This window comes from Pseudonocardia sp. GCM10023141, from assembly GCF_042653605.1.
On sequence record NZ_JBHSIR010000006.1, the window covers coordinates 1 to 220,847 of the forward strand.

At 72.6% G+C, this 220,847-nt stretch carries 233 protein-coding genes, 1 tRNA gene, 2 pseudogenes and 1 riboswitch (1 of these 237 running past the window's edge); of the genes and pseudogenes, 113 read left to right on the top strand and 123 right to left on the bottom strand.

Annotation, left to right across the window (positions count from 1 at the left end; genetic code table 11):
* From ACFPFQ_RS00880 to ACFPFQ_RS00890, 3 genes are all read left to right on the top strand, one after another.
* On the top strand, positions 1 to 60 hold a 60-nt coding region (locus ACFPFQ_RS00880), incomplete at its 5' end, for a multicopper oxidase domain-containing protein (RefSeq protein WP_379614303.1).
* The gene (locus tag ACFPFQ_RS00885) at positions 57 to 695 is read left to right on the top strand and encodes a class I SAM-dependent methyltransferase (protein ID WP_379613670.1); all 639 of its coding nucleotides are present in this window, start codon (positions 57 to 59) and stop codon (positions 693 to 695) included. The genes ACFPFQ_RS00880 and ACFPFQ_RS00885, both read left to right, overlap by 4 nt.
* A 427-nt stretch (positions 696 to 1,122) precedes the next feature.
* Positions 1,123 to 1,275 carry a hypothetical protein gene (locus tag ACFPFQ_RS00890; RefSeq protein WP_379613671.1) on the top strand — a complete coding sequence of 51 codons (153 nt, stop codon included), beginning with the start codon at positions 1,123 to 1,125 and terminating at the stop codon, positions 1,273 to 1,275.
* 564 nt (positions 1,276 to 1,839) lie between these two features.
* On the opposite strand, the gene ACFPFQ_RS00895 is transcribed toward ACFPFQ_RS00890, so the two are convergent.
* On the bottom strand, positions 1,840 to 2,367 hold the full coding sequence (locus tag ACFPFQ_RS00895; protein WP_379613673.1) for a hypothetical protein: 528 nt from the start codon (positions 2,365 to 2,367) through the stop codon (positions 1,840 to 1,842).
* A 300-nt stretch (positions 2,368 to 2,667) separates the two neighbouring features.
* Between ACFPFQ_RS00895 and ACFPFQ_RS00900 the strand changes: the two are divergent.
* Together ACFPFQ_RS00900 and ACFPFQ_RS00905 are read left to right on the top strand one after the other, a co-directional pair.
* Positions 2,668 to 2,886 (top strand): annotated as a pseudogene (locus tag ACFPFQ_RS00900) (acyl-CoA dehydrogenase family protein); the annotation flags it as partial.
* Positions 2,887 to 3,224: 338 nt separating this feature from the next.
* Positions 3,225 to 3,419 carry a hypothetical protein gene (locus ACFPFQ_RS00905; protein WP_379614349.1) on the top strand — a complete coding sequence of 65 codons (195 nt, stop codon included), beginning with the start codon at positions 3,225 to 3,227 and terminating at the stop codon, positions 3,417 to 3,419.
* On the opposite strand, the gene ACFPFQ_RS00910 is transcribed toward ACFPFQ_RS00905, so the two are convergent.
* The 3 genes from ACFPFQ_RS00910 to ACFPFQ_RS00920 form a co-directional block, all read right to left on the bottom strand.
* Entirely contained in the window at positions 3,416 to 3,619 is a 204-nt protein-coding gene (locus ACFPFQ_RS00910; protein WP_379614350.1) for a hypothetical protein, read from the bottom strand. The two genes, ACFPFQ_RS00905 and ACFPFQ_RS00910, sit on opposite strands and share 4 nt — an antisense overlap.
* A 51-nt stretch (positions 3,620 to 3,670) precedes the next feature.
* Positions 3,671 to 4,462, bottom strand: coding sequence for a nucleoside phosphorylase (locus ACFPFQ_RS00915; RefSeq protein WP_379613675.1), 792 nt, complete (start codon positions 4,460 to 4,462; stop codon positions 3,671 to 3,673).
* Between the two features lie 67 nt (positions 4,463 to 4,529).
* On the bottom strand, positions 4,530 to 5,177 hold the full coding sequence (locus tag ACFPFQ_RS00920) for a peroxiredoxin (protein WP_379613677.1): 648 nt from the start codon (positions 5,175 to 5,177) through the stop codon (positions 4,530 to 4,532).
* A gap of 240 nt (positions 5,178 to 5,417) precedes the next feature.
* Between ACFPFQ_RS00920 and ACFPFQ_RS00925 the strand changes: the two genes are divergently transcribed.
* The 3 genes from ACFPFQ_RS00925 to ACFPFQ_RS00935 all read left to right on the top strand — a co-directional run bounded on the left by ACFPFQ_RS00925 (position 5,418) and on the right by ACFPFQ_RS00935 (position 6,998).
* Entirely contained in the window at positions 5,418 to 6,017 is a 600-nt protein-coding gene (locus ACFPFQ_RS00925; RefSeq protein WP_379613679.1) for a class I SAM-dependent methyltransferase, read from the top strand.
* Between the two features lie 82 nt (positions 6,018 to 6,099).
* Positions 6,100 to 6,465, top strand: coding sequence for a thioredoxin (trxA, locus tag ACFPFQ_RS00930; RefSeq protein ID WP_296374825.1), 366 nt, complete (start codon positions 6,100 to 6,102; stop codon positions 6,463 to 6,465).
* A 131-nt stretch (positions 6,466 to 6,596) separates the two neighbouring features.
* Positions 6,597 to 6,998: a carboxymuconolactone decarboxylase family protein gene (locus tag ACFPFQ_RS00935; RefSeq protein ID WP_379613681.1), complete on the top strand. Its 402-nt coding sequence runs from the start codon at positions 6,597 to 6,599 to the stop codon at positions 6,996 to 6,998.
* A 222-nt stretch (positions 6,999 to 7,220) separates the two neighbouring features.
* Here the strand turns inward: ACFPFQ_RS00935 and ACFPFQ_RS00940 are convergent, their stop codons facing one another.
* The 7 genes from ACFPFQ_RS00940 to ACFPFQ_RS00970 all read right to left on the bottom strand — a co-directional run bounded on the left by ACFPFQ_RS00940 (position 7,221) and on the right by ACFPFQ_RS00970 (position 12,832).
* Positions 7,221 to 7,481, bottom strand: a complete 261-nt coding sequence (locus ACFPFQ_RS00940) for a phosphatase PAP2 family protein (RefSeq protein WP_379613683.1) — start codon at positions 7,479 to 7,481, stop codon at positions 7,221 to 7,223.
* Positions 7,482 to 7,488: 7 nt separating this feature from the next.
* Positions 7,489 to 8,139 carry a phosphatase PAP2 family protein gene (locus tag ACFPFQ_RS00945; protein ID WP_379613685.1) on the bottom strand — a complete coding sequence of 217 codons (651 nt, stop codon included), beginning with the start codon at positions 8,137 to 8,139 and terminating at the stop codon, positions 7,489 to 7,491.
* 204 nt (positions 8,140 to 8,343) lie between these two features.
* Positions 8,344 to 8,550 carry a hypothetical protein gene (locus ACFPFQ_RS00950; protein WP_379613687.1) on the bottom strand — a complete coding sequence of 69 codons (207 nt, stop codon included), beginning with the start codon at positions 8,548 to 8,550 and terminating at the stop codon, positions 8,344 to 8,346.
* A gap of 842 nt (positions 8,551 to 9,392) precedes the next feature.
* Complete coding sequence (locus tag ACFPFQ_RS00955) at positions 9,393 to 10,616, bottom strand: glycosyltransferase family 39 protein (RefSeq protein ID WP_379614305.1); 1,224 nt, start codon at positions 10,614 to 10,616, stop codon at positions 9,393 to 9,395.
* A gap of 9 nt (positions 10,617 to 10,625) precedes the next feature.
* The gene (locus tag ACFPFQ_RS00960) at positions 10,626 to 10,982 is read right to left on the bottom strand and encodes a hypothetical protein (RefSeq protein ID WP_379613689.1); all 357 of its coding nucleotides are present in this window, start codon (positions 10,980 to 10,982) and stop codon (positions 10,626 to 10,628) included.
* Between the two features lie 726 nt (positions 10,983 to 11,708).
* Entirely contained in the window at positions 11,709 to 12,332 is a 624-nt protein-coding gene (locus ACFPFQ_RS00965; protein WP_379613691.1) for a DUF305 domain-containing protein, read from the bottom strand.
* A gap of 59 nt (positions 12,333 to 12,391) precedes the next feature.
* Positions 12,392 to 12,832, bottom strand: coding sequence for a DUF6153 family protein (locus ACFPFQ_RS00970; protein ID WP_379613693.1), 441 nt, complete (start codon positions 12,830 to 12,832; stop codon positions 12,392 to 12,394).
* A 96-nt stretch (positions 12,833 to 12,928) separates the two neighbouring features.
* Here ACFPFQ_RS00970 and ACFPFQ_RS00975 point away from each other — a divergent pair, with 96 nt between their 5' ends.
* The 5 genes from ACFPFQ_RS00975 (at position 12,929) to ACFPFQ_RS00995 (ending at position 18,630) form a co-directional block, all read left to right on the top strand.
* Complete coding sequence (locus ACFPFQ_RS00975; protein ID WP_379613695.1) at positions 12,929 to 13,210, top strand: metal-sensitive transcriptional regulator; 282 nt, start codon at positions 12,929 to 12,931, stop codon at positions 13,208 to 13,210.
* 61 nt (positions 13,211 to 13,271) lie between these two features.
* Positions 13,272 to 13,493 carry a heavy-metal-associated domain-containing protein gene (locus ACFPFQ_RS00980; RefSeq protein ID WP_379613697.1) on the top strand — a complete coding sequence of 74 codons (222 nt, stop codon included), beginning with the start codon at positions 13,272 to 13,274 and terminating at the stop codon, positions 13,491 to 13,493.
* Complete coding sequence (locus tag ACFPFQ_RS00985; protein WP_379613699.1) at positions 13,490 to 15,808, top strand: heavy metal translocating P-type ATPase; 2,319 nt, start codon at positions 13,490 to 13,492, stop codon at positions 15,806 to 15,808. The genes ACFPFQ_RS00980 and ACFPFQ_RS00985 overlap by 4 nt, the downstream gene beginning before the upstream one ends.
* A gap of 87 nt (positions 15,809 to 15,895) precedes the next feature.
* Positions 15,896 to 16,174, top strand: coding sequence for an SHOCT domain-containing protein (locus tag ACFPFQ_RS00990; RefSeq protein WP_379613701.1), 279 nt, complete (start codon positions 15,896 to 15,898; stop codon positions 16,172 to 16,174).
* Between the two features lie 56 nt (positions 16,175 to 16,230).
* Positions 16,231 to 18,630 carry a heavy metal translocating P-type ATPase gene (locus tag ACFPFQ_RS00995; RefSeq protein WP_379613703.1) on the top strand — a complete coding sequence of 800 codons (2,400 nt, stop codon included), beginning with the start codon at positions 16,231 to 16,233 and terminating at the stop codon, positions 18,628 to 18,630.
* Positions 18,631 to 18,853: 223 nt separating this feature from the next.
* Here the strand turns inward: ACFPFQ_RS00995 and ACFPFQ_RS01000 are convergent, their stop codons facing one another.
* On the bottom strand, positions 18,854 to 19,540 hold the full coding sequence (locus tag ACFPFQ_RS01000) for a hypothetical protein (protein WP_379613705.1): 687 nt from the start codon (positions 19,538 to 19,540) through the stop codon (positions 18,854 to 18,856).
* Between ACFPFQ_RS01000 and ACFPFQ_RS01005 the strand changes: the two genes are divergently transcribed.
* Positions 19,511 to 20,533 (top strand): LysR family transcriptional regulator, encoded by a 1,023-nt coding sequence (locus ACFPFQ_RS01005; protein ID WP_379613707.1) that lies wholly within the window; start codon positions 19,511 to 19,513, stop codon positions 20,531 to 20,533. The two genes, ACFPFQ_RS01000 and ACFPFQ_RS01005, sit on opposite strands and share 30 nt — an antisense overlap.
* Here ACFPFQ_RS01005 and ACFPFQ_RS01010 read toward each other — a convergent pair.
* From ACFPFQ_RS01010 to ACFPFQ_RS01020, 3 genes are all read right to left on the bottom strand, one after another.
* Positions 20,437 to 21,108 carry a uracil-DNA glycosylase gene (locus tag ACFPFQ_RS01010; RefSeq protein ID WP_379613709.1) on the bottom strand — a complete coding sequence of 224 codons (672 nt, stop codon included), beginning with the start codon at positions 21,106 to 21,108 and terminating at the stop codon, positions 20,437 to 20,439. The genes ACFPFQ_RS01005 and ACFPFQ_RS01010 overlap by 97 nt on opposite strands.
* 199 nt (positions 21,109 to 21,307) lie before the next feature.
* Positions 21,308 to 22,717, bottom strand: coding sequence for a relaxase/mobilization nuclease domain-containing protein (locus ACFPFQ_RS01015; protein ID WP_379613711.1), 1,410 nt, complete (start codon positions 22,715 to 22,717; stop codon positions 21,308 to 21,310).
* The gene (locus ACFPFQ_RS01020; RefSeq protein ID WP_379613713.1) at positions 22,714 to 23,007 is read right to left on the bottom strand and encodes a hypothetical protein; all 294 of its coding nucleotides are present in this window, start codon (positions 23,005 to 23,007) and stop codon (positions 22,714 to 22,716) included. The genes ACFPFQ_RS01015 and ACFPFQ_RS01020 overlap by 4 nt, the downstream gene beginning before the upstream one ends.
* A 1,253-nt stretch (positions 23,008 to 24,260) precedes the next feature.
* Here ACFPFQ_RS01020 and ACFPFQ_RS01025 point away from each other — a divergent pair.
* Positions 24,261 to 24,524: a helix-turn-helix transcriptional regulator gene (locus tag ACFPFQ_RS01025; protein WP_379613715.1), complete on the top strand. Its 264-nt coding sequence runs from the start codon at positions 24,261 to 24,263 to the stop codon at positions 24,522 to 24,524.
* A gap of 6 nt (positions 24,525 to 24,530) precedes the next feature.
* Entirely contained in the window at positions 24,531 to 24,725 is a 195-nt protein-coding gene (locus ACFPFQ_RS01030) for a helix-turn-helix transcriptional regulator (protein WP_379613717.1), read from the top strand.
* Positions 24,726 to 24,870: 145 nt separating this feature from the next.
* Here the strand turns inward: ACFPFQ_RS01030 and ACFPFQ_RS01035 are convergent.
* Positions 24,871 to 24,943, bottom strand: a tRNA-Asn gene (locus ACFPFQ_RS01035).
* Positions 24,944 to 25,067: 124 nt separating this feature from the next.
* Here ACFPFQ_RS01035 and ACFPFQ_RS01040 point away from each other — a divergent pair.
* The 13 genes and pseudogenes from ACFPFQ_RS01040 (at position 25,068) to galK (ending at position 35,450) form a co-directional block, all read left to right on the top strand.
* Positions 25,068 to 25,595, top strand: coding sequence for a hypothetical protein (locus ACFPFQ_RS01040; protein ID WP_379613719.1), 528 nt, complete (start codon positions 25,068 to 25,070; stop codon positions 25,593 to 25,595).
* Positions 25,596 to 25,835: 240 nt separating this feature from the next.
* Positions 25,836 to 25,979, top strand: coding sequence for a hypothetical protein (locus ACFPFQ_RS01045; protein WP_379613721.1), 144 nt, complete (start codon positions 25,836 to 25,838; stop codon positions 25,977 to 25,979).
* A gap of 73 nt (positions 25,980 to 26,052) precedes the next feature.
* Positions 26,053 to 26,262 carry a hypothetical protein gene (locus ACFPFQ_RS01050; RefSeq protein WP_379613723.1) on the top strand — a complete coding sequence of 70 codons (210 nt, stop codon included), beginning with the start codon at positions 26,053 to 26,055 and terminating at the stop codon, positions 26,260 to 26,262.
* A gap of 122 nt (positions 26,263 to 26,384) precedes the next feature.
* Positions 26,385 to 26,450 (top strand): annotated as a pseudogene (locus tag ACFPFQ_RS01055) (hypothetical protein); the annotation flags it as partial.
* A gap of 6 nt (positions 26,451 to 26,456) precedes the next feature.
* A complete protein-coding gene (locus tag ACFPFQ_RS01060) occupies positions 26,457 to 26,696 on the top strand; it encodes a hypothetical protein (RefSeq protein WP_379613725.1) in 240 nt (79 codons plus the stop codon).
* Positions 26,693 to 27,010, top strand: a complete 318-nt coding sequence (locus ACFPFQ_RS01065) for a hypothetical protein (RefSeq protein ID WP_379613728.1) — start codon at positions 26,693 to 26,695, stop codon at positions 27,008 to 27,010. The genes ACFPFQ_RS01060 and ACFPFQ_RS01065 overlap by 4 nt, the downstream gene beginning before the upstream one ends.
* Before the next feature lie 221 nt (positions 27,011 to 27,231).
* Positions 27,232 to 28,590, top strand: a complete 1,359-nt coding sequence (locus ACFPFQ_RS01070) for a carbohydrate ABC transporter substrate-binding protein (protein ID WP_379613730.1) — start codon at positions 27,232 to 27,234, stop codon at positions 28,588 to 28,590.
* A gap of 10 nt (positions 28,591 to 28,600) precedes the next feature.
* Positions 28,601 to 29,566 (top strand): carbohydrate ABC transporter permease, encoded by a 966-nt coding sequence (locus tag ACFPFQ_RS01075; RefSeq protein WP_379613732.1) that lies wholly within the window; start codon positions 28,601 to 28,603, stop codon positions 29,564 to 29,566.
* Entirely contained in the window at positions 29,563 to 30,465 is a 903-nt protein-coding gene (locus ACFPFQ_RS01080; RefSeq protein WP_379613733.1) for a carbohydrate ABC transporter permease, read from the top strand. The genes ACFPFQ_RS01075 and ACFPFQ_RS01080 overlap by 4 nt, the downstream gene beginning before the upstream one ends.
* A complete protein-coding gene (locus ACFPFQ_RS01085; protein ID WP_379613735.1) occupies positions 30,462 to 32,444 on the top strand; it encodes a beta-galactosidase in 1,983 nt (660 codons plus the stop codon). The genes ACFPFQ_RS01080 and ACFPFQ_RS01085 overlap by 4 nt, the downstream gene beginning before the upstream one ends.
* Positions 32,444 to 33,211: a DeoR/GlpR family DNA-binding transcription regulator gene (locus ACFPFQ_RS01090; protein ID WP_379613737.1), complete on the top strand. Its 768-nt coding sequence runs from the start codon at positions 32,444 to 32,446 to the stop codon at positions 33,209 to 33,211. Before ACFPFQ_RS01085 ends, ACFPFQ_RS01090 begins: the two co-directional genes overlap by 1 nt.
* 17 nt (positions 33,212 to 33,228) lie before the next feature.
* On the top strand, positions 33,229 to 34,332 hold the full coding sequence (gene galT / locus ACFPFQ_RS01095; protein ID WP_379614307.1) for a galactose-1-phosphate uridylyltransferase: 1,104 nt from the start codon (positions 33,229 to 33,231) through the stop codon (positions 34,330 to 34,332).
* On the top strand, positions 34,329 to 35,450 hold the full coding sequence (galK, locus tag ACFPFQ_RS01100) for a galactokinase (RefSeq protein ID WP_379613739.1): 1,122 nt from the start codon (positions 34,329 to 34,331) through the stop codon (positions 35,448 to 35,450). Before galT ends, galK begins: the two co-directional genes overlap by 4 nt.
* A 71-nt stretch (positions 35,451 to 35,521) precedes the next feature.
* Here galK and ACFPFQ_RS01105 read toward each other — a convergent pair whose 3' ends face one another.
* Complete coding sequence (locus tag ACFPFQ_RS01105) at positions 35,522 to 35,995, bottom strand: winged helix-turn-helix transcriptional regulator (protein ID WP_379613741.1); 474 nt, start codon at positions 35,993 to 35,995, stop codon at positions 35,522 to 35,524.
* Positions 35,996 to 36,082: 87 nt separating this feature from the next.
* Between ACFPFQ_RS01105 and ACFPFQ_RS01110 the strand changes: the two genes are divergently transcribed.
* A complete protein-coding gene (locus ACFPFQ_RS01110) occupies positions 36,083 to 37,111 on the top strand; it encodes an LLM class F420-dependent oxidoreductase (protein WP_379613743.1) in 1,029 nt (342 codons plus the stop codon).
* A gap of 270 nt (positions 37,112 to 37,381) precedes the next feature.
* Here ACFPFQ_RS01110 and ACFPFQ_RS01115 read toward each other — a convergent pair whose 3' ends face one another.
* Genes ACFPFQ_RS01115 through ACFPFQ_RS01135 form a run of 5 tightly spaced genes read right to left on the bottom strand, consistent with a single transcriptional unit; the run spans position 37,382 to position 41,909 of the window.
* The gene (locus ACFPFQ_RS01115) at positions 37,382 to 38,083 is read right to left on the bottom strand and encodes an ABC transporter ATP-binding protein (protein ID WP_379613745.1); all 702 of its coding nucleotides are present in this window, start codon (positions 38,081 to 38,083) and stop codon (positions 37,382 to 37,384) included.
* On the bottom strand, positions 38,080 to 38,835 hold the full coding sequence (locus ACFPFQ_RS01120; protein WP_379613747.1) for an ABC transporter ATP-binding protein: 756 nt from the start codon (positions 38,833 to 38,835) through the stop codon (positions 38,080 to 38,082). The genes ACFPFQ_RS01115 and ACFPFQ_RS01120 overlap by 4 nt, the downstream gene beginning before the upstream one ends.
* A complete protein-coding gene (locus ACFPFQ_RS01125) occupies positions 38,832 to 39,824 on the bottom strand; it encodes a branched-chain amino acid ABC transporter permease (RefSeq protein ID WP_379613749.1) in 993 nt (330 codons plus the stop codon). The genes ACFPFQ_RS01120 and ACFPFQ_RS01125 overlap by 4 nt, the downstream gene beginning before the upstream one ends.
* The gene (locus tag ACFPFQ_RS01130) at positions 39,821 to 40,684 is read right to left on the bottom strand and encodes a branched-chain amino acid ABC transporter permease (protein WP_379613751.1); all 864 of its coding nucleotides are present in this window, start codon (positions 40,682 to 40,684) and stop codon (positions 39,821 to 39,823) included. Before ACFPFQ_RS01130 ends, ACFPFQ_RS01125 begins: the two co-directional genes overlap by 4 nt.
* Before the next feature lies 1 nt (position 40,685).
* Positions 40,686 to 41,909, bottom strand: coding sequence for an ABC transporter substrate-binding protein (locus ACFPFQ_RS01135; RefSeq protein WP_379613753.1), 1,224 nt, complete (start codon positions 41,907 to 41,909; stop codon positions 40,686 to 40,688).
* Between the two features lie 268 nt (positions 41,910 to 42,177).
* Between ACFPFQ_RS01135 and msrB the strand changes: the two genes are divergently transcribed.
* Both msrB and msrA read left to right on the top strand, forming a co-directional pair.
* A complete protein-coding gene (msrB, locus tag ACFPFQ_RS01140; protein WP_379614309.1) occupies positions 42,178 to 42,678 on the top strand; it encodes a peptide-methionine (R)-S-oxide reductase MsrB in 501 nt (166 codons plus the stop codon).
* Positions 42,675 to 43,187, top strand: coding sequence for a peptide-methionine (S)-S-oxide reductase MsrA (gene msrA, locus ACFPFQ_RS01145; protein WP_379613755.1), 513 nt, complete (start codon positions 42,675 to 42,677; stop codon positions 43,185 to 43,187). Before msrB ends, msrA begins: the two co-directional genes overlap by 4 nt.
* 21 nt (positions 43,188 to 43,208) lie before the next feature.
* On the opposite strand, the gene ACFPFQ_RS01150 is transcribed toward msrA, so the two are convergent.
* The gene (locus ACFPFQ_RS01150; protein ID WP_379613757.1) at positions 43,209 to 43,568 is read right to left on the bottom strand and encodes a hypothetical protein; all 360 of its coding nucleotides are present in this window, start codon (positions 43,566 to 43,568) and stop codon (positions 43,209 to 43,211) included.
* A 54-nt stretch (positions 43,569 to 43,622) separates the two neighbouring features.
* Between ACFPFQ_RS01150 and ACFPFQ_RS01155 the strand changes: the two genes are divergently transcribed.
* On the top strand, positions 43,623 to 44,243 hold the full coding sequence (locus tag ACFPFQ_RS01155; RefSeq protein ID WP_379613759.1) for an FMN-binding negative transcriptional regulator: 621 nt from the start codon (positions 43,623 to 43,625) through the stop codon (positions 44,241 to 44,243).
* A gap of 425 nt (positions 44,244 to 44,668) precedes the next feature.
* On the opposite strand, the gene ACFPFQ_RS01160 is transcribed toward ACFPFQ_RS01155, so the two are convergent.
* Positions 44,669 to 45,517, bottom strand: coding sequence for an oxidoreductase (locus ACFPFQ_RS01160; protein ID WP_379613761.1), 849 nt, complete (start codon positions 45,515 to 45,517; stop codon positions 44,669 to 44,671).
* 133 nt (positions 45,518 to 45,650) lie between these two features.
* Between ACFPFQ_RS01160 and ACFPFQ_RS01165 the strand changes: the two genes are divergently transcribed.
* Together ACFPFQ_RS01165 and ACFPFQ_RS01170 are read left to right on the top strand one after the other, a co-directional pair.
* Positions 45,651 to 46,622: an SDR family NAD(P)-dependent oxidoreductase gene (locus ACFPFQ_RS01165; RefSeq protein WP_379613763.1), complete on the top strand. Its 972-nt coding sequence runs from the start codon at positions 45,651 to 45,653 to the stop codon at positions 46,620 to 46,622.
* Entirely contained in the window at positions 46,619 to 47,422 is an 804-nt protein-coding gene (locus ACFPFQ_RS01170) for an SDR family NAD(P)-dependent oxidoreductase (protein WP_379613765.1), read from the top strand. Before ACFPFQ_RS01165 ends, ACFPFQ_RS01170 begins: the two co-directional genes overlap by 4 nt.
* A 202-nt stretch (positions 47,423 to 47,624) precedes the next feature.
* On the opposite strand, the gene ACFPFQ_RS01175 is transcribed toward ACFPFQ_RS01170, so the two are convergent.
* The 4 genes from ACFPFQ_RS01175 to ACFPFQ_RS01190 all read right to left on the bottom strand — a co-directional run bounded on the left by ACFPFQ_RS01175 (position 47,625) and on the right by ACFPFQ_RS01190 (position 52,482).
* Complete coding sequence (locus ACFPFQ_RS01175; RefSeq protein WP_379614311.1) at positions 47,625 to 48,035, bottom strand: OsmC family protein; 411 nt, start codon at positions 48,033 to 48,035, stop codon at positions 47,625 to 47,627.
* Between the two features lie 2 nt (positions 48,036 to 48,037).
* Positions 48,038 to 49,465: an ATP-binding protein gene (locus ACFPFQ_RS01180; RefSeq protein ID WP_379613767.1), complete on the bottom strand. Its 1,428-nt coding sequence runs from the start codon at positions 49,463 to 49,465 to the stop codon at positions 48,038 to 48,040.
* Positions 49,465 to 51,123, bottom strand: a complete 1,659-nt coding sequence (locus ACFPFQ_RS01185) for an FAD-dependent oxidoreductase (protein WP_379613769.1) — start codon at positions 51,121 to 51,123, stop codon at positions 49,465 to 49,467. Before ACFPFQ_RS01185 ends, ACFPFQ_RS01180 begins: the two co-directional genes overlap by 1 nt.
* Positions 51,124 to 51,546: 423 nt before the next feature.
* A complete protein-coding gene (locus ACFPFQ_RS01190; protein WP_379613771.1) occupies positions 51,547 to 52,482 on the bottom strand; it encodes a GntR family transcriptional regulator in 936 nt (311 codons plus the stop codon).
* Positions 52,483 to 52,632: 150 nt separating this feature from the next.
* On the opposite strand from ACFPFQ_RS01190, the gene ACFPFQ_RS01195 reads away from it, so the two are divergent.
* Positions 52,633 to 53,259 (top strand): VC0807 family protein, encoded by a 627-nt coding sequence (locus ACFPFQ_RS01195; protein ID WP_379613773.1) that lies wholly within the window; start codon positions 52,633 to 52,635, stop codon positions 53,257 to 53,259.
* Positions 53,260 to 53,354: 95 nt separating this feature from the next.
* Complete coding sequence (locus tag ACFPFQ_RS01200) at positions 53,355 to 54,557, top strand: FAD-dependent monooxygenase (RefSeq protein WP_379613775.1); 1,203 nt, start codon at positions 53,355 to 53,357, stop codon at positions 54,555 to 54,557.
* Positions 54,558 to 54,568: 11 nt separating this feature from the next.
* Here ACFPFQ_RS01200 and ACFPFQ_RS01205 read toward each other — a convergent pair whose 3' ends face one another.
* From ACFPFQ_RS01205 to ACFPFQ_RS01220, 4 genes are all read right to left on the bottom strand, one after another.
* Entirely contained in the window at positions 54,569 to 55,345 is a 777-nt protein-coding gene (locus ACFPFQ_RS01205; RefSeq protein ID WP_379613777.1) for a trans-aconitate 2-methyltransferase, read from the bottom strand.
* Positions 55,346 to 55,369: 24 nt separating this feature from the next.
* Positions 55,370 to 55,891: a hypothetical protein gene (locus tag ACFPFQ_RS01210; RefSeq protein ID WP_379613779.1), complete on the bottom strand. Its 522-nt coding sequence runs from the start codon at positions 55,889 to 55,891 to the stop codon at positions 55,370 to 55,372.
* Positions 55,892 to 55,896: 5 nt separating this feature from the next.
* Positions 55,897 to 57,756 carry a DNA primase gene (dnaG, locus tag ACFPFQ_RS01215; RefSeq protein ID WP_379613781.1) on the bottom strand — a complete coding sequence of 620 codons (1,860 nt, stop codon included), beginning with the start codon at positions 57,754 to 57,756 and terminating at the stop codon, positions 55,897 to 55,899.
* A 175-nt stretch (positions 57,757 to 57,931) separates the two neighbouring features.
* Positions 57,932 to 58,144, bottom strand: a complete 213-nt coding sequence (locus tag ACFPFQ_RS01220; RefSeq protein WP_379613783.1) for a hypothetical protein — start codon at positions 58,142 to 58,144, stop codon at positions 57,932 to 57,934.
* Between the two features lie 179 nt (positions 58,145 to 58,323).
* On the opposite strand from ACFPFQ_RS01220, the gene ACFPFQ_RS01225 reads away from it, so the two are divergent.
* Entirely contained in the window at positions 58,324 to 59,079 is a 756-nt protein-coding gene (locus tag ACFPFQ_RS01225; RefSeq protein WP_379613785.1) for an HNH endonuclease family protein, read from the top strand.
* A 31-nt stretch (positions 59,080 to 59,110) separates the two neighbouring features.
* Positions 59,111 to 60,016 (top strand): RNA polymerase sigma factor SigJ, encoded by a 906-nt coding sequence (gene sigJ, locus ACFPFQ_RS01230; RefSeq protein ID WP_379613787.1) that lies wholly within the window; start codon positions 59,111 to 59,113, stop codon positions 60,014 to 60,016.
* Here sigJ and ACFPFQ_RS01235 read toward each other — a convergent pair.
* Positions 59,964 to 60,530 (bottom strand): carboxymuconolactone decarboxylase family protein, encoded by a 567-nt coding sequence (locus ACFPFQ_RS01235; RefSeq protein WP_379613789.1) that lies wholly within the window; start codon positions 60,528 to 60,530, stop codon positions 59,964 to 59,966. The genes sigJ and ACFPFQ_RS01235 overlap by 53 nt on opposite strands.
* A gap of 114 nt (positions 60,531 to 60,644) precedes the next feature.
* Between ACFPFQ_RS01235 and ACFPFQ_RS01240 the strand changes: the two genes are divergently transcribed.
* Together ACFPFQ_RS01240 and ACFPFQ_RS01245 are read left to right on the top strand one after the other, a co-directional pair.
* Positions 60,645 to 61,073, top strand: coding sequence for a MerR family transcriptional regulator (locus ACFPFQ_RS01240; protein WP_379613791.1), 429 nt, complete (start codon positions 60,645 to 60,647; stop codon positions 61,071 to 61,073).
* Between the two features lie 69 nt (positions 61,074 to 61,142).
* A complete protein-coding gene (locus tag ACFPFQ_RS01245; RefSeq protein WP_379613793.1) occupies positions 61,143 to 61,544 on the top strand; it encodes a PPOX class F420-dependent oxidoreductase in 402 nt (133 codons plus the stop codon).
* 10 nt (positions 61,545 to 61,554) lie between these two features.
* Here ACFPFQ_RS01245 and ACFPFQ_RS01250 read toward each other — a convergent pair whose 3' ends face one another.
* The 7 genes from ACFPFQ_RS01250 to ACFPFQ_RS01280 all read right to left on the bottom strand — a co-directional run bounded on the left by ACFPFQ_RS01250 (position 61,555) and on the right by ACFPFQ_RS01280 (position 68,112).
* The gene (locus tag ACFPFQ_RS01250; protein WP_379613795.1) at positions 61,555 to 62,850 is read right to left on the bottom strand and encodes a deoxyguanosinetriphosphate triphosphohydrolase; all 1,296 of its coding nucleotides are present in this window, start codon (positions 62,848 to 62,850) and stop codon (positions 61,555 to 61,557) included.
* Positions 62,847 to 63,539 carry a YdcF family protein gene (locus ACFPFQ_RS01255; RefSeq protein WP_379613797.1) on the bottom strand — a complete coding sequence of 231 codons (693 nt, stop codon included), beginning with the start codon at positions 63,537 to 63,539 and terminating at the stop codon, positions 62,847 to 62,849. The genes ACFPFQ_RS01250 and ACFPFQ_RS01255 overlap by 4 nt, the downstream gene beginning before the upstream one ends.
* Complete coding sequence (locus tag ACFPFQ_RS01260; RefSeq protein WP_379613799.1) at positions 63,536 to 64,558, bottom strand: XdhC family protein; 1,023 nt, start codon at positions 64,556 to 64,558, stop codon at positions 63,536 to 63,538. Before ACFPFQ_RS01260 ends, ACFPFQ_RS01255 begins: the two co-directional genes overlap by 4 nt.
* Positions 64,559 to 64,676: 118 nt before the next feature.
* Positions 64,677 to 65,282 (bottom strand): response regulator, encoded by a 606-nt coding sequence (locus ACFPFQ_RS01265; RefSeq protein WP_379613801.1) that lies wholly within the window; start codon positions 65,280 to 65,282, stop codon positions 64,677 to 64,679.
* Positions 65,279 to 66,439, bottom strand: a complete 1,161-nt coding sequence (locus tag ACFPFQ_RS01270) for a sensor histidine kinase (RefSeq protein ID WP_379613803.1) — start codon at positions 66,437 to 66,439, stop codon at positions 65,279 to 65,281. Before ACFPFQ_RS01270 ends, ACFPFQ_RS01265 begins: the two co-directional genes overlap by 4 nt.
* A 21-nt stretch (positions 66,440 to 66,460) precedes the next feature.
* Positions 66,461 to 67,186 carry an ABC transporter permease gene (locus ACFPFQ_RS01275; protein WP_379613805.1) on the bottom strand — a complete coding sequence of 242 codons (726 nt, stop codon included), beginning with the start codon at positions 67,184 to 67,186 and terminating at the stop codon, positions 66,461 to 66,463.
* A gap of 2 nt (positions 67,187 to 67,188) precedes the next feature.
* On the bottom strand, positions 67,189 to 68,112 hold the full coding sequence (locus ACFPFQ_RS01280) for an ABC transporter ATP-binding protein (RefSeq protein WP_379613807.1): 924 nt from the start codon (positions 68,110 to 68,112) through the stop codon (positions 67,189 to 67,191).
* A gap of 91 nt (positions 68,113 to 68,203) precedes the next feature.
* Here ACFPFQ_RS01280 and ACFPFQ_RS01285 point away from each other — a divergent pair, with 91 nt between their 5' ends.
* Entirely contained in the window at positions 68,204 to 68,404 is a 201-nt protein-coding gene (locus ACFPFQ_RS01285) for a hypothetical protein (protein WP_379613809.1), read from the top strand.
* Between the two features lie 305 nt (positions 68,405 to 68,709).
* On the opposite strand, the gene ACFPFQ_RS01290 is transcribed toward ACFPFQ_RS01285, so the two are convergent.
* Positions 68,710 to 70,107, bottom strand: coding sequence for a glycine--tRNA ligase (locus tag ACFPFQ_RS01290; protein WP_379613811.1), 1,398 nt, complete (start codon positions 70,105 to 70,107; stop codon positions 68,710 to 68,712).
* 147 nt (positions 70,108 to 70,254) lie between these two features.
* Here ACFPFQ_RS01290 and ACFPFQ_RS01295 point away from each other — a divergent pair, with 147 nt between their 5' ends.
* From ACFPFQ_RS01295 to ACFPFQ_RS01315, 5 genes are all read left to right on the top strand, one after another.
* Positions 70,255 to 70,647 carry an ArsR/SmtB family transcription factor gene (locus tag ACFPFQ_RS01295; RefSeq protein WP_379613813.1) on the top strand — a complete coding sequence of 131 codons (393 nt, stop codon included), beginning with the start codon at positions 70,255 to 70,257 and terminating at the stop codon, positions 70,645 to 70,647.
* Complete coding sequence (locus ACFPFQ_RS01300) at positions 70,644 to 71,276, top strand: SRPBCC family protein (protein ID WP_379613815.1); 633 nt, start codon at positions 70,644 to 70,646, stop codon at positions 71,274 to 71,276. Before ACFPFQ_RS01295 ends, ACFPFQ_RS01300 begins: the two co-directional genes overlap by 4 nt.
* A 75-nt stretch (positions 71,277 to 71,351) precedes the next feature.
* Positions 71,352 to 71,642: a WXG100 family type VII secretion target gene (locus tag ACFPFQ_RS01305; RefSeq protein WP_379613817.1), complete on the top strand. Its 291-nt coding sequence runs from the start codon at positions 71,352 to 71,354 to the stop codon at positions 71,640 to 71,642.
* Positions 71,643 to 72,173: 531 nt separating this feature from the next.
* Positions 72,174 to 72,974: a hypothetical protein gene (locus ACFPFQ_RS01310; protein WP_379613819.1), complete on the top strand. Its 801-nt coding sequence runs from the start codon at positions 72,174 to 72,176 to the stop codon at positions 72,972 to 72,974.
* A 5-nt stretch (positions 72,975 to 72,979) separates the two neighbouring features.
* Positions 72,980 to 73,246, top strand: a complete 267-nt coding sequence (locus ACFPFQ_RS01315; RefSeq protein WP_379613821.1) for a hypothetical protein — start codon at positions 72,980 to 72,982, stop codon at positions 73,244 to 73,246.
* A 6-nt stretch (positions 73,247 to 73,252) separates the two neighbouring features.
* Here the strand turns inward: ACFPFQ_RS01315 and ACFPFQ_RS01320 are convergent, their stop codons facing one another.
* Complete coding sequence (locus tag ACFPFQ_RS01320) at positions 73,253 to 73,576, bottom strand: antibiotic biosynthesis monooxygenase family protein (protein ID WP_379613823.1); 324 nt, start codon at positions 73,574 to 73,576, stop codon at positions 73,253 to 73,255.
* A 101-nt stretch (positions 73,577 to 73,677) separates the two neighbouring features.
* Here ACFPFQ_RS01320 and ACFPFQ_RS01325 point away from each other — a divergent pair, with 101 nt between their 5' ends.
* The 3 genes from ACFPFQ_RS01325 (at position 73,678) to ACFPFQ_RS01335 (ending at position 75,308) form a co-directional block, all read left to right on the top strand.
* A complete protein-coding gene (locus ACFPFQ_RS01325; protein ID WP_379613825.1) occupies positions 73,678 to 74,109 on the top strand; it encodes an ArsR/SmtB family transcription factor in 432 nt (143 codons plus the stop codon).
* Entirely contained in the window at positions 74,106 to 74,579 is a 474-nt protein-coding gene (locus ACFPFQ_RS01330) for a Fur family transcriptional regulator (protein WP_379613827.1), read from the top strand. The genes ACFPFQ_RS01325 and ACFPFQ_RS01330 overlap by 4 nt, the downstream gene beginning before the upstream one ends.
* 87 nt (positions 74,580 to 74,666) lie before the next feature.
* Complete coding sequence (locus tag ACFPFQ_RS01335; RefSeq protein ID WP_379613829.1) at positions 74,667 to 75,308, top strand: hypothetical protein; 642 nt, start codon at positions 74,667 to 74,669, stop codon at positions 75,306 to 75,308.
* 81 nt (positions 75,309 to 75,389) lie between these two features.
* On the opposite strand, the gene ACFPFQ_RS01340 is transcribed toward ACFPFQ_RS01335, so the two are convergent.
* The 4 genes from ACFPFQ_RS01340 to recO all read right to left on the bottom strand — a co-directional run bounded on the left by ACFPFQ_RS01340 (position 75,390) and on the right by recO (position 77,776).
* On the bottom strand, positions 75,390 to 75,773 hold the full coding sequence (locus ACFPFQ_RS01340; protein ID WP_379614313.1) for a hypothetical protein: 384 nt from the start codon (positions 75,771 to 75,773) through the stop codon (positions 75,390 to 75,392).
* 17 nt (positions 75,774 to 75,790) lie between these two features.
* Positions 75,791 to 76,576 (bottom strand): isoprenyl transferase, encoded by a 786-nt coding sequence (locus ACFPFQ_RS01345; RefSeq protein WP_379613831.1) that lies wholly within the window; start codon positions 76,574 to 76,576, stop codon positions 75,791 to 75,793.
* Positions 76,577 to 76,637: 61 nt separating this feature from the next.
* Complete coding sequence (locus tag ACFPFQ_RS01350) at positions 76,638 to 77,030, bottom strand: DUF2809 domain-containing protein (protein WP_379613833.1); 393 nt, start codon at positions 77,028 to 77,030, stop codon at positions 76,638 to 76,640.
* On the bottom strand, positions 77,030 to 77,776 hold the full coding sequence (gene recO / locus ACFPFQ_RS01355) for a DNA repair protein RecO (protein WP_379613835.1): 747 nt from the start codon (positions 77,774 to 77,776) through the stop codon (positions 77,030 to 77,032). The genes ACFPFQ_RS01350 and recO overlap by 1 nt, the downstream gene beginning before the upstream one ends.
* 91 nt (positions 77,777 to 77,867) lie before the next feature.
* Here recO and ACFPFQ_RS01360 point away from each other — a divergent pair, with 91 nt between their 5' ends.
* Positions 77,868 to 78,668, top strand: coding sequence for a DUF4190 domain-containing protein (locus tag ACFPFQ_RS01360; protein WP_379613836.1), 801 nt, complete (start codon positions 77,868 to 77,870; stop codon positions 78,666 to 78,668).
* On the opposite strand, the gene era is transcribed toward ACFPFQ_RS01360, so the two are convergent.
* The 5 genes from era to ybeY are packed head-to-tail and all read right to left on the bottom strand — an operon-like array spanning position 78,665 to position 83,131.
* A complete protein-coding gene (gene era, locus ACFPFQ_RS01365) occupies positions 78,665 to 79,585 on the bottom strand; it encodes a GTPase Era (RefSeq protein WP_379613837.1) in 921 nt (306 codons plus the stop codon). The two genes, ACFPFQ_RS01360 and era, sit on opposite strands and share 4 nt — an antisense overlap.
* Positions 79,582 to 80,817, bottom strand: a complete 1,236-nt coding sequence (lhgO, locus tag ACFPFQ_RS01370) for an L-2-hydroxyglutarate oxidase (protein WP_379613839.1) — start codon at positions 80,815 to 80,817, stop codon at positions 79,582 to 79,584. Before lhgO ends, era begins: the two co-directional genes overlap by 4 nt.
* The gene (locus tag ACFPFQ_RS01375; RefSeq protein ID WP_379613840.1) at positions 80,814 to 81,185 is read right to left on the bottom strand and encodes a cytidine deaminase; all 372 of its coding nucleotides are present in this window, start codon (positions 81,183 to 81,185) and stop codon (positions 80,814 to 80,816) included. Before ACFPFQ_RS01375 ends, lhgO begins: the two co-directional genes overlap by 4 nt.
* Entirely contained in the window at positions 81,169 to 82,548 is a 1,380-nt protein-coding gene (locus ACFPFQ_RS01380) for a hemolysin family protein (RefSeq protein ID WP_379613842.1), read from the bottom strand. Before ACFPFQ_RS01380 ends, ACFPFQ_RS01375 begins: the two co-directional genes overlap by 17 nt.
* A 46-nt stretch (positions 82,549 to 82,594) precedes the next feature.
* Positions 82,595 to 83,131 carry an rRNA maturation RNase YbeY gene (gene ybeY, locus ACFPFQ_RS01385; protein WP_379613844.1) on the bottom strand — a complete coding sequence of 179 codons (537 nt, stop codon included), beginning with the start codon at positions 83,129 to 83,131 and terminating at the stop codon, positions 82,595 to 82,597.
* 36 nt (positions 83,132 to 83,167) lie between these two features.
* Here ybeY and ACFPFQ_RS01390 point away from each other — a divergent pair, with 36 nt between their 5' ends.
* On the top strand, positions 83,168 to 84,424 hold the full coding sequence (locus ACFPFQ_RS01390; protein ID WP_379613846.1) for an FAD-binding protein: 1,257 nt from the start codon (positions 83,168 to 83,170) through the stop codon (positions 84,422 to 84,424).
* A gap of 322 nt (positions 84,425 to 84,746) precedes the next feature.
* On the opposite strand, the gene ACFPFQ_RS01395 is transcribed toward ACFPFQ_RS01390, so the two are convergent.
* The 3 genes from ACFPFQ_RS01395 to ACFPFQ_RS01405 form a co-directional block, all read right to left on the bottom strand.
* Complete coding sequence (locus ACFPFQ_RS01395; protein ID WP_379613848.1) at positions 84,747 to 86,306, bottom strand: alpha/beta hydrolase; 1,560 nt, start codon at positions 86,304 to 86,306, stop codon at positions 84,747 to 84,749.
* 76 nt (positions 86,307 to 86,382) lie between these two features.
* Positions 86,383 to 87,411, bottom strand: a complete 1,029-nt coding sequence (locus ACFPFQ_RS01400; protein WP_379613850.1) for a PhoH family protein — start codon at positions 87,409 to 87,411, stop codon at positions 86,383 to 86,385.
* Between the two features lie 130 nt (positions 87,412 to 87,541).
* Positions 87,542 to 87,670, bottom strand: a complete 129-nt coding sequence (locus ACFPFQ_RS01405; protein WP_379613852.1) for a hypothetical protein — start codon at positions 87,668 to 87,670, stop codon at positions 87,542 to 87,544.
* Between the two features lie 306 nt (positions 87,671 to 87,976).
* Here ACFPFQ_RS01405 and ACFPFQ_RS01410 point away from each other — a divergent pair, with 306 nt between their 5' ends.
* The 3 genes from ACFPFQ_RS01410 to ACFPFQ_RS01420 all read left to right on the top strand — a co-directional run bounded on the left by ACFPFQ_RS01410 (position 87,977) and on the right by ACFPFQ_RS01420 (position 94,354).
* On the top strand, positions 87,977 to 91,876 hold the full coding sequence (locus ACFPFQ_RS01410; RefSeq protein WP_379613854.1) for a Pls/PosA family non-ribosomal peptide synthetase: 3,900 nt from the start codon (positions 87,977 to 87,979) through the stop codon (positions 91,874 to 91,876).
* The gene (locus tag ACFPFQ_RS01415; RefSeq protein WP_379613856.1) at positions 91,867 to 93,186 is read left to right on the top strand and encodes a M1 family metallopeptidase; all 1,320 of its coding nucleotides are present in this window, start codon (positions 91,867 to 91,869) and stop codon (positions 93,184 to 93,186) included. Before ACFPFQ_RS01410 ends, ACFPFQ_RS01415 begins: the two co-directional genes overlap by 10 nt.
* A gap of 94 nt (positions 93,187 to 93,280) precedes the next feature.
* Positions 93,281 to 94,354, top strand: coding sequence for an acyltransferase family protein (locus ACFPFQ_RS01420; protein WP_379613858.1), 1,074 nt, complete (start codon positions 93,281 to 93,283; stop codon positions 94,352 to 94,354).
* Between the two features lie 95 nt (positions 94,355 to 94,449).
* Here ACFPFQ_RS01420 and ACFPFQ_RS01425 read toward each other — a convergent pair whose 3' ends face one another.
* Positions 94,450 to 95,043, bottom strand: a complete 594-nt coding sequence (locus ACFPFQ_RS01425; protein WP_379614315.1) for a TetR/AcrR family transcriptional regulator — start codon at positions 95,041 to 95,043, stop codon at positions 94,450 to 94,452.
* A gap of 65 nt (positions 95,044 to 95,108) precedes the next feature.
* Between ACFPFQ_RS01425 and ACFPFQ_RS01430 the strand changes: the two genes are divergently transcribed.
* The 3 genes from ACFPFQ_RS01430 to ACFPFQ_RS01440 are packed head-to-tail and all read left to right on the top strand — an operon-like array spanning position 95,109 to position 96,915.
* On the top strand, positions 95,109 to 95,570 hold the full coding sequence (locus tag ACFPFQ_RS01430; RefSeq protein WP_379613860.1) for a TIGR03618 family F420-dependent PPOX class oxidoreductase: 462 nt from the start codon (positions 95,109 to 95,111) through the stop codon (positions 95,568 to 95,570).
* Positions 95,567 to 96,217: a DsbA family oxidoreductase gene (locus tag ACFPFQ_RS01435; RefSeq protein WP_379613862.1), complete on the top strand. Its 651-nt coding sequence runs from the start codon at positions 95,567 to 95,569 to the stop codon at positions 96,215 to 96,217. The genes ACFPFQ_RS01430 and ACFPFQ_RS01435 overlap by 4 nt, the downstream gene beginning before the upstream one ends.
* Entirely contained in the window at positions 96,214 to 96,915 is a 702-nt protein-coding gene (locus ACFPFQ_RS01440) for an MBL fold metallo-hydrolase (protein ID WP_379613864.1), read from the top strand. The genes ACFPFQ_RS01435 and ACFPFQ_RS01440 overlap by 4 nt, the downstream gene beginning before the upstream one ends.
* Positions 96,916 to 96,918: 3 nt before the next feature.
* Here the strand turns inward: ACFPFQ_RS01440 and ACFPFQ_RS01445 are convergent, their stop codons facing one another.
* The 3 genes from ACFPFQ_RS01445 to ACFPFQ_RS01455 are packed head-to-tail and all read right to left on the bottom strand — an operon-like array spanning position 96,919 to position 98,724.
* On the bottom strand, positions 96,919 to 97,452 hold the full coding sequence (locus tag ACFPFQ_RS01445; protein WP_379613866.1) for an isochorismatase family protein: 534 nt from the start codon (positions 97,450 to 97,452) through the stop codon (positions 96,919 to 96,921).
* 10 nt (positions 97,453 to 97,462) lie between these two features.
* Positions 97,463 to 98,362 carry a phosphotriesterase family protein gene (locus ACFPFQ_RS01450; protein ID WP_379613868.1) on the bottom strand — a complete coding sequence of 300 codons (900 nt, stop codon included), beginning with the start codon at positions 98,360 to 98,362 and terminating at the stop codon, positions 97,463 to 97,465.
* Complete coding sequence (locus ACFPFQ_RS01455; RefSeq protein ID WP_379613870.1) at positions 98,359 to 98,724, bottom strand: carboxymuconolactone decarboxylase family protein; 366 nt, start codon at positions 98,722 to 98,724, stop codon at positions 98,359 to 98,361. The genes ACFPFQ_RS01450 and ACFPFQ_RS01455 overlap by 4 nt, the downstream gene beginning before the upstream one ends.
* A gap of 67 nt (positions 98,725 to 98,791) precedes the next feature.
* On the opposite strand from ACFPFQ_RS01455, the gene ACFPFQ_RS01460 reads away from it, so the two are divergent.
* Positions 98,792 to 99,340, top strand: coding sequence for a CGNR zinc finger domain-containing protein (locus ACFPFQ_RS01460; protein ID WP_379613872.1), 549 nt, complete (start codon positions 98,792 to 98,794; stop codon positions 99,338 to 99,340).
* A gap of 185 nt (positions 99,341 to 99,525) precedes the next feature.
* Here the strand turns inward: ACFPFQ_RS01460 and ACFPFQ_RS01465 are convergent, their stop codons facing one another.
* From ACFPFQ_RS01465 to ACFPFQ_RS01485, 5 genes are read right to left on the bottom strand one after another with little or no spacing between them, the layout of a single operon-like run.
* Complete coding sequence (locus tag ACFPFQ_RS01465; RefSeq protein WP_379613874.1) at positions 99,526 to 101,157, bottom strand: thiamine pyrophosphate-binding protein; 1,632 nt, start codon at positions 101,155 to 101,157, stop codon at positions 99,526 to 99,528.
* Positions 101,157 to 101,918 (bottom strand): cyclase family protein, encoded by a 762-nt coding sequence (locus ACFPFQ_RS01470; RefSeq protein ID WP_379613876.1) that lies wholly within the window; start codon positions 101,916 to 101,918, stop codon positions 101,157 to 101,159. Before ACFPFQ_RS01470 ends, ACFPFQ_RS01465 begins: the two co-directional genes overlap by 1 nt.
* A gap of 52 nt (positions 101,919 to 101,970) precedes the next feature.
* Complete coding sequence (locus ACFPFQ_RS01475; RefSeq protein WP_379613878.1) at positions 101,971 to 103,017, bottom strand: DUF2293 domain-containing protein; 1,047 nt, start codon at positions 103,015 to 103,017, stop codon at positions 101,971 to 101,973.
* Between the two features lie 16 nt (positions 103,018 to 103,033).
* Positions 103,034 to 103,912 carry an alpha/beta hydrolase family protein gene (locus tag ACFPFQ_RS01480; protein ID WP_379613880.1) on the bottom strand — a complete coding sequence of 293 codons (879 nt, stop codon included), beginning with the start codon at positions 103,910 to 103,912 and terminating at the stop codon, positions 103,034 to 103,036.
* A gap of 30 nt (positions 103,913 to 103,942) precedes the next feature.
* A complete protein-coding gene (locus tag ACFPFQ_RS01485; protein WP_379613882.1) occupies positions 103,943 to 107,200 on the bottom strand; it encodes a BTAD domain-containing putative transcriptional regulator in 3,258 nt (1,085 codons plus the stop codon).
* Positions 107,201 to 107,294: 94 nt separating this feature from the next.
* On the opposite strand from ACFPFQ_RS01485, the gene ACFPFQ_RS01490 reads away from it, so the two are divergent.
* Positions 107,295 to 108,713, top strand: a complete 1,419-nt coding sequence (locus ACFPFQ_RS01490) for an amidase (protein WP_379613884.1) — start codon at positions 107,295 to 107,297, stop codon at positions 108,711 to 108,713.
* A gap of 246 nt (positions 108,714 to 108,959) precedes the next feature.
* On the opposite strand, the gene ACFPFQ_RS01495 is transcribed toward ACFPFQ_RS01490, so the two are convergent.
* Positions 108,960 to 109,697 (bottom strand): 16S rRNA (uracil(1498)-N(3))-methyltransferase, encoded by a 738-nt coding sequence (locus ACFPFQ_RS01495; RefSeq protein ID WP_379613886.1) that lies wholly within the window; start codon positions 109,695 to 109,697, stop codon positions 108,960 to 108,962.
* A 40-nt stretch (positions 109,698 to 109,737) separates the two neighbouring features.
* Between ACFPFQ_RS01495 and ACFPFQ_RS01500 the strand changes: the two genes are divergently transcribed.
* A complete protein-coding gene (locus ACFPFQ_RS01500; protein WP_379613888.1) occupies positions 109,738 to 110,217 on the top strand; it encodes a hypothetical protein in 480 nt (159 codons plus the stop codon).
* A 494-nt stretch (positions 110,218 to 110,711) separates the two neighbouring features.
* On the opposite strand, the gene dnaJ is transcribed toward ACFPFQ_RS01500, so the two are convergent.
* Both dnaJ and hrcA read right to left on the bottom strand, forming a co-directional pair.
* The gene (gene dnaJ, locus ACFPFQ_RS01505; RefSeq protein WP_379614317.1) at positions 110,712 to 111,860 is read right to left on the bottom strand and encodes a molecular chaperone DnaJ; all 1,149 of its coding nucleotides are present in this window, start codon (positions 111,858 to 111,860) and stop codon (positions 110,712 to 110,714) included.
* A 72-nt stretch (positions 111,861 to 111,932) separates the two neighbouring features.
* A complete protein-coding gene (gene hrcA / locus ACFPFQ_RS01510; RefSeq protein WP_379613890.1) occupies positions 111,933 to 112,952 on the bottom strand; it encodes a heat-inducible transcriptional repressor HrcA in 1,020 nt (339 codons plus the stop codon).
* Positions 112,953 to 113,013: 61 nt separating this feature from the next.
* Between hrcA and ACFPFQ_RS01515 the strand changes: the two genes are divergently transcribed.
* The 7 genes from ACFPFQ_RS01515 to ACFPFQ_RS01545 all read left to right on the top strand — a co-directional run bounded on the left by ACFPFQ_RS01515 (position 113,014) and on the right by ACFPFQ_RS01545 (position 118,604).
* Positions 113,014 to 113,613 carry a hypothetical protein gene (locus ACFPFQ_RS01515; protein ID WP_379613892.1) on the top strand — a complete coding sequence of 200 codons (600 nt, stop codon included), beginning with the start codon at positions 113,014 to 113,016 and terminating at the stop codon, positions 113,611 to 113,613.
* A 4-nt stretch (positions 113,614 to 113,617) separates the two neighbouring features.
* Positions 113,618 to 114,727 (top strand): sigma-E factor regulatory protein RseB domain-containing protein, encoded by a 1,110-nt coding sequence (locus ACFPFQ_RS01520; protein WP_379613894.1) that lies wholly within the window; start codon positions 113,618 to 113,620, stop codon positions 114,725 to 114,727.
* 735 nt (positions 114,728 to 115,462) lie between these two features.
* Positions 115,463 to 115,783 (top strand): hypothetical protein, encoded by a 321-nt coding sequence (locus tag ACFPFQ_RS01525; RefSeq protein ID WP_379613896.1) that lies wholly within the window; start codon positions 115,463 to 115,465, stop codon positions 115,781 to 115,783.
* 4 nt (positions 115,784 to 115,787) lie between these two features.
* A complete protein-coding gene (locus tag ACFPFQ_RS01530; RefSeq protein ID WP_379613898.1) occupies positions 115,788 to 116,345 on the top strand; it encodes a 3'-5' exoribonuclease domain-containing protein in 558 nt (185 codons plus the stop codon).
* 12 nt (positions 116,346 to 116,357) lie between these two features.
* Positions 116,358 to 117,269, top strand: a complete 912-nt coding sequence (locus ACFPFQ_RS01535) for an ABC transporter ATP-binding protein (RefSeq protein WP_379613900.1) — start codon at positions 116,358 to 116,360, stop codon at positions 117,267 to 117,269.
* A complete protein-coding gene (locus tag ACFPFQ_RS01540; RefSeq protein WP_379613902.1) occupies positions 117,266 to 118,096 on the top strand; it encodes an ABC transporter permease in 831 nt (276 codons plus the stop codon). Before ACFPFQ_RS01535 ends, ACFPFQ_RS01540 begins: the two co-directional genes overlap by 4 nt.
* Positions 118,097 to 118,118: 22 nt before the next feature.
* Positions 118,119 to 118,604, top strand: a complete 486-nt coding sequence (locus tag ACFPFQ_RS01545; protein ID WP_379613904.1) for a tetratricopeptide repeat protein — start codon at positions 118,119 to 118,121, stop codon at positions 118,602 to 118,604.
* A gap of 35 nt (positions 118,605 to 118,639) precedes the next feature.
* On the opposite strand, the gene ACFPFQ_RS01550 is transcribed toward ACFPFQ_RS01545, so the two are convergent.
* Positions 118,640 to 119,521 carry an esterase/lipase family protein gene (locus tag ACFPFQ_RS01550; protein WP_379613906.1) on the bottom strand — a complete coding sequence of 294 codons (882 nt, stop codon included), beginning with the start codon at positions 119,519 to 119,521 and terminating at the stop codon, positions 118,640 to 118,642.
* Between the two features lie 80 nt (positions 119,522 to 119,601).
* On the bottom strand, positions 119,602 to 120,801 hold the full coding sequence (gene hemW, locus ACFPFQ_RS01555; protein WP_379613908.1) for a radical SAM family heme chaperone HemW: 1,200 nt from the start codon (positions 120,799 to 120,801) through the stop codon (positions 119,602 to 119,604).
* Positions 120,802 to 120,907: 106 nt separating this feature from the next.
* Here hemW and ACFPFQ_RS01560 point away from each other — a divergent pair, with 106 nt between their 5' ends.
* The gene (locus ACFPFQ_RS01560; RefSeq protein WP_379613910.1) at positions 120,908 to 122,329 is read left to right on the top strand and encodes a PLP-dependent aminotransferase family protein; all 1,422 of its coding nucleotides are present in this window, start codon (positions 120,908 to 120,910) and stop codon (positions 122,327 to 122,329) included.
* A 13-nt stretch (positions 122,330 to 122,342) separates the two neighbouring features.
* Here the strand turns inward: ACFPFQ_RS01560 and ACFPFQ_RS01565 are convergent, their stop codons facing one another.
* Positions 122,343 to 122,894, bottom strand: a complete 552-nt coding sequence (locus ACFPFQ_RS01565; protein ID WP_379613912.1) for a GNAT family N-acetyltransferase — start codon at positions 122,892 to 122,894, stop codon at positions 122,343 to 122,345.
* A 223-nt stretch (positions 122,895 to 123,117) separates the two neighbouring features.
* Here ACFPFQ_RS01565 and ACFPFQ_RS01570 point away from each other — a divergent pair, with 223 nt between their 5' ends.
* From ACFPFQ_RS01570 to ACFPFQ_RS01620, 11 genes are all read left to right on the top strand, one after another.
* Positions 123,118 to 123,225: a putative leader peptide gene (locus ACFPFQ_RS01570; RefSeq protein WP_379614319.1), complete on the top strand. Its 108-nt coding sequence runs from the start codon at positions 123,118 to 123,120 to the stop codon at positions 123,223 to 123,225.
* Positions 123,226 to 123,290: 65 nt separating this feature from the next.
* A complete protein-coding gene (locus ACFPFQ_RS01575) occupies positions 123,291 to 124,994 on the top strand; it encodes a nitrite/sulfite reductase (protein WP_379613914.1) in 1,704 nt (567 codons plus the stop codon).
* A gap of 7 nt (positions 124,995 to 125,001) precedes the next feature.
* Positions 125,002 to 125,169, top strand: a complete 168-nt coding sequence (locus tag ACFPFQ_RS01580) for an Insertion element protein (RefSeq protein WP_379613916.1) — start codon at positions 125,002 to 125,004, stop codon at positions 125,167 to 125,169.
* Entirely contained in the window at positions 125,166 to 125,867 is a 702-nt protein-coding gene (locus ACFPFQ_RS01585) for a phosphoadenylyl-sulfate reductase (protein WP_379613918.1), read from the top strand. Before ACFPFQ_RS01580 ends, ACFPFQ_RS01585 begins: the two co-directional genes overlap by 4 nt.
* Positions 125,868 to 125,878: 11 nt before the next feature.
* On the top strand, positions 125,879 to 126,766 hold the full coding sequence (gene cysD / locus ACFPFQ_RS01590) for a sulfate adenylyltransferase subunit CysD (RefSeq protein WP_379614321.1): 888 nt from the start codon (positions 125,879 to 125,881) through the stop codon (positions 126,764 to 126,766).
* Positions 126,767 to 128,047, top strand: coding sequence for a sulfate adenylyltransferase subunit 1 (locus ACFPFQ_RS01595; protein ID WP_379613920.1), 1,281 nt, complete (start codon positions 126,767 to 126,769; stop codon positions 128,045 to 128,047).
* A gap of 1 nt (position 128,048) precedes the next feature.
* A complete protein-coding gene (locus tag ACFPFQ_RS01600; RefSeq protein ID WP_379613922.1) occupies positions 128,049 to 128,792 on the top strand; it encodes a sirohydrochlorin chelatase in 744 nt (247 codons plus the stop codon).
* Between the two features lie 610 nt (positions 128,793 to 129,402).
* Positions 129,403 to 130,479: an ABC transporter substrate-binding protein gene (locus tag ACFPFQ_RS01605; RefSeq protein WP_379613924.1), complete on the top strand. Its 1,077-nt coding sequence runs from the start codon at positions 129,403 to 129,405 to the stop codon at positions 130,477 to 130,479.
* 4 nt (positions 130,480 to 130,483) lie between these two features.
* Positions 130,484 to 131,251, top strand: coding sequence for an ABC transporter ATP-binding protein (locus tag ACFPFQ_RS01610; protein WP_379613926.1), 768 nt, complete (start codon positions 130,484 to 130,486; stop codon positions 131,249 to 131,251).
* Entirely contained in the window at positions 131,241 to 132,140 is a 900-nt protein-coding gene (locus ACFPFQ_RS01615) for an ABC transporter permease (protein WP_379613928.1), read from the top strand. The genes ACFPFQ_RS01610 and ACFPFQ_RS01615 overlap by 11 nt, the downstream gene beginning before the upstream one ends.
* Before the next feature lie 282 nt (positions 132,141 to 132,422).
* Positions 132,423 to 132,644 (top strand): hypothetical protein, encoded by a 222-nt coding sequence (locus ACFPFQ_RS01620; protein WP_379613930.1) that lies wholly within the window; start codon positions 132,423 to 132,425, stop codon positions 132,642 to 132,644.
* Between the two features lie 30 nt (positions 132,645 to 132,674).
* Here ACFPFQ_RS01620 and ACFPFQ_RS01625 read toward each other — a convergent pair whose 3' ends face one another.
* Entirely contained in the window at positions 132,675 to 133,247 is a 573-nt protein-coding gene (locus tag ACFPFQ_RS01625; protein ID WP_379613932.1) for a TetR/AcrR family transcriptional regulator, read from the bottom strand.
* A 101-nt stretch (positions 133,248 to 133,348) separates the two neighbouring features.
* On the opposite strand from ACFPFQ_RS01625, the gene ACFPFQ_RS01630 reads away from it, so the two are divergent.
* A complete protein-coding gene (locus tag ACFPFQ_RS01630) occupies positions 133,349 to 134,296 on the top strand; it encodes an NmrA family NAD(P)-binding protein (protein ID WP_379613934.1) in 948 nt (315 codons plus the stop codon).
* Between the two features lie 145 nt (positions 134,297 to 134,441).
* On the opposite strand, the gene ACFPFQ_RS01635 is transcribed toward ACFPFQ_RS01630, so the two are convergent.
* The 3 genes from ACFPFQ_RS01635 to ACFPFQ_RS01645 are packed head-to-tail and all read right to left on the bottom strand — an operon-like array spanning position 134,442 to position 137,339.
* Positions 134,442 to 136,328 carry an FAD/NAD(P)-binding protein gene (locus tag ACFPFQ_RS01635; protein WP_379613936.1) on the bottom strand — a complete coding sequence of 629 codons (1,887 nt, stop codon included), beginning with the start codon at positions 136,326 to 136,328 and terminating at the stop codon, positions 134,442 to 134,444.
* Positions 136,329 to 136,367: 39 nt separating this feature from the next.
* A complete protein-coding gene (locus tag ACFPFQ_RS01640; protein ID WP_379613938.1) occupies positions 136,368 to 136,484 on the bottom strand; it encodes a putative leader peptide in 117 nt (38 codons plus the stop codon).
* A gap of 21 nt (positions 136,485 to 136,505) precedes the next feature.
* A complete protein-coding gene (locus ACFPFQ_RS01645) occupies positions 136,506 to 137,339 on the bottom strand; it encodes an N-formylglutamate amidohydrolase (protein ID WP_379613940.1) in 834 nt (277 codons plus the stop codon).
* Between the two features lie 110 nt (positions 137,340 to 137,449).
* Here ACFPFQ_RS01645 and ACFPFQ_RS01650 point away from each other — a divergent pair, with 110 nt between their 5' ends.
* Both ACFPFQ_RS01650 and ACFPFQ_RS01655 read left to right on the top strand, forming a co-directional pair.
* On the top strand, positions 137,450 to 138,559 hold the full coding sequence (locus ACFPFQ_RS01650) for an LLM class flavin-dependent oxidoreductase (protein WP_379613942.1): 1,110 nt from the start codon (positions 137,450 to 137,452) through the stop codon (positions 138,557 to 138,559).
* A 201-nt stretch (positions 138,560 to 138,760) separates the two neighbouring features.
* Entirely contained in the window at positions 138,761 to 139,003 is a 243-nt protein-coding gene (locus ACFPFQ_RS01655) for a GNAT family N-acetyltransferase (protein ID WP_379613944.1), read from the top strand.
* On the opposite strand, the gene ACFPFQ_RS01660 is transcribed toward ACFPFQ_RS01655, so the two are convergent.
* A complete protein-coding gene (locus ACFPFQ_RS01660) occupies positions 138,975 to 139,376 on the bottom strand; it encodes a PaaI family thioesterase (RefSeq protein ID WP_379613946.1) in 402 nt (133 codons plus the stop codon). The genes ACFPFQ_RS01655 and ACFPFQ_RS01660 overlap by 29 nt on opposite strands.
* An 87-nt stretch (positions 139,377 to 139,463) precedes the next feature.
* Here ACFPFQ_RS01660 and ACFPFQ_RS01665 point away from each other — a divergent pair, with 87 nt between their 5' ends.
* The 3 genes from ACFPFQ_RS01665 to ACFPFQ_RS01675 all read left to right on the top strand — a co-directional run bounded on the left by ACFPFQ_RS01665 (position 139,464) and on the right by ACFPFQ_RS01675 (position 144,163).
* On the top strand, positions 139,464 to 140,261 hold the full coding sequence (locus ACFPFQ_RS01665; protein WP_379613947.1) for a helix-turn-helix domain-containing protein: 798 nt from the start codon (positions 139,464 to 139,466) through the stop codon (positions 140,259 to 140,261).
* A gap of 105 nt (positions 140,262 to 140,366) precedes the next feature.
* The gene (locus tag ACFPFQ_RS01670; protein WP_379613948.1) at positions 140,367 to 142,121 is read left to right on the top strand and encodes an ATP-binding cassette domain-containing protein; all 1,755 of its coding nucleotides are present in this window, start codon (positions 140,367 to 140,369) and stop codon (positions 142,119 to 142,121) included.
* Between the two features lie 149 nt (positions 142,122 to 142,270).
* Positions 142,271 to 144,163 (top strand): ABC transporter ATP-binding protein, encoded by a 1,893-nt coding sequence (locus ACFPFQ_RS01675; RefSeq protein WP_379614323.1) that lies wholly within the window; start codon positions 142,271 to 142,273, stop codon positions 144,161 to 144,163.
* Here ACFPFQ_RS01675 and ACFPFQ_RS01680 read toward each other — a convergent pair.
* On the bottom strand, positions 144,148 to 144,297 hold the full coding sequence (locus tag ACFPFQ_RS01680) for a hypothetical protein (protein ID WP_379613949.1): 150 nt from the start codon (positions 144,295 to 144,297) through the stop codon (positions 144,148 to 144,150). The two genes, ACFPFQ_RS01675 and ACFPFQ_RS01680, sit on opposite strands and share 16 nt — an antisense overlap.
* Before the next feature lie 19 nt (positions 144,298 to 144,316).
* On the opposite strand from ACFPFQ_RS01680, the gene ACFPFQ_RS01685 reads away from it, so the two are divergent.
* A complete protein-coding gene (locus ACFPFQ_RS01685) occupies positions 144,317 to 144,529 on the top strand; it encodes a hypothetical protein (protein WP_379613951.1) in 213 nt (70 codons plus the stop codon).
* A gap of 347 nt (positions 144,530 to 144,876) precedes the next feature.
* Here the strand turns inward: ACFPFQ_RS01685 and ACFPFQ_RS01690 are convergent, their stop codons facing one another.
* From ACFPFQ_RS01690 to ACFPFQ_RS01715, 6 genes are all read right to left on the bottom strand, one after another.
* Positions 144,877 to 145,938: an ABC transporter ATP-binding protein gene (locus tag ACFPFQ_RS01690; RefSeq protein ID WP_379613953.1), complete on the bottom strand. Its 1,062-nt coding sequence runs from the start codon at positions 145,936 to 145,938 to the stop codon at positions 144,877 to 144,879.
* A complete protein-coding gene (locus tag ACFPFQ_RS01695; protein WP_379613955.1) occupies positions 145,935 to 146,942 on the bottom strand; it encodes an ABC transporter permease in 1,008 nt (335 codons plus the stop codon). Before ACFPFQ_RS01695 ends, ACFPFQ_RS01690 begins: the two co-directional genes overlap by 4 nt.
* A gap of 72 nt (positions 146,943 to 147,014) precedes the next feature.
* Complete coding sequence (locus ACFPFQ_RS01700) at positions 147,015 to 148,001, bottom strand: ABC transporter permease (RefSeq protein ID WP_379613957.1); 987 nt, start codon at positions 147,999 to 148,001, stop codon at positions 147,015 to 147,017.
* Positions 147,998 to 149,047: an ABC transporter ATP-binding protein gene (locus tag ACFPFQ_RS01705; protein ID WP_379613959.1), complete on the bottom strand. Its 1,050-nt coding sequence runs from the start codon at positions 149,045 to 149,047 to the stop codon at positions 147,998 to 148,000. The genes ACFPFQ_RS01700 and ACFPFQ_RS01705 overlap by 4 nt, the downstream gene beginning before the upstream one ends.
* Before the next feature lie 4 nt (positions 149,048 to 149,051).
* Positions 149,052 to 150,722: an ABC transporter substrate-binding protein gene (locus ACFPFQ_RS01710; RefSeq protein WP_379613961.1), complete on the bottom strand. Its 1,671-nt coding sequence runs from the start codon at positions 150,720 to 150,722 to the stop codon at positions 149,052 to 149,054.
* Positions 150,719 to 153,223: a beta-glucosidase family protein gene (locus ACFPFQ_RS01715; RefSeq protein ID WP_379613963.1), complete on the bottom strand. Its 2,505-nt coding sequence runs from the start codon at positions 153,221 to 153,223 to the stop codon at positions 150,719 to 150,721. The genes ACFPFQ_RS01710 and ACFPFQ_RS01715 overlap by 4 nt, the downstream gene beginning before the upstream one ends.
* 112 nt (positions 153,224 to 153,335) lie before the next feature.
* Here ACFPFQ_RS01715 and ACFPFQ_RS01720 point away from each other — a divergent pair, with 112 nt between their 5' ends.
* Positions 153,336 to 153,989 carry a TetR/AcrR family transcriptional regulator gene (locus tag ACFPFQ_RS01720; RefSeq protein ID WP_379613965.1) on the top strand — a complete coding sequence of 218 codons (654 nt, stop codon included), beginning with the start codon at positions 153,336 to 153,338 and terminating at the stop codon, positions 153,987 to 153,989.
* A 642-nt stretch (positions 153,990 to 154,631) separates the two neighbouring features.
* Positions 154,632 to 155,138, top strand: a complete 507-nt coding sequence (locus tag ACFPFQ_RS01725) for a hypothetical protein (protein WP_379613967.1) — start codon at positions 154,632 to 154,634, stop codon at positions 155,136 to 155,138.
* Between the two features lie 4 nt (positions 155,139 to 155,142).
* Here the strand turns inward: ACFPFQ_RS01725 and ACFPFQ_RS01730 are convergent, their stop codons facing one another.
* Positions 155,143 to 155,598 (bottom strand): hypothetical protein, encoded by a 456-nt coding sequence (locus ACFPFQ_RS01730; RefSeq protein ID WP_379613969.1) that lies wholly within the window; start codon positions 155,596 to 155,598, stop codon positions 155,143 to 155,145.
* Positions 155,599 to 155,635: 37 nt separating this feature from the next.
* On the opposite strand from ACFPFQ_RS01730, the gene ACFPFQ_RS01735 reads away from it, so the two are divergent.
* Positions 155,636 to 156,403, top strand: a complete 768-nt coding sequence (locus ACFPFQ_RS01735) for an enoyl-CoA hydratase-related protein (protein WP_379613971.1) — start codon at positions 155,636 to 155,638, stop codon at positions 156,401 to 156,403.
* 154 nt (positions 156,404 to 156,557) lie between these two features.
* Here ACFPFQ_RS01735 and ACFPFQ_RS01740 read toward each other — a convergent pair whose 3' ends face one another.
* A complete protein-coding gene (locus tag ACFPFQ_RS01740; RefSeq protein WP_379613973.1) occupies positions 156,558 to 157,151 on the bottom strand; it encodes a TIGR03086 family metal-binding protein in 594 nt (197 codons plus the stop codon).
* Positions 157,152 to 157,228: 77 nt separating this feature from the next.
* Here ACFPFQ_RS01740 and ACFPFQ_RS01745 point away from each other — a divergent pair, with 77 nt between their 5' ends.
* Positions 157,229 to 158,050, top strand: coding sequence for an NAD-dependent protein deacetylase (locus ACFPFQ_RS01745; protein ID WP_379613975.1), 822 nt, complete (start codon positions 157,229 to 157,231; stop codon positions 158,048 to 158,050).
* Between the two features lie 98 nt (positions 158,051 to 158,148).
* Here ACFPFQ_RS01745 and ACFPFQ_RS01750 read toward each other — a convergent pair whose 3' ends face one another.
* Genes ACFPFQ_RS01750 through ACFPFQ_RS01765 form a run of 4 tightly spaced genes read right to left on the bottom strand, consistent with a single transcriptional unit; the run spans position 158,149 to position 159,711 of the window.
* Positions 158,149 to 158,676 carry a DUF402 domain-containing protein gene (locus ACFPFQ_RS01750; protein ID WP_379614325.1) on the bottom strand — a complete coding sequence of 176 codons (528 nt, stop codon included), beginning with the start codon at positions 158,674 to 158,676 and terminating at the stop codon, positions 158,149 to 158,151.
* 21 nt (positions 158,677 to 158,697) lie between these two features.
* Positions 158,698 to 159,054: a barstar family protein gene (locus ACFPFQ_RS01755; RefSeq protein WP_379613977.1), complete on the bottom strand. Its 357-nt coding sequence runs from the start codon at positions 159,052 to 159,054 to the stop codon at positions 158,698 to 158,700.
* Positions 159,051 to 159,518, bottom strand: coding sequence for a ribonuclease domain-containing protein (locus ACFPFQ_RS01760; protein WP_379613979.1), 468 nt, complete (start codon positions 159,516 to 159,518; stop codon positions 159,051 to 159,053). Before ACFPFQ_RS01760 ends, ACFPFQ_RS01755 begins: the two co-directional genes overlap by 4 nt.
* 10 nt (positions 159,519 to 159,528) lie before the next feature.
* Positions 159,529 to 159,711, bottom strand: a complete 183-nt coding sequence (locus tag ACFPFQ_RS01765; RefSeq protein WP_379613981.1) for a hypothetical protein — start codon at positions 159,709 to 159,711, stop codon at positions 159,529 to 159,531.
* 44 nt (positions 159,712 to 159,755) lie between these two features.
* Here ACFPFQ_RS01765 and ACFPFQ_RS01770 point away from each other — a divergent pair, with 44 nt between their 5' ends.
* Positions 159,756 to 160,721, top strand: coding sequence for a zinc-binding dehydrogenase (locus tag ACFPFQ_RS01770; protein WP_379613983.1), 966 nt, complete (start codon positions 159,756 to 159,758; stop codon positions 160,719 to 160,721).
* 190 nt (positions 160,722 to 160,911) lie between these two features.
* On the top strand, positions 160,912 to 161,283 hold the full coding sequence (locus tag ACFPFQ_RS01775; protein ID WP_379613985.1) for a MarR family winged helix-turn-helix transcriptional regulator: 372 nt from the start codon (positions 160,912 to 160,914) through the stop codon (positions 161,281 to 161,283).
* A gap of 244 nt (positions 161,284 to 161,527) precedes the next feature.
* On the opposite strand, the gene ACFPFQ_RS01780 is transcribed toward ACFPFQ_RS01775, so the two are convergent.
* The 3 genes from ACFPFQ_RS01780 to lepA form a co-directional block, all read right to left on the bottom strand.
* Entirely contained in the window at positions 161,528 to 161,902 is a 375-nt protein-coding gene (locus tag ACFPFQ_RS01780) for a hypothetical protein (RefSeq protein WP_379613987.1), read from the bottom strand.
* Between the two features lie 94 nt (positions 161,903 to 161,996).
* A complete protein-coding gene (locus ACFPFQ_RS01785) occupies positions 161,997 to 162,452 on the bottom strand; it encodes a hypothetical protein (protein WP_379613989.1) in 456 nt (151 codons plus the stop codon).
* An 11-nt stretch (positions 162,453 to 162,463) separates the two neighbouring features.
* Positions 162,464 to 164,311, bottom strand: coding sequence for a translation elongation factor 4 (gene lepA / locus ACFPFQ_RS01790; protein WP_379613991.1), 1,848 nt, complete (start codon positions 164,309 to 164,311; stop codon positions 162,464 to 162,466).
* A 177-nt stretch (positions 164,312 to 164,488) separates the two neighbouring features.
* On the opposite strand from lepA, the gene ACFPFQ_RS01795 reads away from it, so the two are divergent.
* On the top strand, positions 164,489 to 165,406 hold the full coding sequence (locus tag ACFPFQ_RS01795) for an SPFH domain-containing protein (RefSeq protein ID WP_379613993.1): 918 nt from the start codon (positions 164,489 to 164,491) through the stop codon (positions 165,404 to 165,406).
* Between the two features lie 4 nt (positions 165,407 to 165,410).
* A complete protein-coding gene (locus ACFPFQ_RS01800; protein WP_379613995.1) occupies positions 165,411 to 165,641 on the top strand; it encodes a hypothetical protein in 231 nt (76 codons plus the stop codon).
* 540 nt (positions 165,642 to 166,181) lie between these two features.
* Here ACFPFQ_RS01800 and ACFPFQ_RS01805 read toward each other — a convergent pair.
* From ACFPFQ_RS01805 to ACFPFQ_RS01815, 3 genes are read right to left on the bottom strand one after another with little or no spacing between them, the layout of a single operon-like run.
* Complete coding sequence (locus ACFPFQ_RS01805; protein ID WP_379613997.1) at positions 166,182 to 167,024, bottom strand: transglutaminase family protein; 843 nt, start codon at positions 167,022 to 167,024, stop codon at positions 166,182 to 166,184.
* A complete protein-coding gene (locus tag ACFPFQ_RS01810; protein ID WP_379613999.1) occupies positions 167,025 to 167,969 on the bottom strand; it encodes an alpha-E domain-containing protein in 945 nt (314 codons plus the stop codon).
* Positions 167,969 to 169,552: a circularly permuted type 2 ATP-grasp protein gene (locus ACFPFQ_RS01815; RefSeq protein ID WP_379614327.1), complete on the bottom strand. Its 1,584-nt coding sequence runs from the start codon at positions 169,550 to 169,552 to the stop codon at positions 167,969 to 167,971. The genes ACFPFQ_RS01810 and ACFPFQ_RS01815 overlap by 1 nt, the downstream gene beginning before the upstream one ends.
* Before the next feature lie 518 nt (positions 169,553 to 170,070).
* Between ACFPFQ_RS01815 and ACFPFQ_RS01820 the strand changes: the two genes are divergently transcribed.
* The 3 genes from ACFPFQ_RS01820 to rpsT all read left to right on the top strand — a co-directional run bounded on the left by ACFPFQ_RS01820 (position 170,071) and on the right by rpsT (position 173,597).
* Entirely contained in the window at positions 170,071 to 171,876 is a 1,806-nt protein-coding gene (locus ACFPFQ_RS01820; RefSeq protein WP_379614001.1) for a GGDEF domain-containing protein, read from the top strand.
* Between the two features lie 129 nt (positions 171,877 to 172,005).
* Positions 172,006 to 173,205, top strand: a complete 1,200-nt coding sequence (locus ACFPFQ_RS01825; RefSeq protein WP_379614003.1) for an MFS transporter — start codon at positions 172,006 to 172,008, stop codon at positions 173,203 to 173,205.
* Positions 173,206 to 173,324: 119 nt separating this feature from the next.
* Positions 173,325 to 173,597, top strand: coding sequence for a 30S ribosomal protein S20 (gene rpsT, locus ACFPFQ_RS01830; RefSeq protein WP_379614329.1), 273 nt, complete (start codon positions 173,325 to 173,327; stop codon positions 173,595 to 173,597).
* 94 nt (positions 173,598 to 173,691) lie between these two features.
* On the opposite strand, the gene holA is transcribed toward rpsT, so the two are convergent.
* Entirely contained in the window at positions 173,692 to 174,657 is a 966-nt protein-coding gene (gene holA / locus ACFPFQ_RS01835) for a DNA polymerase III subunit delta (RefSeq protein WP_379614005.1), read from the bottom strand.
* Positions 174,658 to 174,808: 151 nt separating this feature from the next.
* A riboswitch (SAM riboswitch) is annotated at positions 174,809 to 174,927 on the top strand.
* Between the two features lie 8 nt (positions 174,928 to 174,935).
* On the opposite strand from holA, the gene thrC reads away from it, so the two are divergent.
* Complete coding sequence (gene thrC / locus ACFPFQ_RS01840; protein ID WP_379614007.1) at positions 174,936 to 176,201, top strand: threonine synthase; 1,266 nt, start codon at positions 174,936 to 174,938, stop codon at positions 176,199 to 176,201.
* A gap of 78 nt (positions 176,202 to 176,279) precedes the next feature.
* Here the strand turns inward: thrC and ACFPFQ_RS01845 are convergent, their stop codons facing one another.
* The 6 genes from ACFPFQ_RS01845 to rsfS all read right to left on the bottom strand — a co-directional run bounded on the left by ACFPFQ_RS01845 (position 176,280) and on the right by rsfS (position 182,530).
* Positions 176,280 to 178,751, bottom strand: a complete 2,472-nt coding sequence (locus ACFPFQ_RS01845; protein WP_379614009.1) for a ComEC/Rec2 family competence protein — start codon at positions 178,749 to 178,751, stop codon at positions 176,280 to 176,282.
* Positions 178,748 to 179,686: a helix-hairpin-helix domain-containing protein gene (locus ACFPFQ_RS01850; protein ID WP_379614011.1), complete on the bottom strand. Its 939-nt coding sequence runs from the start codon at positions 179,684 to 179,686 to the stop codon at positions 178,748 to 178,750. The genes ACFPFQ_RS01845 and ACFPFQ_RS01850 overlap by 4 nt, the downstream gene beginning before the upstream one ends.
* Before the next feature lie 204 nt (positions 179,687 to 179,890).
* The gene (locus tag ACFPFQ_RS01855; protein WP_379614013.1) at positions 179,891 to 180,736 is read right to left on the bottom strand and encodes a DegV family protein; all 846 of its coding nucleotides are present in this window, start codon (positions 180,734 to 180,736) and stop codon (positions 179,891 to 179,893) included.
* Between the two features lie 11 nt (positions 180,737 to 180,747).
* Positions 180,748 to 181,518 (bottom strand): diglucosylglycerate octanoyltransferase, encoded by a 771-nt coding sequence (octT, locus tag ACFPFQ_RS01860; RefSeq protein ID WP_379614015.1) that lies wholly within the window; start codon positions 181,516 to 181,518, stop codon positions 180,748 to 180,750.
* Positions 181,515 to 182,138 carry a histidine phosphatase family protein gene (locus ACFPFQ_RS01865; protein ID WP_379614017.1) on the bottom strand — a complete coding sequence of 208 codons (624 nt, stop codon included), beginning with the start codon at positions 182,136 to 182,138 and terminating at the stop codon, positions 181,515 to 181,517. Before ACFPFQ_RS01865 ends, octT begins: the two co-directional genes overlap by 4 nt.
* Positions 182,135 to 182,530 carry a ribosome silencing factor gene (rsfS, locus tag ACFPFQ_RS01870; RefSeq protein ID WP_379614019.1) on the bottom strand — a complete coding sequence of 132 codons (396 nt, stop codon included), beginning with the start codon at positions 182,528 to 182,530 and terminating at the stop codon, positions 182,135 to 182,137. The genes ACFPFQ_RS01865 and rsfS overlap by 4 nt, the downstream gene beginning before the upstream one ends.
* 142 nt (positions 182,531 to 182,672) lie before the next feature.
* On the opposite strand from rsfS, the gene ACFPFQ_RS01875 reads away from it, so the two are divergent.
* The 3 genes from ACFPFQ_RS01875 (at position 182,673) to ACFPFQ_RS01885 (ending at position 183,600) form a co-directional block, all read left to right on the top strand.
* Positions 182,673 to 183,035 (top strand): VOC family protein, encoded by a 363-nt coding sequence (locus tag ACFPFQ_RS01875; RefSeq protein WP_379614021.1) that lies wholly within the window; start codon positions 182,673 to 182,675, stop codon positions 183,033 to 183,035.
* 92 nt (positions 183,036 to 183,127) lie between these two features.
* Positions 183,128 to 183,388: a hypothetical protein gene (locus tag ACFPFQ_RS01880; protein ID WP_379614023.1), complete on the top strand. Its 261-nt coding sequence runs from the start codon at positions 183,128 to 183,130 to the stop codon at positions 183,386 to 183,388.
* Between the two features lie 83 nt (positions 183,389 to 183,471).
* Positions 183,472 to 183,600, top strand: coding sequence for a hypothetical protein (locus ACFPFQ_RS01885; protein WP_379614025.1), 129 nt, complete (start codon positions 183,472 to 183,474; stop codon positions 183,598 to 183,600).
* Between the two features lie 145 nt (positions 183,601 to 183,745).
* Here the strand turns inward: ACFPFQ_RS01885 and nadD are convergent, their stop codons facing one another.
* From nadD to ACFPFQ_RS01900, 3 genes are all read right to left on the bottom strand, one after another.
* Positions 183,746 to 184,348 (bottom strand): nicotinate-nucleotide adenylyltransferase, encoded by a 603-nt coding sequence (nadD, locus tag ACFPFQ_RS01890; RefSeq protein ID WP_379614027.1) that lies wholly within the window; start codon positions 184,346 to 184,348, stop codon positions 183,746 to 183,748.
* A 26-nt stretch (positions 184,349 to 184,374) separates the two neighbouring features.
* A complete protein-coding gene (locus ACFPFQ_RS01895; protein ID WP_379614029.1) occupies positions 184,375 to 184,998 on the bottom strand; it encodes an alpha-ketoglutarate-dependent dioxygenase AlkB in 624 nt (207 codons plus the stop codon).
* A gap of 236 nt (positions 184,999 to 185,234) precedes the next feature.
* Positions 185,235 to 185,684: a MarR family winged helix-turn-helix transcriptional regulator gene (locus ACFPFQ_RS01900; RefSeq protein ID WP_379614031.1), complete on the bottom strand. Its 450-nt coding sequence runs from the start codon at positions 185,682 to 185,684 to the stop codon at positions 185,235 to 185,237.
* An 80-nt stretch (positions 185,685 to 185,764) separates the two neighbouring features.
* On the opposite strand from ACFPFQ_RS01900, the gene ACFPFQ_RS01905 reads away from it, so the two are divergent.
* Complete coding sequence (locus ACFPFQ_RS01905; RefSeq protein WP_379614033.1) at positions 185,765 to 186,730, top strand: quinone oxidoreductase family protein; 966 nt, start codon at positions 185,765 to 185,767, stop codon at positions 186,728 to 186,730.
* Here the strand turns inward: ACFPFQ_RS01905 and ACFPFQ_RS01910 are convergent.
* From ACFPFQ_RS01910 to ACFPFQ_RS01920, 3 genes are all read right to left on the bottom strand, one after another.
* Positions 186,720 to 187,295, bottom strand: coding sequence for a TetR/AcrR family transcriptional regulator (locus ACFPFQ_RS01910; protein WP_379614035.1), 576 nt, complete (start codon positions 187,293 to 187,295; stop codon positions 186,720 to 186,722). The genes ACFPFQ_RS01905 and ACFPFQ_RS01910 overlap by 11 nt on opposite strands.
* 96 nt (positions 187,296 to 187,391) lie before the next feature.
* Positions 187,392 to 187,754 (bottom strand): SPW repeat domain-containing protein, encoded by a 363-nt coding sequence (locus tag ACFPFQ_RS01915; RefSeq protein WP_379614037.1) that lies wholly within the window; start codon positions 187,752 to 187,754, stop codon positions 187,392 to 187,394.
* A 127-nt stretch (positions 187,755 to 187,881) separates the two neighbouring features.
* On the bottom strand, positions 187,882 to 189,318 hold the full coding sequence (locus tag ACFPFQ_RS01920; protein ID WP_379614039.1) for a vWA domain-containing protein: 1,437 nt from the start codon (positions 189,316 to 189,318) through the stop codon (positions 187,882 to 187,884).
* Between the two features lie 96 nt (positions 189,319 to 189,414).
* Between ACFPFQ_RS01920 and ACFPFQ_RS01925 the strand changes: the two genes are divergently transcribed.
* From ACFPFQ_RS01925 to ACFPFQ_RS01940, 4 genes are all read left to right on the top strand, one after another.
* Positions 189,415 to 190,152: an MBL fold metallo-hydrolase gene (locus ACFPFQ_RS01925; protein ID WP_379614041.1), complete on the top strand. Its 738-nt coding sequence runs from the start codon at positions 189,415 to 189,417 to the stop codon at positions 190,150 to 190,152.
* A 76-nt stretch (positions 190,153 to 190,228) separates the two neighbouring features.
* On the top strand, positions 190,229 to 190,933 hold the full coding sequence (locus tag ACFPFQ_RS01930; protein ID WP_379614043.1) for a response regulator transcription factor: 705 nt from the start codon (positions 190,229 to 190,231) through the stop codon (positions 190,931 to 190,933).
* 80 nt (positions 190,934 to 191,013) lie between these two features.
* The gene (locus ACFPFQ_RS01935; RefSeq protein WP_379614331.1) at positions 191,014 to 192,093 is read left to right on the top strand and encodes a sensor histidine kinase; all 1,080 of its coding nucleotides are present in this window, start codon (positions 191,014 to 191,016) and stop codon (positions 192,091 to 192,093) included.
* Positions 192,090 to 193,706: a DUF4153 domain-containing protein gene (locus ACFPFQ_RS01940; RefSeq protein ID WP_379614045.1), complete on the top strand. Its 1,617-nt coding sequence runs from the start codon at positions 192,090 to 192,092 to the stop codon at positions 193,704 to 193,706. Before ACFPFQ_RS01935 ends, ACFPFQ_RS01940 begins: the two co-directional genes overlap by 4 nt.
* Before the next feature lie 110 nt (positions 193,707 to 193,816).
* Here ACFPFQ_RS01940 and ACFPFQ_RS01945 read toward each other — a convergent pair whose 3' ends face one another.
* Positions 193,817 to 194,701: an AAA family ATPase gene (locus ACFPFQ_RS01945; RefSeq protein WP_379614047.1), complete on the bottom strand. Its 885-nt coding sequence runs from the start codon at positions 194,699 to 194,701 to the stop codon at positions 193,817 to 193,819.
* A 209-nt stretch (positions 194,702 to 194,910) separates the two neighbouring features.
* On the opposite strand from ACFPFQ_RS01945, the gene ACFPFQ_RS01950 reads away from it, so the two are divergent.
* Positions 194,911 to 195,594: a hemerythrin domain-containing protein gene (locus tag ACFPFQ_RS01950; RefSeq protein WP_379614049.1), complete on the top strand. Its 684-nt coding sequence runs from the start codon at positions 194,911 to 194,913 to the stop codon at positions 195,592 to 195,594.
* 50 nt (positions 195,595 to 195,644) lie between these two features.
* On the opposite strand, the gene ACFPFQ_RS01955 is transcribed toward ACFPFQ_RS01950, so the two are convergent.
* Positions 195,645 to 198,905 (bottom strand): BTAD domain-containing putative transcriptional regulator, encoded by a 3,261-nt coding sequence (locus tag ACFPFQ_RS01955; RefSeq protein ID WP_379614051.1) that lies wholly within the window; start codon positions 198,903 to 198,905, stop codon positions 195,645 to 195,647.
* 114 nt (positions 198,906 to 199,019) lie between these two features.
* On the opposite strand from ACFPFQ_RS01955, the gene ACFPFQ_RS01960 reads away from it, so the two are divergent.
* Genes ACFPFQ_RS01960 through ACFPFQ_RS01970 form a run of 3 tightly spaced genes read left to right on the top strand, consistent with a single transcriptional unit; the run spans position 199,020 to position 202,035 of the window.
* The gene (locus ACFPFQ_RS01960; RefSeq protein ID WP_379614333.1) at positions 199,020 to 201,104 is read left to right on the top strand and encodes a RecQ family ATP-dependent DNA helicase; all 2,085 of its coding nucleotides are present in this window, start codon (positions 199,020 to 199,022) and stop codon (positions 201,102 to 201,104) included.
* Positions 201,105 to 201,115: 11 nt separating this feature from the next.
* Positions 201,116 to 201,592, top strand: coding sequence for a GbsR/MarR family transcriptional regulator (locus ACFPFQ_RS01965; protein WP_379614053.1), 477 nt, complete (start codon positions 201,116 to 201,118; stop codon positions 201,590 to 201,592).
* A gap of 11 nt (positions 201,593 to 201,603) precedes the next feature.
* Positions 201,604 to 202,035 (top strand): nitroreductase/quinone reductase family protein, encoded by a 432-nt coding sequence (locus ACFPFQ_RS01970; RefSeq protein WP_379614055.1) that lies wholly within the window; start codon positions 201,604 to 201,606, stop codon positions 202,033 to 202,035.
* On the opposite strand, the gene ACFPFQ_RS01975 is transcribed toward ACFPFQ_RS01970, so the two are convergent.
* On the bottom strand, positions 202,019 to 203,245 hold the full coding sequence (locus tag ACFPFQ_RS01975) for a methyltransferase domain-containing protein (RefSeq protein ID WP_379614057.1): 1,227 nt from the start codon (positions 203,243 to 203,245) through the stop codon (positions 202,019 to 202,021). The genes ACFPFQ_RS01970 and ACFPFQ_RS01975 overlap by 17 nt on opposite strands.
* A gap of 104 nt (positions 203,246 to 203,349) precedes the next feature.
* Positions 203,350 to 203,826 (bottom strand): cupin domain-containing protein, encoded by a 477-nt coding sequence (locus ACFPFQ_RS01980; protein WP_379614059.1) that lies wholly within the window; start codon positions 203,824 to 203,826, stop codon positions 203,350 to 203,352.
* A 101-nt stretch (positions 203,827 to 203,927) separates the two neighbouring features.
* Here ACFPFQ_RS01980 and ACFPFQ_RS01985 point away from each other — a divergent pair, with 101 nt between their 5' ends.
* A complete protein-coding gene (locus tag ACFPFQ_RS01985) occupies positions 203,928 to 205,283 on the top strand; it encodes an FAD-binding oxidoreductase (RefSeq protein WP_379614061.1) in 1,356 nt (451 codons plus the stop codon).
* Between the two features lie 76 nt (positions 205,284 to 205,359).
* On the opposite strand, the gene proB is transcribed toward ACFPFQ_RS01985, so the two are convergent.
* The 9 genes from proB to ACFPFQ_RS02030 all read right to left on the bottom strand — a co-directional run bounded on the left by proB (position 205,360) and on the right by ACFPFQ_RS02030 (position 216,416).
* Positions 205,360 to 206,484, bottom strand: coding sequence for a glutamate 5-kinase (proB, locus tag ACFPFQ_RS01990; RefSeq protein ID WP_379614063.1), 1,125 nt, complete (start codon positions 206,482 to 206,484; stop codon positions 205,360 to 205,362).
* 39 nt (positions 206,485 to 206,523) lie between these two features.
* Entirely contained in the window at positions 206,524 to 208,005 is a 1,482-nt protein-coding gene (gene obgE, locus ACFPFQ_RS01995; protein ID WP_379614065.1) for a GTPase ObgE, read from the bottom strand.
* Positions 208,006 to 208,096: 91 nt separating this feature from the next.
* Positions 208,097 to 208,354 carry a 50S ribosomal protein L27 gene (gene rpmA / locus ACFPFQ_RS02000; protein WP_379614067.1) on the bottom strand — a complete coding sequence of 86 codons (258 nt, stop codon included), beginning with the start codon at positions 208,352 to 208,354 and terminating at the stop codon, positions 208,097 to 208,099.
* A gap of 14 nt (positions 208,355 to 208,368) precedes the next feature.
* Positions 208,369 to 208,677, bottom strand: a complete 309-nt coding sequence (gene rplU, locus ACFPFQ_RS02005; protein ID WP_379614069.1) for a 50S ribosomal protein L21 — start codon at positions 208,675 to 208,677, stop codon at positions 208,369 to 208,371.
* A gap of 147 nt (positions 208,678 to 208,824) precedes the next feature.
* Complete coding sequence (locus ACFPFQ_RS02010) at positions 208,825 to 211,929, bottom strand: translation initiation factor IF-2 N-terminal domain-containing protein (protein WP_379614071.1); 3,105 nt, start codon at positions 211,927 to 211,929, stop codon at positions 208,825 to 208,827.
* A 182-nt stretch (positions 211,930 to 212,111) separates the two neighbouring features.
* Positions 212,112 to 212,936: a TIGR03936 family radical SAM-associated protein gene (locus tag ACFPFQ_RS02015; protein WP_379614073.1), complete on the bottom strand. Its 825-nt coding sequence runs from the start codon at positions 212,934 to 212,936 to the stop codon at positions 212,112 to 212,114.
* Between the two features lie 113 nt (positions 212,937 to 213,049).
* The gene (locus ACFPFQ_RS02020) at positions 213,050 to 213,562 is read right to left on the bottom strand and encodes a GNAT family N-acetyltransferase (protein WP_379614075.1); all 513 of its coding nucleotides are present in this window, start codon (positions 213,560 to 213,562) and stop codon (positions 213,050 to 213,052) included.
* The gene (locus ACFPFQ_RS02025) at positions 213,555 to 215,519 is read right to left on the bottom strand and encodes a TIGR03960 family B12-binding radical SAM protein (protein ID WP_379614077.1); all 1,965 of its coding nucleotides are present in this window, start codon (positions 215,517 to 215,519) and stop codon (positions 213,555 to 213,557) included. The genes ACFPFQ_RS02020 and ACFPFQ_RS02025 overlap by 8 nt, the downstream gene beginning before the upstream one ends.
* A gap of 39 nt (positions 215,520 to 215,558) precedes the next feature.
* On the bottom strand, positions 215,559 to 216,416 hold the full coding sequence (locus ACFPFQ_RS02030; RefSeq protein ID WP_379614079.1) for an NAD(P)H-binding protein: 858 nt from the start codon (positions 216,414 to 216,416) through the stop codon (positions 215,559 to 215,561).
* An 86-nt stretch (positions 216,417 to 216,502) separates the two neighbouring features.
* Here ACFPFQ_RS02030 and ACFPFQ_RS02035 point away from each other — a divergent pair, with 86 nt between their 5' ends.
* Positions 216,503 to 217,216 carry a helix-turn-helix domain-containing protein gene (locus ACFPFQ_RS02035; protein WP_379614081.1) on the top strand — a complete coding sequence of 238 codons (714 nt, stop codon included), beginning with the start codon at positions 216,503 to 216,505 and terminating at the stop codon, positions 217,214 to 217,216.
* Positions 217,217 to 217,532: 316 nt separating this feature from the next.
* Here ACFPFQ_RS02035 and ACFPFQ_RS02040 read toward each other — a convergent pair whose 3' ends face one another.
* The 4 genes from ACFPFQ_RS02040 to ACFPFQ_RS02055 form a co-directional block, all read right to left on the bottom strand.
* A complete protein-coding gene (locus ACFPFQ_RS02040) occupies positions 217,533 to 218,324 on the bottom strand; it encodes a hypothetical protein (RefSeq protein WP_379614083.1) in 792 nt (263 codons plus the stop codon).
* Between the two features lie 69 nt (positions 218,325 to 218,393).
* Positions 218,394 to 219,215 (bottom strand): ABC transporter permease, encoded by an 822-nt coding sequence (locus ACFPFQ_RS02045; RefSeq protein ID WP_379614085.1) that lies wholly within the window; start codon positions 219,213 to 219,215, stop codon positions 218,394 to 218,396.
* Entirely contained in the window at positions 219,212 to 220,039 is an 828-nt protein-coding gene (locus ACFPFQ_RS02050; RefSeq protein ID WP_379614087.1) for an ABC transporter permease, read from the bottom strand. Before ACFPFQ_RS02050 ends, ACFPFQ_RS02045 begins: the two co-directional genes overlap by 4 nt.
* Positions 220,039 to 220,847, bottom strand: the 3' portion of a protein-coding gene (locus ACFPFQ_RS02055) for an ABC transporter ATP-binding protein (protein WP_379614089.1). The gene runs 115 nt beyond the window's last position; only the last 809 of its 924 coding nucleotides appear in the window; its start codon lies beyond the right edge, outside the window; its stop codon occupies positions 220,039 to 220,041. The genes ACFPFQ_RS02050 and ACFPFQ_RS02055 overlap by 1 nt, the downstream gene beginning before the upstream one ends.

A 220,847-nucleotide genomic window follows, 5' to 3' on the forward strand; every position in this document is an offset into this window, starting at 1 on the left:
CACTGCCACATCCTCGACCACGAGGACGCCGGGATGATGGCCACCGTGGTGGTCGCATGATCGACACCGAACACTGGAACACCGAGCACTGGGACACCGTGTATGCCGACCGCGGCGAACGCGGAGTCAGCTGGTTCACCGAGACACCCGCGCTGTCACTCGACATGCTCGACGCCGCGCATGTCGGCCCGGAGCGATCCTTGGTCGACGTCGGTGCGGGCGCGTCTCGGCTGGTGGACGCGGTACTGGCGCGTGGCCACACCGACGTGACGGCGCTGGACGTGTCCGAACAGGGGCTCGCGGTCGCGCAGAAGCGACTCGGAGCTGCTGCAGAGCGGGTCCACTGGGTGGTGTCCGACCTTCTCGCCTGGCGACCCGGCCGTACCTTCGGCCTATGGCACGACCGTGCCGTCTTCCACTTCCTCCGGGATCCCGACGCGCAGGCCCGGTATCTCGCGCTGCTCGACTCCGCCCTGCAGGACGACGGCATCGCGGTGATCGGCACCTTCGCCGAGGACGGGCCGACAGCCTGCTCGGGACTACCCACGGCCCGCTACTCGCCCAACGAGCTGCTCGACGCCCTCGGCGGCAACTCGCGGTGGGTGGAGCTGGCCCGTCGTCGCGAGCACCACACCACCCCGTCGGGAGCCGACCAGTCGTTCATCTGGCTCGCGCTGCGACGCCGGCCTATCTGACACTGGTCCTCATGATCGGGCCGCAGTCCAGCGCAAAGCGGACACGCCACCGGGAGCGCGTCTATCAGCGGGTTCGAAACCCGAGCCGCGGCGCTCCCTGGAGATGCACGACGCCCTCGACGTGCGCCCAGGCAAGCCGGTGATCGACATCGGCACGGGGTCGTCCTGCCTGATCGACGCGCTATTGAGCCGGGGATCCGGCGACCCGACCGCACTCGACATCTCGGCCGTGGGTCCGAGCCACACTCGCGAACGGTCGGGCCGCCGCCGAACGGGCCGACTGGATGATCGACGACCTACTTCGTTGGATGCCCCGCCGCCGCTACGCCGCCTGGCACGATCGTGGGCTGTTCTATTTCCTCACAGGGCCGGCCGAGCGACGGCGCTACCTCGAACTCCTCGACGCCGCAGTGGTCCCCGGCGGGCCGTGGTCATCGGAGTGTTCACCGAGGGCGGCCCGCGGCGCTTCGCCGGGCTGCGCACCGACCGCTACTCACCCGACGGCCTGGCGCGCGCCATCACGCGGGACCCGGCGACCGAGACCATCGCACTCGCTTTCGAGATGCACCGCACCCGCTGAGACGCTGCCGCTGTTCAGCTGGATCACTGCGCGCCCCCGCCTACCCTGAGGTTCACGCGCAGGTCGTACTCACGCGCAGGCGCAGCAGCAGAGTGAGCGCCAACAGGACGGCGGAGACAAGGGCCAGCCATCCACGGTCGGGCACGAGGAACGCCAGGAGCCCGGTACCCAGGAGCGGAATGGCCAGCGGACTGCACACCGGGCAGGCCATGACGATCGCCGCAACAGTTCCTGCGGACCCGCTACCGGCCTGGCAAGGCCACGACGACCGCCCGTGACGGCGAAGGTGGTGGCGATCAACCCGATCATCACCGCGGACGCGACGAGCGTTGCCCAGTTCCCCCACTCCACCGGGTAGACGCGCCCACGGACTCGGGCGGCAACGTCTCGCCGATTCGACCGATGATCAGGAAGGCGAACACGGAGACCGCAGCGGCCGGTCTCCACTGTCCGGCCGACCACCACCGGGGCTGCATCAGCGTGGTGGCCAACAGCAGCGCCGGTTGTCCCGTGGACGTTCCGAACCGGGTCCTGGTGGACATCAGATCAACATCCGATCGGTGCTCAGAACAGCCAGCGGTATCCGAAGCGCGGAGCCAGAGTGGCGTCGCATCCCCAATGCCGTCCGGCCGGCACAATCGCGAGCATCACCAGTGGGAACAGGTCCTCGGCCGGGTACTCCCACAGGTACCCACCGGTGTGCAGCAGCATCAGCCAGATCGGGGCGAGCAGCAGCAGGCCCCCGACCGCCGCGAGCCGGGTGGCCACACCGAAGATCAGCCCGAGGCCGATGGCGAGCTCGGCGATCGTCAGGAAGACACCGAAGAAGCCCCAGTTGGGCAGCACCAGATTCTGGTAGGCCCACCCCAGCGGCGCGATGTACGTCTTCGACGAAGCATCGGTGGCGATGGCCTGCGCCACGCCGCGGGTGACGAGATTGAAGGAGATGAAACCGAAATCGTAGTTGCCGACGTCGATGATCTTGGCGATGGCATTGGTGAGCCACACCAGGCCGGTGAAGACGCGCAGGACGGTGAACATCCGCGTCATCACCCGGTACGAACCCGGCGCGGCGACCCGCGGCTCGGTCATGCGAACGGTGTCGGTCATCGCGTCGTGCCCCTCTGTGGGTCGAGCATCATGTGCGGTCAGGATAGGGAGGCAGAGCATTCGCGCGGGTACCGTGCGGCGGTTCGTACACGAACCGTAAGTGTCCGCCCCCGGTTCATGCCTCGCTGGCCCATCAGCCCGATCGAGACATAACTAAGGGTCAATTGTCTGCTATGCCGCAGCCATATAGAAATTAAGGTTAAACACTTCTCTCCGCACGTTCTTCAGGACTCAACCCCGTCGAGAGGGTCACATCGTGGATGTGACCGCGCACCAGCCCCCGTGCGCGAGATCGCCGCCCAGCACGCTCACAACGTCGACGCGGAGGGCCGGTATCCAGCTGAGGCCGTACAAGCCCTGCGTGAGAGCGGTCTGCTCGCCCCGGCCGTGCCCATCGAGGCCGACGGGCTCGGCGGTGGCCCGCACGAGCTTGTCGCCACCGTCGGAGGCCCGGCCGAGGTCTGCGGCTCGACGGAGATGATCTACCTGATGCACCTCAGCGCGGTCATGCCGGTGGCGGTCGCACCGCCCCCCGGGCTGTCAAGCTGCTCCACCAGCTCGCCAACAGCAGAATGCTCGCCTCGATGGCCTCCTCCGAGGCCGGCTCGCGCTCGCACTTCTGGGCCCCGCCCGGGCTCGAAGGCCACCTGCAACGGCGACACCGTGGCACTGACGGCGCGCAAGAGCTGGGTGACCTCGGTCGGAAAGGCCGACGTCTACGTCGTCTCCACGGGCTTACCCGACGTCGACGGCGGGGTGGACCCCTTCGCGGTCCCCGCCGACACCCGGGCTCGAGGTCACCAGGCCCAGGAAGGGCATGGGCCTGCACGGCAACGCCGATGCCCTACATCCTCGGGGTCAACTTCGCCACTAGCGACGCCGCGATGCGCGTCTGCGGAGGGGCCCGGTCGTGGGAGCGTGCGGCGGCCGGGATCCGCGCGGCCCCGGCCGAGGGGTTCCGGGTCCGGTTGCCCGCGGCACTGGAACCGGAACGGTTCTCCGAGCTGGAACCGTTCACGGCGTTCCTCGACTAGCTCGGCATCGCCCGCGACGACCAGGTCATCCGCGCGCTCGCGCACCGCGGCGTCTCCGGTACCGGTCTGGAGCTCACCGTCGAGTCCCTGATCCCGGAGATCACCATCACCGCCGACGGCGTCTCTACTGGCTCGTCACCCGCGAGCTGTTCCCACTGGCCGACGTCATCGCCGAGGTCGAACGTCGTTTCGTCGCGCACCGGTCCAAGGCCGACGCGGCGGCACAGTGGTTCCCCTGCGCCTGAGGGCGATCACACCAGGGCGACGGCAACGGCGCGTGCGACGGCAAGCTCGTCGTGCACGCCGTTGTCGGCGCCCTTCTCGAAGTCGTCGCCGTCGGTGGCCATGGTGTTGGTGATGTGCGCCAGGCACACCACCTGCGCGCCGGACGCGGCCGCGTAGGCGTACAACGCCGCCGCCTCCATCTCCACGCAGACGACACCTGCGGCCGCCGCGGCGGCGATCGCGCCCGCGGTCTCCCGGTAGGGCGCATCCGTCGTCCACGACGCACCGGTGACCACCGGCTCCGGGAGCTGGTCGAACGCGCCCCCGAGGAGGCCGAGGGTCTTCTCGTCCAAGCGGCTCCACCGTGACGGTGGCCGGTAGTGGACGCTCGTCCCCTCGTCCCGCAACGCCCGGTCGATCAGCACGAAGCACGGTGTCGCGCCGACCGGTGAGATCTGCCCCGCCGAGGTCACGCTCACCAGCAGCCCGCACCCGGACTCGGCGAGCTGCTCGGCCACCAGCACCGCGAACGGCGCTCCGACCGCCTTCCCCACCACCCCGACGTCGATCCCGTCAAGCCCAATCGTCCACATCTCCGTGTGGTAGCAGGCCCACCCCGGATGCCGGGTGCCCCGCCCGGTGGCGGCCAGGTGACGCACGATGTCGCCGTCCGGATCCAGCAGGCACACCTCCGGCACCGCGACATCCGGCAGCCCCCGCTGCCGACGAGCCTCCCGCAGCAGGTTCGCCGGCCGGAACACCCGCTCGGCCTCGTAGTCCTTCGGAACCATCAGCGGCAGAACGTCATCGGGGGGCACCCCCGCATCTCAACACGAGGCACCCCGGCTGTCCGGCTCCCGTAGCCGGACCCGACGCGGCACGGGATCAGAGAGATGCCGGAGTGCGGTCAGGGCTGCCGGTCATGCGCAGGTAAGGCTTCACCACGCGACGGTGGGGGAACAGCTGTGCGGCTCGCTCGTCGTCGACGCCCAGCCCGATGATCACATCCTCACCTAGCTGCCAGTCCGCCGGCGTCGCGACCGGGTAGGCCTCCGTCAGCTGGAGGCTGTCGATGGCGCGCAGGATCTCGGCGAAGTTGCGGCCGGTCGACATCGGGTAGGTCAGCATGAGCCGGACCGTCTTGTCCGGGCCGATGACGAACACCGTGCGCACCGTGGACGTCGCGCTCGCGCCCGGGTGGATCATGTCGTAGAGCCCCGACACCGTCCGGTCGACGTCGGCGATCATCGGGAAGTCGACCGGGGTGCCCTGGGTCTCGCCGACGTCGCCCTCCCAGCGCAGGTGCGACTCGACCGAGTCGACCGACAGGCCGATGACCTTGACCCCGCGAGCCCTGAACGCCGGGCCGAGGCGGGCGACGGTGCCCAGTTCGGTGGTGCAGACCGGCGTGAAATCGGCCGGGTGGGAGAACAGCATTCCCCACGAGTCACCGAGCCACTCATGGAAGCGGATCGGGCCGCGGGTGGAGTCGGCGGTGAAGTCGGGGGCGGTGTCGCCCAGGTGCAGGCTCATCAGGATCGGATCCTCTCGGTCGTTCGTCGGAGACATCGGGGCCGGCCGCGATGCCCGTCCCACACAACCCCCGGGGGTATCGGTTCCGGCGCGCCGAAGGACCCCTCTGCTGGGGCCGTCCGGCCCCGATCGACATCGGGAGCCGTTTCGCGGACAGGTCCGCGGGAGAGTGGGCGTGTAGCCGACCGAACGCCCGATCCTTCCGGGCACAGGTCCGACGAGAAGGCACGGTGGACTCCGATGACCGCGAGCGACTGGGACCAGCGGTACGCAGGCCGCGACTTCGCCTGGTCCGTCGAACCCAACCGGCTACTGGCCGACGAGGTCGGTCGGCTCCAGCCCGGCCGCGCCCTCGACCTCGGTGCCGGCGAGGGCCGCAACGCGGTCTGGATGGCGACCCAGGGATGGACGGTCACCGCCGTCGACTACTCCCCGGTCGGCATCGACAAGGGCCGACGACTCGCCCAGGAACACACGGTCACGGTCGAGTGGATCGTCGCCGACGTCACCGACTACCAGCCCGACGGATCGTTCGACCTCGTCGTCCTGGCCTACCTGCAACTCCCCCACGCCGTCCTCTCACCGGTACTCGCCACGGCCGCTGCCGCCCTGGCGCCGGGAGGAACCCTGCTGCTCGTCGGCCACGACCGCGCCAACCTCCGCGACGGAGTGGGCGGCCCGCAGGACCCAGCCGTCCTGCACACCGTCGACGAGGTCTGCGCGGCGCTGACCGGGCTCGACGTACAACGCGCCGAACAGTACCGGCGTCCCGTCCAGGTCGACGGCGCCGAGCGGTTCGCCGTCGACACCGTCGTCCGGGCGATCCGCCCCGCCGGCTGACCATGTCACCGGACGGGAACAGCACGGACAGGATGGGCGTTCGATATACCGTAGGGGGTATCTGAACAGGAGAGGTGCAACCATGGCGACGATCGAACTGACCACCGAGAACTTCAACGACACCGTCGGGGACGGCGGGATCGTGCTCCTCGACTTCTGGGCATCGTGGTGCGGCCCGTGCCGCATGTTCGGCCCGGTCTTCGAGAAGGCAGCCGCCAAGCACGACGATGTCGTGTTCGGCAAGGTCGACACGGAAGCCCAGACCGAGCTCGCCCGGACGTTCGGCATCTCCTCGATCCCGACGCTGATGGCCATCCGCGACGGGGTCGTGCTGTACGCCCAGCCCGGCGCGCTGCCCGAGCCGGCTCTGGAACAGCTCATCGAGCAGATCCGGGGCGTCGACATGAACGACGTCCGGCGCACGCTCGCCGAACAGCCCGAGAACTGACCGACCCGCTCCACCGGGCCGGACGGACGGGTCCCACCGGGGAGAAAGCCTCATGCCACGGTCGCCTGCGCCCGGAATGCTGGCGGCCGCGGACGCTCCGACCGGAGCACACCACACCACTGGAGGTCGACATGGGAGACGCTGCCGCACTGCAACGGGAAGCGCGCACGCTCGGGCGCGAGCTGCGTCGGGCGATACCCGACACCTACAAGGCCTACGCACAACTGCACGGCGCCGTGCTCGGACCGGGCGCGTTGAGCTCGAGCACCAAGGAACTCATCGCACTCGCGATCGCCGTGACCAGGGAATGCGACGGCTGCATCGCCGCCCACGCCGACGGCGCCGCGCGCAGCGGCGCGACCACTGACGAGGTGGCCGAGGCGATCGGCGTCGCCATCCTGATGAACGGCGGCCCCGCCACCGTGTACGGGCCCCGCGCATACACCGCATTCCACGAGTTCGCGGACGCGGCACCCCCGCACCGGACCACGACCTGCACCGACCACGACGCACCATCTCCCGCCGATGCCTGAACCACGCGACGTCGCACCAGACGCGAAGACCACGGCCGCACGGACCGGCCCCGTCGTTGACACCCGGCTGGATCATCTGCTCCACGATCTCGATGTCGCCAACGACGCCCACCCGACTCGTCGCGAGTGGACGAGGCTCCCCGACACGACCGCGGATCACCAAGAGACGCTGCACCGGGACGGGCCGGCCACCGGATGCTGAGCGGCCCCAACCGGACCTGGTCATGCTGACGGTGGCGGCGCTCCGGCCCGAGTCGTGATTCCGGAGGCGTTGCGAGGCAACACAGGACGCGCCGCCACCAGCGAGGCGACGCCGAGCAACACCCCACCGGTGACGTCGCTCGGGTAGTGGACGCCCAGCAGCACCCGCGAGGCCGCCACTCCCGCAACGAACAGCACGACCAGTCCCACGATCGACGTCCTGAGTGCGCGCTGTGCGGTCGACAGCCCGGCCAGCACGATCACGACCACCGCACCGAACACCGCAGCGCTACCGGCGGCGTGCCGGACGGGAAGCTGAACCCGGAAGCGCCTGGCCGCTGCCGACCTCGCGCCCGGAACGGATCAGCGGTCGCAACGACGTGTCGAGCAGCCGGCCGGCCAAGGCGGTCGCCGGGCCGCGCAGTCCGAGCACCACCGACGCGGCCACAGCCGCCCCGAACAGCAGGCCCACCGCCACATCACTCGGATAGTGCACACCGACATAGACCCGCGAGAACGCCAGCAGCAATGCGAGCACCGCAGCCACCACACCCAGCCGGCGCTGCCGGATCCACAGTCCCACGACGAGCGCACCGGCGATGACGGCGTGGTCGCTGGGCATCGAGTAGTCCGCACTGCACGACAACAGCACCTGTACGTCCGGCATCGCGGCGCACGGCCGGGCCCGCCCGATCACGGTCGAGACCACGTTCTGGTTGACCAACACCGCCACGACGGCGGCCACCCCGGTGAGAACCACGACGGCCACCTGACCGGTGGCGTCGGGCCGGGCACGGGCCCGCAGCCAGCCGACCACGAGGAGCAGCGCAATCAGCACTGGCCCGAGCCACAGCGCGTAGATGCTCGACACCCCGTGCAACGCGGGGGTGGCGCGCGCCCAGTGGTTGACGGCGAGGAACCAGGCGGAATCGAGCGGCATTCGTGCGGATCTCATTTCGGGGTCGTATCGACGTGGTCCGACCATCGACGGTAGGTGCGGGCGGGTGAACAGACCGGGTGTCCGTGGCAAAGCATCAGCAAGAACACCCGGCCAACAAGGTCAGAACGGACCGTGGGCGGCAGCGAAGCCGAACTGCCATCACCGAGCCCTGGCGGAGCGCCGACCCTGCTGACGGGCGGCCTATCACTGAACCCGCGCGACACGGGTCAATCTGCGAGTAGCCCAGCGGCTGCGCCCGTACAGCAGCGGGCCGCGGATCAACCCGGCGAGCTCGTCGCGGGCGAGCTCGGAGGGAAAGCCGCGCTCCGACTCGGTACCCCCGTCGGAGACCTCGTCCCGGTCCGGGCGGACGTCGTCGTCGGCCCCGGGCCGGATGCCGCGCAGCCGCACGACGGTGGACGGGACGGAACGCCATGTTGCAGCCGGCGCCGCAGGCCCCGGCGCCGTAGAGGGCGAACCGGCGAACCTCGTTCCCGGCGTCATCCCGGCCGACGACCGTCCCGCGCCCCCACGCAGACGCGTCCGGACGGGTCAAGCCGTAGCTCAGCGGCTCGAACGCACGCTCCGCGGCGAACCCGCCGTAGTAGCGCTCGAACCACAGCTGCGCCGGCGTCTCCAGTTCCGACGGCAGCACCAGCCCCGTGACGGCCGACTCCTCGGGGTGCAGCGCGAACCGGGTCGCGATCGCGCGCAGCCACACCGGGTCGACCTGGGCGTCGTCGTCGGTGAACACCACCACCTCCCCGGCGGCCGCGAAGCGCTCACACACCATCCGGGCCCCCGGAAACGCCCCACCAGTCCGGGCAGCAGGTCGACCGTCGGCACGGTGCGCCGGTTGTCCACGACCAGCACCTCGACGCGTGGAACGTCGGACCGGTCGATCGAGGCGAGGCAGACGGCCAGCTCGTCGAGCCGTTCGGCCACGGTGGGGATGACCACCGACAGGCTGGGCAGCTGGTCCACGTCGACGGCCGGGATGCCGCCGATCCTGTCGTCGGCGGTGCGGATGGTCTCGAATGTGGCCGCAAAGTGCTCGCGGGAGGCGCCACCGTCGGGGCCGAGGTCCACCTCGACGAGCGAACGCGGGCGCTCCGTCCGGCGGATCACCACCCAGGCGTGGCCGTACCGCTGCCCCAGCTCCGACAGGTCCGGTGCAGGCTGCTCCACGTCGGCGACCAGCACACGTGTGGCTGCGAAGATGGAGGATCCGCCGGGATCGACCCGGCGACGCGTCATGCCGGCCCCGCGGGTCGGAGCATCCAGATGTCGCACCCGTCCGCAGCAGCCGATCGGACCTGTATGGTGTCGGCGGCCAGCCACCCGGCGATCTCACTGCCTGCGGGGACGAGTGACGGGTCGTAGTTGACGAAGTACTTCGCGCCTTGTGCCACGTGCTCCCGAAGAAGGGCCGAGCTGTACCTGTCGGCCGGAAGGCTCCAGCCCTTCCGGTCAGCCAGATAGAAGATCGTCGGCTCCTGGTAGTTGTTCGGTGTCCCGCGATCGATAGCGAGACTCGTGGTGCCGATCACGACGAGGTCACCGGGCTGCGACACCTGGTCGAGCTGGGCTCCACAGGCTCCGTAGACACCGCTGGTATCGCGGAACGACGCCGAAAAGATCATCAGGCTCTGGGCGCCGAGCAGGACGACGGTCATGACGGCCAGCACCTCTCGCAGTGCACGCGGCGCGAGGCGCCGGCGTAGCCATTTCGCTGCGCCATCGATGCCGATGCCGATCAGCAATGCGGCGAAGGGCAGCGAGAAGATGTGGTACTGCGGGCCCAGCTCGGAGCTGTAGCGACCAACCGCGAAGTAGAAGACGAACAGAGCTGGGAACGCTGCGGCCAGCAGGACCGGGCCGCGCGCCTTCCAGGCCATCCAGGCGCCCAGCAGCGCGATCGGGACACCGACGATGCCGTAGATCAGCGTGCCCTCGATGGTGGCGTTGCCGGTCCAGAACAGCGACGACGTACAGATCGCGAGTGTGCCGAACTTGCTGTCGCCACCGGAGATCACACCGAACGTGTTGCCGTACTGCAGATACAGGTCGTGGGAGTACCAGAGCCACGCGGCGGGAGCAATGAGCGCCGCCGCCCCGCCCACGTAGAGCGACGGCCTGCGCAACCGATCGCGAGCGGAGATCAGCAGCCAGAGCAGCATGATCAGAAAGACGTGCAGCGACGTGGGCTTGGCCAACGCCGCCACGGACGCCGCCGCTGCGGCGGAGACGAGCCAGACCAGCCGGTCCTGGGCCAGCCACCGCTGGAAGAACAGCAGCGTGAGCAGGTAGAACAGCAGCACCGTGACGTCGGGCATGAACGCGTTGCCGTATGTCATCACCACGGGCGAGACCAGGTAGGCGATGAGCGCCCAGCGAGCCGTGCGGGCGGGCACCAGCCGCTTGCCGAGCGACCAGAACACCGCCGCGCCGCCGAGCGTGACCGCCAGGGAGACCAGGCGTCCGACTCAGGCGTGCTCGCCGACGACGTGGTAGAGCGCCGCGGAGATCCACGGCAGGAGTTGCAGCTCGGCGTCGACGTAGCCGGGACCCGCCCCGCCCCAGTTGATCTGTGGGAGGAGGAGGTCCATCCCGCCGACGTAGAAGTTGTGGGCGATCGTGGCGGTGTCGGCGGGGCGCCAGATGTCTCCGAGCCAGGGCATTGGGAGCAGGGCCCGCACCACGGAGAGGGCCGTGACGACGGCGGCGACGACGAGCGCCCAGCGGCCCAGCACATCACTGCGCAACGGCCGGGTCGGCTCCGGAGAAGGCTCCGGCGGCACCAGCTCCATGACGTCGGTTGCGGGTTCGGCCGTGTCTGACATCGAGATCTCCTGCTACGAGGCGTGTGAGTACGCGGTCCGCATCGGACATTCGCGGGATCGCGTGTGCTGAGGGCATGGCCGGGTCGAGCCGGTGGATCCGGCCGGACACCAGTCGGCACACGACCTACGTGCGCATCACGCAGAGCAGGTGGAACTCGGACGATCGACGAGCTGCGGCGGCAGTCGTCACAGACACCGCGACGCCAGGTCCGAACGCCGCCGTCCGTCGGTTCTGAAGTGCGGAGTCGGCCGCGGCCGGGCTCGGCACGGACCCTGCGTCAGGCACTGTCGCCGCGGTAGCGAGGGTGGGCCCACAGTCGTCAGCCTCATGGCCGGCGACGTCGGCGGTCTGCGGCGACGGGTGCGTGACGCTCGCGGCATCGACAGACGGCGCGAACGATGGAAGCGACGTGGACAACGCCTCGCCGTGCCGGAGCGATGAGACCGGGGACGGGTCACCAGCGCAGCAACAGAGCCCAACCAGCGTCACCAAGAGCCCGATGACCAGCGCCAACGCCCACATCGTTGCACCGGGGACACGCCGATGGACGGAACAGATTCCGGCAGGAACGGAAACGATGGCGCGGCTTGTCGCCGGCTGCGCGATCGGTTCCGTGGGCATGCGCCGGGACGTTAGGCGCCGTCCGCTGAAGGCCCGCTGAGAACCCGGAGGGCGAGAGAGGTGGTCCCGGCACGGTCGCCCAGCCCACCTCTCTCGCTGCATGTTCAGCTACCGGCCAGCAGTTGCTTCATCGTGGTGATCTCCGCCTGCTGCGCATCGATGATCTTCTGGGCGAGCGCCTTGGCGTCGGCGCTCTCGCCGTCACGGAGCTCGGACTGGGCCATCGTGATGGCGCCGGTGTGGTGCTCGGTCATCATCTGCAGGAACATCCGGTCGAACCCGGTGCCGTTCGCGGCATTGAGCTGCTGCATCTGCTGGTCCGACATCATCCCGGGCATCGCGGTGCCGGTCCCCATGCCCGACATCCCGGCCATGCCACCGGAGGTCGCCGTCGGTGCGGCCGGGATTGCCCAGCTCTGCAGGAATCCCTGCATCTGGGTGATCTCCGGGCCCTGCGCCTGGGCGATCTGCGCGGCCAGGTCGACAATCTTCTGGTTCGACGTGTGCCCGGCGACGAGCCGTGTCATGTCCACGGCCTGGGCATGGTGCGGAATCATTCCCTGCACGAACGCCACGTCGGCGTCGTTGTGGGCGGTGGCCTGGGGCGAGGCCTGCGCCGAAGAAGCGGAGCCCTGAGCGGTCGATGCCGGGGCGGGGGTGCCGCAGCCGGCCAGAACGGTGGCGGCGAGCACGGCGGCGAGCATGCCTGAAGCGGTCGTGCGGTTCATCGGTGGTGCTCCTCTGAGAACGTGCGGAAGTGATCGGTCGGCGGAGACGCGCCGACCGATCAGGTCCGCAGCACGCAGAGTTGTGCGAGCCGGACCGACGTGGGGGGCGGTGGACGCGGCCACAGGGCCGCGATCCGCACACGGATCGGAACGGCGTCGGCGACGGAACGGGTCCGGATCACGAAGGTCATGACCCAGACGGTGAGCAGGAGCAGGGCCCCGAGGACGGCCAGGCACAGATGCATCATCGTGTGGGCGTCCGGCGACTGCGCTGGCCCCGGGTGCATCGCGTCCGGCATCCCCGCCGATACCGCATCGACCGGCGCCACGGGGCCGGCCATGACGTGGCCGTGGAGATCCTGCGTCATGGCCGCGGAGGCCATCGGCATGGCGTGTTCGTCGGCCATCGGCATCGCCAGCGAATGCATCGCGACGACCCCGAGGAGGAGCGCGAGCACGACGAGCACGCGCTCCCAACGCCACGAGCCAGCCCGTCCCATGACCGCCACCATAACCACTGGGGGGTATGCCCCGCCGCCGCGGGCCGCTTGCATACCCATACCCCCTAGGGGTAATTTCGTTTGCGGGAGGAAACAATGAACGGCTACACACCCGGGAAGGACGCCTACCTCAAGCGGCTGCGACGCATCGAGGGACAGATCCGCGGGATCGCGAAGATGGTCGAGGACGACACGTACTGCATCGATGTAATCACCCAGGTCTCCGCCGCCACCAAGGCGCTGCAGGCCGTGGCGCTGGGCCTGCTCGACGAGCACCTCGCCCACTGCGTCACGGCGGCCGCCGCAGAGGGTGGCGAGGTCGCCGAGCAGAAGGTCGCCGAGGCCAGCGCCGCGATCGCTCGTCTGGTCCGTTCCTGAATCCCGGCCGGCACCAACACCACCGGCGGCACACCGCGCCGTCGTTCGAAGGAGGTACGCGATGAGCGAGCACACCTACACCGTCAGTGGGATGACCTGCGCGCACTGCGTCGACTCGGTCACCGAGGAGATCAGCGAACTCGACGGGGTCACCGCCGTCACGATCGACCTGCCCACCGGCGCAGTCACCGTCATCAGTGCCGCGCCGCTCGACCGGTCCGCGGTCGAGGCCGCCGTCCGGGAGGCCGGCTACCGACTGGTTCCCGAGGAGTCCATCGCATGAGCGCCACGACCCCCGCGCCCCCGGTCCTGTCCACCGACATCGAACTGTCGATCGAGGGTATGACCTGCGCCTCGTGCGCCAACCGGATCGAACGCACGCTCAACAGGCTCGACGGCGTCACCGCCACGGTCAACTACGCCACCGAGAAGGCCCGTGTCAGCGCCACGGCCGGAATCGACCCGGCGGTGCTCATCGCCCGGGTCGAGGCCGCCGGATACCGGGCGACGCTGCCCTCGGCCCCGGCAGCACTCCGTGCACCCGCCGTCGCGGACGAGGAACCAGACGATCCGAGCGCCGCCCTGCGACAGAGACTGATCACCAGTGCACTGCTGTCGGTGCCGGTCATCGTCTTGGCGATGGTGCCGGCGTGGCAATTCACCTACTGGCAGTGGATCTCCCTCGCGCTGGCCGGGCCCGTGGTGGTGTGGGGGGCCTGGCCGTTCCACCGCGCCGCATGGGCCAATCTCCGCCACGGTGCCGCGACGATGGACACCCTCATCTCGATGGGCACCCTCGCCGCGTTCGGGTGGTCGCTCTTCGCACTGCTGTTCGGCAGCGCGGGCATGCCCGGCATGACCCATCCCTTCGAGCTCACCGTCGCGCGCTCCGATGGCACCGCCAACATCTACCTCGAAGTCGCCACCGGGGTCACCACGTTCATCCTGGCGGGGCGCTATTTCGAGGCCCGCTCCAAGCGACAGGCCGGCGCCGCATTGCGCGCGCTGCTTCAGCTCGGGGTGAAGGACGTCGCCGTGCTGCGACCGGGTACCGACGGCGCAGCGGTGGAGACGCGTATCCCCGTTGACCGTCTAGTGGTGGGCGACCGGTTCGTCGTCCGACCCGGCGAGAAGATCGCCACGGACGGCACCGTCGAGGAGGGCAGCTCCGCCGTCGACGCATCGATGCTCACCGGCGAGTCCGTCCCGGTCGAGGTCCGCCCGGGTGACGCCGTCGTCGGCGCCACCGTGAACGCGGGCGGTCGCCTGGTCGTGGCCGCCACGAGGGTCGGCGCCGACACCCAGCTCGCCCAGATGGCGCGCCTGGTCGAGGAAGCCCAGACCGGCAAGGCCCAGGTCCAACGCCTCGCCGACCGGGTCTCCGGGATCTTCGTCCCGATCGTCCTCGTCCTCGCCGCCGCCACATTGGCGTTCTGGCTGATCACGGGCGCGGGCGCAGCGGTGGCGTTCACCGCCGCCGTCGCCGTGCTGATCATCGCCTGCCCCTGCGCGCTCGGGCTCGCGACACCGACCGCCCTGCTCGTCGGCACCGGACGGGGTGCCCAGCTCGGCATCCTGATCAAGGGCCCGGAGGTCCTGGAGTCCACCCGCCGCGTCGACACCGTCGTCCTGGACAAGACCGGCACGATCACCACCGGTCGCATGTCCCTGGTCGACCTCCACACCGACACCGCCACCGACACCGACGAGCTCCTGAGACTGGCCGGGGCTCTGGAGGACGCCTCCGAGCACCCCATTGCCGCCGCGATCGCCCGCGCCGCCCGTGAACGGACTGGCGACCTGCCGGCCGTCTCCGACTTCACCAACCTCGAGGGTCTCGGCGTGCAGGGCGTCGTGGACGGGCACGCGGTCCTCGTCGGACGGGCCGCACTGCTGGAGCAGTGGAGCCAACCGCTCACCCCGGCGCTGGCCGAGGCGATGGCCACAGCCGAACAGCTCGGCCGGACCGCGGTCGCAGTCGCGGTCGACGGCATCGCCCGTGGCGTGCTCGTCGTCGCCGACACCGTCAAGCCCACCTCCGCACAGGCCATCACGAGGCTCCGCGCCCTGGGCCTCACCCCGATCCTGCTCACCGGTGACAACGCCGGCGCAGCAGCCGCGGCCGCGGCTCAGGTCGGCATCGACAGCGGACCCGACGCCGTCATCACCGACGTGCTGCCCGCGGACAAGGTCGACGTCGTCAAGCGCCTGCAGGCCGAAGGCAGGGTCGTGGCCATGGTCGGGGACGGCGTCAACGACGCCGCCGCGCTGGCCCAGGCCGACCTCGGCCTCGCCATGGGCACCGGCACCGACGTCGCCATCGAGGCCGGTGACATCACCCTCGTGCGCGGAGACCTACGCGCCGCCGCGGACGCGATCCGGCTCTCCCGCAGCACGCTCTCGACGATCAAGGTGAACCTGTTCTGGGCGTTCGGCTACAACATCGCCGCACTGCCGCTGGCCGCCGCCGGCCTGCTCAACCCGATGTTCGCCGGCGCCGCCATGGCGCTCAGCTCCGTGTTCGTCGTCGGCAACAGCCTCCGCCTCCGTCGATTCCAGGGTCTTGTCGACCGGGACACGAGGGCAGGACGGCACTAGCGGGCACGCGCAACGCCCGACGACCGTGGGCCGTGCCGGGCAGATCCCGGCAGACCAGCTCGCGCACGTCCACATGAGGAGACCGCAATGATGTTCTGGTACGGCAACGGGAACGGCGTCGACGGCTGGGGTTATGTGCTCATGACCGTCGGCATGGTGCTCTTCTGGGGTGTGGTGATCTTCGGGGTGATCGCGCTGGTGCGCTACACCGCTCGCCGGCAGGGCCCTGCTCAGACCCACGTGCCATCGCCCACGCCGCAGCAGCTGCTCGCCGAACGATTCGCGCGCGGGGAGATCGACGAGCACGAATACCGCATCCGGCTCGACGTCCTGCACCAGGCGCCCCGCTCGCCGGCCGCGCAGTAGTCGCGGACGGCACCTCACCTTCCCCCCTTCCATGACGACCGACGGGACGATGTCGCATGAACACGAGCACGGACGAGACCGCGGTCATCACGGTGTGGGGCGTCCAGTGGGCCTCGGAGAAGGCGACCGTCGAGGCCGTGCTCGGGCGACGCCCCGGCGTGCGGACCGTCTCCGCCAACCCCGTCGCCCAGACCGCGACGATCACCTACGACCCCGACGCCACCTCGATCGCCGACCTCACCGGCTGGATCCGGGACTGCGGCTACCACTGCTCCGGCCAGTCGGTGCCACGACACATCTGCGATCCCCAGGTCGAGCCGCACGCCGCCCACCCGCCGGTCGCCGAGATGTCACCGCACGAGATGACAGGCCACGGCGGGCACGGCGAAATCGGGCACGGTGAGATGTCGATGGCCACGATGGTCGCCGACATGCGCAACCGGTTCCTCGTCGCGGCGCTGCTGTCGATCCCGGTCCTGCTGTGGTCGCCGATCGGCCGCGAGGTGATCGGCTTCGGCGTCCCCGCCCCCTTCGGACTGCGCGACGACGTGTTCTCGCTGGTCCTGAGCCTTCCGGTGGTCTTCTACTCCGCCTGGATCTTCTTCGACGGCGCGGTCCGGGCACTGAAAGCCCGGACCCTGGACATGATGGTGCTGGTGGCCGTCGCGGTCGGCGCCGGCTGGGGCTACTCCCTCGTGGTCACCCTCACCGGCGGCGGTGAGGTCTTCTACGAAGCCGCGACGGTGCTGACCGCGTTCGTGCTGCTCGGGCACTGGTTCGAGATGCGCGCCCGCGGCGGTGCGAACGACGCCGTCCGGGCTCTGCTCGACCTCGCGCCACCCCACGCGGTGGTGCTCCGCGACGGCCTCGGGGTGGAGGTCCCCACCTCCGAGGTGGTCGCGGGCGACCTGCTTTTGGTACGGCCGGGCGCGAAGATCCCCGTGGACGGAACGGTCGAGGAGGGCGACAGCGACGTCGACGAGTCGATGGTCACCGGGGAGAGCATGCCCGTGCGCAAGACGGCCGGCAGCGCCGTTGTCGGCGCCACCATCAACACCGACGGCACCCTGCGGGTCCGGGCCACCAAGGTCGGCGCGGACAGCGCGCTCGCCCAGATCGTCTCCCTCGTGCAGCAGGCCCAGAACTCCCGGGCCCCCGGACAGCGGCTCGCCGACCGCGCCGCCTTCTGGCTGGTGCTCGTGGCACTGCTCGGCGGAGCGGCCACCTTCGCGGCCTGGGCGCTGTTCTCCGACAAGCCGCTGACCATGGCCCTGTTGTTCGCGATCACCGTCGTCGTCGTGACCTGCCCCGACGCCCTCGGCCTCGCCACCCCGACGGCGATCATGGTCGGCACCGGGCTGGGCGCGAAGCGAGGCGTGCTGTTCAAGAACGCCACCGCCCTCGAGTCCTCGGCACGGATCCAGACCGTGGTGATGGACAAGACCGGCACCCTGACCAGGGGCGAGCCCGAGGTCACCGACGTCATCAGCCCGCACATAGCCGAGTCGGAGCTCCTCGCTCTCGCGGCCGCCGTGGAGCGGGAGTCCGAGCATCCCCTCGCCCGTGCCGTCGTCGCCCACGCCGACGCGCAGTCGGTCCCCCGTCGCAGCGCCATCGGGTTCGAGAACGTTCCTGGTCACGGCGCGATCGCCACCGTCGACGGGCACCGGGTGGCGGTAGGCAGCCGCCGGCTGCTCGAACGCGAAGGCATCGCGCTCGGGGACCTCACCGACGCCCGTGACGAGCTCGCCGCGAGCGGCCGCACGACTGTGCTGGTCGCCATCGACGGCGCCGCGACCGGCCTGCTGGCGCTGGCCGACGCACCACGGGAGTCCGCAGCCGCCGCCGTCGACGCGCTGCACGCCCTGGGCGTCGACGTCGTCATGCTCACCGGCGACAACCAGGCCACCGCCGACCGCATCGCCGGCCAGCTCGGCATCGACACCGTCATCGCCGACGTCCTGCCCGGGGACAAGGCCTCCCGGATCGCCGAACTGCAAAACGACGGTCGGCGCGTCGCCATGGTCGGCGACGGCGTCAACGACGCCCCCGCGCTCGCCCAGGCCGACCTCGGCATCGCCATCGGCGCCGGCACCGACGTCGCCATCGAGACCGCCGACGTCGTCCTCATGCGCTCCGACCCCCTCGATGTGGCCACCGCCCTGCAGATCGGCCGCGGCACCCTGCGCAAGATGCACCAGAACCTCGCCTGGGCCGTCGGCTACAACGCGATCGCCCTGCCCATCGCCGCCGGCGTCTTCGAACCCGCCTTCGGCCTGGTGCTCCGTCCCGAGATCGCCGCGCTGTCGATGTCAGGGTCGAGCCTCCTCGTCGCCGTCAACGCATTGATGCTCAAACGGCTACGCCTACCGCAACCCCACTCCGACCATTCTCCAAGAGCCGATTTTGCCGCTCACACCGAGCGTTCTGCGAGTGTCGGCGGGCCGCCCGGGTGATTCTGCGCAGGACACAATGAGCTGCCGTCAGGCTGGGCCCTGCCAGACAGCGTGGTCGTACGGCGTGCGGGGCATCGAGCGGCTGGACGCCAGATCGAGGGCATCGAACGAGATACCCGGCTCGGTTTCGGCAGGCCCGGACCAGCGCCGATCCGATACCCGCCGACACCCGGAACGCCGTTCGGCCCGACCCAGGAGCCGGGTCAGCCCGAACAGAGCCGCCTCAGGCGGGGGCCGGGGGCCGGAACAGGTGTCCGCGGGCGCTGCCCCGGGCGGTGCGCACCGCCACCGTCGCCCAGGCACCGACCAGCCCGACGTAGAACGCGACCGCCATCCAGGCGACCACGTCCGAGCCGGTGTGCAGGGCCAGGGCGCTCGTACCGGTGACGACCGTGCCCACCGGGAACGTGAACGACCACCACGTCAGCGAGAACGGCAGGCGCTCCCGGGCGGTGCGGATCGTCACCGCAGCCGCCAGCCCCGCCCACAGCAGGGCGAAACCGAACACCGGCACCCCGTACACCAGCCCGAACGCCACGAACGCCGTCGAGTACGGCGCGGGCAGCGCCAGGTGCGCGACCCCACCCAGCAGGTTGACCGCCGTGATCGACTGACCGAGCCAGCCCAGCACGATCCACAGCGTCGGCACCGTGGCGGCCGGGCCGAGCTTGTGCATCGTCAGGCGGTACCAGATCAGCGTGGTCACGATCATCGAGGCGATCAGGCTCAGCCCGAACATCGCGTAGCAGGCCAGCAGCAGCGCCAGCCGGGCCTGACCCTCGGCGGCATAGGGCACCAGCAGCGCCCCGGTCGCGGCCGACACCATCGGTGGCACGACCGGCATCAGCCAGCCGCCGAACGTCGAGTCCGGCTCCGGCTCGTGGCGGGTGAACATCAGGAACGGGATCACCAGGAGCTGCTGCTCACCGTCGCCCGCACCGGGAGTCTCGGCGCGGCGGGCCGCGAGCTCGGGCTCACCCAGCAGGCCGTCTCGTCACGGGTACGGACGATCGAGAAGCTCGTCGGCACCCGGGTGCTGCAGCGCGACACCCACGGCAGCACCCTCACCGGCGCCGGCGCGCTGCTCGCCGACTGGGCCGGCCGCGTCCTCGCCGCGGCCGACGAGCTCGACGCGGCCATCACCGCCCTGCGCGGCGCCCGCGACGGGCACCTGGACGTGGCCGCCAGCTACACCGTGGCCGAGTACCTGCTCCCCGGGTGGCTGGCCACGCTGCGCACCGAGGTCGGTCCCGCCACGGGAGTCAACCTGGTGGTCCGCAACAGCACCGAGGTCGCGGCACTCGTCCTCTCCGGCGCCGCGGGCCTCGGCTTCGTCGAGGGACCGGACCTGCCCCCCGGCCTCGATGCGGTCACCGTCGCCACCGACCAGCTGGTGCTCGTGGTCGCGCCGGGGCACCGCTGGGCCCGGCGACGCGGCGTGGACCCCGCCGAACTGGCCGCCGTCACGCTCGTCGCGCGCGAGCCCGCCTCCGGTACGCGCATCGTCCTGGACCGGGCCCTCACCGCGGCCGTACCCGACGTGCCGCGGCCGGCACCCGCGCTCGAGCTCTCGGCCACCACACCCATCCGCAATGCGGTCCTCGCCGGCGCCGGCCCGGCGGTGCTCTCCGGTATCGCGGTGCAGGACGACATCCGCACCGGACGGCTGGTCCGGGTGCGGATCAGCGGCCACCTCGACCTGCGCCGGGAACTGCGCGGCATCTGGCCCGAAGTCCCCCACCCGCCGGCCCCGCGCGGCTGCTGCTGGGCATCGCGCGCGGCGGCCGTACCCGACCCTGACCGCGGCTACTCCATGCCGGCCAGCGTCCGGGCCCGCAGCAGCACCGCGTCGAGCATGGACCCGGTCACCACCCCGGTGTTCGTGTTCTGCGGGCTCGGGTGATAGCAGCCGAGCAGGACCGTCCCGGTCGGCAACGGCAGCTCCCGCCCGTGGGCGAACGCCGGCAACGGACGGACTCCCGCACAGCGCAGCGCGGCACCCCACGCCAGCCCACCCAACGCGACGACGACCCGCAGCCCGGGCAGCGCGGCCCACTCCGCCTCCAGATGGCCGGCACACGCCGACCGCTCGGCCGCGGTGGGGCGGTTGCCCGGTGGCGGGCACCGCACGGCCGACGCCATCCACGCCCGCTGCAGGACCAACCCGTCGTCGACGTGCTCGGACGTGGCCTGGTTGGCCAGCCCGGCCCGGTGCAGAGCCGCGACGAGGAAGCTCGCCGAGCGGTTGCCGGTGAACGCCCGGCCCACCCGGTCCCCACCACCGGCGGCTGTCGCCAGACCGAGCAGGAAGATCCAGGCCGCCGGATCACCGAACCCGGGGACCGGCGCACCCCAACCGTCCGGGTCGGCCGTCTCCTCACGCCAGGACACCAGGCGCGGGCACCGGTGACAGCCGACGATCTCACGACGAACCCGGGCGAGCGCGTCCGGCAACGGGCCGGTTCCGAGCGTCTCCACCAGGCCCATCATCGTCGCCGTAGTTCAAGCGGCAACGGAGCCGCCCGGCTGATCGGCCGGACGCGGCGAGCGGCCATCACGCGGTCATGGCGAACAAGGTGTTCGTGCTGGCCGCGCACAGCGGGGCGGTGATGACGTAGGGGATGACATCGCAGCGGCGCATAGCCGCCCCGGTCACGGCGCTACGACCTCCGGTCCGTTACGTGATGGCGGCTACCGCGTTCTCCCTGCGGGAGTGGTCGACCGCGACCTCCCGGGCGTAACGGGGTCGCGGCGGTCCTCGTCGAGGCCGACGTTCTTCAGCTGTGCAGCGGATCAGTCGCTGGGCGTCCCGTGCTGCCGTCGCCTGATGTCGCTTGCCCTGCTCGGCCCGCCACTGGGCAATCTGCTGGACGAGCGCGGCCAGGGCTACGAGCAGGGCCACAGTGGACAGGGCATCCAGGTCGTCGCGGTGCCGTCGTCGAGGGCGTAGCAGGTACCCGGCCAGCGTCCGGAGCTCCGAGCCGACCGACCCGACATCCGGAACGGGTTCGTACGGGGCGCGAGCCGCTCCGTCGTAGCAGGAGGCAGCCTCACCGAGCGCTCCTCCGTACCTCGCGCCCAATGCAGCAACGACGTCGCCGACCGCGTGCGCGATGCCGTCGGGATTCTCTGCAGCGATTCCCTGCCGAGCCCCGCGCAGGATGCGCTCTGCCCGTTCCAGGGTCTGCCGCGTCTCGGCCAGCACCCCGGCGTCAAGCCGTTCAGTTGCGTCCCCACGCTGGCCCCAGCGAGTGATCAGCTTCGGCATCGACAGGTCCGGGGCCAGCTTGCCGCCGCCGAACCAGATCGGCGTCGTAGCCCTGCGAGCGATCTTGTATCCAATCGGGTCGCCCGACGGCAGTCGGCGCAGCTCGACCAGGTAACCCCTCCCCCGCAACAGGTCGACGAAGCCGCCCGGGTCAGTCGCGGCAACGGCGGCCTCGCGGACCACCCGGGCCAACTCGGTCCGCGCAGGCTCGACTCCCTGCCGGGCCGCGAGCTCCAGCTCCGCACGCTGCGGGCGGCGCGCCGCCGTCCGATCAGCCAGTGCGGTCGGGGTGAGCCCCAGCTCGGATTCCAGCTCCCGGGCCGTGCAACGCAGTCCGCGGTAGTCGTGGTGCGGCCAGAACCGGCGGCCGGTGTCCTCCCGAACGAGCACCGCCGCGACGTGGATGTGGTCATCGGCGTGCCGGACGGCGATCCAGCGCGGGCCGCCGAGGTCTTCGGTCGTGGCGATGCCGGCTCCATCGAGCAGCCGTCGGGCCACCCCGGCCCACTCCTCATCGGACAACGTCCGGTCTGTGGCACTCAACCGGGCGGAGCAGTGCCACACGTAGCCACGCCCCGGCGGCGCCTGCCCGCTCACCGGCAACCCGGCCCGGGTCGCCGGTACCTGCAGAGCACCGATCAGCCGGCCCAGCTGGAAGTCGAGTGCCCCACCCGGTCCGGTGTCGGGCTGCCAGCCCTCGTCGAGGCCGTCCCAGCTCGCGATCACCCGAGGCCGCACGTGCTCCTCCACGGTACCGGGGCCCATCAGATAGGCGACCAGCCCGCCGGGACGCCAGCCGTGCGTCACCTTCGTGATCATCGGGCCGAGCGGGCCGCAGCGGCGGCGGCATCGGTGATCCCGTCGACCCGCGCCAGAATCCGTCTAGCCCTCACCGCGTCATCCCCACCGGTCGCGCTGAGCAATCGGACCACCTGAGCGATGTCCTGGCGGCACCGGACCAGGTCCTCGACCAGATCGAGCCAGCGGGGTGGGATCGGGTCCGCGGTCCCGCCGGCGACCCGCACCCCCAGCTCGCCCAGCCACGCCCCCGGCACCACGCCCGCGCGATCGGTGACGACGCGGATGGCGGCGAACTCGGCGGCAGACAACCGGACCACGATCTGGTGCGTCCGCGGGCCCTCGGCATGTGGACGGCGCCGGAGCCCACGGCCACCACCGCCCGCCGGAACACGAGCGGCCCGCTCGCCTGCGCTGTCCGACACCATCGCCCCACCGTCCACGGACACGTGTCCGGCGGCGTGGTCGACCGTTCCCCGCAGTGGCCCGGAGCGGCGTTGACCGGCTCGCCCCGAGCCGATCTCAGCGGGACCGACGCCCAGCGGCGACGAAGTCGCATGCGTCGCACATATCTTGCTCCGCCGGGGCATACCGTGACCGCTGACTGGCAAGCTCCGCGCGTCTGAACTTGGTCCGGGTCGCAACGCAGATGAGCGGGCCCGGCTCGTCGAGGCGGCCCTCGATCGCCCGCCAGCGGAACATGAACACCTCCAGCTGGTCGAACGTCCCCCGCGCTTCCTGGCCGCCCGGCGCCACCGTCCTCGCCCCGCTGTCACGGACGGCACCGATCTCGGCCCGATGCGTCTTGGATGCGCGAGTCCCGGGTGACGATCACCCAGCCCAGCCCAGTCCAGCCCAGCTACCTGCGGGATCGAGACGTGGTCCTTCGTGGCCGGGCTCGTGATCGGGCACGGCGCGCGCAGCCGCTTCATCACACAAGGCCGGGATCGCCGGGATAGGTGACGTCCGGGCGCAGGCCGGCGCGGCATGTGGGCGAGGCCGAGCACGTCGGAGTCGAGTTAGACCCGACGGTCGTGGGCTTGCGCCCGTCTTCCGTGCACCACCAGCCGCACGGGCACGGGCAGGCGGCCCGGATCGACGTCTCGTAGGCCCAGCGCCCAACGCAGCTGGTCGACCGTCAGCCCGAAGTCCTCGGCGATGTCCTCCGGATCCTCGCCGGCCTCCTCGTGCTCCCGGATCGCGGCCGCGCTGACAGCCTCCCGACCGCTGCCCGGCCACGGCGCAGGTCCGCGGCAGCCTGTCCACCCGGCAGCTCCTGCGATGCCGCGTCAACAACCACGCCCGTAGCCGACCCTGTGGTCCGACTCGTGGTCGGCCGTTCCCTGCCGTTGTCGACCCCGTGGTCAGCGCGTGGTCGATACGTGGTCACCGATACGTATTCGTGGTCGACCTGCGGTCAGCACCTGGTCGCCTGTCCCACCCGAGGAGGGAACAGGCGACCACAGGTCGGACCACTGCCGACCACTGCGTCGACCACAGCGATCCGGACGATCGGTCCCGGTCGTCGCCCGGCGGCCAGCGACAGGGATGAAAGGTAATCACCATGACCGAGCGGACCGAGCGGCTCCGGACCGCGCAGGACGTCGCCGACGACCTCACCATCTCAGGCGGGACGCTCTACCAATGGCGACGGCACGGCCTCGACCCTCGGGCACGCCGGGTCGGGCGCGACCTGCATTACGAGGAACGGGAGGTCCGCGACTGGTTCACCGCGCTCGACGACGGCTCTGCGCGGACGGTGTCGCGCATCGTCCCTGCTCGAGATGGTGCACGGTTCCGGCCGGGGCCAAGCGGACGATCCGGGTGAAGGATCATGGCCTCGACGGACGAGCTCGACCGGCTCCTGAGCATCGACGACGTCTCCGAGATGCTCCAGATCCCCGTGCAGAGCATCTACAAGCAGCGGGCCGTGGGCAGGTTCTGCCCGGCCTACAGGATCGGGCGGCACCTGCGCTGGCGGCGCGGGGAACTACTGAACTGGCTCGAGACGAGGAAGGACCCGGTCTGACCGGCACGCGTGAACCGCCAGGGCCGCACGCTGACGCCACACCTGAAGTTGATCTCGCCGTGACCACGACAGAAGTGGATCACAGGAATAAACCAGGAATCGATCATCTGACACAAGATCGTCAGCGGCATCGCCGCTGGTAGAGCTCCTCCGACTGGACTCGAACCAGTAACCCTGCGATTAACAGTCGCATGCTCTGCCAATTGAGCTACGGAGGACCGTACTTGCGAGGCGCTGCCTCGCTGGCGAAGAGAACTTTAGCGCACCGTCGCGCCAGATTGTGGCGGGGGGCCCCAACCGAACAAGAGTGTGGCCTGACGGCAAGTACGCCAGGCTGGGGCCGTGTCGTCACCGCAGGGCGGCTGCATCGCGGAGGCTCTCGACGCGGCGGGCGCGGCGCTGGGCGGGGTCGTGCCGAGGGCCACCGGCCCACCGTTGCGGGGCGGGGAGGACGCGGTGGTCGTCCGCGCCGTCGGCCTCGCGGGGACGGTGGTCGTCAAGGCGGCCGGGCCGGGTGAGCGGTGGGTGCGGGAGGCGGGTGCGCTCACGCTGCTGCGCGGTCGCGGCGTCGCCGCTCCGGAGCTGCTGGCGGTCGCGGCGGCGCCGCTGATCGTCATGGCCGATGCCGGGCGCGGGCCCGACCTCGCCGACGCGCTGCTCGGCTCCGACCGGACGCCGCCGCGGGCGCCCTCGCCGCGTGGGTCGACGCGTTCGCGGGCGTCCAGCGCGCCACGGTGCGCGGGGAGGCGGCGTTCGGCGCCGCCACCGCCCCGTTCGCCGGTGCGTTGCCGGTCGACGCCGATCCCACGACCGGGGAGCTGGCCGACGGCGCCGGGGCGCTCGCGCACCTGCTCCCGAGGATCGGGGTGACACCGTCCGCCTCCGCGCTCGACGAGCTGCGCGGGGTCGCCGACCTGCTCGGCCCGACGCCACCGCGCTGTCCCCCGGCGACTCCCGGTCGTCGCGACCGCGGGCTTCGACCGGTCGCTGGACGTCGCCCGGGTCGCGTGGGCCTTCCGCTCGGCCGCGTGGTTCCTGCCACGGGCCCTCGCCGACGATCCACCGCAGCCGGATCGCCGGCTGCGCGACGTCACGCCCACGCGGCGGGCGATGATCCAGCACCGGCTCGTCGACGCGGTGCAGCGACCGGCAGCCGACCTGCCACGACTCACCGCGCCGGCCGCCGAGGTGGTGGCCGCGACCCGCGCGGTGTGGGGTGAGGTGCCGATGGCACTTGCGCCCGCGTTCCGATGAACCCGGCGGGCTGGGGCAGGATGGCAGGGCGGCGTTTCACACCGGGGCGCGTTCCACGAGGCCGGGAGGCATCATGCTGAAGTTCCTGCTGGGCGCGGCCATCGGCTACGTGCTGGGCACCAAGGCCGGCCACGAGCGCTACGAGCAGCTCAAGCGCACCTACCAGCGGGTGGCCGACCATCCCGCGGTGCAGGGTGCGGCCGGGGTCGTGCGGGCCCGCGTCGAGGAGACGATGAACGGCGGTCGCCACGCCGATGCCGGCACCAACGGGCACGGCCGCTGAGCCGCACCCCACCGCCGCCGGGGCCCGGCCGGTTCGTCCGCTACGTCGCGCTCGACGAGCAGGCGGCCGGCACCGGTTATCCGTTCGACCTGCCCGTCGTCGCCGGGCTGCGCCAGGCCTGGCTGACGCTCGGGCCGGGCGTCACGTTCCTCGTCGGAGAGAACGGGTCGGGCAAGTCGACGCTCGTCGAGGGCGTGGCCGTCGCGGCCGGTTTCAACGCCGAGGGCGGGTCACGCTCGTTCAACTTCGCCACCCGCTCGAGCGAGTCGGCGCTGGGCGGCGCGCTGCGGCTGGGCCGGGCACCGGGGGGCGAACGGACCTCGTTCTTCCTGCGCGCGGAGTCGTACTACAACGTGGCCACCGAGATCGGGCGGCGGCCCACCGATCATGGCCAGCATCGGCGTGGTCACGCAGCACGCCCGCTCCCACGGTGAGTCGTTCCTCGACCTGCTCACCCGACCGGTTCAAACCCCGCGGTCTCCACCTGCTCGACGAGCCGGAAGCCGCGCTGTCGGCGCGGGGCTGCCTGTACGCGGTCCGCCGCATCCACGAGCTGTGCCGGGCAGGCGCACAGTTCCTCATCGCCACCAACTCGCCGATCCTGCCGGCCGTTCCCGACGCCCGGATCCTGGAGATCCGCGCCGACGGCACGCTCACGCCCGCCTCCTACGACGACGCGCTGCCGGTGCGCACCATGCGCCGCTTCCTGGCCGATCCGGCCGCGACGGTGCGCCAACTCCTCGGGTAGCGAGCCTCCCCTCCCCCGCCGCACGTCAGGAGGGACGCCCTGCTGACGTCCGGACAGGGCCGCCCGTGTTGGTAGTTGGTGACATTTGGGCATCTTCCTTGTTGGAAGATGTTGGGAAGTATTGACTCCGTCGGGTTGCTGCGCCATCGTGCGTTCACCTCATGGCCGTCACCTGGACGTGACACGGCCGGCGGGAAGACCTGATCACCAATGGAGGCGACATGTCCCGACCCTCGTCCGAGGCGGCATACCTGGCCGGACTGGTTCCGGCGTCGGTATCGGCCACCGGCATCGGCAGGCGCTCGCTGCTCAAGGGCGCTTTCGCCGGGGCCGGCCTGCTCGGTGCCACCGGCCTGCTGGCGGCCTGCGGGGGCGGCAGCAGCACGCCGAGCACGGGCGCCGCGCCTGCCGCCGCCAGCGGCACGCTGACCTTCGGCTCCAACCAGTCCGACGCCGTGCCGAAGAAGGCCTACGAGGCGCTCGTCGCCGGGTTCAACGACCCCGCCATCCAGGTGAAGACCAACACGATCGACCACAACACGTTCCAGGAGAACATCAACAACTACCTGCAGGGCCAGCCCGACGACGTGTTCACGTGGTTCGCCGGCTACCGCATGCAGTTCTTCGCCCAGCAGGGCCTCGCGGGCGACATCAGCGACGTGTGGAGCGGCATCTCCGGTGCCACGGACGCGCTGAAGAAGCAGTCCACCGGCGCCGACGGCAAGCAGTACTTCGTGCCGTTCGACTACTACCCGTGGGCCGTCTACTACCGCCCCAGCCTCTTCGCCGCCAAGGGCTACACCGCCCCGAAGACGCTCGACGAGCTCGTCGCGCTGTCGACGAAGATGCAGGCCGACGGGCTGGCCCCGATCGCGTTCGGCGACAAGGACGGCTGGCCCGCGATGGGCACGTTCGACCAGCTGAACCTGCGGATCAACGGCTACCAGTTCCACGTCGACCTGATGGCGGGCAAGCAGGCCTGGGACTCCGCCAAGGTCAAGACGGTGTTCGACACCTGGAAGCGACTGCTGCCCTACCACCAGCCCGACGCCCTCGGCCGCACCTGGCAGGAGGCCGCGCAGACGTTGCAGCAGAAGAAGGCGGGCATGTACGTGCTCGGCATGTTCCTCGGCCAGCAGTTCACCGAGGGCGCCGACCGTGACGACCTCGACTTCTTCCCGTTCCCCGAGATCGACTCGACGATCGGGACCGATGCCATCGAGGCGCCGATCGACGGCTTCATGATGGCGGCCCGGCCCAAGAACGAGGCTGCTGCCAAGAAGTTCCTCGGCTACCTCGCCACCGGGCCGGCGCAGGCCACGTACCTCAAGTCCGACTCGACGGTGGTCGCGGCCAGCTCCAGCGCCGACACCTCCGGCTACACGAAGCTGCAGAAGAAGGCGGTCGACTACATCAAGGGCGCCAAGTCCATCGCGCAGTTCATGGACCGCGACACCCGGCCCGACTTCGCCTCCACGGTGATGATCCCGGCGATCCAGCAGTTCCTCGGCAACCCCAACGACATCGACGGGTTGACGAAGAGCATCGAGGCCCAGAAGAAGACCATCTTCACCTCCTGATCGGGCCGAGATGACTGCGCACCCTGAAACGACCTCCCCGCCCCGGAACACCGAGGCGGGGAGGGATCGCCCCTCCCGTGCGGCCAAGCCGCGCAACCAGCGTGTCCGCAGGCTCAGCGCGGCCGACCGCGTCGTCGTCGGGCTCATGGTCGGCATCCCGACGCTCGTGGTGCTGGTACTGGTCTGGTTCCCCGCGGTGGCCACCGTGCTGCTGTCGTTCACCGACTGGAACGGCATCGGCGCGGTCTCCGACATCCACGTCATCGGCGCCACGAACTACGTCAACGTCGCCACGAACTACCCGCCGTTCTGGCCTGCGCTGCAACACAACCTGATCTGGCTCGGCGTGCTGTTCGTCGTCGCGACGCCTGCCGGCATGTTCCTGGCCGTGCTGCTGGACAAGCAGATCAAGGGCAGCCGGTTCTACCAGACGGCGCTGTACCTGCCGGTCGTGCTGTCGCTGGCGCTCGTCGGGTTCATCTGGCAGCTGATCTACTCCCGGGACCAGGGCCTGCTCAACGCGGTGCTGGGCACGCAGGTGGACTGGTACGGCGACCCGCGCTACAACCTGTGGGCGGCGCTGGTGGCCACCTGCTGGAAGCACATCGGCTACGTCATGCTGCTGTACTTGGCGGGTCTCAAGGCCGTCGACGCCTCGCTGCGGGAGGCCGCCGCGATCGACGGCGCCAACGAGCGCCAGGCGTTCTTCCGGATCGTGTTCCCGGTGATGCGGCCGATCAACGTGATCGTGCTGGTGATCACGGTGATCGAGGCGCTGCGGGCGTTCGACCTGGTCTGGATCATCAACAAGGGCCGCAACGGCCTGGAGGTGATCGCCGCGCTCGTCACCGCCAACGTGGTGGGCGAGGCCAGCCGGATCGGCTTCGGCTCGGCGATGGCCACGATCATGCTCATCATCAGCTCGATCTTCGTGGCCGTCTACGTGACGATCGTGATCCGGGAGAGGCAGCCATGACGGTCACCGTTGCCCCGCATGCCGTTGCACCGCTGGTGAAGACCGGCGGCGTACCGCCGAAGCGGTTCGCGCTGCACGCGTTCCTGATCGTGGTGTCGATCGCCTGGCTCTTCCCGATCGCCTGGGCGATCTTCAACTCGTTCCGCGACTACGCCTACACCGCCGAGCACGGCTACGTGTCCTTCGGCGGGTTCACCTTCCAGAACTACGTCAACGCCTGGAGCGCGGGCGACTTCGGGCTGCACTTCTGGAACTCGCTGGTGATCACGGTTCCGGCGGTGCTGATCACACTGTTCCTGGCCGCCTGCGTGGCGTTCGTGCTGTCGCGCTTCAGCTTCAAGCTCAACCTGCCGCTGCTGGCGTTCTTCCTGGCCGCCAACCTGCTCCCGCCCCAGGCGCTGCTGATCCCGGTCTACCGGATGTTCCGCGCCATCCAGCTGCCGTTCTGGATCAGCGACTCCGGCACGCTGCTCAACACCCCGCTCGGCGTGATCGCCGTGAACGTCGCGTTCCAGCTGGGGTTCTGCACGTTCGTGCTCAGCAACTACATGAAGACGATCCCGGCGGAGATCTACGAGTCCGCCCGGGTCGACGGCGCGAGCGTGCTGCGCCAGTTCGTGCAGCTGACGCTGCCGCTGTGCCGCCCGCCGCTGGCCGCGCTGGCGACGCTGCAGGTCACCTGGGTCTACAACGAGTTCTTCTGGGCCACCGTGCTGCTGCAGCGCGGTGACAAGTTCCCGATCACGAGCTCGCTCAACAACCTGCAGGGCCAGTTCTTCACCGACTACAACCTGCTCTCGGCGGGCTCGGTTCTCGTCATGCTGCCGGTATTGGTGATCTTCTTCGCGCTGCAGCGGCAGTTCGTCTCCGGTCTCACGCTCGGGGCGACGAAGGGATGACGGTGTTCCCGTTCGACGGCATCGCCATGGGGTGCGACTACAACCCCGAGCAGTGGCCGCGCGAGGTCTGGCGCGAGGACGTCGCGCTGATGCGGGAGGCCGGGCTCGGGTTCGTGACGCTCGGCGTGTTCTCGTGGGCGCTGCTCGAACCGGCGCCGGGACGCTTCGACTTCGGCTGGCTCGACGAGATCCTCGCGCTGCTGCACGAGAACGGCATCGCGGTGGACATGGCCACGGCCACGGCGTCACCGCCGCCGTGGCTGACCACCGCGCACCCGGAGATCCTGCCCGTCGACGCCGACGGCCGGACGCTGTGGCCGGGCAGCCGCCAGTCCTGGTGCCCCAGCTCGCCGGTGTTCCGCCAGCGCGCGCTGCGGCTCGTGGCGGAGCTGGCGCGCCGCTACGGCGCGCATCCGGCCGTGCGGCTGTGGCACGTCAGCAACGAGCTGGGCTGCCACAACGGCAAGTGCTGGTGCGACGTGTCCGCGGCGGCCTTCCGGGCGTGGCTGGCCGATCGCTACGGCTCGGTGGAGAAGCTCAACGACGCGTGGGGCACGGCGTTCTGGTCGCAGCACTACACGAGCTTCGACGAGGTGCTGCCGCCGCGGATCACCACGGCGGTGCCCAACCCGACCCAGCAGCTCGACTTCGCCCGCTTCTCCTCCGACGAGCTGCTCGACTACCACCGTGCCGAGCACGACGTGCTGCGCGACATCTGCCCGGACGTGCCCGTCACCACGAACTTCATGGTCAGCTCGCACCAGTCCGAGCAGGACTACTTCCGGTGGGCCGGTGACATGGACGTGGTCTCGCAGGACCACTACCTCGACCACCGGATGCCGCACCCGCAGGCGGAGCAGGCCTTCACCGACGACCTCACCCGCGGTGTCGCGGGCGGCGCGCCGTGGCTGCTCATGGAGTCGGCGACCTCCGCCGTGAACTGGCAGCCCGTGAACGTCGCCAAGCGGCCCGGCGAGCTGCTGCTGGACTCCCTGCGCCACGTCGCCCGCGGCGCGGACGCCGTCGGCTTCTTCCAGTGGCGCGCCTCCCGTGCGGGCGGCGAGAAGTTCCACTCCGCACTGGTGCCCCACGCCGGGCCGGACTCGGCGCGCTTCCGGGAGGTCGCCGCACTCGGCGCCGCGCTCGGGAAGCTCGGCGAGGTGGCGGGCAGCCGGGTGCAGGCCGATGTCGCGCTGCTGTGGGACTGGGAGGCCTGGTGGGCGGCCGATCAGCAGTCGCACCCCACCGGCGAGCTGCACTACATCGACGCGCCGCAGCGCTGGCACCGCGCGCTCACCGCGCTGGGGGCCACGGCCGACGTCGTGCACCCCGAGAGCGACCTGACGGGCTACCGCCTGGTGGTCGTCCCGACGCTGTACCTGTGCACCGACGCCGCTGCGGCGTCGGTCGCCGCGTTCGCCGAGGCCGGCGGCCAGGTGCTCGTCACGTACTTCTCCGGCATCGTCGACGAGTCCGACCACATCCGCCTCGGCGGGTACCCGGGGGCGTTCCGGGAGCTGCTGGGCGTGCGCAGCGAGGAGTTCGCGCCGCTGCAGCCCGGCACCACCGTCACGCTCGACGACGGGAGCGGGGCCGACCTGTGGACCGAGGTGCTCACCGCACCCGACGCCGAGGTGCTCGCGTCCTACGTCGACGGGCCGCTCCCCGGCACCCCCGCACTGACGCGGCGGCCGGTCGGCAGCGGCGCCGCCTGGTACCTCGCCACCCGGCTCGACGACGCCGCGACCACCGCGCTCGCGGCGCGGCTGGCGGCTGCAGCCGGCGTGCGCGTCGCGACAGCGGCGCAGGCAGGTGTCGAGCTGGTGCGCCGTGGGAAGTACCTGTTCGTGCTCAACCGGAGTGAGCAGACCGCTGCCGTGGAGGCGCACGGGGTGGAGCTCCTCACCGGCTGCGACGTCGCCGGTACCGTTTCCGTCGCACCCGGATCCGTGGCCGTGGTGCGGGAGGAAGGGGCCTGATGCTCGCCCGGCAGCGCCAGGAGTTGATCCTCGACGAGGTACGCACCACCGGAGGCGCTCGCGTCTCCGAGCTCGTCGAGCGGCTCGGCGTGTCGGACATGACCGTGCGGCGCGACATCGACGTGCTCGCGACCCGCGGGCTCGTCACGCGCGTACACGGTGGCGCGACGGCGGCGGGCAGCAGCGTCGACGAGCCCGGCTTCGCGGCGAAGTCGGGCCTGCACACCACGGCCAAGCACGCGATCGCCGCGGCGGCGGCCCGGCTCATCGAGCCCGGCGCGTCCGTCGCGCTCTCGGCGGGCACCACCACCCACGCGGTGGCATCGGCGCTGCTCGGCATCGCCCGGCTGACCGTGGTGACCAACTCGCTGCGGGTGGCCGAGGTACTGCACGAGGCGGGCCGCGACGATCTCGCGGTGGTACTCACCGGAGGGCAACGGACGCCGTCGGACGCGCTGGTGGGGCCGGTAGCGGTGGCGGCGTTGCGCGGGTTGCACGTGGACTGGCTGTTGATGGGGGTGCACGGGATGGACGCAGAGGCCGGGTTCACGACACCCAACCTCGAAGAGGCCGAGACGAACCGCGCGCTGGTGGCCAGCGCGCGTCAGGTGGCCGTGGTCGCCGACAACTCGAAGTGGGGGGTGGTGGGGTTGAGCACGATCGCAACCCTCGACGAAGTGGACGTGGTGGTGAGCGACCAGGGGCTCGATCCGGGCGCCCGGCAGGTGCTGGAGAGCAGCTGCGGACGGCTGGTGCTGGTCGCGTGAGCACGGTGAACCCGCTGTTGCGGCGCACCAGGGCCCGGATGGCCGACGGTCGTGACCTGTTCTACTTCGACGACACCGAGCCGTACCTGTCCGGCGGTGCGAGCCGCGCCGTGCCCGACACCCGCGACCTGCCGCCCGTGCGGACCGGCTCGACCATGCGGTTCGACGTGCTCACCGGGGAGTGGGTGACGATCGCGGCGCACCGCATGGACCGCACCTACCTGCCGCCCGCCGATCACTGCCCGCTCTGCCCGACCCGGCCGGGTCGGGAACCGTCGGAGATCCCGGCGCCGGACTACGACGTCGTCGTGTTCGAGAACCGGTTCCCCTCGTTCGCGCAGGCGATCGAGGAGGTGCCGGCCAACGTCGACGGCGACACGCTGTGGCCCCAGCGCCCGGCGGCGGGGCGCTGCGAGGTCGTCTGCTTCACCAGCGACCACAACACGTCGTTCGGGGCGCTGCCGGTGTCGCGCGTGCGCACCGTCATCGAGGCGTGGGCCGATCGCACCGCGGAGCTCTCGGCGATGCCCGGCATCGAGCAGGTGTTCTGCTTCGAGAACCGGGGCAAGGAGATCGGGGTGACGCTGGAGCACCCGCACGGGCAGATCTACGCGTACCCGTTCGTCACGCCGCGTACCGCGCAGCTGATCACGCGGGCGGGGTCGCACCGCCAGCGCACCGGGCGGGACCTGCTCGGTGACGTCCTCGACGCGGAGCGCAAGGCCGGCACCCGCGTGGTGCGGGCCGGCGAGAACTGGACCGCGTTCGTCCCGGCCGCGGCGCGGTGGCCGATCGAGGTCCACCTGGTGCCCCACCGCGCCGTGCCCGACTTCCCCGCGCTCGATGACGACGAGCGCGACGAGCTGGCCGACATCTACCGCGACCTGCTGCACCGCTTCAACGCGTTCTTCGGCGAGGAGCCGCCCTACATCGCGGGCTGGCACCAGGCCCCCGTCCACACCGGACGGGACCTGACACGCCTGCACCTGCAGTTGTTCTCGCTGCGCCGGGCGCCGGGCAAGCTCAAGTACCTGGCGGGGTCGGAGTCCGGGGTCGGGGCGTGGATCAACGATGTGGCGCCCGAGCACATCGCGGCGCGGCTGCGCGAGGTCGGACCGTGACAGCGGGGGCGAGCTTCCAGGGCCTGTTCGACCGCGAGCCCGACGGTCGCTGGGCCGCCCCCGGGCGCGTCAACCTGATCGGCGAGCACGTCGACTACGCCCAGGGACTGTGCCTGCCGTTCGCCATCGCGGAGCACACCGTGGTGGAGGCGGCGGCCCGCGACGACGACCGGGTGCGGATCCGGAGCCTCGCCGAGGACGGCGGGTTCGACGGCTCGCTCGACGGCGTGGGCCCGGGGGCACCGGGCGCGTGGGCCGGTTACGCGGTGGGCGTGCTGTGGGCGCTGCGCGCCGCCGGACACCCGGTGCGGGGCATGGACCTGCTCGTCACCGACAGCGTCCCGCTCGGCGCCGGGCTGTCGTCATCGGCGGCGCTGGAGTGCTCCACCGCGCTGGCCGTCACCGACCTGTTCGGGTTGCGGCTGGGCCGCGACGCGCTCATCCCGGCCTGCATCCGCGCCGAGAACGAGGTGGTCGGCGCCGCGACGGGCGGGATGGACCAGGCCGCGTCGCTGCTGGCCACGACCGGGCACGCGCTGCTGCTCGACACCCGCGACGGTGCGACGCGGCAGGTGCCGTTCGCCCCGGCCGGTGAGGGACTGGCGCTGATCGTGATCGACACCCGCGTCCGCCACCACCTCGCCGACGGGCAGTACGGCGCGCGTCGGGCGGCGGTCGAGAAGGCGGCCGCGGCGTTGGGCATGCCCAGCCTGCGTGACGCCACCCTCGCCGACCTCGAGCGCCTCGACCCTGATCTGCTCCCCCGGGCCCGCCACGTCGTCACCGAGATCGCGCGGGTGGCCGAGACCGTCGCGCTGCTCGACGCCGGGCGACCGGGCGACATCGGCCCGCTGCTCGACGCCTCGCACGCGTCGCTCGCCGTCGACTACGAGGTGTCGTGCGCGGAGCTGGACCTGGCCTGCGCCGCGGCCCGCGAGGCCGGGGCGCTCGGGGCCCGGATGACCGGGGGTGGGTTCGGCGGCTCGGCCATCGCGCTGGTGGCCGCGGAGCGGGCGGAGGCGATGGTGGCGCACGTGACGTCGGCGTTCGCGAAGGCGGGCCATACGGCGCCGGAGATCCGGGAGGCCGTGCCCTCGGCGGGGGCGCACCGGCTCTGAGGGGCGTCCGGCCCCGCGGAACACGCCGACACGTCAGGAGGGACGCCCTGCTGACGTCCCGGGAGCGACGCTCAGCCCGCCGCCACCGGTCGCGCGCTCGGCCCGGGGGCCGCGGACGTCTGCTGCGGCGCGACACCGACGTGGCCGTGTTCGCAGACCACGTCGGCGCGCAGCTTGCCTCCGCATCCCTTGTGCCGCAGGTCGAGCGACGGACCCTCGGCATCGGCGACATGCTCGTCACCCCACTGCATGAGCGCGATCAGGGCGGGGCGCAGCTGCCACCCCTTGGCCGTGAGCCGGTACTCGGTGCGGGCCCGCTGCCCGGCAACGCGGTAGGACTGCCGTTCGAGGATGCCTGCGGCGACGAGCTTGCGCAGGCGGTCGGCGAGCACCGGTTCGGACAGGCCGACGTGGTGGTGGAAGTCGTCGAAGCGGCGGACGCCGTTCATGGCGTCGCGGATGACCAGGAGCGTCCACTTCTCGCCGACGATCTCCAGCGTCCGCCGGATCGAGCAGTTCTGCGCGCTGATGGTCAGCCAGTCCATGGCAGGAGGGTATCTAACTTCACAGTTGACAGCCAGCGGAGGAGCTGACTTGATGTCGGGAGGTCAGCCCCGACGAGGAGGTACGACGTGAAGCTCGGACTAGCGCTCGGCTACTGGGGTGCGGGGCCGCCCGCCGACACCGCGGAGCTGGTGGCCGCGGCCGAGCAGTCGGGTCTCGACTCGATCTGGACGGCCGAGGCGTACGGCTCCGACGCGCTGACCCCGCTCGCGTTCCACGCCGCCACCACGTCGCGCGTGCGGCTGGGCACCAACATCGCGCAGCTGTCCGGGCGCACCCCGGCCGCCACCGCGATGGCGGCGATCACGCTCGACCACCTCTCCGGCGGCCGCATGGTGCTCGGGCTCGGCGCATCCGGCCCGCAGGTGGTGGAGGGCTGGTACGGGCAGCCGTACCCGAAGCCACTGGCCCGCACCCGCGAGTACATCGAGATCCTGCGCCGCATCTTCGCCAGGCAGGGCCCCGTCGAGTTCGCGGGTGAGCACTACACGCTGCCCTACCCGGGCGGTGCGGGGCTGGGCAAGCCGCTCAAGTCCACGGTGCACCCGCTGCGCGCCGACCTGCCGATCCACCTCGCCGCCGAGGGCCCGAAGAACGTCGCGCTCGCCGCGGAGATCGCCGACGGCTGGCTGCCGTTCTTCTTCTCACCCAGCGCCGACGCGTTCTACCGGGCCGCGCTCGATGAGGGCTTCGCCCGCCCCGGCGCCCGCCGCACACGTGCGGAGTTCGAGGTCGCGGCGTTCGTCCCGACGGTCGTCGGTGACGACGTCGAGACCGCGGCCGACGCGATCCGGCCGATGATCGCGCTGTACGTCGGTGGCATGGGCGCGAAAGCGGTGAACTTCCACCTCGACGTCTTCGCGCGGCTGGGCTACGACAAGGCCTGCGCGGAGATCCAGGAGCGCTACCTGGCGGGCGACAAGGCCGGTGCCGCCGCCGCGGTGCCCACCGCGATGGTCGAGGACGTGGCGCTCGTCGGACCGGCCGCCAAGATCGGCGAGGACCTGCACCGCTGGCGCACCACCACGATCGACACGCTGATCGTCAACGGGCCGGCGGCGCAACTGGCAGCGCTGACGCCCTACTTCGACCTCTAGCCGAGGAGCGACCAGCGCGGGCCGGCCGGTGGCGGTGGTCGGCACCGCGCGCCAGTCGGTGCTGCGCAGCGCGAAGACGCCGGTCACGGCGCCAACCAGTTGGCCACGGCGCCGATGTCGGGACGTTGGCGCGGCGGCCAACGGGTCGGCGCGGTGGGCGCACCCGGTCGGACCGAAGGGCTACCGCGGGCCCGAGGGCGTTGCAGGAAAGCCACTTTCCCGCAACCACGTTGCGGGAAAGTGGCTTTCCTGCCATCCCGAGGTGCCCGGCTACGCCACCCCCAGCAGCCGGTGGGCGGTGTCGGGGTCGCGGCGGAACTGCGACGTCGGCACCCGGTGCACGACGGTCCCCTTCTCCATCACCGCGATCTCGTCGGCCACCGCGAAGGCCAGGTGCAGGTCCTGCTCCACCAGCAGCACCGCCACGCCCTCGGCCTGCATCGTCGTGATCACCGCACCGATCTGGTCGACGATCGCCGGTGCGAGCCCGTCGGACGGCTCGTCGAGCAGCACCAGGCGCGGGTTCGTCAGCAGCGCCCTGGCCACCGCGAGCATCTGCTGCTCACCACCGGAGAGCTGGCCGGCGTACTGCCGGCGCCGCTCGGCCAGGCGCGGCAGCAGGTCGAGCACGGTCGCGATCGTCCAGGTGCCGCTGCGGGAGCGCGCCGCGAGTGCCAGGTGTTCGGCGACGGTCAGCGTCGCCCACACCCGCCTGCCCTGCGGCACCAGCGCCACCCCGGCCTTCGCGATCACGTCCGGGCGCCTGCCCGCCAGCTCGACGCCGTCGAGCCGCACCGAGCCCGCCGTCGGCGCCACGAGTCCCATCAACGTCATGATCAACGTGGACTTGCCGGCCCCGTTGCGGCCGAGCAGGCCCAGCGTCGCGCCGCGGTCCAGATCGAGGTCGATCCCGGTGAGCACGGTGCTGCGGTCGTAGCCGGACACCAGGCCGCGGACGGTCAGGAACGTCATGGCAGGAACAGCTCCTCGCGACGTCCGGTGCCGAGGTAGGCCTCGCGGACGGCGTCGCTCGCGCGCACCTCGTCCGGGCTCCCCGAGAGCAGCACGCGGCCCAGGTGCAGCACCGTGACGGCGTCGGCGAGTGCGAACACGAGGTCCAGGTCGTGCTCCACGAACAACACGGTGATCTCCGCGGGCAGCCCGGCCAGCAGCTCCACCAGCCGGGCCCGCTCGGCGGGCGACATCCCCGCTGCCGGCTCGTCGAGCAGCAGCAGCGTGGGCCGGCAGGCCAGCGCGAGCGCCACCTCGAGCTGCTTGCGCTCCCCGTGCGACAGCGACGGGACCACGACGTGCTCGCGACCGGCCAGCCCCGTGTCACCGAGCAGCTGCTCGGCCCGCTCGCGCACCTGCGGGCGGCGCCGCGGCAGCACCGAGATCCGCCCCGCATGCCGCTGCACCGCCAGCTCGACGGTCTGCACCGCCGTCATCGACGCGAAGAGGCTGGCGTGCTGCAACGTCTGGCTCATCCCGAGCCGGCAGCGGCGCACCTCCGAGAGCCCGGTGACATCGCTCCCGGCCAGCGCGACGGTGCCCGCATTCGCCTTCATCGTGCCGGTGATCAGCTTGAACAGGGTGGACTTGCCGGCGCCGTTGGGCCCGATCAGCGCGTGGCGGGCTCCGGGGGCCACCTCGATGTCGACGGCGTCGACGGCCTGCAGCGCCCCGAACGACCGGGACAGCCCGGCGCAGCGCAGCACGCTCATCTCCCTCGCCTCCGGTAGATCCGCAGGCCCGCGGCCCCGCGCGGCAGCAGGTACACCACCAGCACGAACACGATGCCGAGCACCAGCGTGCCGTGACCGTCGAGGCTCGGGCCGAGCGCGTCGCGGATGATGATCACCAGCGCGGCGCCGAGGCAGGCACCCCACAGCGACCCGGCGCCCCCGATGATCACCGCGAGCAGCGCGAAGGACGCCGTGGTGAACCCGAGGTCCGCCGGCGTCACGAGCCGTTGCTGTGCCGCGAGCAGCGACCCGGCCATCCCGGCCACCCCGCCGGCGACGACGAACACGGCGTACTTGTAGAACGCCGTCGGGTAACCCAGCGCGCGCATCCGCGGCTCGTTGTCGCGGATGCCACGCAGCGCCGCTCCGAACGGGGACCTGGCCAATACCGCCACCAGCACGAACCCGAGCACCGCGGCCGCGAGCACGTACCAGTACAGGAACCCGGCATTGGTGAGCGGCGTGCCACCGAGCCGGACGGCCGGGATGCCCGACAGCCCGTTGGCGCCGCCGGTGACCGACTCCCACGAGTCGGCGAGCTGCTGGATCGTCTCGCCGATCGCCAGGGTCAGCATCAGGAAGAACACGCCCGCGCTGCGCACCGTGACCCAGCCGGTGAGCGCGGCCGCGACCGCCCCGCCGGCCGCGCCGACGAGCAGCGGCACCGGCGCCTCGGCCGTCACGTTGATCGACACCCAGCCGGCGGCGTAGGCGCCGGCGCCCAGGTAGCCGGCGTGCCCGAGCGACGGCAACCCGGTGACCCCGACGAGCAGGTCGAGGCTGACCGCGAACAGCGCGAACACGATCACGCGCGTCAGGGTCGTGGTCGCGAACGGCGCCAGCATCAGCGGCGCCGCTGCGAGCACGACGAGTACGAGCGCGGCGACGATGCCCGTACGGGCCCGGGTGACGCGCGGTGTCGCGGCCGGCGCCCCACCCGGCACCGTCGGCACCTGCACGGCCGTCATCGCGCCGCGCCGACGGGTCCGCCGAACAGCCCCTGCGGGCGCAGTACCAGCACGAGTGCCAGCGCACCGAAGAGGATGAAGGACGCGAGATCGGGCAGCAGGACGCGGCCCAGCGTGTCGATCTGACCGATGATCAGGGCTCCGACCAGCGCGCCGCGCACCGAGCCCAGCCCGCCGATCACGACGACCACCAGCGCGAGGATCAGCACGGTCGCATCCAGGCCGGGACGGGCGCCGTAGATCGGCCCGCCGAGCACCCCCGCCGTGGTCGCCAGCACCGACCCGACGGCGAAGACGGCGGCCTTGACCAGCCGGTTGTCGACGCCCAGCGCCGAGACCATCTCGCGGTCGGCGACGGTGGCGCGTACCAGCGCACCCACCCGCGTCCGGTCCACCACCAGGTAGACGGCCAGCGCGAGCACCGCACCGATGCCGATGATCACCAGCCGGTAGGCCGGGTAGGTGGCCCCGAACACCGTGACCGATCCGTCGAGGCCCGGCGGCGCGGGCACCGCGAGCGGGTCGTCACCGAAGATGATCGTGAGCACCTCGGCCGCGACCAGCGCGACGCCCAGTGTGAGCAGGGCCTGGTCGAGGTGCGACCGCCTGCGCAGCGGCTCGGTCATCAGCGACAGCACCGCGCCGCCGACGAGCCCGCCCGCCGCGGCCAGCCCGAGCGCGCCGAGGAACCCGCCCCACCCCGCTCCGGCGAACGTGGCGCCGAGGTAGGCCCCGCCGAGGAACAGCGCGCCGTGCGCCAGGTTGAGGACGTCCATCATCCCGAACACCAGCGAGAGCCCCACCGCGAGCACGAACAGCAGGAAGCCGATCGCGAACCCGTTCAGGATGCTGACGAGCATGTCAGGTGGGCTGGCTCAGCTGGCCGAGGTCCTGCACGACCGAGTTGACGAGTGTGCCGCCCTTGTTCTCCACCTTCCGCAGGTACAGGTGCTGCCTCGGGGTCTGGCCGTCGAACGTCCATGACCCGCGCGGGCTGTCGTCGACGGCGCCGATGCCGCCCAGCGCCTTCGCCAGCGTGTCACCGTCGAGCGCGCCCGCGGTCTTCAGCGCGCGGTTGAGCACGTTGGCCGCGTCGTAGGTCTGCACGGAGAAGCAGCTGGGCGACTCGCCGTACTTCGCCGTGTAGGCAGCGACGAAGGCCTTGTTGGCGGGGTTGTCGAGCTGGTCGGAGTAGTGCAGCGTGGTCTGGACGCCGAGCGCGGCGTCGGCCTGCTGCTTGAGCACGCTGCCCTCGGTGAGGAAGCCGGAGGCGTAGAGCGGGGTCGTGGCGGCGAGCCCGAACTGCGCGTACTGGCGCACGAACGTGATGGCCTCGGAGCCGGAGAAGAAGCAGAACGTGGCCTTCGCGCCGGACTGCTGGATCTGCGTGAGGTAGGGCTGGTAGTCCGACGTCTTGCCGAACGCCGGCTTGGCCTCGCCGACGACCTTGCCGCCGCCCGCCTCGAAGGTCTTCTTGAATCCGGCGATCACCTCGGTGCCCGCGGCGTAGTCGGGGGCGAGCGCGAACACGCCGTCCTTGAACCCGGCGGTGGCGAGGTGGCTGCCCATCGCCCCGGAGACCTGGGCATTGGTGAACGAGGTGCGCCAGACGTACGGCGTGCGCTTGGCCCCGGTGACGTCGCCCGCTCCCGCGTTGGTGACGATCAGCAGCTTCTTGGCCTCGGCGAGCAGCGGCACGACGCCCAGCGCGGTGGAGGAGTTGACCAGCCCGACCACCACGTCGACGCCGTCGCTCTGCAGCACCTTCTGCACCGCGGGCTGGCCGGTGGTGGGCGTCTCGCCCTCGTCGGCGGCCACGGTCTGCACCGAGTAGTTGCCGAACTTGCCGCCGTTCTGCTCCAGCCACAGGTCCCAGCCGCGCTTCATGTCTGTGCCCAGTGCGGCGTAGACGCCCGACTGGGGCACCACCAGTCCGACCTTGATGCTGCCGCTGCCGCCTGCTGTCGCGGGCGCGCCCGTGGAGCCGCCGCCGACGCTGCTGCCGCAGGCCGAGAGCACCGGGAGGGTCGCGGCGGCGCCGAAGAGCGCGAGCAGCCGCCGTCGGGTGAAGGCTGGATGTTCCATGCTGACCGCTCCTGCTACGCCGGGGTTGGAGTGTCGACGGATCGTGGTCGAGGGATCATCAACCTGTCAACGATCTGGGTGAATCGGGCACGCCGCCGCAATCCGATCGTGACGCAGCGTTGTGAGACACCGTGTTTCTTACGGGGTGCGAACGCCGGAACATCGGCACCTCCACCGCTGTTCTTCTCAATGCGTCCGGCCGGGGCGGGTCCCCCTCAGCGCGACCCCGCGGCCCGCCGTTCGACCCGTGTCGCAGCCAGCGGCACGAATGCAGGAAGGGATGCACGTGTCAGACCGTACGTATCGCAAGGACCCCGAGGCCGTCGCCCAGTTGACGCGCGACCAGTACCGGGTCACCCAGGAGGCGGCCACCGAGCCTGCCTTCGGCAACGAGTTCTGGAACAATCACGAGGCCGGGCTCTACGTCGACGTCGTGTCCGGTGAGCCGTTGTTCGCATCGATCGACAAGTACGACAGCCGCTCGGGCTGGCCGAGCTTCACCGTGCCGATCGAGCCTGCCAACGTCGTCGTGAAGGAGGATCGTACCTACGGCATGGTCCGTCGCGAGGTGCGCTCGGCGCACGGCGACAGCCATCTCGGCCACGTCTTCGACGACGGCCCGGCCGAGGCGGGCGGCCTGCGTTACTGCATCAACTCGGCGGCGCTGCGCTTCATCCCGGTCGATCAGCTCGACGCGGAGGGCTACGCCGACTTCACGAAGCTGTTCGACGCCAGCACGCAGTCAGAGACTGAGGAGACCACACGATGAGCACCGAGACCGCGATCCTCGCAGGCGGTTGTTTCTGGGGAGCGCAGGAGCTGCTCCGCAAGCGGCCGGGCGTGCTCTCCACCCGGGTCGGCTACTCGGGCGGCGACACCCCGAACGCCACCTACCGCAACCACGGCGACCACGCCGAGGCCGTCGAAGTGGTGTTCGACCCCGATGCCATCAGCTACCGGGACATCCTGGAGTTCTTCTTCCAGATCCACGACCCGTCCACCAGCAACCGCCAGGGCAACGACATCGGTCGCAGCTACCGCTCCGCGATCTACTACCTGAGCCCGGAGCAGGAGAAGGTGGCCCGCGACACGATCGCCGATGTCGACGCGTCCGGCCTCTGGCCGGGCAAGGTCGTCACCGAGGTCGAGCCGGCGGGGTCGTTCTGGGAGGCCGAGCCAGAGCACCAGGACTACCTGCAGAACTACCCGGCGGGCTACACCTGCCACTACGTGCGGCCCGGCTGGAAGCTGCCGCACCGCGAGACGCAGCAGGCCTGACCACTCACCGGCCGCCGGGGCTCACTGGCCGTACGAGTACCGCAGGTCGGCGTTGATCAGCTGATTGATCCGCTTGCGCAGGTGCCCGACCTTCGAGGGGTCGGGCACCGGCTCGTCCACCAGCAGCGTCCAGGTCAGGGCGGTGCCCCCGGTCGGGTCCGGGGCGAGGTCGAAGCGCACCCGCGCGTCGGGGCGCGACGGCCACAGCGAGGACCAGATCACCAGCTCGGACGAACGGCGCTCCACCACGGTGGGGCGCCGTTCGTCGTCCAGCAGGTGCAGCCACGGCCGGGCCGGATCGCTGTCGGGCGCGACGAGGGACGTTGCCACGACGTGCGGTGGCGCGGGCAGTGCGCGCGTACGCACGCCGGCCTCGATCATGATCTCGACGATAGCCGCTGGATCCCGGTGCCGCGACGACGCACACTGGCCGACGTGTACGTACCCGCCCATTTCGCCGCTGACGACGCCGCCGTCCGGGAGCTGCTCTCACGCCCCCAGGCCGCCGACCTGATCACCCAGACCGCCGACGGCCTCGTCGCCACGTTCCTGCCGTTCCTGTTCGACGCGGACGCGGGCGAGCACGGTGCCCTGCTGGGGCACGTCGCCCGCAACAACGACCAGTGGAGCCGCCCGGCCACCGGTGAGTCGCTGGTGATCGTGCACGGCTCCGACGCGTACATCACGCCGAACTGGTACGCGTCGAAGGCCGAGCACGGCCGCGCCGTGCCCACCTGGAACTACCTCACCGCGCACGTCTACGGGCGGCTCGTCATCCACGACGACACCGCATGGCTCGACACGCTGGTGCGCAGGCTCACGGACCGGCACGAGGCTGGCGAGGAGCAGCCGTGGTCGGTCGACGACGCCCCGCCGAAGTTCGTGGCCGGGCAGCTGCGCGCGATCGTCGGGGTCGAGCTGCAGATCACGCGCATCGAGGCGAAGATCAAGATGAGCCAGAACCGGCCGGCCACGGACGTCGACGGGGTGATCGAGGGGCTGGACGAGCGGGGCGACCACGCCTCGGCCGAGGCGGTGCGGGCGGCGCGGGGGTAGGCGCCCCGCTCACTCCCTTTGCAGGAAAGCCACTTTGCTGCAACGTCGTTGCGGGAAAGTGGCTGTCAGGAGAACCCCCATCCGAACGCGGCCTTCCAGCGGGACCTACCGGGAACCGCACCCGACGCCCCCGCGCTGGCCCCGTTGCAGGAAGATCAACGCCCACTGGGTCATGGTCAACACCGAACCAGTAGGCGTTGATCACCCAACCGCACCCCACAGCCCCGCGCCGGGCCCTCCTGTGCGCCTCGGCGAGCATGATCGGTGCGAGCCACACCGCAGCGCCATTTCGAGGGCCGTGGTGTGCAGCTCGCACACCCCGGGTGGTTGTTGTGCCCTCCCGCCGACCTGGCCCAGCCCGATCATGCGCCCGCGTGATAGCCCCTTGAAGGTCGCTTTCCTGCAACCGGGACACGCCGACCCGCCTACGCCGCCCCGAGCCCGTCCAGCTCCGCGAGAACGTCGGCCGGGAGCTCCAGCTCCCCCGCCGCGACGTTCTCCCGCAGGTGCCTCCGCGACGACGTGCCGGGGATGAGCAGGATCGTCGGCGACCGGTGCAGCAGCCAGGCCAGCGCCACCTGCAGCGGCGTGGCCCCGACCCGCCTCGCGCAGTCGTCGAGCGTGCCGGACTGCAGCAGGCTGAACCCGCCGAGCGGGAAGAACGGGACGAAGGCGATGCCGGCCTCGGCGCAGATGTCGAGCAGGGCCTCGTCCTCGCGGTGTGCCACGTTGTAGTAGTTCTGCACGCAGACCACCGGCGCGATCGCGCGCGCCTCGGCGAGCTGCTCGACGCCGACGTTGCTCAGGCCGAGGTGGCGGATCAGGCCCTGGCTGCGGAGATCGGCGAGTACCCCGAACCGTTCGGCGAGCGAGCCGGTGGTGTCGTGCAGGCGCAGGTTGACGACGTCGAGCGCGTCGACGCCGAGGTTGCGCAGGTTGTCGTGCACCGCCGAGGTGAGCTCCTCGGGGCTCAGCGCCGGGAGCCAGGCGCCCTCCGCGTCGCGCCGGGCGCCCACCTTCGTGACGATCCGCAGCTGCTCCGGATAGGGGTGCAGCGCCTCCCGGATCAGCTCGTTGGTGATGTGCGGGCCGTAGAAGTCGCTGGTGTCGATGTGCGTGATACCGGTCTCGACAACCTCGCGCAGTACCGCGATCGCCTCGTCCCGGTCGCGCGGCGGGCCGAACACCCCCGGGCCGGCCAGCTGCATGGCGCCGTAGCCCATGCGCGTGAGGACCAGGTCATCGGCGAGCTTCAGGGCGTCAGTCACTGTCATCAGCCCAGCCTAGAACGGCCACCTTGCTGACATGTCGCACCCGGCCCGACTTGACCAGCGTTGATCATGTCCGCAGGATGGCCGCACATCAGCCGAGGACCGGGGGCCGCACGGGATGAATCCGTTGAAGCACGTGGGGGCGCTCCTCGCGAGGCCGGTCACCGCCGTCAGCGATGCGCTGAACCGGCCGTCGGCCGAGTCCACGCCGCACGCCATCGTGCGCTCGCTGCGCGGTCACCCGTCACTGCGCGACGCCCTGCGCGACAAGATCGTGCTGATCACCGGCGCGTCGTCGGGGATCGGTGAGGCGGCGGCGGTCGCCATCGGCGCGGCGGGTGGCACCGCGCTGCTCGTGGCCCGCGGCGCGGAGAAGCTGTACGCGACCGCCCACGACGTCGAGGCTGCCGGTGGCACGGCCCACGTGCACCCGTGCGATCTCACCGACATGGAGGCCATCGACAAGCTGGTGGCCGACGTCATCGCCCAGCACGGCCGGGTCGACATCCTCGTCAACAACGCGGGCCGCTCCATCCGCCGGTCGCTGGCGCTGTCGTACGACCGCTTCCACGACTACGAGCGCACGATGCAGCTCAACTACTTCGCACCCGTGCGGCTGATGCTCGGGCTGCTGCCCGGCATGCGGGAACGCGGGAACGGCCACGTCATCAACATCTCATCGGTGGGTGTGCTGACGCGGGCGCCCCGGTTCGGGGCCTACATCGCGTCGAAATCGGCGCTCGACACGCTCACCGACGCCTGGCAGGCCGAGACCGGGCCCGACGACGTCCGGTTCACCACCGTCTACATGTCACTGGTGCGCACCCCGATGATCGCGCCAACCAAGCTCTACGACAAGTTCCCCGCCCTCGCCCCCGAGCAGGCCGCCGGTGTCATCTGCGACGCCATCACCGACCGGCCGCGCCGCGTCAGCCCGGCCTTCGGCCGGTTCGCGTTCCTGGCCGACTCGATCACCCCGGAGATCATGGACTCCGTCCGCAGCCGGGGCTTCAAGCTGTTCGGTGACTCCCGCTCCGCCCGCGGCGAGCAGCAGCTCACCCCAGAGGGAAAGGCCTTCATCGAAGCGACCCGAGGAGTGCACTGGTGAGCCTGCCCCAGCCCGCAGCGGCGGCCGACGTCGTCGTCACCGGCGCGTCGTCCGGCATCGGCACCGAGCTCGCCAGTGGCCTGGCCCGCCGCGGCCACAACCTGGTGCTGGTGGCGCGGCGCAAGGAACGGATGGAGGCGCTGGCCGAGCGGCTGCGCACCGAGCACGGCGTGCAGGTGACCGTCCATGCCCGTGACCTCGGCTCCACCGCCGAACGCGACGCGCTGGTAGCCGACCTGCGCGCCGGTGGTCGCACCGTCAGCGGGGTCTGCAACTGCGCGGGCTTCGGCACGTCCGGCGCGTTCAAGGACCTGCCGCTGCAGCGCGAGCGCGACCAGGTGGAGCTCAACGTCACGGCGCTGCTCGACCTCACCCACGCCTTCCTCGCCGACATGGTCACGGCCGGGCGCGGGGCGGTGCTCAACGTGGCGTCGATCGCCGGCTACCAGCCGCTGCCGACGATGGCCACCTACTCGGCCACGAAGGCGTTCGTGCAGACGTTCTCCGCGGCCGTGCACGAGGAACTGCGCGGCACCGGCGTGTCGTGCACGGTGCTGTGCCCGGGCCCTGTCGAGACGGAGTGGTCCGAGATCGCGTCGGCCGACGCCGTCATGATCGGCCCGGCGCAGGTCTCTCCGCGCGACGTGGCCGAGGCCGGGATCGCCGGCATGATCGCGGGCAAGCGCACCGTGGTGCCCGGGCTGGTGCCGAAGGCGATGAGCCTCGCCGGGCACTTCACCCCGCGCTCGCTGCTGCTGCCCGGACTGGCGCTGGGCCGGGCCCTGCGGGGTAAGGGCTAGTCCCGCCTCCGGCGCGCGAGGGACCCGCTGGTCGCCGCGCTAGTAGGCCGTCGCGGCTGAAGCGTGGGTTCGGGCGGCGTCCAGGTGCGTGCATCGCAAGGCGGCGATGCGAAGGCATACCGGGTGTCTGTTGAGCGTCGCCAACGCAGCGGGGTGCGTGCCTGGGCGTCGCCGGGGCCCGCGACTCAGCCGCGACGGTCTGCTAGGTGAGCACGTCCCCGTCGTGCTCGATGGCCGTGCGGATGGAGAACGCCGGTCGCAGCATCATGGTGACCTCGGTGCGCTCCAGCGCGTCGGCGAGCCGGTGCACCTCGGCCGCCGGGATCCGCACCGGCAGCAGCACCCGCCGGTGGAGCAGGGTGGGCGGGCCCGCGTCCAGGGTGACGACCACCTCGACGTCACCGCGTTCCTCGTCGCGCTCCAGGTGGGTGCGCACCGTCATCGCGCTGCAGGACGCCAGTGCGGCCGTCATCAGCTCCAGCGGGGTGGCACCGGCCCCGGGGCCCGTGTCGGTGTGGTCGGCCACGACCGTGTGCACGCCCAGATGCACCTGGACGGCCCGGCCGGCATCCTGCGCGAGGTGCGCGTCGGCCATGGCCAGCGGGATCTGCATCGTCACGCGAGGGCCTCCGTGAGCGGGAGCCGCACCTGGAACCGGGTGTCGCCGGGCCGCGACTCCACCCGGATGTCGCCGTGGTGGCGGCTGACCACCACGCGGTAGCTGACGTCGAGGCCCAAGCCCGTGCCGCGCCCGACCGGCTTGGTGGTGAAGAACGGCTCGAAGATCCGCTGCCGGACCTCGGGCGCGATACCGGGGCCGCTGTCGCCGATCTCGACGAGCAACCACTCCTCGTCGCGGCAGGTGCGGACGGTGAGCGTGCCGGAGCCGTCCATCGCGTCGATCGCGTTGTCGAACATGTTGGTCCACACCTGGTTGAGCTCGGCGGGATAGGCCGGGATCATCGGCAGCGACCGGTCGTACTCCTTGCGGATCGTGATGCCCGACTCCTCACCGAGCTTGCGGCCGAACATCACCAGCGTGGCGTCGAGGCCCTCGTGCACGTCGATCGTGCGGTACGGGGCGCGGTCCATCTGCGAGTACTGCTTGGCCGCCATGACGAGGTCGGAGATGCGGGTGGTGGCGTCGAGGATCTCGCGCAGCAGGCTCTCGGTCTCCACGGTGTAGGCGAGCCAGCGGATGGCGCCCTCCAGCACGCCGTCCTCGGACGCCGTCTGCACGGCCTCCATGTCCTCGATGCCCAGCCCGCCCGCCACGAACACCGGCGCCAGCTCCCAGCCGCCGGGGATCTCGTGGTCCTCGAGCCAGTCGCCGAGCTCGTCCTCGCGGTCGGACGCCTCCAGCGGCGACAGCGTGGGCGCGTTGCGCACCTTCTTGACGAACTCCTCCTGCGCCATCACCAGCTTCTGCAGCTGCGGTCCGGCGAGCTTGCCCGAGGCGATCATCGCCAGCTTGTGCCGCATCCCCGCGACCCGGTCGCGCAGCGCGTCGGCCGCGCGGCCCGCGGCGGCGGCGGGGTTGTTGAGCTCGTGGGTGAGGCCCGCGGAGAGCTTGCCCAGCGCCAGCAGCCGTTCGCGCTCCGCGATCTGGCTGTTGCCCTTGCGCATCCCGAGCAGCATCCCCTCGAGCAGGTGCACCGCCATCGGGAACCAGCGCGCGAACTCCTTGGAGAAGTCCCTGGCCGGCAAGGCGATCACCGCGCAGTCGGTGACCGCGCGCACCGAGGCCGGGTAGTCCTTCGTGGAGTCGTCCTCGACGTAGAACTGGACGGCACCGAAGTAGACGCCGCGGTGATCGGTGCGGGTGGTCTCCACGCGGTCGCCCGCGATCAACCTGCTCATCGCGATCGTGCCGCTGACCAGCACGTGGAAGCACGCCGCCGGCTCGCCCTCGACGACGATGTCCTCCCCGGCCGGCACCTCGACGACGTCGCCGTGCTCGGAGATCCAGGCCAGCTGCTGCTCGTCGAGATCGGCGAACAGGAACAGCGTGCGCAGCTCGTCGGGACTGAGGTGGGTCTCCATCACTGCTCCGCGAGGTATCGGTGCACCAGTGTGACGGCCATCGCGCCTTCACCGACCGCGGAGGCCACCCGCTTGACGGACTCGGACCGGACGTCGCCTGCCACGAACACGCCGGGCACGCTGGACTCCAGGTGGTAGGGCGAACGGTCCAGCGGCCACCCCGGGGGCAGCACGCCGTCGACGGTCAGGTCGGGGCCGGTGCGGACGAAGCCCTTGTCGTCGCGGACGACCACGCCGTCGAGCCACTCCGTGCGCGGCGCGGCGCCGATGAACACGAACATCGACGCGGCGTCGACCGACTCCTTCTCACCGGTGGTGCGATCCGACAGCACCAGCCGCTGCAGGTGCCCGTCGCCGCAGGCCTCGGCCACCTCGGTGCCGGTGCGCACCACGATGTTGTCGATGGCCTCCAGCTGCTTGATCAGGTAGCTGGACATGGACGCCTCGAGGTTCGGCCCGCGCACCGCCACCGTGACCTTGGCGGCGTGGCGTGAGAAGAACACGGCGGCCTGACCTGCGGAGTTGGCACCGCCCACGATCACGACGTGCTGCCCACCGCAGGCCGGCGCCTCGGTGGCGGCCGAGCCGTAGAACACGCCGCGGCCGGTCAGCTCCGCCACGCCCGGCGCGTCGAGGCTGCGGTAGGAGACGCCGGTGGCGAGCACCACCGAGTGCGCCGCGATCTCGCTGCCGTCGCCGAACTTGACCACCCGCGCCGAACCCCGCGCCTCCAGCGCGATGACGTCGCGGGCCGTCAGCACCTCGGCGCCGAACTTGGCGGCCTGGCGCCGGGCCCGGTCGGTGAGCTGGGCGCCGGACACGCCGTCGGGGAAGCCGAGGTAGTTCTCGATGCGCGAGCTCTGCCCGGCCTGGCCGCCGGTGGCCTGGCGCTCCACGAGCACGGTGCGCAGGCCCTCCGACGCGCCGTAGACGGCGCTGCCCAGCCCGGCGGGGCCGCCGCCGATCACGATCAGGTCGTAGAAGTCGCCCGCGGGATCGGTGGTGAGCCCGACAGCGGCCGCGATCTCCGCCTCCGTCGGCGAGCGCAGCGCGGTGCCGTCGGTGGTGATGAGCAGCGGCACGTCGGCCTCGGACGCGCCGGCGGCCTCCAGGAGCCGGGCTCCCTCGGCCTCGTCGATGGAGTAGTAGCGGTAGGGCACCGAGTTGCGGGCCAGGAAGTCGCGGGCCGCGAAGCACTCCGCCGACCAGCGGTGCCCGACCACGCGGATCTCGTCGACGGGCTTGACGCCGACCGCGCGCCACGTCTCCACCAGCGCGTCGACGACCGGGTAGAGCTTCTCCTCCGGCGGGTCCCACGGCTTGAGCAGGTAGTGGTCGACGTCGACCACGTTGATGGCCTGGATGGCCGCGTCGGTGTCGGCGTAGGCGGTGAGCAGGGCACGGCGGGCGTGCGGGGCGATGTCCATCGCCTGCTCGAGGAACTCGATGCCGGTCATCTCCGGCATCCGGTAGTCGGCGAGGATCGCGGCCACCGGCTCGCCGCGCAGCGTGAGCTCGCGCAGCGCGTCGAGCGCGTCGCGGCCGGACTCGGCGCGGACGATGCGGAAGTCCTGGCCGTAGCGGCGACGCAGGTCGCGCGCGACGGATCGCGACACGCCCGGGTCGTCGTCGACGGTCATGAGTACGGGCTTGGTCATGCGTGCTCCTGCCGAATGCTGTTCATCCATCATGCACGCGCAACGTCGCGCCGCGAGCGCCCTCGAAAGTACCGCTTTCGAGGCGGCCTGGACCGTCCCGGTGGGGATCTCCGTCGGACGCCCCCGACGCATCCGACCCCAACTCGCGGGCCCATCCGTCCCAACTCGCGGTGCACATGAGCCCAACTCGCGGGTCCATCCGTCCCAACTCGCGGGCCCATCCGTCCCAACTCGCGGTGCACATGAGCCCAACTCGCGGGTCCATCCGTCCCAACTCGCGGGCCCATCCGTCGCAACTCGCGCGTGCCGGTGCGGTCGCCTGCCGGCGAGTTGGGACAGAACGCACCGCGAGTTGGGACGGATCGCACCGCGAGTTGGGGTAGAAGGCACCGCGAGTTGGGGCCGACGGCCCGGCGGGTCGGGTCAGGTGGGGTGCTCGCCCAGTCGCACGGCCAGGCCGTCGAGGAGGCGTTCGAGGCCGAACGCGAAGAGCCGGTCCATGTCCAGCACGTAGTTGCCGCGCTCGGCCACCGAACGGAAGACGGGGCTGCGCGCGATCAGCTCGTTCCATTCGCCCGCGGTCTCGACCCACTCGTCACCGGTCATGCCGGTGTCGCGCTCCGCGTCCGCCTCGGGCGCGAGGCCGATGGCGACACCGCGGACGAACGTGCACAGCGACAGGTGGATGTCGAACAGCGTGGTCTGGTCCAGGTCGAGCGTGATCAGCGTGCTGAAGTTCCACTCCGCGAGGCGCAGGAGGTTGGCCAGCGGTTGCGGCCGCGTCAGCGAGACGACCTGGGCGAGCCACAGGTGCTCGCGGTAGCAGGCCCACTGCTGCCGCGCGGATGCCGCCAACCCGTCGCGCCAGCCGGCGGGCGGCTCGGCGGGGAAGTCGTGTTCGCCGAAGGCGTGATCGATCATGAGCAGGACGAGGTCGTCCTTGCTGCGCACGTGCCCGTACAGCGACATCGTCGGGATGCCCAGCCGGGCCGCGACGGACCGCATCGACAGCGCCACGAGACCGTCCTCGTCGGCGATCGCGACGGCGGCGCTCACCACGTCGTCGACGGTGACGGTGCGCCCCGGGGCCGGGCCCGGCCGGCGGGGAGCCCGCGGCGTCGCCGCCGGCGCCGCGACCGGTGGTTCCGCCACCACCGATCCCACCCGCGGCACCGCGCGGACCAGTCCCTCCTGCTGCAACACGGTCAGCGCCTTGGCCGCCGTGGCCAGCGCGACGCCCCAGTCCCTGGTCAGCTGCCGGGTCGAGGGCATGCGATCACCCGGCCGGAGGCGGCCGGTCGTGATCCGTCGGCGCAGCTCCGCGGCGATCCGGACGTAGGGCGGGGCGCTGTCCGGCATGTCGTACACCGTACTCAACCTAGTACAGATCCACCTGCCTCCACCCGCGGGTGGAGAGCCGAGACCCACCCTCGGACCGACGCGGCCGGCCATCGCGGATCCCTAGCGTTGGCGCCTGTCAGAGACACCCGCAACAGGGATCGGGGACCCATGAACTCGCTGGCTCGCAAGGCTTTCCAACCGACGGTGCTGCTGAACGTGATCGCTCCACTGCTCGGCTACTACCTCCTGCACGCGCTCGGGAGCTCGGACCTGGTCGCCCTGTCGATCTCGGCCGCCTTCCCGGCCGCGGCCGTCGCGCTCGCCGCCTACCGCAAGCGCCGCCTGGAGGCGATCGGAATGGTGTCGCTGGCCTTCATCGTGATCAGCGTCGCCACCGCGGCGGTCTTCCAGGACCCCCGGCTACTGCTCGTCATGAGCGCGGTGCCGACCGGCCTGATCGGGCTCGGCTTCCTCGCCACCCTCCTCATGCGCCGCCCGATGCTCTACGTGCTGGGCCGCCAGCTGGAGCCGGTCGGGCTGGCGGGCACGCCACGCTCCTTCGACGGGCGCTGGGCGACGTCAGCGGAGTTCCGGCAGCGCCTGCGCACCCTGACCGCGGCCTGGGGCGCCGCCCTGGCGGCCAACTGCGTGATCCACATCGCGCTCGCCCTCCTGCTCGAGCCGTCACTCGTCGTCATGCTCAACCCGCTGGTCATGGTCGCGACGATCGGACCCCTGGCGATCCACACGATGCGGGGCCGAGCCCAGCGCGTGGCGGCCGCAGCCACCGCCTGAGCTAGTACAGAGAGCGGTCTGTACTAGCTCAGAAATTTGCCGAGACAGCCCTATTCAACTGGCATTTAAGCGAGATCTCGCAGTACCCTCACCGCATGACTCGTACAACGTACAAGCCCGCGAACACCGTCCTCATCTCCGGCGCCAGCATCGCCGGACCGACCCTGGCGCACTGGCTGCGCCGCTTCGGGTTCACCCCGACCGTGATCGAGCGCAGCCCGGTCCCCCGCCCCGGCGGACAGGCCGTCGACGTCCGCGGTGTCGCGCTGGAGGTGGCCGACCGGATGGGCGTGTTGCCACAGTTACGGGCCGCGAAGACCGGCATGCGGGGCATGGCCTTCGTCGACGCCGACGGCGTCGAGGTCATGAGCACCACCGAGATGAGCCTGACCGGCGGCCCCACCGCCAGCCCGGACGTCGAGATCCTCCGCGACGACCTCAGCGAGATCCTGCTGGCCGCGACCGAGGGCGTCGAGTACGTCTACGGCGACACGATCACCGGGCTCACCCAGCACGACGGCGGTGTCGACGTCACGTTCGCGAGCGGCGAGCCCCGCACGTTCGACCTCGTCATCGGCGCCGACGGCCTGCACTCGGGCGTGCGGCGCATCGCCTTCGGCCCCGAGTCGGACTGCATCAGCCACCTCGGCAGCTACCTGGCCGTCTTCAGCACGCCGAACTTCCTGGACCTGGATCACTGGCAGGTGTTCCAGCAGAGCCCCGGCAAGATGTCGGGCATCTACTCCGCGCGCCACAACACCGAGGCCCGCGTCGTGATGGGCTACGAGTCGGAGCAGATCGAGTACGACCACCGTGACGTCGACCAGCAGAAGAAGCTCATCGCGACGGCCTTCGCCGGCGACCGGTGGGAGGTCCCGCGCCTGATCGAGCTCATGGCGGACGCCCCGGACTTCTACTTCGACTCGATGAGCCAGATCCACCTCGCGAGCTGGTCCCGGGGCCGGGTGGGCCTCGTCGGCGACGCCGGTTACTGCGCGTCGCCGCTGTCGGGGCAGGGCACCAGCCTGGCCATGGTCGGCGCCTACGTGCTGGCCGGGGAGCTGCGGGCGGCCGGCGGCGACCACGTCGCCGGGTTCGCGCGCTACCAGGCCGAGATGACCGACTACGTCCGGGCCAACCAGCAGTTGGCGCTGACGAACGCCGAGGCCACCCGGCAGGCGGCGGAACAGCTCGCGGCCGGGACGGACGGGGCCGACGACGCGGCCGAGGAGCAGATCGAGGAGCACTGGGTGGCCACGGCCGCGACGGCGCTGACCCTCAAGGACTACGCCTCCTGACCGTCGAGGGCTCAGGTGTGCGCCACCGCGAAGATCCGCCGGAACGGGAACCACGTGGTGCCGTCGGGGCGCTCCGGGTAGGCGGCCCGCAACCGGGGCGCCAGCTGGGCGCGGAACTCGGCGTAGTCGGCATCGTCGAGTGCATCGCGCACCGGGCGCAGCGCGGTGGCGCTGATCCAGGTGAGCACCGGGTCGGAGCCGCTGAGCCGGTGCAGGTAGGTGGTCTCCCAGGCGTCGACCTCGGCGCCCGCACCCGAGAGCACGTCGGCATAGCCGTCCGGCTCCGGCACGGCCTCGGTGCCGCGCAGTGCGATCCGACCGGCCCACTGCTCCTCCGTGGCCAGCTCGCGGGTCAGCACGTGTGACGGTGCCCCGAAGTTGCCGGGCACCTGCAACGCGAACCACGCCCCCTTCGGCAGCGCCGAGATCCAGCGCGGCAGCAGCTGCATGTGCGACGGCACCCACTGCAGCACCGCGTTGGTGATCACGACGTCGGTGTCGTGCGTGGGCACCCAGTCGACGACGTCGGCCTGCTCGGCGTCGATGCCGCGCTCGCGGGCCGCGGCCACCATCTCCGCCGATGAGTCCGACGCGCTGATCGCCGCGTCGGGCCAGCGGGCCGCCAGCAGCGGCGTCAGATGGCCGGGCCCGCAGCCCAGGTCCAGCACGCGTCGCGGTGCACCGTCGCCGACCCGGGGCGCGCCGATGCGGCCCAGCAGGTCATGGAACGGGCGCGAGCGCTGGTCATCGAAACCGAGGTACAGGGTGGGATCCCAGGCGGTGCTCATACGGCAACAGTACGCGCGTACTGTTTAGAGCGCACCCCTGATGGTGCGGGCGACCTGGCTCGTGACCTGACGCACCGCCGCGTCGTCGGTGCCAGGGTCGGGACGCACCTGCAGCCGGACGCCGCCCTGGCCGGCCACCTTGCGCTGCACGAACCAGGCACCCCCGCCCGGTAGATCGCGATGGTGGCGCGACGTGATCGACCCCGTGACACGCGCGTGCACGATCTCGGGCACCTTCCCCGGCTCGGACAGGCGCAGGCGCTGCGGCGGCAGATCCCGGATCAGCGCCGCGCCGTCGACCTCGGCCACCTCGGTGGCCTCGATGAGCGTGATGGACCCGCTCTGCCAGCTCGCCTTGCTGATCAGGTGCCAGCCCAGCCTGCGGACGCCGTCGGGCGCGGGCAGCCACAGGCCCAGTGACGTGGCCACGACGTGGCCGCCGGAGGCGAGAGTGGCGGACGCGAGCACGATCTCGTCGGCGTCGAGCTCGCCGGCGAACCCGGACGGCAGGTCGTCGCGGCCGAGCAACCTGCGAACGGCCTTCAACGGGTTCACTGGATGCCGCCCATCGCCTTGTCCCGCAGCGCGATCCGGTACTGCTCCAGCGGCACGAGATCACCGAACAGCTGGTGGTAGGCGTCGGCCTCCTCCAGCGGGTTGGTGCGCTGCAGCCGCGACTTCAGCTCGGCAACCTGAGCCTCCACGAGCGCGAGCCGGACGCCGGCGACGATGCTGGCGACGTAGCGGGCCTCCTCGTTCTCGGAGCGGCCGTTGTTCTTGCGCGCCATCTGCAACGGCTCGACGGCGAGCTCGGTGACGACCGGCCGGATGTCGGGCGGGCACTCCTCGAGCACGGCCTCCAACCAGGCGTGCCCGTCGAGACCGCCGCAGACCCCGCCCGCGGCCTGCACGGCCCGGTGCACGCCGGCCAGCGCAGGGTGCGTGAAGGCGGCCTCGGGCAGCTCGTCGTAGGTGGGCCCGGCGATGGCCGGCATCTGCAGCGCCGCCTTGAGCGCCTCGCGCTGGGCCTGCAGCTTCGGATCACCCTTGGGCAGCGACGGCGCGGCCCGCCGCGATCCCCCGCCCGCCGCCTCGCGAACGCGGCGGACCACGGCGAACTCGTCGGACCAGCCGGTCCAGCCCGCGAGACGGCGCGCGTACTCGTCGCGCAGATCCTCGCGCTTGATCCGCGCGACCAGCGGCACGGTGCGCTGCAGGGCCGCTACCTGACCCTCGGCGGTATCGAGCTTGTGCTCGGTGAGGATGGACCGGATGGCGAACTCGTAGATCGGCTCGCGGCGGGCGACGAGGTCGCGGACGGCGGTGTCGCCGTGGGACTGGCGCAGCTCGCAGGGATCCTGCCCGTCGGGCGCGATCGTGACGAACGTCTGGGTGGCGAACGTCTGCTCGCCGTCGAACGCCTTGAACGCCGCGGCCTGCCCGGCCGCGTCGCCGTCGAAGGTGTAGATGACCTCGCCCATGTCGAACGAGTCGTCGCCGATCAACCGGCGGATGACCGCGATGTGCTCGGCGCCGAACGCCGTGCCGCAGGACGCAACGGCGGTGGTGACGCCCGCGAGGTGCATCGCCATGACGTCGGTGTAGCCCTCGACGACCACGACCTGGCGGCGCTTGGAGATCTCGCGCTTGGCGAGATCGAGCCCGAACAGCACGTTGGTCTTGCGGTAGACGGGCGAATCGGCCGTGTTGAGGTACTTGGCCTCGATCTTGTCGTCATCGAAGATCCGGCGCGCCCCGAATCCGACGACCTCACCCCCGAGATCGCGGATGGGCCACACCAGCCTGCGATGGAACCGGTCGATCGGGCCGCGGTTGCCCTCCTTGGACAGGCCCGCCTTCATCAGCTCGTCGAGGGAGAACCCCGACGTGAGCAGGTGCTTGGTGAGTGTGTCCCAGCCGGCGGGCGCGTAGCCGCAGCCGAACGTGGCGGCCGCGGCGGAGTCGAACCCGCGGCCGGTGAGGAACTGGATGGCCGGGGCGGCCTCCGGCGTGCGCAGCTGCGCGGCGTAGAACTCCGCGGCGCGCTTGTTGGCCTCCAGCAGGCGCGTCTTGGTGCCGCGATCGCGCTGGATCGATGCCCCGCCACCCTCGTAGGTGAGCTGCAGACCCACGCGGTCGGCCAGCCGCTCGACGGCCTCGACGAACCCGACGACCTCGATCTTCTGGATGAACGCGATGGCGTCGCCGCCCTCGCCGCACCCGAAGCAGTGGAACGTGCCGTGACTGGGCCGGACGTTGAACGACGGCGACTTCTCGTCGTGGAACGGGCACAGGCCCTTGAGCGACCCGGCGCCTGCCCGGCGCAGTGCCACGTACTCGCCCACGACCTCGTCGATCCGGACGCGGTCACGGACCTCGTCGATATCGCTCGTACGGATCCGCCCTGCCACCAGGCGAGTCTAGAACCCCTGCCCGACAGGCTCCGCCACTCAGGCTCGTTCCGCCGCCGGACGGGGTGGCCGCTGCGCCGGGTGTTCGGGCCGCAGGCGGTCCGGCGGCGTCCAGCGGGGTGACATCACTGACGTCTGACGTCAGCGGTGTCACCCCGCTGGACGGCGGGATGGCTCAGGCAGCGCCCGCGTGGCTGTGGCGCGCGCCACGCTCGCCCGCCACCCGCTGGGCGGGGATCAGGATCGTGGGCCGGACCGCCACCGGCGCATCGGCGCCCGAGCGGCGCGGCAGCGGCAGGGCGAGCAGCAGCGGGGTCGCCGCCATCAGGGCCAGTAGCAGGATCCCAGCGCCGGCCCCGAGAACCGTGAACACATCCGAGATCGTCATGTGGTCCACTCTGGCCGGTCCGCAAGCCGCTGACCTCCACCGTTGGTACGGATACGGCGCAAACGCTCATCCTTTCGGCCGATACCGGCATCGGCCGGACGGCGCGACCACGGAAGAAGGCCGAACCCGGCCCCGCGCGTCGCACCGGTTCCGGGCGGCCGGCCCGGCATGCTTCCGCGGTGCGAACGGGACGGCGGAAGCTCTGGATTGCGGCCGCGGTACTCGGCCTGCTCGTCGTGCTGGTGGCCGGTTGCGCCTTCCTCCCCAACATCGCGATCACCCTGCCGACGTTGCCGACCGCTTCGACCGCGCCGACCGCTTCGACCGCGCCCGTCGCGCCGACCGGTGACGCGGCCACCGCGCTGGCCACCCTCCCGGTCAAGGGCCGGGCGCCGAAGACCGGCTACGCCCGCACCCAGTTCGGACCGGCGTGGGCCGACACCGATCGCAACGGCTGCGACCAGCGCAACGACGTGCTGGCCCGCGACCTCACCAAGACCACGCTCAAGGGCGGCCGGTGCGTGGTGCTGACCGGCACGCTGAAGGATCCCTACACCGGCCACACGATCTCTTTCGTGCGCGGTCAGGGCACGAGCGAGGCGGTGCAGATCGACCACGTCGTCGCGCTCTCGGACGCCTGGCAGACCGGCGCCCAGCAGCTCGACGCCGCAGTGCGCCAGCGGCTCGCGACCGACCCGCTCAACCTGCTGGCCGTCGACGGACCCACCAACCAGTCCAAGAGCGACGGCGACGCCGCCACCTGGCTGCCGCCGAACAAGTCCTTCCGCTGCTCCTACGTCGCACGGCAGGTGGCGGTGAAGGCGAAGTACCACCTCTGGGTCATCCCGGCCGAGCGCGACGCCGTGGCCCGCGTACTGGCGGGATGCCCCGGCCAGGCCCTGCCGGCCGATTCGGGGATACCGGGAGCGGGCTGAGCCGCAGCCGGCCATGCCGGACAATGGCCGGGTGGGGAGCGACCGGCCGGACTTCGAGCAGCACCGCCCGCACCTGCTGCGCGTCGGCTATCGCATCACCGGCAGCATCGCCGACGCCGAGGACGCCGTGCAGGACGCCTGGCTGCGCTTCGCCACCCGCACCGACGCCGAGGTGACCGAGCTGCGCGAGCCCCGGGCCTGGCTCACCACCGTCGTCGCCCGGATCTGCCTGGACCGTTTGCGCTCGGCCGCGTCGCGCCGCGAGCGCTACGTCGGGCCGTGGCTGCCCGAGCCGCTGCTGACCACCGGCGACCCCGACGACCCGCTGGCCGCCGTGGTGCGCGACGACGGCGTGCGGATGGCGGCGATGGTCGTGCTGGAGCAGCTCAGCCCGCCCCAGCGGGTGGCGCTCGTGCTGCACGAGGCCCTCGACGTGCCGTTCGGGCAGATCGCCGAGGTGCTGGGCTGCACGGTCACCGCGGCCCGCCAGCACGCGTCGCGGGCGCGGCGGATCGTCGCCGCCGCCGATCCGCCGCCGCGGGCGCGCGACGAGCAGCAGCGCGAGCTGCTCGACCGCTTCGCGGCGGCGGTCTCGCGGGGCGACGGTCCGGCGCTGCTCGCCGTGCTGCACCCGGACGTCGCGTGGGTCGCCGACACCGACGGGCGCACCAGGGCGGCCCGCCAGGTCGTCCGCGGCGTCGACAAGGTCTCCCGGCTCGCGTTGGGCCTGCTGAAGCGCTACGGCGACGCGCTGACGAGCGGCTGGGATCCCGTCGGCGTGAACGGCGAGCTGGGCTTCCGCACGCCGCCGATCAGCGATACCGACGCCGGTGTCACGGTCTGCGCCGTGCGCGACGGCCGGATCGTCGCGATCTACCAGATGTTCAATCCCGAGAAGCTCGAACCTGGCACGCCGCATCGAAGCCCTGGTCGATGATGCCCAGCGCGGAGTTGGACCGGGCCCGCATGTTCTCCAGCGCGATCTGCGTGGTCAGCTCGACGAGACCGGCGCGCCCGAGCACCGCCGCCAGCTCGGCGACCTGCGCGTCGGTCACCGTGATCGGCAGCGCCGTCATGGCGTCGGCGTAGGCGAGCACCAGCCGCTCGTCGGGGGTGAACAGCGGGTTCGTCGCGTACGAGTCGATCTGCGTGAGCCGCTCGACGTCGAGCCCGTCGAGGCGCTGCAGCATCGTGCCGAAGTCGACGCACCACGAGCAGTCCACCAGCGTCGCCACGCGGTAGACCGCCAGCTCGCGCAGGTGCGCCGGCAGCCGCCGCGACGCCCGCTCGTAGCCCAGCTCGGACACGAGGCTCGCCCAGAACACCCCGCGGTGGTGGCGCGCGACCGCGAGCGGTTCCGGCACCGTTCCGTAGCGCCGCGCGGCCACCCGGTAGATCAGCCTTCCCACCACACCTGCGTCCGCCGTCGTGACGGCCGGGATCCTCGGCATGTCTCCTCCTTCGGTTGGGTGCTCCAGCCATGGGACGAGGAGCGGCGCAAGAACGTGACACGGATCCCGCAACCGCTTGTGTTCGAGTGCACTCGAAGGCCTAGCGTCATGGGCATGACGACAACGGTGGAGTGCGCAGCGGACCGGCTCCGGATGCAGGAGGAGCGGGAGCCCGCCCCCGACGCCACGCTGACGATCGCCGAGGTCGCCGAGCGCACCGGAGTCACCGCGCACACGCTGCGCTACTACGAGCGCATCGGGCTGCTCGCGGTGGGCCGCGACCACTCGGGGCACCGGGTCTACTCCGCTGATGATTACGGCCGCGTCGTGTTCGTCAACCGGCTGCGCACGGCCGGGATGCCGATCCGCGAGCTGCAGCGCTACATCGCGCTCGCCGAGGCCGGTGACCACACGGTTCCGGAGCGGCTGCAGATCATGCTCGACCACCGCGACGCCGTGCGCACCCAGATCCAGGAGCTGCAGTTCTGCCTGGAGACCATCGAGTTCAAGATCGCCGCCTACGGCGGCGCGATGGCTCCCTGATCGCCCAGACCACACTGAGCCACCCCGACATGAACCGGTGGGTCGCACCACCCTGGAAGGAACCGATCGATGACCGACGGTGCATTCGAGATCCCCGAGGGCTACGCCGACCTGCTGGAACGGCCGCTGATCGCCCACCTCGCCACCGTCCGCGCCGACGGGGCACCGCAGGCGAACCCGATGTGGTTCGGGTGGGACGGCGAGTTCGTGCGGTTCACCAACACCCGCAAGCGCCGCAAGTTCCAGAACGTGTCGACCGAGCCGCGCGTCGCAGTGTCGATCAACGACCCGGAGCGGCCCTACCGGTACCTGGAGGTCCGCGGCACGGTCGTGCGGATCGAGGACGACCCGGAGGCCACGTTCTTCATGGAGCTGGCCGAGCGCTACGGGCTGGAGCTGGACGGGCCGCCCGCCGACGCCCCCGACCGGGTGATCTTCGTGGTGCGGCCGGAGGCGACGAGCAAGCAGTAGCGCCCGGACGTCAGGAGGGCGTCCCTGCTGCCATCCCGCCCACCAGCACCCGGTGCCGGGCCACTGCCTGCTGGTCGGTCAGCATCGCGACCTGGTCGATCACCACGCGCATGCGGGCCGCGTCGTCGGGGGCGTCGAGCCACTCGTCCGCGAACACGGGGTCCAGCGCGTCAGGGGCCTTGGCCAGCAGCGCCGTGCCCAGCTCGACGAGCAGCATCCGCTGCCGGGTCTGCATGGCGAGCCGGTCGGGGTCGCGCATCACGTAGCGCAGCGCCACGGCCTTGAGCAGCGCCACCTCCGCGCCCGCCCATGGCGGGATGACGACATCGGCGCCGTAGCGGCGCAGGTCGCCCTCGCCGTGCGCGGCGCGCGTGGCGTCGGTGGCGGCCACGACGAACCGGCCGACGAGCTCGCTCGTGAGCCGCTTGAGCGCCACGTAGGACTGCGCGGATGCCGCGGCCGCGGAGAACCCCCGCACATCACGCACCGACGGAAGGGCGAGCAGCCGTTCTGCCGCCTCCGCCAGCGCGGCCGCCCCGCCGTCCACGCCTGCCCCGAACCGCAGCGCGGCGATCTCCGCCAGCGCCTCGCGCTCCGATGTGGAACCGAGCGCGGCGAGGTCGATGCGCCCGGCGAGGATCCCGTCCTCGACGTCGTGCACGGAGTACGCGACGTCGTCGGACCAGTCCATCACCTGCGCCTCGATGCAGCGCCGCTGCTCCGGTGCGCCGTCGCGGATCCAGGCGAACGCCGCGGCGTCGGCCGGGTAGGCGCCGTACTTGCGGTCGCCGTCGCGGCGCACCCACGGGTACTTGCAGGCCGCGTCGAGCGTGGCCCGGGTGAGGTTGAGCCCGCTGCCGCCGATCTTGGGCTCGAGCCGGGTGAGGATGCGCAACGTCTGCGCGTTGCCCTCGAACCCGCCGCAGGCGGCGCCGAACTCGTCGAGTGCGCGCTCGCCGTTGTGGCCGAAGGGCGGATGCCCGATGTCGTGGGCGAGGCCCGCGGTGTCGACGATGTCGGGGTCACAGCCGAGGTCCTCGGCCATGCCGCGACCGATCTGCGCGACCTCCAGCGAGTGCGTCAGCCGGGTCCGGGGAGCGCCGCTGACCTCGGCGCCCTCCCCCGGACCCACCACCTGCGTCTTGCCGGCGAGGCGGCGCAAGGCCGCCGAGTGCAGCACGCGAGCCCGGTCACGGGAGAACGGGGAGCGCCGCTCGCGGCTGCCGGACCCCTTGGGCGGCTCGGGCTGCGGTCGTTCCCGGTCGTGATCGGAGTAGCCGGCGGCACCCGGGTCGAGCACGGTCACCCGAGTTCGGGGGTCTCGGAGTCGACCGACGCGTGCGTGAGCCGGTAGAACAGCAGCGCGCCCGTCTCCCGGACGATGTAGCGCGCCTGCGTCTCTCGCGTCTGCACGACCGGGCCCGTGCGGGTGGGCGACGCCCAGGCCTGCAGCCCGACATCACGCGCCATCGTGCGCGCCCGCAGAGAGTGCCACGGGTCGCTCACCAGCAGCACGCTGTGCCAGCCGTCGGCGCGGGCCCGCGCGGCGACGGCCTGCAGGCTGCCGAGCGTGTCGGAGCCCTCCCCCACCGCCACGATCGCGGCGGCCGGGACACCCCGGGCCACCAGGAAGTTCTTGCCGGCGGCCGCCTCGGTGTACTCGTCGCCGGGCTGCCCGCCACCGGTGGTGACGATCCGCGGCGCGAGCCCTTCCTGGTAGAGCTCCTGGGCCTGGCGCAGCCGCGCCGCGAAGATCGAGCTCGGGTCGCCGTCGTACTGCGCGGCGCCGAGTACGACCACGGCGTCGACGGGGCGGCGGTCGTCCTGGCGGGCGACGTCCCAGACCCCGAACGCGGTGAAACCGACGATCAGGATCCCGAGGAGCACCGAACCCAGGATCGCCCGGGTGATCCAGCTGCGCCTGCGCGGCGGCCGTTCCGGCGCCGGGCCGCGCAGCTCCACAGTGGGCGCCTCGGAGTGCCGGGCGGGGCTCATCCCGAGATCCGGCCCGCCGCCGTGGCCAGCGCGCTGCCCGCCCGTCCGGACCGGGCGGCGATCACCTGGGCGACGATCGAGACGGCCGTCTCCGCAGGGGTGCGGGCACCGAGGTCGAGACCGACCGGCCCGTAGAGCCGATCCATCTCCTCGTCGCCCAGACCCGCGGCGAGCAGGCGTTCCCGCCGCGCGGACTGGGTGCGACGGGAGCCGAGCGCGCCGATGAAACCGCGGCCGCGACGCAGCCCCTCGATCAGGGCGGCGTCGAAGGACGGGGCGTGGTCGAGCAGCACGAGCACGTCGGCGTCGGAGAAGGCGGCGACGGCGGCGACCGTGGCGTCCAGGCCCGACTCCTCACGGGCGTCCCAGCCCAGCAACGCGGCCTGTGCCAGCAGTGCTGCACCGATGGCACCGCTGCCGACGACCAGCAGGGATGCGGTGGGGACCCAGAGGTCCAGCAGCAGCGTGGCGCCCTCGGCGGTGACCTGCTCGGTGACGGTGGCGCCGCGGCGCAGCAGCTGCCGGGCCGCGCTGACGGCGGCCTCGTCGAGCGCGGGGGCGCCCAGCCCGCCGGTGACCTCGGCCAGATCGGGGCCGGTCAGCACCAGCGCCGTCGCGCCGTCGGCGGTGGAGACGAGCGCGGCGGGCACACCCCGCTCCAGGGCCGCGCCGAGCGCCTCGGCGGGGGCCGCCGGGAGCGGGTGGCCCAGCAGCGTGGCGCCGCCCGCGCAGGCCAGGCCGGCGTCGAGCGCCGCGGACTCGGTGACGTGGGCGTTGTGCGTCTGCGGCGCAGCAGTCGCAGCGGCGGCGAGCGGGAGGGCCGACGGGTCGAGCGCGCCGCGGTAGAGGGTGCCGGCGACGGCGCCTGCCGCGGTGCCGGCCAGCAGCTGCCCACCCTCGACGGTGCCGAAGCCGTGGCGGTCGAGCACCCGGACCACCCCGACGCCGACGTCGGCGAAGCGACGCAGCGCGGAACCCAGCTCGCGGAGGTGGGCGTTGGAGTCGATCGCCGAGGTCACGGCGCCCAGGGTAGCCCCGGCGGGTGTGGAGTCGGGGAACCCCGGAGCCGCGTTGCAGGAAAGCCACCTTCCTGCAATCTCGTTGCGGGAAAGTGGCTTTCCTGCAAGTCGGTGAGAGCTACAACCAACCGCTCTCGTCCGCCAGCCGCACGGCCTCGGCGCGGGTGCGTGCCGAGGTCTTGCCGATCGCCGACGACAGGTGGTTGCGCACCGTGCCCTCCGACAGGTGCAGCACCAGCGCGATGTCGGCCACCGTCGCGCCGTCGGCCGCGGCCAGCAGGACGTCGCGCTCGCGCTCGGTGAGCGGGCTGGTGCCGCTGGAGAGCGACTCGGCCGCCAGCACCGGGTCGACGACGCGCAGACCGGCGTGCACCCGGCGCACGGCGTCCACGAGCTGCTCGGGCGGGGCGTCCTTCACCACGAACCCGGCGGCGCCCGCGCGCATCGCGCGGGCCAGGTAACCGGGCCTGCCGAACGTCGTGAGCACCACGACCCGGCACGCGGGCAGCGCCTTGCGTAGTGCGGCGGCCGCGTCGAGGCCGTCGCCGCCGGGCATCTGGATGTCGAGCAGCGCCACGTCGGGCTCGCTCTCCATCGCGGCCGGCACCACGTCGGCGCCCGACCCGACCTGCGCCACCACCTCGATGTCGGACTCCAGCCCGAGCATCGCCGCCAACGCGCCGCGGACCATGGCCTGGTCGTCGGCGAGCAGCACCCTGATCATGACCGTTCCTCACGTCGTACGACCCGCTCCAGCAACGGCCGCTGCGCGGGCGCGCACTCGGCGCGCAGCCGGTAGCCGCCGTCGGGCAGCGGGCCCGCGTCCACCCAGCCGCCGATGGCGGCGAGGCGCTCCGTCAGCCCGCTCAGCCCGTTGCCCGGGGGTGTGGTGGCCGGGCTGCCGACGCCGTCGTCGACGACCTCGACGGTCGTCGGCGTGAGCGTCACCGTGCACCTGCTGGCCCCGCTGTGGCGGATGACGTTGGTGATGCCCTCGCGCACGACGTAGGCGAACGCCTGCTGCCGATCGGCGGGCACGTCGTCGACGGCCGTCGGGAAACTCGCCTCGATCCCGGCCGCGCGCAGAGCCTCGCGAGCGCCCGCCAGCTCCCTGGCCAGCGACGCGACCCGGTTGGCCGACACGGTGGACCGCACGTCGGCCAGCGCCTGGCGGCCCAGCCGTTCGACGTCGGTGACCTCCTCGGCCGCGCGTTCGGCCTCGCCGCGCTCCAGCAGCCGCCGCGCCAGGCCGGCCTTGACCGTGATCGTGGTGAGGCTGTGGCCGAGCACGTCGTGCAGGTCGCGGGCGATCCGCTCGCGCTCGGCGGTGACGGCGAGCCCGGCCAGCTCCTCGCGGGCGTTGCGCAGCTCGGAGTTGACGCGGAGCAGGCCGAACATGCCGGTCATGGCGATCACGATCGCGGCCATCGCCACGATCTCGCCGATCTCGATGCCACCACCGGTGAGCAGGACGTACCCGATGCCTGCCGCGCAGATGAGCGCGGCGACGATCGGCCCCTGCGGGGACGGCAGCAGCGCGACGGCGGCCACCACCACGTAGCTCGCGGTGTAGAGCGCCTGCACGTCGGCACTGACCCCGGCCACCGACACGAGCCACAGTGCGGTCATGACCACGATCAGGCCGATGGTGAACAGGCGGCTGCCCAGCAGCATCGCTCGGTAGACGCCGAAGATGTAGACGAGTGCGTAGGCCACCACCGCCAGCGTGAACAGCACCCGTGCCGGCACGCCGTAGTCCGTCGACGTCGCCGCGGCGATGGCGTTGGGGATCAGCACGAGCGACCAGCCGCACGACATCAGGTACCACTTGCCCGGCGTCATCCGCGTCGGATCGGTGATGGGCGCACCGGAGGCGGGCATGCGGAACACGGTATCTCCTGTTCAGACGCGCAGCGCGTCACGGCGGTAGCGCACGGCGACGATCCCGCCGATCACCAGGAACCAGGCGAGCAGCACCGCCACGCCCTCCAGCGGGATCCCGGTGCCGAGCGCCTGCCCCATGGCGACGTCCACCAGCCAGTAGCTGGGCAGCGCGTGCGCGATGGACGCGAGCGCCGCCGGCAGCACCTGCGGCGGGATGAGCACGCCGCCGAGCAAGCTGAACAGCAGCATCGTCACCGTCGCCATGCCCTGGGCCGAGTCCGCCGTGGCGAACAGCCCGACCAGCAGCCCGATCGCGGCGAACGGCAGCACGCCCAGCCACGCGGCCAGGAACACCTGCAGCCAGGTCAGCGCGGACAGGTCCACGCCCTTGACGACCGCGGCCACCACGAACACCAGCACCAGCGTCGGCAGCGTGACGATCATCGCCACGGCGCCCTTGACGACGAGGTAGGCCCAGCCGGGCAGCGGGGTCAGGCGCAGCTGGCGGTTCCAGCCGATGCCGCGCTCGACGGCGACCCGGCCACCGGTGCTGATCGATGCCGAGATCGCGCCGAACGCCGCCATCATGACCATCAGGGCGACGAGGGCCTGCGCGGCGTCGGGCCCCTGCGCGTAGATGCCGGAGAAGATCAGGAAGTACACGAGAGGGAAGCCCACCGTGAAGATCAGGAACCGGGGCGAGCGGAAGATCCGGCGCACCTCGGACGTCAGCAGCACACCCATGATCAGCTCTCGTCCTGCTCGCTCGAGGTGAGGGCGACGAATGCGTCCTCGAGGCCGTGCGCGATCACTTCGATGTCGCGGGCGGCGGGGAATGCCGGCAGCAGCGCGCGCAGTGCTGCGTCCGAGTCGACGCAGGTCAGCCGGACGCGCTCGCCCTCGACAGCGGCCTGCGTGACACCGGGCAGGCCGGCGAGCGCCGACGCGGGAACCCCGGGCAGCGTCGCGGAGACGACCCGGCCGGACACGAGCGAGCGCACCGCGGCGACGCTGCCGTCGGCCACGACCCGGCCGGCGCGCAGCAGCACGACCCGGTCGGCGAACTCCTCGGCCTCGGCGAGGTAGTGCGTGGCGAACACGACGGTGCGGCCGGTGTCGGTGAACGACCGCATCGCCGCCCAGAACTCGCGGCGCGCCTGCACGTCCATCGCGACCGTCGGCTCGTCGAGCACGAGCAGGTCGGGGTCGCACACCAGCGCCGCCGCGAAGCGCACGCGCTGCTTCTGTCCGCCCGAGAGGCGCCCGTAGCGCTGCCCGGTGATGTCGGCGACCCCGGCGCGCTCCAGCGCCTCGGTCACCGGGAGCGGTTTCGGGAACAGCGCCGCCATCAGCCGCACGACCTCGCCGACGGTGATGTCGTCGGGTAGCCCGCCGGACTGCAGCATCGCCCCGATCAGGCCCTCACGCACCGCCTGTTCGGGGGTCCGGCCGAAGATCAGCACGTCGCCGCCGTCGGGGCGCGACAGGCCCAGCAGCATGTCGATGGTGGTGGACTTGCCCGCCCCGTTGGGGCCGAGCAGCGCCACCACCTCGCCGGGAGCGATGGTGAGGTCCACGCCGTCCACGGCCCGGATCTCGCCGTAGCTGCGGCGGAGCTGCCGCAGCGCGACGGCGGTGCCGGTGAGCGTGGTGGTCGTTCGTCCTGTCATGGTTCCCAGCGTCGCCGGAACCCGGGCGAGACCCCCGGATCGGGCGTCATGACGTGACCGTGACGGATGTCAGGCCCTAACCTTCGGCGCCATGACCGCACCGTCCCTGCGCCCTGCCGAGCTGGACGCCACCGCGCTGGCCAAGGTCCGCACGCTCGAGCAGCAGCTGGGCTGCCCGCTCGTGGCCTACTCCCCCGAGACGCCCTTCGCGCCCCTCACCGACGAGCAGGTGGCCGCGGTGCAGCGCACGGAGGCCGAGCTGGGCGTCCAGCTGCTGGCCTACCGCACCTGATTTCGCCCTTCCGACACGCCGATTTCGCCGATCCGACACGCGCCGCCGTGCCGAGCCGTGTCGAGCCGTGTCGAGATGGCGCACACGGCGTGTCGAGATGGCGAAATCATCGTGTTGAGATCGCGAAATCACCCGACTCGCGGGACACTTCACCCCAACTCGCGCACGGCCTTGCTCCGCCGCATCCGCGAGTCGGGACAGATTGACCCGCGAGTTGCGACGGAACGTCCCGCGAGTTGCGACGGATTGACCCGCGACTGGGGGCCGATCGCGCCCCGAGGCGGGGTGGATCGGCCCCTGCCGGGTCAGCAGCCCAGGAGGCGGGCCGCCAGGTAACCCTCGACCTGGTCGAGCGCCACCCGCTCCTGCGCCATGGTGTCGCGCTCGCGGATGGTGACGGCCTGGTCGGTGAGGGTGTCGAAGTCGACCGTGATGCAGAACGGCGTGCCGATCTCGTCCTGGCGACGGTAGCGGCGGCCGATGGCGCCGGCGTCGTCGAACTCGACGTTCCAGTTCTTGCGCAGCTGGGCCGCGAGGTCCCGTGCCTTCGGCGACAGGTCGGCGTTGCGCGACAGCGGCAGCACCGCTGCCTTGACGGGCGCGAGGCGCCGGTCGAGCCGCAGCACCACGCGGGTGTCGACGCCGCCCTTCGCGTTGGGCGCCTCGTCCTCGGTGTAGGCCTCGATGAGGAACGCCATCATCGAGCGACCGACGCCTGCCGCGGGCTCCACCACGTACGGGCGGTAGCGGGTGCCCGAGGCCTGGTCGTAGAACGACAGGTCCACCCCGGAGTGGTTGGAGTGGGTGGTGAGGTCGAAGTCGGTGCGGTTGGCGATGCCCTCGAGCTCGCCCCACTCCTGGCCCTGGAAGTTGAACTTGTACTCGATGTCGACGGTGCGCTTCGAGTAGTGGGACAGCTTCTCCTTCGGGTGCTCGTAGTGGCGCAGGTTCTCCGGGGCGATGCCCAGGTCCGTGTACCACTTCGTGCGCTCGTCGATCCAGTACTGGTGGATCTCCTCGTCGGTGCCGGGCTCGACGAAGTACTCCATCTCCATCTGCTCGAACTCGCGCGTGCGGAAGATGAAGTTGCCGGGGGTGATCTCGTTGCGGAAGCTCTTGCCCATCTGGCCGATGCCGAACGGCGGCTTCTTGCGCGACGTGGTCTGCACGTTGAGGAAGTTGACGAAGATGCCCTGCGCCGTCTCGGGCCGCAGGTAGTGCATGCCCTCCTCGGACTCCACCGGGCCCAGGTAGGTCTTGAGCATCATGTTGAAGTCGCGGGGCTCGGTGTACTGGCCGCGCGTGCCGCAGTTGGGACACGGCACGTCGGACAGGTCGTCCTCGGCGGCGGCCTTGCCGGTGCGCTCGGTGTACTCCTCGGCGAGCTGGTCGGCGCGGAAGCGCTTGTGACAGCTCTGGCACTCCACCAGCGGGTCGGTGAAGACACCGACGTGCCCCGACGCCACCCACACCTGACGGGGCAGGATCACCGACGAGTCGAGGCCGACGACGTCGTCGCGGCCCGTGACCATCGTGCGCCACCACTGCCGCTTGATGTTCTCCTTCAGCTCCACGCCGAGGGGGCCGTAGTCCCACGCCGAGCGCGTGCCGCCGTAGATCTCGCCGGAGGCGAAGACGAATCCGCGGCGCTTGGCGAGCGCGACGATGGTCTCGATCTTGGCGGAACTCGGCTTGCTGGCCACGGACGACACTCCAGGAACGGGGACTGCGGGAGGGTGCTTCAGAAGGGACAAGGGTAGCGACCTGGCCATGGGTCGCCACTTGCCCCCGGGCCACATTCCCGAACTTCATCCTTGACTTATATAATCGAGTATCGATACTTTCGCCGGGTGCACGCCTTCGACGTACTCGGCGACCCGGTGCGACGCCGGATCCTCGAACTCCTCGGCACGGGAGAGACGAGCTCCGGAGCGATCGGGGCCGTCGTCCAGGAGGAGTTCGGCATCTCCCAGCCTGCCGTGTCGCAGCACCTCAAGGTGTTGCGCGACAACGGTTTCGCCGCGGTGCGGGCCGAGGGCACCCGGCGCCTCTACTCCGTGCGCACCGAGCCACTGAAGGACGTGGACGTGTGGCTGGACCAGTTCCGCCGCTTCTGGGCCCCGCGCCTCGCCGCACTGGCCACCGAGGTGGCCCGGGGGAAGCGGGAGCGCCGGCAGGTGGCCGACCCCGCGGCGACATCCGAGACCGACCCGACCAGTACCGACGAACGGAGCGACCCATGACCGACGTGTCCCACGAGATCAACGCGACGCAGCGCCGCATCGGCTCACGCACCCTGGACGCCGGGGAGGCGCGCGTCCTCACCATCGCCCAGTCCTACGACACCGGCATCGAGGACCTGTGGGACGCCTGCACGAACATCGAGCGCATCCCGCGCTGGTTCCTGCCGATCTCCGGAGAGCTGCAGGTCGGCGGCAAGTACCAGATCGAGGGCAACGCCGGGGGCACCGTCGAGCGGTGTGACCGGCCGAACTCCTTCGCCGCCACCTGGGAGTACGGGGGCGAGGTCAGCTGGATCGAGGTCCGGCTGGTGGCCGAGGGCGCCGAGCGCACCCGCTTCGAGCTCGAGCACACCGCCGCCGTCGAGGACGAGCGGTGGGCCGAGTTCGGGCCCGGCGCGGTCGGCATCGGCTGGGACATGATGCTGATGGGCCTGGGCAGCCACCTCGGCTCCGGTGCGGGCGTCCGACCCGAGGACGCCATGGCCTGGATGGTCTCCGACGAGGGCCGGGCGTTCATGACGGCCAGCAGCGAGGCCTGGTACGCCGCCTCGGTCGCGGCCGGCACGCCGGCGGAGCAGGCCCGTGCCGCCGCCGACCGCTGCACGGCGGCGTACACCGCGACCGGCTGACTCGCGGTCACCGGCGCTCGGGCCGGTTCCACCGAAAGCCCACGGGCACCGGGGTCGACCTGCTACCCATCTCCCATGGCCCGCACCCGCTTCGACCTCGCCGAGCTGCAACGGTGCGAGGTGGCCGCTGACGAGACGGTCCGCCACATCGACCGGCAGCTGGGCGAGCTGCGGGCCGCGCTTGCCCCGGTGCGGGCGCAGTGGACGGGCGACGCGGCCCACGCCTGGGACGCGCACCAGCGCCGGTGGGATGCGGCGGCCGCCGACATCGTGGCCCGCCTCGGTGACCTGCACCGGCTGCTCCAGGTGGCCCGGGCCAACTACACGGCCGCGCTGGACGCCAACGTGCGCTCCTGGCGGCCATGACCGGCGCGGCCGCGGACACCGCCGACATCGATCCGGCGGAGCTCGCCACCGCCGGCCGCGCCGCGGCCCACGCGCAGGTCGACCTCGCCGCGGCGTTCACCCTGCTCGCGGACCGGCTCGCCACGGCCACCGGCATGGCGGGCGACGACGTACCCGGCGCCACGTTCGGCGGCGCCTACGGACCGGCGGCCGCATCAGCGTTCACCGGCTTCGGCGCCACGCTGCGCATCCTCGACGGCGTGGTCACAGCGCTGATCACGACCGGCAACAACCACGCCAGGGCCGAGCAACACTCCACGCGGGGCGTCCCGGCCGGGACGGGCCTGCTGGCCCGCCCCCCCGACAGCCGCACCGATCACCCGCACGCCGCCACCGGCCGCGGGAACCGGCACTACCGCGCCATGGGACCTCGTCAGGTCCTACTGGCCGGCGGCCGACCCCGAACGGCTTCACGACGCCGCGAGCAGCTGGCGAGCCGCCGGCACCGCGCTGACCAACACCACTGCCGTCCTGCGCGGCGCCGTTGCCGCGTTGGAGAGCGACAACAGCGGCCCCGACGTCGATGCGATGGCCGAGTTCTGGGCCGGGCTGATCGGCCCGGGACAGACGCTGTTCGCCGCGCTACGCCTGCTGTGCGCACAGATCGCCACGCTCTGCGAGCGCCACGCCGTGCTCGTCCAGGACACGCACACCGCGGTCCGCCGAGCCGTCGGCATCATGATCGCGACCGGGGTCGTGGCCGCGGCATCGGGCGCCGGGCCGGCCGTACTGGGGCATGTCGCGCTCGGAGAGGTGGAGCTCCTGCTGAACCCGGCCGCGGACGCGTTCGCCGCCCGGTTGCCCGCCGAGGTGTTGACAGCGATCGACCGGCGACCGTGGCCGCGGTCGAGCAGCTGTCCGCCGGCACCGCGACCCCGCGGGCCGTCGAGGCCGAGCTCTCCGAGCTCGAGGACGCCACGGACGCCGGGCTGCGCGGTGCCCACACATGTCGCTGCCGAACCGACCCAACCCGTGCCGAGGTTCTCCGCCGATCGCTTCGCCAACCCGGTGCTCGCCGCTCGGCACGCCAACGATCACGCCGCCGAGTTCGGACTCACGGGTGAGCAGGCCTATGCCGCCGCGGCGGCGGACTTCCTGACTCGCGCCCAGTCCGAGGGCTACCCGGCGCTCGTCGACGGCGATGGCGTCGTGCGCGTCTACGATCCGTCGTCGAACACCCTCGCCAGCTACGACTCCACAACCGGAGTCATCAAGACCTACTTCCGACCGACGTCAACAACCTACTGGCAACGCCGCGCACCGGACTGGGGCATGCCCGTGAGCTGGGAGTGAACGCCGTGCCCCTGCCTGACACCTTCATGTGCCCGATCTGCGGGTATCCCGGCCTGTACGGGCCCGCCTACTCACCACGAACACATCTGGGGTCCTACGAGATCTGCCCGAGTTGCTGGTTCGAGTACGGGGTCACCGACGACGACAAAGGGTTCACCCACCAGCAGTGGCGTGCCGGCTGGATCGCCGACGGAATGCCGTGGCGGAGCCCCGTCGACGCGCAGCCCCCCGGCTGGGACCCCCGCGAGCAGCTGCGCCGCCTCACCGGCTGACCCACCTCAGGCCAGCAGGCTCGGGTGCTCCGTGGCGGCACCGCCCGTCGCTGTCACCAGCGACTCGAACGTGGACGGCTCGTCGGCCAGCGCCTCCGACAGCAGCGGGACCACGTGCGTGCGCACGTCGAACGGGCTCAGCGACCGGCGGTAGGCGTCGACGGAGGTGAACCGGACGGTGAGGACCCACCGGTCCGGGTCGTCCACGGCCCGGCCCAGCTCGCCGCCGAGGCAGCCCGGCGCAGCGGTCAGCAGCTCCAGTGCGTGGCGGGCCCTGGTCAGGAATGCGGGGGCGTCGGAGGGCGCGCCGAAGCGGCAGACGAGCAGCACGGACGGAGCATGCCACCGCACGCCTACGATGGAGGGTGCGGCCCGTCGGGATGCAGGAACCACAGGGGGTGCGGTCGCCGCCCCCGAGGATGGGGACACGGATGTCGATCGTCGCAGGGTCCGGGGCTGCCGTCGGGGACGCTGGCATCAGGGACGCTGCCACCCGTGACACCGCTACCCGTGACACCGCCGTCGAGCCGGCGGACCACTCCGCCGAGCACGGCAGCGCCGCGCCCGCGCCGGCCCGCACCCCGCGCACCCTCGAGGCGGCCGGTGACCTGTTGCGTGCGCTCGCCGCGCCGGTCCGCATCGCGATCGTGCTGCAGCTGCTCGAGTCCCACCGGTGCGTGCACGACCTGGTCGACGCGCTGGGCGTCACCCAGCCGCTGATCAGCCAGCACCTGCGGGTCCTCAAGGCGGCCGGTGTGGTCCGGGGGGAGCGACAGGGTCGCGAGGTCGTCTACTCGCTGGTCGACGACCACCTCGCCCACATCGTCGTCGACGCCGTGGAGCACGCGGAGGAGACCCGATGACCGAGCACGTCCACAGCGCCACCGCACGCCGCGACTTCGGGGGCGACAACGGCCAGACGCCCGCCACCCGTGCGGTGCGCGCCACCCGCCAGCGCGCCGCGGTGTCGGCCATGCTCGACCGGCTCGACGACTTCCGCTCCGCCCAGGAGATCCACGAGGAGCTGCGGCGCGGCGGCGACGGCATCGGCCTCACCACCGTGTACCGCACGCTGCAGACGCTCGCCGACGGCGGCGAGGTCGACGTGCTGCGCACCGGCACCGGTGAGGCCGTCTACCGCCGGTGCAGCAGCGCCGAGCACCACCACCACCTGGTCTGCCGCCGGTGCGGGCGCACCGTCGAGATCGAGGGGCCTGCCGTCGAGAGCTGGGCGCAGCGGGTGGCGGAGGCGCACGGGTTCTCCGAGCTGAGCCACACGGCCGAGATCTTCGGCCTCTGCCGGGAGTGCGCGACGACCGGTCCACGGCGCTAGCTACAGCTAGCACTGACCGTCTCACATCGACACATCAGCTTCCCGGCTCGGGCATTAGCGTGCGAGCCCAACGCAAGGAGGCGCTTCGTGGCGGACACGAACGGGGATGCGGCGACAGCCACCGCTCCCAGCACGGTGCGACGGCTCGAAGGCCCCGAGGCCGCTGAGCTGGCAGGGTTGGCCGCGGTCTTCGAGGATCTGCAGTACGTGCTGCGCTGTTGCGAGCACCTGGTCACGGCACTCAACGCACCCGACACCGGACCGGCCCGGGTCGACACGGACACGGCGCTGGTCGAGGCGCTGTGGAGCGGCGCACTGATCGGTTACGTGCGCTGCTTCTCGGGACGAGCCGCCGTGCTCACCGAGAAGGACCTCGAGGAGCTCAAGCTCGAGGGCGAGGTCACCGACTTCCACGGCATGGTCAAGAAGCTGCGTGATCACTACGCGTCGCGCCACGTCAACCCGCGCGAGTCCTTCGTGATCGGTGTGGCGCAGGCCAACGACGGCAAGCCCACCGGCGTGGCCGTGGTCTCCACGCCGCGCCCGATCGTCGACGACACCACGGTGCGGCTGCTCGGCCGGGTCGCCTACGGGCTCTCGGGCCTGGTCGACGCGCGCATGCAGCTGGCACAGAACAACGTGCTCGGCGCCGCCGGCCAGCTGAGCCCGACGGAGCTCAGCAAGCTCCCGGTCGTGCACCTGAGCGAGTCCGGGGAACCCCGCAGCTGAGCTTCGCCCGCACACACCGCAGGGGCATCGCACACACCTTCCACGGTGTGTGCGATGCCCCTGCGGTGTGTGCCGAGGCGATCACGGTGATTCTGTGAGTTCCGCCCGCATGCTCGACGCGCTGCTGACCACCAGCATCAGCAGCGTTCCCATCGCCTTGTCGTCGAGTCCGGCCGCCGGGAACGCGTAGCGCAGCGTCACGTCCCAGCCCTTCTCACCCCGGATCACCCGCGGCGTGCCGAAGAGCCCCTCCCCTGCTCCCATGGCGACGCGGGTGGGCACGTCGGTCTCCACCGGCAGGTCCCAGGCCACCACGCAGGTGAGGTTGAGGACGGGCAGCCCCTCCTCCAGCTCCATGCCCTGCACCACGCACAGCACGCCACCGTGCGCGAACGTCAGCGCTCCGTCGTCGTCGGCCGTGACGTCGTGGTAGCGCTCCAGAGCCGTGCGTGCGACCTGCAGCATGCCGGCGATCGGGCCGCTCACGACGCCGCCCCGGGGGCATCGAGCGCGCCACCGAAACGCCGGTCGCGCCGCGCGTAGATCTCGACGGCCTGCCAGAGGTGGCGCCGGTCGAAATCGGGGAACAGCGTGTCCAGGAAGACCATCTCCGCGTAAGCCGACTGCCAGAGCAGGAAGTTGGACGTGCGCTGCTCGCCGGAGCTGCGCACGAAGAGGTCGACGTCGGGCATGTCCGGCTCGTCGAGGTACCGCGCGATCGTCTTCTCGTCGATCTTGTCGGGCTTGATCCGGCCCTCGGCCACCTGCCGGGCGATCTGCTTGACCGCGTCGGCGATCTCGGCCCGGCCGCCGTAGTTGACGCACATCGTGAGCGTCAGCATGTCGTTGTCGCGGGTCTTCTCCTCCGCGACCTCCAGCTCCTTGATGACGCTGCGCCACAGCCGTGGCCGGCGCCCGGCCCAGCGCACGCGCACGCCCATCGCGCTCATCTCGTCGACGCGACGGCGGATCACGTCGCGGTTGAAGCCCATCAGGAAGCGCACCTCGTCGGGGCTGCGCTTCCAGTTCTCCGTGGAGAACGCGTAGGCCGAGAGCCACCGGACGCCGATGTCGATGCAGCCGCGCGCGACGTCCATCAGCGACTCCTCACCGCGCCGGTGACCCTCGATGCGCGGCAGGCCGCGGGCGTTGGCCCAGCGGCCGTTGCCGTCCATGACGAGCGCGACGTGGTTGGGCACGAGCTCACGCGGGATGGCGGGTGGGCGGGCACCGGTCGGGTGCGGGGGTGGGGGCTGGAACCGGGACACGCCTGCAGCCTATGCCGTGCGGTTTGCGGGGCCGGGCTTCCTGCCATGCGGTCGGCTGGGTTCACCCCGCCGGGCTCGCCGCGCGGAGACGGGCCGTCCGGGCGTCCAGCGCCGCCGCCAGCGCCACCCCCACCGCGTAGCCGAGGAAGTCGGTCCACACGAACGTCGAGCCGAGCACCAGCCGCGCTCCGGGGACGACCGCCGCGACGGCCCCCGGCACCGGGGTCAGCTGCAGCACCTCCACCGCGACGCACAGCAGCAGCGCGACGGCCGCCACCCGCGTCCATCGCGCGCCGGGCGCCAGCAGGCACACCCCGAGGTAGACGGCTCCCGCGTAGAGGACGTTGCCGGCGTGATCGGCCAGCGGGGAGGCCCGGAACAGCTGCAGGACGAGCCCGACCGCGATGACCGCGACGAGGACCAGCAGCACAACGGCCCGGCGGCGGGGCACCATCAGGTCGCAGCGGTGGCCCGGCGCTCCACCAGCGGCAACGAGCGCAGCTGCCGCTCCAGGTGCCACTGCAGGTGCGCGGCCACGAGCCCGCTGGTGTCGCGGCGGGTGGCGGCGGCCGCCGCGTCGGCGGTGGTCCAGTCGCCGTGCAGCAACGCGTCGAGCAGCGCGAAGGTCTCGCGCGACGGCATGACCGAACCCGGCGGACGGCAGCGCGGGCACACGGCCCCACCTGCGGCGATGTTGAACGCCGGATGCGGGCCGGGCTCGGCGCAGCGCGCGCAGTCGTTGATCGCGGGCGCCCAGCCGGCGTGGCTCATGGCCCGCAGCAGGAAGGCGTCGAGCACCAGCGACGCGTCGCGCTCGCGGTCCGACAGCGCCCGGATCGCCCCGACGAGCAGCATGTAGACGCGCATCGCCGGCTCACCCTCCTCGGCGACGAGGCGGTCGGCCGTCTCCAGCACCGCGCACCCCGCGGTGTAGCGCGGGTAGTCGTTGACGAGCCCGACGCCGAACGCGTCGACCGTCTCGGCCTGCGTGATGATGTCGAGCGAACGGCCGGTGTAGCACTGGATGTCGACGTGGTTGAAGGGCTCCAGCCGCGCGCCCCAGCGGGAGCGGGTGCGGCGCACCCCCTTCGCCACCGCGCGGATCTTGCCGCGGCGCCGGGTGAGCAACGTGATGATGCGGTCGGCCTCGCCGAGCTTCTGCACGCGCAGCACCATCGCTGTGTCGCGATACAGGGTCACGCGGATGAGCCTACGTCCCGAACGGGCACGTCATCGCACCCCCGCGCCGATTGCGCCCTACGATCGGCCTTCACACCTTCAAGGGGGAGCCATGTCGCAGGACAGTCCGAATTCGCCCGACGACGAGAAGACGTCCGTCTTCCGCGTGGGCGGGGGCCCGGAGCCGACGGCGCCCGAACAGGCAAGTGCCCCGATCTCGTTCGACAAGCCCGCCGAGGGCGGGGCGCACGCGAGCCCCGAGTCCGGTGCCGCGCCCGCCACGGAGCAGGGTGCTGCCCAGAGCTCCGGGCAGCATGCCGACGCCACTGCCCAGTTCGTGGCCCAGCAGCCGGCATCCCAGCAGCCGGCATCCCAGCAGCAGCCACCTGCACAGGGTTACGACCCTGCGGCCGCCCAGTACGGGCAGCAGTACGGCCAGCAGCAGCAGCAGTACGGCCAGCCGGCGGCCTACGACCCGTCGCAGTACGGCCAGCAGCAGTACGGGCAGCAGCAGCCCACGTACGGGCAGCAGGGCTACGGGCAGCAGGCCGGCGCCTACGACCCGTCGCAGTACGCGCAGCAGCAGGGCTACCCGCAGCAGCAGTACCCGCAGCAGGGCTACGGCCAGCCCGCCCCCTACGGCTACGCGCAGCCGGCGTACCCCGCGCCCACGCAGACCAACACCATGGCGATCCTGGCGCTGATCTTCGCGTTCATCTTCGCGCCCGTCGGCGTGGTGCTCGGGTTCATCGCCCGCGGCCAGATCAAGCGCACCGGCGAGCAGGGCGACGGGCTGGCGCTGGCCGGCATCATCGTCGGCGCGGTGATCACGGTGCTGATCGTCATCTACATCGTGTTCATCATCGTGTTCGTCTCGGCGGCGGTGAGCTCGATCCCCACCTATTCCCGCTAGAACCCGAGTTTGCGCAGCTGGCGCGGGTCGCGCTGCCAGTCCTTGGCGATCTTCACATGCAGGTCGAGATAGATGCGGGTGCCGAGCAGCTTCTCGATCTGCAGCCGGGAGTCGGTGCCGACCTGGCGCAGGCGCGCGCCGCCCTTGCCGATCACGATGCCCTTCTGGCTCGACCGCTCGACGTAGACCACGGCACGCACGTCGAGCAGGTCGGACTTGCCCTCGCGGGGCACCATCTCCTCGATCACCACGGCGATGGAGTGCGGCAGCTCGTCGCGCACGCCCTCCAGCGCGGCCTCGCGGATGAGCTCGGCCACGAGCGTCTCCTCCGGCTCGTCGGTGAGCTCGCCGTCGGGGTAGAGCGAGGGGCCTTCCGGCAGCTGCTTGACGAGCAGGTCGGCGAGCAGGCCGACCTGGAAGCCGTCGACAGCCGAGCAGGGCACGACGTCCTCGAACTGCATCAGCGCGCTGAGCTCGGTGAGCCGCTCGGCGATCTGCTCGGGCTGGGCGAGGTCGGTCTTGGTGACCACGCCGATGATCGGCGTGCGGCCGGCGACGGCCTTGAGCTCGTTGATGATGAACTCGTCGCCGCGCCCCACCGAGACGTCGGCAGGCACGCAGAAGCCGATCACGTCGACCTCCGACCAGGTCTCGCGGACGATGTCGTTGAGCCGGCTGCCCAGCAGCGTGCGCGGCTTGTGCAGCCCGGGCGTGTCGATCACGATCAGCTGCGCGTCCGGGCGGTGCAGGATGCCGCGGATCGCGTGGCGGGTGGTCTGCGGCCGGCTCGACGTGATCGCGATCTTCGTGCCGATCAGGGCGTTGGTCAGCGTGGACTTGCCGGCGTTGGGCCGACCGACGAAGCACGCGAAGCCGGAACGGAAGCCGTCCGGAACGTCGCCGAAGATGTTGCTCATGTGACTCCCAGCGGCGCGAGCCGCTCGCCGGTGAGGCGCTCGAGGATCTCGCGACCGATCGGCAGGGCGGCGGTTGCCGCCGGGCTCGGCGCGTTCAGTACGTGCAGGATGGCACCGGGACCCGACCCCTGGTCGACGAACAGGAAGTCGTCGACGAGGGTGCCGTCGGCCTTGACGGCCTGGGCGCGCACGCCGGCGCCTGCGCGCGAGAGGTCCTCGGCGCGCACATCGGGCAGCATGCGCTGGATCTGCTTGACCATCGCGTCGCGCGACAGCGACCGGTGCATCTCGCCGAACCCGTAGCGCCAGTGCTGCTTCGCGACGCGCAGCATGCCCGGGTAGGTGATGGTCTGCAGGAACTCCTTCGGCTTGACCGCGCCCCACGAGTAGCCCTCGCGGGCCATCGCGAGCACCGCGTTGGGGCCCGCGTGGACGTGGCCGTCGATGCCGCGGGTGGCGTGCACCCCGAGGAACGGGAAGGCGGGGTCGGGCACCGGGTAGATGAGGCCCTTGACCAGCGCAGCGGCGCGGTCGCTGAAGCCGGAGTACTCACCGCGGAACGGGATGATGCGCACGCCGGGGTCGACGCCAGCCGCGCGGGCGACCTCGTCGCTGCGCAGCCCGGCGCAGACCACGACCTGGCGGCCCAGCAGGTCGCCGGTGGCGGTGCGCACCACGACGTCGCCTGCGCGGCGGGCCAGCTGCTGCACGGCGCGGCAGAGGTGGATCTCGCCACCCTCCTTGGCCACCAGCTCGCCCAGCTTCTCGGCGATCGCGCGGTAGTCGGTGATGCCGGTGGACGGCACGAACAGCGCCCCGATCCCGCGCACGTGCGGCTCGTGGACGCGGATGCCGGCCTGGTCGAGCTCGTGCACCTCGACCCCGTTGGCGCCACCACGGCGGACGAGCTCCGCCATGCGCGGCAGCTCCTCGGGCTCGGTGGCGACGACGAGCTTGCCGGTGACCTCGTGCGGCAGGTCGTGGGTGCGGCAGAACGCCACGGTCTCCGCGCACCCGGCGACGGCCAGGCGGGCCTTGAGCCCGCCGGGCGCGTAGTAGAGCCCCGAGTGGATCACGTTGGAGTTGTTGCCGGTCTGGTGCTGCGCGAGCCGGGGTTCCCGCTCGACGACGGCGACCGAGCGTCCGGTGCGGGCCACGGCATGGGCCGTGGCGAGGCCGACGATGCCGCCGCCGACCACGATGACGTCGAAGGCGGGGGTGGCGGCGGTCATGCGGGCGACTCCGCGCCGAGCGTCTCGACCACCGTGCCGGACCCGTCGGCGCGCAGCACGTGCGCCGCCGGGGCGAGCTCCCACACCGCGGCCAGCGACGGGGCGTCGACGGCGTCGTCCGAGGTGACGACGGCGGCAGCCTCCAGGCCGGGCGCCCCGCTCGACACCGCCGCGGCCACCGCGGCCTGCAGGGCCGTGAGCTGCAGCGATGCGAGCGCAACGGACGCCGCCGCGTAGGTGCGACCGTCGGTGTCGCGCACGGCGGCACCCTCGGCGGCGCCCGTACGAGCGCGCGCGGACCGGGCCAGCGTGACGATCTTGGCGTCCTCGGGGTCGATCACCGGGCTGGCCTCAGCGGGACCGGACATCGCTCTCCTCCCGACGGCCGCTGTCTGCGGATCCGTCCACTTCCTCGTCGTCCTGGCTGCCGTGGTCGATCGGATCCACCAGCACCGTGGTGATCCGGACCCGGCCACGGGCGTCCTTGCCGCCCTCCGCGACCAGCCGCAGCCCGGCTACCTCGGCGGTGGCCCCCGGCAGCGGGACGCGGCCGAGCTGCTGGGCGAGCAACCCGCCCACCGTGTCGACGTCGGCCTCCGCGAGCACCTCCGCCAGCGGGCTGTCGGCGCCGTCGAGCCCCGGGAACAGCTCCGCGAAGTCCTCGACGGGGAGCCGAGCGGCGACGCGGATCCTGTGGTCGTCGAGGTGCTGGACCGCGGGCACCTCCTCGGCGTCGTACTCGTCGGTGATCTCGCCGACGATCTCCTCGAGGATGTCCTCGATCGTGACGACCCCGGCGACGCCGCCGTACTCGTCCACCACGATGGCCATGTGGTTGCGGGCGGCCTGCATCTCCTTGAGCAGCTCGTCGACGCGCTTGCTGTCGGGCACGAAGACGGCGGGGCGCATCACCTCGACGAGCGTGGCGACCGTCCCGTTGGCCTCGGCCTGCGCGCGCACCAGATCCTTGAGGTAGGCGACACCGACGATGTCGTCGATGCTCTCGCCGAGCACCGGGATGCGCGAGTAGCCGCTCTTCAGCGCCAGCCGCAGCACCTTGTCGACCGGGGTGTCGCCCTCGGTCCAGACGACGTCCGGGCGCGGCACCATCACCTCGCGGACCAGCGTGTCACCCAGCTCGAAGACCGAGTGGATCATCTGCCGCTCGTCCTCGTCGACGACCCCGCTGGTGCTGGCCATGTCGACCAGCTCCCGCAGCTCGATCTCCGAGGAGAACGGGCCCTGCCGGAAGCCCTGGCCGGGGGTGATCGCGTTGCCGACCACGATCAGCAGCTTCGTGAGCGGGCCCAGCAGCGTGGCGAGCGCCCGGACCGGGGCCGCCACGAGCATCCCGACGCGGTAGGGGTGCTGGCGCCCGAGCGTGCGCGGGCCGACGCCGATGAGCACGTAGGACACCACGAGCATGACCCCGCCCGCGGTGAGCGCGCCCACCCAGACCGTGCTGAACGTCTGCACGAACGCGACCGTGACCAGCACGGTGGCGGCCGTCTCCGCGGCCAGCCGCAGCAGCAGGAGCAGGTTGACGTGGCGCGGCCGGTCGGCCACCACGGCGGCGAGCGCTCGCGACCCGGTGCGACCGGCGCGGACGAGCGCGTCGACCCGGGCGCGCGACACCGAGTTGAGTGCGGCGTCCGCGGCGGCGAACAGCCCCGCCAGCGGGACCAGCAGGATGGCGATGACGATCAGCGGGGTGATGGCCGTGGCGGTCATCGCGCCTCCGCGGGGACGAGCACGTCGGCAGGCATCGGGATCAGGTTCAGCTGTCCTCGAGGCCGACGGCGCCGAGCACGGCGGAGTCGCTGCGGCGCTGCGCCTCGACCGCGGCGGCGCGCTCGCGAGCGACGCGCCACTCGGTGAGCAGCTTGTTCTGCAGGCCGAACATCTCGCGCTCCTCCTCCGGCTCCGCGTGGTCGTAGCCGAGCAGGTGCAGCACGCCGTGGACGGTGAGCAGGTGCAGCTCGTCGCCGAGCGTGTGACCGGCGGTGCGGGCCTGCGCCTTCGCGAACTCGGGGCACAGCACGATGTCGCCCAGCAGCGCCGGGCCCATCTCGGGAGCGTCGGGCCGGCGGGACTCCTCGGCCAGCTCGTCCATCGGGAAGGACATGACGTCGGTGGGGCCCGGCTCGTCCATCCAGCGCTCGTGCAGCTCGCTCATCACGTCCAGGGTGACGGCGATGATCGACAGCTCCGCGGCGGGGTTGACGCGCATCGCGTCGAGGGCGAAGCGCGCGACCGACGCGATGAGCGCCTCGTCCACGCTCACGCCGGACTCGTTGTTGACCTCGATCGACACAGCCACAAGGGTAGGCCACCCGATAAGTTCAGCTACGTGGCCACTGCATCGACGCTGCACAACTGGGCAGGCAACATCAACTTCTCGGCGGCGGCGCTGCACCGGCCCACCGACGTGGGACAGCTGCAGGAGATCGTGGCGGCCGCCGAGCGCGTCCGGGCGCTGGGCACCGGCCACTCGTTCTCGCCGATCGCCGACACCACGGGCGTCCTCGTCTCGGTGGCCGACCTGCCCCCGGTGCTGGCGATCGAGGGCGGATCCGTCACGGTGTCGGGCGGGATGCGCTACGGCGAGCTGATGGGTCCGCTCCATGCCGCCGGGCGGGCGCTGCCCAACACCGGTTCGCTGCCGCACATCTCGGTGGCGGGCGCGTGTGCCACCGGCACGCACGGCTCCGGGGAGTCCCACGGCATCCTCGCCACGTCCGTCTCGGCCGTCGAGATGGTGGCGGCCGACGGCACGCTGGTCACGGTGCGCCGCGGCGACGCCGCGTTCCCCGGGTCGGTCGTGGCGCTCGGCGGGCTGGGTGTCGTGACGGCGATGACGCTCGACACCGTGCCCGCGTTCGACGTCCGGCAGTGGGTGTACGAGGGATCGCTGGAGCTGTCCGACGCCGCCGAGGCGCTGGCTGCGGCCTACAGCGTCAGCCTCTTCACGTACTGGGAGGGCGCCGCCGGATCGGGCCATGGCATCGAGCAGGTGTGGGTCAAGCAGCGCGTCGGCGACCCGGAACCGCCGTCGAACTGGCTGGGCCTGACCCGCGCCGACGGGCCCCGCCACATGACCCGCGGCGAGGACGCCACGCACTGCACGCAGCAGGGTGGCGTGCCCGGGCCGTGGCACGAGCGGCTGCCGCACTTCCGGCTCGCCTTCACCCCGAGCAGCGGTGCGGAGCTGCAGTCGGAGTACCTGGTGCCGCGCGCGGCACTGGGCGACGCGCTCGCGGCACTCGACGCGGTGCGCGACCGGATCGCACCCGCGCTGCTCGTCTCCGAGATCCGGACGATCGCCGCCGACACCACCTGGCTCTCGGCCGCGAGCGAGCGCGACAGCGTCGCCTTCCACTTCACATGGGTGCTCGACCACGGGATCGTCGACCCGGCGGTGGCGGCGGTCGAGGCCGCGCTGGAGCCGCTGGCCGCCCGCCCGCACTGGGGCAAGGTGTTCGGCGTCGAGCCCGGGGCCGTCCGCGACCTGCTCCCCCACCTCCCCGATGCCGAGAAGCTGCTGCGCTCCGCCGACCCCACGGGCAAGTTCCGCAACGCGATGCTCGACCGCTACCTCCCCGGCTGACCAGAGGTCACGCCCGACCCCAACTCGCGGGCACATCCGTCGCAACCCGCGGGCACCTCCGTCGCAACTCGCGGGGCCATCCGTCGCAACTCGCGGGCACCTCCGTCGCAACTCGCGGGCACATCCGTCGCAACTCGCGCTCTGGGCAGGGCAAGTACCCGCGCGAGTTGCGCTCGAACGCCCCGCGAGTTGCGCTCGAACGCCCCGCGAGTTGCGCTCGAACGCCCCGCGAGTTGCGCTCGAACGCCCCGCGAGTTGCGCTCGAACGCCCCGCGAGTTGCGCTCGAACGCCCCGCGAGTTGGGGTGGAGGGACCGGCGGCGTCAGGCGGGGGGTTGGCGGGCGCAGCGGGGGTCGGCGGCCGGGAGCGTCAGGTCCACCAGGTAGCGCGACGCGATGTCGTCGGCGCACTTGTTGAGCCCCTGCAACGCCACCGTGTGCCCGTCGTTCTCGACGGTGAGCAGGCGGGCCTTCATCTGCTTGGCCAGCGAGACGCCGTCCTCGTACGGCGTGGCCGGATCACCCGTGGACGACACCACCAACACCGTGGGCAGGCCGGGAGCGACGACGGGTCCGGCCGCGCTCGTGGGCTCGACCGGCCAGAACGCGCACAGCTCCAACGCGCTCGACGGTCCGACGCCCGGGTCGGCGAAGGGCGCGAGCGCGTTCTGCTGCCGGCTGATGTCCAGCGCCAGCTTCGGGTCGGTGATCGGCGCCCGGTCGACGCAGGTGATGGCCTGGAAGGCCTCGATGAGATTGCCGTAGCTGCCGTCGGGCGCACGCTCGTAGTAGGCATCGGCCAGGCGCAGCAGGTTGGTGCCGTCGCCCTTGCCGACCTGCGTCAGCCCCTCGTTCATGAAGCCCCACAGCGCCTGCGAGTACAGCGCGGTGATCACGCCGGTCATCGCGTCGTTGTACCCGAGCGTGCGCCCGTCGCCGGCCGGGATCGGGGTGGTGATCAACGGCTTGAGGATGGCCTGCAGCCGGGCTGACGCACCCGCCTTGTCGGCACCGAGCCCGCAGTCGGGACGGGTGACGCAGACGGCCGCGAACCCGTCGAACGCCCGCTGGAAGCCGCGGGACTGCGTCAGGCGCGCCTGCACGGGATCCTGGGCGGGGTCGATCGCGCCGTCCAGTACGAGCGCGCGCACCTCGGTGGGGAACTGCGAGGCGAAGGTCGACCCGATCTCGGTGCCGTAGGAGTAGCCGACATAGGTCAGCTTCTGGTCACCGACGGCGCGGTAGGCCACCCGCAGGTCCCGCGCCACATCCCGGGTGCCGACTGCTGCCAGCACGTCGGTGCCGACCCGGTCGACGCAGCGCTGGGCGAACGCCTTCTCCTCCGACTCCGTCTGGGCCACCCCCGCCGGTGAGACGTCGAGATCGAGGTCGGCCCGCTCGGCGTCGACCTCGACGGTGTTCGAGCAGTCGATGGCCGGTTCGCTGGCGCCGACGCCGCGGGGGTCGAACCCGATCAGGTCGAAGCGCTTCGCCAGCTCGCTGGTGGCCAGGCCACCCGCGAGCTGCGGCAGGAACGTGACACCGGAGCCCCCCGGGCCGCCGGGGTCGGTGAACAGCGACCCGATCCGCGCGGCCGGGTCGAGCGCCTTCTGGCGCGACATGGCGATCTTGATCGTGCGCCCGTCGGGCTGCGCGTAGTCCAGCGGCACCGTGAGGAACGTGCAGTCGAACCGGGGGTCGGCGAGCGAGTCCTGACCGGCCCCGGGCGGCACGAGCGACGTGCACGGCCCCCAGGTCAGCTGCTGGGTGAGGTACTTGTCCAGCCCCGAGTCGGGCGTGGCTGCCGCGGCAGGTGCCGCTGCCAGCGCGATGGTGAGGAGTCCGGCGAGCGTGGTCGCGACGATCGCGCGGAGGAACGACACCGGGCCGATCCTTCCGTCGCGTCATGGCGTGGACAAGTGGTCCAGCCGACACCCGCCGAATGGACGAACGGCAGCGTCAGCGCCGGCGCGAGCGCCGATCCTGCGGCGGCCCGGTGCGCGGCGCCGCCGAACGCAGGTTGGGGCGCTCCATGCTCTCGTCCCAGCGGGAGTAGGCGTCGACGATGTCGGCCACCAGCCGGTGGCGCACGACGTCGGTGCTGGTGAGCACGGAGAAGTTGACGTCGTCGACGCCGTCGAGGATGTCGCGCACCACGTGCAGCCCCGAGCGCGTGCCGCCGCCGGGCAGATCGACCTGCGTGACGTCGCCGGTGACCACGATCTTGGAGCCGAACCCCAGCCGGGTGAGGAACATCTTCATCTGCTCGGGCGTGGTGTTCTGCGCCTCGTCCAGGATGATGAACGCGTCGTTGAGCGTGCGCCCACGCATGTAGGCGAGCGGGGCCACCTCGATGGTGCCGGCAGCCATCAGCTTGGGGATCGACTCGGGGTCGATCATGTCGTGCAGCGCGTCGTAGAGCGGGCGCAGGTACGGGTCGATCTTCTCGAACAGCGTGCCGGGCAGGTAGCCCAGCCGCTCCCCCGCCTCGACCGCCGGGCGCGTCAGGATGATGCGGTTGACCTGCTTGGTCTGCAGCGCCTGCACGGCCTTGGCCATGGCGAGGTAGGTCTTGCCCGTGCCGGCCGGGCCGATCCCGAAGACGATCGTGTGGTGGTCGATGGCATCGACGTAGCGCTTCTGGTTGAGAGTCTTGGGACGGATCGTCTTGCCGCGCCGGGACAGGATGTCGAGGCTCAGCACCTCGGCGGGCGACTCCCCGAGGCGGGCGCGGTCGTCGGCGCCGCCGTCGGCGAGCATCTCGACGGTGCGCCGCACGGCGTCGCTGGACACCTGCTGGCCGCGCTCGGCCAGGGTGATCAGCTCGGCGAAGACGCGCTCGGCGAACGCGACGTCGGCCGGGGTGCCGGACAGGGTGAGTTCGTTGCCACGGACGTGCACGTCGGCCTCGAGCATGTCCTCCGCGGTGCGCAGGCTCTCGTCGCGCGAACCCAGCAGCGCGAGCAGAGCGGCGTCGGGAACAGTCATGCGGGACTGGACCACGGAGGATCCAACTGAGCCGGGGTCGGTACCGGTCAAGGGGTCAGCCGCCTGCTTCCTACATCTGCTGCTGGGACGCTCGCGATGTTACCGCCATCCCCTGCGCCACGCCCGGCGATTAGACGGCGAGAGCGGCACTCATTCCGGCGACGACGAGGTCGAGGCGACGCAGGATCGAGCCCTCGAGGCCGACCTCCTCGAGCAACCGCAGCCCGGCGCGCCGCCGCCGGGGGTCCGCGCGCCCCACGGGTCGATGGCCGAGCGGGGTGGGGTCTCGCAGGGTCGCGGGCGGGCGGCGCACCGTTCGCGTGCCGTCAGCCCTGAAAACGCAGGGATCACGACCCGGGGAATCGATTGCCGAAGGAGGTGAACTCCCACACGAAGGCGAGACACGGGCGTCATCTACCGTTTACGTTCTGTCTCAGATCGCTGTGCTCCCGGGTGTGCCACCCCATTCCACCGGCCCCGGCCGACGTCACAGCACGTTGCCCGGAAGGTGAGAGATGCGCCCCCGCGCGTTCCCGTTCTGCCCCGCTGGCCCCTGCGGTGCGCGATGACCCTCGCGATCACCCGCACGAACACCACCGCGCTGCCCGCCCTGTTCCCGACGGGCGGTGCGCCCGCCGAGCGCACCCTGCTCGACGTGCTGGCCGCCACGGCGCTGGCCCACCCGAACGCCGACGCGATCGACGACGGCACCGGCGTGCTGAGCTACCGCCGCCTCACCGAGGAGATCGACGTCGTGCGCCGGCGGCTCGCCGCTGCCGGGGTCGGCGTCGGTGACCGCGTCGGTATCCGGATCCCGTCGGGCACCGCCGCGCTCTACGTCGCGATCCTCGCGGTGCTCAGCGCGGGCGCTGCCTACGTCCCGGTCGACGCCGACGACCCGGACGAGCGTGCCGACCTCGTGTTCGGCGAGGCCGGGGTCTGCGTCGTGCTCGGCGCCGACGGCGCGCTGACCACGGTGTCCGACCCGATCGGGCGTCCGGGCACGCCCGGTCCGGACGACGACGCGTGGATCATCTTCACGTCCGGTTCCACCGGCAGGCCCAAGGGTGTGGCGGTCACCCACCGCGCCGCGGCCGCGTTCGTCGACGCCGAGGCCGCGCTGTTCCTGGTCGACGAGCCGATCGGCCCGTGCGACCGCGTGCTCGCCGGGCTCTCGGTGGCCTTCGACGCCTCCTGCGAGGAGATGTGGCTGGCCTGGCGCCACGGCGCCTGCCTGGTGCCGGCTCCCCGCTCGCTCGTGCGCACCGGCGTCGACCTCGGCCCGTGGCTCGAGGCGCAGCGGATCTCCGTGGTCTCCACCGTGCCGACGCTCGCCGCGCTGTGGCCCGTCGACGCGCTCGACGAGGTCCGCCTGATGATCTTCGGCGGGGAGGCGTGCCCGCCGGAACTGGTGGAGCGCGTCGCCGTCGAGGGCCGCGAGGTGTGGAACACCTACGGCCCCACCGAGGCCACCGTCGTCGCCTGCGCCGCGCAGCTCACCGGGGAGGGCCCGGTCCGCATCGGGCTGCCGCTGCAGGGCTGGGACCTCGCGGTCATCGGTGCCGACGGCGAGCTCGTCGCGATGGGCGAGACCGGCGAGCTCGTGATCGGCGGGGTCGGCCTGGCCCGTTACCTCGACGCCGCCAAGGACGCCGAGAAGTTCGCGCCGTTGCCGGCGCTGGGCTGGGACCGCGCCTACCGCAGCGGTGACGTCGTGCGCGCCGAGGTCGAGGGCCTGCTGTTCCTGGGCCGGGCCGACGAGCAGGTCAAGCTCGGCGGCCGCCGCATCGAGCTGGGCGAGGTCGACGCCGCGATCCAGGCATTGCCCGGTGTACTGGGCTCGGCCGCCGCCGTGCGCCGCACCCGCGCCGGCAACCAGGTGCTCGTCGGCTACCTGGTGCCGGAGCAGGCGGATTTCGACACCGACGCGGCCGTCGCGCAGCTGCGCGAGACGCTGCCCGCCGCGCTCGTCCCGATGCTGGCCGTGCTCGCCGACCTGCCCACCCGGACGTCGGGCAAGGTCGATCGCGACGCGCTGCCGTGGCCGCTGCCCGCAGGCACCCACGACCCCGTGGCGGCCGGGTTGCTCACGCCAACCGAGGCCTGGCTGGCCGAGGGCTGGGCCGAGATCCTCGGTGCCACCGTCACCGACCCGGGCGCCGACTTCTTCGCCCACGGCGGTGGCAGCCTCACCGCCGCGCAGCTCGTGGCGCTGATCCGCACGCGCCACCCCCAGGTCTCGGTCAACGACCTGTACCTGAACCCGAAGCTGGGCAAGCTGGCCGCCGCGCTCGACGCGCTCAGCGCCACCCGGCGCGCGCACCGCGACATCGCGCCCACCCCGCGCGCCACCGGCTGCTGGCAGGCACTGCTGATGGCCCCGATGCTGGTACTGGTCGGCCTGCGCTGGGCCGCCGTCGCGGCCGCGCTCTCGAGCGTCGCGGCGGTCACCGGCGTGCTGGCCTGGGCGCCGACCGTGCCGTGGTGGACGCTGGTGCTGGCCTGGGTCGTGCTGTTCAGCCCGGCCGGGCGCATCGCGATCGCGGCCACCGGTGCGCGGCTGCTGCTGCGCGGCGTCCGGCCCGGCAGCTACCCGCGCGGCGGGTCGGTGCACCTGCGGCTCTGGGCGGCCACGCGGCTCGCCGAGCTCTCCGGCGCCAACGGCGTCTCCGGCGCGTCCTGGACCACCCGCTACGCCCGCGCGCTCGGCGCCCGGATCGGCAAGGACGTCGACCTGCACTCGGCACCGCCCGTCACGGGCCTGCTCAAGATCGGCCGCGGTGCGGCCGTCGAGCCGGAGGTCGACCTGTCGGGCCACTGGGTCGACGGCGATCTGGTGCACATCGGCAAGATCCGCATCGGGGCCGGGGCCCGGATCGGCTCGCGCAGCACGGTGCTGCCCGGTGTCCGGATCGGGCGGGGCACGGAGATCGCGGCCGGCTCCACGGTCCGCGGTGCCGTCCCGGCCGGGCAGCACTGGGCCGGTTCCCCCGCGGCCAAGGTCGCCAAGCACCCCCTGGCGTGGCCGTCCTCGCGGCCGCCGCGGTCGCGACGCTGGATCATCGCCTACGGCGTGACGTCCACGGTGCTGGGACTGTTCCCGGCCATCGCGGCGCTACCCGGCCTGCTGCTCATCGGCGCCGTCGTGCGCGGCACCCCCAGCGCGGGAGCCGCCGTGGCGGCCGCGCTGCCGGTCGTCCCGGTCGCGACCGTCGCCTACCTCGTGACGTACGCGCTGCTCGTGCTCGTCGCGGTGCGGTTGCTCGGCATCGGCATGGTCGAGGGCTTCCACCCGGTGCACGGGCGGATCGGCTGGCAGGTCTGGACCACCGAACGGCTGATGGGCATGGCGCGTACCGCGCTGTTCCCGCTGTACGCGAGCCTGTTCACCCCCGTGTGGCTGCGGCTGCTCGGGGCGCGGATCGGGCGCGACGTCGAGGCGTCCACCGTGATCGCGCTGCCGAAGATGACCACCGTCGCCGACGGTGCCTTCCTGGCCGACGACACCATGGTCGGCACCTACGAGCTGGCGGGCGGCTGGCTGCACGTCGCACCGTCGCGGATCGGCAAGCAGGCGTTCCTGGGCAACTCCGGCATGACGGCGGCCGGACGCTCGGTGCCCAACCGCGGCCTGGTCGGCGTGCTGTCCTCCACGCCGCGCAAGGCCAAGAAGGGCTCGTCGTGGCTCGGCCTGCCGCCGATGCCGCTGCGGCGCACCGTGCTGGTGCTCGACCCCGCAAGCGGGTCTTCGGCGTCCGACGCCGACACGAGCCGCACCTACCACCCGGGTCGCCGGCTCAAGGTGGCCCGCGGCCTGATCGAGCTGTGCCGGGTCGTGCCCGTCATGTGCACCGCGGTCCTCGCGGTGCTGGTGCTGGGCGGGGTACTCGGGATCGCCACCGCGGCCGGCCCGGTCGTCGCGGCGCTGCTCGCGGGCCCGCTGCTGCTCGCTGCGGGAATCGTCGCGGCCGCCATCGCGTCGCTCATGAAGTGGGTGCTGGTCGGGCGCTTCCGCGCCGTGGAACACCCGCTGTGGAGCTCCTTCGTCTGGCGCAACGAGCTGGCCGACACGTTCGTCGAGGTGCTGGCCGTGCCGTGGCTCGTCGGCCCGGCCAGCGGCACGCCGCTGCTCACCGGCTGGCTGCGCACGATGGGCGTGTCCGTCGGGCGTGGGGTGTGGCTGGAGACCTACTGGCTGCCGGAGTCCGATCTCGTGCACCTGGGCGACGGCGCCACGATCAACCGCGGCTGCGTGCTGCAGACACACCTGTTCCATGATCGGATCATGAGCATGGACGACGTGCGGATCGACGCGGGCGCCACGCTCGGGCCCAACGGGATCGTGCTGCCCGGCGCCAGCATCGGCGCCGCCACCACCGTGGGACCGGGCTCGCTGGTCACCCGCGGCGACGCCGTGCCCGCCGACAGCGCCTGGCTCGGGAACCCCATCTCGGCGTGGGTGTGACCAGGCAGGGCTCGGCACGTTCCACGGATCCCTACCTACCAGCGCACGGCAACGGCGGGTACCGCGTCACGCACTACGACCTCGAGCTGGACTACAAGATCGGGGCCAACCGGCTGGCCGGCCGCGCCGTCCTCACGGCGGTGGCCGGGCAGGCGCTGGCGCGGTTCAGCCTGGACCTCGCCGAGTTCAAGCTGCCCCGCGTGGCCGTCGACGGGCGGCAGGCCAAGTTCACGCTGCGGGCCGGCAAGCTGCACGTCACGCCGGCGCGGCCGATCGCGGCGGGCGCCACGTTCGTGGTCGAGATCCGCTACGTCGGCAACCCGACGCCGATCCGCGGGCGCTGGGGCGACATCGGCTGGGACGAGCTCACCGACGGCGTGCTCGTGGCGAGCCAACCCGTCGGGGCGCCGTCGTGGTTCCCGTGCAACGACCACCCGTCTGACAAGGCGGCCTACCGCATCAGCGTCACGGTCGCGGCGCCCTACACCGTGGTCGCCACCGGCGTGCTGACATCGCAGCGGCGCTCGGCCGGCGCGCGGACCTGGGTGTTCGAGCGGCCGGAGCCCACGGCGTCCTACCTGGTCAGCGTGCAGGTGGGGCGCTACGACGAGGTCGAGCTGGCGACCGGTGACGTCGTGCAGACCGCGTTTGTGCCCGCACGCCTGCGCAAGCCGTTCGCCCGCGACACGGCACGGCACGGCGCGATCATGACGACGCTCGAGTCGTTCTTCGGGCCCTACCCGTTCGGCAACTACGCGCTGGTGGTGGCCGACGACGCACTCGACGACCCCATCGAGGCCCAGGGCATGTCGATCTTCGGCGCCAACCACGTCGACGGCAGGCGCACGCACGAGCGGCTCGTCGTCCACGAGCTCGCGCACCAGTGGTTCGGCAACAGCCTCACGATCGCCGCGTGGCCCCACATCTGGCTCAACGAGGGCTTCGCGACGTACGCGGAGTGGCTGTGGTCGGAGGCGTCGGGCGGGCGCAGTGCTGCGGCGCTCGCGCAGCAGTGGCACGCGAAGGTCGCGGCGGCGCCCGCCGACCTGGTGATCGCCGATCCGGGCATCGGGCGGCTGTTCGACGAGCGCGTCTACAAGCGCGGAGCGCTCACCCTGCACGCGCTGCGGCGCACCATCGGGGACGTGTCGTTCTTCGCGTTGCTGCAGGACTGGACCGCGCTGCACCGCCACTCGACGGTCACCACCGACCAGTTCGAGGCCGTGGCGGCCACGCATGCCGGGGGCGACCTGTCAGGTCTGTTCCAGAGCTGGCTGCGCAGGCGGGCCCTTCCCGCCCTGCCCCGCTGACCTGTTTCGGCGTTTCACGCGGCTTGTGCGGTCGCGGCTCGATCGGGTGGTTAATCTCCTGTGCCGAGCACGCACCGAACGGGAGCGCGACCACGTGAACCACGAGCAGTACCTGGGACTGCGCCGCTTCCCCGCGCTCGACGGGCTGCGCGCCGTCGCGGCGGCCATGGTCGTGTTCTTCCACTTCGGCGGCCCGAGCTGGGAGCGCCTGTACGGGTGGATCGGGGTGCACATCTTCTTCGTGCTGTCCGGCTTCCTCATCACGACGCTGGCGCTGCGCGAGGAGTCCCGCAACGGGCGGCTGTCGATCAAGAACTTCTGGAAGCGGCGGATCGCGCGCATCCTGCCCGCCTACTACGTGGTGCTGGCCGTCGTCGCCGGGGTTGCTCTCGCCCGCGGCGAGTACGCGGGCGGGTTGGGCGAGGTCATGCTGCGCTACCTCACGCTCAACGGCGAGTTCGTCGGGCCGGACGCCCCGCAGAGCCAGCTGTGGACCATCGGGATCGAGCAGAAGTTCTACCTGGTCTGGCCGGTGCTCGGCTTCGCCGCGGTGCTGACCGCGGCCCGGCGCGCCGCGGCCGGGATCGTGCTGCTGGCCGCACTGCTGGGGCTGGCGGCGACGATGCCGGTGCTCGTCAGCTACATCCCCATCACCCTGGGCTGCCTGGTGGCCGTCCTGCTGCACGACCCCCGCGGGTTCCGCGCGGTCTCCTGGCTGACGCGCCCGCTCGGCGCCACGATCGTCGCGCTGGTGTTCGTCGCTGGCCACCTCGCGCTGCCGATCGGGTCGCGCGTGCTCGGGCCGGGCGGGCCCGTGATCATCGCCTACGCGGTGCTGGTGGCGGTGCTGGTCGTCTCGCTGGTGGGCCGTGGCCCGGTGGGCTGGGTGCTCGCCCGCCGGCCGCTGACGTTCGTCGGGGATCGCTCGTACTCGCTCTACCTGGTGCAGGCGCTGGCCGGGCTCGTCGTCGCGGCCACGATCCCGGCGCTGGGGGTGCACCGCACCGTCACCGCCGTCGTCGTGCTGGCCGTGGCGCTGCTGATGGCCGACCTCATGTACCGGTGGGTGGAGCAGCCCGCCATCGCGCTGGGACGGCGGTGGGTGGCGGCGCCGCAGCGGCGAACCGAGGAGTCCCGGCCTGCGGTGGCGGCTCCGATCGCGGCGTAGGAGGCGGTCCGGCGCCCCCGCCTTGCCCGCCTTGCAGGAAAGCCACTTTCCTGCAACGTCGTTGCGGGAAAGTGGCTTTCCTGCAACGGGACGAGCTACCCCGCCCCGCCGGCCAGCACCCGGGCGATCGCCACCATCGACGCCGTCAGCTCGGCCAGGGAGCGCCCCTCGTCGTGGCGCCAGTGCCGCACCTGCTCGGCTGTCATCGCGGCGAGCAGCGCGTCGGCGCGCAGGTCGGCGTCCGGGGCACCGGCCGCGGCCAGCAGGATCGCGCAGTGCTGGCGCCACAACCTGTGCGAGCCGGTGCGCAGGCGGGCGCCCGCGCTCGCGGTCTGTGACATCGCGACGACGTCGAGGTGGGCGTCGACGTAGGCCAGGTAGGCGATCGTGAACGCCGCGAGCCGGTCCAGCGGCGCGGCGCCGGGGCCCAGCGGCGGCGGCCCGCTCAGCAGCGCTTCCTGCAGCGCCGACTCGCGCTCGTCGAGCAGCGCCGCGGCCAGCCCGGACTTGTCGCCGAACCGCCGGTAGAGCGTGCCCTTGCCGACGCCCGCGGCGGCCGCGACGTCGTCCATGCTCACGGCCGCAACGCCGCGGGCGCCGAAGAGCTCGGCTGCGGCGGCCACCACCTTGAGCCGGTTGCGCGCCGCGTCGGCACGCTCCCTCGGCACGCCGCCCGTCAGCAGTGGCAGCTCTCTCACAAGCGGGGACCCTAGCCGCTTGCCTTAAACGGACTGCAGTCCGTATCGTCGACGGCGTGAACCTCGATACCGTCAGGACCTACGGCGCCGCCGAGCACTGGCTCGCCGTGCTGGTCACGCTCCGCCCCAACGGGCAGCCGTCGACCAGCGTCGTGAATGCCGGCGTGCTGCCCCATCCCGTCACCGGCGCCGACTCGATCGCGTTCGTGGCCCGCGGCGCCACCGCCAAGCTCACCAACCTGCGCCGTGACCCGCACGCGACGCTCGTGTTCCGCTCGGGCTGGGAGTGGGTCGCAGTCCGCGGCACCGTCGAGCTCGCCGGGCCCGACGACCCGCTCCCGGGTCTCGCCGACCTGCCCGCGCTGCTACGCGACGTCTACGTCGCCGCCGGCGGGGTGCACCCCGACCTGGCCGCCTACGACCGCGAGATGGCCACCGACCGGCGCACCGCCGTGCTGCTGGCACCCGAACGCTTCACCACCAACCCGCCCGGCACCGAGCACCAGGAGAGCGCGTGATCACCATCGAGGTCTGGTCGGACCTGCTGTGCCCCTTCTCCTACGTCGCCGTCCTGCGGCTGCGCCGGGCCCGGGCCCGCCTCGGCCTGGACGCGCAGGTCCGGCTCGAGCACCACACGTTCCCGCTGGAGCTGTTCGACGGGCCGCACCCACGCCGGGGCACCGACACCGAGGCCGTCGCGCTCGGCGCCATCGAACCGGAAGCGGCGTTCCGCGTCTGGACGGCGCCCGACGACCAGTACCCGCACACCGTGCTGCTGGCGGCCGAGGCCGTGCACGCGGCGTCCGCGCAGAGCCCGGTGGCCGGCGAGGACCTCGACCTCGCGCTGCGCCGCGCCTTCTGGACGGACTCGCGCTCGATCAGCCACCGGCAGGTGATCCTCGACGTGGCCGCCACGGTGCCGGCCGTCGACGTCGACGAGTTGGCGACGGCGCTCGACAGCGGGACGTTCCGGTCGGCGATCACGGCCGACTGGGCCGTCGCGCGCACCGACGCGATCCCGGCCAGCCCCACCCTCCGGTTCGCCGACGGCACCACCATCAGCAACCCCGGCATCGCGGTGCACTGGGACGGGCCGTGGGCATCCGGGTTCCCGGTGGTCGACGCCGACGACATCACCGTCTACGACGCGCTGCTGACACGATGATCCCCGACCGCGCGATCCTGGAGCGGGTCGTGGTCGGCGTGCTGGACACCAACTGCTGGATCCTGCGGGCCGAGAACGATCAACGCGCGCTGGTGGTGGACCCCGGCGACGACCCCGCGGCGATCATGGCTGCGGCCCGCGGACTCGATGTCGAGGCGATCCTGCTGACCCACGCCCACTTCGACCACGTGCTGGCCGCACCCGCGCTGAGCGCGGCGTGGCAGGTGCCGGTGCTGGCCCATCCCGCCGACGCTCCCGTCTGGCCCGACGAGCTCGACGTCGTGCGCCGCACGGGCTACTGGGACGCCGGCACGGCCACGGCGGAGCTGCTCGCCCGCGACCCGGATCGGCTGCTGCCGCCGCCCGGGCCGCCGTGGGACGGGCGCACCACGCCCGTCGCCGACGGCGAGGTGCTGCCGATCGGCTCGCTGGCGGTGCAGGTGCTGCACACCCCGGGCCACTCCCCCGGTGGCGTCAGCCTGGTCGTCGACGGGCACGTGCTCACCGGCGACACGCTGTTTCCCGGTGGTCCGGGCCTCACCGGGACCCGGCTGTCGGACTTCCCGACGATCATCCGATCGGTCCGCACCCTGCTCGACCTGCCGCCGTCGACGATCGTGCATCCCGGCCACGGCGCCGACACCACGGTCGGTGCCGAGCGGCCACACCTGCACGAGTGGATCACCCGCGGCTGGTAGCGCTCAGCGGATCAGCGCCTGTACCTCGCGGAACTTCGGGTGCAGCGAATCGCGCAGCCACTCGAACAGCACCATCTCGGTGGTCACGATCTCGGCGCCGTGGCGACGGGCGCGATCGATCGCCGCCGCCGCGTTCGACGAGACGCGCGACCCGATCGCGTCGGCGACCAGCAGCACCCGGTGGCGTGCCGCGAGCAGGCCGAGCACCGTCTGCAGCACGCAGACGTGCGCCTCGCACCCGGCCACCACGATCTCCTCGGTGCGCGGCGGCAGCAGGGTGGCGAAGCCGGGATCGGCGGTGGCGCCGAACGCCGTCTTGGCCATCACGAGCTGCGGGAACCCGGCCAGCTCGTCGACCGTGTTGCCGAGGCCTGCCGGGTTCTGCTCGGTGGCGCACGTCGGGACGTCGAGCAGCTGCGCCGCGCGGGCCAGCCGCACGGCGTTGGCCACCACGGCAGCACCGTCGTGGATGGCCGGCATCAGGCGCTGCTGGAAGTCGATCAGCAGCAGCGCGGATCCTTCGGCGGTCACCAGCACGTCGCGGAGGTTATCGCCAGTCCACGCCGAACGCCCGCGCCGGGTTGTCGACGAACACCGCGGCGGCCACGTCCGCCCCCAGCGTCTCGGCGAGCCGGGGACGCAACGCGGTGAGCAGGAACGGCATCCCGGGGCCGCCGCACGTCGACCGTGCGACAGCGGTGGTGGTGTCACCACCGAGCAGGACCTGGCCGGCGTGTCCGTGCTCGACGACGTCGGCGAGCAGGTCGAACAGGCGCCAGTCGGTGGCGTGGTTGGCCCGCGACGGACCGTCGAAGGCGAGGAACGCACCGGCGTCGGCGGCCGCGCGGATCGGGTACAGGTCCGGCGAGCGGTTCAGGTGCCCGAGCACCAGCCGGGCCGGCGGCACGCGCAGCTCGTGGCAGAGCAGCCCCACCACGTCCAGGACGGCCGTGCCGTGTTCGAGGTGCACGCCGATCGGCGCGCCGGTGCGGTGGTGCGCCTCGGCGGCGGCCTCCATCGTCAGCCGGGCGTGGTCATCGATGCCGTGGAAGCCGCCAGCCACCTTGATCATGCCGGCGCGCACCGGGCCGCCGTGGATCCCGGTGGTCAGCTCGGCGGTGAACAGGTCGGCGAGCCGGTCGGGCACCGGGCGCTCCCCAAGGTGTGCCCGCTGGTGCAGGCCGGTGGCGGCGATGATGTGCACCCCGCTCGCGCGCGACACCTCGGGCAGCGCGTCGACGCGGCGACCCAGACCGAACGGCGTCCACTGCACGATCGTGGCGCCACCCTCGCCGCGGAAGCGTCGGGCCTCCGCTATGGCGGCCGCCACGTCGTCGAGCTCCTGGCCCGGCAGCAGCGCGCTGCGCAGGAACAGGTGGTCGTGGGCGTCGATGGTCCCGAGCTCGGCGACGGGGACGTCGCCGAGCACGGTGCGCGCCGCGGTCACGCCAGCGCACCGGCGGCGACCCGCAGGCCGGCCAGTGCCTTCGGGATCCCGATGTAGGGCGCGAGGTGCACGAAGACCTCCACGACCTCGGGCGCGGTGAGCCCGACCCGCAGGCTGGTGCGGACATGCCCGGCCAGCTGCGGATCGACGCCGCCCAGCGCCGTGAGCGCTCCCAGGTTGACGAGTTGACGGTCGCGCAGCGACAGCCCCTCGCGCTGGTAGGTGCCGCCGAAGAGGCTGGTCACGATCCAGTCGAAGAAGCCGGGCGCGATCGCCTCCAGATCCGCCTCCAGCCCCCGCCGGGAGCGCTCGTCCTGCAGTTGCGCGAGCAACCGGTAACCCCGGTCGCGGTCGTCGTCCATCAAGCCCTCCTTTGTAACGCCCATCCCGTTACCAGGACTGTAACGGCATACCCGTTACACTCGTCAAGTGGACGACTTCCGGTTCGACTGCGGAGCCACCTGGCTCAACCTCCTGGCGACGCGCGGGCGCAGCTTCAGCGACCACCCCGAGGAGCGGCTGGCCTCCGCAGCGCGGCTCGACGAGTGGCTCGCGCGCAGCGACCTGCAACCGGCCCGCGCGGCGACCGACGTCGACCTCGAACAGGCCCGCGACGTCCGGGAGGCCCTGCGCGCGCTCGCGTTCCCGACGATGCTCGACGAACCGGCACCCCCAGCGGCGGTGACGACGCTGAACGCGCTGCTCGCCGCGCACCACGACCCGGTGGTGCTCGTGGCCGGAGAGCCGTTGCGCCGCGAGCCGCCTGCGACGGTGGCGGCGGCGCTCGCCCGGATCACCCGCCACGCCCTGGAGCAGCTGACCGGACCGGAGCGCCACGCGCTGGTGGTCTGCGGCGAGCAGGACTGCCGCGGGATCTTCCTCGACCCGGCGGGGCGGCGGCGCTGGTGCCCGGCCCCGGCCTGTGCGAGCCGGGGACGGGTGCGGGCGTTGCGGGCGCGGCGGAAGGCGGAGGGGTAGAGCACAGCGGGGTTGCAGGAGAGTGGGTGATGGCCTTCGGAGGGGACTCGGGTGCGGATCTCCTTCGCTGGGTCGCACCCGGCCCCCTGGCCGGCCTGACCTGCAGGAAAGCCACTTTGCCGCAACGACGTTGCAGGAAAGTGGCTTTCCTGCAACGAGGGCACCGCGGCCGAGGACCCCGCAGCTCAGTGCCCCTTGAACGCCTCCGCCAACCACCACGCCCCACCGTCGGAGGCGATCTTGGCGTCCACCAGCAACGGCTTGTCGCGCGGCCCCGCCACCCACGCCGAGACGCCCGCCAGGTCGGCCGGCGTCCGCACCGTGACGGCGTCGAAGCCGTAGCCGCGCCCGATCGCCGCGATGTCGGTGTCGGGGAACTTCACCGTCGTGAGGTCGCCGTCGACGAAGTGGTGCACCTCGGCGCCGTAGCCGCGGTCGTTGTAGACGATCACCGCCATCGACAGGCCCAGCCGCACCACCGTCTCCAGCTCCGCGGCCGCCATCAGCGCGCCGCCGTCGCCCAGCGCCGCCACGGCCAGCCGGTCGGGGCGCGCCACCGCCGCCCCGATCGCCGTGGCCAGCCCCAGCCCGATCGACTGGAAGCCCTGGGTGAACGACGAGCCCTGCTCATCGGGCACGCGCAGGTAGGCCATCGGGTAGCCGGCGAAGTTGCCGGAGTCGACGGCCACCACCCGCTCGGCCGGCAGCAGGTCGTCCAGCGCGACCGACAGCGTCCGCGGGTCGATGCCGTCGGGCCCGGTGATGTCCTCGTGCGGCACGTCGCGCCAGCGCACCCGCTTCGCGATCGCGTCGTGCACGTCGGCCGTGCGGTAGCGGGTACGCCGCCGCGGGAACTCGGCCAGCGTGTCGGCAGCCGTCGCGGCGACGTCGCCCAGCACGCCCAGATCCACCCGGCGGTGCGCGCCGATCGCGTCGGCGTCGTCGTCGACCTGCACCACCTTGGCGTCCGGGCCGATCAGCGCACCGTGGCGCATCGTCCACATGTTCAGCGCGCAGCCCCACCCGACGACGAGGTCGGCGCCGCTGATCAGCTCGGCCGCCAGCGGCGACGCGAACCCGCCCGAGACACCGAGGGACCACTCGTCGTCGTGGAACAGCCCGTTCGCGACGGCCGAGGTCGCGACCAGCGCTCCGACCGCCGACGCCAGCGACCGCAGCTCCTCCCGCGCGTGCAGCGCGCCGCGGCCCGCCACGAACACCGGACGCTGCGACGCGTGGATCAGCGCGGCCAGCTCCGCCACCGCGTCGGCACCCGGGCGGACCGGGTGCAGTGCGGGCACCGCAGGCACCGTCCACCCGCCCGGCGCCGGCGCCGCCTGGACGTCGAGGGGCAGGTTGAGCACCACCGTGCGGCGCTGCTGCACGGCCGTGCGGAACGCCCGCACCGTGTCCGTGAGCGCCGTGGCAGGCGAGTGCACCCGGTCGGACACCGCGCCGACGGCGGTGACCAGCGCGGACTGGTCGATCCGGAAGTTCGAGCGCACCGCGCCCGCACCCGTCTCCGCCGCCAGCACGATCAGCGGCGTGCGGCTCTTCGCCGCCTCCGTGATGCCGGTCATCGCGTTGGTGAGCCCGCAGCCCTGGTGCACCGACAGCACGCCGACCCGGCCGCTGATCCGCGCGTACGCGTCGGCAATCGTCGCCGCGCCACCCTCGTGGCGCGTCGCCGTGAACGCGACGCCGCCGTCGCGCAGCGCGTTGGTCACGTGGAAGTTGCCGCTGCCCACCACCCCGAACGCGTGCCCGACGCCCAGCGCCGCGAGCGTGCGGCCCACCAGCTCCGCGATGGTTCCCATCAGCGCTCCACCAGCGCCAGCACCCGCGCCGGGCTGCCCGACCCGCCGACGATCGGCAGCGGTCCGCTGATCACCACCGAGCCCGTGACGGGCAGCCGGGCCAGGTTCTGCAGCTGCGTGAGCCCGTACTTGCCGGCGCCGAGCAGGAACGAGTGGCACGGGAACGGCGGGTCGAACGAGTGCGCGGCCCCGGCGTCGGTGCCGACGGTCTCCACCCCGACCCCTCGGATCGGGGCCTCGTCGGCCAGCCACCGCGCGCACTCCACGGAGATCCCCGGGCTGGCACCGCCGTTGCGGAAGGCCTCGGCGTCCTCGCTGCGCGCGTCCCAGCCGGTGCGGTAGAGCAGCCACCCGCCATCGGGCAACGGGCCGTGTTCGGCCTCCCAGGCCAGGACGTGGTCGATCTCGAGCAGGAAGTCGGGGTCGGCGGCGCTCTGCTCGGCGAAGTCGAGCACCACCGCGGGGGCGATCAAGCGTTCGGGCGCCACCTGGGAGACGTCCTCGCCGTCCTTGCCGGTGATCCAGTGCACCGGCACGTCGAAATGCGTACCGGTGTGCTCGGAGGTGTGGATGTCGTTCCAGTACCAGGCCGGGCCGCGCTCGTCGTAGCGGCTGATCTCGGTGAGCGAGAACGGCGACGCGTTGGCGAACGGGGGTGGCAGCTGCAGGATCGGGGTGCCGCTGTGCAGCGGGGCGGTCAGGTCGATGACCTCCACGCGGTGGGAGCGCAGTGCATCCAGCAACTCGGCCAGCACGGACATGCAGTGCTCCTCGCAAGCTCGACGACGATGCACCCGCGATACTGCCGCGCCGTCAGCCCGCCCGCCACGTCGCGAGCACCGCGTCGACGTCGTCGCGGATCCGCGCTCGGGCGTCCTCGCGGGCGACCCCGGCCATCAGCAGCGCGTCGTAGGGCGTGTCCTCGTGCCGGATCGACGCGATGACGGCCGCGACGAGTGCCCGTTCCTCCAGCTCCCGGCCGGCGGCGCTGCGCCCGACCCGCCCGCTGCCCCGCACCGCCGTGTGCTCGGCGCTCGCACGCGCCCGCTCGGGTGGACAACCGGGGAACAGGCTGCCGATCTCGGCAGCCATCCGTGCCGTGAGCTCGACGTCGCCTGCGGCGCGGCGCACGCGGTCGCGTTCGCGCTGCCGCAGCCGCACCTCCTCGTCGGCGAGGCACGACGCCTCGGCCGCCCGCAGCGCCGGCTCCTCGACGAGGATCCCCTGCCGCTCGTAGCGCTTGCGGGAGCGGCTGAAGCGCACGACGACGGCCGAGAGGCCGCTCGCCTTCTTCGCGCGCCGCGTCAGCGTGGCGTCGCCGGCGGGAAGGAACTCCAGCATGTCGAGATCGGCGCAGGTCAGGCACAGCGCGCCGGCGTCCTCCATCACGAGGAGGTCTCCGGTGCCGCCGCACACCGCGCAGGTGAACTCCTTGAGCGGCATGATCACGAGCAGCTCCGGCGGCTTGCTCGCCTTCGCCACCGCCTTCTCCTGCTGCGCGGGCGGCAGGTCCCCCGACACCCAGTGCGTGCGCAGCAGCCGCTCGAGGTCTGCGTCGCCGTCCGGGGTGAACTGCAGCGGCTTGCGGTCGCGATGCGCGGAGACGTAGGCGATCTCGGTGGCCTTCAGGCCGCGTTCGGCCGCCCAGTCCGAGATGGTGGCGAGGACACCGCGCAGCTTCTCCTCGCCCACCTGGCCCAGCGGCGGCAGGTAGGGCGTGCGGCCGTGTTTCCAGTGGTCGAGGTGGTTGTCGTTGATCCACCGCAGCCCGCACAGGACATCGAGTGCGGAGACGGCCTTCGCGTCGGTGAGGAACCGCTCCGCCGCGGCGAGTGCACGCTGGTTGGGTGACGACGGCATGCCTCCATGATGCCCATCAGACCAGCAGCCGCTCCACCCCGTCCCGGCACGCCGCCCACGCGGGCGTCGACGGGTCGATCACCGCGAAGTGGTCGACGCCGTCCAGGGTGATCAGCTCTGCTGCCGACCCGGCGGCGGCGACGAACCGCTCGCTCTGCCGGATCGGGACGTTGCGATCGGCCGTGCCGTGCACGCAGATCACACGCACGCCGAGCGGCAGCCGGGCGATCGGCGAGGCGATCGCGTACCGCTCCGAGACGGCGGTGGGCTCGCCACCCAGCAGGTCCTGCATCGCACCGGCCCCGACGCTGCGCTCCGCGCCGTCGACGAGGTCGAGCACCCCGGCCTGGCTGACGGCCCCGTGCAGCCGCACCACCGGCGCGGCGCCGGGCACACCCGCCGGGAGGCCGGGCCGCGCCGCGAGCCAGGCGGCGAGGTGTCCGCCTGCCGAATGCCCCAGCGCCACCACCCGGTCCAGCGGCAGCCGCCCGCCCGCCGCCTCCTGGACGGGCCCGGCGAGCAGGTCGACGGCCGCGGCGACGTCGTCGAACGTGGCCGTCCACCCGCCGTCGCCGCCGACGCGGCGGTACTCGATGTTCCACGCCGCGAGCCCGGCGTTCGCGAGGTCGGTGGCGAGCGGGCGGCCCAGCTCCAGCCCGTACTGCTGGCGCCAGAAGCCGCCGTGGATCACCACCACGACACCGCGCACCGGGCCGTCGCCCGCGGGCAACGTCAGCTCCCCGAACTGGCTGGGATGCCCGCCATAGGGGAGGCGCCGAGGCTCCGCGACCCCCGGTGCGGGCGCGACCGCGGCGGCGCAGGCCGTCAGCGCGGGCAGCGCGAGGACGGCGGCACCGAGGTGGAGCGCGTGGCGGAAGACGCTGCGGCGGGTCACGATCCCGATCATCTCAGGTACAGGCACGTCTCACGTTCGCAGCGCGGACGCCGTCGGATCGGCAGCGGCCCGCGCCCGCTGCGCCCACCAGGTCAGCCCGGCCGCCTCCGCGCGCTCGACGACCGTGGCGAAGTGCGCGGCGGCCCGCCCCGGCTCGCCCAGCGCGGCCGCGAGCAGGCCGAGGAACCAGTCGGCGGGCCCGCCGTCGATCGAGCCGTTGGCGACGACGAAACCCGCCGAGGGCGCGAGCGCGTCGTACGCGCTGCGCCGGGTCACCTCGTCTCCCACGGCGGCCGCCGCGGCGGCGCGCAGGCACGTGGCCACCGAGCGCATCCAGTCGTCGGGGATGTCGGGCCAGGCGCGCCCGACGGCCTGGCGCCGGGCCCGGCCGGCGTCGCCCCTGGCCACCAGCATCAGCAGCTCGGCGTCGTGCGCGATCGCGGGATGGATGGTGCGGACCGCGGGCAGCAGCGGACCGACGTCGGCCATCCGGTCGCCGTGCAGGTGCAGGAACACGCGAATGGCCGCGATCAGCGGCCGCAGCGACCACCAGGCGATGGCGGCCTCCTCGTTCTCGGCCAGCAGCTGGTGGGCGGCGTCGAGGTCACCGCCCAGCGCGCTCCGGTTGAGCGTCCACGTGAGGTGCTGGACCTGTGCGAGCGGCGGCCGCAGGCGGGCGATCAGCCGCTGCGCACGCGCGGCGTGCGCGTCGGCCACCCGCACGTCGTAGCCCTGCACCCCGGCGACCATGAGCATGAGGTGACCGACGAGCGCGAGGCCGGGCAGCCGGTGGTCGTGGTCGAGCTCGCGCAGCGCCTCGCCGATCCCGCGCAGCTCGTCGTGCAGCGCCGCCCCGCGCAGGTCGACGGACGCGGCGAGGTAGCAGGAGACCAGGCTGTAGCCCACGAGCCGGGGGTCGTCGAGCTTGCGGGCGAGCGTCAGCGCCTCGGCCGCGATGGCCGAGCGGTGCGGGTCGGCGAGGTAGGCCAGCTCGTTGGCCAGGGTGGCGAGCAGCCGGCAGCGCACGGCGTCGGGGACCGCGGGCTCGGCCAGCGCCTCCTCGATGCGCGCGACCATGCCGAGGTCGGCTCGGTCGTAATGGCGCAGCACCCAGATGGACGGGAGGTCCAGCGCCACCAGCGCGGCGTGGCGCCGTCCCGGGTCACCGGTCTCGTCCGCCGCCAGTATCGCCGCGGTCCGTGACTCGTCCGCGCCGATGGCGTCGCCCGCGTCGAGCTGGGCCCGGACCAGCGACAGCAGCAGGTCCACGCGCGTGACCGGGTCGGCGGCCACGATCCGGGCGTGCGCGTCCAGCGCCGCCCGCCACCAGCGCACGGCGTCGTCGTAGGCGAGCCGGCCGGTGGCCTCGGCGGCGGCGGCCGCGGCCCAGCGCAGCGTCGCCACCGGGGCACCGGCCGCCGCGGCGTGCGCGGCGAGCGCGGACACGTCCGGCAGCGTGCGCTGCTCCAGTACCGCGACGATCCGCCCGTGCAGCCGCGCCCGGTGCATCGGTGGGAGGTCGCCGTAGAGCGTCTCGCGCACCAGGTCGTGGGCGAACACCAGTCCACCCGCCGGGATCTGCACCAGCACCCCGGCCAGCGCGGCGTCGTCGAGCGCGGCGTGCACCTGCGCGTCGGAGAGCTCTCCCACCGCGGCCAGCAGCGGCGGGTCCACCGGCTGCGCGTGGACCGCCGCGACCTGCAGGACGTGCCGGGTGCGGTCGGGCAGCCGGGCGAGCCGGGCCCGCAGCAGCGCGGCCGCCCCGGCGGGCACGTCCGGCGCGCCCGCCGAGCGCAGCATCTCGTGCAGCAGGAACGGGTTGCCGCCGGAACGACGCGCGAGCACGGCCGGGTCGAGAGCGGCATCGCCCACGAGTACCGCGACGTCGCGCTCGGTCAGTCCCGTGAGGGGCAGCGCCACCGCGCCGTGGCGGGCCAGCCGGCCCGCGGTGTCGGCGAGCAGCGGGCTGCCCTCCCCCGGCCGGGCCGTGGCGAGCACGAGCAACCGCGCGTCGCGGGCGAGACCGGACAGGTCGGCGAGCAGCCGCAGCGTCTCGTTGTCGGCCCACTGCAGGTCGTCGAGCACGACGGCGAGCGGCGCCCGCTCGCTCACCGTGGCCAGGTAGCGGGCCACGGCGTGGTGCTGGCGGAACCGGGCCTCCCCGGCTTCGACCTCGCCCGTGGCACTCCCCGGCGCCCCCATCGGCGCGCCGCTGAGCCTGCCCAGCTCCGCCGGCAGCGGATGCACGGAGCGCAGTGCGTCGAGCACCTCGATCCACGGCCACAGCGCGGGCGCTCCCGACGACTCGTGGCAGCGCCCCCAGACGACCCGCCAGCCCGTGGCCGCCAGCGCCTCGACGCCCGCCTCGGCGAGCCGGGTCTTGCCGATGCCGGCCTCACCCGAGAGGACCACGATCCCCGGGCGCGCCGTGGCGGCCGCCGCAGCGATGGCGGCGAGCTCGCGGTCGCGGCCCACCAGCGGGTCGGGGCAGGCCACGACGGCCGGGGCCGGGCGGACCGGCTCGGGCGGCGCGTCGAGCGTGCTGGACTGGGCCAGCACGGCAGCCTCCGTCTCGCGCAGCGCCGGTCCGGGTTCCACGCCGAGCTCGGCGGCCAGGCGGCGCCGGACCGCGCTCAGCGTCGCAAGGGCGTCGCCCTGGCGACCGCTGCGGTAGTAGGCCACCGCGAGCAGCCTTGCTGGACCCTCACGCAGCGGGTGCTCGGCGACGAGCGCCTCCAGCGCGGGGATCGGCAACGGGGCGCCGGCCGTCGCGATCGCCGCGGCCATCCGCTGCTCGCGCGCCACGAGGTGCAGCTCCTGCAGTCGGGTGATCTCGGCCTGCAACCAGGGCTCGTCGGCGAGGTCGGCGAACGGGGTGGGTCCCCACCACAGCCCGAGCGCCTCGTCGAGCACCGCCATGGCGGCATCGGGATCACCCGCACCGAGCCCGGCCAGCCCGGCGTCGACGAGCGACTCGAACCGCTGCGCGTCGGACGTGACGGCCAGCGCGTACCCGGGTGGCCTGCTGATCAGCACCGTGGCCGGCGCGCGGGGCGGCCGGTCGGGCTCCAGCACGCGCCGCAGCCGCGCGACCTGCACCTGCAGGACCTGGGGCGCGCCCGCGGGCGGATCCCCGCCCCAGAGGTCCTCCACGATCCGGTCGGCCGCCACCACCGCTCCGCGGGCCAGCAGCAACCGGGCGAGCACGGCCCGGCGGCGCGGGCCGCCGATCTCACACCGGATGCCGTCGCGCCACACCTCCACGGGGCCGAGCACGCGGAAGTCCATGCGCTGACAGTAGATCGTGCAAGCGCCGTGAAAGCCGTCGACAAGGCGCGCGGTCGATCGTGGTGGCAGCACCCGAACCAGGAGATGATCAGCTGTGACCAGCACGCACACCGACACCTCGCTCTGGACCCAGGACGCCACCACCCTCGCCGCCCGGATCGCCGCGAAGGAGATCACCGCCACCGAGGTGGTGCAGGCCCACCTGGACCGCATCGCCGCCGTCGATCCGGCGCTCGGCGCCACCACGTCCGTGCTCGCCGAGAGCGCGCTCGCCGCTGCCGCCGCTGCCGACCGCGCGACGGCGCCACGGGGACCGCTGCACGGCGTCCCGATCACGATCAAGGACCAGTTCGACGTGGCCGGCAGCCCCACCACCTGGGGTGTGGCCGCGTTCGCCGGCGCTATCGCCCCGCAGGACGCGCCCGCCGTGGCCGCGCTGCGCCGCGCCGGTGCCATCCCGATCGCCCGTACGAACATGCCCGACTTCGCCACCCGCTGGCACACCGACAACGACCTCAACGGCCCGACGCTCAACCCGTGGGACCCGGCCCGCAGCCCCGGTGGTTCCAGCGGGGGCGACGCGGTGGCCGTCGCCACCGGGATGACCCCGCTGGGACTGGGCGGCGACTACGGCGGCTCGCTGCGGCTGCCGGCGGCGTTCTGCGGGGTGGCGTCGCTGCGGGCGACGCCCGGCCGGATCGCCGGGGCCAGCAGCCTGCCCGGCCCGGCGCCGTCGCTGACGATCCAGCTGTTCTCCGCCCCCGGGCCGCTGGCCCGCACGGTCCGGGATCTCGAGCTGGCGTACGGCGCCATGCTCGGCGCCGATCCGCGCGACCCGAACTGGATCCCCGCGAGCGACGTGCCGGCCGGCAGCGAGCTGCCGCCCGTCGCCGTCGTGACGGACCCGGGCGGCGACGGTGTCGACCCGGAGGTCCGCGCGGCAGTGCTGCGGGCCGCCGACGTGCTCGCCCGCGCCGGTCACCCCGTCACCGAGGTGGATCCGCCGCAGCTGCGCGAGGCGTCCATGGAGTTCGGCAGGCTGCTGTCCACGGAGGTGGCGGCGCTGCGGCTCGACGGCATCCGCGCGTTGGGCAGCGCGGGGCTGGTCGCCTTCATGGACAGCGTGCTCGAGGTGTTCCCGCCGCTGGACCTCACCGGCTACGCCACGGCGCTGGCCGAGCGGGTCGCGCTGCGGGCGGTGTGGTCGCAGTTCCTGACCCGGTACCCGATCGTGCTCGGGCCGGTGTCGACGCAGCTGCCGTGGCTCGCCGGCTTCGACGTCGGTGGTGTCGCCGCCGTACGGACCATGAACGATGCGCACCGGCTCACCGTCGTGGCCAACTACCTCGCGCTGCCCGCGGTGACCGTGCCGGCGGGGTTGTCGGCGAGCGGGCTCCCGATCGGCGCGCAGCTGATCACCGCGCCGTTCACCGAGCGCCGCGCGCTCGCGGCTGCCGCGCGGGTCGAGGAGAGTGGCTGCGGGGCGCCCACGCCGATCGATCCCCGGGCGTGACGGGTACGCCACGTCGCGGTGGGCGTGGGGGGACGGCCACCGCGACGTGGCTCCGCCGGACGAGGGGGACTCTCCGGCGGCCCCGACGGGTGCAAGCACCCGACGGTCTCCTCCGGCCTGACCGCTGCCGGAACAAGAGAACAATAACGTTCAATTACCACTTTGTGCGCCGGGGATCACCCGGATGACGGCGTCCGGACGGCGTGTCCCAGCCGACCGGCCGAGCCGAGCACCAACTAAACCGGATCAGCTCCACCGGCTGGTCAGCGCGCCGAGCGCCCCGAGCGCCACTGCGGCGGCCGTCGAGGCACGCAGCACCTCGGCGCCCATGCGGACCGGGCGGGCCCCCGCCGCGGCGAGCTCGGCGAGCTCGGTGTCGCTGATCCCGCCCTCCGGGCCGACCACGAGCAGCAGGTCACCCGCCGCCGGCAGCACGACATCGGTGAGCCGGTCGGTGGCGCCCTCGTGCAGTACCAGCGCCCCCGCCGCCGCTGTGACCAGCCGGGCCAGCGCGGCCGTCGACACCGGCCCGTCGACGGGCGGCAGCCAGGGCCGGCGCGCCTGCTTGGCCGCCTCGCGCACGGTGCTGCGCCAGCGGGCGAGCGCCTTCTCCCCGCGCGGGCCGTCGTCCCAGCGGGCCACGCACCGCGCCGCGCGCCACGGCACGATCGCGTCGACCCCGGCCTCGGTGGCCATCTCGACGGCCAGCTCGCCACGATCGCCCTTCACCAGCGCCTGCGCCAGCACCACGCGGGGCGACGGCGGGGCGAGGACCGTGCGGTCGAGCACGCGCAGCTCGACGGTGTCGCGCCCGGCGGCGGTGACCTCGGCGCGCACCAGCCCGCCCCGGCCGTCGGCGAGCAGGACCTCCTCGCCGCTGCGGATCCGCTTCACCGTGGCGGCGTGGCGGCCCTCCGGCCCGTCCAGCACGGCGCGCTCGCCGCCGGGCAGCTCGTCGACCAGGAACAGCGGCGCGGTGCTCACCCGCTGATCCTCCCGTGCGGGCGGCGGTAGCGTGCGCCGGGTGCAGGAGATGGTCGGCACCCGTCCGCTCGACCTCGACGCGATGGCGGGCACCTGGTACGTCGTGCGCACCAGCCTGCCGTTCTGGCGCACGCGCACCGACCCCCGCATCACCTACCGGCGGCTGGCGAACGGCACGGTCGACGACCTCGTCGAGTACACCAACGGCCGCGGCCGGGCCGGGCGGGTGCACGGCGTCGACACCCCCGACGCCGCGGTGCCGCGGATCTTCCACTGGCGCGGCACCGGCCCCACCAGGCTGCTGACCAGCGACTGGGCCCTGGTCGCCAACGACGAGCGCTACGCGGGGTGGGCCGTCACGTACTTCGGACGCACGCTGTTCACCCCGGCCGGGATGGACGTCTACGCGCGGCAGCCCCATCCGGGAGCCGAGGTGGTGGCCGCGGCGCTCGCGGCCCTGCCCGACCACCCGGCGCTGGCCGAGCAGGCAGGGCGGCTGTTCGTGCCGCACCACACTTGACCGCGCCAACCGGTTGGTCACGGTGCCGATGGCGGGACGTCGGCGCGGTGGCCATCACGTTGGCGCGGTCGACGCTCGGACGGCTGCAAGGTGGCCCTCCTGACATCTGACGTCAGCAGGGTGGCCTTCCTGACGTGCGGCGCCGGCCCCGCAGCCCCCACCCACCCACCCGACTGCAGCATGGTGGCCATCCAAGCGTCAGATCGCAGGATGGCCACCATGCTGCGATCCCGCAGCCGCGCCCGGCCACACCGCGCCAACCCATCGGCCACGGCGCCGATGCCGTGACGTTGGCGCGGTGGCCATCACGTTGGCGCCGCCGGCGCGAGGACGTCAGGAGGGCGTCCTTCCTGACGCCCAACGTCAGCAGGGCGTCCCTCCTGACGTGCGGGGCCGGCCCCCAGCAGCGTCAGGACTCCACCGCGCCGACCCGCTGGCCACCTCGCCGACGTCGTGACGTCGGCGCGGTGGCTACCCGGTTGGCGCGGTGGCGCTCAGCGGCCGAACGAATCCCGCAGCCGGGAGAACAGGCCGTGGCCGTTGCGGCTGCTGCTCGCCAGATCGGGCTGCTCCTCGCCCCGGATCTCCGCGAGCTGGCGCAGCAGCTCGGTCTGGCGGGCGTCGAGGCGGGTGGGGACCATGACGTCGACGTGCACCATCAGGTCGCCGTGCCCGTCGACGCGGCCGGTGGAGCGCAGCCGGGGCATGCCCTTGCCGCGCAGCGTGCGGACCGTGCCGGTCTGCGTGCCGGGCTCGACGTGCAGCTCCTCCACCCCGTCGAGGGTGGGCAGCGGCAGCGTGGTGCCCAGCGCGGCCGCGGTCATCGGCAGCTGCACGGTGCAGTGCAGGTCGGCGCCGTCGCGCGTGAACAGCTCGTGCGGCTCCTCCTCGACCTCCACGTAGAGGTCGCCCGCGGGGCCACCACCGGGGCCGACCTCACCCTGGCTGGCCAGCCGCACCCGCATGCCGTCGGCCACACCCGGGGGGATCCGGACGCCGACGTTGCGGCGCGAGCGGACCCGGCCGTCGCCGCCGCACTGGTGGCACGGCTCCGGGATGACCTCGCCGAAACCACGGCACTTCGGGCACGGGCGCGACGTGACGACCTGGCCGAGGAACGAGCGCTGGACGCTCTGGACCTCGCCGCGACCGTTGCAGATGTCACACATCGCCGGAGCGCTCCCGGGCGCGCAGCCCGAGCCGGTGCACTCGGTGCACAGCACCGCCGTATCGACGGCCAGATCGCGGGTGACGCCCTCGGCGCAGTCCTCCAGCGTGAGCTGCATGCGGATCAGCGCGTCGGCGCCGGGCTGCACGCGGCTGCGCGGTCCGCGCCCGCGACCGCCGGACTGGCCGCCGAAGAACGCGTCCATGATGTCGCCGAGGCCGAACGAGCTGAACTGATCCCCGCCGCCGCCCCCGCCGTTGCCGAGGGGATCGCCACCGAGGTCGACGATGCGTCGCTTCTCGGGGTCGGACAGCACCTCGTAGGCGGCGCTGACCTCGGCGAAGCGCTCCTGCGCCGCCTCGTCCGGATTCACGTCGGGGTGCAGCTCGCGCGCGAGCTTGCGGTAGGCCCGCTTGATCTCGTCGGCACCCGCATCCGGCGAAACGCCGAGGATCCCGTAGTAGTCCCGTGCCACCTGCGCGTTCCCCATGGTCCTTCTCGCTCAGTAGTTCGTCGAAAACGGTGTTCGATCCGGGTGAAGAGACGACTATCGCCCCGCCAGGATCTCACCCACGTACCGGGCGACGGCATGCACCGCCGCCATGGAGCCCGGATAGTCCATCCGGGTGGGCCCGACAACGCCCATCCCACCCAACACGGTGCCCGCGCCGTAGCCGATGGACAAAACAGACGTGTTGCGCATCTCCTCGGCCTCGTTCTCCTCGCCGATGCGCACCGTGACCGTGCCCGGATCCTGCGCCGACGCCAGCAGCTTCAGCACCACCACCTGCTCCTCCAGCGCCTCCAGCACCTGGCGCAGCGACCCCGGGAAGTCGGCTGCGTTGCGCGTGAGGTTGCCGGTGCCGCCCAGTACGAGGCGCTCCTCGGGATGCTCGACGAGCGTCTCGATGAGCACCATCGACAGCATGGTGACGACGTCGGTGAGCGGTGCGGGCGCGATGCCGGGCAGGTCGGCCACCGCCACCGCGGCCGCCGAGAGCGGCCTGCCGACTAGCGCGGTGTTGACGAGCGTGCGGATCTGGGCGACGTCGTCGTCGGAGAGGACCTGGCCGAGGTCGACCACGCGCTGATCCACGCGACCGCTGTCGGTGATGAGCACCAGCATCAGGCGGGCGGGGGTCAGCGCGACGACCTCGCAGTGCCGCACGGTGGAGCGGGTGAGTGTGGGGTACTGCACCACGGCCACCTGGCGCGTGAGCTGAGCCAGCAGACGAACGCTGCGGCGCAGCACGTCGTCGAGGTCGACCGCGCCGTCGAGGAACGCCTCGAGTGCGCGACGCTCGGCCGAGGACAGCGGCTTGACCTGCGTCAACCTGTCGACGAACAGCCGGTAGCCCTTGTCGGTGGGGATGCGGCCCGCGCTGGTGTGGGGCTGGGCGATCAGCCCGTCCTCCTCCAGCACCGCCATGTCGTTGCGGACCGTGGCGCTGGAGACCCCCAGGTTGTGGCGCTCGACGATCACCTTCGAGCCGACGGGTTCCTGGGTGGAGACGTAGTCGGCCACGATCGCGCGAAGTACGGCGAATCGACGCTCGTCGGCGTTCACGCATCCCCTCCCTGCCGGCTGTCATTCACCAGTCTAGGTGCTCTGCACGGGTGCGGCCTGCATGCAGGATGGGGACGTGCAGATCCGGATGGGGACACTGCAGGGCATCGCCGACGGCACCGTCACACTGGCGTTCCGCCGTTGGGAGCAACCGCGCGTCCGCGCCGGTGGCACCCAGCGCACGTCGGTGGGCGTGGTGGAGTTCACGTCCGTCGAGCCCGTCGACGAGGCCGAGCTCACCGAGGCCGAGGCGCACGCTGCCGGGTACGCCGACCTCCCCGCGCTGCGCGCCGCGCAGGTGGGCGACCGGCAGCTCTACCGCGTGACGGTCCGGCTGGCCGGACCCGACCCGCGGGTGGCGCTGCGCGGTCGGTCGCGGCTCTCGGCAGGCGCGCACGCCGAGATCGCCGCGCGCCTCGACCGTCTCGACCGCGCGTCGCGACGCGGGCCGTGGACGGCCACGGTGCTGGACCTGATCGCGGCCAACCCCGGTGTCCGCGCACCCGACCTGGCCGAACGGCTGGGGCTCGAGACGCTCCCGTTCAAACGCGACGTGCGCAAGCTCAAGGAGCTGGGGCTCACCGAGAGCCTCGAGATCGGCTACCGGCTCTCGCCCCGCGGCCGGGCGTACCGGCGGCTCACAGATCAACTGTCACGGTAGGTGCGTGGCCGCCCACCGGTTCAGCAGGCGCTGGCTGCTCGTCGCGGCGGGCGCAGCGGGGCTGGTCGGCGCGAGCGCGGTCACGCTGCCGGCCGCCGCGATCGGCCCCGTCGATCCCGCCGCGCTGCGCGACCGCATCCTGGGTTCCGACCCGCCCTACGTGGGACTCGCCGAGAGCACCGGACGGCTGGGGCTGCCGCAGATCCCGCAGCTGGAGTCGATGATCGCGCTGCTGACCGGCACCACGCGCGTCCGGGCGTACGTGGCGGGCGCGCAGCGCTGGCGCGCCGACGAGATCAACCCGGCAGGCGAGCGCGACACCTACCACCTGGGCGGCGTCGAGTTCGTCTGGGACTTCGGGGCCAACCAGCTCACCAGCGTGCTCGGCCAGGCGCCCGTCCGGCTGCTGCGTGCGGGCGACATGCTGCCGCCCGACCTCGCGCGGCGGCTGCTGCAGCTGGCCCCGACCGATACGGTCACCGCGCTGCCGCCGCGTCGCATCGCCGGGCGCACCGGCGCCGGGCTGCGGCTGACCCCCGCCGACCCGGACACCCTCATCGGGCCCATCGACGTGTGGGCCGACCCGGTCACGGCGCTGCCGCTGCGGGTCGAGGTGTCGGCGCGCACCGGGGCACCGCTGCTGACCACGGAGTTCCTCGAGATCTCCGACGGGCCGCCCGCCGAGGCGGCACTCGTGCCGCCACGGCCCGTCGGCGCGGGCATCGTGACCAGCAACGCCGCCGACCTGGGTGGCGCGCTGCGCGTGCTCAACCCGCCGCCGCCACCCGACCGGCTCGCCGGGCGCGACCGGCGGCCCAACCCCGAGGGCACCGTCGACCTGCCGGGTGTCGGCGTCTACGGCTCGGGGCTGGCCGGGTTCGTGCTGATCCCCGCCAACCGCGACATCGCCGAGCGCGCCATCGACGGGGCGACGGTCGCCGGCGGCGTCGCCATCGCAGTGTCGGCGCCACTGCGGGCCGCGCGCGTGGCCACGCCGCTGCTGTCGGTGGCCGCACGGTCCCGCGGCCGCAGCGGTGAGCTGCTGGTCGGGTCGGTGGCACCGGAGGTGCTGGAGCAGGCGGTGCTGGAGCTGCCGGTGCGGCGGCGGCCCTGAGGTGACCCTCGAACGCTGTGCTGACGCTGCGCGCAGCCGGCCCCCTCAGGTCTGCCCACGTCGGGTCTGCCCACGTCGGGTCTGCCCACGTCACGGAGTTCCTCGTGAATCGCTCATTCCTGCGCAGCTGCCTGCGCGGCCTGCTCGTCGTCGCCGGTGCGGTGGTGGGGTGGATCGGGCTCGCCAGCTGCTGTCCGCCCCGACCCAGGCCGCGACCTGCCCTGCAGGGCAGGTGCTCGTGCAGTGCCAACCCGCGCCGGTGCCGGCGACCTCGGGTGGGTCCAGCGAGTCCATCAGCCCGTTCACCAAGAACCCCCGCACGAGCCCGGCATCCGCGGTCCGCGGGCCCGTCGCGATCCCCGACGCGCGGACGGTCACCCGGCCTGCCACCAGCCGGTCGGCTCCGCGAGCTCGGCGGGTGCGGTGCGCCGCGGCGCACCGAGGGTCGAGCACGGCGCGCGCCCGCAGCGTAGGCAGGCGAAGCGACTTCGACATCTCCGTCGTCAGCCCGACGTTGTGGCAACGTGTACTCGACGCGGGGATCCCACGGCGCGGATCAGGCACCCGGACCGCTCCGATCGGTGGCCCGGACAGCGGAGCCGGCGAGCAGCTGGGGCTGAGCCGGATCGCCGCGGACCTGTCGGCGAAGGAGAGGCGCGAGGTCTCGTTCATGATCTTCCGAAGCCATGAGGACGTGCGGGCGCGTCCCGGCGGCGCCGTCCAGTGGCCACCCCGATGAAGATCATCGAGACTTACGGGAGCCGCGGCCGCGACGTCGAGGACCTGATGCCCGAGCTGGCCCGGCTCCTCGCGGTCGAGCTCGTGGCGCGGCAGAGCGACTTCTGGGGCGAGTACTACACCTGGGACGGCCCTGGCGACGAGTGGATCTCGATCAAGCCGAACGTCACCGACGAGGACGGCGACCTCACCGAGGCCGACTTCCCCGATCACATCGCCTTCGTCACCGTCGTGGACCGCCGGCAGCCCCCGGTCGACACCCTGGCCGCCGTGCGGTCGATGGCCGGGCTCGAGCACCTGCGCTCGCAGCAGTTCTGAGCCGATGCCCGTGCCCGAGATCTACGTCAGCACCGACGTCGAGGCCGACGGTCCGATCCCGGGCCCGCACTCGATGCTGAGCTTCGGGTCGGCCGCGTTCCGGGCCGACGCCACGCTCGTCGCGACGTTCACGGCCACCCTCGAGACCCTGCCCGGCGCCGCCGCGGATCCGACCACCGCGCGCTGGTGGGAGCGGCACCCCGAGGCGCTGGCCGCGGCGACGCTCGATCCGCAGCCGCCCGCCGAGGTGATGGAGCGCTACGTCACCTGGCTCGACGCCCTGCCCGGCCGGCCGGTCTTCGTGGGCTATCCCGCGGCCTACGACTTCATGTTCGTGTACTGGTACCTGATCCGCTTCGCCGGTCGCAGCCCGTTCTCGCACTCCGCGCTCGACATCAAGACCTACGCGATGGCGCTGCTCGGCACGGAGTATCGCAACTCCACCAAACGGCAGATGCCGGCGGCGTGGTTCGGGTCGCAGCGCCACAACCACCACGCGCTCGACGACGCCATCGAGCAGGGAGAGCTCTTCTGCGCCATGCGGGCCACACATCGGACGTGACATCGTCGCCAGGTGGATGTCGTCTCAACTACCGGGCTGACCAAGCGGTTCGGTCACGTCACGGCGGTGAACGACGTCAGCCTGCGGGTGCCGGCGGGCTCGCGGTTCGGGCTGCTCGGGCCCAACGGCTCGGGCAAGACCACGCTGGTGCGGATCCTGCTCGGGCTCGTCCACGCCACCGCGGGCACGGTGGAGGTGCTCGGCGAGGCGATGCCACGCCACGCCGCGAAGGTGCTGCCGCGCGTCGGTGCACTGGTGGAGACCCCGGCGGCGTGGCCGCACCTGTCGGGCCGGGCCAACCTGCGCCTGCTCGACGCCGCGGGCCGCGGCAGCGGTCGGGGCCGGCGCGCGCGGATCGAGGAGGCGCTGGCCGATGTCGGGCTCGACGGGGTCGACCGGCGTTCGGTCCGCGCGTACTCCCTCGGCATGCGGCAGCGCCTCGGCATCGCGGCGGCGCTGCTGCGCGGGCCCGAGCTGCTGCTGCTCGACGAGCCGACCAACGGCCTGGACCCCCGCGGGATCGGTGAGATCCGCGAGCTGCTGCTGCGGCTGAGCGCGCAGGGCACCACGGTGGTGCTGTCGAGCCACCTCCTCTCCGAGGTCGAGACGCTGTGCACGCGGGTCGGGGTGATGGACACCGGGCGGCTGGTGCTCAGCGCCGATCTCGACGACCTGCGCATCCCCACCGGTCAGGTGCTCGTCCGCACACCCGACCCGGCCGCCGTCGTCGGCCTGCTCGACGGCCAGGTGGAGCACCGCGACGGCGATCGGCTGCTCGTCCGCGCCCCCGATGCGGGATCGCTCAACGCGCGGCTGGTCGCCGCCGGGATCGTGGTCAGCGAGCTGGCCGTGCAGCACCGCACGCTGGAGCAGGTGGTGCTGGAGTCGACGGGGGCCGGGTCCGACCGGGTGACCCGATCGTGATCGGCGTCGAGCTGCGGCTGATGCTGCGCCGTCGGCGGGTCTGGCTGTGCTGGGCGCTGCTGTGCGCGCTGCCGGCGTTCGTGGCGGTGCTGCTGCGGGTGACGAACCTGGTGCCGCCGCCGGGGCAGGGCGGCGCGTTCCTGTCGGCGGTGGTCGGCAACGGGCAGCTGTTCCCCGCCGCGGCACTCGCGCTGGTGCTGCCGGTGTTCCTGCCGATCACGGTGGCCGTCGTCGCAGGCGACACGATCGCGGGCGAGGCGGGCACGGGCATGCTGCGCTACCTGCTGGTACGGCCGGTGGGTCGGCTGCGGCTGCTGGTGGCGAAGCTCGTGTCGGTGGCGGCGTTCGTGCTGCTGTCGGTGCTGCTGGTGACCGTCACCGGCTACATCGTCGGCGTCGCCGCGTTCGGCTTCGGTCCGGACGCGGCGATCGGCGGCGCGGGCGGCATCACGTCGCTCTCCGGGGTGGTGCTGACCCCGGCGGAGCTGGCCGGGCGCACCGCGATCGTCGTCGGCTACCTCGCGCTGTGCATGCTCGCGCTGGGTGCCGTCGGGTTGCTGTTCTCCACGATCACCGACTCCCCCATGGCGGCGGCGCTCGGCGTGCTGGCGCTGGTCGTGCTGAGCGCGGTGCTGTTGCCGCTCGACGCCGCGGCCGGCTTCCGGTTCTACCTGCCGACCACGCACTGGCTGGCCTGGATCGACGTCTACCGGGCGCCGATACTGTGGAACGCCGTGCGGGACGGCGCGGCCGTGCAGGCCGGGTACGTGCTGGTCGCGTTCGGTGCGGCGTGGGCGAACTTCGCCACCAAGGACATCACCAGCTGAGGCCCGTGCGAGGCTCGCCACCATGAACGACTGGGAACAGCGAACGGCCGCCGCGTGGGCGGCGATCGACGACCACGACGAGGTCGAATTCCGCGCCATGATCGACGAGCTCGCCGCGGAACTGCCCGCCGGCAGCGCCGTCGCCGACTTCGAGCGTGCCTGCGCCTTCGACTCCACCGGCCACTCCGACCAGGCGATCCCGCTCTACCGCCGCGCGCTCGACACCGGGCTGACCGGCATCCGCAGGCGCCGGGCGGTGATCCAGATGTCGAGCTCGATCCGCAACGTGGGCCGGCCGCAGGAGAGCGTCGAGCTGCTCACCGCCGAGCTGGCCGCGGGCTCCGACGAGCTCGACGACGCAGTGGCATGTGTGCTGGCACTGGCGCTCACCGACGTCGGGCGCGAACGGGAAGCGGTGGCGCTGGTGATCGGCGCACTGGCCCCGCACCTGCCGCGCTACCAGCGCTCGATGGCCAACTACGCACGGCTGCTGGTGGAGCCGGCGTAGCGGGCCGCCCCGAACGTCCAGCGGGGTAGCGCCGATCAACGCGCCCCGGCCGCCCGCAGCGTGGCGCAGTCCCCACCCGCGGCGATCGGTGCCACGCCGAGCGCGCGCAGGACCAAACCGACAACGGCCGGGTCGTTCGGCAACCCCCCGTGGTCGACGCGGGCCCCGGAACAGGTGTCCTGCACCGCGACGTTGACCGCGCCCGGCAGGCGGGCCGTGTCGGGCGGGGTCGCCGTCTGGTCGTCAGTGGACCAGACCGACAGCCAGGGCACGGCGTGCCCGACGTCGGCCCTGGCCAGCTCGGTGAGCTCGGCGCTGCCCGGTGCGAGCTGGCGGCAGGCGATCGGGCAGGCGTCGGGCACCGATGCCGAGCCCACCGCGGCGAGCGTCGTCCCGCCCAGCGGCGAGCCGACCGTGACCACCCGGCGGGCCTTGGCGGGGCCGTCGTCGCGGGCCACCCAGAGCCCGGCGACCACGCCGCCCGCCGAGTAGCCGATCAGGTCGACCGACGGGGCGCCTGCGGCGAGCGCGGCGTCGACGGCCGCGTCGAGCACCGTGACCTGCGCGGACAGGTCGCCCGTCCCGTCGCCGGGCAGCGCGATCACCCGGGTCGTGCGCCCGGTGGCGGCGATGCGGGCGGCCAGGCCCTGCAGCGATGCCTGGGAGCCGCCGTAGCCGGGGACGAGCAGCACCGGGCCCAGGACGTCCTGGGGTGGGTGGGCCGCCGGGTCGACGGTGCCGCCGCGGCCGGCGAATGCACGGACCCCGACCACGACGGCGACCACCAGCACCAGCACGGCCACCACCGCGACCAGCACCCGCCGCCGCCGACTCACCGCCGCCAGTCTGCCCGAGGTGGCGACCATCGTGCGGTGGGTGCCGGCGCGGAGGCGGCCCCGCCCCTCGAACTGCAGCATGGTGGCCATCCGAGCGTCAGATCGCAGGATGGCCACCATGCTGCGATCCGGGAGCGTCGTCGCGGGAGGGGCAGACCCCGCTACACCGGCGTCCCCACCAGCAGCGCCTGGACAACCCCGTCCGCCAGCAACCGCCCCCGCAGCGTCAATACCGCCACCCCGCCGGCGAGGGCGGCGGGGTCGAGCAGGCCGTCGCCGGCGGCCGTGGCCGCCGCCGCCCGCCCGGGCTCGTCGAGCAGGTCGACCGGCAGCCCCGACGCCAGCCGCAACCGCAGCATCACGCGCTCGGTGTGGCGTTCGGACTCCGTCAGCTCCTCGCGACCGGCCTCCGGCGTGTTGCCCTCGGCGAGCAGCGTGGCGTAGCGGGCGGGGTGCTTGACGTTCCACCAGCGCGCCCCGGCGAGGTGGGAGTGGGCGCCGGGGCCCAGGCCCCACCAGTCGCCGTCGAGCCAGTAGCCGAGGTTGTGCCGGCAGGCAGCGGCGTCGGACGCGGCCCAGTTCGACACCTCGTACCAGCCCAGGCCGGCCGCCGTCAGCCGCTCGTCGATCATCTCGTAGCGGGCGGCGGCCACGTCGTCGTCGGGTGCGGGCAGCTCACCGCGGGCCACCCGCCGGGCCAGCGCGGTGCCGTCCTCGACGATCAGCGCATAGGCCGAGACGTGGTCGACGCCGGCGCCGAGCACGGCGTCCAGGGAGGCGCGCAGGTCGTCGTCGGTCTCGCCGGGTGTGGAGTAGATGAGGTCGAGGTTGAGGTGCTCGAACCCGGCCGCGCGCGCCTCGTGCGCCGCCGCGACGGCCCGGCCCGGCGTGTGGCGGCGTTCGAGCACCCGCAGCACGTGTGGCGCGGCCGACTGCATGCCCAGTGAGATCCGGGTGAAACCGGCGGCGAGCAGGCCGTCGAAGAACTCCGGAGAGGTGGACTCCGGGTTGGACTCGGTGGTGACCTCCGCGCCGGGCGCCAGCCCGAACGTGTCCCGGACGGCGCCGAGCACCTCGCCGAGGCGCGCCGCGCCCATCAGCGACGGCGTGCCACCGCCGACGAAGACGGTGTCGACCGGGCGCGCGCCGACCGTGGCGGCGGCCAGCTCCAGCTCACGGTGGACGGCGGCGAGCCAGCCCTCCGGCGAGGCACCGGAGCCGTCGAGCTCGGAGGCGGTGTAGGTGTTGAAGTCGCAGTAGCCGCAGCGTGCAGCACAGAAGGGCACGTGGACGTAGATCCCGAACGGCGGCACGGGAGACCAGTGTGCCACCGGGCCGGTCCCGGATCCCGGGCGCCACATGTCAGGAAGGACGCCCTCCTGACGTTCACCGTCAGCGGGGACGCCCTCCTGACATCGGGCGACGCAGCGGGCGACACCGAATCGACCGCCGCTAGGGTCGCGAGTCGTGGATGGTCCGTGGGTCAATCTCGCCGAGCAGCTCGGTGCCGACCTGCACCTCGACCTGGCTGGTCCGGGCAGCCGCCGGGCCGTGCTCATCCGCGCATTGCGCGAGGCCATCCGCACGCAGCGGTTCCCACCGGGCACGAAGCTGCCGCCCTACCGCTCGGTCGCCGCGGATCTCGGGCTGGCCCGCAACACCGTTGCCGACGCCTACGCCGAGCTGGTCGCCGAGGGCTGGCTGATGGCCAAGCAGGGTTCCGGCACGCGCGTGGCGGAGCGCGCCGAACCGCTCGCCATCGCCACCACGACGCTGACCAGCGCCGTCGCCGCCCGGCCCCTGATCCACGACCTTCGGCAGGGGTTGCCCGACGCGTCCGCCTTCCCCCGCTCCGCCTGGCTCGCGGCGGCGCGCAGAGCGATCACGCAGGCCCCCAACGAGGCCTTCGGACCCGGCGACCCCCGCGGCCGCATCGAGCTGCGCGTCGCGCTCACCGAGTACCTGGCGCGCGCCCGCGGCGTCCGCACCAGCCCCGACCGCATCGTGATCTGCTCGGGCTTCGCGCACGCGCTGCGCGTGCTGTTCCCGGCGGTGCTGCGAGGGCCGGTCGCGGTGGAGTCCTACCAGCTCGCGTTCCACCGGCTGATCCTCGCCGCCGCCGGGGTGGCGACCGTGGCGCTCCCGCTCGACGAGGAGGGCGCGCAGGTCGCCGGGCTCACCGACCGGCCGGACGTGTCGACGGTCCTGCTCACGCCGGCCCACCAGTTCCCGCTCGGCGGTCCGCTGGCCGCCCATCGGCGCGCCGCCGTCGTCGACCGGGCCCGCGCGGGCGGCGGCCTGCTCATCGAGGACGACTACGACGGCGAGTTCCGCTACGACCGCCAACCCGTCGGCGCCGTGCAGGGCCTCGACCCCGACCACGTCCTCTACATCGGCTCGGTGAGCAAGAGCCTCTCCCCCGCGCTGCGGCTGGGCTGGATGGTGCTGCCGGAACGGCTGGTCGACGCCGCGCTGGGCGCAAAGGGGCAGCGGGAGGCGTGGGCGGGCGTGACCGACCAGCTCACGCTCGCCGAGCTGATCACCTCGGGCGACTACGACCGGCACATCCGCCGCACCCGCCAGCGCTACCGCCGACGCCGCGATCACCTCGTGCAGAGCCTCGCCGAACGCGTTCCGCACGTGGTGCCCGCCGGAATCGCGGCCGGTCTGCACACCGTGCTGCGCCTGCCGGCCGGCACCGAGGACGCGGCGCTCGACGCGGCGACCCGGGCCGGCATCGAGCTGGACGGGCTGGCCGCCTTCCGGCATCCGGACGCCGGCGTCGGACCGGCCGCCGACGGCCTGGTCGTCGGGTACGCCGCCCCGCCCGACCTCGGCTACCGCGGCGCCGTCGACGCCCTGTGCACGACGCTGGCGTCAGTGCGCTGAAGGGGCGCCCGCGTCAGCTCCCCGCGAATTCCCGGCGATCGGCGGCGAGCAACCCGAACAGGAGGTCGTCGGTCCACTCCCCCTTGATCCAGGTGTTGGACCGCAGCAGCCCCTCCTCGCGGAAGCCGAGGCGGCGCAGCAACCGCGCGGACGGGTGGTTGCGCGCATCGCACTCCGCCGAGACGCGGTGCAGGCCCCGCTCGTCGAACAGGACGTCGAGCAGCCCGCCGACGGCCTCGGTGGCCAGGCCCCGCCCCTGGAACGCGGGCGCGAGCGTGAATCCGAGCTGCGCCTGCATCCCGTTCTCGTGCAGGTCGATCCCGATGTCGCCCACCAGTTCATCGGTGGAGCGCAGCGCGATCGCGTACTGGAACCAGCCCGGCTCCTCGGGGTCGGCGTCGACGAACCGCGCCACGGTGGTGACCGCCGCAGGCAGCGAGACCGGCGCCGTCCAGGACTGGTAGCGCGCGACCTCCGGCCGGGAGCGGTACGCGGCGAACGCGACGGCGTCGGTGGGCCGGAAGCGGCGCAGCGTGACGCGGGTGGTCTCCAGCAGCAGCGTCATCGGGTTCGCCGCCCCGCCTGGAGCGCCTGCGCGGTGTGCACGGCACCCATCCTCACCGCATCGGGACCGTCGGGACCACCCTCTTGCGGCGGGTGATTCGCGACCCCGACGTGTGAGAACGCTCCCAGCATGCGGACACCCATGGATCGTTGACCGGACAGATGGCACTCTTGACGCTGTGACCGCGCCGACGCTCGACCCGCATGCGGGTCCTCCTGCGTCCATGGTCCACCCGGCAAGCGGCTCCGGCGCACTCGCGCTCCGCCTCGTGGCCCGCCGCCACGTCGATCTGCACCGGGTCAGCAGCGCTCTCTGTCGAGCAGCTCGCTAGCACCCGCCGCCCCCTCTCCCACCACGGCGCCGGGCGTCACCGATCCCGGACGTTCCTCGGGCAGGATGGCGCGCGGCCGCAACCGGAGGCACACCGTCTTGGCCCCCACCACCGCCACTCCCGGCAAGCGCAAGCGCGGCGAAGGCCAGTGGAAGCTCGGTCACCGCGAGCCACTGAACCCCAACGAGCGCACGAAGAAGGACGACGACGGGCTCAACGTCCGAGCCCGGATCGAGAACGTCTACGCCCAACGCGGCTTCGACTCGATCGACCCCGCCGATCTGCGCGGCCGGATGCGCTGGTGGGGTCTCTACACGCAACGCCGCCCCGGCATCGACGGCGGCCGCACCGCGGCGCTGGAGCCCGAGGAGCTCGACGACAGCTACTTCATGCTCCGCGTCCGCGTGGACGGCGGCACGCTCACCACCGAGCAGGTGCGCGCGCTCGGCGAGATCTCGCAGACCTACGCGCGCGACACCGCGGATGTCACCGACCGGAACAACATCCAGTACCACTGGATCCAGATCGAGGACATGCCTGCGATCTGGAAGAAGCTCGAGGACCACGGGATGATCACGACCGAGGCCTGCGGTGACACACCCCGCGCGTTCCTCGGCTCGCCCGTCGCGGGGGTCGCGGCCGGCGACAAGATCGACCCCACGCCCGTGATCCGCCAGATCCGCGAGAAGTACGTCGGCAGCCCGGAGTTCTCGAACCTGCCGCGAAAGTTCAAGACGGCCATCTCCTGGCAGCAGGACGTGGCCCACGAGGTCAACGACATCTCGTTCATCGGTGTGGAGCACCCCGAGCACGGCCCCGGCTTCGACCTGTGGGTCGGTGGTGGCCTCTCCACCAACCCGAAGCTCGCGGTGCGGCTGGGCGCGTTCGTCCCCCTCGACGAGATCCCCGACGTGTGGGCCGGGGTCGTCTCGGTCTTCCGGGACTACGGCTACCGCCGGTTGCGCCACCGCGCCCGCCTGAAGTTCCTCGTCACCGACTGGGGTCCCGCGGAGTTCCGGCGCGTCCTCGAGGAGGAGTACCTCCACCGGAAGCTGGTCGATGGTCCCGCGCCGGTCACCCCGGAGCGCCCGATCGACCACATCGGTGTGCACAAGCAGGCCGACGGTCGCAACTACGTCGGCGTCGCGCCCGCGTCGGGCCGCATCTCCGGCACCACGCTGGTGGATCTGGCCGATGCCGCCGAGCGGGCGGGATCCCGGCGGGTCAACCTCACGCCGTACCAGAAGATCGTCGTGCTCGACGTGGCCGACGGCAACGTCAGCACGCTGACGCGGGAGCTCGCCGAGCTGGGGCTCCCGTCGGACCCGTCACCGTGGCGGCGCTCCACGATGGCGTGCACCGGCATCGAGTACTGCAAGTTGGCGATCGTCGAGACCAAGGAACGCGCGATCCGGCTCGTCGAGGAGCTGGAGAAGCGCCTCGTCGACCTCAGCCCCGAGGCACCGATCTCCATCCATCTCAACGGGTGCCCGAACGCATGCGCCCGCACGCAGGTCGCCGACATCGGGCTGAAGGGCCAGATCGTCACCGATGAGAACGGCCACCAGGTCGAGGGCTTCCAGGTGCACCTGGGGGGCGGCCTCGGGCTCGACTCCGGGTTCGGCCGCAAGCTGCGCGGCCTCAAGGTCACCAGCGCGGAGCTGGGTGACTACGTCGAGCGGCTCGTGCGCCGCTTCGTCGCGGACCGCGAGGAGGGCGAGCGGTTCGCGCAGTGGGTGCTGCGGGCACCGGAGGACGACCTCAAGTGAGCCCGACGTGAGCGAGCGGGCCGTCCCGTTCTACTGCCCGTACTGCGGCGACGAGGACCTGCGCCCCGCCGAGCAGAGCGAGCGGGTGCCCCGTGGCGCCTGGTACTGCGCGGCCTGCCTGCGCACGTTCTCCCTGAAGATGATCGGTATCGGAGTCCCGGAGGTCTCCCGATGAGCCTGGCAACAGAGAACGATCTTCGATCGGTCGCCGAGCGCGGCGCCGCCCAACTCGGCCCGGACGCCACCGCCGAGCAGGTGCTCGCCTGGGCCGCCGAGACGTTCGAGAAGCTGATCGTGGCGTCGAACATGCAGGACGCGGTGCTGGTCGACCTCGCCGCGAAGGCGGCACCAGGGGTCGACGTCCTGTTCCTGGAGACCGGCTACCACTTCGCCGAGACGATCGGCACCCGCGACGCCGTCGAGCACGTCTACGACGTGCGGATGGTCAACGCGACACCCGAGCACACGGTGGCCGAGCAGGACTCCCTGCTGGGCAAGGACCTGTTCGCGCGCGACCCGAACCAGTGCTGCGCGCTGCGCAAGGTCGCCCCGCTCACGAACACGCTGGCCGGGTACGACGCCTGGGTCACCGGCGTGCGCCGCGTCGAGGCTCCGACCAGGGCGAACACGCCTTTGGTCACCTATGACGAGAAGTTCGGGCTTGTGAAGATCAACCCGATCGCGGCCTGGAGCGACGACGACATGGAGTCCTACATCAACGCCAACGGCGTGCTCGTCAACCCGCTCGTGTCCGAGGGCTACCCGTCGATCGGCTGCGCCCCCTGCACCGCGAAGCCCGCCCCCGGCGCCGATCCGCGGTCGGGCCGCTGGGCCGGCACCGGTAAGATCGAGTGCGGGTTGCACGTCCAGTGAGCGCCCCGACGATGGACGCCCTCGACGCGCTCGAGTCCGAGGCCATCCACATCTTCCGCGAGGTGGCGGGCGAGTTCGACCGTCCGGTGATCCTCTTCTCCGGCGGCAAGGACTCCACGCTGCTGGTGCACCTGGCCGTCAAGGCGTTCGCGCCCGCACCGGTGCCGTTCCCGCTGCTGCACGTCGACACCGGGCACAACTACAGCGAGGTCATCGACTTCCGCGACCGGCTCGTGGGGAAGCTCGGGCTGCGCCTCGAGGTCGCCCACGTCCAGGACTGGATCGACGACGGCCGGCTGGTGGAGCGTGCCGACGGCACCCGCAACCCGCTGCAGACGGTGCCGCTGCTCGACTCGATCGTCGAGGGCAAGTACGACGCCGTGTTCGGCGGCGGGCGGCGCGACGAGGAACGCGCCCGCGCCAAGGAACGCATCATGAGCCTGCGCGACGCGTTCGGTCGCTGGGACCCCCGCAGCCAGCGCCCCGAGCTGTGGAACCTCTACAACGGCCGCCACGCCGCCGGCGAGCACGTGCGCGTGTTCCCGATCTCCAACTGGACCGAGCTCGACGTCTGGCGCTACATCCAGCGCGAGCGGATCGGGCTGCCGTCGATCTACTACAGCCACCAGCGCGAGGTGTTCCGCCGCGACGGGATGTGGCTGGCGGAAGGCCCGTGGGGCGGACCGCGCGGCAACGAGGCGCTCGAGCTCAAGACGGTGCGCTACCGCACGGTCGGCGACGGCTCGTGCACCGGCGCCGTCGAGTCCGACGCATCCACGCTCGACGAGATCATCGCCGAGGTCACGGCGTCGCGGCTCACCGAGCGCGGGGCCACCCGCGCCGATGACCGGCTCGGCGAGGCCGCCATGGAAGACCGCAAGCGCGAGGGGTATTTCTAAGTGAGCACCACCAAGGATCTCCTGCGGTTCGCGACAGCGGGCTCCGTGGATGACGGCAAGTCCACGCTGGTCGGACGGCTGCTGTACGACACCAAGTCGGTGCTGGCCGACCAGATCGAGGCGGTGCAGCGGGCGTCGGTCGACAAGGGTCTGACCACGCCGGACCTGTCGCTGCTGGTGGACGGGCTGCGCGCCGAGCGCGAGCAGGGCATCACCATCGACGTCGCGTACCGCTACTTCTCCACCCCCACGCGCGAGTTCGTGCTGGCCGACACCCCCGGCCACGTGCAGTACACCCGCAACACCGTCACCGGTGCGTCCACCGCGGAGCTCGCGGTGCTGCTCGTCGATGCCCGCCACGGCGTCGTGGAGCAGACCCGACGCCACGCCGCCGTGCTCGCGCTGCTGCGCGTCCCGCGGCTGGTGCTCGCGATCAACAAGATCGACCTCGTCGACTACGACGAGGCCGTGCTCACGGCCATCGCGAAGGACTTCGCCGGGCTCGCCCGATCACTCGGGTTCGCCGACGAGGCCGTGGTGACGATCCCGGTGTCGGCGCTCGTGGGCGACAACGTGGTGGATCGCTCCGCACACACGCCCTGGTACGAGGGTCCGACGCTGCTCGGGCACCTGGAGTCGGTGCCCGTCACACCGCCGGAGGCCGACGCGCCGTTCCGGATGCCCGTGCAGTACGTGATCCGGCCCCGCACGCAGGAGCTGCACGACTACCGCGGTTACGCGGGCCAGGTCGCCGCCGGCATCGTGGCCGCGGGCGACGAGATCGTGGTGCTGCCCGGTGGCGCGCGCACCACCGTCGCCTCGGTCGAGACCGCGGACGGGCCGCTGACCGCCGCCGGTGCGGGCCGCAGCATCACGATCCTGCTGACCGACGACATCGACATCTCCCGGGGCGACGTGCTGGCCTCGGCCGCGCACCCGCCGCGCGTCACCAGCGAGTTCGACGCCACCCTGTGCTGGCTCGCCGAGAAGCCGCTGCGCCCGGGCGCCCGGCTGCTGCTCAAGCACGGCACCCGCACCACACAGGTGATCGTCGGGGCGCTGGGCGAGCGGCTCGACACCGACACGGTCGCCTATGTCGAGGCCCCCGAGCAGCTCGCGATCAACGACATCGCGCTGGTGTCGCTGCGCACGGCCGACCCGCTGCCGGTGGACGACTACGCCACCGACCGCGTCACCGGCAGCTTCCTGCTGATCGACCCGCCCAGCGGCAACACGCTCGCCGCCGGTCTCGTCGGCAGCCCGTTGAAGGTGGCCCCCTGAGGTGCTCCCACCGCTGATCGCCGTCGCGCACGGCAGCCGCGATCCGCGTTCGGCTGCCACGGTCGCGGCGCTGATGCAGGAGGTCCGGGCCCAGCGCCCGGACCTCGACGTGCGGCTTGCGTTCCTGGACCTGAACGCGCCCCGGCTGCCCGACGTCATCGCGGGCGTGGCGGCCGACGAGCACCGCCGCGCCGTCGTGGTACCGCTGTTGCTGGGGCACGCCTTCCACGCCCGTGTCGACGTTCCCGGCGAGGTCCGCCGCGCCGCTCACCGCCATCCCCTGCTCGACATCGGTGTCGCCGAGGTGCTCGGCGGCGACGACCGGCTGGAGGACGCCGCCCTCGACCGGCTCGCGGCCGTCACGCCGCTGCACGACCCGCGACTGGGCGTGGTGCTCGCCGCCATCGGCTCCTCGCACGCCCCGGCCAACGCCGCGGTGGCGCGCATCGCCGGCAGGTGGACACGACGGTTCGGCTGGGCGGGTGCGGCGGTCGGCTACGCCACCGCCAACGGGCCGAGCGTCGCCGACACGATCGCCACGCTGCGCCGTGACGGTGCGCGCCGGGTGGCAGTGGCGCCGTGGATCCTCGCGCCGGGCCTGCTGCCCGACCGCATCGACCGCGCCGCCGCCGACCACAGCGTGCCGGTCGCCGCCCCGCTGGGCACCCACCCGCTGGTGGCGGCCACGGTGCTCGGCCGGTACGACGACGCCGCTGCCGGGGTGCCCCGCCGCGCTGCGGGCTGAGCGCGGCGGGGCGCGGTCGCGCGGTCACCGTTTCCGCGCCTCATGGAACCTTGTGGTCGCCCACGCACGTCCCGGAACCACCACGCGGTTCCATGAGGCGCCCACCCAGCCACCCGCCGAGCTGCCCGGCCGCACCAGCGAGCAACCACTCACCACACCGCCCCCTCCCTTTGGGAGGGGGCCAGCTACGTGATCGGAACATTTCCGCCGGTGGTCTCGGTCACTTCGATCGCCCGTTGAGCGGCAATACCGGCGCTGACCAGGAAGAAGCCAAGAGGTACGGACATTTGCCCACCGTTCCCGCATCACGGATGGTCGGTTGTCCTGGACGCTCCCGGGCCGCACGATGGTGTGGTGACGTCGAGCCCGCTGCGCACGCAGCCCGTCCCCGCCGGTTCCCGGCGTGGAGACGATGGCGCCTCGACGATCCCGTTCGCGGACCTCGAGCGGTTCTGGCCGTCTCGGCGAGGTCACGCGTTCGACGAGCTCTGTCGCTGATACAGCCGTACGGCACCGCCCTGCGCACACCTGTGCGCTCCGCCGTGTCCCGCCAGCGATCCCGCTCGTCAGTCGCGCTCCCCCGGGCGCCCCGCTAAGGAACCCATCACAGATGCGTCTCCGCTCGAGAATCCCGCTCGTCGCCACCGTCGCCGTGATCGCCGTCGGCGTGCTCGCCTCCTGCTCCCGCGCCGCCGAGGCACCCGCACCCGCTCCCGCAGCATCCGGCACCCCCGCCGCCGAGCTGCGGCTGGCCTACTTCCCCAACATCACCCACGCACCCGCGCTGATCGGCCTCGACAAGGGCTTCTTCGCGCAGGAGCTGGGCAGCACCAAGCTCACGACGCAGCCGTTCAACGCCGGCCCCGACGAGGTCGCGGCGCTGCTGGGCGGCTCGCTCGACGCCGGCTTCATCGGGTCCAGCCCGGCCATCAACGCCTTCGCCAAGTCCAACGGCGCGGTCCGCCTGATCGCCGGCTCCACCTCCGGTGGTGCGCAGCTCGTCGTCGCACCCGGCATCACCACGCCCGACCAGCTCAAGGGCAAGATCATCGCGACGCCGCAGGCGGGCAACACGCAGGACGTCTCGTTCAAGAAGTGGCTCAAGGCCAACAACCTCGAGATCGGCACCGGGCCCGACAAGGTCACCGTGCAGAACCTCGACAACCCGCGCACGCTCGACCTGTTCAAGTCCGGCCAGCTCGCGGGCGGCTGGCTGCCCGAGCCGTGGAGCTCCCGGCTGGTCGACGCCGGCGCGAAGGTCCTCGTCGACGAGAAGTCGCTGTGGCCCAACGGGCAGTTCCCGACCACGGTGCTGATCGTCCGCACCCAGTACCTGCAGGAGCACCCGGATACGATCGCGGCGCTGCTGCGCGGCGAGCAGAAGGCCATCGACTTCGCCACCGGCAACCCGGCCGAGGCCAAGACGGTCACCAACGACAGCATCAAGAAGCTGACGAACTCCGCGCTCGCCCCGGCCGTGCTCGACCGGGCCTTCAGCGAGCTGAGCTTCACCATCGACCCTCTGGCAGCAACGTTCCCGCAGCTCTCCAAGGACAGCGTCACCGCTGGTGCCACGGAGAAGGAGACGAAGCTGGCCGGATTCCTCGACCTGAAGGCGCTCAACAGCGTCCTGCAGGCAGCGGGCAAGCCTGCGGTGGACGCCGCCGGTCTCGACAAGCAGGGATGACGCCATGACCGCGATCCTGGAGCACCCCCGTACCGGCACCGCCGCGGTGGACCTGAGCGGCGTCGCCAAGACCTTCGGCACGGGAGCGGGCGCCGTCACCGCACTGCAGGGCATCGACCTGCAGGTGCGGCCCGGCGAGTTCGTCTGCCTGCTCGGCGCTTCGGGATGCGGCAAGTCGACGCTGCTCAACCTCGTGGCCGGTCTCGAGGAGCCGACGGCGGGCACGGTGCAGCTGAGCACCACCCGTCCGTCGTTCATGTTCCAGGAGTCGGCGCTGCTGCCGTGGCTCACCGCGAGCCGCAACATCGAGCTCCCGCTGCAGCTGAGCGGTCTCGGCAAGCGGGCGCGCCGCGACCGCGCGGGCGAGCTGCTCGAACTGGTCCGCCTCGACGGTCAGGGCGCCAAGCGGCCGCACGAGCTCTCCGGTGGGATGCGGCAGCGCGTCTCGCTGGCCCGTGCGCTCGCCGCGGCCACGAGCTCGGGCGAGGGCAACGGCCTGCTGCTGATGGACGAGCCGTTCGCCGCGCTCGACGCCATCACCCGCGACGTGCTGCAGAGCGAGCTGTTGCGCGTGTGGGAGGCCACCGGCACCACCATCCTGTTCGTCACCCACGATGTCCGCGAGGCCATCCGGCTGGCGCAGCGGGTGGTGCTGCTGTCGTCGCGGCCGGGCACGGTCGTCGGCGAGTGGAACGTGGCCGAACACGGCCCGGAGCTGCACGGGGAGATCACCGCGCAGCTGCGCCAGGTGATCACGAGCCATGCCGCCTGAACTGGACACCCGCAAGGAATCCCCCGCTGCCGGCGCCGATGACGCGGCGGCGGTGGCGGGACTCGACGCGCTCGACACCCCCACCGTCGTCCGGTCGCCGTGGTGGCGGCGAGCGCTGGCGGTCTGGGTGCCTCCGATCGTCGCGCTGGTGCTGTTCCTGCTGGTCTGGCAGCTGGTGTGGGCCTCGGCCATCACCAGCGAGTTCAAGGTCCCGCAGCCGGCCAGTGTCTGGTCCGAGTTCCTCAAGATCGTCGACGACAGCAGCGTGCTGGCCATCCTGTGGACGTCGATCAGCCGCGCGTTCCTCGGCTTCTTCATCGCGCTGGTGATCGCGACGCCGCTCGGGCTGCTGGTGGCCAAGGTCAAGGTCGTGCGCGCCGCGATCGGGCCGCTGCTCTCGGGACTGCAGAGCCTGCCGTCGGTGGCATGGGTGCCGGCCGCGGTGCTCTGGTTCGGGCTGACCGATGCCACCATCTACTTCGTGGTGCTCGCGGGCTCCATCCCGTCGATCGCCAACGGACTGGTGGCGGGCATCGACCAGATCCCGCCGATCCTGCCGCGCGTCGGCCAGGTGCTCGGCGCGCGCGGGCTCACCAGCGCCCGCCACATCCTGCTGCCGGCGGCGCTGCCGGGCTACCTGGCGGGATGCAAGCAGGGCTGGGCGTTCTCGTGGCGCTCGCTGATGGCCGCGGAGATCATCGCGGCCGGGCCGCTGCTCGGTTTCGGGCTGGGCGCCTACCTCAAGCAGGGCAGCGACTTCAGCAACATGCCCGGCGTCATCGCCGCCATCTTCCTCATCCTGATCGTCGGGATCGGCATCGAACTGCTGATCTTCCGGCCGATCGAGCGGCGCGTGCTGCGAGCACGCGGCCTCTCGCTCGCGACATAGTTCGAGTTCGGTGAAACCCACCGGCACGATGGTCAAAGATTTGCGTACCCTGTGGTTCATGGACGTCGCTGCCCTCGCTGTTGCAGCCGCCATCGGGTTCGCCTTCCTCCTCCCCTCCCGGCTTCACGGCCGTGCTGGAGCAACGGTGCTCCCACTCGCCACCATGGCACTGTCGCGCCCGCGTGCCCTCACCCGGCGCCGCGATCGCGACCTGTGCCATCACGCCAGTGCGCTGTGTCCGGCGGACCGCCGATCCGGTCCGTTCCACACCGAGGAGAAGCCATGTCCGCCCCCACTCGTGACGACACCCGCCGCCGCATCGCCGACAACCTGCTGAGCTCGCTCGACGAGCTGGTCCGCCGCCATCGCGCGCTGGCCATGCACGGCACCGACAGCGGTGATCACGTTGAGCTGCACGCCGAGTTGATCGCCGCCGAGGTGGCCCACCAGCTGGCGATGACGCGCAGCGCGCTGCACCGCCACCCGCCGCTGCGCCAGCCCTGATCGCCGCAGCCGCACCGCTCCACCCCCACGTCAAAAGGGCCCCGGCGGGCTCAACCCCGCCACGGCCAGCCCGAACAGCCGGTGCGCCCTGGCGGCGGGGGTGGGGTGGTGCTCCGTGGCGAGGACGATGCCGACGGCGAGCGTGATCAGGTCGCCGACCGTGACATCGGCTGCCACCACCCCGTCCCGCACGGCATGGCGTAGCAGCGGGCCGGCCGCCTCCTCCAGCGTTGCCGCACAGCTGTTCCCGTGCACCGGATCGACCCCGTCGTCGTCGTAGGCCAGTGCGGCCGCCAGCCCCCTGGCCACAACGCAGTAGTCGACGACCTCACCCAGCCACTGCAGCAGTGCGGCGCGGCTGTCCGCCGCCCCGGTCAGGCCGTGGGCGGATGCGCTCAGCGCCGCGATCCGCTCCCGGGAGACCGCTTGCAGCAGCGCACGCCTGCTGGGGAAGTGCCGGCGCACGGTCGCCGAGCCGACACCCGCGGTGCGGGCGATCTGTTCCAGGGACGCTCCGGAGCCCTTCGACGCAACCTCCGCCTCGGCGACGGCCAGGATGCGCGCGTAGTTGCGCCGGGCGTCGGCGCGCTGGCCGTCGGGCATGGCGTCATCTCCGAGCTTGCTAAGTGGCGGGGTCCGCCATATCGTAGCGGAATCAAAACGGCGGACCCCGCCATTTCACGGACGAGCATTCGGAGACCACCATGTCCGCAGGTTCAGCGTCCACAGACTCAGGGCCCGTCCTCGTCACCGGTGCCACCGGCCGGCAGGGTGGCGCCACCGCCCGCGCACTGCTCGCCGCGGGCGTTCCCGTCCGCGCACTGGTGCGCGACGCGGCCACCGACCGGGCCCGGGCCGTCGAGGCACTCGGCGCCGAACTGGTGATCGGCGATCTGCATGACCGCGAGTCCATCGTCCGGGCCGCGAAGGGCGCCCGGGCCGTCTTCTCCGTGCAGATGCCCGGCCTGAACGCGGCAGGAGACGGCTTCGACTTCGACGGGGAGGTGACCCAGGGCGTCAACCTCGTCGAGGGCGCGCTGGCCGCCGGGGTCTCGCAGTTCGTGCACACGTCGGTCACCGGCGCCGGCCAGCACACCGAGGCCCCCGGGTGGGCCGAGGGCCGCTGGGCCGCGATGGAACCCACGCTGGGTGCGAAGAGCGCGATCCAGGACCGCGTCCGCGCGGCCGGGTTCGCTCGCTGGACGCTGCTCAAGCCGGGGTTCTTCATGGAGAACTTCCTCCCCTCCATGGCATTCCTGTTCCCCCGCGGCATCGCGGGCGGACTGGTCAGCGTCCTGAACCCCGCGACGAGGCTGGGACTCGTCGCGGTGTCCGACATCGGGACGGCGGCCGCAGCGGCCATCGCCGACCCGCAACGGTTCGACCGGGTCGAGCTGGAACTGGCGAGCGAGCAGCTCTCGATGACCGAGATCGCCGCCGTCCTCTCCCGCGTGCTGGGCACGCCGCTGGCCGCGCCGGACATGACCGTGGAGCAGGCCCTCGCCGCCGGGATGCCGGCGATGGGCGCCAACCACGAGTGGCTGAACGTGCGGGAACAGCCGGCCCACCCGCGGTACGCCCGAGCCTTCGGCATCCCGCTGACCAGCTTCGACACCTGGGCTAGGGAGCAACTGCGCGCGATGTTCGAGTAGTGCGGCGACGGGTTGCGGGAGAGTCCGTCATGGCCTGCAGCTCTCGGATTGCAGGAAGGCCACCTTCGCGCGGCGATGGCAGGAAAGCCACTTTCCCGCAACGTCGTTGCGGGAAAGTGGCTTTCCTGCAACGGGGGTGGGCGGGCTACGCGGCGGCCCGAGCGGCCTGGGGCAGGCTGCGCAGGACGGCCCGGGCGACGGCGTCGTTGTAGCGCAGGCTCTGCGCGTTCATGCCGGGCCGGGTGAACGCCCCGGCCACCTTGACCGCGGTGTGGGGACCCACCGCGAACCGCCGGGGATGCACCGCGCCGGACGCGTCGATCAGGGCCCCGTCCGCCGGTCGCACCCGGATCTGCCCGGTGCTGCCCAACACGGTGCCGTCGTCGTCGACGAGCACGTCCTCGCTGACGGCGCCCGCCAGCAGCAGGCCGGCGAGCAGCGGGTCGGAGGTACGCGTGACGCTCGCGTCGGGCAGCCGGGCATCGACGAGCACGCCGGCCCGCAGCGGCGGTGCGCCGGCGAGGGTGGCGCTGCCGGCGTGGAACCCGTCGGCGGCGACGTCCACCCACATGCCGGCGCCGAGGAAGTCGATGTAGCCGGCGCGCGCGAGCGCGAGCAGCTGCCGCACGCGGAACCCGGGCGGGCCGCTGGCGACCCCGTTGAAGAAGCCCTGCCACCACCGCAGGTCGTACGCCTGCGACCGCGCCGACAGCACACCGGAGCCGACGAGCCGGGTGATCTCCCCGTACGCGAACAGCATCGCGACGAACGCCCCCAGGTGCGGGGTGTGGCGCGGGTCGACGTGCTGGCGCAGGTCCTCGGCGATCCGGGCGCGCACCATCGGCTGCAGCGCGGCGAGGTGAGGCGCGCTCACGCCGTCGAGTGGGCGGTCGAGCGCGGCGATGTCGATCCGGTCCAGCGGGTCGGGCACGGCTGCGGTGATCAGCTCGAGCATCGCGGGTGAGTCCCACTCCAGCTCGGCGAACCGCGCGAGGAACTCCTCCCACGGCAGCAGCACGCGCTCGGCGTGCCCGCCGAACAGCTCGTGGTACCAGCCGAAGGCGATCTCCTTGGCGATCGCGGGCCAGGCCTGGGCGCGCAGGTCCACCGGCTCACCGGTGGCGATCAGGGCGTCGACCTCGGCCTCACCGAAGAACCGCCCCACCGGCGGGCGGCCGCCGAGCAGCCCGTAGTGGGTCTTGGAGTGGTACGGCGTGCCGCGGGGCGATCCGGCGACCAGCCGCGGCTCCGCACCGGAGGGCACGTACCGCACGCCGTCGCCGTCGGCTTCGAAGCGGCCGCCGCGGCCCTCGAACAGCAGCACCACCAGGTCGATGAACGCCAGTCCCATGCCGCGCACCAGCACCGTCTCGCCCGGTGCGATCACCGACAGGTCGGAGTCGGTGGTCTGCTCCGGAGGCAGGTAGCGCAGGCCGTGCTCCGCGGCGCGGGCCGCCAGTTCCAGCTCGTCACCGGTGGGGGTGGCGTCGAGGTGCCCGGACGCGAGCACCACGGTGTCGACCCGCAGGGTGGTGCCGCCCGCCAGCTCCACGAGCTGCGCGTCGCCGTCCTCGGTGAGGCCGACGGCGCGGTCGCGGTGCAGGTGCACCCGCACCCCGTCGGGCAGGCCGGCGATGACGTCGCGCAGCACCCAGCCCAGGTACTCGCTCTGCAGCCGCCTGCTCGGGAACGTCGACGCCGTGACGTCGCGCAGCTCGGCGGCGAGCTCGGGGCCCAGCGCGTCGGGGTCGTCGTGATCGCGCGCCCAGTCCCAGAACGTGGGGCCGGGGCGGATCGGACCCTCACAGACGACGGTGTCGTCGGTGTACATGGTGACGTCGGCTGCCATCGAGTTCATGGCCAGCAGCGGTGACTGGTCATGGCGCCAGATCCGACCGGCACCGGCCGGGTAGGGGTCGATCAGGTGCACATCGAGGCGGCCGCTGTGCAGGTCAGGGACGCTGGCGGCGAGCCGTTCCAGGATGCCGGCACCGCGGGGCCCGGCGCCGATGATCGCGATCGCGGAGGTCATGGGTTCCTCTCGAGCGGGCGGACACGGACGGTCCGGAGCTCAGAGAGAGGCGCTGGTACGGCAGAGATCCACGTGCCGTCTGCGCGTGAAGAGCTGCCCCATGCACCCGACTGTAGGCGGCCGCCCCGCCGGCGGCCAAGGGAAACGAGTCGACATCACGCCACCCCGCCGCCACCGTCAGGTCGAGATCGCGTCGATCAGCTGGGCCAGTGCCGCCGCCACCCGCCCTGCACCGGCGTCGGGCGGACCGTCGGGCTCGGTCATGTACGTGTCCCGCCGGATCTCGATCATGATCGAGGCGACCCGCCGATCGGTGCCGTGGTGCGCGAGCGGCACGTACGTGCCGGCGAAGGGCGAGTTCACGGTGACCTCCCCCAGCCCGGCGAACGCCCCGCGGGCGCTGTCGAGCAGCTCGGGCGGTGTGTGCGCGGCGTCGGTGCCCAGGCAGATCGCCGGGCGCGGGCCCGTCGCGTGCAACTCGTAGGGCAGCGCGACAGTGGCGTAGGAGTGCACGTCGATCAGCACCGCGCGGCCCGTCGCGGCCAGCCGCGCGTCGACGGCGGCACGCACGGCGTCCGCCCACGGCGTGTAGAACGCCGCGAGCAGGGCCGCCTCGTGCTCGGCGTCGGCGGAGCGGATGCGCTGCCGGAGCGTCCCGTGCGTGTAGACCGCCGCCATGCCGACGGCGGCCATCTCCTCGCGCTCGTCGGGGAACCGCTCCGGGTCCACCGCGAACCGCGACACCTCGTTGACCAGCACGAACGGCCGCAACCGGGCGGCGTCGGCGGCCGCCGCGGCGATCGTGTCGGTGTGGTGGTCGGTGAGAGCCGCCACCTCGGCGGCCAGCCCGGCGTCGTCGAGCAGCAGATGTTCGCGGACCCACGGCGGGATCCGCGTGCCCGCGTGCGGGACGTGCAGCAGCACCGGGCTGGCGTTATTCCCCGCGACCGCATGCACCACAACAGTGTTGACGGTCGCCGCACCCGGTGTTGGAGTGGGAGGCGTGTCCATCCGGGTTCCGCTGGTGACGAGGCCACACGTCGACTTCGGTCGCGTGTGGTCGGCGGTGTGTCCGGGCCGTTGAGCCCGCGCCCACCCCACCACCTCGGAAGGACCCCACCATGCCCGTCGAGTTCCTCGGCATCGGCGCCACCAACAACGGCACGGAAACCGACCTGCGCAGCGGCCCGGCCTTCGACAGGGACTACACGCTCGCGCTGGCGAAGGCGCACGAGGACACCGGTTGGGACCGCGTCCTCACCGCCTACGGCTCCGGCTCGCCCGACCCGGCCCAGGCCGCCGCGCTGATCGCCTGCAACACCGAGCGCCTGCAACTGCTGCTCGCTCACCGCCCCAACGTCTCCTACCCGACGTTCGCGGCGAAGACGGTGGCCACGCTCGACCAGATCTCCGGCGGGCGACTCACGCTGCACGTCATCACCGGCGGCAACGACCACGAGCAGCAGCGCGAGGGCGACACGCTCCCGAAGGACCAGCGCTACGCCCGCACCCGCGAGGCCATCCAGATCTACAAAAAGGCCTGGACGTCGCGGGAGCCGTTCGACTTCCACGGCGAGCACTACGACTTCTCCGACTTCGTGCTCGACGTCGAGCCCGCGCAGCAGCCCCGCCCCCAGATCTCCTTCGGAGGCTCGTCTGCTGCCGCGTACCGGGTGGGCGCGGAAGAGGCCGACATCTACGCGCTGTGGGGTGAGCCGCTGGCCGGCACCGCCGAGCAGATCGCCACGATCACGAAGCTCGCCGCGGACGCCGGGCGGCCGGCACCGAAGTTCCAGGTCGCGTTCCGTCCGATCCTCGGTCGCACGGAGGACGAGGCGTGGGAGAAGGCCTACGCCACCGTCGCAGGCATCCAGGACCGCACGCAGAACGGCACGTCGCAGCTGACGCGGCGCCACAAGCTCAACGACCCGGAGAACGCCGGCTCGCAGCGCCTGCTCGAGGTCGCGGCGCAGGGTGAGCGCTTCGACCGAGCACTGTGGACGGTCACGGCGAAGGCGACGGGCGGTGCCGGCAACTCGACGACGCTGGTCGGGACGCCCGAGACGGTTGCGGCGGCGCTGCTGGACTACTACGACCTCGGCGTCGAGATCCTCTCCGCGCGTGGCTACAACCTGCTGGAGGACGCGAAGGAGTTCGGGCGCGAGGTGATCCCGCTCGTCCGCGCCGAGGTGGCCCGCCGCGACGCCGCCCGCGTCCCCGTCCCCGTCTGACGATTTCGCCATCTCGACACGCCGATTTGGCACTTCCGACACGCCGATTTCGCCGTTTCAACACGCTGTGTGTGCGGATCCGACACGCGCTCGCCGGGCGGGGCCGTGTCGAGATCGCAAACACGGCGTGTCAGAACAGCGAAATCGGCGTGTTGCGATGGCGAAATCAGCGTGGCCGGGCGGCCGCTACGCTGCGGCAGCGTGGCCTTCCCCGTGCTGGAGACCGAGCGGATGGTGCTGCGCGAGATCGTGCCCGCCGACGCCCGGGCGCTGTTGGCCTTCCGCAGCGAGCCGGACGAGCAGAAGCACAACGACGCGCCGCTCGTGCACATCGACGAGTCGCACGCGCTGATCGAACGCCTGGCCGCCGAGTACCGCGACGTCTCCCTGTTCGTGATGCTGCGCCGGGACCGCGCTACCCCAGGACCGCCTGCGTCTGCGTGACGCGCCCCACGAGCTTCCCGTCGGCGTCGCGCAGCTCGGTGTCGATCACGAGCGTGCTGCGCCCGCCGTGCAGCATCCGTGCCGTCGCCTCGACGTGGCCCGACCGCACGGCCCGCATCAGGTTCACCGACGAGACGATGGTGGCGGTGTTGGTCTTCCCGGCGGGCAGGTTGAGGAACGCGCAGTAGCCCCCGGCCGCGTCGGCCAGGCTCATCAGCGCGCCGCCGTGCATCAGGCCGTTGGCCGTGCACCGGGTCTCGTCCCAGCCCAGCCGCAGCACGACCGCATCCGGGGCGACGGAGACGGCGGTGGCGCCGATCAGCGCCGTGTAGGGCATGACGGCGTGCATCTGTGCGGTCAACTCGTCGTTCATGGTCGCCACCCTGTCCGACGGACCGGCGCCGGTCGATGACCTCCGAGGTCATCGAGCAGCCGCGCCGCGCCCGCTAGCGTCGCTCCCATGACCGCCGCGACCCTCGCCGGAACCACGTTCGGCTCCCTGCTGCGCGAGTGGCGCACCCGCCGCCGGCTCACCCAGCTGGACCTGGGCCTGCAGGCCGACGTGTCGGCCCGCCACCTCAGCTTCCTGGAGACGGGACGGTCGCGGCCGAGCCGGGACATGGTGCTGCACCTGTCGGAGGAGCTGGACGTGCCACTGCGCGGACGCAACGAGCTGATGATGGCCGCCGGATTCGCCCCGGCCTACACCGAGCACCGCTTCGACGACGGCGAGCTCGCCGAGGTGCGCCGCTCGCTCGGCCGGATCCTCGACGGCCACATGCCCTACCCGGCCATGATCGTCGACGGGCAGTGGAACCTGCTGGCGTCCAACGCCGCCGGCGCGGTGCTCACCGAGCTCGTCGACCCCGCGCTGCTCACCGGCACGATCAACGCGCTGCGGGTGAGCCTGCACCCGCGGGGCCTCGCGCCGCACGTCGCAGACCTGGCGGAGTACGCGGCGCACCTGGTGTCGCGGCTGCGCCGGCAGGCCGAACGGTCGGCGACGACCGGGCTGCGGGCGCTGCTGAACGAGCTGGTCGGCTACCTGCACGACGCCGGCCTCGACCCGGCGGCCCAGCCGCGCGACCGGATCGTCCTGCCGCTGCGGCTGCGCCACCCCGACGGCGAGCTCACCCTGTTCAGCACCGTCGCCGTCCTCGGTGCCCCGCTGGACGTGACGTTGGAGGAGGTGGCGATCGAGAGCTTCTTCCCCGCCGACGACGCCACGGCGACGTACCTGCGCAACCGCTTCGGCTGATCCGGCGATCCGCCCCCGAACGATCTCCGCGGCAGGGACCATGGAGGGTTCCGGCGGAGGGGCGGACCTGTGGATGTGAAACCGGGGCCTGCCCCGCTGATCGGCGTGGACGACATCGAGACCCCGTCCTGGGCGGCGGGCTACGAGCGGACCGCGCAGGCCGGGCTGCCGGCGATCGCCCGCGGCGCACCGCGCACGGCGGCAGAGGCCGTCCGGTGGGCGTGGCGAGCGTCCCCGCGTCTCACCGTGCTCGCGGCGATCGTGCAGCTGGTGTCGGGCGGGGTGACCGCGTTCGGCCTGCTGGCCACGGCGAACGTGTTCACGCAGCTGCTGGAACAGGGCCCGACACCCACCCGGGTGGTGGCCGCGCTGCCGGCGATCGCCGCCGTGGTCGCGGCGGGCGCCGCCCGTGGCCTGCTCGACGCGACCGTCGGCGCCGTCGACGGGGTGCTGACGCCGCGCGTCGAGCAGGTCGCGCAGCACGAGATCCACGCCGCGGTGCTGGCCGTGGACCTGGTCGCGTTCGAGGACGCCGACTTCGCCGAGCACGTGGAACGGGCCACGATGCTGGGCCCGTCGCGGTTGCGCGCCATCGTCCGCGACACGTCCGACCTGATCGCGGGCGTCGTCGCCGTCACGGCGGCCGTGGTGACGGCGGGTGTCCTGCACCCGTTGCTCGTTCCCGTGGTGCTGCTCGCGGCACTCCCCCAGGGCTGGGCGACCGTCCGGTCGGCCCGGCTGATGTTCGCCTCCGTCGTGCGGATGAACTCCCGGTCGCGCCGGATCGGCGTCGTCCAGCGGTTGATCACCGGGCGCGACGGGGCAGCGGAGATCCGCGCGTTCACCACGCAGGAGGTGCTGCTGGGTGAGCACCGCCGGATCGGCGAGGACCTCGCGGCGGAGGAGGAGGTCCGGGTGTCCCGTACGCGCACCCTGATCCAGCTGGTCGGACGCACGCTCTCCGGGGTCGGCACGGCGCTGGCCTACCTCGTGCTCGGGCTGCTGCTCTACACCGGTGTGCTCCCGCTCGCACTCGCCGGTGCCGCGGCGGTCGCGATGCGCACGGCATCGGGTGCCGTCACCAACGTCATCTTCCAGACCAACCACCTCTACGAGGCGAGCTTCTACGTCGACCTGTTCCGCACCTGTCTCGCCGACGCCCGCCGCAGGCGCCGTCCCGAGCCCACGGCGGAGCTGGCCGGCGACCCCGCGACGATCACGCTCGACGGCGTCTCGTTCCGCTACCCCGACCAGGACGAACTGGCGCTCGACGGCATCGATGCCACGCTGCGGCGCGGTGAGATCGTCGCGCTCGTCGGCGAGAACGGCTCGGGCAAGTCCGCGCTCGCCAAGCTGATCAGCGGGCTGTACCTGCCGACCGGCGGCGCCGTCAGCTGGGACGGCGTCTGCACCACCGCTCTCGACACGCACGACCTGCACTCGCGGGTCGCCGTGGTGATGCAGGAGCCGCTGCGGTGGCCGATGACCGCGGAGAACAACGTTCGGATCGGCCGGCTCGCCGCCACCGACCCCGACGGCGAGCGCCTCACCGCGGCCGCAGGCCGCTCGGGTGCCGACGACGTGGTCGCGGAGCTGCCCGACGGCTGGTCGACGGTGCTGTCGCGGATGTTCCAGTCCGGGCGCGACCTGTCCGGCGGCCAGTGGCAGCGCATCTCCGCGGCCCGCGGCCTCTACCGCGACGCCCCGCTCGTGATCGCCGACGAACCCACCGCGGCGCTGGACGCCCGCGTCGAGCACGCCGTCTTCGCCGCTTGCGCGAGCTCGGTGGCAGCGACCGGATCACCGTTCTCGTCACCCACCGCCTGGCCAACGTCCGCCACGCCGACCAGATACTGGTGATGGAGCGCGGCAAGCTCGTCGAGCAGGGAACCCACGACGAGCTGATGACGCTCGCGGGGACCTACCACGACCTCTACTCGATCCAGGCCCGCGCCTACGCCTGATCGTGTTGAATGGCGGTACCCGACACGAGAGGTTTCCCGGTGACGATGACCCGGGGGGATGCACCACTGATCGGTGTCGCCGACATGGCGACGCCCCATTGGGCGAGCGGCCACGAACGTGCCGCCAATGCGGGGCTGCTCGCCATCGCCCGAGCGGCGCCACGCACCGCCGCCACCGCCGTGCTGTGGGGGTGGCGGACCTCGCCACGGCTCACGGTGCTCACCGCACTGGTCCACCTGGTCTCCGGGGCGGTCACGGCGTTCGGACTGCTGGCCACGGCAGGGGTGTTCGCCCACCTGCTGGAGCAGGGCCCCACGCCCGAGCGCGTGCTGGCCGCGCTGCCCGCCGTCGCGGCCGTCGTCGCGGCGGGTGCGGCCCGGGGCCTGCTCGTGGCGGCCACCGGCGCCGTCGACGGGATGCTGCTGCCGCAGGTGGAGCAGCGGGCCCAGTACGAGATCCACGCCGCCGTGCTCGCCGCCGACCTCGTCGCCTTCGAGGACGCCGACTTCGCCGAGCTCGTCGAGCGCGCCGGCATGATGGGCCCGTCGCGGCTCAAGGCGATCGTCCGCGACACGTCCGACGTGCTGGCCGCACTCGTCTCGGTCGCCGCGTCGATCATCACGGTCGGGGTGCTGCACCCGCTGCTGGTCCCGGTGGTGCTGCTGGCGGCGGTGCCGCAGGGCTGGGCGGCGGTGCGGGCGGCCCGGCTGCGGTTCACCTCGATCGTGCGCACCACCTCGCAGACGCGCCGGCTCGGCGTCGTCCGGCGCCTGATCACCGGGCGCGAGGCGGCCACCGAGATCCGGGCGTTCACCACGCAGGAGGTGCTCCTCGCCGAGCATCGCCGGATCGCCCACGAGCTGACGGCCGAGGAGATCCGGGTCGGACGGCACCAGACGGGCATCCAGCTGACCGGGCGCACGCTCTCGGGGCTCGGCACCGCGCTGGCCTACCTCGTGCTGGCGCTGCTGCTGTACGCGGGTGAGCTGCCGCTCGCGCTGGCCGGGGCGGCTGCGGTGGCGATGCGCAGCGCGTCGGGCAACGTCACGAGCGTCGTCTTCGACACCAACCGGCTCTACGAGGGCAGCTTCTACGTCGACCTGTTCCGCACCTGCGTCGACGACGCCCGCACCCGGCGCCGCCCGCCCGCCACCGCCGAGCTGCGCGGCGACCCCGCGGAGATCCGGCTCGACGGCGTCACGTTCCGCTATCCCGGCCAACCCGAACCCGCGCTCGACGGCATCGACGCGACGCTGCGGCGCGGCGAGGTCATCGCGCTCGTCGGCGAGAACGGCTCGGGCAAGTCCACGCTCGCGAAGCTGATCACGGGGCTCTACCTGCCGGACGCGGGCGCCGTCACGTGGGACGGCGTGCCGACCGGTGCCGTCGACGCGCAAGCTCTGCAGGAGCGGATCGCGATGGTGCTGCAGGAGCCGCTGCGCTGGCCGATGACCGCGGAGAACAACGTGCGGATCGGGCGGCTGGAGGCGGTGGATCCCGGCGACGAGCGGCTCGTCGGGGCCGCGGGGCGCTCCGGTGCCGACGCCGTCGTCACCGGGCTGGCCCAGGGCTGGTCCACGGTGCTGTCGCGGGAGTTCCCGTCCGGGCGCGACCTCTCGGGCGGGCAGTGGCAACGCATCTCCGTGGCTCGCGGGCTCTACCGGGACGCGCCGGTGGTGATCGCCGACGAGCCGACGGCCGCGCTGGACGCCCATGCCGAGCACGCCGTCTTCGCGACGCTGCGCGCGCTCGGCGGCAGCGATCGCATCACCGTGCTGGTGACGCACCGGCTGGCCAACGTGCGCCACGCCGACCGGATACTGGTGCTGGAGCGCGGCCGGCTCGTCGAGTGGGGCACGCACGAGGAGCTGATGGCGCGCGAGGGGCCCTATCGGGCGCTCTACGACGTCCAGGCGAGCGCCTACGCCCGACCCTGACGGACAGCCTTGACGTAGCGGTGCGCCGGCACCGACACGGGGCCGCTCGCGCTGGGTGCCGTGTGGTCGAACAGGCCCTCGTCGGACCAGCCGTTGCGCTCGTAGAACCGGCGCGCGCGGGCGTTGCCTGCCACCACGGCCAGCCAGGCCGTCGTGTGTCCGGCGGCCGCGGTGCTCGGCGGCGACGTAGACCTGCTCGACCTCGTCGTCGACGACCATCACGAACCCCGCCACCGCCTCCCCGACGGTGGCGACGGTCGTGTCGGCCACCCGCTCGGCGGCGCGGGTGTCGAACGACTCCCGGGTGCGGACGGCGAGCAGTGTGTCGGGCACGTTGCCCAGATGCCCGCCGCGCCGGGCGAGTGATCAACGCCCACCGGTTCCGGTTCGATCATGAGCCAGTGCGCGCTCGACCACCGGCACGAAGATCAACGCCCACTGGGTCATGGTCAACACCGAACCAGTGGGCGTTGATCACCCCACCCGCACCGCAGCGCCCCACGCCGGACCCTCCTGTGCGCCTCGGCGAGCATGATCCGGGTGGTTGTGGTGCCCTCCTGTTGATCTGCCGGCCCGGCGAGGGCGCCGTAGCGCGGGGCACGCCCCCCATCCGCAGCCGACGTCCCGGTTCTCCTCTTTCATGGCGACCGCAGGCCATGACGGACTTTCCTGCAACGGCGGCGGGCACTCCCGCCCCCGTGCAGGGCCCCGCCTCACCCCGTCAGGATCTCCGGCAGCTCGTGCTCCCCGTCGTGCAGCAGGCAGGCCACCCGCCGTCCCGGTTCCAGCAGGGCGGTCGGGCCGAGCTCGGGGTGCACCGTCGCGCACTCGGGCAGCGCGGCCGGGCAGCGGGAGTGGAACGGGCAGCCGGTCGGCAGCGCCTGCAGGTCCGGTGGCGAGCCCGGGATCCCCGCGAGTGGCCGGCGCGGCCCGTGCAGCGGCGGGAAGGAGTGCAGCAGGCCGTGCGAGTAGGGATGGCGCGGTCTGCGGTAGACGTCGCGGGCGTCGGCCTCCTCCACGATCTCGCCCGCGTACATGATCGCGATGTGGTCGGCGACCTCCACCAGCAGCGACACGTCGTGGGTGATGAAGATGACCGCGAAGCCCAGCCGGTCGCGCAGCTCCATGATCTGCTCGAGGATCTGGCGCTGCATCACGACGTCGAGCGCGGTGGTCGGCTCGTCGAGGATCAGCACGCGCGGTTCCAGCGCCAGCGCCATCGCGATCATGACGCGCTGGCGCATGCCGCCGGAGAGCTCGTGCGGGAACGAGCGGACGCGGTCGGCGTCGATCCCGACCATCACGAGCAGCTCGCGGGCCCGCTCCAGGCGCTCGGCGCGGCTCGTGTGCGGCCGGTGGGCGGCGATGGCGTCCACGATCTGCCGCCCGATGCGGTACACCGGGTTGAGCGAGTTCATCGCGCCCTGGAACACGATGGCCGTGTCCTGCCACCGCGCCGCCCGCAGGTCGCGGTCGGGCATCCGCAGGATGTCGACCGGCCCGGCCCCGTCGGGATCGTGGTAGCGCACCTCGCCCCCGACGATGATCCCGGGCGGTGGCAGCAGCCGCGTCGCCGCGTACACGAGCGTCGACTTGCCGCAGCCCGACTCCCCCGCGATCCCCAGCACCTCGCCCCGGTGCAGCGTCAGCGAGACCCCGCGCAGCGCGTGCACCGGGTCGGCTCCGTAGCCGTAGTCGACGGCGAGGTCGCGGATCTCGAGGATCGGTTCGCCGGTCAGGGTCGCCACCGTGCGCGGTGCCATGTCGATGCTCACACCGTCTCCTTCACCAGCGCCGGAGCGGCGGCCCGCGGCGCGTCCCGCACGACGGCGGTGAACCCGATGCGCGGCACGATCCCGCGCCTGCGCAGCGATCTCCCGCTGGCCCCGGCCATCCGCAGCCGCGGGTTGACGAACTCGTCGATCCCGAAGTTGACGAGCGTGAACGCCGTACCGAGCGTCGCGATGCACAGCCCGGCCGGCACGAACCACCACCACGCCCCGCGCGGCAGCGCCTGGCTGGACTGCGCCCAGAACAAGACGGTGCCCCAGTTCCACTCCGAGATCGACGTGACCCCGATGAACGCGAGCGTCACCTGCGACAGGATCGCGAACGTCACCGTGGCGACGAAGCTCGACGCGATCACGGCGGTCAGGTTGGGCAGCGTCTCGAACCAGACGATCCGCCACGTCGACTCGCCGTTGGCGCGCGCGGCCTGGATGAAGTCGCGGTTGCGCAGCGACAGCGTCTGCGCGCGCAGCACCCGCGCGCCCCAGCCCCAGCTCGTGAACGCCAGCACCAGCGCCACCGTGACGCCACCGGCGTCGGGCAGCCTGCCGGTGATGATGATGACCAGCGGGAGCGCCGGGATCACCAGGAAGATGTTGGACAGCGCGGAGAGCAGCTCATCGGCCACCCCGCCGAGGAAGCCGGCGCTCACCCCGACCAGCACCGCGAGCGCCGTGGCGACGACCCCCGCGATCATCCCGACGACGAGCACGCCCCGCGTGCCCACCAGCAGCTGCGAGAACACGTCCTGCCCGACGTGGGTGGTGCCGAGCCAGTGGGCGCCGCTGGGCGGTGCCAGCACGTCGCTGCCCAGCGCGCTCGGGTCGTACGGCGCGATCCACGGCCCGATCACGGCGACCACCACGAAGAACCCGAGGATCAGCAGCCCCAGCCGGGACTTGCCGTTGCGCAGGAACAGCAGGCGCTTGCGGCTGACCACGGCGCCCGGGTCGACGACGACGGCGGCGGCATCGGTGGGAAGAGCGGTCATGACGCCGCCTCCGCGGGAGGAAGTGCGTCGGCGGTCATGACGCCGCCTCCGCGGGAGGAAGTGCGTCGGCGGTCATACCCCTGCCCCCTGGCGAGTACGTGGGTCCAGCACGGCGTAGGCGATGTCGGCGCACAGGTTCGCGACGAGCACGGCCAGCGTGATGACGAGGAAGATGCCCTGCATCAGCGGGTAGTCCTGCCCGCCGGTGGCCTGGAAGAGCATGTAGCCCACGCCCGGGTAGGAGAACACCATCTCCATCACGAGCGTCCCGGACACGATGAACCCCAGCGACAGCGCGAACCCCGACACCTGCGGCAGCACGGCGTTGCGCGCCGCGTAGCCGAACATGACGCGCCGCTCGGAGAGCCCCTTGGCCTGCGCGACGGTGACGTAGTCCTCAGAGGACACCGTGACCATCATGTTGCGCATGCCGAGCACCCAGCCCGCCACCGACGAGATGACGATGGTGGCCGCCGGCAGCACCGCGTGCTGCAGCGCCGAGCCGATGAACTCCGGATCGAGGCTCGGCACCAGCCCGCCGTCGTAGCCGCCCGACGACGGGAACACCGGCCACGTCACGGCCAGCACCATGATCGCGATCAGGCCGAGCCAGAAGTACGGCACCGCCGAGAGGAACGCGGTGACCGGTAGCAGCCCGTCGGCCCACGTGCCGCGGCGCCACCCGATGGCGACGCCACCGAGCGTGCCGAGCACGAAGCTCAGCACCGAGGCGACACCCACCAGCCCCACCGTCCACGGCAGCGCCTGCGCGATCACCTCGCTCACCGGCGTCGGGAAGAACGTGAACGACAGCCCCAGGTCACCGGTGAACAGCCGTCCCCAGTACTCGACGTACTGCTGCCAGATGCTCTGCTGCTCATCCAGCCCGAACAGCGTGTAGAGCGACGCGACGGCATCGGCGCTGATCTGGCCCTGGTACCGGTTGATCAGCGACTGCACCGGGTCACCCGGCATGACCCGCGGCAGCACGAAGTTGATCGTGACCGCCGCCCATGCCGTGATCAGGTAGAAGACGCCGCGCCGGGCGATGAACCTCATGCCGGCACCGCCACGCGGGCGTCGCCCAGGTCCGGACGGTCGCCGCCAGCATCCCGCGCGTACCCCCAGCAGGCCACCGTGCGCCCGGCACCGATCGCGACGAGCTCGGGCTTGCGGGTGCGGCACAGGTCCGTGGCGAACGGGCACCGCGGGTGGAACCGGCAACCGGCAGGCGGGTTCAGCATGCTCGGCGGCTCGCCACGGGCACCGGTCGCCCCGGTCGTCGACCCGAGCTGCTCCGGATCGGGCGCCGAGCGCACCAGCAGCTGCGTGTACGGGTGCGCCGGTTGCTGCGTCACGGATTCGCCGTCCCCCGACTCGACGACGTGGCCCGCGTACAGCACGTTGATCTCGTCGGCGAAGTAGCGCGCCGACGCGATGTCGTGGGTGATGTAGAGGATCGCGATGCCCAGGCGGTCCCGCAGGTCCTGCAGCAGGTTCAGGATGCCGATCCGGATCGACACGTCCAGCATCGAGATCGGCTCGTCGGCGAGCAGCACCTCCGGGTCGGCGGCCAGCGCCCGCGCGATGGCCACCCGCTGGCGCTGCCCGCCGGAGAGCTCGTGCGGGAACTTGTCGACGTAGCGCTCGGGCTGCAGCTGCACCCGTTGCAGCAGCGCTCGCAGCGCAGCCTCCAGTTCGGCACCCCGCAGGCCGGACTGGTGGATGCGCAGCGAGCGCGTGAGCGTGTAGCGCACGGTGTGCACCGGGTTCAGGGACGCGAACGGGTCCTGGAAGATCATCTGGACGCGCCGGCAGTACGCCCGGAACGCCCCGCCCCGGCGGGCGGTGACGCGCTGCCCGCGCAGCAGCACCTCGCCGTCCGTCGGGAGGTACAGCCGTGCGAGCAGGCGGGCCACAGTGGACTTTCCCGACCCCGACTCCCCGACCAGCGCCACCACCTGCCCGGCGCGCAGCGCCAGGTCCACCCCGTCGACGGCGTGCACCGCGGCCGAGCGGCGCCCGCCCGTCGGGAAGTGCTTGGTCACTCCGGCTGCGGCGAGCACGACCTCACCCGCCTGCCCCCGCACGGCTGTCTCGGTCATCGCCTCACGACCCCGACGGACGCAGCTTCATCAGGATCATCGACGCCTGCGGCCCCGTGGGCTGCGGCGACGAGTACTGGTCCTGATCGGTCGGCCACCCGGTCCAGTTCTTCGTCGAGTACTCCGCGGCGTTGGGCCGCGAGATCATCGCGATCGCCGGGACCTGCTCGACGAAGACCTTCTGGATGGTCGCGAGCGCCGCCGTGCGGGCCGCCGCATCGGTGGTGTTGGCGTAGGTGAGGAACGCCGCAGCGGACTCCGGGTGCTGGAAGCGCCCGTAGTTCCAGCTCGCCGCCTGCCCGAGCGGCTTGTACTGGGCGGTGTCGAACATGTCGGAGTACATGTCCCAGGGTGTGGAGCCGCCGTCGGTCCAGTGCAGCGAGGCGTCGAAGTTGCCCGCCTTGAGCGCGGTGGCCCAGGCATCGGCGGTCATCGTCTCGACCTTCGCGGTGATCCCGAGCGGCTTGACGGCGTCGCTGATGAGCTGCAGCTCCGTCAGGTAGTCCGACCAGCCCGACGGGTCCACCAGCGTGAACGTGACAGGCGTGCCCTTGGGGTCCTTGAGCACCCCGGCGTCGAGCGTGTAGCCGGCGTCGGCGAGCACCTTCTTCGCGCCGTCGGTGTCCACCGGGTACTTCTTGCCGGCGTGCTCGGGAGCGATGAAGTCGTTGCCTGCGGGCTCGGGCATGCCGGTGACGTTGGTCAGCGCCGGGAAGGCACCGGTGGTCGCGAGCTTGGAGACGTCATCGCGGTTGATCACCATGTCGAGCGCCTTGCGCACCGCGACGTTGTCGAACGGGGCCTTGGTGCTGTTCAGGAACAGCGCGTCGACACCGAGGCCGGTGGGCGCGTTGAAGTGGTTGTTCTTGGGGTCGGCGGCGATGTACACGCGTCGGTAGTCGGCGATGAACGTCCATCCCCACTGCGCGGCACCGGACACGAGCGCGTTGGTCAGCGCGCTGTTGTCGTTGTAGGACGTGTAGCGCAGCTCGGGCACCTGCGCCTTGCCGCCCCAGTAGCCCTCGCGCGGCACCAGCGTCACGGCCTGCGGCGTCCAGGTCTTGAGCGTGTACGGACCGGTACCGACCGGGGTCTGGTTGAGGTCGGTGGTGGGCGCCGCGATGTTCTGCCAGATGTGCTTGGGCACCATGAACAGGTTGAGGATCTTGTTCTGGTTGACGAACTGGCCACTCGTGAACGTCACCGTCACGGTCTTGCCGCTCGTCGTGATGTCCTTGTACGGCAACGCGTTCTCGTTGAACGCTGACTGGTCCTTGCGAATCTGGATCGAGTAGGCGATGTCGTCGGCCGTGAACGGCTGGCCGTCCGACCAGGTCACCCCGTCGCGGGCGGTGATCGCGATCGACGTGAACTCCGGGTTCCACTTCCACTCCGAGGCCAGCCACGGGATCGGCGCCACGGTCGGGCGCACCGCGTTGACCTGGGCGAGCGGCTCGTAGATCGCGTACGCATAGCCCAGCGAGCGCGCCGAGGACGTGTTGAGGAACGGGTTGGAGTTGTTCGTCTGCGGACCGTTCGGCATGCCGATCGTCAGCGGGCCCCCACCTCCCCCGCCCGACGGGCCGGCGGCCTTGGGCGCCGCCGAGCAGGCGGTCAGCACCAGCGCCAGCGCGGCCAGACCGACAGCGGCCTGACGCAGCGTGGGGAACCTCATCCTTGCCTCCTTGCAGTGGACGGGTCGAGCGATGTCGAGGTGAGGTCCGGGCAGGCGCGGTGCAGCCGCAGGTCCCGCACGGAACGACCGACGGCGAGCAGGTGCTCGCCCGGCGGCACGGACCATCGCCGGGCGGCGACGTCCCAGATCTCGAGCGCCCGCCGCGGTACCCGTACCGTGACGGTGGCGCTGTGCCCGGCGTCGACGTGGGCGACGGCGAAGCCGCCCAGCCAGCGCACCGGACGGTCGGACCCGGTGCCGGGCGGCGGTTGCACGTAGACCTGGACGGTCTCGTGGCCCGCCCGGGGTCCGGTGTTGTGCAGGGTGATCTCGACGTCCACACCGGACTCGTCCGCGGCGACGCGGGCGTACTCGTAGGCCCACGTCGTCCAGCCCAGTCCGTGCCCGAAGCAGGCCGCCGGGGTGAGCCCGTCGCGTTCCCACGCCCGGTAGCCGATGTGCGGGCCCTCGGTGTAGTCGATCACCCCGGCCCGCGGGATCGCATGCGGGACCGGCACGTCGCCGGCGCTCGCCGGCAGCGTCCACGGCAGCCGCCCTGCGGGCTCGGTGACGCCGCTGAGCACGTCGGCCAGCGCGGTGCCGCACTCCTGACCGGCCAGCCACGCCCAGAGCACGGTTCCCGCGTCGGCGAGCCACGGCAGCAGCACCGGCGCGCCGGCGTTGACCACGACGATCGTGCGCGGGTTGGCGGCGAGCACGCGCGTGACGAGCTCGTTCTGGTTGCCCGGCAGGGCGAGCGAGGTGCGGTCGTACCCCTCGGACTCGACCTCCTCGGTGGTACCGACCATGACGACCGCGATGTCGGCGTCCGCCGCGGCCGCCACCGCCTCGGCGATCTCGTCCTCGGCGGACGGTCCGGGCGGCCGGTGGCCGAGCTGGGCCCGCACGAACGACGCGTAGCCGACGGGATGGACGACCTGCAGATCGGCGCGCAGCTCGGCGACGCTCGGCTCGTCGATCTTGACGGGCACGGTCGCGACGACCGGGTTGTTGTGTCCGGACGCCAGGATGACCTCCTCGGCCACCAGCTCGTCGGACGTGGAGGCGATGCGGCCGTCGATCAGCACCTCGTGGCGACCGACGGTGCCGACGCCCAGCTCGTGGCAGCCGGCCCCGGAGAGGTGCACTGCGGCGGTCAGCCGCAGTGCCACCGCATCCGCGCGGATGCCCTGGAGCCAGCCGCTCCACTGCGCATCCGTGTAGGCCTCGAGGATCGCGCCCGAGGCGTCCAGCAGTTCCACCCGCACACCGGGTTGGCCGGTGCGCGGGTCGGTGCACAGGGCCGCCACGTCCAGCGGTGGCGGGTTGACCCGGGCACGGGCCCCTGCATGCACCACGAGCCGCACATCCTGGGGAAGGACGGTGCGCAGCTCGTCGACCGGATGGGTCACGCGGTCGGGCCGGACGAAGGCCGACCCGCCGCCCTGCACGAACGGCTCGACCGCAGCCGGGCCGAGCAGCGCGACGGTGCCCGCCGTCGCGAGCGCGAGCGGCACCAGCCCGTCGTCGTCCTTGAGCACGACGACGGCACGGGCGGCGACCTCACGGAGGAAGGCGCTCGCGCTCTCCGCCGTGCTGTGCTCGACGGCCACCGGCCGGGCCGTGCCGAGCGCGCCGACGCGGTGGGCGAGCAGCAGCAGCCGGGCGACCTTGTCGTCGAGCAGCTCCTCGGCCACCTCGCCGGAGCGGACGGCGGCGAGCAGGCCGTCGCCCCACGGCCCGTCGGGGCCTGGCATCTGCAGGTCGAGCCCGCCCCGCGCGGCCGCCCCGACCGATCCGGTGGCGACCCAGTCGCTGACCACGATCCCGTCGAAGCCCCATTCCCGCTTGAGCAGGCCGGTGAGCAGTGGCTCGTGCTCCAGCATCGGCGCCGACTCGCCGAGCACGTCCGCGCCGCTGTAGGCGCCCATCACCGCCCACACCCCGCCGTCGCGCACCAGACGTTCGAACGGCGCGAGGTAGCACTCGCGCAGCGTCCGCTCGTCGAGGTGGGAGATGTAGCGGGTGCGGTCGGTCTCGGAGTCGTTGGCGACGTAGTGCTTGGCCGTCATGCCGACCCCGCGCTCCTGCGCCGCCTCGACGAGCGCGAGCGCCAGGTCGCCGGTGAGCAGCGGGTCCTCGGAGAAGCACTCGAAATGGCGGCCGCCGACGGGCGTGCGCTGCAGGTTGACCTGCGGGGCGAGCACGAGGTCGACGCCGTGGCGGCGGGCCTCCGCGGCGAACAGGGCACCTGCCCTGGCCAGCAGCTCGACGTCCCAGGTGGCGGCCAGCGCGCTCGGGGCGGGGAAGGAGGCCGACGTCTCCTCGGGGTCGCGGCTCGTGCCGCGCACGCCCGCCGGACCGTCCGACATCGTGACGGGGCGCAGCCCGATCCGTTCGATCGGCGTCGTGGTCCACATGTCGGCACCGACGACGAGCGCGACCTTCTCCTCGAGGGTCAGCTCCGCTGCGCTGATCCCACAAACGTTTTCAGAGGGCAAGCCGGGGCCTCGATCTCAACGACGGTGTGCGATGGGACGAAAGACTTACTGACCTGTAAGTAAGAGAACGCGGTCACAGTAACCTGACCTCATGACCGGAGCAAGGAATTCGTTGGCGCGACCATCCGGCGGAGCCGCGAAGGCGCAGCGGCCCCGTGCCGGCACGGCCGAACGCCGCGAGGAGATCCTGCGCGCGGCGATCAACACGTTCGGTTCGAAGGGTTACCACAACGGTTCGCTGGCCGAGGTCGCCGACCAGGTCGGCATGACCCACGCCGGCGTCCTGCACCACTTCGGTTCGAAGAACCAGCTGCTCATCGCGGCGCTGCAGTACCGCGACCGGATGGACGTCGAGCACCTCGACGGCCAGCACATCCCCAGCGGCGCCGACCTGTTCCGCCACCTCGCGAAGACCGCGGGCCTCAACGCCGACCGCCGCGGCATCGTGCAGGCCTACGCCGTGCTCACCGGCGAGGCCGTCACCGAGGGCCACCCGGCGAGCGAGTGGGTGCGGCAGCGCTTCGCAGGTCTGCGCGTCGAGATCGTCGAGGCGCTGTGCGAGATGGTGCGCGAAGCAGGTGTCGAACCGGTCGACGAGGCGCCGCTCGACCGCGCCGCCAGCGCCGTCATCGGCGTGATGGACGGGTTGCAGAACCAGTGGCTGCTCGACCCGACGGCGGTGGACCTGGCCGCGACCACAGCGGAGGCGATCGATGCGATCGTGGCGAGCGTGGTGGCGCGGGCGGTGGCGGCGGCGCGAGGCTGAACGAACGGCACGTTCGTCCACTGCGGGTGCACGAACGCGCCGTTCGTATCGCGAGTTCCGGGGCCGGGGCGACACCCGGGGCGAGCGAACGGCAGGCACGGCAGCGGCCCTCCCCGTCGTCGACATGGGTGCCGAGCAGCGCCGCCACCAGGCGCGGCATGCCCGCGAGTGCGACGGCGGCCGGCCACGGTTCGGGAGTGCGATCACTGTTCGGAGCCACCCGTCGAGTCTGGGGTGGACGATGCCGGAAGCCCACCCAGCGGGAGGTCGAACCGCCCCCGCACCTGTCCCCGCGGGGCGGGGAGAGCGCTACCGTCGAAGCCATGGCTGACCGCTCCACCGCGCGTCGAGAACAACATGAGCTCGCCGCATCCATGCGCGAGCGCGGCCAGACCTGGACCGAGATCAGCGTGGCCGGACGAGGTCCGGACGTTCAAGAGCATCTCGTACCGGGAGGCCTGGCCGAGCCCCACCGGCCACGAGCCGTCACTCGGTGTCCTCGCACGTCTCGCCGAGCTCTACGAGTGCGACGTGGCGGACCTCGTCACCGACGTCGGCAACCATCGATCGGACGATTCGCAGCGTGGTGCGTCGCAGGGTGCATCACCAGCGCTCCACGGCTGGCAGCTCCATCACCTGGACATGGCGGAGCTGACCCGGACCGTCGGCGCCGTCGCCACCTCACTGACCGCTTCCGAGCGACGAGCCCAGCTGCTCAAGCTCAGCGCCGCAGCAGCTGCCGCGGCCCCGGCCGACCGCCCGTCGCGGCAGCTGCCGATGGGTGGCACCCCGACCGCGGGTGAGCTGGCCGGCCCCTACACCTTCGTCAGCTCCGGTCGGGACACGGAGTTCGTCGGGGAACACCGCATCGTGCTCCGTCCGGGGGGCGGGCGCCTGTGTGGCACGAGCCATCCGACGTCGACGGGCTCGATCGAGCTCGATCTCTCGATCGAAGGCCTGCTGGTAAGCGGCTCCTGGACCGACCACACCGATCCGGCGGGCTACTACCGCGGCGCGGTCTACCACGGCGTCGTGCAGTTCGTGCTGGATCCGACCGGGCGCTCGATGACGGGGAAGTGGCTCGGGCCCGACAGGTCGTTCCGCATCGACTCGGGCGACTGGGAGCCGACGCGGGCTGTGACCGGCTGAGCGGCTACGCACGCAGGATCAGCAGGTACTGGCCCCCACCCGATTCGACGTCGGCCGTGACCGACAGGTCCGGTGCCAGCCGGGAGAGCCGGTCCACCAGCCAGTCGGCCGCCGCCTCGGCGTCGTCGCGACCGGGGCAGCGGGCCATCACCTCACGCCCGCCCTTGCGCTCCAGCCGCTCGACGGTCGGGATGATCGGGGCCGGGTCCACCACGAACAGGTCCCTGCCCCACGCCACCACCGGCGTGGTCGCACCCTTGCCGGTGTTGCACGCGCGGTGGGCCAGCCGTTCGCGCGCGGGTGCGCCCTTGGACTTCGACCCCTTCGCCTTCGACGCCGTCATCCGCCGGTCGATGCTCGGCCCGCGCGCGTCGTTGACCGACTTGTCGCCGTCCACCGGCTCGTCGCAGAGCCAGCACCGCCAGCCGTCCTGCTCGCCCACCTCGTCCAGAGTCCGCACCGGAGCATCCTCGCAGGTACCGGATAGCGTGCCCCCCATGACCGACGAGCTGGTGCACCTCGACGTCGCCGCGGGCATCGCGACGATCACCCTGGACTCTCCCGCCAACCGCAACGCGCTCTCCGCGCAGCTGCGCCGGGAGCTGCTGGCGCACCTCGACACAGCCATCGCCGACGAGGCCGCGCGCGTGATCGTGCTGACCCACACCGGCACCGTCTTCTGCGCCGGCATGGACCTCAAGGAGTCGCGCGGGACCGACGCGAAGGCGCAGGGCGTCAACGAGGTGCCGGCGATCCTCGAGAAGATCTGGACCTCCCCGACGCCCGTGGTCGCCCGCCTGTCCGGCCCCGCCCGCGCCGGCGGTGTCGGCATCGTCGCCGCCTGCGACATCGCCGTGGCCGCCGACAGCGCCACGTTCGCGTTCAGCGAGGTCCGGATCGGCGTCATCCCCGCCGTCATCTCCGTGACCGTGCTCCCGCGCCTGACCGCCCGCGCCGCGCACGAGCTGTTCCTCACCGGCGAGACGTTCGACGCCGACCGGGCCGTCGAGATCGGCCTGATCAACAGCTCCGTGCCGGGGTTCGACATCGACACCGAGGTCGGCCGCTACGTCGAGATGCTCCGGCTGGGTGCGCCGCGCGCCCTCGCCGCGGCCAAGGAGATGCTGGGCCGCGAGCGTCCCACGTCGCTGAGCGAGCAGTTCGCCGAGATGCAGGAGCTGTCGGCCCCGTTCTTCGCAGGCGAGGAGGGCCAGGAGGGCATCCGGGCCTTCGCCGAGAAGCGCAAGCCGTACTGGGCGCAGTAGCGACCCCGGTCAGCGCCGCCCGCCGAACTCCCAGCGGTGCACCTCGATCTCGACGTAGTGCTGCGCCACCAGCACGGCGCGGGCCGCGTCCTGATCGCGGACACGGACCAGAAGAACTCCACGTGCCCGAGAACTCCACGTGCCCGATTCTGCGCTACGGAGCCGACCAGTTCGGGTCCCGCCCGGCCACACCGAGCGTCCGGACGAACGGGCTCGCGTCCTCGCCGACCTTCACCTCGGGTGCGATCCAGCCCGCCTCCCGGCCGGCGGGGGCCATCGAGGCGATGCCCTCGTAGGCCGCGGCGCCCAGGCCGTCGGGCACCTCGATGGGTTGCCCCGTGGCGATGGCGACGTCCCACGAGTGCACGACGAACTCGCCGGTCATCATCGACCCGACCGCCGCGGCCGGCATCGGCGCGCCACCGAACGTCGTGTCGCCCACCCACGCGTCCGGCTCGGCCCAGGCCCGGGCGGTCTGCTCGGCCTGCACGCTCGCGCGGTCCGCCCACTCCGACTCCGGTACGTCGCGCAGGAACGGGGCCCGGGGGTCGGTGCCCCAGTCGGCACCCCACTCGGTGCGGGTGGCGGCGCACTCCGCGAGCAGCAGGCCGAACGCGAGGTGGTTGACGACCTGCCCGACGGTGTACTCCGTGCAGGGCGACGGGTCGCCGTAGCGGGCCGGGTCGGCACCGCGGATCGTCGCCACGGCGAGGTCGATGCTCTGGCTCAGGTGGTCTGCGTGATCCATGCCGCAAGCCTGCCGCGGCGCCGGCGCCGGGTATTGGACGAACGCGACACGGCCCGCGAAAAAGCTAACCTGGAACCGTGACGCTGCTGGCAGAACCCCTGGAACAGGCCATCGACGTGCTGGCCGGGCGCCCGTTCGCCGCGCTCACCGGGGCCGGCCTGTCCACCGACTCCGGCATCCCCGACTACCGCGGCCCCGGTTCACCGCGGCGCACCCCGATGACGTACCAGGAGTTCGTCGGCGGCGAGGACGCGCAGCGCCGCTACTGGGCGCGCAGCTACGTCGGCTGGGGCCGGATGGCCTTCGCCGACCCCAACCAGGGCCATCGCGCCATCGCCGAGCTCGAACGCACCGGCGTGCTCAGCGGCCTCATCACCCAGAACGTCGACGGCCTGCACTCCGCGGCCGGCAGCCGCGCGGTGATCGACCTGCACGGCCGCATCGCCGACGTCGTCTGCCTCGGCTGCAGCCGCCGCGGCCCCCGCGTCGAGCTGCAGCAGCGGCTCGACGCGCTCAACCCCGGCTTCGCCGAGTCCGCGGGACCCGCGCTGACCGCCCCCGACGGCGACGCCGAGCTCGAGTCGGTGGCCGGTTTCCGGCTCGCCGCCTGCACCGGGTGCCGCGGCGTCCTCAAGCCCGACGTCGTGTTCTTCGGCGAGAACGTGCCGCGCGACCGCGTCGCCGCCGCCTACGCGATGGTCGACGCGGCCGGCGCGCTGCTGGTGGCCGGTTCCTCGCTCACGGTCATGTCCGGGCTGCGGTTCGTCCGGCACGCCCGCAAGCACGACATCCCGGTGGTCATCATCAACCGCGGCCCGACGCGCGGCGACGACCTGGCCACCGTCCGCATCGACGACGGCTGCTCCGAGGCGTTGCTGGCGTTGGCCGCCACCCTCTGACCCACCGCGCCGACGCAGTGGCCACCGCGCCGATGGCGCGACGTCGGCGCCGTGGCCAACTCGTTGGCGCCGTCGGCCGCTACTCGGCCGGGCCGGCGTCAGGGGGTCGGCACCGGGCGGTCCCGCCCGGCCAGCTCCCCGAGCCAGCGGGCCGCCGTCACGTCGTCGAACGGCGCGCTGCGGGACCGCACGCCCTCCAGCACCGCGGCGCACGACCGCAGCGCCTGCTCCACCACCGCGTCGGGGTACCCCAGCGCGACCTGGTGCTCGGCGAACTCGTCCTCGTCGTCGACCCAGACGCGGTCGGCGCGGTCACGGATCACGTCGAGGTCCAGGTCGATGCAGCGCACGACCTGGCCATCCCAGACGGGCGGGGTGGCGATGTCGACGTAGATCCGCGCCGGTGCCGCATCGACGTCGGCGTTGAACGAGGCCACGAAGCCGGTGTCGGGGACCAGCACGACATGGTCGTAGTCGGTGGTGAACACCGATCCCGGCCGGCTCAGCACGGTGCCCGCCACCGCCCCGAGCCAGCGGCCGTGCTGATCGTCGCCCAGGTGCACGGCGTCGTACTCCCAGTGCGCCCCGCCGCCCCACTTGCCGAACACGACCCGCACCGCCGACACGACAGTCAACCTACGCGATGATCACGGGGCGGTGAGGATGAGTCGCAGCGGGCGCTCGCCTGCGCCGGAGTCGGCCGCGGCGTCGGTGAGGATCTCCAGTATCGACGCGTGGCTGGGCGGATCGGCCCGCCGCAGCACGCCGTCGCCGCCCCAGACGAGCACGATGGCGCCGGCGGGCAACCAGGACAGGTCCCGGACGCAGTCCTCGAGCCCGTCCAGGTTCTGGCCGTAGTAGTCCGGGAACCGCAGCGCCCGACCGATCGCCGCCAGCGCCGCCGCCTTGCTGGTGACGGTGCCGACGACGCCGACGGTGGCCCCGCGGCGGCGCTGCGCCGCGGCCACCTGCGCCGCCCGCGTGGCCACTCTGGTGACGGTCACCGGCCGGTCGCCGTGACGTCGACCACCACGAACGACACGTAGTGGTCGCCCGTGTAGTAGACCTGCTGGTCCACCCCGCGGTCACCGCCGGTGATCAGGCGCCGGGCCCCGCGATCGGACTCGCCGGGCGTGGTCACGGTGTACTCGCGGTAGAAGCCGCTCGCCTTCGAGGGGAGCAACCGTTCCCGGTTGGCGAACGTGATGCCGTCGCGGTCGTAGCGCAGCTTCCCGCCCGCCACGATCTGGGCCCACACCTGCGCGGCCTCCTTCGGCAGCGCGCACAGCGGCTGCACCGGCAGCCGGGACGCCGCAGCTCCGGGCACGACGGACGCCTGCACCGCGCACTTCCCGGTGGCGGCGCTCGGCCCGGCCGCGGCGGTGGTGGCCGGCCGCGCCAGCAGGAGGAAGCCGGCCACGAGCACGACGAGGACACCGACGACCGCGATGCCGACACGGCGAGTCATGGGGATCGCGTCAGCCGTCTCGTCGCTGGGCGATCCGGGCGATCACGACGTCGACGACGCGGTCGACACCCGCGGCGACGCCCCAGCACAGCGGCAGCAGGATGACGGCAGCCAGCACGACCTGGAACGGGAACGCGAGCTGTGTCAGCCACAGCTCGACCGCGTCCCACCAGTCCGCCAGCGCCCGTACCACGGCTCACACAGTAGACCCGCCCGATCCGCACTAGATTCAGCCTCATGTTCGCCGTCTACGCCGCAGAGCCCAATGCCGACGCTCCGCTCGACTCGCTCACTGTGGGCGAACGACCCGAGCCCGAGACCCCCGACGGTTTCGTCGCCGTCCGCGTCAAGGCCGCCAGCCTCAACATGCACGACCTGTGGACGTTGCGCGGGGTCGGCATCAAACCCGAGCAGTTCCCGATGATCCTCGGGTGCGACGGTGCCGGCACCCTCGAGGACGGCTCCGACGTGGTGATCCACTCGGTCGTCAGCTCGCCGGGCTGGGACGGTGACGAGACGCTCGACCCGAAGCGCTCGCTGCTCACCGAGAAGCTGCAGGGCACGTTCGCCGACGTCGTCGTGGTGCCCAAGCGCAACGTCGTGCCGCGTCCGGCCGGGATGTCGGCCGCGCAGGCCGCGGTCATGGGCACCGCGTGGCTGACGGCCTACCGGATGCTGTTCGTGAAGTCCGGGCTGCGGCCGGGGCAGACGATGCTCGTGCAGGGTGCGTCCGGAGGGGTGTCCACGGCACTGGTCCAACTGGGTCGCGCGGCCGGGATGCGCGTCTGGGTGACGGGGCGCTCCGAGGAGAAGCGCGCGCTGGCCGAGAGGCTGGGTGCGCACGCGACCTATCCGTCCGGTGAGCGGCTGCCGGAGCGGGTCGACGGGGTCTTCGAGACCGTCGGCGACGCGACGTGGTCGCACTCGATGCGAGCCCTCAAACCGGGCGGTGTGATCGTTGTCTCCGGTGCGACGAGCGGTCCGAACCCGGGCGCCGATCTGCAGCGTCTCTTCTTCCTCCAGCTGCGCGTGGTGGGCGCCACCATGGGTACTCGTGACGAGCTCGTCGATCTCCTCTCCTTCGTCGCGAACAGCGGAATCGATCCGGAGATCGGGCTCGAGCTGCCCCTCACGGAGGCCGTCACGGGCTTCCGCGCGATGCTCGCCGGAGAGACCGCAGGCAAGATCGTCTTTACGCACTGAGACCGTCTGGCGCCGTCAAGCGGCCGTTCGTCTCCGATTTCTTCTAGCTGAGAGACCCTTATGCCGCTCTCAGGACGTACAGTCTGTGACCGTGTCTGAGCCAGCTAGTCGAATGGCGCCGGGAGCGGTCCACATCCCGGCGCCGCGAGTGACAGGTCTGGTCGAGCTGCTCGACCGGTTGGACCGCGCGGTGGCCACCGCGTTGTCGCCGGTCACCTCGGCGGAAGGGGTCAGCCGTGACGGCTGGCGAGTGCTGCTGATGCTCGCCAGAGGCGGCGGCCGAAGCATGGGAGAGATCGCCACGCACACCGCGATGCCGGCACCCACCGCAACCCGGGTGGTCGATCGGCTCGTGGCCGCACAGCTCGCGTTCCGCCGTACCGACCCGGTCGATCGGCGCCGCGTGCTCGTGCACCTCGCCACCGGCGGCCGAGCCGTCGTGGAGCGCGTCTGCGGACGCGTGGAGCGCCGAGCCAGCGACGCCATCGGCGCATCGCACACCCCCGAACGCGCCCAGTTGGCGCAATTGCTCGAAACGCTCGCCCTCAACTGCGCGCACTGAACCACTCCCCCGTCCCCCGCTGGCGGCTCCCCTGCCAGGTTCCCCGACCTGCAGCCGCCACCCGATCTCCGAGGTCCCGCCCGCGAGCCCGATGCGCTCGTGGGCGGCGTAGCTCGCCACCACAGCTCGTGCGCTTCGTGCAACGTGGTGCACATCGCGCAGCCCCCACACCCCTTCGGACACGCGCCCGAAGCCCGCAGCGGCCCACTGAGGGGCCGGCAACGCGGCATGCGACCCGTGGGGCCTACCGCCCCTGGGTCGGAACGGCCCCGACGACGTTCGCCGACGCCTTGCCGGCAGCGTCGAACGGGAACACCGCCACGAGGATCGCCGCAGCGGCGATCACCACCAGCCGCTTGAACAGGCTGCCCCTGGCGCACAGCCAGCCGGCCAGGAACGCCGCGCCCACCGGCACGACGATCGAGTAGAACCGGACCATCGCGGCGGCCTTGTCGGCCGTGCCGCCCGTGTAGGCGATGACCACTCCCGCCACCCCGATGGCCACCAGCCCGCCGAGCAGCAGCAGGAACCGGCCTCGCGAGCGGCCCACCACCACCCCGATGAGCAGCACGGCGGCCAGCACGATCGCGGCCACGCCGATGCCACCCGGGATCACCACGGCCCCATGCTGCCCCGGATCCCGGATCGGGGACAGCCGCCACGCGGTCGGTCGTGCGGGCCCTGTTCGGGCGGTGCCGGGCCGCGGGGCTCTGCTACGGCCGGTACCGCTCGGGGATCTCGAGCCCCGCCCGCTCGTCGTCCCAGGCCATCGCGCTCATCCGCCACCCGTCCGGCGTCGCGACGAACTGGGTGGAGATCACCCCGGCACCGTCGAAGTCGGCCCCGTTGCGGGTTCCCCGCTTGCCGTAGGTGCTCAACCGGTGCGCGACGTTGCCGAACACCTCGGTGATCCCGCTCCGTTCCCACTCCGCGAAGGCCGTGAGCTCCCCGGAGTCGACCATCCGCTGCCGGGAGTCGATGAACTCCCGCACCGAGGCGACCTGCGGCGTCCCCGTGGACGTCGTGATCAGCAGGCCGCCGGCCAGGAACAGCGCGCACACGGCCTCGTAGTCGGGCGCAGGGGCACCGTCGAAGCTCACCGAACCGAAGAACCGCTGCAGCAGTCCCTCGACGGCCTGGCCGGCCTGCACGACGTCATCGGTTCCCACGTCTCGACCGGCTACTTCTTGGCCTTCGCCGCGTCCACTTCGGCGTCGGTGGAGAGGGCAGCGACGAAGGCCTCCTGCGGCACCTCGACCCGTCCGATGGTCTTCATGCGCTTCTTGCCCTCCTTCTGCTTCTCGAGCAGCTTGCGCTTGCGCGTGATGTCGCCGCCGTAGCACTTGGCGAGCACGTCCTTGCGGATCGCGCTGATGTTCTCGCGCGCGATGATCCGCGAGCCGATGGCCGCCTGGATGGGCACCTCGAACTGCTGGCGCGGGATCAGCTTGCGCAGCTTCGACGTCATCGACGTGCCGTAGCCGTAGGCGTCGTCCTTGTGCCGGATGGCGGAGAACGCGTCGACGGCCTCGCCCTGCAGCATGATGTCGACCTTGACGAGGTCGGCCTCCTGCTCGCCTGCCTCCTCGTAGTCCAGCGAGGCGTAGCCGCGGGTGCGGGACTTCAACGCGTCGAAGAAGTCGAAGATGATCTCGGCGAGCGGCATCGTGTAGCGCAGCTCGACGCGGGTCTCGGACAGGTAGTCCATGCCGCCCAGCTGGCCGCGGCGGCTCTGGCACAGCTCCATGATCGCGCCGATGAACTCCGACGGCGCCAGCACCGAGACCTTGACGATCGGCTCGAAGATCTGCGCGACCTTGCCCGTCGGCCAGTCCGACGGGTTGGTGACCGTCATCTCGGTGCCGTCGTCCTTGACCACGCGGTAGACGACGTTGGGGGCGGTGGAGATGAGGTCGAGGCCTGCCTCGCGCTCGAGGCGGTCGCGGGTGATCTCCAGGTGCAGCAGGCCGAGGAAGCCGCAGCGGAAACCGAAGCCCAGCGCCGCCGACGTCTCCGGCTCGTAGGTGAGCGCGGCATCGTTGAGCTGCAGCTTGTCGAGCGCCTCGCGCAGCTCCGGGTACTCGGAGCCGTCGACGGGGTAGAGCCCGGAGTAGACCATCGGGCGCGGCTCGCGATAGCCCGTGAGCGGCTCGGTGGCGCCGTGGCGCAGGCTGGTGACGGTGTCGCCCACCTTCGAGAGGCGCACGTCCTTCACACCGGTGATCAGGTAGCCCACCTCGCCCACGCCCAGGCCGACCGAGGGCTTGGGCTCCGGCGAGACGATCCCGACCTCGAGCAGCTCGTGGGTGGTGCCGGTGGACATCATCTTGATGCGCTCGCGCGGCGTGATCTTGCCGTCGACGACGCGGATGTAGGTGATGACGCCGCGGTAGGTGTCGTAGACCGAGTCGAAGATCATCGCGCGGGCCGGGGCGTCGGCGTCACCGACGGGCGCCGGCACCTGGCGCACGACCTCGTCGAGGACGTGCGGGACCCCGAACCCGGTCTTGGCGCTGACGCGCAGCACCTCGTCGGCGTGGCAGCCGACGATGTGGGCGATCTCGGCGGCGTAGCGGTCCGGGTCGGCGGCAGGCAGGTCGATCTTGTTGAGGACCGGGATGATCGTGAGGTCCTTCTCCATCGCCAGGTAGAGGTTGGCCAGCGTCTGCGCCTCGATCCCCTGCGCGGCGTCGACCAGCAGGATCGCGCCCTCGCACGCCTCGAGCGCCCGGCTGACCTCGTAGGTGAAGTCGACGTGACCGGGGGTGTCGATCATGTGCAGGACGTGCTCGGCACCGCGCACCTTCCACGGCAGCCGCACGTTCTGGGCCTTGATCGTGATGCCGCGCTCACGCTCGATGTCCATGCGGTCGAGGTACTGCGCGCGCATGAGGCGCTCGTCGACGACGCCGGTGATCTGCAGCATGCGGTCGGCCAGCGTGGACTTGCCGTGGTCGATGTGGGCGATGATGCAGAAGTTCCGGATCATCTCCGGCTTCGTGAACGTCTGGTCGGCGAACGAGCTCACTCAGGGATCCATTCAGGTGCGGTGGCCCTCATCGTCCCATGCCACCGACCGGCGAGGTGCAGGCCACAGGGTGGCCGCTCCCACCGTCGAGTGCTAGCAGTTTTCACGTCTGCAAAAAAGTGATATCGTCGCGATAGCCGGGCGGTGATGCCGGCGACCATCACGGGGGAGACCACCATGACCACCACGAACGACGCGGCCGCCCTCGGCGTCCGCATGCCCGACCCCGCAGTGCGGGAGCGCACGGCGGTGGGGACCAACGGGTTCCTCGCCCTGCTCGGGGGACTCGTCCTGCTCATCGGCGGGATCGTGCTGGCGATCTCCGCGGGCGACACCACGCCGTGGCTGACGGTCGTGGGGGTGATCGTCGCGATCGCGGGCTTCATCCTGCTGCGCGGCCTGATCACGATCGCCCCCGGCGAGGCCAAGGTGCTGCAGTTCTTCGGCCGCTACGACGGCACCGTGCGCACCGCTGGCCTGCGCTGGATCAACCCGTTCACCAGTCGCAGCAAGGTGTCCACGAGGATCCGCAACCACGAGAGCGACGTGCTGAAGGTCAACGACTTCGACGGCAACCCGATCGAGATCGCCGCGGTGGTCGTCTGGCAGGTCGAGGACACGGCGCGGGCGGTGTTCGAGGTGGACTCCTTCGTCGCCTTCGTGCACACCCAGACCGAGACGGCGATCCGCCACATCGCCACCAGCTACCCCTACGACGACCACACCGACGGCCAGATGTCCTTGCGCGGCAACGCCGATGAGATCACCGAGAAGCTCTCGGCGGAGATCGCGGTCCGCGTGCAGGCGGCGGGTGTCAAGATCGTCGAGTCGCGGCTGACGCACCTGGCGTACTCGCCGGAGATCGCCGGCGCGATGCTGCAGCGCCAGCAGGCGGGCGCGGTGATCGCCGCGCGGAGCCGGATCGTCGAGGGCGCCGTCGGCATGGTGGAGATGGCGCTGGCGAAGCTGTCGGAGCGCGAGATCGTCGAGCTCGACGAGGAGCGCAAGGCCGCGATGGTCAGCAACCTGCTCGTCGTGCTGTGCAGCGACCGGGCGACGCAGCCCGTCGTCAACACCGGCTCGCTCTACCACTGAGCGGGTGGCGGAACGGAAGGGATTCCTGCTCCGGCTCGATCCCGCCGTACATGACGCGCTGGCGCGCTGGGCGGCCGACGAGCTGCGCAGCACCAACGCCCAGATCGACTACCTGCTGCGCAGCGCGTTGACGGAGGCGGGCCGGCTGCCCAAGGACGCGAAGGGCACCCGGCCGCGGGGGCGGCCGCGCAACGACGAGACCGGCTCGGACGGTGCGGCTGCGGGGGGTTCGTGACGGCCGGCGGGGACCTATCGGGAGCGCACCCGACGCGCCCGCCCACCCCGTTGCAGGAAAGTCCGTCATGGCCTTCGGTCGCCATGAAAGAGGAGAACCGGGACGTCGGCTGCGGATGGGGGGCGTGCCCCGCTCTACTACGCCCTCGCCGGGCCGGCAGATCAACAGGAGGGGGTTGCGCCCTCCCGGCGCGGACGAGCGCGGATCATGCTCGCCGAGGCGCACAGGAGGGCCCGGCGTGGGGCGCTGCGGTGCGGCTGGGGTGATCAACGCCCACTGGTTCGGTGTTGACCATGACCCAGTAGGCGTTGATCTTCGCGCCGGTGGTCGAGCGCGCACTGGCTCATGATCGAACCGGAACCGGTGGGCGTTGATCACTCGCCCGGCGCGGCGGGCTCTCGCAACGGGGCCGGCGCGGGGGTGTCGGGTGCGGTTCCCGGTAGGTCCCGCTGGTAGGCCCCCTTCGGATGGGGATTCTCCGGACAGCCACTTTCCTGCAACCCGAGAGCCTGCCGCGCCGGTCGAGTGATCGGGGCCGCCTCAGGCCAACCGCGTCATCGACACCGTGACATCCAGCGCCGCGGCCGTGCCCCCGGAGAAGATGCCCTTGAGCGGCGGGACGTCGGAGTAGTCCCGCCCCACCGCCACCCAGACGTGCCGATGCCCGATCTCGATGTCGTTGGTCGGGTCGAAGCCCCACCACCCGCCCGTCCAGGCCTCGATCCAGGCGTGGCTCTCGCCGCGGACCGTCTGGCGGATCTCGGTCTCGGCCCGCGGCAGCAGGTAGCCCGAGACGTAGCGCGCCGGGATCCCCATCTCCCGCAGGAGCAGCAGCGTCAGGTGGGCGTAGTCCTGGCAGACCCCGGTGCCGGTCTGCCAGGCCTCCACCGCCGAGGTGTGCACGCCCGTCGTCCCGGGCTGGTAGGCGAGGTGCTCGTGCACCCAGCCGCAGGCCGCGAGCACCGCGTCGGCGGGATCGGAGCCCTTGCGCAACGTCCGCGCCGTGCGTGCGAGGTCGCGGTCGCGCCCGACGTAGGGCGTGAACTCCAGCATCTCGGTGTAGCGGTCCTGGACGGGATCGCTCGCCAGCTCGTCCCAGGTGGCCGAGCGGGCCGGGGCGAGCGCGTCGGCCGTCTCGACGACCGACGTGGCGGTGACGGCCAGCTCGGTGTGCGAGGCGTGCAGGTCGAACGCGGTGACGGCGGTGCCCCAGTAGTCGGTGTAGCGGTAGGAGCGTGTGGGCGGGGTGGTCTCCAACCTGCTCACGATGAGGTTCTGCCGGTTGTCGCTGCGCGGGGTGAGCCGCGCCTCGTTGTAGGACTCGTGCACCGGTGCCTCGTAGCGGTAGCCGGTCTCGTGCACGACCCTGATGCGCCAGCCCATTTACCCGACCTCCGGTGCGGACCACGCGACCCACTGCGCGGCGTGGAAGTACTGCTGCGACACGGCCTCGCCGACGTCGCGGATGCAGCCCTGCAGTCCCAGCAGCTGTGTCGGCAGGTCGTCGAGCAGCTCCTCCGGTCGCAGGAACTCCAGCTCGCTGCGGGCCCGGCCGAGCAGTCGCAGTGCCTCGCCCTTCGCGCCGATGCGGGCGGTGGGGCGGTTGTCGAGCTCGGTGAGGCAGACCTCGGCCTGGCGCAGCGCGTGGAACACCGAGCGCGGGAACAGCCGGTCCATCAGCAGGAACTGCACCACCCGGCCCGCGTCCAGCGCGCCGCGGTAGGTGCGCAGGTAGGTGTCGGCAGCGCCGGCGCTGCGCAGCACGGTCAACCAGCCCGGCGACGACATCCGGTCCGAGACGCGCGAGAGCAGCAGCCGCACCACCATGTCGACGCGCTCGACGGAACGGCCCAGCAGGTAGTACCGCCACGTGTCGTCGCGGCTCATGGTGGATGCGGCCAGGCCGGAGAACATGGCCGCGCGATCCTCCACATAGGAGAAGAACGCGTGCGGGCCCACCCACCGGGCGTACTGCTGGCGTTCGGGCAGCGCGTTCCAGGTGGCGTTGAGGCACTCCCACATCTCCGCCGAGACCACCTCGCGCGCCCCGCGCGCGTTCTCCCGCGCGCTCGACACCGACGAGACGATCGACCCGGCCTGATCGGGCGAGTACCCGGCGAGCTCCGTCAGCCCCCAGGCGTCGAGCGTGTCCCCGTCGGGCGCATCGACGCCGAGCACGCCCAGCAGGGTGCGGGCGGCCATGTCGGCGTCGACGGTGGCGTCCTCGAGCAGCTGGTGCACGGAGACGTCGAGGATGCGTGCGGTGTCGTCGGCCCGCTCGACGTAGCGCCCGATCCAGTACAGCGATTCCGCGTTGCGTGCGAGCACTACGCCTCCCCCTCCTGCTGTTGTTGCTGTTGTTGTTGCTGCTGGCCCATCGTGAGCTCGGGGCCGTGCTCGGCGGCTGGCGAGCTGGCCGGGGCGATGCTCGCGAGCCCGCCCTGCCCCAGCTCCCGTTCGGACTCGGCCGACTTGCCGGCCGCCAGCACCCAGGTGTCCTTGCTGCCGCCGCCCTGGCTGGAGTTGACGACCAGGCTCCCCTTCGGGAGCGCGACCCGGGTGAGACCACCGGGGAGCACGAACACGTCCTCGCCGTCGTTGACGGCGAACGGGCGCAGGTCGACGTGGCGCGGGACGAGCCGGTCGTCGACCTTCGTGGGCACCGTCGAGAGCTGCACGACCGGCTGCGCGATCCAGGCGCGCGGGTCGTCGCGGATCGCCTTGCGCTGGGCGGCGAGCTGGCGGGCGGTGGCGTCGGGTCCGAACAGGATCCCGTAACCGCCGGAGCCCTCGACCGGCTTGATCACCAGCTCGTCGAGGTGGTCGAGGACGTGCCCACGCTCGTCGTCGAGCCAGCAGCGGAACGTGTCGACGTTGGGCAGCAGCGGCTTCTCGTTGAGGTAGTAGCCGATCATCTGCGGCACGTAGGTGTAGACGAGCTTGTCGTCGCCGACCCCGTTGCCGACCGCGTTGGCGATCACCACGGTGCCGGCGCGGGCGGCGTTGAGCACGCCCGCGATGCCGAGCACCGAGTCGGGGTTGAACTGCAGCGGGTCGAGGAACTCGTCGTCGATGCGGCGGTAGATCACGTCGACGGGCTGCTCGCCCTCGGTGGTGCGCATGTAGACGGAGTTGTCGCGGCAGAACAGGTCCCGGCCCTCGACGAGCTCCACGCCCATCTGGCGGGCCAGCAGCGAGTGCTCGAAGTAGGCGGAGTTGAAGACGCCGGGGGTCAGGACGACCACGGTCGGATCGGCGACGTTGGCCGACGCGGCCGACCGCAGCGCCCGCAACAGGTGCGTGGAGTAGTCGCCGACCGCGCGGACCCGCTGGCGGGTGAACAGGTCGGGGAACACCCGGGCCATCGTCCGGCGGTTCTCCATCACGTACGACACGCCCGACGGGTTGCGCAGGTTGTCCTCGAGCACCCGGAAGATGCCCTCCTCGTCGCGGACGAGGTCGATGCCGGCGACGTGGATGCGCACGCCGTTGGGCGGGTTGAGCGCGTTGGCGGCCCGGTGGAAGTGCTGGCAGCTCGTGATCAGCCGGCGCGGCAGCAGCCCGTCGCGGACGATCTCGCCGTCGCCGTAGATGTCGGCGAGGAACGCCTCCAGCGCCCGCACCCGCTGCACGATGCCCTTGCGCAGCTTGCTCCACTCCCCCGCCGAGATCACCCGCGGGACGATGTCGAGCGGGAACGGGCGCTCCTGGCCCGACAGCGAGAACGTGATGCCCTGATCGACGTAGGCACGGTCGAGCGCGTCGGAGCGCACCGCCAGGTCGGCCGCCGCGGTCGGCGCGATGGCATCGTGCAGCGCGCGGTAGGGCGTGCGAATGGTGCCGTCGGCGGCGAACATCTCGTCGTAGGCGTCGGCGTGCGGCCGGTCGGGCTCGTGGTAGCCGTCGAACAGCGCGGAGTCGGGGCCGTCCTCGGATTCGAGTGCTGATCGCTGCTGCTGCTCCGCCCGCCGCTGCTGGGCGGAGCGCTCCTGCGCCGACCGCTGTTGCACCGCTCGTGCCACCAGGCCTCCTCACACGTCCGTGGCGGGGCGCCCGCAACGCTGCGGACGGGGCCTGCCGGATGGTCATCCTGACCCAACGGCGCGACGTTCGACCAGGGCTGCGGCGATACGGGCGTGTTACGTGATCATTCGCAGGGCGGCGCGGGGGCTCCGATCGGCGGGCGCGGCTCGGAACAGCCGCGTAGGCCTTCGGCCCAACGCATGACGACGAAAGGTAGCGGTTCGACTACAACCAGTTGGATCTTCCCTCGACGTCGTCACCCGGGCTCCTCCGCCGGGTCATCCCATGCCACGATGACCTCGATCGCGCAGCGGACCATGGTCGTCGGGGGCCACCGACGCTGCCGTGCCGGACCCGGAGGCCTGGCACCGCCACCACATCCGTGCGGCCGACCAGGGGGCGACCGGTGACATCGACACGCTCGCCCGGCCCGAGCGCAACCCCGTCACCGTGCGCCCTCGTCGCCGGTGGGCCCGCGTGCCTGTGCGCCGAGGAGGCCTTCCGCCTCACCGACCGTCAGATCGTCGCGCGGGCCACGGCCAAGCTCGTCTGGTACCAGCGCGCCGGCCGCGTGCAGCGCGACGCGGCGCTCGCCGGGATCGACGGGCTGCTGGCGTACGCCAAGAAGCGCGACAGCGCGTCGCTGCTCGCGGAGGTGCTGCGGATCTCGATCATCGTGCGGGTGCTGGCCGTCGACAACTCCGACCCGATCGACGCCACGCAGATGGACGCGCTGCTCGTGGAGTTCAGCGAACTGGCCGAACTCGACGGTGGCGCGCGCGGGCTCGGTGAGGCCGCCGTCCTGCGGGCCCACCACAAGATCCTGCTGCGCCAGGGCGAGCTCGCACTCGCCGACGCCGCCACCGCACTCGCACTGCTCACCGACATCACCGCCCCGCCCGGTGACGACGACTCCCCCGAGTGGGCCCGCCTGCTGGCGCGCGCGTTCAACGGGCTGGTCATGGTGCTGCTCAAGCTCGGCTCCCACGAGCTGGCCGACGAGGTCTCCCAGCAGGGCATCGCGATCGCCGACACCGTCGGGAGCCCGGTGGAGCGGTTGTTCCACCAGCTCAATCGCGTGCGGCTGCAGGTGTCGTGGGCACTGCGGCTCGAACGGGGTGGCCGCGACGCCGCCGCGGCCACCCGCTTCGTCGGGGCGGCCCAGACCGCGCAGGTCGCCGCGGCGCTGTGGGGGCCCGCACACAGCCAGGTGCCCGGGCAGGGCCCGCCCGCCGTCGCCGAGAGCGCGATCATCGGCAGTGCCTACGCGCTGCACCAGCCAGGCCCCGAGCACCTCGCGATGCTCGACGGGCTCGGGCCGAAGGCCCAGCTGCTCGACGACCGCATCGTGCACGCGATCGCCACGTCCCGCTGCATGCTCGCCGCCGGCCGGCTCACCGATGCCGCCACCGCGCTGACCCCGCTGCGGATCGAGCTGGGCGACGACGTGTCCGGCTCCGTGCTCGCGCTGGCCCTGCACCGGGAGCTGGCCCGGATCGACAGCATCAGCCGGGACGCCATCGATCGCGACGCAGCCGCGGCCGGGGCCTCCCCGGCAGGCCCCGACGCGTTGGCGCGCTACGCCGCAGCGCTCGAGGCCGAGCTGTGGGCGCTGCGGGAAGCCCGGCTGACGGCGCTGCGCAGCCACACCGAGCACCACCGCCTGCGCAGCGAGCACGGCGCGGTCGCGGCGCAGGCGCTGCAGGACACGCTGACCGGGCTGCCCAACCGGCGGGCGCTGGACCTGCGCCTCGTGGAGGCCACCAGCACGCCGTCGAGCCAGCCCTGCGCGGTGGCGCTGATCGACCTGGACGGTTTCAAGGACGTCAACGACGCGTGGTCGCACGCCGCGGGCGACACCGTGCTGCGAGCCATCGCCACCTGCCTGCGCACCACGCTGCGCAGCCACGACCTGGTGGCCCGCTACGGCGGGGACGAGTTCGTCGTGATCATGCCGGGCACCCCGCTGAGCACCGCGCAGGCGGCGCTCACCCGGGCCACCGAAGCCGTCGCCGCGTTGCCCGTCGAGGTGGCCGGGGGCGTCACGATGTCGGTGGGGGTCACCCACGCGCCGCTGGGATCGGATCCCGCCGTCGCGCTCGCCGCCGCCGACGGCGCGATGTACCAGGCCAAGCACAGCGGCGGCAACACCGTGATCAGCGCTTCTGCCACCATCACCCCGCCGTCGCGGCGGGCCCGGGCGGACCGGTAGCCGACGCCCGACCGCGCCAACCCGTTGGCCACGGCGCCGATGTCGTGACGTTGGCGCGGTGGCCACCCGGTCGGCGCGGTGGCCACCGCAACCGCCGCCCCCGGCGCGGACCCCGCTTATTGTCAGAGCGTGACAGCGGCGCACGCGGTGCCCCGGCCGGCCCCCGAGGGGTTGCGCGGGTGGGTCACCGTGGCGGCCGCGTTCCTCTCGATGACGGTCGTGTTCGCCGTCGCGTACAGCTTCGGGGCCTTCTTCGCGCCGATGGCCGCCGAGTTCGGGTCCGGTAGCGGCGCGACGTCGGTGGTGTTCAGTGTCACGGCCTGCTGCTGGTTCCTGCTCGGGTCCGTCAGCGGGCGGGCGGTGGATCGGTTCGGCCCCCGACCGGTGCTGCTCCTCGGCGCGGCGACGCTCGCGGCCGGGCTGATCCTGACCTCGATCGTGCAGCACCTGTGGGTGGGCTATCTCACCTACGGTCTCGGCGTCGGGATCGCTGTGGCCTGCGGCTACGTGCCGATGGTCGCCGTCGTGGGCGCGTGGTTCGACCGCAGGCGGGCGCTGGCGCTCGCCATCGCGATCGCCGGGATCGGCGTGGGCACGCTCGTCGGGTCGCCGCTGGCCGCCGCCGTGATCGCGGTGCAGGGCTGGCGGCAGACGCACGTCGTGTTCGGGGTCGCGGGCGCGGCCCTGCTCGTCCTCTGCGCGATAGCGGTCCGTCGCCCGCCTGCGGCGCAGGGCGCACCCGCGCTGCCGATCCGCGAGCTGGTGCGCACCCGGGCCTTCCGCTCGATGTACGCCGCGACGTTCCTGGCGTCGCTCGGGCTCTTCGTGCCGTTCGTGTTCCTCCCCACCTACGCCGCGGCGGCCGGAGTGCCGCCAGTGGCCGCCGCGGCGCTGATCGGCGTGATCGGGGTGGCGAGCGTGCTCGGACGCCTGGCCATCGGGGCCATCGCCGACCGGGTCGGGCGGATCCGCATGTTCCAGGCCAGCTTCGCCGTCTTCGCGGTCAGCTTCGGGATCTGGCTGGTCGCGTCGGCGCTGCCGGCGCTCGCGCTGCCGCTGCTCGTCGCCTTCGCGGCGGTGCTCGGTGTCGGGTACGGCGGCTGGATCGCGCTGCAGCCCACGGTCGTCGCGGAGATGTACGGCGTCCGCGGGCTGGGCGGGATCGTCGGGCTGATCTACACCGCGGCCGGGTTCGGTGCCCTCCTGGGCGCGCCACTGGCCGGGCTGATCATCGACGCCACGGGTACGTTCGGATGGGCCATCGCCGCGGCGGGCGTGAGCGCGCTGGCAGCGTTCGCCAGCCTGCTCCCGCTGCCCGCGTCGGGGTGATGTCGGGCCCGCGGAGCAGCGCTGTAGCATGGACAGCCGAGCGCCCGGCGTGCTCGCACGATCCATCCGCCGCCGGAGCCATGACCAGACCAGCGGCAGAAGAACTCGAGGCAAAACGCGTGGCCAACATCAAGTCCCAGATCAAGCGGGTCAAGACCAACGAGAAGCGTCGCCAGCGCAACAAGTCGGTGCGCTCCTCGGTGCGTACCGCTGTGCGCAAGTTCCGCGAGGCCTCCGAGGCCGGTGACGTGGAGACCGCCAGCACCCTGCAGCGCGCTGCCAGCAAGGCGCTCGACAAGGCGGCCTCCAAGGGCGTCATCCACAAGAACCAGGCGGCCAACCTGAAGTCGAACATGGCCAAGAAGGTGCACGCGGCTTCCACCGCTGCCTGATCGCCTCACGTACTTCACCCGACGGCGTCGCCCCCTTTCCCAGGGTGCGGCGTCGTTGTGCTGTGCAGGACTGGGCTGTGCGGGAAGGCGCCGCTCAGCGGGACTCGCGCGCCGTGCACATCCGCTCGACCGCACGCTCCAGCGCGTACTCGGGATCGGCCGCGGCGCCCTTGACGTCGGCGTTGACCTCGGCCGCCGCGGCGAACGCCACCGCGAGCGAATCGGGGCGCCAGCTGCGCACCTGCTGCTGGGCCTTGCGGATCTTCCACGGTGGCATCCCGAGCGGGCCGGCGAGCTGGTTGGGATCGCCCCGGCCGGCCGCGCCGACCTTGGCCAGCGTGCGCATGGCGTCGGCCAGCGCGTCGGCGACCAGCACCGCGGGCACCCCGAGCACCTGCGCCCAGCGCAGCGCCTCGAGCGCGCCGGCCCGATCCCCCGCCACCACCTTGTCGGCCACGGCGAACCCGGTGGTCTCGGCCCGGCCGCGGTGGTAGCGGCGCACCGCCTTCTCGTCGATCGTGCCACCGGTGTCGGCCACCAGCTGCCCGGTGGCCGCGGCCAGCTCCCGCAGATCGGAGCCGACGGCCTCGATCAGCACCGGCACCGCTGCCGGCGCGATCTTGCCGCCGGCGCGGCGGACCTCGGCGCGGACGAAGTCGGAACGCTCCTCGGCGCGGGTGATCTTGTTGCAGATCGTGACGACCGCTCCCTGCTTGCGCAGCGCGTCGGCGAGCGCCTTGTTGCGGGCTCCACCGGCGTGCACCACGACGAGCACGATGCCGTCGGCCGGGTCGGCAGCCTGCGCGAGGATGGCCGTGGCGAGATCCTTGTTCACCTCGTGCGCCGCCTGCAGGACGATGACCCTGGCCTCGGCGAACAGCGACGGTGACAGGCTGTCGGCCAGCTCGTAGGGCGAGAGCTCGGTGGCGCGGTAGCGGCGGACGTCGGCGCTCGGATCATCGGCTCGGGCCTGCGCCACCACCTCGTCGACGGCACGCTCGACGAGCAGCTCCTCCTCACCGAGAACGAGCTGGAGCGGAGCTGCGGTCATGGCGTCCATGCTCGCGCACGACACCGACAACCGAACGTCCGGGGCGGACCGCGTGGGGTGACGGGGCTCCCAGATCCTGGACGACGGTTGGGGACGCGGCCCTCCGTGGCGTACGGTGATGGTCATCCGCGGGCCCGTGCGCCGGCGGCCAACTGAATATGGCTCATCCAGAGGGGCAGAGGGAACGGCCCGTTGAAGCCCCGGCAACCGGCGACGCGCGTGTCAACGCGCTCGATCACGGTGCCAACTCCGGCCCGCATGGTGCGGGAAAGATGAGGAGTTCTTCAATGACTCTGCTTTCTGACGTCTCGACGTCCACGTCCCTCGATCTCGGTCCGGCCGTCGCGCTGTCCTGTCGCGAGTGCGGTCACCAGATCCCCCTCGCCGCCGAGTTCGCGTGCCCCCAGTGCTTCGGCCCCCTCGAGGTGGCCTACGAGTTCGGGGACGTCACCCGCGAGTCCATCGAGGCCGGCCCGAAGAACATCTGGCGCTACCGGCAGCTGCTGCCCGTGCCGCCCGGCGTCCAGGACCACCCCAACACCGAGCCCGGCCTGACGCGGCTGATCAAGGCCGACCGGCTCGGCGCCGCGCTGGGCATCAAGAACCTGTGGGTCAAGGACGACACCGGCAACCCCACGCACTCCTTCAAGGACCGTGTGGTGGCCGTGGCACTGGCCGCTGCCCGCGAGCTGGGCTTCACCGTGCTGTGCTGCCCGTCCACCGGCAACCTGGCCAACGCCGTCGCCGCCGCCGCGGCCCGCGCCGGCTGGGACTCGGTGGTGCTCATCCCGAAGTCGCTCGAGCAGGCGAAGGTGCTCACCACCGCCGTCTACGGCGGCACCCTGCTGGCCGTCGACGGCAACTACGACGACGTCAACCGCCTGGCCACCGAGCTGGCGGCCGAGCACGAGGACTGGGCGTTCGTCAACGTCAACGTGCGGCCCTACTACGCCGAGGGCTCCAAGACGCTCGGGTACGAGGTGGCCGAGCAGCTGGGTTGGCGGCTCCCCCAGCAGGTCGTCATCCCGGTGGCGTCCGGCTCGCAGCTGACCAAGGTCGACAAGGGCTTCACCGAGCTCGGCAAGCTCGGGCTCGTCGAGGCCACGCCCTATCGGATCTTCGGCGCCCAGGCCACCGGCTGCTCCCCCGTCGCGAAGGCGTTCGCGGAGGGCCACGACGTGATCCAGCCCGTGCGGCCCGACACCATCGCGCGCTCGCTCGCGATCGGCAACCCGGCCGACGGCCCGTACGTGCTCGACACCGTGCGCCGCACCGGCGGGGCCGTCGAGCACGTCTCCGACGAGGAGGTCGTGGCCGGCATCCGGCTGCTGGCCCAGACCGAGGGTGTCTTCGCCGAGACCGCCGGTGGTGTCACCGTGGCCACCACCAAGAAGCTCGTGGAGTCCGGCCGGCTCGACCCCGACGCCGAGACCGTGCTGCTGATCACCGGCGACGGCCTCAAGACGCTCGACGCCGTGGCCGGCCAGATCGGCCCGACGGCCACCGTGCCCTCCACCAGCAAGGCCGTGCGCGAGGCGCTCGAAGGCCGGTAGCGGACGCACGCACCCGGCCAGGTCGCACGCGGCGGTGGCGAGCGAGCTCACCAGCTCGTTCGTCGCCGACGCGCCGGATCATCGCCGGGGCGGAGCCCGCGCCGCTCGCCCGATCCGCCGCCCTGCCGCCCGCGGGCCGGATCGGCGAGCCCGGACCGGATCGCCCCTGCTGACGACGGCGAGATCGGGACGCCCGTCGTGATCGGCGTCGCCTGCCACTGTGACGACGGCGACGTCGCCGGCCTGGTCGGTGCGCCGCACGGCAGCTCCGGCGTCGGCCAGCACGGTGAGCAGCGCGACGTTGGGGTGGCCGTAGGGGTTGCCGGCACCGACGCTGACCAGCACGGCGCGTGGTGCCACGGCGTTGAGGAACGCGGGAGCGGTGTAGCGGCTGCCGTGGTGCGGCATCTTGAGGACCTCGGCGCGCAGGTCGGTGTGGGCGGCCAGCAGGTCGGCCTGCGCCGCCAGCTCGGCATCGCCGGGCAGCAGCACGCTGCCGGTGGCCGTGGTGGCCCGCAGCACCAGTGAGCTGTCGTTGACGGCAGTGCCGTCGTCGGGGTCGACGACCGCGGCGGGGTGCGTCGGACCGATGACGTCGAGGGCGAGACCGGGCCAGTCCAGCCGCTTGCCGGCGGTGAGCTCCACGAGCGGTGCCTGCGCCTGCGCCGCGATGTCGGCGACCTCCCGCAACGCCCACGCCGGCTCGTGGACCGGACCCAGCGCGACCCCGCCGACGGGGCGGCCGCGCAGCGCGCCCGCGAGCCCGCCGATGTGGTCGGCGTGCAGGTGGCTGATCACCGCGAGTGCGATGCCCTGGACGCCCAGCCTGCGCAGGCAGCCGTCGATGAGGCCGGCGTCGGGACCGGCGTCGACGAGCACCACCCAGCCCGGACGGGCGGTGGCCAGCACCAGCGCATCCCCCTGTCCGACGTCGCAGGCCACGACGCTCCAGCCGGTGGGCGGCCAGCCCGGTGGTGCGACGCGGGTGGGCACCAGCACCAGCGCGAGCCCCAGCAGCACGGCCAGCAGCAGGGCCCGCCGCCGCGGCGAGCGGCCCCACCACCACAGCAGCACCAGCACGACGACCAGCAGCGCAGCCCCCAGCACACCCTCCGGCCACGGAACGGCGGCCCCGGACACCCCGGCCGACCGATCGGCGATCATCACCAGCCAGCCGACAGCGGGCCCGGCCGCCCACGTGCACGCGTGTGCCAGCGGCGTGCTGATCGGCGACACCAGCGCGGCGAGGACGCCCAGCACGGTGGCCGGTGCCACCGCCGGTACGGCCAGCAGGTTGGCGAGCACCGCGATCGGGCTGACGAGCCCGCTCAGCCCGGCGATGACCGGAGCCGTGACCACGAACGCCGCGGCGGGCACGGCCACCGCCTCGGCCATCCAGCCGGGCACCCGGCGCCTGCGCAGCGCGAGCGCCCACGCGGGCGCGAGCACCACCAGAGCCCCGGTGGCCAGCACGGACAGCGCGAAACCGGGGTCGAGCGCGAGTGCCGGATCGGCCAACAGCAAGACGATGACGGCCGCGGCCAGCGCGGGCAGTGCGGACCGACCGCGCCCCATGGCGAGCGCGAGCAGCACCACCGCCCCCATCACCGCAGCGCGCACCACGCTCGGCGACGGCCGGGCGAGCACCACGAACCCCACGATGCTCGCCGCGCTCACCGCGGCCGACAGCCGGGGATCGGCCCGTAGCAGCCGCAGCAGCCCGAGCACGGCCCCGCTCAGTATCGCGAGGTTGGCCCCGCTCACCGCGACGAGGTGGGTGAGGCCGCTGGCCCGGAAGTCCGACTCCAGCTCGGCGTCGAGACCCGATGTGTCGCCGACGGCCAACCCCGGGAGCAGCCCGGCCTCCGCGGGGGCGAGGACGGCGCGCGACGCCTCCCGCAGCCCTGCCCGCAGACCGCCGGCCGCCTCCTGCCACCACGGTGGCGCCGTCACCTGCTGCGGCGGGCCCCGGACCCGCAGCACGGCGACCGTCAGATCGGACCGTCCGGCCGGGGCCAGCAGGCCCTCGGCGCGGGCGTGCTGCCCGGGGATGAGATCGCGCCAGCCCTCGACGGGCGCCACGAGCAACACGCGGCCGCCCGAGGACCACCGCTCGGGGCCGGTGGCGGCCGCCACCAGCGCGGCTGCCACGACGACCTGCGCGGGACCGCTCGGCCTCGAGCCGTACGCGGCACCCCTGATCGGCCGGGGATCGTCACTGATCACGATGTCGAGGGTGGCTGCGGCGCCGTGCTCGGCGGGAGCGACCAAGGGATGCTGCGCGACGGCCAGCGTGTGGGCCGCGATCACCAGCCCGGCCGCGGCCGCGCACCCGGCCACCGCGAGCACACCCGGCGCCCAGCGTCGGGTGCGAGCAGCGACTGCGACGGCCCCGGTGGCGAGGGCGATCGCCGTGCCGGCGAGCGGGCCGATACCCAACCCGAGCAGCATCACGGCCCAGACCGCGAGCGCGGCCGGGAGCAGCCGCAGGTCCACACTGCGCCCGGCCCCGGTGCGACCGGACCTCGCCGCGGTGCCGTTGCCGATCATGAGATCGTGACCAGATCGCGGAGCTGCGCGAACTTGCGCTCCCCGATCCCCTCGATCTCGCGCAGCTGCTCGACCCGCGCGAACCGCCCGTTGTGGGTGCGCCACTCCACGATGCGTTGCGCCGTGACCGGCCCGACGCCCGGCAGCGCGTCGAGCTGGCTCGCGCCGGCAGCGTTGAGGTTGACCTTGCCGCCGGGCGCCGCGCCTGCACCTGCGGCGGTGCTCCCCGCTCCGGAGCTCGGCTCCGCGGGCGCCTCCGGGGGCGGCGGGACCCCGACCACGATCTGCTCGCCGTCGGCGACCCGCCGTGCCGGGTTGAGCCCGAGCAGATCGGTGCCGGGAAGCACCCCGCCCGCCGCGGTGAGGACGTCGGCGACGCGCGCACCGTCGGGCACCTGCACGAGCCCCGGCGTGACGACCTTGCCGGACACGCTCACGACCAGCTGCGACGGCGGCTCCGCCCCCGTAGCTGCCCCCGTTGCCCCCGCCGACGGCGGCGCGGGCGCCGTGGACACCGCGACCGCGGGGAGCCCGGTGACCGGCTCCACCCGCGGCCGATCGCTCCACACCCCGACGGCGGCGACCACCGCCGCACCCGCGGCGACGACCGCGAGTGCGGTGGCACCCGGGCGCCCCGGATCCAGCCGCGCCCCGCGCAACACCCGCGGCACCCACCGCCGCCACCCCCGCGGCTCCGGTTCCGATCCGAGCCCGAAGCCGGGGACGAGCGGCAGCGGTTCGGTGCCGGGATCCCCCGACCCCGGCGGCCCCGATCCCGGTGCCCCGGGGGCGAATCGCCGTGCGGAATCCTCGGGCCCCGCCAAGAACGGCGGCCACCCCGACGCAGCGGACCCGAACGCCGCGGGCCCGAACGTCGAGGGCCCGAACACCGACGCGAGCCGCTCTGAGCTGTCGGGAGGGACTTGTCGCGCCACACCACGACGCTAGGGCGAGCGGGGCACGTCCGGTCGACGATCTCCGAACTGTGGACAACCGACCCGCGTTGTGGACAACTCGACCCCGCCGGGCGTCACCGCCCCCGAACTGTCGGTCCTCCCGCGCAGACTGGATGCCGGGGGCGCCGCCCGCCCACAGGGAAGCCCGGGAGTCTTCGGCGCGGGGTGTGCGAGGTCGGGGTGCTACCTCTTCGGCACCACCACGACGCCGAGCAGCCCGGTGCCCACGTGCGCGCCGATCACCGCACCCACCTCGGACACCAGCAGCCGGGTGACGTCGAGTCGGTCACGCAACCGCTCGGCCACCTCGTCGGCGCGCGCCGCGGCACCGAGGTGGTGCACGGCGAGGTCGACGGGTCCGTCGCCCGCCGCCTGCACGGCGAGTTCGACGAGCCGCTGCCCGGCCCGCGCGGTGGTGCGGACCTTCTCCAGCGGGAGGATCTTCCCGTCGGCGACGTGCAGCAGCGGCTTCACCGCGAGCGCGGTGCCGAAGAGCGCGGCGGCGGCGCCGATACGGCCTCCGCGGCGCAGCCGGTCCAGCGTGTCGACGGAGAAGAACATCCGGCAGCGGGCAGCCACGTCGGCCGCGGCCGCCTCCACGACAGCACCGCTCGAGCCCGCATCAGCGGCGTCGACGGCCGCGAGGACCGCGTAGCCGAGCCCCATGCCGGCCGCGCACGAGTCGACGACCCGGACGCGGTCCGGTCCGACCTCGTCGGCCGCGACGCGGGCCGCCTCCCAGGTGCCCGACAGCTCACGCGACAGGTGCACCGAGACGACACCGTCGGCGCCGTTCGCGAGCAGATCGCGGTAGAGGGCGGCGAACTCGCCAGGGGTCGGTCGCGAGGTCTGGACGTCGAGGCGCCGGTCGGCGAGCGCGGCGGTCAGCTGGGCGGTGTCGATGTCGACACCTTCGCGCCCCACGCGGTCACCGAGGCGCACCTCGAGTGCGACGATCCGGATGCCGCGCTGCGCTGCCACCCCGTCGGGGAGGTAGGACGTGGAGTCGGTGACCACTGCGACAGGCACGCCGCCGGACACTAGTGGGCGCTGCCGGTGACCGCACCGTCGGCTGCGAGCAGCGGCGTCAGCAGGTCTGCGCAGGCCGCTCCCACGTCGGAGTGCGCGGGCCATCCCCAGTGCATGCCGTCGGGGTTGCCGTGGCCGGCGAGCACGTGGTCGGCGACGATGGCCTTCAGGTCCAGCAGCGCGACGCCGTGGGCGGCCGCCCATGCGCGGGTGGCCTGCTCGGCGGCCGGCCGGCCGGGGTGCACCGGGCCGTACGCCGCCGCGCGGTGCACGGGCGGCAGCATGCCGATGACCGGGAGGCCCGGGCGGATCGCCAGCACCGCGGAGCGGCAGCGCTCCATGTACTCCACGGTGAGCCGCGGTGGCAGCGCCACGGGGCCGCCGCCGGGAAGGTAGCGGGCGAAGGCGCGCGCGAGTGCGGGCTGCGTCCGCAGGTAGCCACCGCGAACGGCGCGGCGCAACCGCTCGGGCCGCAGGGCCGGGATCAGCTCCCGCACCGCGGTGGGCAGCGGTGAGGGCAGCGTGTCCATACCGCCGACGGCGATGACCAGCGCATCCACGGACGGCATGAGCGTCCAGACGCGGGGGTCGTGGGTGAGCGCGTGCCAGGCGTGGCGCGCGGTCCAGCCGATACCGGCGACGAACTCGGCGCGACCACCCAGCCGGGCGGCGGCGATGTTCGGCCACAGCCGCGGATCGTCGGCCGGTTCGGCCCGCTCGGGGCCGTGGAAGGCGAGCGAATCGGCCAGTACCAGCAGGACCGGTCCGCCCGCCGTCGTCACAGCCCGACGCCCACGTTGTACCCCGCGAGCCGCCACCGCGGGTGGTCGCCGCGGCGCGCGAGCATCGCCCAGCGGCAGTTGCCCATCCCACCGATGGTGGGCCAGGTGGCCGTCGGCAGCGCCAGCAGCGCGCTGACCAGCCCGGCGATCAGGCCGCCGTGCGCGACCAGCACGACCGTGGTGTCGTCGTCGCCTGCGAGCTCGTCGTCGATCTCCTCGACGACCGGGCGGGACCGGCGCACGACCTCGAGCCGCGACTCGCCACCGGGAGGCGCCCACGACGGGTCGGACCGCCACGTGGCGATCGCGCCCGGCCACTGCTCCTCGATGTCGGCGACGGTGCGCCCCTGCCACTCACCCAGGTGCGTCTCGCGCAGCCGGGCGTCGAGCTTGACGGGCAGGGACGTGCTGCTGCCGACGAGATCGGCGGTGTCGATCGCCCGTTGCAGGTCGGAGCTGATCAGCAGGCCGGGCGTGAGCCGTCCGATCGCCGGTGCGACGGCGACGGCCTGCTCCCGGCCCGCTTCGGTGAGCACCGAGTCGATGTGCCCCTGCATCCGGCCCTGGACGTTGTAGTCGGTCTGACCGTGGCGGAGCAGCACGAGCCTGCGCATCGTCATTCCGTGTTCCCGTCCTCACTCCTGGGGTCGACGACGGCCTCCGGGAAGTCCAGCCGGGGGCAGTCCTTCCACAGCCGGTCGAGCCCGTAGAACCCGCGCTCCTCGGTGTGCTGCACGTGCACGACGACGTCGACGAAGTCCAGCAGGACCCAGCGGCCCTCGCGGGTGCCCTCGCGCCGGGTCGGCTTGACCCCGTGCAGGCGCATCTTCTCCTCGACCTCGTCGACGATGGCCTGGACCTGCCGCTCGTTGGGTGCCGAGGCGATCACGAACAGGTCGGTGATCACCAACTGCTCGGAGACGTCGAGCACCGTGATGTCCTCGGCGAGCTTGTCTGCAGCCGCGGCCACAGCCACCCGGGCCATCTCCACTGCCTGGTCGGTTGCCGTCACGCCGCGTTCTCCAACATCAAGCCCTCTCTCCTGTCGGCCCGGCGGGCCGACCCATAACCGGCCCAGTCTTCCAGTCGGGTGCAATCGACATGCCGGATGGGGGGCCACACCGAGCATGCTGGTGCCCTCGAGGAGGTTCGCCATGATCACTGGAACGCACGCGATCGTCTACGCGGCCGACGCCGAACGGGCTCGCGCCTTCTTCCGCGACGTGCTGGGACTGCCACACGTCGACGCCGGCGACGGCTGGCTGATCTTCCGGACGCCACCCGCCGAGCTCGCCTTCCATCCGACCGAGCAGGCGAGTGCCGGTTCGCACGAGCTCTACCTGATGTGCGACGACATCACCACGACGGTCTCGGATCTCCGGGCGAAGGGTGTCGAGTTCGTGGACGAGGTCACCGACCGCGGCTTCGGGCTGATGATCACGCTGCGCGTCCCGGGCGGCGGCACGCTGGGGCTCTACGAACCGCGGCACCCGGTGGCCTTCGACCTTCCGGGCTGAAGCCCAGCCTTCACAGCCTCGTCGGCCGGACCGGACGCGCCCAGGATCGGTGGGTCCCCGCGCGGTGGCGGTGGCCGGAACGAAGGAGGCGCATGAAACGAACGCTCGTCATTCTCGCCATGGCAATGGGTGTTGTGGTCAGCGGTGCCACGCCGGCGATCGCCGGTACCACCGGCTCGACCGTCGCCCAGATCCAGGCTCCGGGCGAATGGCGCCGGCACAGCGGCGGCTACAAGATCAAGACCGATTGCCAGTGGTTCGGGGCGAACTACAAGGAGATCTACGGCTGGACCGCCATCCTCTGCCTCGCCGAGGGCTCGACATGGGCTCTGCACTACTACGTGGGTGTGTGAAGCCCAGCTTTCACGGGGTCGCATCCCCGGCCGACGCTACCAACATTCCGCAGCGCAGCGCGGGCCGAAACCCAAGGAGACACGTGAGGAGGTTTCTCGGGATTCTCGCAATCGCACTCGGCATCGTGGTCTGCGGCGCCGCACCGGCGCTGGCCAGCACCGGTGCGCCGGGTTCGGGCACCGATTCGCAGATCCAGTCCCAGATCCAGTAGCACTGGTCACCGCCCGAGGAGGCGCATGAAAAGAGCTCTGTCCGCACTGGTGGTGACCATCGGCGCACTGCTGACCACCGCGACGCCCGCGCCGGCCGAAACCGCTTCTCTCGATTCGCGGATCCAGCCCCCGCTGGTATCTCTACTACCTGGACTGACGCAGGTCCGGGCGGTAGAGCCGGCGCTTGGAGATGTACTGCACCACGCCGTCGGGCACGAGGTACCAGACCGGATGGCCCTCCTCGACCCGGCGGCGGCAGTCGGTGGACGAGATGGCCAGCGCGGGCACCTCGACGAAGGACACGACACCCCGGGGCAGGTGCTGAGCCTCGAACTCGTAACCGGGGCGGGTGACGCCGACGAAGTGCGCGAGCTCGAACAGCTCGTCGATCTTGTGCCAGGACAGGATCTGGTTGAGCGCATCCGCTCCGGTGATGAAGAACAGCGCGGCGTCGGGCAACTCGGCGTGCAGGTCCGTGAGCGTGTCGGCGGTGTAGGTGGGGCCCTTGCGGTCGATGTCGACCCGGCTCACCGAGAACCGCGGGTTGGACGCCGTGGCGACCACCGTCATCAGGTAGCGGTCCTCGGGGCGGCTCACCGCCCGGTCGGTCTTCTGCCAGGGCTGCCCCGTGGGCACGAAGATCACTTCGTCGAGCCCGAAGCGGTCGGCGACCTCACTGGCCGCCACGAGGTGGCCGTGGTGGATCGGGTCGAACGTCCCGCCCATGACACCGATCTTCCGCTGCACGTCACGGAGCGTACTGACCGCGCCGATCAGCGCTGGTAGGCATGCCGGAACTGGATGCTGATGCGAGGACCGGCCGAGCGCACCTTCGGCACCGCGTGCTGCCAGGTGCGCTGGCAGGAGCCGCCCATCACGATCAGATCACCCGGCCCCGGCAGGAACCCGACGCTCGCTCCCCCGCAGGCGGGCCGCAGTCGGAACGGTCGGACCGCGCCGAGCGAGATGAGCGCGACCAGTGCTTCCGGCAGCTCACGGGCGACCCGATCACCGTGCCACGCCACGCTGTCGGCGCCGTCGCGGTAGAGGTTGGCGCCGACCTGCGTGAACTCCACGCCGTAGCGCTCGCTGAGCAGGCTCGCCATGGCACGCAGCTCGGCAGCCGGGGGCTCGCCCCGATCGACGTGCCACCGGTGCGTGAGGCGCGGCTCGGCCACCATCCGCTCGTACATCCGCACCGTGCGCTGATCGGCCCACGGGGTGCCGGCCAGCATCCGCGCGAACAGCAGATCGGCGCCGCGACACCACCCCCGCGCGACGTCGACCCAGGCGCCGTCGCCCAGCTCGTGGCGGCGCAGCGCGTGGAAATCGGGATCGACCTCGATCGCGGTGCCGCCGTCGAGCAGCGAGGGCTGCCAGGCCAGATCGGGCGTCACGGGTCCGACACTTCCAACTGATCGAACATGTGTTCGAGTATCCACCGTCGACCCGCAGTCCGCCACCCCGCCGATCGGGGGAACCCCGCCCGGCCCCACCGGAGCGGAGTCGACCATGGCCACACCGTGAGAGCGGTGGGACCGAAGGGCCGTCGTGGCCGAGGGAGACGTCAGGAAAGCCACTTTCCCGCAACGTCGTTGCGGGAAAGTGGCTTTCCTGCAACCCCCGGCGCCCGTCAGAGCCGCGTCAACGGCCGGCCCGACGCCGGCAGGAGCTGGCCGAGCAGCCGCACCAGCGTGGCCCGATCGGCGGCCGAGAGCGGAGCCAGCAGCTCCTGGTCAGCGGTCGCGATCTGCTCGTCCATCCACGCCAGCCCAGCCACGCCGGCGGCGGTGAGCTCGACGATGTTGCGTCGCCGGTCGGCCGGGTCGGGTCGCCGCGAGACCAGTTCGAGCGCCTCGAGCTCGTCGAGCAGCGACACCATGTCGCTGCGGTCGATGCCGATCCGGTCGGCCAGCACCGCCTGCGCGGCGGGTCCGGCGTCGGCGAGGCTCGCCAGCACGCCGTAGTGCTGCTTGCGCACCTCGCCCGTCGCGAGCCGCTCGTGGACCAGCCGCTGCGCATGGCTCGCCACCCGGCCGGACAGCCAGACGACCCGGTCGCCGAGCCGGTGCGCGTGCGTCATGCCGCACAGCATAGGCCGTGACAAATCATGGGTCTCTACCTACGATTGGCACTAACCCATCAAACGAGGAGAGATTGCCCGTGCGCGCAGCCCGCTACCACCGCTACGGCGATCCCGGCGTGCTCCGGATCGACGACGTGCCGACGCCCGTCCCGGCGCCGGGGCAGGTCCTGATCCAGGTCGAGGCCATCGGCGCCAACGCGATCGACACCGTCTTCCGTTCCGGGACCGGCGCCTTCGACCGTCCCCTGCCGGGCCGACTGACCGGCGACGTCGTCGGCACCGTCGTGGCACTCGGCGCCGGTACGAGCGGCGTCACGCTCGGCGACCGGGTTGCCGCGCTGTCGGAGGACGCGTTCGCCGAGCACGTCGCCGCGGACGCGCGCTGGGTCGTCCCGGTCCCGGTCACCGCCGACGCGGGGGCCGCCGCGGCGCTGTCCATGACCGGACCGCTCGCCGTGCGGCTGGTGCGCGCCGCTCGCACCGGGCCCGGCGACACCATGCTGATCCACTCCGCCGCCGGCGCGGTCGGCCACCTCGCGGTGCAGCTGGCCAGGCAGGCCGGCGCCCGCACCGTGATCGGGACGGCGTCGAACCCGGAGAAGCGCGCCTTCGTCGAGGCGCTCGGCGCCGACGCCACGGTCGACTCGCGGGACCCGGACTGGCCGGCGCTCGTCGCCGCGGCCGCTCCCGACGGGGTCGACGTCGTGCTCGACGCCATCGGCGGCAGGGTCTTCGACCAGGGCGTCGAACTGCTCGCCCCGGAGGGGCGGATCGTGGCCTACGGCGCCATCGGAGGCACGCTACCCACCGTGTCGGCTCGCCTGCTCTTCGCCGGCAAGCACGCCACCGGCGTCTCGCTGACGGCCTGGCGCGCGGCGCGTCCACGCCTCGCCGACGCCGACATCGCCGAGTTCGCCGAGCTGCTCGACGCCGGCAAGGTGCGCTCGCACGTGCACTCCACCCACGCGCTCGCCGACGTCAGGCACGTCCACGAACTGCTCGACGCCCGGGCGAACCTCGGCCGCGTCGTGGTCAGACCATAGGGCCCGCAGCGAGCGCGCCTGCGAGGAAGTCGAGCTCGCGGCGCATGCCGAGCGGCGCGTCGTCGTCGTGGCGGGCCACCGAGTGCCGGTAGCTCAGCGCCGAGGCGAGCAGGAAAGCCGCGCTGTCGACGTCGGCCCGCTCGACGCAGCCGGGCACGGCCGCCACCATCACCTCGCGGATCTGCGCGACGATCCGGTCGAACCGCACCTGCAGCGCCTCGAGCACCGCGGGGTGGGTGTCGGCCTCGCGCCACAGCAGGTGCGACAGCACCGCGGACGCGTCGAGCTTGCGGTCCAGGTCGTCGACGAGCCGGTGCAGGCTCTCGGCGATGTCACCGGCCACCACCACCTGCTCGGTGGCGATGCGCTCGTCGGGTAGCCGTTCCACCAGCGCCTCGAGCAGGTCGGGCTTGCGCTTGAAGTAGTAGTGCACCAGCCCCTTGGGCACCCCGGCCCGCTCGGCGATCCGGGACGTGGGCGTGGCGTCGAACCCCGCTTCGGCGAAGAGCTCCTCGGCGGCGCCGAGTATGCGCTCGCGGGCGGACTCCTCTGACTGTTCTGGCATGCGGCGCTCCGTCCCTGTCCGGGTCCATCATGGCGCGCGCGAAACGGCCGCGGCAGGAATGCCGCGGCCGTTGGGCTCAATCCTTCGACTTGTGCATCAGTGCGATGCCGCAAGCCCCTTGTGTTCCGCAGTTGCTGCCGGAACCGCCGAGGCTCCGACGATGACGGCCAGCACGCCCGCGACCCACGAGGTCCACGACGCGCCGCCGAAAGCGCTGTATGCCAGCACCCACGGCGAGATGAACAGCAGCACGCCCAGCACGACGTGGACGTACTCACTGGCCGTCGAACCCGGCGCGGCCAACGACCAGAGGCCCGATGCGGCGAGCAGGACGCCGAAGACGATCAGCGTCCACACCGCAGCGGTGTTCGTTGCCACGACGATCGGCGACAGAGCCGTCAGCACCCCGATCACGAGTGCCGCCCAGTCCTGCCAGCGGTGCCATGTCCGATTGGTCATCGCTACCACCTCCCCTTCCCGAAAGGACTTGTTGAGCATGCGCCTTGACTGGCCGCCCGGTCAAGACTGCTGACTGATTGATCGCAGCCGGGAATATCGGTCGTCCTCCTACCTGTCCGGGGAGGTCTCAGATCGGGAGCAGGGCCTCGACGACGGCGGCCAACTGCCCCACCGTCCGGCACTCGTGCATCGGCATGACCTCGGCGTAGCGGGGTGCGGCTGAGTCACCGCTACCCCACTGCCGCTTGGGCTCGGGGTTGAGCCAGTGGGCGTGGCGCGCCGTGCTGACCAGCCGCTTGAGCACCGCGAGGTTGGGATCGCGGTAGTTGGTGCGCGCGTCGCCGAGCACGAGCAGCGACGTCTTGGACGTGATCGCCTCGCCCCAGAACTCGGCGAAGCCCGCGAACGAGCCGCCGTAGTCGCTGTGCCCGTCGAACGCGACGAGATCGGCCTCGCGCAGCACCCGCTGCATGACGCCCGAGAGCTCGGCCCCGGGCTCGAACAGGTGCGTGACCTCGTCGGTGCGCTCCACGAACGCGAAGACCCGCACCTTGCTGAACTGCTCGCGCAGTGCCTGCACCAGCAGCAGCGTGAAGTGGCTGAACCCGGCGACGGACCCGGAGACGTCGCAGAGGATCACCAGCTCCGGACGGCCGGGCCGGCGGGTGCGGTAGGCGGGACGCATCGGGACGCCGCCGGTGGACATCGAGCGGCGCAGCGTGCGGCGCATGTCCAGGGTGCCGCGCTTGGCGTGCTTGCGGCGCACGGCGAGCCGGGCGGCCAGCCGGCGCGCCAGCGGGCCGACGGTGCGGCGCAGCTGGGCGAGCTGGTCGGCGTGCGCGGACAGGAACTCCACCTGCTCGGTCTGCTTGGGCACGGCGGTCTTCGCCACCGGATCCCGGCCGCGGATCTCCGCGGTGCGCCTGCGCACCTCGTCCGTGATCATCTTGCGGAACGCGGCGATCCGGTCGCGGATCTCGCGGCGCAGCACCTCGTCGGCGAACGCGTTCTCGGCCTCGCCCTCCTGGCCCGACCTCAGATCGTTCATGATCCGGGCGAGCAGCGTCTCCGGCGACAGCATCCGCAGCGCCTGGTAGGCTGACCAGCTCGGCTGCCCACCCGCTCCCCTGATGCCGGTGCCGGCCGCGCCGGAGCGGCCCAGCGCGTCGACGACGGCGCGGGCGAGCTCGGCCAGCGCGTCCAGATCGCCGTCGCGCAGCAGGTCGGCGAGGATGTCGCGCAACGCGTCGACGTCGACCGGGCCGTCGTCGGCGTCGTCGACGCGCGGCACCTCGACGACGCCGCTGCCGGCGCCGAGCGCGGCCGGGAAGTACAGCTCGAAGAGCGTGTCGAACGCCTGGCGCTGCCCGGAGCGCCGCAGCAGCGCCGCGGCCAGCCCCTCGCGCAACTGCTCGCGGAAGATGAGGTCGACGGCACCGAGCACCCGCGCGGCGTCGACCGTCTCGCCCGGCCCGACCGAGACGCCGTGGACCCGCAGCGCACCGACGAAGTCGACGAGGTGGCCGGGAAGGCCGTGGTCGGACGCGATCCGGGTGTCCTCCATCGCCCCATCATGCCTCCCCGATCCGCGGATCGCGACCAGCGCGAACCGGCATCCACCGGGCGGCGGCCCGGACGTCGGGTGCCGGACACTGGCGCGGTGCGCATCACCTACCTCGGCGGCCCGACCGCGCTGCTCGAGATCGCCGGCACCCGGTTGCTGCTCGATCCGACCTTCGACCCGCCCGGCGAGTACCCGATCGGCACCCGCTCGCTGGTGAAGACGGCCGGTCCGGCGCTGACGGCCGCCCAGGTGGGCGCCGTCGACGCCGTGCTCCTGTCGCACGACCACCATCCCGACAACCTGGACGCTGCCGGGCGCGCCTACCTCGCGACCGCTCCGCTGGTGCTCTCGACCGAGGCCGCCGCGGGCCGCGTCGAGGGCGTCACGGGGTTGCCGAGCTGGACCGATGCCACCGTGGGCGACATCACCGTGACGGCCGTGCCTGCCCAGCACGGGCCGGACGGCACGCAGCACCTGGTCGGCGACGTCACCGGGTTCGTGATCACCGGCCCGCTCACCGTCTACGTCAGCGGCGACAACGCCTCCCTCGACGTGGTGCAGGAGATCGCGCAGCGCATCGGGTCGATCGACGTGGCCGTGCTGTTCGCCGGCGGCGCCCGCACCCCGCTCGTGGACGGGTTCCTCACCCTGCCCAGCGCCGCCGCGGCCGAGGCAGCGTCGATCCTGGACGCCGCGCACGTCGTCCCGCTGCACTTCGAGCACTGGGCCCACTTCACCGAGGCCCCCGACACGCTCGTGGCCGCGTTCGACGCGGCCGGGCTGGCCGACCGGCTGCACCTGCCCGAACCCGGCGAGACGGTCGAGATCGAGTGATGCACCGGTAACAGCTGCACAGCATCTTCACATCTGCACCAGGGCTCCTCCACGTCCGCTGCCTAGGGTCGGTGCCATGCAGCAACAGCGCCGGGTGCTCGTGGTCGACGACGAGCCGACCATCGCGACGTCGGTGGCCGCCCGCCTGCAGGCCGAGGGGTACGCCGTCGACGTGGCGCTCGACGGGCCGTCGGCGATGGAGCGGTTCGCGGCGGGCCGGCCCGATCTGGTCGTGCTCGACGTGATGCTGCCGGGTTTCGACGGGCTGGAGGTGTGCCGCCGGATCCAGGCGATCCGGTCGGTGCCCGTGCTGATGCTCACCGCCCGCGACGCCGAGACCGACCTGCTGGTCGGGCTCGCCGTGGGCGCGGATGACTACCTGACCAAGCCGTTCTCCATCCGAGAGCTCGCGGCGCGGGTCCATGCCCTGTTCCGCACGATCGACCGCGCGGCGGAGAGTCGGGGTGGCGAGCAACCCGCCGTCGCGGCGGCGGTGATCGTCCTCGGTGATCTGGAGATCGACACGGCCCAGCGGCGGGTGGCCCGCCGCGGTGAGCCCGCGCACCTGACGCCCATCGAGTTCGACCTGCTCGTGCACCTCGCCGGCCAGCCGCGCACGGTGCTGCCGCGGGAGGTGCTGCTCGAGCGCGTCTGGGGGTGGGCCGACGCCACCGGCACCCGCACCGTCGACAGCCACGTCAAGGCGTTGCGCCGCAAGCTCGGCGCCGACCTGATCCGCACCGTCCACGGCGTCGGCTACGCGCTGGAGGTGACGGCGTGACCCACGCCTTCGAGCGCGCCGCCGCCGTGGCCGAGCAGCTCCCACGCCCGCTCGACCCCGTGCGCTCGATCAAGCTGAAGATGAGCATCCTGCTGCTCGCGTCGGGCGGGGCCGGCCTGGCCTACCTGTGGATGCAGTACGGGTGGCAGCCGCCGGTTCTGACGACGGTCGTGACCGTGGCGATCGTCCTGCTGACCGCCCAGGTGCTGGCGCACGGCATGACGCGGCCGCTGCGCGAGATGATCGCGGCCGCCAGGGCGATGGCGCAGGGCGACTACAGCAGGCGGGTCCGCGCCACCTCGCGCGACGAGGTCGGCGAGCTGGCCGCCGCGTTCAACCAGATGGCGTCCGATCTCGCCGCCGCCGACCAGCACCGTCGCGAGCTGATCGCCAACGTCTCCCACGAGCTGCGCACGCCCATCGCGGCGCTGCAGGCCGTGCTGGAGAACGTGGTGGACGGCATCGCGACGCCCGATCCCGACACCATGCGGACCGCGCTGGCCCAGACCGAACGCCTCGGCAGGCTGGTGACCGAGCTGCTGGACCTCTCCCGGATCGACGCCGGCGTGCTGCCGCTGCAGACGCGGACGTTCGAGCTCGCGCCGCTGCTCACCACCGCCGTCGCCGAGGCCAGGGTCGCCGCCGACGTCGCGGGGCGGGGCGTGCGGTTCGAGGTCGACGTCGCACCGCCCGGGCTGGCGGTGCACGCCGACCGCGCCCGGCTGCACCAGGTCGTCCTGAACCTGCTCGACAACGCCGCCCGGCACAGCCCGCCGGGCACCGACGTCCGCGTGCTCGGACGAGGAGAAGGTGGGGAGCTCGTGCTCGAAGTGCATGACGAAGGACCAGGCATCGCCATGGAGGACCGCGACCGCGTGTTCCACCGCTTCACCCGCGGGGAGCGCGCGGTGGGCGGCGGCACCGGGCTCGGGCTCTCGATCGCCCGCTGGGTGGTCGAGCTGCACGGGGGCCGGATCGCGGTGGTGGAACCGGCCCAGCGCGTCGCAGGCGTTCCCGCCGGTGCGGATCCGGCCGGCGGGGATCCGGCCGGCGGGGATCCGGCCGGCGGGGGTCCGGCCGGAGGGGCGCGGGCCGGTGTCGGGGGCCGGCCCGCGCTGCCGGGCTGCCGGATCCGCGTGACGCTGCCGAGAGCGTCATGAGCGAGGACGAGTCCCCTGCGCCTGCCACCCCGATCACGCCGGCGGCCTACCCGCCGTGGGGCGTCCCGGTCCCCTCGACGGGTCCGCCGGTCGTGCGGCCCGCCGCGGGCACGACGCTCGCCGTGCCGATTCCGCCCGCGACACCGCCGCTCAACCCGTACGCCGTACACCCGGCCCGGCCACTGTTCGGGGAGCGCTGGACCGGTCCGCAGGACGCTCCGTCGCGCCGGATGCTCGCCGCGGCGGTGGCCTCCGGGGTCGCTGCCGCGGTGGCCCTCCCCGACGGTCCGCGGGGTGTCGGCTGGTTCGTCACCGCGCTCGTGGCAGCGGTGTCGCTCGTGCTCGTCGCCCGCGCCTCGCCGCGCAACCCCCTGCCCGCGGTGGATCTGGCGTGGGCAGGCGCCGCGCTCGCGCTCGCCGCGGTCGGCACCGTGCGGGACGCGGGCTGGCTCGATGCGCTGTGCCTGCTTGCCGCCTGCGGCGCCGGCTCGATCGCGGTGGCGGGCAACGGGTTCCGCGGCGTGGTCGCCGGCGCGCTGGCCGTACCGGTGGCGGCGCTGCGGAGCGTGGCGTGGCTGCGCCGGTCGGCACGCACCGGCCGGTCACCGATCGGGGCGGCGCGGCTGCGCCTGGCGGTGTCGCTGATCGTCGGGCTGATCGCGCTCGCGGTGTTCGCGCCACTGCTGGTCTCGGCCGACGCGGCGTTCGCCCACGTGCTCGATGATCTGGTGCCGACGGTCGACGGCGGGTCGCTGACCCGCTGGGTCGTGCTGTTCTGCCTCGCCGGCGTTGGCGTGCTCGGTGGCAGCTTCCTGCTGGCCGCCCCGCCACCCCTCGCCGTCGACCAGCCGGTACGGCCGTCGCGGCTGCGCAAGCTCGAGTGGGCACTGCCGGTGGGCCTGGTCACGGCGCTGTTCGCCCTGTTCGTCGGCGTCCAGTTCGCCACGCTGTTCGGCGGCGACGGCTACGTCCTGCGCACCACCGGCCTCACCTACGCCGAGTACGCGCGCAGCGGGTTCTGGCAGCTCCTCGCGGTCACCGTGCTCGCCCTCGGGGTGATCATGGCGGGATCCCGGTTCGCGCCGGAGCTCACCGCGTCGGACCGGGCCTGGAAGCGCGGCCTGCTCGCGGCGCTGGCCTGCAACACGTTGGTCATCGTCGCGTCGGCGACGAGCCGGATGTGGCTCTACCAGCAGGCCTACGGCTTCACCGTGCAACGGCTGATCGTGCTCACCTGCGAGCTGTGGCTGGGTGTGGCCTTCCTGCTGGTGCTCGGGGCCGTACTGCGGCTCAACGCACGCGGGCTCACCCGCGGGATCGCCGCGGCGGGCACGGCTGCGCTGCTGGGGCTCGCCGTGCTCAACCCGGAGGGCTTCATCGCCGCGCACAACGTGGCACGGCTGGGCAGCACCGGCCAGCTCGACGACGCCTACCTCGCCACCCTGTCGAACGACGCGGTTCCAGCGCTGGACCGGCTGCCCGAACCCGTCCGCTCCTGCGTGCTCGCGCGGATCGCCGCGCACAACCCGGCGGACGCGGGCTGGCAGGGCTGGACCGTCGCCGGCAGCCTGGCCGCCGGAACGCTCCCCGGCGCCGCGGTCTGCCGGAACTAGCGGAATGCAGCGCCGAGCGCCCACTGGCTCATGATCGGACCGGAACCAGTGGGCGCTCGACCTAGATCTTCTCCAGCTTGTCGGGAACTGCCGCCACCGACGCTGGACTGCTAGTTGAGCCGCAGCTCCGCCGCCGCCTTGACGGTGTCGGACTGGTGCTTGAGCACCACACCGAGGGTGGCGCGGACGGCGTCGTCGTCGAGGGTGTCGAGGCCCAGCGCCAGCAGCGTGCGGCCCCAGTCGATCGTCTCGGCCACCGACGGCGACTTGCGCAGCTCCAGCCCGCGCAGCACCCGGACCGTGCGCACCAGCGCGTCGACGAGGTTCTCGGCCAGCTCCGGCACGCGCGAGGCGACGATGCGGCGTTCGAGGTCCGCGTCGGGGAAGTCGAGGTGCAGGAACAGACAGCGCCGCTTGAGCGCCTCCGACAGCTCCCGCGTGGAGTTGGACGTGAGCAGCGCGAACGGGCGCCGGGTGGCCGTGATCGTGCCCATCTCGGGCACCGTCACCTGGAAATCCGACAGCACCTCCAGCAGCAGCCCCTCGACCTCGACATCGGCCTTGTCCATCTCGTCGATGAGCAACACGGTGGGCTCGCTGCGCCGGATGGCGGTGAGCAGCGGGCGGGCCAGCAGGAACTCCTCCGAGAACACGTCATCACGCGTGTCGTCCCAGGACTCCTTGCCCTGACCTGCGGTGATGCGCAGCAGCTGCTTGGCGTGGTTCCACTCGTAGAGGGCGCGGGCCTCGTCGATGCCCTCGTAGCACTGCAGCCGGACGAGCCCCGAGCCGGTGCATTCGGCGACGGCCTTGGCCAGCTCGGTCTTGCCGACCCCGGCCGGACCCTCGACGAGCAGCGGCTTTCCCAGCCGGTCGGCGAGGTAGACGGTGGTGGCGACGGCCGTCGAGGCCAGGTAGCCGACGCCGGCCAGGCGTTCGGCCACGTCCGCGACGGAGCCGAACAGCGGGGACTGGTGGGCGCTCACCAGCGCCATCCTGCCTTGCCCGATGCCGATTCGCCCAGTGATGTCGCCCGACCCGTGACGGACGCGGCGCTGCCGCCCCGGTGGGCGTCGATCTCCCAGGTCAGCGCCTTGCCGCTGCGGCGTGAGCAGCGTCACGGTGCCGGACGTGGCGGGCAGCCCGGCCGACAAGTGCACACCAAGCCGGCTGCAAGTGCTCCGGCCGATGGTGGTGCTCTCCGATGAGAGGAACCACCGTGTCCCCCACCCGCACCACCGTGCCGGACCTGCTCGGCATCACGCTCATGCACCGCCTGATGCGCACCGACCTGCACCGCCTCACCGACGCGGCCGAGCGGATCGCCACCGGCGACGCCCCGTGCTCCGACCGCCGGGCCGCGGCGCTGACCGGCTGGGTGCTCCTGCTGTGCGACGAGATCCATCACCACCACCGCGCGGAGGACGAGATCGCCTGGCCGGTCATCGCCCGGTTCGCGGCGAGCAGCGTCGACCTGGCGGTGCTCAGCGACGACCACAGCGTGCTCGACCCGCTGCTCGACCTGGTCCGGGCGAGCGCTGACGGGTTCGCCGCAACCACGGGCAACGACGCGCGCCGGGTGGCTGCCGCCGGATTGCAGCAGAACCTCGCGCGGATCCGCGACGAGATCGACGAGCACCTCGACGCCGAGGAGGCGAGCCTGTTCCCGGTGATCGAGGCGCACGTGCCGGTGGCCGAGTGGGAGCAGGTCGACGAGCAGGTGCGACGGGGCGGGCCCGGAATGCGCTTCACGCTCCCCCGCATGGCCGGCGTCGCGACCCCGGACGAGTGGGCTCGGCTGCGCGCCGCTGCCGGGCCGGTGCTCGGGGTGCTGATCGCGCTGATGCGACCCGCTCACCGGCGCCGCGAGCGGCTCGTCTTCGGCTGAGCACGCGAACCCGGTGAGCCAGATGGCCCGGCCGACCCTCGTCGCAGGGTTCACGACCCGCCGATGGCGGCCTTCGCGCCCATGCTCGCGGCCAGCGCGGCGGCGGCCCGCCGGTGCGCGGCCTGCTGCTCGGGTGGGTGCCCGAGCAGCGCGGCGAGGTCGGCGAGCACCCGGTCGACCGGGCCGAGGGTGACGGTGCCGCTGGACAGACCCGCGAACGTGCCCGCCCACGGCAGCAGCTCGTCGTAGCAGCGGGCGGCCACCTCCCGGTCCCCGAGTCCGACGGCGACCTCGGCGCGCAACACCGTCCAGAGCTGCCAGTAGTAGTTGCGTGGCAGCACCACGTCGGGCCGCCAGCCGGCGCGCGCGTCGTCCGGACGGCCGGCCGCGAGCAGCCCGGAGGCCAGGAAGTCGCTGAAGGTGGGTGGCATGTGCGGCCGCAGCGCCGCCATCTCGTCGACGAGTTCGCCGTGGCGGCCCCGGGCGTGCCGCACGGCGAACCGGCCGACGAAACCGATCAGCTCGGCGTTGACCACCCCGGCCGCCGCCAGGCGCCGGGCGACCTCGGTGTAGCGCGCCTCCGCAGCGTCGAGATCGCCCCGCACGAGCGCCCGCAGCGCCGCGAAGATCGTGGCCCAGCCCAACGTCATCCCGAGCTGCCCACCGGTGGCGGCCGCGACCGCCGCGTCGACGTGGTGCTGCGCGCCGTCGAGGTCGTGGCGGGCGGCGCTGACCATGAACAGCAGGTGGTGGCCCTGTGACCGGTAACCGGCCAGACCCGACGCCTCGGCGATGGTCACCAGTTCGGTGCCGACGCCCTCCAGCTCGGGCCACAGGTCCGGGGAGAGCGCGGCGAAGAACCGGGCGTTGAGCGCCGCGCAGCGCAGGAGCGGGTCGCCGTGACCCGCCGACAGCGCCATCGCCTCGGCGCTCGCCGACCGCACCCGCTCGTCGTCGTGGCTCTCGAGCTCGAAGACCAGCGCCACGAGCAGCCGGCAGCGCAGCTCCACCGCCGGCGGCGGTGTGGCCGCCAGCGCGGTCTCGATCAGCCCGACGAGCGCGGTGTCGACCCGCGAGTCCGGCCGGATCGTCCAGGACACGGGCGCGTCGTAGCTGGTCAAAGCGTCGTTCAGCAGGTCGGTGCCCCGCGCGAGCGCGACGGCGGCCGCGCGGGCCGTCACAGCGGCGACCCCGTCACCGGCGTGGGCGAGCGCGGAGACATGCGCGCAGCGCAGCGCGATCTCCCGCTCGGTATCCACCTGGGCCGACCCGGCCAGCCCGACCGCGGCACCCCACAGCCGGGCGGCCTCGCGACGGGCGCCGAACCGGTCGGCGGCCGCCGCGGCCGCCGCGGCGTGCTCCAGCGCACGGGCCGGCGCGACGGCCGGGCCTGCGGCCAGCGCGTGGTGGGCGAGCACGGCGTGGTCGTCGGGGCGGGTCCCGGCGAGGACCTCCAGCGCCGCCGCGTGCAGTCGGGTGCGACGCAGCCGGGGCACGTCGGCGTAGAGCGTGTCGCAGACCAGCGCGTGGGCGAACCGCACCTGCCCGGGTGCCGGTTCGGAGAGCAGCCCGGTGAGCACGCCGACCTCCAGCGCGTCGAGGGCCGCGTCCTCGTCCCCCGTGAGCTGCAGCAACGTGTCGACGTCGACGTCGCGGCCGAGCACCGCGGCGTGGCGCAGCACCGTCTGAGCAGGGCCCGGCAGCCGGGCCAACCGGCGCCGCAGTACGTCGCGGACCCCGGCCGGGACGGCGTGCCCGGCGGCGGCGATGCCCTCCACCGCGACCAGCCGGGCCAGCTCCCGCACGAACAGCGGGTTGCCGCCGGTGCGCTCGGTGACCAGCGCGATCGTCTCGGGGTCCGCCCCGGTGACGCCGTGCCGCGCCAGCAGCGTGCCCACGTCGTCGGGATGCAGGCCGGCGATCGCGATCCGGTCGGCGGTGGGTTCGGCGAGTGCGGCCAGCGCGGCCTCGACGTCGGCGCCGACGTCGGCGGGCCGCACCGTGACGATCACCAGTACGGGCGCGGCGGCGAGGCCACCGACCACGGACCGCAGGAGCTGCAGCGTCTCGCCCTCGGCGCGGTGCAGGTCGTCGATCACCAGCAGCAGCGGGTGCGACCGGGCCGCCGCGCCGATCAGGTCGACGGCCGCGCGGGAGAGCCAGAACGTCTCCGCCGTCGAGGTGGGGCCGGTGTTCAGCGCCTCCAGCCGGGCCGCCCAGGCGCGGTCGGCGGGCCGCGCGGCGAGCACGTCGGTGACCAGCTCGCGCCACGCCCAGGCCGGCGGGGCGCCATCGACCTCGGGGCAGCGGCCCAGCGCGGTGGTCCAGCCCGCCGCCGCACGGTCGGCGCGGAAGGCACTGACCAGCGCGGACTTGCCGCCCCCTGCGTCGGACGAGATCAGCACCACCTGCACGCCGCTGCTGCGCACGCGGTCGGCCGCCCCGCGCAGGCGCGCGAGCTCTCGATCGCGGCCGACGAGGTCGGGTGCGGGGTGCGGCGGTGCGGGCCGCGGGGCAGCGACGGCCGGGCGTACCGGCGGCTCGGCGGTGCGCAGCTCGTGGTCGACGTGGGCGAGCACGTCGCGTTCGAGTGCCCGCAGCTCCGGACCGGGATCGACACCCAGCTCGGCCGCGAGCGTCCGGCGGGCCCTGGCGAGCACGGCCAGCGCGTCGGACTGGCGCCCGGCGCGGTAGAGCGCCAGCGCGAGCAACCGCACCGCGCCCTCGCGCAGGGGATGGTCGTGCAGCAGCCGCTCCAGGTCCGCGACGGCAGCCGCCGGATCCCCGGTTCCCAGCCGTGCCTCGGCCAGCCGTTCGGTGGCCTCCAACCGCAACTCCTCGAGCCGCGCGACCTCGGCGACGGCCCACGGCTGCGTCGCGAACTCGGCGAACGCCGGTCCGGACCAGCACGCGAGCGCGTCGCGCAGCAGTCCGGCGGCCGCGGCCGGGCCGGCGCTGCCCGCCGCGTCGAGCAGCCCGGTGAACCGGTGGCTGTCGAGCGCGTCCGGCGGCAGCGCCAGCGCGTAGCCGGGCGGCGTGCTCAGCAGCACCGTCGCCGGGGCGCGCGGCGGCCGCGCGGGTTCGAGCGCCCGACGCAGGTGCGAGACGTGCACCTGCAGCGTCCCGAGCGCGCGGGGCGACGGCTCGCCGTGCCACAGGTCGTCGATGATCGTGTCGGTGGCCACGACGTCGCCGCCCGCGACGGCCAGCCGGGCCAGCACCGCGCGCCGGGCGGGCCCACCGAGGTCGGCCGCGGCCCCGTCGACGGCGGCGCGCAGCGGGCCGAGCACCCGCAGGACGACGTCGGACACGGGACCAGTTTGCCCGTTTGCTCCCCGCACGCACCCCCGGGGCGGTGACCCTGCCCGCCGGTCCTGTCGGGGGCGTCCGCCACCATGGGTCGCGTGACCACTGAGCTGCCTGCCATGGCTGAGCACGACCTCCGGGCCCGCGCCGAGCAGGTGCTGGCCACGCTCGCCGGCCCCGATGCGCGCCTGCGCGAGGACCAGTGGACGGCCATCCACGCGCTCGTCGCCGAGCGCCGCCGGGCGCTCGTGGTCCAGCGCACCGGGTGGGGCAAGTCGGCGGTGTACTTCGTCGCCACGGCGCTGCTGCGCGAGGCGGGCGCGGGCGCCACCATCATCGTGTCGCCGCTGCTGGCGCTGATGCGCAACCAGATCGACGCCGCCGAGCGCGCGGGCATCCGCGCGGTCACGGTCAACTCGGCCAACACGAGCGACTGGGAGCGCACCTACGAGGCCGTCGCGGCCGGCGAGGTCGACGTGCTGCTGGTCAGCCCGGAGCGGCTCAACAACCCCGATTTCCGCGATCGCGTGCTGCCCCAGCTCACCGCGAGCGCCGGCATGCTCGTTGTCGACGAGGCCCACTGCGTCTCCGACTGGGGCCACGACTTCCGGCCCGACTACCGGCGGCTGCGCGCGCTGATCGCCGAGCTCCCCGCGGGTATCCCGGTGCTGGCCACCACCGCCACGGCCAACGACCGCGTGGTCGTCGACGTCACCGAGCAGCTGGGGCTAGCGGCGGGCGAGCCGCTGGTGCTGCGCGGCTCGCTCGACCGGGAGAGCCTGCGGCTCGGGGTGGTCGCGCTGCCCACCGCCGAGCAGCGGCTGGGCTGGCTCGCGGCGCAGCTCGACGTGCTGCCCGGCGCCGGCATCATCTACACGCTCACCATCGCCGCCGCCGAAGAGGTCGCCGACTTCCTGCGCGAGCGTGGCTATCCGGTGGCGTCCTACACGGGCAAGACCGAGCCCGCGGAGCGGCTCGCCGCCGAGGGTGATCTGCTCGCCAACCGCGTCAAGGCGCTGGTGGCCACGAGCGCGCTGGGCATGGGCTTCGACAAGCCCGATCTCGGCTTCGTCGTGCACCTGGGGGCTCCCGCCTCGCCGGTGGCCTACTACCAGCAGATCGGCCGTGCCGGGCGTGCCGTGGAGCGCGCCGAGGTGGTGCTGCTGCCGGGCCGCGAGGATCGCGACATCTGGGCCTACTTCGCCTCGCTCGCCTTCCCGCCGGAGGCGCTGGTGCGCCAGACGCTGCGGGTGCTCGATGCCGCCGGCGGGCCGCTGTCCACCGCCACGATCGAGACGCGTGTCGACCTCTCGCGCACCCGGCTGGAGATGCTGCTCAAGGTCCTCGACAGCGATGGTGCGGCCAAGCGCGTCAAGGGCGGGTGGATCTCCACCGGCGAGTCCTGGACCTACGACGAGGAGCGCCACCGCCGCATCGCGGAGGCCCGCAAGGCCGAGCAGCAGGCGATGCTCGACTACATCGCCACGTCCGAGTGCCGGCTGGTGTTCCTGCGTCGCCAGCTCGACGATCCCGACGGCGGCCCGTGCGGTCGCTGCGACAACTGCGCCGGTGCCGCCTGGAGCAGCGATGTCGACGCGGCCGCCACCGCCGCGGCGAGCGAGCGGCTGGCCCGGCCCGGCGTCGAGGTGCCCCCGCGCAAGCAGTGGCCGAGCGGGATGGGCGAGCTCGACGTCAAGGCGTCGGGGCGCATCGCGGCGGGCGAGCTCGCCGAGTCCGGCCGGGTCATCGGGCGGCTGTCCGACATCGGCTGGGGCACCCGGCTGCGCGAGCTCACCGCGGGCGAGGATCAGCCCATCCCCAAGGACGTGCTCGACGCGTGCGTGCGGGTGCTGGCCGGCTGGGGCTGGGAGGAGCGCCCGGTGGGTGTCGTCGGGATCGGCTCCCGCACCCGTCCCCACCAGCTCGATCACCTCACCCGGCGGATCTCGGAGATCGGCAGGCTCCCGCTGCTGGGGATGCTCACCCCGGCCGGGGAGCGACCGGGCGAGCACGCCAACTCCGCGCAGCGCCTCGCCGCGGTGTGGTCGGCGTTCGAGGAGCCCACCTTCACCCTGCCCACGGGCCCGATCCTGCTGGTCGACGACCTGATCGACACCGGCTGGACGATGACGGTGGCCGCCCGCCTGATCCGGCGCGCCGGCGCGGGTGCGGTGCTGCCGTTCGCGCTGGCGATCGCGGGCTGATCCGCGCACGCATGAGCATGACCGTCGAGCACCGCGCCTACGTGGAGCGGTTCGCGCTCGTCCTCACCGACACCGGCATGCAGCGGATGTCGGCCAGGGTGCTGGCGCTGTTCGTCTGCTCCGACGCCCCGACGCTCACCGGCACCGCCATCGCCGAGCAGCTCGACGTCAGCGCCGCGGCGGTGTCGGGTGCGGTCCGCGCGCTGCAGCAGGCGGGGCTCGTGCGCCGCGTCCCGGCCCCCGGCAGCCGTCGCGACCACTACCAGCTCGCCGGCGACGGGTGGGCCGATGCGGGCGTCGCCCGGCGCGAGCACCTCGACGCGCTGGCCGCGCTCGCCGGCGAGGGGCTCGGCCACGTCGAACCGAACGGTTCGGCGGCCACCCGGCTGCAGCGGATGCAGGATCTCTACGCGTTCCTGGCCGAGGAGATCCCGGCATTGCTCGCACGGTGGCGTGAACGACAGGCCACGCAGCCGGCCGCCGACTAGAATCCCGTTCTATGCCCCATGACCTGGTCCTGAAAGCGATGAACTCCGCCCACCGCGTCCTGCGCACCGTCTCCGGTGGCCACATCGGCAACGAGGCGATGGGCATGCCGGTGATCGAGCTGGTCACCGTGGGTCGCAAGAGCGGCCAGGAGCGAGCCGTGATGCTCACCTCCCCGCTGGAGGAGGACGGCACCATCGTCGTCGTCGCCTCCCGCGGTGGCGACGACCACCACCCGGCGTGGTTCCTGAACCTGCGCGACAAGCCCGACGTCGAGGTGGCCTACAAGGGCGGCCCGCGCCGCCCGATGGTGGCCTCCGTCGCCACCGCCGAGGAGCGCGCCCGCATGTGGCCCGTGATCGCCGGCAAGTACCGCAACTACGCGGGCTACCAGAAGCGCACCGACCGGGAGATCCCGCTCGTGCTGCTCAAGCCCGTCGGCTGAGCCGCGGCAGGTCCATCAGGAGCAGGCAGTGCTCCTTGCGCACGACGATCGGTCCGGCCATCGGCTCGGGTGGCACCAGCGTGCACTCGGCCGTGGCGGGCACCGCGGTGATCCGCCAGTCCGACGCGCCCGGCCGGCCGGCCGCGACCCAGGCGTCCAGGCTGCCCAGCAGCCGCTGCGCTGCCTGAGCACCGTCGGAGCCGCCGAACGCGCGCACCGCGGCCGAGGGTCCGGGTACCACCGCGGCGAGGCCGCCCCCGGAGACGAGCCCGATCGTCGCGCCGCCTGGTCCGGACAGCATCCCGTCGGCGAGGTCGACCTCGGGCGAGCGTGCCAGCAGGCGCACCGCACCCGGCTCGGTCAGCGAGAGCCACAGCCCCAGCCCGTCCCAGATGTCGTCGGCGCCCAGCGGGGTCGCCACCGCCGCCAGGTGACCGGGCCGGGCCAGCGCACCGTCGAGTGCGCCGGCCTGGGCGGCGCCGAGGGGAACGTCGCCGTCGGCGGGCTGGACGACCAGGCCGTTCCCCAGTACCACCTCGGCGTCCGAGCCGGCCCCGATACCGCGCAGCCGGATGAACGCGCAGCTGCGGACGGTCTCGCTGCGCAGCACCCCGTCGGCGCCCAGCGCCAGCGCCACCGACAGCTGGCTGCCCCGCACGGCCAGCGGCAGCAGCAACCGGCCCTCCGGTGCGAGCTGCGCGAGCCACTCCGGGCGCAGGTCGGCACTGCCCACGGTCAGCACGATCCGGTCGTAGGGTGCGCCGGGCAGGTGACCGAGCGCGCCGTCGGCGCAGACCAGGTCCACATCCTCGACACCGGCGGCGGCCAGGTGCACCGCGGCGGACGCGACGAGCTCCGCGTCGATGTCGACGGACGTGACCGAGCCCAGCGGACCGACGAGCCGGTCCAGCAGCGCCGCGTTGTAGCCGGTGCCGGCGCCGATCTCGAGGACCTGGTGCCCCTCGCGCACGGCGAGCTGCTCCAGCATGATCGCCATCATCGACGGCTGCGACGCCGAGCTCGTGGCGACACCGTCCTCGAACTGTACCGGGACGGCGTAGTCGGCGTACGCGTCGTCGATCGGGAGGTCCGGGAGGAACAGGTGTCGCGGGACGGCACGCAGCGCCGCCTCGACCTCCGGGCTGCGCACCCGGCCGGTGGCCCGCAGGGCGTCGACCATCGCGGCGCGGGCCTGGTCTGCTGCCGTCACCACAGCGAGTGTGACGGCGCGGGCGGGGCCCGACAACCGCAACGCGCCACCCGACCGGGTCGACAACGCCCATCGGGCCTGATCAGAGGCCCGATGGAGGTGGTTCAGGCGCCCTCGACCGCACCGGGTGGCAGGAAGTCGACGTCGTGCAGTGCGGACAGCCGCACGACCTCGGCCGGATCGGTGAGGTTGTGCAGCTTGTCGAACAGGTCGGCGAGCCGCCCCGCCGGGCTGACCCAGAACAGGCCGCGCGAGGGCGCGTCGCTGCGGTTGTAGTAGGCGTGCGGCAGCCCGCGCGGCATCCGGACGGTGTCGCCGGGGCCCGCGGTCTCCCACTGGCCGTCGAGGTAGAGGGTGAAGACGCCCTCGATGATGTAGATGTGCTCGTCCTGCAGCGGATGGACGTGCGGCGGGACGCCGGTGCCGGGCGGGTCGTAGGTCTCGAAGGCGAAGCTGGAGTCGCTCGCGGCCTTCATCGAGTACGTGTGGCCGAGCACGTTCCAGACCTTCTTCGCCATCCCCTCCTTCGCCAGCGTGATGCCCTTGGGCAGGGGTCCGAGAACGATCTCGTCACCGGTCATGCCCGTCACCGTAGCGCTTCCAGAGCCCGCAGGATTGACCCATTGAAACGGATCTCGATTGCACCTCATGGCGGGTCGATCCCGGTCCTAGCGTTCCTCTCATGACGAACCACAGCATCGCCGCCCTCCGCACCAACCTCACCGGCCGCGCCCTCCTGCCGGGCGACGCCGGGTTCGACCGGGCGGCCACGCCGTGGAACGTCGCGGTCCGGCAGCCGGTACACGCCGTGGTCGAGGCCGCGACCGCCGCCGATGTCGCCGCGACCGTCCGCTTCGCCGCAGCCGCGGGGCTCACGGTCACCGCGCAGGCAGGCGGCCACGGCGCCACCGGCGACGCCGACGGTGTGATCCTGCTGCGCACCGGCGGTCTCGACGAGCTGACCGTCCGGCCCGCGCAGCGCACGGCCCGCGTCGGCGCCGGCGTCTCATGGGGCCGGGTGCTCACCGCCGCAGGCGAGCACGGCCTCGTCGGACTGGCCGGCAGCTCACCGGTGGTCAGCGTCGTCGGCTACACCCTCGGTGGCGGGCTGAGCTGGTTCGGCCGCAAGCACGGGTGGGCGGCCGAGAGCGTCCGCAGCCTCGACGTCGTGCATCCCGACGGCTCGACGGCCACCGTCACGGCCGGGTCCGACCCCGACCTGTTCTGGGCCCTGCGCGGCGGCGGTGGCGACTTCGCGCTGGTCACAGCGATGGAGTTCGACCTGCACCCAGCCCCGGAGCTGTTCGGCGGGAGGCTGCTGTGGCCGGGTGAGCGCGCCGGCGAGGTGATGGCGGCGTTCCGGGAGGTCACCGCGACCGCCCCGGACGAGCTGACCTGCTGGCTGGAGCTGCTGCACTTCCCCGGCGGCACCCCGCTGGTGGCTGTCGACACGACCTACCTCGGATCGGCCGACGAGGGCCGCGACCTGCTGCGCGCGCTGGAACGGGTCGACGGGCGGATCGGCGACACCCGCGCGGTCATGCCGATCGGCGAGCTGGGCTCGATCACCGCCGAACCGACCGACCCCTCCCCCGGCCGCTCGCGGGCCGGCCTGCTCACGGCGTTCGACGACGAGGTGGCCGCCGCCCTGCTGGAACGGCCGATCGACCCGCTGCTGAGCGTGCAGATCCGCCACCTCGGCGGCGCAATGGCCCGGCCGTCCGACACGGCGGCCGGCCCGCTCGCGGAGCTCTATGGCTTCTACCTGTTCGGCATCCCGGCCACCCTCGAGCGGGCTGCCGCGGTCGGGGTCCGGCAGCAGGAGCTCGTGGACGCGCTCGCGGCGCGCGCCGGCACCCGGACGCCGTACACGTTGCTCGCCCCCGGCCAGACCGCCGCCGACGCGTTCCCGGCCGAGAGCCACGCCCGGCTCTGCCGGATCAAGCAGGAGCGTGACCCGCGGGGGACGCTGTGCAGCAACTTCCCGACGACGGGCAGCCAGGTCGCACGGTCGCGGCGGCGTCCGCTCGTGGTCTGAGATGGCAGGAAAGCCACTTTCCTGCCATCTCGTTGCGGGAAAGTGGCTTTCCTGCAACGGCGCCGACGGCTCCCGCCTACCCGCCCATCCCCACCAGGTCGTCGGCGTGGACGACCTCACGCCGCTGCTCCGGGGGCAGCTCCCGGCTGCGGTGCCCGATCAGCTCCGGCAGCTCGGCTGCGTCGAAGCCCACCACCCCGCGGGCGACCACCATCCCGTCGGGCCCGAGCAGGTCGACGACGTCGCCCGCCACGAACTCGCCGGTGATGCCGTGGATGCCGGCCGCGAGCAGCGAGCGGCGCCGGTCGATCACCGCGGTGACCGCACCCGCGTCCAGCAGGAGGCTGCCGCGCACGTCGGCGGCGTGGCGCAGCCAGAACCGCCGGGCCGACATCCGCCGCCCCGACGGCCGGAACGCGGTACCGACCTTCGGCCCTTCCACGGTGACGTCCAGGCCGGCGGCGACGTCGTCGGCCGCCGCCAGCAGCACCGGGATGCCCGCGGCGGCCGCCATCGCCGCCGCCGTGATCTTGGTGGCCATCCCGCCGGTGCCGAGGCTCCCGGCACCGGGGCGGGCCACCTGCACGGCGGCCAGGTCGGTGGGGGCGTCGACGTCGGCGAGCAGGCGGGACCCGGGGCTGCGGGGGTCACCGTCGTAGAGGCCGTCGATGTCGGAGAGCAGCACCAGCGCGTCGGCGCCGATCAGGTGGGCGACGAGCGCGGCGAGCCGGTCGTTGTCACCCACCCGGATCTCGTCGGTGGCCACCGTGTCGTTCTCGTTGACGACCGGCAGGACGTCGAGGCCGAGCAGCCGCTCCAGCGTGCGTTGCGCGTTGCGGTAGTGGGCCCGCCGGATCATGTCGTCGGCGGTGAGCAGCACCTGCCCGATCGCTTGGCGGTGCCGTGCGAACGACACGCCGTAGGCCTGGGCGAGCAGCAGCTGACCGACGGCGGCCGCCGCCTGCTGGGTGGCGAGGTCACGGGGACGGCGGGTGAGCCCGAGTGGCGCGAGCCCGGCCGCGATGGCACCGGAGGACACGAGCACCACCTGGCTCCCCGCGGCCCGACGCGCGGCCAGCGCGTCGACCAGCGCGTCGAGGCGCAGTGGGTCGATGCCACCGGACAGGCTGGTGAGCGATGACGACCCGACCTTCACCACCACGCGGCGGGCGGCGGCGAGCTGCCGGCGGGTGACCGTCACGGCGCCGACCACCCGCCCACGACAGTGGTGCGCACGGTGCTACTCCTCGGTGATGTCGCGCACGAGCTCCACGCCGGCGAGCAGCTCCTCGTCGGTGCGGTGGCGGCGCCGGTCGATGCGGGCCGCCTTGCGGATGTGGGCGGGGATGCGGTCGCTCTGCTCCAGCCGCCGGTCGGTGCCGCGGCCGGACATCATCGCCGCCACGCCGGCGGGCGTGCTCGGCTCCCAGTCGAAGGTGACGTCGCCGATCGTGACGGCGTCGCCGGGCATCGCACCGGCCCTGGCCAGCGCATCCTCGACACCGAGGCGGGCGAGCCGGTCGGCGAGGTAGCCGACGGCCTCGTCGTTGTCGAACGCCGTCTGCCGGATCCACCGCTCCGGACGCGCACCGCGCACGACGTAGCCGCCCTCGATGAGGGTGTCGGGCTCGATGACGAAGCCCGAGTCGTCGACGGCGGTGGGCCGCAGCACGATCCGGGTGGCCTCCGGAACCGGCTGCGCGGCGCGGTAGTCGTGCACCTGCGCGGCCAGCGCGAACAGCAGTTCCTTGAGCCCGGCATGGGTGGCGCTGGAGATCGCGAACACCGGCCAGCCGAAGCGCTCGGCCACCTCGGCGGCCACGATGTCGGCCATGTCGCTGGCGTCGGGCACGTCGATCTTGTTGAGCGCGACGAGACGCGGGCGGTCGGCGAGCTCACCACCCAGTGCGGGGGTGTAGCGGGCCAGCTCGTCCTCGAGTGCCTGGATGTCGGCGACGGGGTCACGGCCGGGCTCGAACGTGGCGCAGTCGACCACGTGCACCAGCACCGAGCAGCGCTCGATGTGGCGCAGGAAGTCGAGCCCCAGGCCACGGCCCTCGGACGCACCGGGGATCAGCCCGGGCACGTCGGCGATGGTGAAGACCTCGGCGCCCGCGCTGACCACACCCAGCTGCGGGACGAGCGTGGTGAACGGGTAGTCGGCGATCTTGGGGCGCGCCGCTGACACGGCCGCCACCAGCGAGGACTTGCCCGCCGACGGGAACCCGACCAGGCCGACGTCGGCCATCGAACGCAGCTCGAGCACCAGGTCGCGGCTCTCGCCGGGCTCCCCGAGCAGCGCGAACCCGGGCGCCTTGCGCGCCGCGGAGGCCAGCGCGGCGTTGCCGAGCCCACCCCGGCCGCCCTCGGCGGCGGCGAAGCGCGTGCCGGGACCGACGAGGTCGGCGATGATCTCGCCCTCGGTCGAGAACACGACCGTGCCGTCGGGCACCAGCAGCTCGAGGTCGTCGGCGTTGGCACCGGCCCGGTACCCGCCCATGCCCTGCTTGCCGTTGCGGGCCATCGCGTGCGGGCGGTGGTGGAAGTCCAGCAGGGTGTGGATGTTGGGGTCGACCACGAGCACGATCGACCCGCCACGGCCGCCGTTGCCCCCGTCCGGGCCACCGAGGGGTTTGAACTTCTCACGGTGTACCGAGGCGCAGCCGTTGCCGCCCGCCCCCGCCGTGGCGTGCAACACCACGCGGTCCACGAACTTCGACATCGACTATCTCCTCAGTACGAAAACACAACAACGGCGGGCCACCCGAGGGCGGCCCGCCGTTGTTGTAGAAAAACGCTGGTGGTGCCGGACCTCAGACCGAGACCGGCACGATGTTCACGACCTTGCGGCCGCGGGTGTAGCCGAACTCGACAGCGCCCTCGGCCAGCGCGAACAGCGTGTCATCGCCGCCGCGGCCGACGTTGACGCCGGGGTGGAACTTGGTGCCGCGCTGGCGGATGAGGATCTCACCCGACTTGACGACCTGGCCGCCGAACCGCTTCACGCCCAGGTACTGAGCGTTGGAGTCGCGACCGTTGCGGGAGCTGGACGCACCCTTCTTGTGTGCCATGGCTGCGTCTCCCTTTACTTCGCGATACCGGTGACCTGGACCTTCGTCAGCGGCTGACGGTGCCCCTGACGCTTGTGGTACCCGGTCTTGTTCTTGAACTTGTGGATGCGGATCTTCGGGCCCTTGGTGTGCTCGACGACCGTGGCCGACACCGTGGCGGCGGCGAGAGCCGCTGCATCGGTGACGACCGTGTCGCCGTCGACCAGGAGCAGGGCGGGGAGAGTGATCTCCGCGCCCGGCGCACCCTTGATCTTCTCAACGGTGAGCACGTCGTCGACGGCCACCTTGTACTGCTTACCGCCGGTCTTGACGATCGCGTACATCGACGCACTGCTCCAAAGCTCGAGGGACGAAGCGTGCGGCCATCTCGGTGATGACCTCACGCGGGCCGCGGTGGCGCATCCCGGAGCTCGGGTGTACGACGGAGTGCGGCGCAGGTTTACCAGGGTACGGAAGGGCTTCGGGAGGGGTCAAACCGGGTCTCCCTCGGCCGGTGTCGCCTCACCCACCGGGGGTCCTGCCGGCCGGGATGCGGCTCGGCGGGTGCGCCTCGGCTTGGTGACGACGGTGGGTTCCGGCTGCGGCGCGACGCTCACCGGAGCGGGCGCTGCAACGGCCTCCGCCTGCTCCTCGACGCGAGCTGCGGGCACCGTGACCACCGTGGCGACCGGGGCCTCACCGCTGGCAGGAGCCGGGGCTCCCGCGGTGCGCGTGACCCGCCCGCGACGCCGTGGCGCCCGACCGTTTCCGCCGGCCACCGGCTCGACAGCGGCATCCGTGTCGGGATCGGTGGACGTGACAGTGCGGGCCGCGACCGGGCTCACGACCGGCGCCGGCTCGGCAGGCGAGCCGTCCGGGACAGCGGCGATCGACTCGGCAGGCGCCACCACGGCAGGCGTCTCGGCTGCCGGTGCGACCGCCGGTGCGACCGATCGGGCCGCGGCGGCCAGCATCGGGGCCGGGATCTGCGGGCGGACCGGCTCGACCGGGGCATCGACGTCGGCGTCGCCCCGGCCGTGACCGGTGCCATTGCCGTTGCCGCCGCCACCATTGCCGTTGCGGCCGCTGTCGTTGCCGTTGCGCTCCTGGTCGCCGCCATTGCGGCCACCACGACCACCGCGCGACCGGCGCCCGGAGGCCTCCCGGTCGCCACCACGGCCACCGCGGTCGTCGTCGCGGCCGCGCTCGTCGCTGCCGCCCTTCTCGACGACCGGCTCGGTGCTGATGATGACGCCACGCCCGCGGCAGTGCTCGCACGGCGTGGAGAAGTGCTCCAGCAGCCCGCCGCCGACGCGCTTGCGCGTCATCTGCACCAGGCCCAGCGACGTGACCTCCGCCACCTGGTGGCGGGTGCGGTCGCGGGCGAGGCACTCGGTGAGCCTGCGCAGCACGAGGTCGCGGTTGGCCTCGAGCACCATGTCGATGAAGTCGATGACGATGATGCCGCCGATGTCACGCAGCCGCAGCTGGCGCACGACCTCCTCGGCCGCCTCCAGGTTGTTACGGGTGACGGTCTCCTCGAGGTTGCCGCCGGACCCGGTGAACTTGCCGGTGTTGACGTCGATGACCGTCATGGCCTCGGTGCGGTCGATCACCAGGGTGCCGCCCGAGGGCAGCCACACCTTGCGGTCGAGTGCCTTGAGCAGCTGCTCGTCGATGCGGTACTCCGAGAAGACGTCGGTGGTGCCGACGTGGCGGTGCAACCGCTCCGTCAGCTCGGGTGCCACGTGGCCGACGTAGCTCGACAGCGTGTCCCACGCGTCGTCGCCCTCGATGACCAGCCGCGAGAAGTCCTCGTTGAACTGGTCCCGCACGACCTTGATCAGCAGGTCGGGCTCTTCGTAGAGGAGCACCGGGGCCTTGGGCTTGTTCGGCCCGGTCTTCTCGGACTTCTCCTTGACGATCTCCCACTGGGCCTGCAGCCTGCGGACATCGCGCTCCAGCGCCTCGTGGCTGACGCCCTCGGACGCAGTGCGGATGATCACCCCGGCCTCGCTGGGAACGATCTCCTTGAGCATGTCCTTGAGCCGCTTGCGCTCGACGTCGGGCAGCTTGCGGCTGATCCCGGCGGCGCCACCACCGGGCACGTAGACCAGGAACCGGCCGGCCAGGCTGATCTGCGTGGTGAGGCGGGCGCCCTTGTGCCCGAGCGGGTCCTTGGTGACCTGCACGAGCACGCTGTCGCCGCTGCTCAGCGCCTGCTCGATGCGCCGGGCCTTGCCGCCGAGCCCGGCGGCGTCCCAGTCGACCTCGCCCGCGTAGAGCACGGCGTTGCGGCCGCGCCCGATGTCGACGAAGGCCGCCTCCATGCTGGGCAGCACGTTCTGCACGCGGCCGAGGTAGATGTTGCCGACCATCGCCTGGTCAGCCGCGCTGCGACCGGCGATGAAGTGCTCGACGAGTATGTCGTCCTCGAGCACCGCGACCTCGACGCGGTCGCCGCGCTCACGCACGACCATGGTGCGGTCGACGGCCTCGCGGCGGGCTAGGAACTCGGCCTCGGACAGGATCGGGACGCGGCGGCGGCCGGCGTCGCGGCCGTCCCGGCGGCGCTGGCGCTTGGCCTCGAGCCGCGTGGAGCCGCGGACGCTCTGCACGCCGTCGCCGTCGCTCTCGCTGTCGACGCGCTCGGAGCGCGCCTCCCGCGGAGCGCGGACCCGGGTGACCGTGCCGGGCGGGTCGTCGTCGGCCCCGTCGGCGGCGTCGTCGCCCGAACCGCGGCGGCGGCGCCTGCGGCGACGGCGGCGGGATCCGCTGGCGTCGCCGTCGGCCTGGTCATCGGACTCGTCGGAATCCTCGTCGGCGGACTCGCCGTCGGACTCGTCGGTGTCGTCGGCCTCGCCACTTTCCTGACCTGCGGCGTCGTCGCCCGACTCCTCGTCGGAGTCGTCGTCGTTCTCGTCGTCGAGGCCGTCGCCCCCACGACCGCGCCCGCGGCCCCGACGGCCACGACGGCGGCGCCTGCGGGCCGCGCCGTCGTCGTCGGACTCGGCATCGCCATCGGGGTCGACGGTGTCGACGTCGGTGGGCTCGACGTCGAGGACGTCGGCCGCAACGGGCTGCTCGGGGGCGGCCTCCGCCTCGGGAGCGGTGCCGCCCGCTGCCTCGTCGGCGGCGGGCTCGGGGAGCGCGAAGGCGTCAGGGGCCCGACGGCGCGTGCGGGTGGGCCGCGCCGGGGGCTGGAAGACCGCGGCGGGCGGCGCGAAGACCGGGGCGAGCGCGGCCTTGCGGCCCCGCTTCGGTGCCGGCTCGGGGGCCTGCTCGAGATCGGCCACCGGCTCGGCGGCGATCACCGGCTCGGCGACCGTGGGGATGACCGGGTCGGCGGCGGGCGGGGCCGCAGCCGCATCCGGCTGGAGGGCGACGATCACCTGCTCGGCGGCCTTGCGGTCGATGCTGGACTGCGCGGACTTCGCCTCGATACCCAACCCGGCGAGCACGGCGAGCACGTCCTTGCTCGTGCTGCCGATCAGCTTGGCCAGCGCGTGCACCCGCATCTTGTCGGGCAGCTCGTCCAGGGCGGGTACGGTGACCGGCCCGCCGGTGCTGCCGGCGGGCGAATCGATATTCGACATTCAGCTCCTCCGCCCCCGGGCGCCCTCGATGAAGGCGGCCGCACAGGGGCCACGTGCAGTTCTCTCTCCGCGCGGTGCGTGGAGAGCAATCCTGGTGTCTCGCTCCGTCCCGGGGGACGGCCGTGCACGACAGCGTGCCGCCACCGGCATGCGCCGGCGGGCCGAACTCCGATCCGCCCGGTTCAGCTCCGGGTGGTGACCCGGTCGGAGCCGAGTGGATCAGCGAGGTCGCCCCGGTCGTCGAGCAGGCCCTGTGCCATCCGGGTCGCCTTCGCGGGGACCAGCAGCTTCAGGCCTGCGACAACGTCGAGTGCGCCCAACACGTCATCGGGTCGCACGGCGGGTGTCGTCTGCCGCACGATCGCCGTCATTATCGCACAGACTCCCGCCGGACCGGCGCTCATCGGCGCCGCGTCCACCGTCTCGGGGGAGTTGCCCAGGTGAGTGGGCACGTCAGTGACCACTTCGGCGACCACTTCCGCGCGCACCAGCGCCGCCCGGACGTCGATCTGGCGACGCCCGGACGGTGTGACGCGTTCCACGACCACCTCGGTGGCGGCGAACAGCGCGTCGAGCGCTACCTGCAGTGCCTCCGGCGCCACGCCCGGCAGCTCGATGTGCCAGCTGCTGGCGTCGATCCGGTCGGTGAGCGCCGCCCCACCTGCCACGGCGGCAGCGAGGATGTCGATGCCGTCGGGCAGCGCCGCGTCGAGCGCCGTGGCCAGCGCGGCGGGATCGATCTCGCGGGTGAGCCCGATCTCGACGTACTCGGCAAGGCTCGCCGTGCCCGTCGGGGCGGCCCCGATCCACGACAGCCGGGGGTGGGGGCTGAAGCCGTGGGAATGCGCGACGGGCACGCCGGCCCGGCGCACCGCCCGCTCGAAGCTGCGGGCGACGTCGCGGTGGGACAGGAAGCGCAGCCTGCCGCGTTTCGCGAAGCGCAACCGGATGCGCTGCACCGTGGGTGGAGCCGGGTTGGCGGCCTCACCCTGCCGCACGCGAGCCATCCGCCCACCCTAGAGCGCGCGCCGCGACTCCCCCACGTCGCACACCTTCGCCGGTCGTCGCACAGGTTGGGCGGTGTGCGACGACCGGCGATGGTGTGCGAGGTGGCCGGGCGTCAGCTCGCCGGATGCGCTGCCGGGTTGAACGACAGCAGCTGCTCGCCGGCGGGTTCGAAGCCGGCGCGCTGGTAGAACGCCACGCTGCCGGGGGTCGGGGCCAGCAGCAGGCGCCGGTAGCGGCGGGTGCGGGCGTGGGCCATCGTGGCCGCGAGCAGGGCGCCGGGCACCCCGCGGTCGGCGAAGGAGGCGAGCACGAAGGCGTTGCCCACGTGCCCGATCCGCCCGCCGCGGGCGCCCGGTCGGGGCATGTGCACGATCTCGACGACGTTGATCGACCCGATGGCCGTGTAGCCGCTGCGCGGCGACCCGACCTCGGCGATCCAGAACGTGCGACGGGGCTGCTCCACGCGGCACCACTGGGCGAAGGAGGCCTCGAAACCGGGGTCCTCGATCGGGTGCCCGGTCCGCTCCTCCAGCCAGGCCCGGCGCAGCGTGGCGAGCGCGGGGACGTCGCGCTCGTCGGCGACCCGGATGCCGACCTGCGGCCCGGATCCGGTGCCCTCAGCCACCCGCGCCGCTGCCGGGGGGTGTCGCGGTGAGCGGGTTGACGACCGTCAGCGGCAGCAGCACCGTGCCGCTCGGGCCGACCTCGATGTCGGTGCCGGTGGAGGGGCAGACGCCGCAGTCGAAGCAGGGCGTCCAGCGGCAGTCGTCCTGCTCGCGGGACTCCAGCGCGTCCTGCCAGTCGTCCCAGAGCCAGTCGCGCTCGAGCCCGGAGTCGAGGTGGTCCCACGGCAGGATCTCCTCGCGGTCGCGCTCCCGCGTGGTGTACCAGTCCATCGACACACCGAGCGGTTCGAGCTCGGCCGCGGCCGCGGTGATCCAGCGCTCGTAGGAGAAGTGCTCGCTCCAGCCGTCGAAGCGGCCACCCTCGCGCCAGACGCGCTCGATGACGCGGCCGACGCGCCGGTCGCCACGGGCCAGCAGGCCTTCGACCAGCGACGGCTTGCCGTCGTGGTAGCGCATGCCGATGTTGCGGCCGATCTTGCGATCGGCGTTGACGGCGGCGCGCAGCTTGCGCAGCCGGTCGTCGACGACGTCGGGGTGCGCCTGCGCGGCCCACTGGAACGGGGTGTGCGGCTTGGGCACGAACCCGCCGATGGAGATGGTGCAGCGCACGTCGTTGCTGCCGGACGCCTCGCGCCCGGCCTTGATGACGCGGTGGGCCATGCCCGCGATCTCGAGGACGTCCTCGTCCTCCTCGGTGGGCAGGCCGCACATGAAGTACAGCTTCACCTGCCGCCAGCCCTGTGCGAAGGCCTCGGAGACGGTGCGGATCAGGTCCTCCTCCGACACCATCTTGTTGATCACGCGCCGGATCCGCTCGGAGCCGCCCTCCGGGGCGAACGTGAGCCCGGAGCGGCGGCCGTTGCGGCTGATCTCCTTGGCGAGGTCGATGTTGAACGCGTCCACGCGGGTGGACGGCAGCGACAGCGACGTGTTGGTGCCCTCGTAGCGGTCGGCGAGGCCCTTGGTGATCTCCGCGATCTCCGAGTGGTCGGCGCTCGACAGCGACAGCAGGCCGACCTCGTCGAACCCGCTCGCGCGCACGGCGGCGTCGACCATCTGGCCGATGCCCTGCAGCGTGCGTTCCCGCACCGGGCGGGTGATCATCCCGGCCTGGCAGAACCGGCAGCCGCGGGTGCACCCGCGGAAGATCTCGACGCTGGCGCGCTCGTGGACCGTCTCGGCCAGCGGCACCAGCGGCGCCTTCGGGTAGGGCCACGAGTCGAGGTCTGAGGTGGTGCGCTTGGTGACGGTGGCCGGCACACGCGACTCGCTCGGGGTGACCGCGGCGATGCCGCCCTCGGCCGCGTAGCTCACCGTGTAGAGCGACGGGACGTAGCAGCCCTCGGTCTCCGACAGGCGCAGCAGCAGCTCCAGGCGGCCCCCGGGGCGGCCCTGCGCCTTCCACTCGCGCACGACGTCGGTGATGTCACCGACGACCTCCTCGCCGTCACCGATGGCGGCGACGTCGATGAAGTCCGCGATGGGCTCCGGGTTGAACGCTGCGTGGCCGCCTGCGACCACGACCGGGTGGTCGTCGGTGCGGTCGGCCGCGTGCAACGGGATGCCGGCGAGGTCCAGCGCGGTGAGCAGGTTGGTGTAGCCCAGCTCCGTGGAGAAGCTGACGCCCAGCACGTCGAACGCGCCGAGCGGGCGGTGGCCGTCGACCGTGAACGCCGGGACGCCGTGCTCGCGCATCAGCGCCTCGAGATCGGGCCAGACCGCGTAGCAGCGCTCCGCCAACGCGTCGGGCCGCTCGTTGAGGACCTCGTAGAGGATCATGATGCCCTGGTTGGGCAGGCCGACCTCGTAGGCGTCCGGGTACATCAGCGCCCACCGGACGGCCGCCGACTCCCAGTCCTTGAGCTGCGCGTTCAGCTCCCCACCGACGTACTGGACAGGTTTGGAGACACGCGGCAGGAGCGGCTCGAGATCAGCGAAGACGGACGGGGCGGTCACCGAGGTAAGGGTAGCCCCGTCCGTCGACGGCCGCGGGACTCACCCGTCCGCGAAGGCCTCCCGGTGATCGTCCACCCACGTGGCGAAGGTCCGGGGCGCCCGGCCGAGCACCAGCTCGACGTCGCCGGTGACGGCGGCACCGCCGCCCTCCCGGACCAGCGACCAGCCCCTCTCCACCATCGCGACCGTCACGGCGTCCACCCCGGCAGCGCGCATACCCTCCGCGGCCGCCGCGGGTTCCACGTCCACGGTGGTGACGGGGCGTCCGAGCCCCGTCGCGAGGATCGCGGCCTGGGCGGGTGTGCTCAGCGGCTCGGGACCGGTCAGCGTGTAGACGGCGCCGACATGCCCCTCGCTCGTGAGCACGGCGACGGCCACCGCCGCGACGTCGCGCGGGTCGACGATCCCCAGCGCGCCACCACCGGTCATGTCGGGCACCGGCTGCCCGTCACGGATCATCGCCGCCCAGCCGAGCGTGTTCGACGCGAAGCCGGACGGCCGCAGCAGCGTCCAGGCCGCGCCGCTGTCGCGGACGGCCTGCTCCCCCGCGGTGTGCCGGGACCGGGCGTCGGCCGGGTCGTCGGTCTCGCCGGTGCCCAGCGCCGACAGCTTGACGATCCGGCCGACGCCCGCGGCACGGGCCGCGTCGACGACGGCCCGGTCGTGCGCGGCCATCGCGCGCCCGAACGGCACGATCAGCAGCACCGCGTCGATGCCCGTCATCGCCGACCTCAGCGAGGCGGCGTCGTCGAAGTCGCCCCGCACGACCTCTCCCGGTTCTCGCGGTGCCACCCGGGACGGGTCGCGCGCCAGTACACGGAACGGGGTGCCGTGCTCGGCCAGCAGCCTTGCGGATTCGGTGCCGATGGTGCCGGTCGCACCGGTGATCAGGATCATGGCCGCCACGCTGCCAGCACCCCCACCTGCGCCGATAGGACGTTTCGGCACAGTTCTCGCCCCGTGCGACGGCTAGGATGGCGACCATGCCGAACGCCGTCGCCACGCCGGCCGTCCACGTGCGCGAACCGGACACGGCCACCGTGCTCGCCTTCACCACCGCCGTCGACGGCTCGTACCGGCTGGTGGCGATGGGTCCGCGCACCCGGGCGAGCTACCTGGCGCCCAAGTCGGTCGCGCTCTGCGTCCAGCTGCCGATCCGGACCGGTCGCGCCCGTCCGGTGCTGGGCGTTGCGGTCCACGAGCTCGCCGACCGCATCGTCGACCTGCGGGAGCTGTGGGGCGCACCGGCGCGGCACCTGGCCGACGAGCTGGCCCGCCTCGGGCCTGACGTGGAGCGGATCGAGCTGCGCCTGGCGGGCGCCGTCGCCGACCGGCTCGCGGCGCGGTCGAGCGCCGAGCTGGCCCGGGCCGATCTGGTGCGGGAGGCGGCCCGCCGACTCGTGGGTGCCCCGGGCCGGCTGCCGGAGGTCGCGCGCAGCGTCGGGGTCAGCGAGCGGCACCTGCGCGCGCTGTTCACCGATGGCGTCGGCATGGCGCCGAAGCAGTTCAGCAGCATCCGTCGAGTCCGCGGGATCCTCGACCAGCTCGGCCCCGGCGACGGGTGGGCAGCACTCGCCGCGCGTGCCGGCTACTACGACCAGTCCCACCTCACGGCCGAGTTCCGCGGGGTCATGGGCGTGCCGCCGGGCGCCTACCGCGCCGGCCGCCTCCCTGCCGCCGCCCCCTGCTCGGCCTGACGACCCAACTCGCGGGCCCATCCATCGCAACTCGCGGGCCGTTACGTCGCAACTCGCGGGCCCATCCATCGCAACTCGCGGGCCGTTACGTCGCAACTCGCGGGCCCATCCGTCGCAACTCGCGGGGCGATCCGTCCCGACTCGCGCACGGCAGTGCGGACGCCTGCCGGCGAGTTGGGACAGAACGGCCCGCGAGTTGCGCTCGAGCGCACCGCGAGTTGCGCTCGAGCGCACCGCGAGTTGCGCTCAAGTGCACCGCGGGTCGGGACGGAACGCACCGCGAGTCGGGACGAACGGCCCGCGCGCCGGGGTGCTGTCAGCCCCAGGCCGCGCGGGGTGGGTTGCCCGCGGCCGCTAGGCGGCGGGCGGTGGAGGCGAGCACGATCACGATCACGGTGACCACCGCGATCAGCACCGGTGCCGGCGGCTCGCCGCCGGCGATCCCGGCCAGCGTCCAGACGGCAGCCGCCGTGTAGCCGACCACCGCGGTGCCGGAGAGCACGACCCACGCGACGATCGCGGCCACCGCCACCAGCACGACGACCGCAGCGACCCCGGCGATCGCGTTGTTGCTCGGCAGCCCGGCCCACGCCCCGGTGAACGCAGTGGCGGACATCCCCGTGATCGACACCCAGCCGGTGAGGATCGCGACCGGGGTGCGGAACACGAGACGCTCGACGCGGTCGGTGGCGGGCTCCCTGCTGAGCCTGCCGAACGGGACGGCGGCGGCGATGAGCAACGCGATCAGGAACAGCTCGGCCAGCGGGATCGCGTGGCCGCCCAGCGCCAGCAGCCAGCACGTGTTGAGCAGGGCCGCGGCGGCCAGCCACCAGCCCGTGCGGCGATGGATCATGCGGTGGCGTTGGCCGGGTAGCAGCTGGTAGGCGGCGTAGGCCAGGAACCCGAGCCCGATGGGAACCCAGATCACGTACGCCCAGCGCGCCACCAGCAACGGCGTCGGGTAGGCCGCCACGACATCGGCCACGGGCGTGCCGGCGGCCCCCAGACCGGCCATTCCCGAGACGACGGCCTGGACGACGGCGAGCGACGCGACAACGAAGCCCCGGACGAGGTCGGCGAGGGCTGATCGGTGCGAAAGGACCGTCATCGGCACATCATCGTCCCGCACGCAGCACTCGGCCACCCAGGTCGCTGGGCGGTCAGGGAATTCACATCTTCACTTCAGCAGGAGCGTGCCGATCCGCCGCGATGCCACCGCCAGCCCGATGACGATCATGACGGCGAAGTAGGCCAGATCGCCCAGCATCCCGAGGCCGAGCACGCCGGTGGTGAGGCCGCGCATCAGCTCGACGGCGTGGTAGAGCGGCAGGCACTCGACCACGATCTGCAGCCACCGCGGGTAGACCGTGAGCGGGTAGAACGTGGTGGAGAACAGGAACATGGGCAGCACCACGAGCGTGACGAGGTCGAAATCCTGCCAGGACCGCATGAATGTGGTGGCGGCCATGCCCACGGCGGCGAAGGCGAACGCGATGACCAGCGCCGCGGGGAGCGCGAGCAGCGCCCACGGCGAGATCAGCAGCCCGAATGCCGCCATCACCGACAGGAAGGCGAGCGAGTAGAGCCCGCCGCGGATCAGCGCCCAGCAGATCTCGCCCAGCGCGACGTCGACCGGGCCGAGCGGGGTGGCGAGCACGGCGTCGTAGAGCCGGGCGTACTTCAGCCGGAAGAACACGTTGAACGTGGAGTCGAACACCGCTCCGTTCATCGCCGACGCCGCCAGCAGCCCCGGCGCGATGAACGCCGCGTAGCCGATGGGGCTGCCGTCGGGACCGGGCAGGGTGCCCACGAGCGAGCCGAGGCCCTGCCCCATCGCGATCAGGTAGAACACCGGCTCGAAGAACCCGGACACGAACGCCAGCCAGGTGGAGCGCGACGCGGTGGCCGAGCGCAGCACGAGCTTGCGCGAGCGGCCCGCGTAGCTACCGGCCGGCAGCAGCGGCAGCCAGCCCGGCGGTGCGGGTGCGGTGGTGGTCACGAGGCGAGCCTCCGCCCGAACAGCCGCGTGGCCAGTGCGATGCCGATGGCGGCCAGCACGATCAGATAGGCGAGGTGCCCGAGCGCCGGGAGCAGCTGCCACCGGTCGAGTGCGGCCGCGCGCGCCAGCTCGGTGCCGTGCCACAGCGGGGAGACCCAGACCAGTGGCTGCACCCAGCCGGGCAGCCGGTCGACGGGAAAGAACGTGCCGCTGAACAGCGTCATCGGGATGACCACGAACCGGAACAGCACGCTGAACCCGTTGCCCTCGTTCTCCACGGTGGCCGAGAACGCGGTGATCGGCGCGGCGACCGCCACCCCGGTGAGCACCGCGAGCAGCAGGGCCAGCAGGATGCCGGGGCTCTCGACTCCCCCGACGAGCGCGATGACCGCGACGTAGATCGCGCCGTTGCCGGTGGTCTTGGCCACGAACCAGGTGAGGTGGCCCAGCGCGACCTGCGCCGGGGTGATGGGCCCCGCCGCCATCGCGTGGTAGACCCGCTGCCACTTGAAACCCGACAGCACCGGGTAGGTGGACTCGAACGCCGCGCTCTGCACCGCCGACACCGCGAGCAGCGCAGGCGCGAGCCACGCGAGGTAGCTCGCACCGCCGGTGGCCGCCGCGGCGCTGCTGCCGCCACCGATCAGCGAGCCGAACCCGACGCCGAAGGCGAGCAGGAACAGCAGGGGCTGCAGCACCGAGGACACGGCGGTGGCCCGCCAGTTGCCCCGGTACCAGGTCCACAGGTGCTCGACGACGATCCCGACGCCGCCCGCGAAGCTCGGGACGCGCCCGGGTGATCTCGCCACCACGACCGGCGCCATCACTCCACCAGGCTCCGGCCGGTGAGGCGCAGGAAGACGTCCTCCAGCGACGCCCGCCGCACCAGTGCCGAGAGCGGTCGATGCCCGGCCCGCACGACCTCGGCCTGCGCGTGCTCGCCGTCGGCGGTGTAGAGCAGCAGCCGGTCGGGCAGCTCCTCGACCCGTTCGGCGAGCGGGGCGAGCGCCGCGGCAGTGGGCCGCAGCTCGGGCTCGAACCGCAGCTCCAGCACCTCACGCGTGGCGTGGCGCTCGATCAGCTCGACCGGCGAGCCCTCGGCGACGATGCGCCCGTCGTCCATGACGACGAGCCGATCGCAGAGCTGCTCGGCCTCGTCCATGTAGTGGGTGGTGATGATCTGGGTGACGCCCTCGCGCTTGAGCCGGTAGAGCCGCTCCCACAGCAGGTGGCGCGCCTGCGGATCGAGCCCGGTGGTGGGCTCGTCGAGCAGCAGCAGCTCGGGGTCGTTGACGAGGGCTCTGGCGATGGTGAGCCGCCGCTTCATGCCGCCCGACAGCGGTTCGACGGCGGCGTCGGCGCGATCGGTGAGCTTGGCGAACTCGAGCAGCTCGGTGGCCTTGGCGCGCACGTGCGCCCTGGACAGCCCGAAGTAGCGGCCGTAGATCTGCAGGTTCTGCCGCACCGTGAGCTCGACGTCGAGGTTGTCGAGCTGGGGCACCACGCCGATGCGCGCCCGGATGGCCGGACCGTCGGGGCCGGGATCCATCCCCAGCACCTGCAGGGTGCCGCCGGTGCGCGGGGACACGCACGCGATCATCCGCATGGTGGACGACTTGCCGGCACCGTTGG

Bases quoted from the DNA above. Each gene is read 5' to 3' on its own strand.
- ACFPFQ_RS00885 (WP_379613670.1), top strand. From the start codon at position 57: ATGATCGACACCGAACACTGGAACACCGAGCACTGGGACACCGTGTAT.
- ACFPFQ_RS00895 (WP_379613673.1), bottom strand. From the start codon at position 2,367: ATGACCGAGCCGCGGGTCGCCGCGCCGGGTTCGTACCGGGTGATGACG.
- ACFPFQ_RS00905 (WP_379614349.1), top strand. From the start codon at position 3,225: ATGCCCTACATCCTCGGGGTCAACTTCGCCACTAGCGACGCCGCGATG.
- ACFPFQ_RS00920 (WP_379613677.1), bottom strand. From the start codon at position 5,177: ATGAGCCTGCACCTGGGCGACACCGCCCCCGACTTCACCGCCGACTCC.
- ACFPFQ_RS00925 (WP_379613679.1), top strand. From the start codon at position 5,418: ATGACCGCGAGCGACTGGGACCAGCGGTACGCAGGCCGCGACTTCGCC.
- trxA (WP_296374825.1), top strand. From the start codon at position 6,100: ATGGCGACGATCGAACTGACCACCGAGAACTTCAACGACACCGTCGGG.
- ACFPFQ_RS00935 (WP_379613681.1), top strand. From the start codon at position 6,597: ATGGGAGACGCTGCCGCACTGCAACGGGAAGCGCGCACGCTCGGGCGC.
- ACFPFQ_RS00945 (WP_379613685.1), bottom strand. From the start codon at position 8,139: ATGCCGCTCGATTCCGCCTGGTTCCTCGCCGTCAACCACTGGGCGCGC.
- ACFPFQ_RS00960 (WP_379613689.1), bottom strand. From the start codon at position 10,982: ATGTCAGACACGGCCGAACCCGCAACCGACGTCATGGAGCTGGTGCCG.
- ACFPFQ_RS00965 (WP_379613691.1), bottom strand. From the start codon at position 12,332: ATGAACCGCACGACCGCTTCAGGCATGCTCGCCGCCGTGCTCGCCGCC.
- ACFPFQ_RS00970 (WP_379613693.1), bottom strand. From the start codon at position 12,832: ATGGGACGGGCTGGCTCGTGGCGTTGGGAGCGCGTGCTCGTCGTGCTC.
- ACFPFQ_RS00975 (WP_379613695.1), top strand. From the start codon at position 12,929: ATGAACGGCTACACACCCGGGAAGGACGCCTACCTCAAGCGGCTGCGA.
- ACFPFQ_RS00980 (WP_379613697.1), top strand. From the start codon at position 13,272: ATGAGCGAGCACACCTACACCGTCAGTGGGATGACCTGCGCGCACTGC.
- ACFPFQ_RS00985 (WP_379613699.1), top strand. From the start codon at position 13,490: ATGAGCGCCACGACCCCCGCGCCCCCGGTCCTGTCCACCGACATCGAA.
- ACFPFQ_RS00990 (WP_379613701.1), top strand. From the start codon at position 15,896: ATGATGTTCTGGTACGGCAACGGGAACGGCGTCGACGGCTGGGGTTAT.
- ACFPFQ_RS00995 (WP_379613703.1), top strand. From the start codon at position 16,231: ATGAACACGAGCACGGACGAGACCGCGGTCATCACGGTGTGGGGCGTC.
- ACFPFQ_RS01015 (WP_379613711.1), bottom strand. From the start codon at position 22,717: ATGATCACGAAGGTGACGCACGGCTGGCGTCCCGGCGGGCTGGTCGCC.
- ACFPFQ_RS01025 (WP_379613715.1), top strand. From the start codon at position 24,261: ATGACCGAGCGGACCGAGCGGCTCCGGACCGCGCAGGACGTCGCCGAC.
- ACFPFQ_RS01030 (WP_379613717.1), top strand. From the start codon at position 24,531: ATGGCCTCGACGGACGAGCTCGACCGGCTCCTGAGCATCGACGACGTC.
- ACFPFQ_RS01045 (WP_379613721.1), top strand. From the start codon at position 25,836: ATGATCCAGCACCGGCTCGTCGACGCGGTGCAGCGACCGGCAGCCGAC.
- ACFPFQ_RS01050 (WP_379613723.1), top strand. From the start codon at position 26,053: ATGCTGAAGTTCCTGCTGGGCGCGGCCATCGGCTACGTGCTGGGCACC.
- ACFPFQ_RS01070 (WP_379613730.1), top strand. From the start codon at position 27,232: ATGTCCCGACCCTCGTCCGAGGCGGCATACCTGGCCGGACTGGTTCCG.
- ACFPFQ_RS01075 (WP_379613732.1), top strand. From the start codon at position 28,601: ATGACTGCGCACCCTGAAACGACCTCCCCGCCCCGGAACACCGAGGCG.
- ACFPFQ_RS01080 (WP_379613733.1), top strand. From the start codon at position 29,563: ATGACGGTCACCGTTGCCCCGCATGCCGTTGCACCGCTGGTGAAGACC.
- ACFPFQ_RS01085 (WP_379613735.1), top strand. From the start codon at position 30,462: ATGACGGTGTTCCCGTTCGACGGCATCGCCATGGGGTGCGACTACAAC.
- ACFPFQ_RS01090 (WP_379613737.1), top strand. From the start codon at position 32,444: ATGCTCGCCCGGCAGCGCCAGGAGTTGATCCTCGACGAGGTACGCACC.
- ACFPFQ_RS01105 (WP_379613741.1), bottom strand. From the start codon at position 35,995: ATGGACTGGCTGACCATCAGCGCGCAGAACTGCTCGATCCGGCGGACG.
- ACFPFQ_RS01115 (WP_379613745.1), bottom strand. From the start codon at position 38,083: ATGACGTTCCTGACCGTCCGCGGCCTGGTGTCCGGCTACGACCGCAGC.
- ACFPFQ_RS01120 (WP_379613747.1), bottom strand. From the start codon at position 38,835: ATGAGCGTGCTGCGCTGCGCCGGGCTGTCCCGGTCGTTCGGGGCGCTG.
- ACFPFQ_RS01125 (WP_379613749.1), bottom strand. From the start codon at position 39,824: ATGACGGCCGTGCAGGTGCCGACGGTGCCGGGTGGGGCGCCGGCCGCG.
- ACFPFQ_RS01130 (WP_379613751.1), bottom strand. From the start codon at position 40,684: ATGCTCGTCAGCATCCTGAACGGGTTCGCGATCGGCTTCCTGCTGTTC.
- ACFPFQ_RS01135 (WP_379613753.1), bottom strand. From the start codon at position 41,909: ATGGAACATCCAGCCTTCACCCGACGGCGGCTGCTCGCGCTCTTCGGC.
- msrB (WP_379614309.1), top strand. From the start codon at position 42,178: ATGCAGGAAGGGATGCACGTGTCAGACCGTACGTATCGCAAGGACCCC.
- msrA (WP_379613755.1), top strand. From the start codon at position 42,675: ATGAGCACCGAGACCGCGATCCTCGCAGGCGGTTGTTTCTGGGGAGCG.
- ACFPFQ_RS01150 (WP_379613757.1), bottom strand. From the start codon at position 43,568: ATGATCGAGGCCGGCGTGCGTACGCGCGCACTGCCCGCGCCACCGCAC.
- ACFPFQ_RS01160 (WP_379613761.1), bottom strand. From the start codon at position 45,517: ATGACAGTGACTGACGCCCTGAAGCTCGCCGATGACCTGGTCCTCACG.
- ACFPFQ_RS01175 (WP_379614311.1), bottom strand. From the start codon at position 48,035: ATGCAGATCCCGCTGGCCATGGCCGACGCGCACCTCGCGCAGGATGCC.
- ACFPFQ_RS01180 (WP_379613767.1), bottom strand. From the start codon at position 49,465: ATGGAGACCCACCTCAGTCCCGACGAGCTGCGCACGCTGTTCCTGTTC.
- ACFPFQ_RS01185 (WP_379613769.1), bottom strand. From the start codon at position 51,123: ATGACCAAGCCCGTACTCATGACCGTCGACGACGACCCGGGCGTGTCG.
- ACFPFQ_RS01190 (WP_379613771.1), bottom strand. From the start codon at position 52,482: ATGCCGGACAGCGCCCCGCCCTACGTCCGGATCGCCGCGGAGCTGCGC.
- ACFPFQ_RS01195 (WP_379613773.1), top strand. From the start codon at position 52,633: ATGAACTCGCTGGCTCGCAAGGCTTTCCAACCGACGGTGCTGCTGAAC.
- ACFPFQ_RS01200 (WP_379613775.1), top strand. From the start codon at position 53,355: ATGACTCGTACAACGTACAAGCCCGCGAACACCGTCCTCATCTCCGGC.
- ACFPFQ_RS01205 (WP_379613777.1), bottom strand. From the start codon at position 55,345: ATGAGCACCGCCTGGGATCCCACCCTGTACCTCGGTTTCGATGACCAG.
- ACFPFQ_RS01220 (WP_379613783.1), bottom strand. From the start codon at position 58,144: ATGACGATCTCGGATGTGTTCACGGTTCTCGGGGCCGGCGCTGGGATC.
- ACFPFQ_RS01235 (WP_379613789.1), bottom strand. From the start codon at position 60,530: ATGCCGAGGATCCCGGCCGTCACGACGGCGGACGCAGGTGTGGTGGGA.
- ACFPFQ_RS01240 (WP_379613791.1), top strand. From the start codon at position 60,645: ATGACGACAACGGTGGAGTGCGCAGCGGACCGGCTCCGGATGCAGGAG.
- ACFPFQ_RS01245 (WP_379613793.1), top strand. From the start codon at position 61,143: ATGACCGACGGTGCATTCGAGATCCCCGAGGGCTACGCCGACCTGCTG.
- ACFPFQ_RS01255 (WP_379613797.1), bottom strand. From the start codon at position 63,539: ATGAGCCCCGCCCGGCACTCCGAGGCGCCCACTGTGGAGCTGCGCGGC.
- ACFPFQ_RS01265 (WP_379613801.1), bottom strand. From the start codon at position 65,282: ATGATCAGGGTGCTGCTCGCCGACGACCAGGCCATGGTCCGCGGCGCG.
- ACFPFQ_RS01270 (WP_379613803.1), bottom strand. From the start codon at position 66,439: ATGCCCGCCTCCGGTGCGCCCATCACCGATCCGACGCGGATGACGCCG.
- ACFPFQ_RS01275 (WP_379613805.1), bottom strand. From the start codon at position 67,186: ATGGGTGTGCTGCTGACGTCCGAGGTGCGCCGGATCTTCCGCTCGCCC.
- ACFPFQ_RS01280 (WP_379613807.1), bottom strand. From the start codon at position 68,112: ATGACAGGACGAACGACCACCACGCTCACCGGCACCGCCGTCGCGCTG.
- ACFPFQ_RS01285 (WP_379613809.1), top strand. From the start codon at position 68,204: ATGACCGCACCGTCCCTGCGCCCTGCCGAGCTGGACGCCACCGCGCTG.
- ACFPFQ_RS01300 (WP_379613815.1), top strand. From the start codon at position 70,644: ATGACCGACGTGTCCCACGAGATCAACGCGACGCAGCGCCGCATCGGC.
- ACFPFQ_RS01305 (WP_379613817.1), top strand. From the start codon at position 71,352: ATGGCCCGCACCCGCTTCGACCTCGCCGAGCTGCAACGGTGCGAGGTG.
- ACFPFQ_RS01325 (WP_379613825.1), top strand. From the start codon at position 73,678: ATGTCGATCGTCGCAGGGTCCGGGGCTGCCGTCGGGGACGCTGGCATC.
- ACFPFQ_RS01330 (WP_379613827.1), top strand. From the start codon at position 74,106: ATGACCGAGCACGTCCACAGCGCCACCGCACGCCGCGACTTCGGGGGC.
- ACFPFQ_RS01340 (WP_379614313.1), bottom strand. From the start codon at position 75,773: ATGCTGCAGGTCGCACGCACGGCTCTGGAGCGCTACCACGACGTCACG.
- ACFPFQ_RS01350 (WP_379613833.1), bottom strand. From the start codon at position 77,030: ATGGTGCCCCGCCGCCGGGCCGTTGTGCTGCTGGTCCTCGTCGCGGTC.
- ACFPFQ_RS01360 (WP_379613836.1), top strand. From the start codon at position 77,868: ATGTCGCAGGACAGTCCGAATTCGCCCGACGACGAGAAGACGTCCGTC.
- era (WP_379613837.1), bottom strand. From the start codon at position 79,585: ATGAGCAACATCTTCGGCGACGTTCCGGACGGCTTCCGTTCCGGCTTC.
- lhgO (WP_379613839.1), bottom strand. From the start codon at position 80,817: ATGACCGCCGCCACCCCCGCCTTCGACGTCATCGTGGTCGGCGGCGGC.
- ACFPFQ_RS01375 (WP_379613840.1), bottom strand. From the start codon at position 81,185: ATGTCCGGTCCCGCTGAGGCCAGCCCGGTGATCGACCCCGAGGACGCC.
- ACFPFQ_RS01380 (WP_379613842.1), bottom strand. From the start codon at position 82,548: ATGACCGCCACGGCCATCACCCCGCTGATCGTCATCGCCATCCTGCTG.
- ACFPFQ_RS01400 (WP_379613850.1), bottom strand. From the start codon at position 87,411: ATGACTGTTCCCGACGCCGCTCTGCTCGCGCTGCTGGGTTCGCGCGAC.
- ACFPFQ_RS01410 (WP_379613854.1), top strand. From the start codon at position 87,977: ATGACCCTCGCGATCACCCGCACGAACACCACCGCGCTGCCCGCCCTG.
- ACFPFQ_RS01440 (WP_379613864.1), top strand. From the start codon at position 96,214: ATGATCCCCGACCGCGCGATCCTGGAGCGGGTCGTGGTCGGCGTGCTG.
- ACFPFQ_RS01455 (WP_379613870.1), bottom strand. From the start codon at position 98,724: ATGGACGACGACCGCGACCGGGGTTACCGGTTGCTCGCGCAACTGCAG.
- ACFPFQ_RS01465 (WP_379613874.1), bottom strand. From the start codon at position 101,157: ATGGGAACCATCGCGGAGCTGGTGGGCCGCACGCTCGCGGCGCTGGGC.
- ACFPFQ_RS01470 (WP_379613876.1), bottom strand. From the start codon at position 101,918: ATGTCCGTGCTGGCCGAGTTGCTGGATGCACTGCGCTCCCACCGCGTG.
- ACFPFQ_RS01475 (WP_379613878.1), bottom strand. From the start codon at position 103,017: ATGCCGTCGTCACCCAACCAGCGTGCACTCGCCGCGGCGGAGCGGTTC.
- ACFPFQ_RS01485 (WP_379613882.1), bottom strand. From the start codon at position 107,200: ATGGACTTCCGCGTGCTCGGCCCCGTGGAGGTGTGGCGCGACGGCATC.
- ACFPFQ_RS01515 (WP_379613892.1), top strand. From the start codon at position 113,014: ATGCAGGATGGGGACGTGCAGATCCGGATGGGGACACTGCAGGGCATC.
- ACFPFQ_RS01525 (WP_379613896.1), top strand. From the start codon at position 115,463: ATGAAGATCATCGAGACTTACGGGAGCCGCGGCCGCGACGTCGAGGAC.
- ACFPFQ_RS01530 (WP_379613898.1), top strand. From the start codon at position 115,788: ATGCCCGTGCCCGAGATCTACGTCAGCACCGACGTCGAGGCCGACGGT.
- ACFPFQ_RS01545 (WP_379613904.1), top strand. From the start codon at position 118,119: ATGAACGACTGGGAACAGCGAACGGCCGCCGCGTGGGCGGCGATCGAC.
- ACFPFQ_RS01550 (WP_379613906.1), bottom strand. From the start codon at position 119,521: ATGCTGCAGTTCGAGGGGCGGGGCCGCCTCCGCGCCGGCACCCACCGC.
- hemW (WP_379613908.1), bottom strand. From the start codon at position 120,801: ATGTGGCGCCCGGGATCCGGGACCGGCCCGGTGGCACACTGGTCTCCC.
- ACFPFQ_RS01565 (WP_379613912.1), bottom strand. From the start codon at position 122,894: ATGACGCTGCTGCTGGAGACCACCCGCGTCACGCTGCGCCGCTTCCGG.
- ACFPFQ_RS01570 (WP_379614319.1), top strand. From the start codon at position 123,118: ATGGTCCACCCGGCAAGCGGCTCCGGCGCACTCGCGCTCCGCCTCGTG.
- ACFPFQ_RS01575 (WP_379613914.1), top strand. From the start codon at position 123,291: ATGGCGCGCGGCCGCAACCGGAGGCACACCGTCTTGGCCCCCACCACC.
- ACFPFQ_RS01585 (WP_379613918.1), top strand. From the start codon at position 125,166: ATGAGCCTGGCAACAGAGAACGATCTTCGATCGGTCGCCGAGCGCGGC.
- cysD (WP_379614321.1), top strand. From the start codon at position 125,879: ATGGACGCCCTCGACGCGCTCGAGTCCGAGGCCATCCACATCTTCCGC.
- ACFPFQ_RS01605 (WP_379613924.1), top strand. From the start codon at position 129,403: ATGCGTCTCCGCTCGAGAATCCCGCTCGTCGCCACCGTCGCCGTGATC.
- ACFPFQ_RS01610 (WP_379613926.1), top strand. From the start codon at position 130,484: ATGACCGCGATCCTGGAGCACCCCCGTACCGGCACCGCCGCGGTGGAC.
- ACFPFQ_RS01615 (WP_379613928.1), top strand. From the start codon at position 131,241: ATGCCGCCTGAACTGGACACCCGCAAGGAATCCCCCGCTGCCGGCGCC.
- ACFPFQ_RS01620 (WP_379613930.1), top strand. From the start codon at position 132,423: ATGTCCGCCCCCACTCGTGACGACACCCGCCGCCGCATCGCCGACAAC.
- ACFPFQ_RS01625 (WP_379613932.1), bottom strand. From the start codon at position 133,247: ATGCCCGACGGCCAGCGCGCCGACGCCCGGCGCAACTACGCGCGCATC.
- ACFPFQ_RS01630 (WP_379613934.1), top strand. From the start codon at position 133,349: ATGTCCGCAGGTTCAGCGTCCACAGACTCAGGGCCCGTCCTCGTCACC.
- ACFPFQ_RS01635 (WP_379613936.1), bottom strand. From the start codon at position 136,328: ATGACCTCCGCGATCGCGATCATCGGCGCCGGGCCCCGCGGTGCCGGC.
- ACFPFQ_RS01640 (WP_379613938.1), bottom strand. From the start codon at position 136,484: ATGTCGACTCGTTTCCCTTGGCCGCCGGCGGGGCGGCCGCCTACAGTC.
- ACFPFQ_RS01645 (WP_379613940.1), bottom strand. From the start codon at position 137,339: ATGGACACGCCTCCCACTCCAACACCGGGTGCGGCGACCGTCAACACT.
- ACFPFQ_RS01650 (WP_379613942.1), top strand. From the start codon at position 137,450: ATGCCCGTCGAGTTCCTCGGCATCGGCGCCACCAACAACGGCACGGAA.
- ACFPFQ_RS01660 (WP_379613946.1), bottom strand. From the start codon at position 139,376: ATGAACGACGAGTTGACCGCACAGATGCACGCCGTCATGCCCTACACG.
- ACFPFQ_RS01665 (WP_379613947.1), top strand. From the start codon at position 139,464: ATGACCGCCGCGACCCTCGCCGGAACCACGTTCGGCTCCCTGCTGCGC.
- ACFPFQ_RS01675 (WP_379614323.1), top strand. From the start codon at position 142,271: ATGACCCGGGGGGATGCACCACTGATCGGTGTCGCCGACATGGCGACG.
- ACFPFQ_RS01695 (WP_379613955.1), bottom strand. From the start codon at position 146,942: ATGACCGCTCTTCCCACCGATGCCGCCGCCGTCGTCGTCGACCCGGGC.
- ACFPFQ_RS01700 (WP_379613957.1), bottom strand. From the start codon at position 148,001: ATGAGGTTCATCGCCCGGCGCGGCGTCTTCTACCTGATCACGGCATGG.
- ACFPFQ_RS01705 (WP_379613959.1), bottom strand. From the start codon at position 149,047: ATGACCGAGACAGCCGTGCGGGGGCAGGCGGGTGAGGTCGTGCTCGCC.
- ACFPFQ_RS01710 (WP_379613961.1), bottom strand. From the start codon at position 150,722: ATGAGGTTCCCCACGCTGCGTCAGGCCGCTGTCGGTCTGGCCGCGCTG.
- ACFPFQ_RS01725 (WP_379613967.1), top strand. From the start codon at position 154,632: ATGGCGGAGCTGACCCGGACCGTCGGCGCCGTCGCCACCTCACTGACC.
- ACFPFQ_RS01735 (WP_379613971.1), top strand. From the start codon at position 155,636: ATGACCGACGAGCTGGTGCACCTCGACGTCGCCGCGGGCATCGCGACG.
- ACFPFQ_RS01740 (WP_379613973.1), bottom strand. From the start codon at position 157,151: ATGGATCACGCAGACCACCTGAGCCAGAGCATCGACCTCGCCGTGGCG.
- ACFPFQ_RS01760 (WP_379613979.1), bottom strand. From the start codon at position 159,518: ATGACTCGCCGTGTCGGCATCGCGGTCGTCGGTGTCCTCGTCGTGCTC.
- ACFPFQ_RS01770 (WP_379613983.1), top strand. From the start codon at position 159,756: ATGTTCGCCGTCTACGCCGCAGAGCCCAATGCCGACGCTCCGCTCGAC.
- ACFPFQ_RS01795 (WP_379613993.1), top strand. From the start codon at position 164,489: ATGACCACCACGAACGACGCGGCCGCCCTCGGCGTCCGCATGCCCGAC.
- ACFPFQ_RS01805 (WP_379613997.1), bottom strand. From the start codon at position 167,024: ATGGGCTGGCGCATCAGGGTCGTGCACGAGACCGGCTACCGCTACGAG.
- holA (WP_379614005.1), bottom strand. From the start codon at position 174,657: ATGGACGCCATGACCGCAGCTCCGCTCCAGCTCGTTCTCGGTGAGGAG.
- thrC (WP_379614007.1), top strand. From the start codon at position 174,936: ATGACTCTGCTTTCTGACGTCTCGACGTCCACGTCCCTCGATCTCGGT.
- ACFPFQ_RS01845 (WP_379614009.1), bottom strand. From the start codon at position 178,751: ATGATCGGCAACGGCACCGCGGCGAGGTCCGGTCGCACCGGGGCCGGG.
- ACFPFQ_RS01865 (WP_379614017.1), bottom strand. From the start codon at position 182,138: ATGACGATGCGCAGGCTCGTGCTGCTCCGCCACGGTCAGACCGACTAC.
- ACFPFQ_RS01875 (WP_379614021.1), top strand. From the start codon at position 182,673: ATGATCACTGGAACGCACGCGATCGTCTACGCGGCCGACGCCGAACGG.
- ACFPFQ_RS01880 (WP_379614023.1), top strand. From the start codon at position 183,128: ATGAAACGAACGCTCGTCATTCTCGCCATGGCAATGGGTGTTGTGGTC.
- ACFPFQ_RS01900 (WP_379614031.1), bottom strand. From the start codon at position 185,684: ATGACGCACGCGCACCGGCTCGGCGACCGGGTCGTCTGGCTGTCCGGC.
- ACFPFQ_RS01910 (WP_379614035.1), bottom strand. From the start codon at position 187,295: ATGCCAGAACAGTCAGAGGAGTCCGCCCGCGAGCGCATACTCGGCGCC.
- ACFPFQ_RS01915 (WP_379614037.1), bottom strand. From the start codon at position 187,754: ATGACCAATCGGACATGGCACCGCTGGCAGGACTGGGCGGCACTCGTG.
- ACFPFQ_RS01920 (WP_379614039.1), bottom strand. From the start codon at position 189,318: ATGGAGGACACCCGGATCGCGTCCGACCACGGCCTTCCCGGCCACCTC.
- ACFPFQ_RS01930 (WP_379614043.1), top strand. From the start codon at position 190,229: ATGCAGCAACAGCGCCGGGTGCTCGTGGTCGACGACGAGCCGACCATC.
- ACFPFQ_RS01935 (WP_379614331.1), top strand. From the start codon at position 191,014: ATGAGCATCCTGCTGCTCGCGTCGGGCGGGGCCGGCCTGGCCTACCTG.
- ACFPFQ_RS01940 (WP_379614045.1), top strand. From the start codon at position 192,090: ATGAGCGAGGACGAGTCCCCTGCGCCTGCCACCCCGATCACGCCGGCG.
- ACFPFQ_RS01945 (WP_379614047.1), bottom strand. From the start codon at position 194,701: ATGGCGCTGGTGAGCGCCCACCAGTCCCCGCTGTTCGGCTCCGTCGCG.
- ACFPFQ_RS01950 (WP_379614049.1), top strand. From the start codon at position 194,911: ATGAGAGGAACCACCGTGTCCCCCACCCGCACCACCGTGCCGGACCTG.
- ACFPFQ_RS01960 (WP_379614333.1), top strand. From the start codon at position 199,020: ATGGCTGAGCACGACCTCCGGGCCCGCGCCGAGCAGGTGCTGGCCACG.
- ACFPFQ_RS01965 (WP_379614053.1), top strand. From the start codon at position 201,116: ATGAGCATGACCGTCGAGCACCGCGCCTACGTGGAGCGGTTCGCGCTC.
- ACFPFQ_RS01970 (WP_379614055.1), top strand. From the start codon at position 201,604: ATGCCCCATGACCTGGTCCTGAAAGCGATGAACTCCGCCCACCGCGTC.
- ACFPFQ_RS01980 (WP_379614059.1), bottom strand. From the start codon at position 203,826: ATGACCGGTGACGAGATCGTTCTCGGACCCCTGCCCAAGGGCATCACG.
- ACFPFQ_RS01985 (WP_379614061.1), top strand. From the start codon at position 203,928: ATGACGAACCACAGCATCGCCGCCCTCCGCACCAACCTCACCGGCCGC.
- obgE (WP_379614065.1), bottom strand. From the start codon at position 208,005: ATGTCGAAGTTCGTGGACCGCGTGGTGTTGCACGCCACGGCGGGGGCG.
- rpmA (WP_379614067.1), bottom strand. From the start codon at position 208,354: ATGGCACACAAGAAGGGTGCGTCCAGCTCCCGCAACGGTCGCGACTCC.
- rplU (WP_379614069.1), bottom strand. From the start codon at position 208,677: ATGTACGCGATCGTCAAGACCGGCGGTAAGCAGTACAAGGTGGCCGTC.
- ACFPFQ_RS02010 (WP_379614071.1), bottom strand. From the start codon at position 211,929: ATGTCGAATATCGATTCGCCCGCCGGCAGCACCGGCGGGCCGGTCACC.
- ACFPFQ_RS02015 (WP_379614073.1), bottom strand. From the start codon at position 212,936: ATGGCTCGCGTGCGGCAGGGTGAGGCCGCCAACCCGGCTCCACCCACG.
- ACFPFQ_RS02030 (WP_379614079.1), bottom strand. From the start codon at position 216,416: ATGATCCTGATCACCGGTGCGACCGGCACCATCGGCACCGAATCCGCA.
- ACFPFQ_RS02035 (WP_379614081.1), top strand. From the start codon at position 216,503: ATGCCGAACGCCGTCGCCACGCCGGCCGTCCACGTGCGCGAACCGGAC.
- ACFPFQ_RS02040 (WP_379614083.1), bottom strand. From the start codon at position 218,324: ATGACGGTCCTTTCGCACCGATCAGCCCTCGCCGACCTCGTCCGGGGC.
- ACFPFQ_RS02050 (WP_379614087.1), bottom strand. From the start codon at position 220,039: ATGGCGCCGGTCGTGGTGGCGAGATCACCCGGGCGCGTCCCGAGCTTC.